This window comes from Butyrivibrio sp. YAB3001 (assembly GCF_900112195.1).
Lineage (GTDB): Bacteria > Bacillota > Clostridia > Lachnospirales > Lachnospiraceae > Butyrivibrio.
On the sequence record NZ_FOKR01000004.1, the window covers coordinates 149,785 to 333,502 of the forward strand.

General features: G+C 39.6%; 220 protein-coding genes, 1 tRNA gene, 2 pseudogenes and 1 riboswitch (1 of these 224 cut by a window edge). Of the genes and pseudogenes, 24 read left to right on the forward strand and 199 right to left on the reverse strand.

The window, feature by feature from the left end:
- Both fabK and BM086_RS05855 read right to left on the reverse strand, forming a co-directional pair.
- Nucleotides 1-716, reverse strand: partial view of an enoyl-[acyl-carrier-protein] reductase FabK gene (gene fabK / locus BM086_RS05850; protein ID WP_092324793.1) — the 5' portion only. Its footprint begins 229 nt before the window's first position; only the first 716 of its 945 coding nucleotides appear in the window; its start codon is at nucleotides 714-716; its stop codon lies beyond the left edge, outside the window.
- 15 nt (nucleotides 717-731) lie between these two features.
- Nucleotides 732-974, reverse strand: coding sequence for an acyl carrier protein (locus BM086_RS05855; RefSeq protein WP_092324795.1), 243 nt, complete (start codon nucleotides 972-974; stop codon nucleotides 732-734).
- Between the two features lie 172 nt (nucleotides 975-1,146).
- On the opposite strand from BM086_RS05855, the gene BM086_RS05860 reads away from it, so the two are divergent.
- On the forward strand, nucleotides 1,147-1,992 hold the full coding sequence (locus tag BM086_RS05860; RefSeq protein WP_092324797.1) for a MerR family transcriptional regulator: 846 nt from the start codon (nucleotides 1,147-1,149) through the stop codon (nucleotides 1,990-1,992).
- Nucleotides 1,993-2,313: 321 nt separating this feature from the next.
- On the opposite strand, the gene BM086_RS05865 is transcribed toward BM086_RS05860, so the two are convergent.
- From BM086_RS05865 to BM086_RS05895, 7 genes are all read right to left on the reverse strand, one after another.
- Entirely contained in the window at nucleotides 2,314-4,140 is a 1,827-nt protein-coding gene (locus tag BM086_RS05865) for a cellulase family glycosylhydrolase (protein WP_092324799.1), read from the reverse strand.
- Nucleotides 4,141-4,167: 27 nt separating this feature from the next.
- Nucleotides 4,168-6,681 (reverse strand): glycoside hydrolase family 9 protein, encoded by a 2,514-nt coding sequence (locus BM086_RS05870; protein WP_092324801.1) that lies wholly within the window; start codon nucleotides 6,679-6,681, stop codon nucleotides 4,168-4,170.
- 417 nt (nucleotides 6,682-7,098) lie between these two features.
- The gene (locus BM086_RS05875) at nucleotides 7,099-7,509 is read right to left on the reverse strand and encodes an ATP-binding protein (RefSeq protein WP_092324803.1); all 411 of its coding nucleotides are present in this window, start codon (nucleotides 7,507-7,509) and stop codon (nucleotides 7,099-7,101) included.
- A 36-nt stretch (nucleotides 7,510-7,545) separates the two neighbouring features.
- Complete coding sequence (locus BM086_RS05880; RefSeq protein ID WP_092324805.1) at nucleotides 7,546-7,842, reverse strand: STAS domain-containing protein; 297 nt, start codon at nucleotides 7,840-7,842, stop codon at nucleotides 7,546-7,548.
- Between the two features lie 46 nt (nucleotides 7,843-7,888).
- On the reverse strand, nucleotides 7,889-9,088 hold the full coding sequence (locus BM086_RS05885; protein ID WP_092324807.1) for a hypothetical protein: 1,200 nt from the start codon (nucleotides 9,086-9,088) through the stop codon (nucleotides 7,889-7,891).
- A gap of 302 nt (nucleotides 9,089-9,390) precedes the next feature.
- Nucleotides 9,391-9,765, reverse strand: coding sequence for a YccF domain-containing protein (locus BM086_RS05890; RefSeq protein ID WP_092324809.1), 375 nt, complete (start codon nucleotides 9,763-9,765; stop codon nucleotides 9,391-9,393).
- Nucleotides 9,766-10,101: 336 nt separating this feature from the next.
- Nucleotides 10,102-11,382 (reverse strand): O-acetylhomoserine aminocarboxypropyltransferase/cysteine synthase family protein, encoded by a 1,281-nt coding sequence (locus BM086_RS05895; protein WP_092324811.1) that lies wholly within the window; start codon nucleotides 11,380-11,382, stop codon nucleotides 10,102-10,104.
- 399 nt (nucleotides 11,383-11,781) lie between these two features.
- On the opposite strand from BM086_RS05895, the gene BM086_RS05900 reads away from it, so the two are divergent.
- A complete protein-coding gene (locus BM086_RS05900) occupies nucleotides 11,782-12,183 on the forward strand; it encodes an RrF2 family transcriptional regulator (protein ID WP_092324813.1) in 402 nt (133 codons plus the stop codon).
- Between the two features lie 166 nt (nucleotides 12,184-12,349).
- On the opposite strand, the gene BM086_RS05905 is transcribed toward BM086_RS05900, so the two are convergent.
- Both BM086_RS05905 and BM086_RS05910 read right to left on the reverse strand, forming a co-directional pair.
- Nucleotides 12,350-13,465, reverse strand: a complete 1,116-nt coding sequence (locus BM086_RS05905; protein ID WP_242952132.1) for an FAD:protein FMN transferase — start codon at nucleotides 13,463-13,465, stop codon at nucleotides 12,350-12,352.
- A gap of 63 nt (nucleotides 13,466-13,528) precedes the next feature.
- Nucleotides 13,529-14,896 carry an MATE family efflux transporter gene (locus BM086_RS05910; RefSeq protein WP_207650973.1) on the reverse strand — a complete coding sequence of 456 codons (1,368 nt, stop codon included), beginning with the start codon at nucleotides 14,894-14,896 and terminating at the stop codon, nucleotides 13,529-13,531.
- Between the two features lie 529 nt (nucleotides 14,897-15,425).
- On the opposite strand from BM086_RS05910, the gene BM086_RS05915 reads away from it, so the two are divergent.
- The 3 genes from BM086_RS05915 (at nucleotide 15,426) to BM086_RS05925 (ending at nucleotide 17,931) form a co-directional block, all read left to right on the forward strand.
- The gene (locus BM086_RS05915) at nucleotides 15,426-15,839 is read left to right on the forward strand and encodes a DUF4430 domain-containing protein (RefSeq protein ID WP_092324815.1); all 414 of its coding nucleotides are present in this window, start codon (nucleotides 15,426-15,428) and stop codon (nucleotides 15,837-15,839) included.
- A 265-nt stretch (nucleotides 15,840-16,104) separates the two neighbouring features.
- Nucleotides 16,105-16,668 (forward strand): hypothetical protein, encoded by a 564-nt coding sequence (locus BM086_RS05920; protein WP_092324817.1) that lies wholly within the window; start codon nucleotides 16,105-16,107, stop codon nucleotides 16,666-16,668.
- A 33-nt stretch (nucleotides 16,669-16,701) separates the two neighbouring features.
- On the forward strand, nucleotides 16,702-17,931 hold the full coding sequence (locus tag BM086_RS05925; RefSeq protein WP_092324819.1) for a serine hydrolase domain-containing protein: 1,230 nt from the start codon (nucleotides 16,702-16,704) through the stop codon (nucleotides 17,929-17,931).
- A 207-nt stretch (nucleotides 17,932-18,138) separates the two neighbouring features.
- On the opposite strand, the gene BM086_RS05930 is transcribed toward BM086_RS05925, so the two are convergent.
- Entirely contained in the window at nucleotides 18,139-19,059 is a 921-nt protein-coding gene (locus BM086_RS05930; RefSeq protein ID WP_092324821.1) for a hypothetical protein, read from the reverse strand.
- Nucleotides 19,060-19,374: 315 nt separating this feature from the next.
- On the opposite strand from BM086_RS05930, the gene BM086_RS05935 reads away from it, so the two are divergent.
- Complete coding sequence (locus BM086_RS05935) at nucleotides 19,375-20,661, forward strand: O-acetylhomoserine aminocarboxypropyltransferase/cysteine synthase family protein (RefSeq protein ID WP_092324823.1); 1,287 nt, start codon at nucleotides 19,375-19,377, stop codon at nucleotides 20,659-20,661.
- A gap of 347 nt (nucleotides 20,662-21,008) precedes the next feature.
- Here the strand turns inward: BM086_RS05935 and BM086_RS05940 are convergent, their stop codons facing one another.
- The 5 genes from BM086_RS05940 to BM086_RS05960 form a co-directional block, all read right to left on the reverse strand.
- Nucleotides 21,009-21,794, reverse strand: a complete 786-nt coding sequence (locus tag BM086_RS05940) for a tRNA threonylcarbamoyladenosine dehydratase (protein ID WP_092324825.1) — start codon at nucleotides 21,792-21,794, stop codon at nucleotides 21,009-21,011.
- Between the two features lie 47 nt (nucleotides 21,795-21,841).
- Entirely contained in the window at nucleotides 21,842-22,627 is a 786-nt protein-coding gene (gene truA / locus BM086_RS05945; protein ID WP_092324827.1) for a tRNA pseudouridine(38-40) synthase TruA, read from the reverse strand.
- A 193-nt stretch (nucleotides 22,628-22,820) separates the two neighbouring features.
- On the reverse strand, nucleotides 22,821-23,624 hold the full coding sequence (locus BM086_RS05950; protein WP_092324829.1) for an energy-coupling factor transporter transmembrane component T family protein: 804 nt from the start codon (nucleotides 23,622-23,624) through the stop codon (nucleotides 22,821-22,823).
- Nucleotides 23,618-24,469: an energy-coupling factor transporter ATPase gene (locus BM086_RS05955; protein WP_092324831.1), complete on the reverse strand. Its 852-nt coding sequence runs from the start codon at nucleotides 24,467-24,469 to the stop codon at nucleotides 23,618-23,620. Before BM086_RS05955 ends, BM086_RS05950 begins: the two co-directional genes overlap by 7 nt.
- A 118-nt stretch (nucleotides 24,470-24,587) precedes the next feature.
- Nucleotides 24,588-25,433 (reverse strand): energy-coupling factor transporter ATPase, encoded by an 846-nt coding sequence (locus BM086_RS05960; protein ID WP_092324833.1) that lies wholly within the window; start codon nucleotides 25,431-25,433, stop codon nucleotides 24,588-24,590.
- Between the two features lie 206 nt (nucleotides 25,434-25,639).
- On the opposite strand from BM086_RS05960, the gene BM086_RS05965 reads away from it, so the two are divergent.
- Complete coding sequence (locus tag BM086_RS05965) at nucleotides 25,640-26,572, forward strand: M15 family metallopeptidase (protein ID WP_092325169.1); 933 nt, start codon at nucleotides 25,640-25,642, stop codon at nucleotides 26,570-26,572.
- Nucleotides 26,573-26,658: 86 nt separating this feature from the next.
- On the opposite strand, the gene BM086_RS05970 is transcribed toward BM086_RS05965, so the two are convergent.
- The 33 genes from BM086_RS05970 to rpsJ all read right to left on the reverse strand — a co-directional run bounded on the left by BM086_RS05970 (nucleotide 26,659) and on the right by rpsJ (nucleotide 46,504).
- The gene (locus BM086_RS05970) at nucleotides 26,659-27,195 is read right to left on the reverse strand and encodes a bL17 family ribosomal protein (protein ID WP_092325171.1); all 537 of its coding nucleotides are present in this window, start codon (nucleotides 27,193-27,195) and stop codon (nucleotides 26,659-26,661) included.
- Nucleotides 27,196-27,384: 189 nt separating this feature from the next.
- Nucleotides 27,385-28,344, reverse strand: a complete 960-nt coding sequence (locus BM086_RS05975; protein WP_092324835.1) for a DNA-directed RNA polymerase subunit alpha — start codon at nucleotides 28,342-28,344, stop codon at nucleotides 27,385-27,387.
- Between the two features lie 105 nt (nucleotides 28,345-28,449).
- Entirely contained in the window at nucleotides 28,450-29,043 is a 594-nt protein-coding gene (gene rpsD, locus BM086_RS05980; RefSeq protein ID WP_092324837.1) for a 30S ribosomal protein S4, read from the reverse strand.
- Between the two features lie 154 nt (nucleotides 29,044-29,197).
- Nucleotides 29,198-29,608, reverse strand: a complete 411-nt coding sequence (gene rpsK, locus BM086_RS05985; RefSeq protein ID WP_022778109.1) for a 30S ribosomal protein S11 — start codon at nucleotides 29,606-29,608, stop codon at nucleotides 29,198-29,200.
- 101 nt (nucleotides 29,609-29,709) lie between these two features.
- Nucleotides 29,710-30,078: a 30S ribosomal protein S13 gene (rpsM, locus tag BM086_RS05990; RefSeq protein ID WP_092324839.1), complete on the reverse strand. Its 369-nt coding sequence runs from the start codon at nucleotides 30,076-30,078 to the stop codon at nucleotides 29,710-29,712.
- 183 nt (nucleotides 30,079-30,261) lie between these two features.
- Nucleotides 30,262-30,375: a 50S ribosomal protein L36 gene (rpmJ, locus tag BM086_RS05995; protein ID WP_013280022.1), complete on the reverse strand. Its 114-nt coding sequence runs from the start codon at nucleotides 30,373-30,375 to the stop codon at nucleotides 30,262-30,264.
- Nucleotides 30,376-30,608: 233 nt separating this feature from the next.
- Nucleotides 30,609-31,907 carry a transglutaminase domain-containing protein gene (locus tag BM086_RS06000; RefSeq protein WP_092324841.1) on the reverse strand — a complete coding sequence of 433 codons (1,299 nt, stop codon included), beginning with the start codon at nucleotides 31,905-31,907 and terminating at the stop codon, nucleotides 30,609-30,611.
- Nucleotides 31,908-32,128: 221 nt separating this feature from the next.
- Nucleotides 32,129-33,508 carry a uracil-xanthine permease family protein gene (locus tag BM086_RS06005; protein WP_092324843.1) on the reverse strand — a complete coding sequence of 460 codons (1,380 nt, stop codon included), beginning with the start codon at nucleotides 33,506-33,508 and terminating at the stop codon, nucleotides 32,129-32,131.
- 92 nt (nucleotides 33,509-33,600) lie between these two features.
- Complete coding sequence (infA, locus tag BM086_RS06010; RefSeq protein WP_013280019.1) at nucleotides 33,601-33,819, reverse strand: translation initiation factor IF-1; 219 nt, start codon at nucleotides 33,817-33,819, stop codon at nucleotides 33,601-33,603.
- 15 nt (nucleotides 33,820-33,834) lie between these two features.
- Complete coding sequence (gene map / locus BM086_RS06015) at nucleotides 33,835-34,593, reverse strand: type I methionyl aminopeptidase (protein WP_092324845.1); 759 nt, start codon at nucleotides 34,591-34,593, stop codon at nucleotides 33,835-33,837.
- A 21-nt stretch (nucleotides 34,594-34,614) separates the two neighbouring features.
- On the reverse strand, nucleotides 34,615-35,256 hold the full coding sequence (locus BM086_RS06020) for an adenylate kinase (protein ID WP_092324847.1): 642 nt from the start codon (nucleotides 35,254-35,256) through the stop codon (nucleotides 34,615-34,617).
- Between the two features lie 118 nt (nucleotides 35,257-35,374).
- Nucleotides 35,375-36,694 (reverse strand): preprotein translocase subunit SecY, encoded by a 1,320-nt coding sequence (secY, locus tag BM086_RS06025; RefSeq protein WP_092324849.1) that lies wholly within the window; start codon nucleotides 36,692-36,694, stop codon nucleotides 35,375-35,377.
- Nucleotides 36,694-37,134 carry a 50S ribosomal protein L15 gene (rplO, locus tag BM086_RS06030; protein ID WP_092324851.1) on the reverse strand — a complete coding sequence of 147 codons (441 nt, stop codon included), beginning with the start codon at nucleotides 37,132-37,134 and terminating at the stop codon, nucleotides 36,694-36,696. Before rplO ends, secY begins: the two co-directional genes overlap by 1 nt.
- Nucleotides 37,135-37,255: 121 nt before the next feature.
- Entirely contained in the window at nucleotides 37,256-37,441 is a 186-nt protein-coding gene (gene rpmD, locus BM086_RS06035; RefSeq protein WP_092324853.1) for a 50S ribosomal protein L30, read from the reverse strand.
- A 15-nt stretch (nucleotides 37,442-37,456) separates the two neighbouring features.
- A complete protein-coding gene (rpsE, locus tag BM086_RS06040) occupies nucleotides 37,457-37,966 on the reverse strand; it encodes a 30S ribosomal protein S5 (protein ID WP_092324855.1) in 510 nt (169 codons plus the stop codon).
- Nucleotides 37,967-37,984: 18 nt separating this feature from the next.
- Nucleotides 37,985-38,353 (reverse strand): 50S ribosomal protein L18, encoded by a 369-nt coding sequence (rplR, locus tag BM086_RS06045; RefSeq protein WP_092324857.1) that lies wholly within the window; start codon nucleotides 38,351-38,353, stop codon nucleotides 37,985-37,987.
- Between the two features lie 19 nt (nucleotides 38,354-38,372).
- Nucleotides 38,373-38,912, reverse strand: coding sequence for a 50S ribosomal protein L6 (gene rplF / locus BM086_RS06050; protein ID WP_092324859.1), 540 nt, complete (start codon nucleotides 38,910-38,912; stop codon nucleotides 38,373-38,375).
- A 15-nt stretch (nucleotides 38,913-38,927) separates the two neighbouring features.
- Complete coding sequence (rpsH, locus tag BM086_RS06055; RefSeq protein WP_092324861.1) at nucleotides 38,928-39,329, reverse strand: 30S ribosomal protein S8; 402 nt, start codon at nucleotides 39,327-39,329, stop codon at nucleotides 38,928-38,930.
- 284 nt (nucleotides 39,330-39,613) lie between these two features.
- Nucleotides 39,614-39,799, reverse strand: a complete 186-nt coding sequence (locus tag BM086_RS06060) for a type Z 30S ribosomal protein S14 (RefSeq protein ID WP_022764364.1) — start codon at nucleotides 39,797-39,799, stop codon at nucleotides 39,614-39,616.
- 21 nt (nucleotides 39,800-39,820) lie between these two features.
- Nucleotides 39,821-40,360, reverse strand: a complete 540-nt coding sequence (gene rplE / locus BM086_RS06065) for a 50S ribosomal protein L5 (protein WP_092324863.1) — start codon at nucleotides 40,358-40,360, stop codon at nucleotides 39,821-39,823.
- A 23-nt stretch (nucleotides 40,361-40,383) separates the two neighbouring features.
- On the reverse strand, nucleotides 40,384-40,713 hold the full coding sequence (rplX, locus tag BM086_RS06070) for a 50S ribosomal protein L24 (protein WP_092324865.1): 330 nt from the start codon (nucleotides 40,711-40,713) through the stop codon (nucleotides 40,384-40,386).
- A gap of 12 nt (nucleotides 40,714-40,725) precedes the next feature.
- On the reverse strand, nucleotides 40,726-41,094 hold the full coding sequence (gene rplN / locus BM086_RS06075; RefSeq protein ID WP_013280006.1) for a 50S ribosomal protein L14: 369 nt from the start codon (nucleotides 41,092-41,094) through the stop codon (nucleotides 40,726-40,728).
- A gap of 22 nt (nucleotides 41,095-41,116) precedes the next feature.
- Nucleotides 41,117-41,371, reverse strand: a complete 255-nt coding sequence (rpsQ, locus tag BM086_RS06080; RefSeq protein WP_013280005.1) for a 30S ribosomal protein S17 — start codon at nucleotides 41,369-41,371, stop codon at nucleotides 41,117-41,119.
- Nucleotides 41,372-41,399: 28 nt separating this feature from the next.
- Complete coding sequence (gene rpmC, locus BM086_RS06085) at nucleotides 41,400-41,609, reverse strand: 50S ribosomal protein L29 (protein WP_092324867.1); 210 nt, start codon at nucleotides 41,607-41,609, stop codon at nucleotides 41,400-41,402.
- On the reverse strand, nucleotides 41,599-42,036 hold the full coding sequence (gene rplP, locus BM086_RS06090; protein WP_029233642.1) for a 50S ribosomal protein L16: 438 nt from the start codon (nucleotides 42,034-42,036) through the stop codon (nucleotides 41,599-41,601). The genes rpmC and rplP overlap by 11 nt, the downstream gene beginning before the upstream one ends.
- Nucleotides 42,036-42,707 (reverse strand): 30S ribosomal protein S3, encoded by a 672-nt coding sequence (rpsC, locus tag BM086_RS06095; RefSeq protein ID WP_026490028.1) that lies wholly within the window; start codon nucleotides 42,705-42,707, stop codon nucleotides 42,036-42,038. Before rpsC ends, rplP begins: the two co-directional genes overlap by 1 nt.
- 19 nt (nucleotides 42,708-42,726) lie before the next feature.
- Complete coding sequence (rplV, locus tag BM086_RS06100) at nucleotides 42,727-43,122, reverse strand: 50S ribosomal protein L22 (RefSeq protein WP_442857330.1); 396 nt, start codon at nucleotides 43,120-43,122, stop codon at nucleotides 42,727-42,729.
- 30 nt (nucleotides 43,123-43,152) lie between these two features.
- Nucleotides 43,153-43,443 (reverse strand): 30S ribosomal protein S19, encoded by a 291-nt coding sequence (gene rpsS, locus BM086_RS06105; RefSeq protein WP_092324869.1) that lies wholly within the window; start codon nucleotides 43,441-43,443, stop codon nucleotides 43,153-43,155.
- 11 nt (nucleotides 43,444-43,454) lie between these two features.
- Entirely contained in the window at nucleotides 43,455-44,297 is an 843-nt protein-coding gene (gene rplB / locus BM086_RS06110) for a 50S ribosomal protein L2 (RefSeq protein ID WP_092324871.1), read from the reverse strand.
- Nucleotides 44,298-44,397: 100 nt separating this feature from the next.
- Complete coding sequence (gene rplW / locus BM086_RS06115; RefSeq protein ID WP_092324873.1) at nucleotides 44,398-44,697, reverse strand: 50S ribosomal protein L23; 300 nt, start codon at nucleotides 44,695-44,697, stop codon at nucleotides 44,398-44,400.
- Nucleotides 44,697-45,320, reverse strand: a complete 624-nt coding sequence (gene rplD / locus BM086_RS06120) for a 50S ribosomal protein L4 (protein ID WP_092324876.1) — start codon at nucleotides 45,318-45,320, stop codon at nucleotides 44,697-44,699. Before rplD ends, rplW begins: the two co-directional genes overlap by 1 nt.
- Before the next feature lie 27 nt (nucleotides 45,321-45,347).
- Nucleotides 45,348-46,031, reverse strand: coding sequence for a 50S ribosomal protein L3 (gene rplC, locus BM086_RS06125; protein ID WP_092324878.1), 684 nt, complete (start codon nucleotides 46,029-46,031; stop codon nucleotides 45,348-45,350).
- A gap of 161 nt (nucleotides 46,032-46,192) precedes the next feature.
- Nucleotides 46,193-46,504, reverse strand: a complete 312-nt coding sequence (rpsJ, locus tag BM086_RS06130) for a 30S ribosomal protein S10 (RefSeq protein ID WP_013279995.1) — start codon at nucleotides 46,502-46,504, stop codon at nucleotides 46,193-46,195.
- A 656-nt stretch (nucleotides 46,505-47,160) separates the two neighbouring features.
- On the opposite strand from rpsJ, the gene BM086_RS06135 reads away from it, so the two are divergent.
- Complete coding sequence (locus tag BM086_RS06135) at nucleotides 47,161-48,027, forward strand: class I SAM-dependent methyltransferase (protein WP_092324880.1); 867 nt, start codon at nucleotides 47,161-47,163, stop codon at nucleotides 48,025-48,027.
- Nucleotides 48,028-48,197: 170 nt separating this feature from the next.
- On the opposite strand, the gene BM086_RS06140 is transcribed toward BM086_RS06135, so the two are convergent.
- The 5 genes from BM086_RS06140 to BM086_RS06160 form a co-directional block, all read right to left on the reverse strand.
- Nucleotides 48,198-48,953: a GTP pyrophosphokinase gene (locus BM086_RS06140; RefSeq protein WP_092324883.1), complete on the reverse strand. Its 756-nt coding sequence runs from the start codon at nucleotides 48,951-48,953 to the stop codon at nucleotides 48,198-48,200.
- 165 nt (nucleotides 48,954-49,118) lie between these two features.
- Nucleotides 49,119-50,354 (reverse strand): BTAD domain-containing putative transcriptional regulator, encoded by a 1,236-nt coding sequence (locus BM086_RS06145; protein ID WP_092324885.1) that lies wholly within the window; start codon nucleotides 50,352-50,354, stop codon nucleotides 49,119-49,121.
- Nucleotides 50,355-50,364: 10 nt separating this feature from the next.
- Nucleotides 50,365-50,580 (reverse strand): hypothetical protein, encoded by a 216-nt coding sequence (locus BM086_RS06150; RefSeq protein ID WP_092324887.1) that lies wholly within the window; start codon nucleotides 50,578-50,580, stop codon nucleotides 50,365-50,367.
- 127 nt (nucleotides 50,581-50,707) lie between these two features.
- Nucleotides 50,708-51,583, reverse strand: coding sequence for a cation diffusion facilitator family transporter (locus tag BM086_RS06155; protein ID WP_092324889.1), 876 nt, complete (start codon nucleotides 51,581-51,583; stop codon nucleotides 50,708-50,710).
- Between the two features lie 147 nt (nucleotides 51,584-51,730).
- Entirely contained in the window at nucleotides 51,731-52,519 is a 789-nt protein-coding gene (locus BM086_RS06160) for a biotin--[acetyl-CoA-carboxylase] ligase (protein ID WP_242952133.1), read from the reverse strand.
- 134 nt (nucleotides 52,520-52,653) lie between these two features.
- On the opposite strand from BM086_RS06160, the gene BM086_RS06165 reads away from it, so the two are divergent.
- Nucleotides 52,654-53,937, forward strand: coding sequence for a Y-family DNA polymerase (locus BM086_RS06165; RefSeq protein ID WP_092324891.1), 1,284 nt, complete (start codon nucleotides 52,654-52,656; stop codon nucleotides 53,935-53,937).
- A gap of 73 nt (nucleotides 53,938-54,010) precedes the next feature.
- Here the strand turns inward: BM086_RS06165 and BM086_RS06170 are convergent, their stop codons facing one another.
- From BM086_RS06170 to BM086_RS06195, 6 genes are all read right to left on the reverse strand, one after another.
- A complete protein-coding gene (locus BM086_RS06170) occupies nucleotides 54,011-55,813 on the reverse strand; it encodes an ABC transporter ATP-binding protein (RefSeq protein WP_092324893.1) in 1,803 nt (600 codons plus the stop codon).
- Nucleotides 55,806-57,680, reverse strand: coding sequence for an ABC transporter ATP-binding protein (locus BM086_RS06175; protein ID WP_092324895.1), 1,875 nt, complete (start codon nucleotides 57,678-57,680; stop codon nucleotides 55,806-55,808). The genes BM086_RS06170 and BM086_RS06175 overlap by 8 nt, the downstream gene beginning before the upstream one ends.
- Before the next feature lie 225 nt (nucleotides 57,681-57,905).
- On the reverse strand, nucleotides 57,906-58,520 hold the full coding sequence (locus BM086_RS06180; protein WP_092324897.1) for a GDSL-type esterase/lipase family protein: 615 nt from the start codon (nucleotides 58,518-58,520) through the stop codon (nucleotides 57,906-57,908).
- 196 nt (nucleotides 58,521-58,716) lie between these two features.
- Nucleotides 58,717-59,418 (reverse strand): Bax inhibitor-1 family protein, encoded by a 702-nt coding sequence (locus BM086_RS06185; protein WP_092324899.1) that lies wholly within the window; start codon nucleotides 59,416-59,418, stop codon nucleotides 58,717-58,719.
- Between the two features lie 237 nt (nucleotides 59,419-59,655).
- Nucleotides 59,656-60,495, reverse strand: coding sequence for a DUF3737 family protein (locus BM086_RS06190; RefSeq protein WP_092324902.1), 840 nt, complete (start codon nucleotides 60,493-60,495; stop codon nucleotides 59,656-59,658).
- A gap of 285 nt (nucleotides 60,496-60,780) precedes the next feature.
- Entirely contained in the window at nucleotides 60,781-62,283 is a 1,503-nt protein-coding gene (locus BM086_RS06195) for a GH39 family glycosyl hydrolase (protein WP_092324904.1), read from the reverse strand.
- Nucleotides 62,284-62,550: 267 nt separating this feature from the next.
- Here BM086_RS06195 and BM086_RS06200 point away from each other — a divergent pair, with 267 nt between their 5' ends.
- The gene (locus tag BM086_RS06200) at nucleotides 62,551-63,084 is read left to right on the forward strand and encodes a DUF456 domain-containing protein (RefSeq protein ID WP_092324906.1); all 534 of its coding nucleotides are present in this window, start codon (nucleotides 62,551-62,553) and stop codon (nucleotides 63,082-63,084) included.
- A gap of 136 nt (nucleotides 63,085-63,220) precedes the next feature.
- Here BM086_RS06200 and BM086_RS06205 read toward each other — a convergent pair whose 3' ends face one another.
- The 4 genes from BM086_RS06205 to BM086_RS06220 form a co-directional block, all read right to left on the reverse strand.
- Nucleotides 63,221-63,832, reverse strand: coding sequence for an LURP-one-related/scramblase family protein (locus tag BM086_RS06205; RefSeq protein WP_092324908.1), 612 nt, complete (start codon nucleotides 63,830-63,832; stop codon nucleotides 63,221-63,223).
- A gap of 68 nt (nucleotides 63,833-63,900) precedes the next feature.
- On the reverse strand, nucleotides 63,901-64,548 hold the full coding sequence (locus tag BM086_RS06210; protein WP_092324910.1) for an MBL fold metallo-hydrolase: 648 nt from the start codon (nucleotides 64,546-64,548) through the stop codon (nucleotides 63,901-63,903).
- A gap of 79 nt (nucleotides 64,549-64,627) precedes the next feature.
- On the reverse strand, nucleotides 64,628-66,445 hold the full coding sequence (locus BM086_RS06215; RefSeq protein WP_092324912.1) for an ABC-F family ATP-binding cassette domain-containing protein: 1,818 nt from the start codon (nucleotides 66,443-66,445) through the stop codon (nucleotides 64,628-64,630).
- An 86-nt stretch (nucleotides 66,446-66,531) separates the two neighbouring features.
- Nucleotides 66,532-67,365: a YitT family protein gene (locus BM086_RS06220; RefSeq protein WP_092324914.1), complete on the reverse strand. Its 834-nt coding sequence runs from the start codon at nucleotides 67,363-67,365 to the stop codon at nucleotides 66,532-66,534.
- 144 nt (nucleotides 67,366-67,509) lie between these two features.
- Here BM086_RS06220 and BM086_RS06225 point away from each other — a divergent pair, with 144 nt between their 5' ends.
- Nucleotides 67,510-68,625, forward strand: a complete 1,116-nt coding sequence (locus tag BM086_RS06225; RefSeq protein ID WP_175560127.1) for an alpha/beta hydrolase — start codon at nucleotides 67,510-67,512, stop codon at nucleotides 68,623-68,625.
- Between the two features lie 24 nt (nucleotides 68,626-68,649).
- Here BM086_RS06225 and BM086_RS06230 read toward each other — a convergent pair whose 3' ends face one another.
- Nucleotides 68,650-68,937 carry a Nif11-like leader peptide family natural product precursor gene (locus BM086_RS06230; RefSeq protein ID WP_092324918.1) on the reverse strand — a complete coding sequence of 96 codons (288 nt, stop codon included), beginning with the start codon at nucleotides 68,935-68,937 and terminating at the stop codon, nucleotides 68,650-68,652.
- A gap of 249 nt (nucleotides 68,938-69,186) precedes the next feature.
- On the opposite strand from BM086_RS06230, the gene BM086_RS06235 reads away from it, so the two are divergent.
- Entirely contained in the window at nucleotides 69,187-69,726 is a 540-nt protein-coding gene (locus BM086_RS06235; RefSeq protein WP_092324920.1) for a SprT-like domain-containing protein, read from the forward strand.
- Nucleotides 69,727-69,728: 2 nt separating this feature from the next.
- On the opposite strand, the gene BM086_RS06240 is transcribed toward BM086_RS06235, so the two are convergent.
- The 11 genes from BM086_RS06240 to BM086_RS06290 all read right to left on the reverse strand — a co-directional run bounded on the left by BM086_RS06240 (nucleotide 69,729) and on the right by BM086_RS06290 (nucleotide 78,461).
- The gene (locus BM086_RS06240) at nucleotides 69,729-70,463 is read right to left on the reverse strand and encodes an ion transporter (RefSeq protein ID WP_092324922.1); all 735 of its coding nucleotides are present in this window, start codon (nucleotides 70,461-70,463) and stop codon (nucleotides 69,729-69,731) included.
- 436 nt (nucleotides 70,464-70,899) lie between these two features.
- A complete protein-coding gene (locus tag BM086_RS06245) occupies nucleotides 70,900-71,400 on the reverse strand; it encodes a CinA family protein (protein WP_092324924.1) in 501 nt (166 codons plus the stop codon).
- 61 nt (nucleotides 71,401-71,461) lie between these two features.
- Nucleotides 71,462-72,295, reverse strand: coding sequence for an AraC family transcriptional regulator (locus BM086_RS06250; RefSeq protein ID WP_092324926.1), 834 nt, complete (start codon nucleotides 72,293-72,295; stop codon nucleotides 71,462-71,464).
- Between the two features lie 331 nt (nucleotides 72,296-72,626).
- Nucleotides 72,627-72,824, reverse strand: coding sequence for a hypothetical protein (locus tag BM086_RS06255; RefSeq protein ID WP_092324928.1), 198 nt, complete (start codon nucleotides 72,822-72,824; stop codon nucleotides 72,627-72,629).
- A gap of 74 nt (nucleotides 72,825-72,898) precedes the next feature.
- Entirely contained in the window at nucleotides 72,899-73,867 is a 969-nt protein-coding gene (locus BM086_RS06260) for a glycoside hydrolase family 113 (protein ID WP_175560128.1), read from the reverse strand.
- Nucleotides 73,858-75,156, reverse strand: coding sequence for an AAA family ATPase (locus BM086_RS06265; RefSeq protein WP_092324930.1), 1,299 nt, complete (start codon nucleotides 75,154-75,156; stop codon nucleotides 73,858-73,860). The genes BM086_RS06260 and BM086_RS06265 overlap by 10 nt, the downstream gene beginning before the upstream one ends.
- 241 nt (nucleotides 75,157-75,397) lie before the next feature.
- Nucleotides 75,398-75,470, reverse strand: a tRNA-Gln gene (locus tag BM086_RS06270).
- A gap of 82 nt (nucleotides 75,471-75,552) precedes the next feature.
- Entirely contained in the window at nucleotides 75,553-76,353 is an 801-nt protein-coding gene (locus BM086_RS06275) for an ABC transporter permease (RefSeq protein WP_092324932.1), read from the reverse strand.
- Nucleotides 76,354-76,362: 9 nt separating this feature from the next.
- A complete protein-coding gene (locus BM086_RS06280; RefSeq protein WP_092324934.1) occupies nucleotides 76,363-77,151 on the reverse strand; it encodes an ABC transporter permease in 789 nt (262 codons plus the stop codon).
- Between the two features lie 24 nt (nucleotides 77,152-77,175).
- The gene (locus BM086_RS06285; protein WP_092324936.1) at nucleotides 77,176-78,141 is read right to left on the reverse strand and encodes an ABC transporter ATP-binding protein; all 966 of its coding nucleotides are present in this window, start codon (nucleotides 78,139-78,141) and stop codon (nucleotides 77,176-77,178) included.
- Between the two features lie 44 nt (nucleotides 78,142-78,185).
- Complete coding sequence (locus BM086_RS06290) at nucleotides 78,186-78,461, reverse strand: acylphosphatase (protein ID WP_092324938.1); 276 nt, start codon at nucleotides 78,459-78,461, stop codon at nucleotides 78,186-78,188.
- 222 nt (nucleotides 78,462-78,683) lie between these two features.
- On the opposite strand from BM086_RS06290, the gene BM086_RS06295 reads away from it, so the two are divergent.
- The 3 genes from BM086_RS06295 to BM086_RS06305 are packed head-to-tail and all read left to right on the forward strand — an operon-like array spanning nucleotide 78,684 to nucleotide 80,010.
- Nucleotides 78,684-78,971, forward strand: a complete 288-nt coding sequence (locus tag BM086_RS06295) for a hypothetical protein (protein ID WP_092324940.1) — start codon at nucleotides 78,684-78,686, stop codon at nucleotides 78,969-78,971.
- Nucleotides 78,972-78,983: 12 nt separating this feature from the next.
- Nucleotides 78,984-79,136: a CD1871A family CXXC motif-containing protein gene (locus BM086_RS21555; RefSeq protein ID WP_092324942.1), complete on the forward strand. Its 153-nt coding sequence runs from the start codon at nucleotides 78,984-78,986 to the stop codon at nucleotides 79,134-79,136.
- Nucleotides 79,129-80,010: a 4Fe-4S binding protein gene (locus BM086_RS06305; RefSeq protein ID WP_242952134.1), complete on the forward strand. Its 882-nt coding sequence runs from the start codon at nucleotides 79,129-79,131 to the stop codon at nucleotides 80,008-80,010. Before BM086_RS21555 ends, BM086_RS06305 begins: the two co-directional genes overlap by 8 nt.
- 12 nt (nucleotides 80,011-80,022) lie before the next feature.
- On the opposite strand, the gene msrA is transcribed toward BM086_RS06305, so the two are convergent.
- The 17 genes from msrA to BM086_RS06385 all read right to left on the reverse strand — a co-directional run bounded on the left by msrA (nucleotide 80,023) and on the right by BM086_RS06385 (nucleotide 93,596).
- Complete coding sequence (gene msrA / locus BM086_RS06310; protein ID WP_242952135.1) at nucleotides 80,023-80,514, reverse strand: peptide-methionine (S)-S-oxide reductase MsrA; 492 nt, start codon at nucleotides 80,512-80,514, stop codon at nucleotides 80,023-80,025.
- A 213-nt stretch (nucleotides 80,515-80,727) separates the two neighbouring features.
- Complete coding sequence (locus BM086_RS06315; RefSeq protein ID WP_092324944.1) at nucleotides 80,728-81,498, reverse strand: inositol monophosphatase family protein; 771 nt, start codon at nucleotides 81,496-81,498, stop codon at nucleotides 80,728-80,730.
- A 1-nt stretch (nucleotide 81,499) separates the two neighbouring features.
- Complete coding sequence (locus tag BM086_RS06320; RefSeq protein ID WP_092324946.1) at nucleotides 81,500-81,841, reverse strand: arsenate reductase family protein; 342 nt, start codon at nucleotides 81,839-81,841, stop codon at nucleotides 81,500-81,502.
- Nucleotides 81,842-81,855: 14 nt separating this feature from the next.
- Nucleotides 81,856-82,335 carry a hypothetical protein gene (locus BM086_RS06325; RefSeq protein ID WP_092324948.1) on the reverse strand — a complete coding sequence of 160 codons (480 nt, stop codon included), beginning with the start codon at nucleotides 82,333-82,335 and terminating at the stop codon, nucleotides 81,856-81,858.
- Nucleotides 82,336-82,430: 95 nt separating this feature from the next.
- Nucleotides 82,431-82,898 carry a methylglyoxal synthase gene (locus BM086_RS06330; protein ID WP_092324950.1) on the reverse strand — a complete coding sequence of 156 codons (468 nt, stop codon included), beginning with the start codon at nucleotides 82,896-82,898 and terminating at the stop codon, nucleotides 82,431-82,433.
- 106 nt (nucleotides 82,899-83,004) lie between these two features.
- On the reverse strand, nucleotides 83,005-84,063 hold the full coding sequence (locus BM086_RS06335) for an HAD-IA family hydrolase (protein ID WP_092324952.1): 1,059 nt from the start codon (nucleotides 84,061-84,063) through the stop codon (nucleotides 83,005-83,007).
- 27 nt (nucleotides 84,064-84,090) lie between these two features.
- The gene (locus BM086_RS06340) at nucleotides 84,091-84,264 is read right to left on the reverse strand and encodes a chorismate--pyruvate lyase (protein ID WP_092324954.1); all 174 of its coding nucleotides are present in this window, start codon (nucleotides 84,262-84,264) and stop codon (nucleotides 84,091-84,093) included.
- 253 nt (nucleotides 84,265-84,517) lie between these two features.
- Nucleotides 84,518-85,006, reverse strand: a complete 489-nt coding sequence (locus tag BM086_RS06345; protein WP_092324956.1) for a hypothetical protein — start codon at nucleotides 85,004-85,006, stop codon at nucleotides 84,518-84,520.
- Nucleotides 85,007-85,037: 31 nt separating this feature from the next.
- Nucleotides 85,038-85,274: a purine biosynthesis protein PurH gene (locus BM086_RS06350; protein WP_092324958.1), complete on the reverse strand. Its 237-nt coding sequence runs from the start codon at nucleotides 85,272-85,274 to the stop codon at nucleotides 85,038-85,040.
- A complete protein-coding gene (locus tag BM086_RS06355) occupies nucleotides 85,271-85,570 on the reverse strand; it encodes a hypothetical protein (protein WP_092324960.1) in 300 nt (99 codons plus the stop codon). The genes BM086_RS06350 and BM086_RS06355 overlap by 4 nt, the downstream gene beginning before the upstream one ends.
- Nucleotides 85,571-85,735 (reverse strand): hypothetical protein, encoded by a 165-nt coding sequence (locus BM086_RS20785; RefSeq protein WP_175560129.1) that lies wholly within the window; start codon nucleotides 85,733-85,735, stop codon nucleotides 85,571-85,573. It abuts the gene before it with no gap.
- 337 nt (nucleotides 85,736-86,072) lie between these two features.
- Nucleotides 86,073-87,041: a carbohydrate kinase family protein gene (locus BM086_RS06360; protein WP_092324962.1), complete on the reverse strand. Its 969-nt coding sequence runs from the start codon at nucleotides 87,039-87,041 to the stop codon at nucleotides 86,073-86,075.
- A gap of 3 nt (nucleotides 87,042-87,044) precedes the next feature.
- Nucleotides 87,045-88,526, reverse strand: coding sequence for a glycoside hydrolase family 32 protein (locus BM086_RS06365; RefSeq protein ID WP_092324964.1), 1,482 nt, complete (start codon nucleotides 88,524-88,526; stop codon nucleotides 87,045-87,047).
- An 8-nt stretch (nucleotides 88,527-88,534) separates the two neighbouring features.
- The gene (locus BM086_RS06370; protein ID WP_092324966.1) at nucleotides 88,535-89,893 is read right to left on the reverse strand and encodes a glycoside hydrolase family 32 protein; all 1,359 of its coding nucleotides are present in this window, start codon (nucleotides 89,891-89,893) and stop codon (nucleotides 88,535-88,537) included.
- A gap of 52 nt (nucleotides 89,894-89,945) precedes the next feature.
- Nucleotides 89,946-91,598: an ABC transporter substrate-binding protein gene (locus BM086_RS06375; protein WP_092324968.1), complete on the reverse strand. Its 1,653-nt coding sequence runs from the start codon at nucleotides 91,596-91,598 to the stop codon at nucleotides 89,946-89,948.
- Nucleotides 91,599-91,749: 151 nt separating this feature from the next.
- Nucleotides 91,750-92,664, reverse strand: a complete 915-nt coding sequence (locus tag BM086_RS06380; RefSeq protein ID WP_092324970.1) for a carbohydrate ABC transporter permease — start codon at nucleotides 92,662-92,664, stop codon at nucleotides 91,750-91,752.
- Nucleotides 92,665-92,675: 11 nt separating this feature from the next.
- Nucleotides 92,676-93,596, reverse strand: coding sequence for an ABC transporter permease (locus BM086_RS06385; RefSeq protein WP_092324972.1), 921 nt, complete (start codon nucleotides 93,594-93,596; stop codon nucleotides 92,676-92,678).
- Nucleotides 93,597-93,835: 239 nt separating this feature from the next.
- Between BM086_RS06385 and BM086_RS06390 the strand changes: the two genes are divergently transcribed.
- On the forward strand, nucleotides 93,836-94,888 hold the full coding sequence (locus BM086_RS06390) for a LacI family DNA-binding transcriptional regulator (RefSeq protein WP_092324974.1): 1,053 nt from the start codon (nucleotides 93,836-93,838) through the stop codon (nucleotides 94,886-94,888).
- A gap of 238 nt (nucleotides 94,889-95,126) precedes the next feature.
- Here the strand turns inward: BM086_RS06390 and BM086_RS06395 are convergent, their stop codons facing one another.
- The 36 genes from BM086_RS06395 to BM086_RS06565 all read right to left on the reverse strand — a co-directional run bounded on the left by BM086_RS06395 (nucleotide 95,127) and on the right by BM086_RS06565 (nucleotide 126,032).
- The gene (locus tag BM086_RS06395; RefSeq protein WP_092324976.1) at nucleotides 95,127-95,345 is read right to left on the reverse strand and encodes a hypothetical protein; all 219 of its coding nucleotides are present in this window, start codon (nucleotides 95,343-95,345) and stop codon (nucleotides 95,127-95,129) included.
- Nucleotides 95,346-95,459: 114 nt separating this feature from the next.
- Nucleotides 95,460-95,912: a PaaI family thioesterase gene (locus BM086_RS06400; RefSeq protein WP_092324978.1), complete on the reverse strand. Its 453-nt coding sequence runs from the start codon at nucleotides 95,910-95,912 to the stop codon at nucleotides 95,460-95,462.
- Complete coding sequence (locus BM086_RS06405) at nucleotides 95,909-96,205, reverse strand: hypothetical protein (RefSeq protein ID WP_092324979.1); 297 nt, start codon at nucleotides 96,203-96,205, stop codon at nucleotides 95,909-95,911. Before BM086_RS06405 ends, BM086_RS06400 begins: the two co-directional genes overlap by 4 nt.
- 196 nt (nucleotides 96,206-96,401) lie before the next feature.
- On the reverse strand, nucleotides 96,402-96,611 hold the full coding sequence (locus BM086_RS06410) for a PspC domain-containing protein (protein ID WP_092324981.1): 210 nt from the start codon (nucleotides 96,609-96,611) through the stop codon (nucleotides 96,402-96,404).
- 13 nt (nucleotides 96,612-96,624) lie between these two features.
- Complete coding sequence (locus BM086_RS06415) at nucleotides 96,625-96,822, reverse strand: hypothetical protein (protein WP_092324985.1); 198 nt, start codon at nucleotides 96,820-96,822, stop codon at nucleotides 96,625-96,627.
- A gap of 142 nt (nucleotides 96,823-96,964) precedes the next feature.
- Complete coding sequence (locus tag BM086_RS06420; protein WP_092324987.1) at nucleotides 96,965-97,219, reverse strand: GNAT family N-acetyltransferase; 255 nt, start codon at nucleotides 97,217-97,219, stop codon at nucleotides 96,965-96,967.
- A 64-nt stretch (nucleotides 97,220-97,283) separates the two neighbouring features.
- Entirely contained in the window at nucleotides 97,284-97,850 is a 567-nt protein-coding gene (locus BM086_RS06425) for a rhomboid family intramembrane serine protease (RefSeq protein ID WP_092324989.1), read from the reverse strand.
- A 67-nt stretch (nucleotides 97,851-97,917) separates the two neighbouring features.
- Nucleotides 97,918-98,478, reverse strand: a complete 561-nt coding sequence (locus BM086_RS06430) for a hypothetical protein (RefSeq protein WP_092324991.1) — start codon at nucleotides 98,476-98,478, stop codon at nucleotides 97,918-97,920.
- A 73-nt stretch (nucleotides 98,479-98,551) separates the two neighbouring features.
- Nucleotides 98,552-99,043, reverse strand: a complete 492-nt coding sequence (locus BM086_RS06435) for an NUDIX hydrolase (RefSeq protein ID WP_092325183.1) — start codon at nucleotides 99,041-99,043, stop codon at nucleotides 98,552-98,554.
- 36 nt (nucleotides 99,044-99,079) lie between these two features.
- Entirely contained in the window at nucleotides 99,080-99,907 is an 828-nt protein-coding gene (locus BM086_RS06440; protein ID WP_092324993.1) for an energy-coupling factor transporter transmembrane component T family protein, read from the reverse strand.
- The gene (locus BM086_RS06445) at nucleotides 99,904-101,616 is read right to left on the reverse strand and encodes an ABC transporter ATP-binding protein (protein ID WP_092324995.1); all 1,713 of its coding nucleotides are present in this window, start codon (nucleotides 101,614-101,616) and stop codon (nucleotides 99,904-99,906) included. The genes BM086_RS06440 and BM086_RS06445 overlap by 4 nt, the downstream gene beginning before the upstream one ends.
- Before the next feature lie 58 nt (nucleotides 101,617-101,674).
- Entirely contained in the window at nucleotides 101,675-102,229 is a 555-nt protein-coding gene (locus BM086_RS06450) for an ECF-type riboflavin transporter substrate-binding protein (RefSeq protein ID WP_092324997.1), read from the reverse strand.
- A gap of 152 nt (nucleotides 102,230-102,381) precedes the next feature.
- Nucleotides 102,382-103,206, reverse strand: a complete 825-nt coding sequence (locus BM086_RS06455; protein ID WP_175560130.1) for a class I SAM-dependent methyltransferase — start codon at nucleotides 103,204-103,206, stop codon at nucleotides 102,382-102,384.
- Nucleotides 103,207-103,287: 81 nt separating this feature from the next.
- A complete protein-coding gene (locus BM086_RS06460; protein ID WP_092325001.1) occupies nucleotides 103,288-103,941 on the reverse strand; it encodes an HAD family hydrolase in 654 nt (217 codons plus the stop codon).
- A 74-nt stretch (nucleotides 103,942-104,015) separates the two neighbouring features.
- Complete coding sequence (locus tag BM086_RS21560; RefSeq protein ID WP_255367769.1) at nucleotides 104,016-104,141, reverse strand: hypothetical protein; 126 nt, start codon at nucleotides 104,139-104,141, stop codon at nucleotides 104,016-104,018.
- Nucleotides 104,142-104,154: 13 nt separating this feature from the next.
- Nucleotides 104,155-104,733: a xanthine phosphoribosyltransferase gene (locus tag BM086_RS06465; protein WP_092325003.1), complete on the reverse strand. Its 579-nt coding sequence runs from the start codon at nucleotides 104,731-104,733 to the stop codon at nucleotides 104,155-104,157.
- 39 nt (nucleotides 104,734-104,772) lie between these two features.
- On the reverse strand, nucleotides 104,773-105,765 hold the full coding sequence (locus BM086_RS06470; protein WP_092325005.1) for an ABC transporter permease: 993 nt from the start codon (nucleotides 105,763-105,765) through the stop codon (nucleotides 104,773-104,775).
- Nucleotides 105,765-106,865: an ABC transporter permease gene (locus tag BM086_RS06475; RefSeq protein WP_092325007.1), complete on the reverse strand. Its 1,101-nt coding sequence runs from the start codon at nucleotides 106,863-106,865 to the stop codon at nucleotides 105,765-105,767. The genes BM086_RS06470 and BM086_RS06475 overlap by 1 nt, the downstream gene beginning before the upstream one ends.
- A complete protein-coding gene (locus tag BM086_RS06480; RefSeq protein ID WP_092325009.1) occupies nucleotides 106,865-108,400 on the reverse strand; it encodes an ABC transporter ATP-binding protein in 1,536 nt (511 codons plus the stop codon). The genes BM086_RS06475 and BM086_RS06480 overlap by 1 nt, the downstream gene beginning before the upstream one ends.
- A 99-nt stretch (nucleotides 108,401-108,499) precedes the next feature.
- The gene (locus tag BM086_RS06485) at nucleotides 108,500-109,744 is read right to left on the reverse strand and encodes a BMP family ABC transporter substrate-binding protein (protein ID WP_092325011.1); all 1,245 of its coding nucleotides are present in this window, start codon (nucleotides 109,742-109,744) and stop codon (nucleotides 108,500-108,502) included.
- 272 nt (nucleotides 109,745-110,016) lie between these two features.
- Nucleotides 110,017-110,118, reverse strand: a riboswitch (purine riboswitch).
- 340 nt (nucleotides 110,119-110,458) lie between these two features.
- Nucleotides 110,459-110,965, reverse strand: coding sequence for a hypothetical protein (locus BM086_RS06490; RefSeq protein ID WP_092325013.1), 507 nt, complete (start codon nucleotides 110,963-110,965; stop codon nucleotides 110,459-110,461).
- 84 nt (nucleotides 110,966-111,049) lie between these two features.
- Nucleotides 111,050-111,784 carry a LytR/AlgR family response regulator transcription factor gene (locus BM086_RS06495; protein ID WP_092325015.1) on the reverse strand — a complete coding sequence of 245 codons (735 nt, stop codon included), beginning with the start codon at nucleotides 111,782-111,784 and terminating at the stop codon, nucleotides 111,050-111,052.
- A gap of 13 nt (nucleotides 111,785-111,797) precedes the next feature.
- A complete protein-coding gene (gene floA, locus BM086_RS06500; protein ID WP_092325017.1) occupies nucleotides 111,798-112,769 on the reverse strand; it encodes a flotillin-like protein FloA in 972 nt (323 codons plus the stop codon).
- Complete coding sequence (locus BM086_RS06505; protein ID WP_092325019.1) at nucleotides 112,770-113,252, reverse strand: NfeD family protein; 483 nt, start codon at nucleotides 113,250-113,252, stop codon at nucleotides 112,770-112,772. It lies immediately after the preceding gene.
- Nucleotide 113,253: 1 nt separating this feature from the next.
- Nucleotides 113,254-113,982 (reverse strand): sensor histidine kinase, encoded by a 729-nt coding sequence (locus tag BM086_RS06510; protein ID WP_092325021.1) that lies wholly within the window; start codon nucleotides 113,980-113,982, stop codon nucleotides 113,254-113,256.
- Nucleotides 113,983-114,338: 356 nt separating this feature from the next.
- Entirely contained in the window at nucleotides 114,339-114,692 is a 354-nt protein-coding gene (locus BM086_RS06515) for a hypothetical protein (RefSeq protein WP_141107702.1), read from the reverse strand.
- A 62-nt stretch (nucleotides 114,693-114,754) separates the two neighbouring features.
- Entirely contained in the window at nucleotides 114,755-115,054 is a 300-nt protein-coding gene (locus BM086_RS06520; protein ID WP_092325025.1) for an HNH endonuclease, read from the reverse strand.
- Complete coding sequence (locus tag BM086_RS06525; RefSeq protein WP_092325027.1) at nucleotides 115,051-116,397, reverse strand: GNAT family N-acetyltransferase; 1,347 nt, start codon at nucleotides 116,395-116,397, stop codon at nucleotides 115,051-115,053. The genes BM086_RS06520 and BM086_RS06525 overlap by 4 nt, the downstream gene beginning before the upstream one ends.
- Before the next feature lie 354 nt (nucleotides 116,398-116,751).
- Nucleotides 116,752-117,480, reverse strand: coding sequence for a MerR family transcriptional regulator (locus BM086_RS06530; protein WP_092325029.1), 729 nt, complete (start codon nucleotides 117,478-117,480; stop codon nucleotides 116,752-116,754).
- Between the two features lie 107 nt (nucleotides 117,481-117,587).
- Nucleotides 117,588-119,153 (reverse strand): hypothetical protein, encoded by a 1,566-nt coding sequence (locus BM086_RS06535; RefSeq protein WP_092325031.1) that lies wholly within the window; start codon nucleotides 119,151-119,153, stop codon nucleotides 117,588-117,590.
- Nucleotides 119,154-119,213: 60 nt separating this feature from the next.
- Nucleotides 119,214-121,067, reverse strand: a complete 1,854-nt coding sequence (locus BM086_RS06540) for a DUF3298 and DUF4163 domain-containing protein (RefSeq protein ID WP_175560131.1) — start codon at nucleotides 121,065-121,067, stop codon at nucleotides 119,214-119,216.
- A 183-nt stretch (nucleotides 121,068-121,250) separates the two neighbouring features.
- Nucleotides 121,251-121,433 carry a hypothetical protein gene (locus BM086_RS20790; protein ID WP_175560132.1) on the reverse strand — a complete coding sequence of 61 codons (183 nt, stop codon included), beginning with the start codon at nucleotides 121,431-121,433 and terminating at the stop codon, nucleotides 121,251-121,253.
- Between the two features lie 87 nt (nucleotides 121,434-121,520).
- Nucleotides 121,521-121,952, reverse strand: a complete 432-nt coding sequence (locus tag BM086_RS06550) for a helix-turn-helix domain-containing protein (RefSeq protein ID WP_092325035.1) — start codon at nucleotides 121,950-121,952, stop codon at nucleotides 121,521-121,523.
- Complete coding sequence (locus tag BM086_RS06555; RefSeq protein WP_092325037.1) at nucleotides 121,949-123,025, reverse strand: acyltransferase family protein; 1,077 nt, start codon at nucleotides 123,023-123,025, stop codon at nucleotides 121,949-121,951. Before BM086_RS06555 ends, BM086_RS06550 begins: the two co-directional genes overlap by 4 nt.
- Before the next feature lie 332 nt (nucleotides 123,026-123,357).
- Nucleotides 123,358-124,365: a hypothetical protein gene (locus BM086_RS06560; RefSeq protein ID WP_141107703.1), complete on the reverse strand. Its 1,008-nt coding sequence runs from the start codon at nucleotides 124,363-124,365 to the stop codon at nucleotides 123,358-123,360.
- A 302-nt stretch (nucleotides 124,366-124,667) separates the two neighbouring features.
- Nucleotides 124,668-126,032: a glycoside hydrolase family 53 protein gene (locus tag BM086_RS06565; protein ID WP_242952136.1), complete on the reverse strand. Its 1,365-nt coding sequence runs from the start codon at nucleotides 126,030-126,032 to the stop codon at nucleotides 124,668-124,670.
- A gap of 117 nt (nucleotides 126,033-126,149) precedes the next feature.
- Here BM086_RS06565 and BM086_RS06570 point away from each other — a divergent pair, with 117 nt between their 5' ends.
- Nucleotides 126,150-127,004: a helix-turn-helix transcriptional regulator gene (locus BM086_RS06570; RefSeq protein WP_092325043.1), complete on the forward strand. Its 855-nt coding sequence runs from the start codon at nucleotides 126,150-126,152 to the stop codon at nucleotides 127,002-127,004.
- Nucleotides 127,005-127,173: 169 nt separating this feature from the next.
- Here the strand turns inward: BM086_RS06570 and BM086_RS06575 are convergent, their stop codons facing one another.
- From BM086_RS06575 to BM086_RS06665, 24 genes are all read right to left on the reverse strand, one after another.
- A complete protein-coding gene (locus BM086_RS06575) occupies nucleotides 127,174-127,389 on the reverse strand; it encodes a hypothetical protein (RefSeq protein ID WP_092325045.1) in 216 nt (71 codons plus the stop codon).
- Nucleotides 127,390-127,475: 86 nt separating this feature from the next.
- Nucleotides 127,476-128,177 (reverse strand): YczE/YyaS/YitT family protein, encoded by a 702-nt coding sequence (locus tag BM086_RS06580; protein ID WP_242952137.1) that lies wholly within the window; start codon nucleotides 128,175-128,177, stop codon nucleotides 127,476-127,478.
- 48 nt (nucleotides 128,178-128,225) lie between these two features.
- Nucleotides 128,226-128,420, reverse strand: coding sequence for a hypothetical protein (locus BM086_RS06585; protein WP_092325047.1), 195 nt, complete (start codon nucleotides 128,418-128,420; stop codon nucleotides 128,226-128,228).
- The gene (locus tag BM086_RS21565) at nucleotides 128,417-128,548 is read right to left on the reverse strand and encodes a hypothetical protein (protein WP_255367770.1); all 132 of its coding nucleotides are present in this window, start codon (nucleotides 128,546-128,548) and stop codon (nucleotides 128,417-128,419) included. The genes BM086_RS06585 and BM086_RS21565 overlap by 4 nt, the downstream gene beginning before the upstream one ends.
- A 557-nt stretch (nucleotides 128,549-129,105) precedes the next feature.
- Nucleotides 129,106-130,425 (reverse strand): sensor histidine kinase, encoded by a 1,320-nt coding sequence (locus BM086_RS06595; RefSeq protein ID WP_092325049.1) that lies wholly within the window; start codon nucleotides 130,423-130,425, stop codon nucleotides 129,106-129,108.
- 3 nt (nucleotides 130,426-130,428) lie between these two features.
- A complete protein-coding gene (locus BM086_RS06600) occupies nucleotides 130,429-131,145 on the reverse strand; it encodes a LytR/AlgR family response regulator transcription factor (RefSeq protein ID WP_175560133.1) in 717 nt (238 codons plus the stop codon).
- Nucleotides 131,146-131,386: 241 nt separating this feature from the next.
- Nucleotides 131,387-131,572, reverse strand: a complete 186-nt coding sequence (locus tag BM086_RS06605) for a DUF6440 family protein (protein ID WP_092325053.1) — start codon at nucleotides 131,570-131,572, stop codon at nucleotides 131,387-131,389.
- Nucleotides 131,573-131,592: 20 nt separating this feature from the next.
- Complete coding sequence (locus BM086_RS06610) at nucleotides 131,593-131,976, reverse strand: DUF5975 family protein (protein WP_092325055.1); 384 nt, start codon at nucleotides 131,974-131,976, stop codon at nucleotides 131,593-131,595.
- 3 nt (nucleotides 131,977-131,979) lie between these two features.
- Entirely contained in the window at nucleotides 131,980-133,185 is a 1,206-nt protein-coding gene (locus BM086_RS06615) for a metalloprotease (RefSeq protein WP_092325057.1), read from the reverse strand.
- 57 nt (nucleotides 133,186-133,242) lie between these two features.
- The gene (locus tag BM086_RS20795) at nucleotides 133,243-133,413 is read right to left on the reverse strand and encodes a hypothetical protein (protein ID WP_175560111.1); all 171 of its coding nucleotides are present in this window, start codon (nucleotides 133,411-133,413) and stop codon (nucleotides 133,243-133,245) included.
- A 51-nt stretch (nucleotides 133,414-133,464) separates the two neighbouring features.
- Nucleotides 133,465-133,632 carry a hypothetical protein gene (locus tag BM086_RS20800; protein WP_175560134.1) on the reverse strand — a complete coding sequence of 56 codons (168 nt, stop codon included), beginning with the start codon at nucleotides 133,630-133,632 and terminating at the stop codon, nucleotides 133,465-133,467.
- An 82-nt stretch (nucleotides 133,633-133,714) separates the two neighbouring features.
- Nucleotides 133,715-133,885: a hypothetical protein gene (locus tag BM086_RS20805; protein WP_175560112.1), complete on the reverse strand. Its 171-nt coding sequence runs from the start codon at nucleotides 133,883-133,885 to the stop codon at nucleotides 133,715-133,717.
- Nucleotides 133,886-133,942: 57 nt separating this feature from the next.
- Complete coding sequence (locus BM086_RS20810) at nucleotides 133,943-134,113, reverse strand: hypothetical protein (protein WP_175560135.1); 171 nt, start codon at nucleotides 134,111-134,113, stop codon at nucleotides 133,943-133,945.
- Nucleotides 134,114-134,170: 57 nt separating this feature from the next.
- On the reverse strand, nucleotides 134,171-134,338 hold the full coding sequence (locus BM086_RS20815) for a hypothetical protein (protein ID WP_175560136.1): 168 nt from the start codon (nucleotides 134,336-134,338) through the stop codon (nucleotides 134,171-134,173).
- A gap of 29 nt (nucleotides 134,339-134,367) precedes the next feature.
- On the reverse strand, nucleotides 134,368-135,660 hold the full coding sequence (locus BM086_RS06620) for an aminotransferase family protein (RefSeq protein ID WP_175560137.1): 1,293 nt from the start codon (nucleotides 135,658-135,660) through the stop codon (nucleotides 134,368-134,370).
- Complete coding sequence (locus tag BM086_RS06625; protein ID WP_092325061.1) at nucleotides 135,647-136,468, reverse strand: class I SAM-dependent methyltransferase; 822 nt, start codon at nucleotides 136,466-136,468, stop codon at nucleotides 135,647-135,649. Before BM086_RS06625 ends, BM086_RS06620 begins: the two co-directional genes overlap by 14 nt.
- Nucleotides 136,468-138,003: a hypothetical protein gene (locus BM086_RS06630; protein ID WP_092325063.1), complete on the reverse strand. Its 1,536-nt coding sequence runs from the start codon at nucleotides 138,001-138,003 to the stop codon at nucleotides 136,468-136,470. Before BM086_RS06630 ends, BM086_RS06625 begins: the two co-directional genes overlap by 1 nt.
- 22 nt (nucleotides 138,004-138,025) lie before the next feature.
- Nucleotides 138,026-138,808, reverse strand: a complete 783-nt coding sequence (locus BM086_RS06635) for an SDR family NAD(P)-dependent oxidoreductase (RefSeq protein WP_092325065.1) — start codon at nucleotides 138,806-138,808, stop codon at nucleotides 138,026-138,028.
- Entirely contained in the window at nucleotides 138,717-139,646 is a 930-nt protein-coding gene (locus BM086_RS06640; RefSeq protein WP_092325067.1) for an ABC transporter permease, read from the reverse strand. The genes BM086_RS06635 and BM086_RS06640 overlap by 92 nt, the downstream gene beginning before the upstream one ends.
- Nucleotides 139,643-140,533 (reverse strand): ABC transporter ATP-binding protein, encoded by an 891-nt coding sequence (locus BM086_RS06645; protein WP_092325069.1) that lies wholly within the window; start codon nucleotides 140,531-140,533, stop codon nucleotides 139,643-139,645. Before BM086_RS06645 ends, BM086_RS06640 begins: the two co-directional genes overlap by 4 nt.
- A gap of 377 nt (nucleotides 140,534-140,910) precedes the next feature.
- Nucleotides 140,911-141,453: a flavodoxin family protein gene (locus tag BM086_RS06650; protein WP_092325071.1), complete on the reverse strand. Its 543-nt coding sequence runs from the start codon at nucleotides 141,451-141,453 to the stop codon at nucleotides 140,911-140,913.
- A gap of 13 nt (nucleotides 141,454-141,466) precedes the next feature.
- A complete protein-coding gene (locus BM086_RS21880) occupies nucleotides 141,467-142,054 on the reverse strand; it encodes a sugar O-acetyltransferase (protein ID WP_442857331.1) in 588 nt (195 codons plus the stop codon).
- 2 nt (nucleotides 142,055-142,056) lie between these two features.
- The gene (locus tag BM086_RS06660; protein WP_092325075.1) at nucleotides 142,057-143,058 is read right to left on the reverse strand and encodes an alpha/beta hydrolase; all 1,002 of its coding nucleotides are present in this window, start codon (nucleotides 143,056-143,058) and stop codon (nucleotides 142,057-142,059) included.
- Nucleotides 143,059-143,075: 17 nt separating this feature from the next.
- Entirely contained in the window at nucleotides 143,076-143,291 is a 216-nt protein-coding gene (locus BM086_RS06665; protein ID WP_092325077.1) for a hypothetical protein, read from the reverse strand.
- 121 nt (nucleotides 143,292-143,412) lie between these two features.
- Here BM086_RS06665 and BM086_RS06670 point away from each other — a divergent pair.
- Nucleotides 143,413-143,532 (forward strand): annotated as a pseudogene (locus BM086_RS06670) (LysR family transcriptional regulator); the annotation flags it as partial.
- A 163-nt stretch (nucleotides 143,533-143,695) separates the two neighbouring features.
- Here the strand turns inward: BM086_RS06670 and BM086_RS21885 are convergent.
- The 8 genes and pseudogenes from BM086_RS21885 to BM086_RS20820 form a co-directional block, all read right to left on the reverse strand.
- Nucleotides 143,696-143,806 (reverse strand): annotated as a pseudogene (locus tag BM086_RS21885) (diguanylate cyclase); the annotation flags it as partial.
- A gap of 139 nt (nucleotides 143,807-143,945) precedes the next feature.
- Nucleotides 143,946-144,143, reverse strand: a complete 198-nt coding sequence (locus tag BM086_RS06680) for a hypothetical protein (RefSeq protein ID WP_026488946.1) — start codon at nucleotides 144,141-144,143, stop codon at nucleotides 143,946-143,948.
- A 12-nt stretch (nucleotides 144,144-144,155) separates the two neighbouring features.
- Nucleotides 144,156-144,377: a hypothetical protein gene (locus tag BM086_RS06685; protein ID WP_092325081.1), complete on the reverse strand. Its 222-nt coding sequence runs from the start codon at nucleotides 144,375-144,377 to the stop codon at nucleotides 144,156-144,158.
- Nucleotides 144,374-144,853: a YbaK/EbsC family protein gene (locus tag BM086_RS06690; protein WP_092325083.1), complete on the reverse strand. Its 480-nt coding sequence runs from the start codon at nucleotides 144,851-144,853 to the stop codon at nucleotides 144,374-144,376. Before BM086_RS06690 ends, BM086_RS06685 begins: the two co-directional genes overlap by 4 nt.
- A gap of 100 nt (nucleotides 144,854-144,953) precedes the next feature.
- Complete coding sequence (locus BM086_RS06695) at nucleotides 144,954-146,291, reverse strand: dicarboxylate/amino acid:cation symporter (protein WP_092325085.1); 1,338 nt, start codon at nucleotides 146,289-146,291, stop codon at nucleotides 144,954-144,956.
- 985 nt (nucleotides 146,292-147,276) lie between these two features.
- Complete coding sequence (locus BM086_RS06700) at nucleotides 147,277-147,873, reverse strand: sce7726 family protein (protein ID WP_092325187.1); 597 nt, start codon at nucleotides 147,871-147,873, stop codon at nucleotides 147,277-147,279.
- Between the two features lie 4 nt (nucleotides 147,874-147,877).
- A complete protein-coding gene (locus tag BM086_RS06705) occupies nucleotides 147,878-148,258 on the reverse strand; it encodes a hypothetical protein (protein WP_092325087.1) in 381 nt (126 codons plus the stop codon).
- A 16-nt stretch (nucleotides 148,259-148,274) separates the two neighbouring features.
- The gene (locus tag BM086_RS20820) at nucleotides 148,275-148,790 is read right to left on the reverse strand and encodes a cyclophilin-like fold protein (RefSeq protein ID WP_175560138.1); all 516 of its coding nucleotides are present in this window, start codon (nucleotides 148,788-148,790) and stop codon (nucleotides 148,275-148,277) included.
- A 116-nt stretch (nucleotides 148,791-148,906) separates the two neighbouring features.
- Between BM086_RS20820 and BM086_RS06715 the strand changes: the two genes are divergently transcribed.
- The gene (locus tag BM086_RS06715; RefSeq protein ID WP_092325089.1) at nucleotides 148,907-149,785 is read left to right on the forward strand and encodes an SPL family radical SAM protein; all 879 of its coding nucleotides are present in this window, start codon (nucleotides 148,907-148,909) and stop codon (nucleotides 149,783-149,785) included.
- Between the two features lie 237 nt (nucleotides 149,786-150,022).
- Here the strand turns inward: BM086_RS06715 and BM086_RS06720 are convergent, their stop codons facing one another.
- From BM086_RS06720 to BM086_RS06760, 10 genes are all read right to left on the reverse strand, one after another.
- Nucleotides 150,023-151,423: an AAA family ATPase gene (locus BM086_RS06720; protein ID WP_092325091.1), complete on the reverse strand. Its 1,401-nt coding sequence runs from the start codon at nucleotides 151,421-151,423 to the stop codon at nucleotides 150,023-150,025.
- Nucleotides 151,424-151,437: 14 nt separating this feature from the next.
- Nucleotides 151,438-152,004: a hypothetical protein gene (locus tag BM086_RS06725; RefSeq protein ID WP_092325093.1), complete on the reverse strand. Its 567-nt coding sequence runs from the start codon at nucleotides 152,002-152,004 to the stop codon at nucleotides 151,438-151,440.
- Between the two features lie 18 nt (nucleotides 152,005-152,022).
- Nucleotides 152,023-153,078 carry a J domain-containing protein gene (locus BM086_RS06730; protein WP_092325094.1) on the reverse strand — a complete coding sequence of 352 codons (1,056 nt, stop codon included), beginning with the start codon at nucleotides 153,076-153,078 and terminating at the stop codon, nucleotides 152,023-152,025.
- A 3-nt stretch (nucleotides 153,079-153,081) separates the two neighbouring features.
- Complete coding sequence (locus BM086_RS06735; protein WP_092325096.1) at nucleotides 153,082-153,948, reverse strand: hypothetical protein; 867 nt, start codon at nucleotides 153,946-153,948, stop codon at nucleotides 153,082-153,084.
- Nucleotides 153,949-154,054: 106 nt separating this feature from the next.
- Entirely contained in the window at nucleotides 154,055-154,228 is a 174-nt protein-coding gene (locus BM086_RS20825) for a hypothetical protein (RefSeq protein ID WP_175560139.1), read from the reverse strand.
- Between the two features lie 160 nt (nucleotides 154,229-154,388).
- Entirely contained in the window at nucleotides 154,389-155,216 is an 828-nt protein-coding gene (locus tag BM086_RS06740) for a hypothetical protein (RefSeq protein WP_092325098.1), read from the reverse strand.
- A gap of 230 nt (nucleotides 155,217-155,446) precedes the next feature.
- The gene (locus BM086_RS06745) at nucleotides 155,447-155,776 is read right to left on the reverse strand and encodes a branched-chain amino acid transporter permease (RefSeq protein WP_330391540.1); all 330 of its coding nucleotides are present in this window, start codon (nucleotides 155,774-155,776) and stop codon (nucleotides 155,447-155,449) included.
- On the reverse strand, nucleotides 155,773-156,069 hold the full coding sequence (locus BM086_RS06750; RefSeq protein ID WP_141107704.1) for a hypothetical protein: 297 nt from the start codon (nucleotides 156,067-156,069) through the stop codon (nucleotides 155,773-155,775). Before BM086_RS06750 ends, BM086_RS06745 begins: the two co-directional genes overlap by 4 nt.
- A 210-nt stretch (nucleotides 156,070-156,279) precedes the next feature.
- A complete protein-coding gene (locus BM086_RS06755; protein WP_022779920.1) occupies nucleotides 156,280-157,548 on the reverse strand; it encodes a GntP family permease in 1,269 nt (422 codons plus the stop codon).
- Nucleotides 157,541-158,698, reverse strand: coding sequence for a glycerate kinase family protein (locus tag BM086_RS06760; RefSeq protein WP_092325102.1), 1,158 nt, complete (start codon nucleotides 158,696-158,698; stop codon nucleotides 157,541-157,543). The genes BM086_RS06755 and BM086_RS06760 overlap by 8 nt, the downstream gene beginning before the upstream one ends.
- Before the next feature lie 180 nt (nucleotides 158,699-158,878).
- On the opposite strand from BM086_RS06760, the gene BM086_RS06765 reads away from it, so the two are divergent.
- Nucleotides 158,879-159,964 carry a CdaR family transcriptional regulator gene (locus BM086_RS06765; RefSeq protein ID WP_092325104.1) on the forward strand — a complete coding sequence of 362 codons (1,086 nt, stop codon included), beginning with the start codon at nucleotides 158,879-158,881 and terminating at the stop codon, nucleotides 159,962-159,964.
- A gap of 48 nt (nucleotides 159,965-160,012) precedes the next feature.
- Nucleotides 160,013-160,222 carry a hypothetical protein gene (locus tag BM086_RS06770; RefSeq protein WP_092325106.1) on the forward strand — a complete coding sequence of 70 codons (210 nt, stop codon included), beginning with the start codon at nucleotides 160,013-160,015 and terminating at the stop codon, nucleotides 160,220-160,222.
- Nucleotides 160,223-160,289: 67 nt separating this feature from the next.
- Here BM086_RS06770 and BM086_RS20475 read toward each other — a convergent pair whose 3' ends face one another.
- Nucleotides 160,290-160,490: a hypothetical protein gene (locus tag BM086_RS20475; RefSeq protein ID WP_141107705.1), complete on the reverse strand. Its 201-nt coding sequence runs from the start codon at nucleotides 160,488-160,490 to the stop codon at nucleotides 160,290-160,292.
- A gap of 509 nt (nucleotides 160,491-160,999) precedes the next feature.
- Here BM086_RS20475 and BM086_RS06780 point away from each other — a divergent pair.
- Nucleotides 161,000-162,799, forward strand: coding sequence for a methyl-accepting chemotaxis protein (locus tag BM086_RS06780; RefSeq protein ID WP_092325108.1), 1,800 nt, complete (start codon nucleotides 161,000-161,002; stop codon nucleotides 162,797-162,799).
- Nucleotides 162,800-162,978: 179 nt separating this feature from the next.
- On the opposite strand, the gene BM086_RS06785 is transcribed toward BM086_RS06780, so the two are convergent.
- The gene (locus BM086_RS06785; protein ID WP_092325110.1) at nucleotides 162,979-163,227 is read right to left on the reverse strand and encodes a hypothetical protein; all 249 of its coding nucleotides are present in this window, start codon (nucleotides 163,225-163,227) and stop codon (nucleotides 162,979-162,981) included.
- The gene (locus tag BM086_RS06790) at nucleotides 163,221-164,099 is read right to left on the reverse strand and encodes a MarR family transcriptional regulator (RefSeq protein WP_141107706.1); all 879 of its coding nucleotides are present in this window, start codon (nucleotides 164,097-164,099) and stop codon (nucleotides 163,221-163,223) included. The genes BM086_RS06785 and BM086_RS06790 overlap by 7 nt, the downstream gene beginning before the upstream one ends.
- A 506-nt stretch (nucleotides 164,100-164,605) precedes the next feature.
- Between BM086_RS06790 and BM086_RS06795 the strand changes: the two genes are divergently transcribed.
- Nucleotides 164,606-166,744, forward strand: a complete 2,139-nt coding sequence (locus BM086_RS06795; protein ID WP_175560141.1) for a glycoside hydrolase family 95 protein — start codon at nucleotides 164,606-164,608, stop codon at nucleotides 166,742-166,744.
- A 264-nt stretch (nucleotides 166,745-167,008) separates the two neighbouring features.
- Here the strand turns inward: BM086_RS06795 and BM086_RS06800 are convergent, their stop codons facing one another.
- Both BM086_RS06800 and BM086_RS20830 read right to left on the reverse strand, forming a co-directional pair.
- Complete coding sequence (locus BM086_RS06800; protein ID WP_092325116.1) at nucleotides 167,009-167,503, reverse strand: GNAT family N-acetyltransferase; 495 nt, start codon at nucleotides 167,501-167,503, stop codon at nucleotides 167,009-167,011.
- A 149-nt stretch (nucleotides 167,504-167,652) separates the two neighbouring features.
- Nucleotides 167,653-167,919 carry a hypothetical protein gene (locus BM086_RS20830; RefSeq protein WP_092325118.1) on the reverse strand — a complete coding sequence of 89 codons (267 nt, stop codon included), beginning with the start codon at nucleotides 167,917-167,919 and terminating at the stop codon, nucleotides 167,653-167,655.
- Nucleotides 167,920-168,053: 134 nt separating this feature from the next.
- On the opposite strand from BM086_RS20830, the gene BM086_RS06810 reads away from it, so the two are divergent.
- The gene (locus tag BM086_RS06810) at nucleotides 168,054-169,268 is read left to right on the forward strand and encodes a hypothetical protein (RefSeq protein WP_092325120.1); all 1,215 of its coding nucleotides are present in this window, start codon (nucleotides 168,054-168,056) and stop codon (nucleotides 169,266-169,268) included.
- A gap of 151 nt (nucleotides 169,269-169,419) precedes the next feature.
- On the opposite strand, the gene BM086_RS06815 is transcribed toward BM086_RS06810, so the two are convergent.
- From BM086_RS06815 to BM086_RS20835, 22 genes are all read right to left on the reverse strand, one after another.
- Complete coding sequence (locus tag BM086_RS06815) at nucleotides 169,420-170,070, reverse strand: hypothetical protein (RefSeq protein ID WP_092325122.1); 651 nt, start codon at nucleotides 170,068-170,070, stop codon at nucleotides 169,420-169,422.
- 2 nt (nucleotides 170,071-170,072) lie between these two features.
- Complete coding sequence (locus tag BM086_RS06820; RefSeq protein WP_013281274.1) at nucleotides 170,073-170,660, reverse strand: HD domain-containing protein; 588 nt, start codon at nucleotides 170,658-170,660, stop codon at nucleotides 170,073-170,075.
- Nucleotides 170,661-170,909: 249 nt separating this feature from the next.
- Complete coding sequence (locus tag BM086_RS06825) at nucleotides 170,910-171,470, reverse strand: flavin reductase family protein (RefSeq protein ID WP_092325124.1); 561 nt, start codon at nucleotides 171,468-171,470, stop codon at nucleotides 170,910-170,912.
- Between the two features lie 113 nt (nucleotides 171,471-171,583).
- Nucleotides 171,584-172,096: a nitroreductase family protein gene (locus tag BM086_RS06830; RefSeq protein WP_029233017.1), complete on the reverse strand. Its 513-nt coding sequence runs from the start codon at nucleotides 172,094-172,096 to the stop codon at nucleotides 171,584-171,586.
- Nucleotides 172,097-172,136: 40 nt separating this feature from the next.
- Nucleotides 172,137-172,883 (reverse strand): MmcQ/YjbR family DNA-binding protein, encoded by a 747-nt coding sequence (locus tag BM086_RS06835; protein ID WP_092325127.1) that lies wholly within the window; start codon nucleotides 172,881-172,883, stop codon nucleotides 172,137-172,139.
- A gap of 26 nt (nucleotides 172,884-172,909) precedes the next feature.
- Entirely contained in the window at nucleotides 172,910-173,323 is a 414-nt protein-coding gene (locus BM086_RS06840) for an EamA family transporter (protein ID WP_092325129.1), read from the reverse strand.
- Nucleotides 173,324-173,356: 33 nt separating this feature from the next.
- Nucleotides 173,357-173,896 (reverse strand): GNAT family N-acetyltransferase, encoded by a 540-nt coding sequence (locus tag BM086_RS06845; protein ID WP_092325131.1) that lies wholly within the window; start codon nucleotides 173,894-173,896, stop codon nucleotides 173,357-173,359.
- On the reverse strand, nucleotides 173,877-174,611 hold the full coding sequence (locus tag BM086_RS06850) for an AAA family ATPase (protein WP_092325191.1): 735 nt from the start codon (nucleotides 174,609-174,611) through the stop codon (nucleotides 173,877-173,879). The genes BM086_RS06845 and BM086_RS06850 overlap by 20 nt, the downstream gene beginning before the upstream one ends.
- 361 nt (nucleotides 174,612-174,972) lie before the next feature.
- Nucleotides 174,973-175,416 carry a flavodoxin domain-containing protein gene (locus BM086_RS06855; RefSeq protein WP_092325133.1) on the reverse strand — a complete coding sequence of 148 codons (444 nt, stop codon included), beginning with the start codon at nucleotides 175,414-175,416 and terminating at the stop codon, nucleotides 174,973-174,975.
- Between the two features lie 133 nt (nucleotides 175,417-175,549).
- Nucleotides 175,550-176,335, reverse strand: a complete 786-nt coding sequence (locus BM086_RS06860) for an ADP-ribosylglycohydrolase family protein (protein ID WP_175560142.1) — start codon at nucleotides 176,333-176,335, stop codon at nucleotides 175,550-175,552.
- A 151-nt stretch (nucleotides 176,336-176,486) separates the two neighbouring features.
- Complete coding sequence (locus BM086_RS06865) at nucleotides 176,487-177,170, reverse strand: vWA domain-containing protein (RefSeq protein WP_092325137.1); 684 nt, start codon at nucleotides 177,168-177,170, stop codon at nucleotides 176,487-176,489.
- A gap of 180 nt (nucleotides 177,171-177,350) precedes the next feature.
- Nucleotides 177,351-178,448, reverse strand: coding sequence for a macro domain-containing protein (locus BM086_RS06870; protein WP_092325139.1), 1,098 nt, complete (start codon nucleotides 178,446-178,448; stop codon nucleotides 177,351-177,353).
- 59 nt (nucleotides 178,449-178,507) lie between these two features.
- Nucleotides 178,508-179,476 carry a DNA/RNA non-specific endonuclease gene (locus tag BM086_RS06875; protein ID WP_175560143.1) on the reverse strand — a complete coding sequence of 323 codons (969 nt, stop codon included), beginning with the start codon at nucleotides 179,474-179,476 and terminating at the stop codon, nucleotides 178,508-178,510.
- An 18-nt stretch (nucleotides 179,477-179,494) separates the two neighbouring features.
- Nucleotides 179,495-179,779 (reverse strand): hypothetical protein, encoded by a 285-nt coding sequence (locus tag BM086_RS06880; RefSeq protein ID WP_242952138.1) that lies wholly within the window; start codon nucleotides 179,777-179,779, stop codon nucleotides 179,495-179,497.
- Nucleotides 179,780-179,806: 27 nt separating this feature from the next.
- Nucleotides 179,807-180,220, reverse strand: a complete 414-nt coding sequence (locus tag BM086_RS06885; RefSeq protein WP_092325141.1) for a hypothetical protein — start codon at nucleotides 180,218-180,220, stop codon at nucleotides 179,807-179,809.
- 195 nt (nucleotides 180,221-180,415) lie between these two features.
- The gene (locus BM086_RS06890; RefSeq protein WP_175560144.1) at nucleotides 180,416-180,793 is read right to left on the reverse strand and encodes a DNA-directed RNA polymerase subunit alpha C-terminal domain-containing protein; all 378 of its coding nucleotides are present in this window, start codon (nucleotides 180,791-180,793) and stop codon (nucleotides 180,416-180,418) included.
- Nucleotides 180,753-181,235, reverse strand: a complete 483-nt coding sequence (locus BM086_RS06895; RefSeq protein WP_092325145.1) for an Lrp/AsnC family transcriptional regulator — start codon at nucleotides 181,233-181,235, stop codon at nucleotides 180,753-180,755. Before BM086_RS06895 ends, BM086_RS06890 begins: the two co-directional genes overlap by 41 nt.
- A gap of 267 nt (nucleotides 181,236-181,502) precedes the next feature.
- On the reverse strand, nucleotides 181,503-181,724 hold the full coding sequence (locus tag BM086_RS06900) for a helix-turn-helix transcriptional regulator (protein WP_092325147.1): 222 nt from the start codon (nucleotides 181,722-181,724) through the stop codon (nucleotides 181,503-181,505).
- Nucleotides 181,725-181,746: 22 nt separating this feature from the next.
- Complete coding sequence (locus BM086_RS06905; RefSeq protein WP_092325149.1) at nucleotides 181,747-182,175, reverse strand: hypothetical protein; 429 nt, start codon at nucleotides 182,173-182,175, stop codon at nucleotides 181,747-181,749.
- A 180-nt stretch (nucleotides 182,176-182,355) separates the two neighbouring features.
- Complete coding sequence (locus BM086_RS06910) at nucleotides 182,356-182,568, reverse strand: hypothetical protein (protein WP_092325151.1); 213 nt, start codon at nucleotides 182,566-182,568, stop codon at nucleotides 182,356-182,358.
- A 314-nt stretch (nucleotides 182,569-182,882) separates the two neighbouring features.
- The gene (locus BM086_RS06915; protein ID WP_026659545.1) at nucleotides 182,883-183,158 is read right to left on the reverse strand and encodes a helix-turn-helix domain-containing protein; all 276 of its coding nucleotides are present in this window, start codon (nucleotides 183,156-183,158) and stop codon (nucleotides 182,883-182,885) included.
- A 113-nt stretch (nucleotides 183,159-183,271) separates the two neighbouring features.
- Nucleotides 183,272-183,421: a hypothetical protein gene (locus BM086_RS20835; protein WP_175560145.1), complete on the reverse strand. Its 150-nt coding sequence runs from the start codon at nucleotides 183,419-183,421 to the stop codon at nucleotides 183,272-183,274.
- Nucleotides 183,422-183,718: the final 297 nt, after the last annotated feature.

The window sequence follows — 183,718 nt, forward strand, 5'->3', positions numbered from 1 at the left end:
CTGGTCATGCGGTTTTTAAGGGCTCTTACCGGGTGACCAAGGGATTTTCCTGTTACGATGGTGTCTCTGTCTTTTGCCTTTAATACTTTTTCTTTATAGTTGGCATGAACATTACATTCTTTTGCTGTAAGGAATCTTGTCCCCATCTGAACTGCCTTAGCACCGAGCATGAAAGCTGCTGCCATTCCTCTTGCATCTGCTATTCCTCCGGCTGCTATTACAGGAATATTAACCGCATCGACAACCTGTGGAACAAGTGCCATAGTTGTGGTATCTCCTACATGTCCGCCAGACTCACAGCCCTCTGCCACAACTGCACACGCGCCCATGCGCTCAACCATTACTGCCAGTGGTACACTTGCAACAACGCAGATAACTTTTACTCCTGCATCAAGAAGTTTTTTCATATATGCAGCAGGATTTCCGGCGCCTGTTGTCACAACTTTTATATGTTCCTGACATACCACATCTACTGTTTCTTCGATAAATGGGCTCATTAGCATGAGATTTACGCCAAATGGTTTGTTGGTGAGCTCTTTAGCTCTTTTTATCTGTTGTCTGAGCTGCTCCCCATTTGAATTCATCGCTGCAATTATTCCAAGTCCCCCTGCATTTGAAACCGCTGCTGCCAGCTCGCCATCAGCAATCCATGCCATGCCGCCCTGAAATACCGGGTATTCGATACCCAGCATTTCACATATCTCATTTTTTCCCATATCATCCTCTATTTTTCAGGCTGTTGCCTGGTCTGCACTCTGATTTTCAATAAGCTCTACAAGGCTGTCAATTGTTGTAATGTTCTGAGAAAGCTGAACTTCGCAATCAAGTTCTTCCTGCATCTGCATAACAAGTTCCATGATATCAAGTGAATCAAGACCGATCTCTTTGAATGTGCTTGCTCCGCTCAACTCGCTTTCGTCCTTATCAAGATACTCTGCTATTATTCTGATAATTGTTCCCTTTACATCCTTCATTTTTCTGCCTCCTTTTGGCTTGCGATTTTACTTTTCTTTGTTACAATAATCTTGGGGGTAGCCCCCAAGTCAATAACTTTTCGTATATTTTTTTATGTTTCATAGGAATGTTCGGAACAGCCCGTGACATTACTTTTGACCTTTACATAATTTCAATCAACGGAGCCTTATTATGAATTTATTCGGAAAAATAAAAGATTCTGCAGATGAGTACACCTTTAGTGTCAGTCAGTTTGCCAAACTTTGCGGTACAACAAGGGATACTCTAAGACATTACTATGAAGAAGGGATAATTGTTCCCAAAGTGGATCCTGAAAACGGCTATCATTACTACTCAGCCTCACAGATTACTTCTTTTTACTTTATAAGCACCATGCGTCAGGCTGGCTGCTCAATCAAAGAGATAAATGAACTTATTCATAACTCAACAAAGGAAGGGATTAAGAAGCTTGGAAATGCAAAGATTTTAGAATTGCAGAATGAGCTTGTTATCATAAATAAAAAGATAAATTCTCTCAAAATGGGAATGTGGATTCTTGAAAACTTTGATAAGCACGCGCCGGGAGTTCCTTTTCTCTTAGACATACCTTCTATAAGCATCATCAGAACTCCTGTCACTGTTAAAGATAATGCCCATCACACAGCCGATATCGCTGCAGACATATCAAGGCACCTTGCTGTTTCAGCTGCTGATGGAAGTCTTTCATCTTTTCCTTCCGGAGTTACTATTGCCTATGAAGATCTTCTAAAAAAGAATTACGTCTACAACAATGTTGTGAGTCTTTCACTTCAGCCATCTGAGCTTCCTAATTCTATAACATACCCGGCGTGCAAAGCTCTTTGCTGTCACCATGAAAGTCGCTCACAGGACATCGACAAGTCGTATAAAAAAATTCTTTCCTACATAAAAAAGAATGATCTAAAGGTCTGCTCTGACCTCTACATCATAAGTCTCATAAATCTCTATCAAAAAAATGAGCACACGTACTACAAGTATCTTTTTATCTGCGTTGAATGATCGTATGAGCATAGAAATACTTGTTTTCGTCTGCGCAGTGATTTACATTATTTCGTAAGCAAATGGATGTCTCCTCTCAGCGCTGTTCGAAACAGTCGCCATCCATTTGCTTTCTCAATCTGTAAATCATCTTGCTCGTCCGAGAACTGCACATTTCTATGCTCATACTCCCTAACTCTACAAAGCTTTACTTAGGTCGATGTTTCTATCGTACATGTGTGCAACCATAGCAGAGTAATTTTATGAAATTTTCTATTCCATAAAAAGAAAGTAATGGAACGTGCGGTCCCATTACTTTCTTTTCTTAGAGGGTAAAATTATTTATTTGTAGTACTCTGTAACTGTCTCGCCGTTATCACCAAGAGGTACTACATGGTCAAGACCTACAAACTTGCCTGTCTTAGAGTCTGACCAGAGGGTTTTCTTCATCATGTTATACTTAGCATCATCCCAGGTTGCCCAGTCATCCTTAAGAAGTCCACCGGTGTCGCCTGAATTAGGATTGATGCACCAGAAGGTATGATTTATATGATTCTTTGCGATGAACTCAGACATAATGTTGAGATATTTCTCGTTGTCTCCGCCGTCCATGAATCCGCCCCATTCGCCGATAAGGAGAGGTGCGATATTCTTATCCTGGAGGTAGAACCAGCTGTCATACCATACATCGTCAAGAAGAGTCTGTTCTGTAAAGTCTTTGTCAAACCAGCTCTGCTTATATACAAGTGGGCCATAGTCATGAGGTGAGTAAACAAGCTGACTCTGATACTGTCCAAGATCAACAGGATATTTGCCAGCATTTCTAAGGTTGCCGCCCCACCATCCGCCATAGTATTTAAGTTCATCTTCTGTAGCGTTAGGATTCTGTGTTCCTGAATTATAGTCATAGCCTGCTCTTGGAGTCTCCTCAATACCTTCAACCATTATCAAAAGATTAGGGTTGACATCAAGGATAGCTTTTCCGCAGCGGCTTGCTGCATACTGCCAGTTGTTCTCATCTGTGGAATCATCCCACTTTGCAGCATTGGAATCTGCCTGAGAATACTTACCATGAGGCTCATTCTTAAGGTCGCATGCAATGATGGTATCATCGTTTTTATACTCGTTAACAAACCATGTCCAGCCTTCAATCCAATCCTCTGTGGTAAATCCCTTAGGGCCATACCATACATTGTAATTGTGTCCTGAATTGTTGGCATCTGCGCTATGAAGGTCCATCATGATCTTTATACCGTTTTCTTTGCAGAGATCAAGGAAAACATCAAAGATTTCTCTTGAATCCATGTCAGAACCATCTGCTCTGACAAGTTCCTTGTTTGCATAAGTATTTACATTGACTTTAACCTTTTTGCCTGCTTTCCATTCAAGTAAGAGCTCTGTTGAAATAGGCACTCTTACAAGGTTTATACCGTGGTCTGCCATTCCTTCAACAACACTCTTCATATTTGCATTCCATAATCCATGGAATACTCTCTCAGAGCAGTTGAAACCAAACCAGTTTGCGCCTGTAAGGTAAACTTCTTTTCCATTCTTATCAAGAATCCTTGAACCATCAGTGTGAAGCCAGTCATCACCTACTACAGCGTCTGTCTGCGGCCCTGGGTCAGGCTGTGGCTGTGGATCCGGCTGTGGCTTTGGATCTGGCTGTGGCTCAGGTTGTGGTTCCGGCTCTGGCTGAGGATCTGGCTCAGGTTGTGGTTCTGGGTCAGGCTGTGGCTCTGGTTCCGGCTGTGGCTCAACAGTAGCTGTTTCGCCTTCTGCCAGGATTTCTACCTTATCGCCCACATGGCTTGAACCCTGAATTCCGAATTCAATCGCATTTCCCGGCTCGATAACTGAATTCCACTGCATAGGAGTGATTATATAATAGTCACCGTCTTCTACTATATTTACATTCCAGCTTGAATCAATTCCAACGTCATTCTTATTTACTTTTAATGACCATGTTTCTGCTTTCTTATCGCCTTTATTCTCTACTTTGATCAGTACCTGATAACCTGAACCCCAGTTATTTATCGTATAACCTGTTTTTAGTTCATCAGCAGCACTGGCTTTAAGTGACTGGAAATTAAATCCACCTGCCACTAACATAGCTGATAAAGAACAAAGCAAAGCCTTTTTACATAATGCTCCCTTAACTTTATGCATTAGACATGCTCCTCCAACAAATCTTTTTTATTTACCTTCTGCAATCATTTCAACAGTATCTCCAAGATGCTTGGATCCCTGGATACCGAATTCTACTGAATTTCCTGGCTCGATTGCTGAATTCCATAACATAGGTGTAATTACATAGTAATTTCCTTCTTCATCAATATTTACATTCCAGCTTGTATCTATGCTTACATCATCCTTATTAACCTTAAGAGTCCAGGATTCTGCCTTCTTATCTGTGTCGTTCTTAATCTTGATAAGTACCTGGTAACCTGAGCCCCAGTTATTGATTGTGTATGCAGCTGTAAGATCAGATGAAACAGGCTGTGGTTCAGGATCATCCGGCTGATCAGGCTGGTCTGGATCGTCAGGATTTACTGGCTGGTCTGGGTCATCTGGATTTACAGGCTGATCTGGATCTTCTGGGTTAACCGGCTGATCTGGGTCATCTGGATTTACAGGCTGATCTGGATCTTCTGGATTTACAGGAGTATCCGGCTGCTCAGGTTCATCCGGCTCATCTGGTACGTCTGGTGATGGAACTACAATTGTTGAATCTCCAAGAACAAGTTCTGAACCTTCAAATAACTGCATTCCACTTGGTGTAGACATCTGTGAATTGCTTGTTCCGCCAAGTCCTACAAGGCAAGGGCTCTTTGAATAATCCCACTTACCGGGAGCAGCTACTCTTACCTGAATCTCGCACTTGCACTCGCTCTGACCGCCAGGATAAATCTCAGCGCCGGCATAGTTAAGGTCGATGTAGTAAATTCCTGCCTGATCTGATTCTTTAAATTCAGAAATCTTAACAGGATGCTGCATATAAGTTGTAGAAACCTTCATTTCTGATGGGTTATGTCCCTGTGCGATAACGTCGCTAAGATCAAAGAACATACGAAGAGTGAGATTATCTGTAACTCTTGCAGGCCATGCAGTGTGGTTTTCAACTACTGCCTTAATCTCTACAAAATTGATCGCATTGTTCTTATCTTCGCAGTTAATTCCTGCACTTAGAACAAATTCTGCACCGTCAGTCTCTTCGATAGCTGTAGGAGTTGTAACTGAGCCATAGCCATTCTTTTCATAGAGATATGCGCAAGCTCCTGTGAAGCCGGCATTGTAATCACAAGCAACTTCGTTTGCCTGATAATCACTGCGAACATCCTTGTAGGCACTGTCGCTTGCTGCTCCAGGGCCACCTACGATAGCACCAACAAGAGTATGTCTTGAATTTTCAGGTGCTGCATTAAGGTTGTTGGACCAACATCCATGTGCTGCTCTGTGGTGAGGATTCTTAGGTGACTGTGCATTGTAGCCAACCATATAGTTCTGACCTGAGCTGCCAAGTGTATAGTTGATTGTTCTCTCGATATAAGCATTAGCATCAGCTATGTGTGTGCTGTCTGCCTTATCAAGTCCAACATAGATAGTATCAATAAATGCCTGGTTACATGCATAACGCATTGAGCCCCACTCACTTAAGAATGAAAGTCCGCCAGGTGTGATTGTTATGGAATTGGAACCTTCTTTCTTTCCATTCCAGCAATCAATACTGTTCTCGATTGGTGTATAGTATTTATCTTTTCCTGTAAGTTCAGCAAGTAACAGGCAAGCGCCAAGATGTGTGTCATCCCATGACATTGTCCATGAGTAAGCAATCTCATCTCCGCCCTGGAACTCAGAACCAAAGTTAGTTGCATACTTCTCAGCCTTTGAAAGATAAGTCTCATCACCTGTTGCCTTATATAACCAGCAGCCTGCGAGTGCCAGTTCATCATAGAATCCGCTGTATGATGTATAGAATCCGCTTGCAGCTGTGTAGCCGGCGTCACTTAGAGCTCTTTCAGCCATTCCGTACAATGTCTTGGCATGCTCTAAATATGTTGCGCTTCTTGATGGATCAGAGTCTTTTAATACAAGTGATGCTACTGCTAAAGAAGCTGCTGCCTCACCTGTTACGCATGAGCCGCCATTTGCAGATGTGTCATCTACCTTAAATGAAGGTCTGTCCATCTTTGTTTCAACAAGTTCCGGTGCGCCCCAGAATCCATGGTCCTTACCGCCATCTCCCACCTGATAGTAGTAAGTGTTTGAATCCGGATTACATTTAACAAAATAGTCGTTTGCCCACTTAATATTGTGGAGCATCCATTTTGCCTGTCCTGACTTCTGGTAAGCCTGAGGATTGTTTAAATATGACCATCCAAGGATCATAGATGAGTATGCCATTGGAAGATTGAACTTAACGTTATCACCAGCGTCATACCATCCACCTGTAAGGTCTAAGTTGTTGTCGGAACCATCCTTGAGCCCTGAATCAGCTCTCCAGTTAGTTCTTGATAATGTCTCTTCAGAAAGCTTTCCTGACTCCTGAAGCTGATAAAACAGTAATGATTTTGCAAGTGCATCACCATAATTGTAGTTGCCAGCAGCATCTACCTTAAGTGATGGAAAACTAAAACCTGTCCCCACTAATAAAGCTGATAGCGAACACACCAATGCCTTTTTGCAAAAAGCTTTTTTAACTTTATGCATTTGACATATTCCTCCTTAAATTTTTTTAATTTTAAATGATATCTGCGCGCGGGATATCATAAATTATTAAATTTAAAGTAACAATTAACCCATCAAGTCAACGTGTTTTAATCGCGTTTCCATAATTTGTTTATATTTTATCTACAATTCGCTATATTTTTTATTTTAGAAGTTTCCAAACACTGTCACATACGATGTTTTCTATATTTATAATAGCTTAAACGTTTTAGAATGTAAATGTTTTTTTATATATTTTTAATCTTTTTTTAATTTGATGTTTACTAATGAAATGATATATTTATATTTTATTTCGAACACTAGATATTGGCATAAAAAAATGTGGCTCAAACTGTTACGTTATTGTTACAATAACGCTCAGTCAGAGTCACATTTTATATTTTGGATTTTTTAAATGTTTTATCCGATATTTTTCACCAATTTAAGGATATTATTCCCGTCCTTGTTTTCGTAGGTTACTTCCCCCATTACTTTCTTGGTCAAAAAAATCCCCAGGCCACCTATTTTTCTTTCTTCAGAAGGTAGTGTCACATCCGGATCCTCTTTTTCCAATGGATTGTATGGTATGCCACTATCAATAAATGTGATAACAACCTTATCCGGATCATGACTGACATCAACATTTAAAGTAACGTTCCCTTTTTCAGGTGCATAAGCGTAGTTTGCAACATTTACAAACACTTCCTCAACAGCAAGGCTTATCTGCATCTGTGTCTTGGGCGGAATATCAAGTTCTTCGGTATTCTGTTCCACAAAAGCTATGACCTTTTCAAGGTTCTGTACTTCTGCCTCAATCGTCATTTCACTCATTTTTTAACCTCATAAAAAGCTAAGTGGTGGATACAATCATTCTATTGTCAGAATATCAATGAATCCTGTAACCTCGAAGATTTCTTTTATCTCTTCGCTGCAGTTTCTAACGAGCATGCTTCCTTTTTTATTCATTTCTTTCTGAGCTGAAAGAAGAACACGCAGGCCTGCTGATGAAATGTACTCAAGATTTGCAAAATCAAATTTAAGGTCTTCAACTTCTTTTAATGATTCCTTAAGTTCTTCATCAAGTTCAGGCGCAGTAGTAGTATCAAGTCTTCCTGCCAATGAAATTATTAATTCTTTTCCATTCACTAATTTGTTGATTGTCATGTTTTTTTCTCCTCTCATGAAAACTAGTAGCAATTTATAAGTATTATCATTCTTTCGTTCTATCTGCAATGAATGTCATTTCAAAGCTATCGCTCTTAACCCCGACCAAAACATCCTTGGCTATGCTTGCGACAATTGATTTTTCAAGTTCATCCCAGGCTTCCTTGTACTGGCCGTCCTTATCATTCTCGATACCAAGTTCATATTCATGAAGCGACCACATAACGCCTGTTTCTGCCAAAGATTCGGTTCCGCCAAACATTCCGATCGTGCCGAACTGAACATTTCCTGTTCCATACTGTTGCTGAAGATGCGAAACCATGTCGTAATGCAAAAGACCGTTTTCAATAACATCTCTGATCTTGCCCATTGTTCCTTTTGCAAGACTGTTCTGACCATCGGTTGATACTGCCAGGAGCTGCTTTTTCTTTTCAGCATCCATAAATGTACTGGCTCTAAGCTTTAAGCAATACTCATCGTTATACTTCTCAAACCATACAGAAGTTTCAAAATCTCCTGCGATTGCTCCCATCATTCCTATCGCTTCCTCGAACAAAAGCCGCAGGTGACGCTGATCCCTGCCTGCAAGTTCCAATTCCTGAATATGCTCATCAGCCCTTTCAAGCGCTCGTTCAAACATTTCTTTATTATTGTTCAGTACGATAGGCCCTGTCGTTTTTAGAGGAACTCTTGAACCTGTATTCTGCGCTGATTCCATGAGTATCTTAGTGATAACCATGGTTATCTTGTCTCTTTTGATGCCGACCTTTATATCATCGGAAAGATTTGCAAGAAGTGATCTTTCAAGATCTTCCCAGGCGCGCTCTGCGTACCTGTCATCTAATCTTCTCTGGATCATTTCTTCTTTGTATTTGCCCAAAGTCCACTCATCTTCCTCTTCCGGCATCATGATGAATGTTTTTGCAAGCATACTAAAAAAGCTTGATTCCTCGCTATTTTCTCCATTAGAAGCCAGCGAGATAAGTTTCTTTTTCTCAAGGTCGTCTAACTTTTTATCAGCTTCGAGGAAAATATTTGTGACTTTATTATCACCGGAAAACCACACTTCCGCCCCTTTTTCCTCTGTAAAAAGCTTGGCAAACCTTATCGCTTCTTCGGTTAATAGTCTTAACCTCATCTTGCTCTTTCCGGCAATCCCGGTATCTGCAATATACTTATCCAGAGCATCATACACTTTTTGTATATCTGTTTCATTATTGCTGATCTTTACATGAGCTGACTGCATACTCCCTCCAATTGCTGTCTGGATTTTGTTGTTTTAACGCTAAAATCTAAACCACTTAATAATAATTATATTATCTTTAATTCCCATGGGCAAGCTATTACTACGCTCAACCAAGCATAAGAAGTTACTGTTCACTCGCATTCAGCTCGCTACAGATTTTTAGAAAGCACTATTATTCCGTGCTTATTTAGAATATCAAAAGAATTATCACACTTATGTCACACTTTTATAATAGCCATTTTCGAGGTTTTATTCACGAAAATGACCACTCATTTTTTATCGATTATCTTTTAAAGCATAATTCATGCAAAATGTACTCTTGCTACTGTTGTTCCAAAAGGACAAAGTGAAAGATGTGCCAGCTTAAAGAACTGTTTTCCAAATGGTATGCCTACAATTGTTATGCACAAGAGGCATCCGAACAAAAAGTTCATAAGAGCCATCTCAATTCCTCCAAACAGGAACCAAATTACGTTGAGCAAGAAAGAAAATGCTCCACCATGATTTTCAATTTCTTTTCCAAAAGGATTCAAGCTAAGACTTGCCATCTTGAAGCACTGAAGCCCTACAGGTATTCCAATTAATGTAACACAGTATATACATCCAAGTATTGCCCATGAAAAAGAACAAATTAATCCACCGCATATTATCCAAATAATGTTTCCTAATATTCTCATGTTATTTTCCTTTCTATGTGGGCTCTTGCCCTTCCATGGTTATATATTACATCACCTTTTATCACAAAACCGTCACACTTTTTTATTAAAGAAAAAACGACCTAATCCTATATGAGAATTATGGCCGTTCTTTAGATCAATATTTAATCAATTTATGTAAAGGACTAAGGTGATGTCACGGATTGTTTCGCGCAATGCGCTCCCACAATCCTACGTAACATTCGGAAATCATGGGGCCCCTACCCCACTTTTTCCTTATGTTCCGGCGGGTCATAAGGTCTTTCACCCACTCTCAAGCAAGCTTGTCGTGGGTTCAGACTTTTGCCCCTGACATCATCAGATCGCTGCAAATCCTTTTTCAAGGTCTGCGATGATATCATCGATATGTTCTGTACCGATTGATAGTCTTATTGTGCTCTGTGTTATTCCCTGATCCTTAAGTTCATCATCGTTAAGCTGAGAATGTGTTGTTGTAGCAGGATGAATAACAAGACTCTTAACATCTGCAACATTTGCAAGAAGTGAAAAGATCTCAAGATTATCAATAAACTTCCATGCTGCCTCTTTTCCCCCCTTAATCTCAAATGTAAAGATTGATGCGCCTCCATTTGGGAAGTATTTCTCATAAAGCGCATGATCAGGGTGATCTGCCAGTGAAGGATGATTAACCTTTTCTACCTTAGGATGGTTCTTAAGGAATTCTACTACCTTCTTGGTATTTTCTGCGTGTCTATCGAGACGGAGAGACAATGTCTCCACTCCCTGCAGTAGGAGGAAAGCATTGAATGGAGAAATTGTGGCTCCTGTGTCTCTTAAAAGAATTGCTCTTATATATGTAACGAAAGCTGCAGGGCCAACTGCGTCTGCAAAAGAAACTCCATGATAGCTTGGGTTAGGATCTGCGATGTTAGGATATTTTCCGCTTTCTTTCCAATTGAACTTGCCGGCTTCTACGATTATTCCACCAAGTGTTGTTCCATGTCCGCCAATGAACTTTGTTGCTGAATGAACCACGATATCTGCTCCATGCTCAATTGGTCTGATAAGGTAAGGAGTTCCGAATGTATTATCAATTACAAGTGGAAGTCCATGCTTATGAGCAATTTCTGCTATTGCATCGATATCAGGAATATCACTGTTAGGATTTCCAAGTGTCTCGAGGTAGATGGCTCTTGTGTTATCTTTAATTGCAGCTTCTACTTCGCTTAAATTATGTGCATCAACAAAAGTAGTTGTTACGCCATACTGTGGAAGTGTATGTGCTAAAAGATTGTAGCTTCCACCGTAGATGGTCTTCTGAGCAACAATATGTCCGCCGTTTGCTGCAAGTGCCTGGATTGTGTAAGTTATTGCTGCTGCACCTGATGCAACTGCCAAAGCTGCGCTGCCCCCTTCAAGCGCTGCTAATCTCTTTTCAAGTACATCCTGAGTTGAATTTGTAAGTCTTCCATATATATTTCCCGCATCAGCAAGTCCAAATCTGTCTGCAGCATGCTGACTGTTTCTAAACACATATGATGTAGTCTGGTAAATCGGTACTGCTCTTGCATCTGTAGCCGGATCCGGCTGTTCCTGTCCTACGTGAAGCTGTAAAGTCTCAAATCTGTAATTGCTCATTATTTTCTCCTCCTACTATATACGATTGTGTATTTTCTTATTAAGATCAAATATTCATTCTTTCAAATGAACCATAACTAAGTGTCTATGTCGTTAAAGCTATTTTCGCTTTTCTTTATGTATAACCCGATGTAAATGTATTTATACATTCACCCGCAAATGCTAATCATTTACAATCACACATGCTACACATCATATATTTTGAAGTATACTTTTTAATGTTATACATTTTTCGTACCCCGTTGTTTGTTGTTAAAATCATGATACTTTCATTTACATAGTATGTCAATAGGTATTATGATAAATACTCTTTATCAATTACGATAAGCTTAAGTTATTGCACTTTAGATGTATTATAATTATAATAAGCGGATAAGATAAGAAAGGTCAGAAAGTAGTATGTTTTCAACAAAAGGACGATACGCATTAAGGATAATGATAGATTTGGCAGAACAGAATAGCGAAGAGTATATGCCGTTAAAAGATATAGCCAAGCGCCAGGGCATTTCCAAGAAATATCTTGAACTAATTGCAAAAGAGCTTGTGAAAGGAAAATTCCTTATAGGAACCAGCGGCAAGCACGGAGGATATAAGCTTAGCAGATCTCCTGAGGAATATACTGTCGGCGAGATCATCGAGCTTATGGAAGGCACGATCACACCTGTTGCCTGCCTTGCGCCTGATGCCGAAAAATGCCCTCGCCAGGATATATGTAAAACTCTTCCGATGTGGCAGGAATTTGGCAAGTTAGAACGTGATTTCTTTTATGGTAAAAGATTAAGCGACTTAGTAAACAATTAAAAAATGTCGCGAGTGCGCATCTATCGCCAAGCGTGTAATTCAGAAGAATGCGTAATAATTACTATAGAATAAGGCTCTGTCATAAATCGTTGACAGAGCCTTTAAATATTATTCGATGTTCATCAAAAAACAGGAGCATCAAATGCATTTTCAGTATTATCCCATATCAGTTGCCATGTTCCACAATGTGAATTTTTGCATCAAAGTATTCTGATGAAAGAGTAAATTTATCAGCAATTCCCTGCGTTACATAAACTTCATCACTATCCGTTATAATAATCGCATCAAAATCATCACTCTTTTTATAAAAATCTATTGCTTCATCAAGTCCCTTTACAAACAGCGCTGTAGAAAGAGCATCACATACCATTCCGTCTTTTCCAACAATCGTAACCGATAAAAGTCCGTTTTTTGCCGGATATCCATTATCCGGATCAATGATATGCCAGTATATTTCTCCGTCTTTTTCAAAATATCTTTCGTAGCCACCGGAAGTTATTATCGCTATATCCTTAGCATCTAAAACTCCGAATATCCCGCTTGCGCTGTCCTTATAAGGACTCTTTATTGCAACCTTCCAAGGATTTCCATTTGGCTTTGTCCCTATGCACTGAACATTACCGCCAAGATTTATAAGACCGCTCTTTACGCCGTTTTCCTCAAAAAAAGCTGCCAGTTCACGACTTGTATATCCCTTTACAACACTACCAAGATCAACCTGCGCCCCCTTGGGAATTTTGCAGTAATAATCCTGTGTTTCGTCAAGATTTACTCCGCGGTAATCCACAAACTTAAGTAGCTCATCAAGTTCATTTTTATCAGGTACAGCGTACTCTCCCGTCGTAAATCCCCAGGTTTTAAGAACCGGATAGATTGTAACATCAAGTGCCCCGTCAGTACGGTCACATAATAAAAGAGCCTCCTTAAGAATCTCACCTGTCTGCGAAGACAATTGCGCCTCCGAATTCTGATTTAACATAGCAATTTCACTGCTATCATCCGTAACTGAAAGCGTTTTTTCAAGGTTTCTTATTTTCTGCTCAGCCTCAGTCAAAAGCTTTTCATCACCATTAATCTGAAGCTCCATTACTGTATCCATGGCGTAGAGAGTAGTGGTATGCATTATGCCATTATTTTTTTCTGATAAAAGAACTTTCGCTCCATCAGAATTTCCGGCACAGCCGGATGAAACCAGGCTAGTTGACAGCACAAGCAGCACTGAGGTCATGTACCTGATCATTGTACTATTTAGTTGTAATAAAGATCTTTTCTTATTGATCAATTCTGATTTTCCTTCTATATATGCCAATACAATATCACCGAAATACTTGGGTTGTATTATTTTTCACTGAATCTTGTCAAACTTCCTTAGTTCAGAAAAAGCAAGCGGAACTGTCACAAACAATGACAGCACATCAGCACATGCCTGAGCCATCTCAACTCCGGTAATCCCAAGAATATTTGGCAGGATAAGAAGCATTGGTATAAAGCATATTCCATTTCTGGCGGAAGCAGTAATTGAAGCCTTCACACCCTTTCCGATTGACTGTAGCATCATATTGCTTATTACGATAACTCCGGATAATGGCAGTGTTACGCACTGGAATCTCAAAGCCTTGATTCCAACTTCCACTGCTGCCTCATTTTTAGAAAACGCTGAAATTATTCCCGGCGCAAAAACAAAGCAGACACATCCTATTCCAATAAGAACTATAGTTGCATATTTTACACAGAACTTAAAGCCTTCTTTTACCCTTGCTGTAAGCCCTGCTCCATAGTTAAAAGAGCATACCGGCTGGTAGCCCTGACCAAAGCCGATAAGAGCTGACGCCATCATTATCATTACTCTTGATGCCACGCTCATTCCCGCGATAGCCGCATCGGAACCGATGCTTCCTGCAGTTGTATTAAGAAGAAATGTGGAGATTGCAGCCAATCCCTGACGGAACAATGAAGGAGCGCCTCCATTTATTATTTCTTTTATGTAATGGGCATTTAAGTGAACATTAGCAGGTGAAAGTTTGATATTCTCGCCTTTCCTTGTTCCAATCAAAAGAACATTAAAACTTGTAAACTGCCCCATTACTGTTGCGATTGCTGCGCCTCTTACTCCCATGTGGAAAACAAAAATCAGAAGCGGATCAAGTATCATGTTCATGACTGCACCGCACATAAGTCCTATCATTGCCACATAAGCGCTTCCCTGGAAACGAAGCTGATTATTTATTACAAACTGAGCCATCATAAACGGCGCGCCAATAAGGATAATTCTCATGTATCTCACTGTAAATTCTTTAGTAAGTTCACTGGCCCCTGCACTTAAGAATCCTGCAATCTGCGTAACAAAAAGATTTCCTATTATAGCAAAACACGCTCCTAATATCAGTGCCAGCGCAAATCCGGTTGATGCCATCTCATTTGCCTCTTTATGCTTACCAGCGCCCAGCATTCTTGAAAGGTAATTTCCGGAACCATGCCCACAGAAAAATCCTGTTGCCTGAATAAGCGCCATTATCGTAAACACCAATCCAACAGCTGCTGTAGCTGATGTATTCACGATAGGATCATCCGATACTCTCGCCACAAAAAAGGTGTCCGCCGTATTATAAATTGCTGTGACCATCATACTTATAATAGTCGGCACAGCCAGAGTTAATATCAGCTTTGGAACCGGTGTTGTTGTCATGTATTCTCTTCTATTATTTGTTGCCATTTTATCTCCTAAATTTTTTATAGATTTAAACAATAACCAAAAATCAGCTGCATATGTAAATAAGACAAATACACTGCAGCAGTTAAGACATTGTCAAGTTTTTCATGTTTGCATATGAATTCATATGCAAACAATATGGTAATTACGAATCTAGTGTGCTGGCTTGTTCATATTTAATCAAATGACGAAGCATATGAAATTGAGATACAAGTTATTTGATTGAATATGAGCTAGACAGTACACTAGTCCCTTATAATGCTTGCCTATCTTGCGCCGTAATGAGAATAATACGTCTCAGCCCTTAATAATAAAACAAAAGTTCCTCTTCGTCTACCATTGCAAATAGGTCCTGCGACGTAGTCGCGCTGGAATGACCTATTTGTCATATATTCCCGAGCTTTATTTGGGAATATATGCTATACTATCTGAGGAATTTATATAATTATGAATAATTGCTTTAAGTTTATCGTATTACTGCCTATTATCATTTTATAAGCCGATAAACATAGCAATATAACAGGAGGAAATTATGAAAAACAACACTAAGAAAATTGTTATCGGAGCAGTTGTACTTGTAGCCCTTATCGCTGTATTTGCTCTTGCCTGGACTAAATTCGGAGCAAAGCCAACAAAAGGAGCAAAGAACATTACTCTCGTAGTTGAAAACAGCAAAGGCGAAATAGCAAACTATGAACTTGACACAGATGCTGAATACCTTCGCCAGGCTATGGACGAACTCGGAGACAAGGGATTTAGCTATGAAGGAACAGATAGCGAATATGGCTTAATGATTGAAAAAATCAACGGCGAACAGGCCATCTATGCTACAGACGGTGCTTACTGGTCACTCTATGTTAATGATGAATACGGTCAGTACGGAGCTGACTCACAGCCTGTAAATGATGGTGATAAATACACTTGGAAATATGAGCTCGCTCAGTAATTAAGATACTTACCAAAAATCTTTTTTGATTCACATATATCAGATTTCTTTTTGAAAAAAACGTATTTAGGTAACAAAATTTAGACACCCAGAACGCATTAGTGTTTTGGGTGTTTTTTTCTCATTCATTTCTGTCTGAACAGCACCATTTGATGTCAAGTCCCATCACTTTTTTCGAATGGTTATTATATCTCTTTTACCAAAAAACCCATAAATGCTACATTTATCGTCCTACTTTTTCAAAAATAATTGATGTATAATTGAAATGTTTTTACATGAACAGCTCAAGGATAATATGAATAATAATAACTACTTTTCAATACAGGATATCGCACAAATAGGACTTATGGTTGCTGTAATAGAAGTTTCGAAGGCAGCCCTTGCTTTTTTACCTAATATAGAACTTACAAGCTTCTGGCTTATCATGTTCACCCTTTATTTCGGATGGAAAATAATCGTTGTGGTGCCGGTTTTCATTCTCTTGGAAGGCAGCATTTACGGAATGAATCTCTGGTGGATAATGTACCTTTACATATGGCCTCTGCTGGTTTTGATCGCATGGCTTTTTAGAAAAAACACTTCCGCGTTTCTCTGGGCTATTATATCAGGGATATTTGGCCTATGTTTCGGCGCTCTGTGTTCAATCCCTTACATCGTCATTGGCTTTAGCACAGGTGGTTTTGTAAGTGGTCTGCGAGCCGGATTTGTCTGGTGGATTGCAGGTATTCCATGGGATTTTATCCACTGCGGTGGAAACTTCATTCTTATGTTAGTGTTATATAAACCTATTTCTCTAGCAATGAGTAAAATGGGTCTTAAACAGCTTTAAATAAATGTTTCATTTTCGGGGAGGATACTTAATATGAGAGACAAATTAAAGCTTATTCAGGAAAGTATGGACAGAGCAGTAAAAAACAAAGAAGTTGCCGGAGTCAATCTTTTAGTCATTCAGGACGGAAAAGAAGTTTATTATGCCCAGAGCGGACATTCCGACATTTCTGCCAACAGACCAATGAACCGAGACACAATAGTTCATCTTTATTCTCAGTCAAAGCCTGTAACAGCCGCAGCTGCAATGCTTCTTATGCAGGACGGAATAATAGATCTGAACGAACCTGTAGGTAATTTCATCGATAGTTTTAAGGACCAGTCTTATGTCACACCAGATGGAAAGATTTCAAAACTTCCATGGGATAAATCCGTCAGAATAGTCGATCTTCTCAACATGACATCAGGTCTTGTTTATCCCGGAATAAATACACCTGCTGAATGTACAACAACTATGCTCTTTGACGATGCTATTCAAAGGCTTAAATATCCATACGATAAGCCAGCATGCGTTGAAGAATCGGAATTAAAAGACAAGCACGGACACAAGAAATATCAGATGTCCACAATGGAATTTGCCGAAGAAATCGGCAAACTCCCACTCCAATTTATACCCGGAAGTTTCTTCCAATATGGAACAAGCGCAGATGTATTAGGTGCTGTTATCGAAAAGGTTTCCGGCATGAAATTCAGCGAATTTTTAAAAGAAAGAATTTTTGATCCGCTTGAGATGAAGGATACGGATTTTTATGTACCCGAGGAAAAGAAATCCCGATTCTCTCAGGTCTATGAAGTAGTTAATGGTGAATTTAAAGAATTTGGAGGAGATCATCTCATCATAAGACATGATGGTAACAAAAATGCCTTTGAATCAGGTGGCGCAGGTCTTTTCTCAACACTTGATGACTACTCACATTTTGGTCAGATGTTATTAAACGGTGGCACTTATAATGGAAAAGAAATCCTGACTCCAGAGACAGTTCGTTTCATGACCTGCAGCGCAGTTATGGAAGGTCCTCAGCATGCATTCGATAACTGGCACGGACTTGAAGGTCATACCTACAGCAATCTCATGAGGATTCTCGTTTCTCCTGAAAAAGCACTCATCATTGGCAACAAAGGCGAATACGGATGGGATGGCTGGCTTGGAGCATATTTCATGAACGACCCCGCTTCCAAGACAACTCTTTTGATGATGACACAGATGCGTGACTATGGAACCGGCTACCTCACAAGAAGATTGAGAAATATTGTAATGTCCTGATTATTATAAATTGTTCAGTCAACTACAAATGACTTGAATGACTTCCTAAACAAGTTCTCATAAACTCCGCATTAAGTGCATGTTTCTGTATAACTTCATTCAATAATAAATTTTTGGAAAAAAAAACAAGAATACCTAGCAAGGTAGTATAAAAGCCCCAATTACCGAGTTTACGGTAATTGGAGCTTTTTAATTCATCATATTATATTAAGATACATATCGCTTTTTAGCTTTTTCTCTTAACTGCGCAATTTCTGTCAGTCTTTTTACAATCTGATTTCTTATAAATTCCTGACTATCCTCTTTTACCAGATAATACATATAAGAATCAAGCACCAGATTCTGAGGCAACCCTCGACCTACAAGTTTAAAGTTCCTAAATCCCAGATTGATATAGTCCTTCATCTGCTCTCTTGAAATAAATGCAGGCTTATTTTTGCAGTCTTCAAAAGTTTTCTTTTCCTGCCTGTTAGGACAAGGAAATGGTCTTGCCACCTCGCATTCAAGCTGTTTCAAAGCCTCATCGCGGTAGTGCTCAAGTCTCTTTGGACAATTAGGAAAGCATATCTCGTCAACAAGAATTTCCACTCTGTCAGCCACTGGCTGTAAACTTTTGAGGACCTCTTCATTGTGGTTCATATCATAATCCAAAACCACCATGAAATAATCTTTTTCAAGTTCTTTGTGAAGCTTTTCAGGATCCGTAATGCGCTTTGTTGTCGAAGAAATATACTTAAAATTCGGATAGTTCTCCCTTAAATATTTCTCCAGAACTTCCGTATTGACCAAAACCTGATTTTCGCCATTATTTGCGATGCGCATGATCATATTGCAAAAAGTATCGTTTAAATGCTTTTCCTCAATAAGCGGATTTGTCCACGTAAACCTCACCGGAACATGCTTAGAATTAAAAAGCTTGATAGTCCTTTCTATTTCATTCTTCGGGCAAAACCCCAGTACAGTTCTTCCTCCATTCCATATTGCACCAGGAAATGTTCCATACACACTTCCAACCCTGTAATTCTCATAAAAGCAGTTCTGATATTCCCTCATAAGATCGATAATAGTGCTATTCAGGTCTCTGAATACACTAAATCCCGGCAAATGCCAATAAATATAATCCCTCATTTTCCCCCCAAATGATTAAAACTTTATTAAAAAACAGTATATAACTAAAGGAGTTCTTTTGTAAATAGTTCATTAAGCATTTCAATATATCACATTACTTTTTGGTAATTTTTACTAAAGCAATCGAAAATATAGAGTTCGCAGGTTCATTACATTTTTGTTGGATAACACAGTAAAGTGTGTTAATCTTATGTAGTATATGTTCTTAAATAAAACTGCAGAAATACGCATTAACCACAGCTTTTGCAGGGATATTCTTCAATAACATATACTAATAAGCTTTAAAAGCGTATTTATTTCTTTTTAGGAGGCACTATGAATAATCAAGGATTAGGTACAAAATGTGTACAGGCAGGCTATACTCCTGGGAATGGCGAACCTCGTCAGATTCCAATCATTCAGTCAACTACTTTTAAATATGATACCAGCGAGGACATGGGAAAGCTCTTTGACCTCGAAGCATCTGGATATTTTTATACAAGACTTCAGAACCCAACAAATGACCATGTAGCTGCAAAAATAGCTGCTTTGGAAGGCGGATGCGCAGCAATGCTCACATCTTCAGGTCAGGCCGCAAACTTTTTTGCGCTTTTCAACATCTGCGAATGTGGCAGCCATATTGTAGCTTCATCTTCAATCTATGGTGGAACATTCAATCTTATCGCTGTAACAATGGCAAAAATGGGCATCGAGGTTACTTTTGTTTCACCTGACAGCACAGATGAAGAACTTGACGCAGCATTTAAAGATAATACAAGAGCTGTATTTGGTGAAACTATCGCAAACCCTGCTCTTACTGTTCTAGATATCGAGAAATTTGCAAACGCAGCTCACAGACACGGTGTTCCACTCATTGTCGACAACACCTTCCCAACTCCTGTAAATTGCAGACCAATCGAATGGGGAGCTGACATTGTAACTCATTCAACTACTAAATACATGGATGGTCATGGTGCTGCTGTTGGCGGAGCTATTGTTGATTCAGGTAATTTTGACTGGATGGCTCACGCTGACAAATTCCCAGGTCTTACACAGCCTGACGATTCTTATCATGGCATTATTTATGCTGAGAAATTTGGAAAAGAAGGCGCATTCATTACAAAATGCACTTCACAGCTTATGCGTGACTTTGGATGCATTCAGTCTCCACAGAATGCCTTCCTTTTAAATCTTGGCTTGGAATCACTTCATGTACGTATGCCAAAGCACGTTGAAAATGGTCTTGCTGTTGCTAAATTCCTTCAGTCTCAGCCTCAGGTTGTTAAGGTAAATTACCCTGGTCTTGAAACTGACCCATATCACGAAATCGCCAAGAAATATATGCCAAACGGCGGCTGCGGCGTTGTTTCTTTTGAACTTAAGGGTGGAAGAAAAGCTGCAGAAAGTTTCATGAAAGAATTAAAGCTTGCAGCTATTGAAACTCATGTTGCTGATGCTCGCACATGCTGTCTGAACCCTGCAACATCAACTCATCGTCAGATGACTGATGAACAGCTTGAAGCTGCCGGAATTCCTGCCGGTCTCATCAGAATTTCCTGCGGTCTTGAAGATAAGGAAGATTTGATTGCAGATCTTGCAAACACACTGGCTACTATTCAATAATTGTGCATAAAATGGATAATTAGCTAGATTTATAATATGAATATTGCTAACATCATTCTCACGTCGAATGCGCTTGAATTTATGCAATATATTTAGATTGTATGATTTGTAAATCACTTAGCAAGGCATTTACAATCTCAATGATCTGTTTATACAGTAGCGTGCATTCATAGCTGAACATTTTTATGCAATAAAATTTGCAAGGCAATTTCCTCTCATTACAGAAAAAGTGCAACTCCACAGGATAAGTATAATCCTGCAGTGTTGCACTTTTTTATTTATATCCACCAAACTTATGCCTCATGTTTCAGTATGCCAAATAATCTGCTCCCCTGTCATCACATATATTAAGAAATAAGGTCTTTTACCACTTCAGAGGCTATGATAAGACCTGCAACAGAGGGAACAAATGAAACGCTTCCCGGAGTGCTTCTCCTTGCATGAAGTTGTGGTTCACTTTGTTCAACTTCTTTGCTCTTATCTATTACATCAAGCTTTTTTTCTTCTGAATCACTGTCTTTTGTCACATTCTTAGGTGAGTTTGGTTTTATCGGTATTTCCTCAGAATAGACCACCTTCAAGTCCTTAATTCCTCGTTTTTTCAGCTCGCGCCTCATTACCTTTGCCAGTGGATCCATGCTTGTCTTATATATATCTGTAATAACAAACTTTGTGGGATCTAATTTATTTCCAGCTCCCATAGCACTTATCACAGGAACGTTTTTTTCTTTTGCACGCATAATAATCTCAAGCTTTGCAGTAACCGTATCAACTGCATCTACAACATAGTCAAATTCCTCAAAAGGGAATTGATCAGCATTTTCCGGCAAAAAAAAGCACTGATAGGTGTTAACTTTAACCTCTGGATTGATATCAAGCATTCTTTCTTTCATAACATCAACCTTATATCTGCCAACAGATTTATGTGTTGCTATAATCTGTCTGTTTAAATTTGAAAGTGCAACTTTATCATCATCGCAGATGTCAAATTCTCCAATTCCAGAGCGCACCAGTGCTTCACAGACATATCCACCAACTCCGCCCACGCCAAAGATAGCAACTCTTTTATTGGCAAGAGTTTCAAGCGCCTCTGCTCCTAATAGTAATTCAGTTCTTGAAAACTGTCCTTCCATGCACATTCCTCATTTTCCTTTGCCAATGCTAGTGAGTCCGTTTAATATTAACTCGCTTTTCCACCACCATCCGGTCCGGGAATCCCATCTACGAATTTGTATTCTTTAAGAAAAAGCCCCATTGCAGGCGCAGTTGGTCCCGCTGCCGCTCTGTCTTTTTTCTCCAGCATTGTCTTAATATCTTCAGGAGCGCCTTTCCCCCTGCCAATCTGTAACAATGTTCCTGCAATAATTCGAACCATATTATACAGGAATCCATTACCTGTAACTGTAATGACAACCTCATCATTTTCACGAGTCACTTTCACATCTTTTATGGTTCTGACATGGCTTAATGCCTGCGATTCAGTATTGCAAAAGCTTGTAAAATCATGTTCTCCTACTAAAAATGCTGCCGCTTCGTTCATAGCATCAATATTAAGAGGCATACTGAAATGATATGAATAGAGCCGCTTAGTAGGTACACTCTGCTTGGTATTCAATACCCTGTATTCATATGTCTTTAAAGTATCACAATGTCTTGGATGAAATTCAGAAGAAACTTCTTTTGACTGAACAATGCAGATATCATCAGGAAGTTCATGATTAAGCGCAAAAGAAAATCTGTCCCCGGGAATTCTTGAACATGTGTCAAATACTGCCACATTACCATACGCATGCACACCGGCATCCGTTCTGCTGGCGCCAATCACATTCACTTCTTCTCCCGTCAGACGCATGATGGCCCGATTAAGCTCACCCTCTATCGTATTGGGGGTACTACTCTGAAGCGCCCAACCGCTATAACCGGTCCCATCATATGAAACTATAAGCATTATTCTTCTACTCTGCATAAAGAATTACCTATTACTATAACAACTCTATGATATCTTGAATGGATCATTAAAGATATCAGCAAACAAGCAACAAGCTAATTAAAGTCGATTTACGTCGACGACTTGCTTGCCTCATGAATCGTGTTCCCACTAAAACCGCATTAACTGCGTATTTCTGTAATATCAAAAATACATATATTGCAATTTGGCTTTAGAATAAAATCCTTCCACAAATAATTACTAAAGCTAAATACACAATGATAACAAGATAAGCTATCCTATCAATATTTGAATAAATAAGCGGCTTCATCTTGGTTCTGCCTTCTCCGCCTCTGTAACATCTTGCTTCCATCGCCATAGCAAGATCATTAGCCCTTCTAAACGCTGATATAAACAACGGTACAAGAAGAGGCACAAGACTCTTTGCCCTTGTAATAAGTGAACCGCTCTCAAAATCAGCTCCTCTTGCCATCTGAGCTTTCATGATCTTATCAGTTTCTTCCATAAGGATTGGTATAAACCTAAGCGCGATAGACATCATCATTGCAATTTCATGAACCGGAACTTTAAATAGTTTAAGTGGTCTGAGCAGCCTTTCCAAACCATCTGTAAGATTGTTTGGCGTAGTTGTCAAAGTCATAAGAGAAGACCCAGTGATCAGGAAAATCAGTCTTATCGCCATCATTGATGCCATTTTTACACCTTCATAGGTTATGGTAAACTTCCAAAAGCTTACAAGTTCTTTTCCCGGAGTCAGGAAAAGATTGAATATCATCGTTATAACAAGCAAGAAGAAGATGGTCTTCATTCCTCTGAAAATAAACTTAGGCGGCACATTAGACAGCGCAATACACATTATCAGAAAAAGAGCCGCAATTATGTATCCTATAATATTATTTGCAACAAATAGCGATATGATGAACATAAATGTAGCAACAAGCTTCACCCTCGGGTCAAGCTTGTGCACTACTGATTCAGTTCTATAATATTGTCCAAGTGTAATATCTCTTAGCATTTTCCAAACGCCTTCAGTATCTCATTTTTTGCATCTTCCAAAGTTGTGACATCGCTGTCTACTGGAAAGCCTGCCTGCTTAAGTTCCTGCATAATATATGTAACCTGCGGTGCAGCAAGTCCAATCTGTTCAAGTTCCTTATAATGTCTGAAAACCTCTTTGGGTTCATCATCAAAAGCAACTCTTCCTTTATTCATAACAATAATTCTCTGAACATAATTAGCAACATCTTCCATGCTATGACTTACAAGAATTATTGTAATTCCCATTTCTTTATGAAGCTTAGAAATAAGGTTTAGTATATCTTCCCTTCCCTTAGGATCAAGTCCTGCTGTAGGCTCATCAAGAATAAGCACTTCTGGTTTCATCGCTAAGACACCGGCAATAGCAACTCTTCTTTTTTGGCCTCCGGAAAGATCAAAGGGAGACTGATAAAAATACTCATCGTCAAAACCAACCTGTTTGAGAGCTTCATATGCTCTAAGTTCAACTTCTTTTTGTGGAAGTCCCAGATTCTTAGGGCCAAAACATACGTCTTTAAAGCAATCCGTTTCAAATAACTGATGCTCCGGATACTGAAAAACAAGACCAACCTTCGCTCTCAAGGCTTTTCTGTCATAATCAGCATCATGAATATCTTTACCATCATAAAAAACGCTTCCGCTTGTAGGCTTCTCAAGACCGTTCATATGCTGAATGAGCGTAGATTTTCCAGAACCTGTATGTCCAATGAGTCCAACAAACTGACCATTTGGAATGTTGAGACACACATCAATAAGCGCAGGATGCGCCATTGCAGTATCTTCATCGTATATGTAGTTAACATGATCTAATATTATGGACATTTAATTATCTCCATATAATGAAAAATCTTTGTTTTCTATATTTTTCAAATATTTTTATATAAAAATGCACCTGGCATGCGAATTTTCCTCAGTTCAGCATCACCAAAATATTTGAACTTTATTTCAGACGTTTCAATTCGTTGATTAGTTCTTCCCTAGATAGTATTCCTTCTGGCAATGGTAACCCTGCATTTCTAAGTTCATGTGCCAAAAGAGTTACCTGTGGAACACCAAGACGCAGTTCTTTTAACTTATCGACCTGTGAAAAGATTTCTCTGGGTGTACCCGACATCTCAACATGCCCTTTATCCATTACAAACACCTTATCTGCATATATAACCTCTTCCATATAATGCGTTATAAGAATAATTGTAATGTTCTCAACTTCATTTAATGCCCTGGCAGCTCTTATAACTTCTTTTCGGCCGTTTGGATCAAGCATGGCAGTAGGTTCATCAAATATGATGCATTTAGGATGCATAGCTATGACACCAGCGATTGAAACTCGCTGTTTTTGTCCACCTGACAGATGGTTAGGAGAAGCTTTTCTAAACTGTAGCATTCCAACTGTTTTAAGACTCTCCTCAACTCTTTCCCATATTTCTTCAGTAGGGATTCCCATATTCTCTGGTCCGAATCCCACATCCTCTTCAACTACCTGACCTATTATCTGGTTATCAGGATTCTGGAATACCATACCAGCCTTCTGACGAATTTCCCAAATATTCTTGTCCTCTTCCGTATTAAGACCGTCAATAAAGACTTCACCCTCAGTTGGGTATAAAAGCGCATTAAAATGCTTAGCAAGGGTTGATTTACCTGAACCATTATGTCCTAAAATTGCGATGAACTGGCCGGGCTCAACAGATAGATTCACCCCATCCACCGCTCTGGTAATACCTTCTACGTTGCCTTCATCATCACGGCGTATATATTCAAATACAAGATTTTTGGTACGAATCATAATTTTCGCTTCTTTTCATTTGCTCGTTTGCGTCTTTATTGTCTAATAACAAATACAATCAGTCAAAGCCGACGCCTATTCATAAAATCAATAAATTACGCAACCATTTTTTCACTGCACCATTTTACTAGAGTTTTTAAGCAAATACAAGTTATTAGTGGTAATATAGATATGTTATAAAAATAATAATGGGACAGAATGATACAATGAATAAATATATTAAGGATATTATTTTATTATTCGGAATAATAATAGTATGTGGATTCGTTGCCAGATTCATGGCAAGAGGTGAAACGTTGGCTGAATACGATGCTAAAAATCATAAAGAAAAAGTAATTTCCGAGGCTGATTCATCAACTACTGCAAACAGTTCATGTGTTGAATCATCTACTGAGACTGGCAGTGATACTGTCGTCTCCAATGATTCCTCTGATACTTTAACAACATCTTCGCAAGCCAGCATTGGTACAAATAACTCAATCACTAATAATGAGAATTCCAACACTAATTTAGCATCAAATAACAGCTCTTCTATTTCATCAGAAGAAAAAACTATTTATTCAGATGGTTTTTACTACTCTCCTCTTACAGAACAGATTATAGCTAGAATAACAGGTGTCTCTTATAAAGAGAATAATAATATCAGTCTTGATGAACTTAGTTACTGCTCACTTCTATATAATGATTTTTATGGAGAGACACAGACCGGCGAACTCATATGTAATTCATCAATCGCACAGGATGTTATAGAAATATTTTATGAACTATATGAGGGCGGATATCAGATAGAGAGCATCAAACTCATAGACGAATTCAATGCTGATGACGAATTATCTATGGAGGCAAATAACACTTCATGCTTTAATTACAGAGAAGTTGCAGGTACAAAAAAGCTTTCAAAACATGCCTACGGACTTGCAATAGACATAAACCCTTTCTACAACCCTTATATCACATATAAAAAAGATGGTACACATAATATTGCTCCTGCAGGAAGTGATGCTTACGCTGACAGAACATCATCTTTTCCTTATAAGATTGACGAAAATGATCTTGCTTACAAACTCTTCAAAGCTCATGGCTTTAAATGGGGTGGTGATTGGAACTCTTCTAAAGATTATCAACACTTTGAACGGTAGAAAAACCATAATAGAGTTTTAATTTTCAACAAAAAAGAGATGGCCCCATAAAAGGACTATCTCTTATTTATTACTCAGCTTACAAATTAAACAAGCTCAAGTACAACCATCATAGCTGCATCGCCTTTTCTCTGACCAATCTTGATCATTCTTGTGTATCCACCCTTGCGATCTGCATACTTAGGGCCATACTCATCGAAAAGCTTAGCTACAAGATCAACATTCTTTGTGTTTTTCTTTCTTCCAGCGTTCTCTGTAGGAACTTCAACTACTGGGTAAAGAGTCTTAAGCAGCTGTCTTCTTGCATGCATACGTGAAGGCATATCCTTCTTGATTTCCTTCTTTACAGTTGTGAACTTTGTAACCTTCTTACCGTCAACAACTTCCTTTACTCTTCTGCCATCTTTATCCTTCTCAGGAACCTTAGCTTCAACAGTAACTGTCTCGAAGTTGTCCTTTTCCTTTGCAGCAAGTGTGATCATAGGCTCTACGATCTTCTTGATTTCCTTTGCTCTTGCTTCTGTTGTAACAATCTTTCCATTGTAAAGAAGTGCTGTTACCTGGTTACGAAGAAGTGCTCTTCTAGGTTTTGTTGCTTTTCCAAGCTTTCTGTACATTGCCATGATTATAATTCCTTTCTCATTTGCAGGATTCCTCCTGCATTGGTACATCACAAAATGCGCTTTGGTCTTATTCTTATGATGCTTGTTATTGTTACCATGGTGCATAATTGCACCATCCATTATGAGAATCCGCTTCAGTACACTTTGGATTTACCTTCAGCGAATATCATTTATAGATAAATCTTTAAATTACTGCTCGCTGTCCTGTCTAAGAGAAAGTCCAAGCTCATCAAGCTTAGCAAGAACTTCTTCTAAAGACTTGCGACCAAGATTACGTACTTTCATCATATCATCAGAAGTTTTATTTGCAAGCTCCTGAACGGTATTGATACCAGCTCTCTTAAGGCAATTGAATGAACGAACTGAAAGTTCAAGTTCATCAATAGACATCTCGAGAACCTTGCCCTTCTCGTCATCTTCCTTCTCTACCATAACCTCAGCGGTCTTAGCATTTTCAGAAAGATCAATGAAAAGGCTCAAATGCTCACTAAGTACCTTTGCTGCAAGGCTTACAGCCTCATCTGGAGCAAGTGTACCATCTGTATGAACATCAAGTGTTAATTTATCAAAATCAGTAACCTGACCTACACGAGTATTCTCTACAGTTATATTTACTCTTTCTACAGGTGTATAAATAGAATCGATTGCGATCACGCCAATTGGAAGATCGCCGCCTTTGTTCTTATCAGAGCTAACATAACCTCTTCCCTTTGTGATAGTAAGCTCCATGTAAAGCTTAGCATCTTTGCCGGAAAGTGTAGCGATAACCTGATCAGGATTCATGATCTCTATATCCTGGTCTACCTGAATATCAGATGCTCTAACAACACCCTCACCATTGAATTCAATATATGCAACCTTTGGCTCGTTTGTGTCAGAAGAATTCTTAATTGAAAGATTCTTGATATTCATGATAATTTCAGTTACATCTTCCTTTACACCAGGAATAGAACTGAATTCATGCAGTACGCCTTCGATTTTGACCTGACTTACTGCTGCACCAGGTAAAGAAGAGAGCATAATCCTACGAAGGGAATTGCCCAGTGTAATACCGTAACCTCTCTCAAGAGGCTCTACTACGAATTTACCATACTTCTTATCATCTGAGATTTCAGCAACTTCAATATTTGGTCTTTCAAAATCAAACACTGATATACCCTCCTTATGTGGTTTGTCAACAAGTTATATATCAAGTTTCCATTGTCATAAATCAACAAAGTTGATTTATGACTTTGAAAACCTATATTAATTATATTACTTTGAATACAACTCGACTATAAGCATTTCGTCAACTGGTACATCAATTGCTTCTCTTGAAGGAAGCTCCTTAACAGTACCCTGAAGATTGTCCTTGTTAACATCAATCCACTCAGGAACAAGTCTGCTAGCAGTGATCTCAGCAATATCCTTAAATCTCTGGATATTCTTAGCTGCTTCTTTAACTTCAATAACATCCCCAGCCTTGATACGGTATGAAGGAACGTTAATCATCTTGCCATTTACAAGAATAAACTTGTGAAGAACTACCTGTCTAGCTTCTCTTCTTGTTCTAGCAAATCCCATTCTGAATACTACATTATCAAGTCTAGACTCAAGAATTGTCATAAGGTTTGTACCTGTCTGACCCTTCATTCTGTCAGCGATATCATAGTAGTTTCTGAAAGGCTTCTCAAGAACGCCATAGATGAACTTTGCCTTCTGTTTCTCACGAAGCTGAAGTCCGTACTCGCTCATCTTCTTACCAGCTCTTGCTGATGTTCTCTTTGACTTCTTGTCATATCCAAGGAAAGTTGGATCTAAATCAAGTGATCTGCATCTCTTTAATACTGGAACTCTGTTTACTGCCATTTTGGCTCCTTTCTTTTACTCAGAATTACTATACGATTCTGATGTTGTTTACAATGTTCTGCTAACTTTATGTTAGCGATTTCACCTTCGTCCAACGAGTTTACATAGAATAAAAAATTTATTAGCACATGTAACTACATTGTTTGAGCAACGATTATACTCTACGACGCTTAGGTGGGCGGCATCCGTTATGTGGTACAGGTGTTACGTCTGTGATAGATGTAACTGTAAGACCGCTTGCAGCAAGAGCTCTGATTGCAGCTTCTCTTCCTGATCCTGGTCCCTTAACGAATACATCAACAGTCTTAAGGCCATGAATAAGAGCAGCCTTAGTTGCTGTCTCTGCAGCTACCTGTGCAGCATAAGGAGTAGATTTCCTTGAACCCTTAAATCCCAGACCGCCAGCACTTGCCCAGCTAAGAGCGTTACCTGCAGCATCAGTCAATGTAACGATTGTGTTGTTGAATGATGACTGGATATGTGCCTGTCCGTGTTCAACGTTTTTCTTGACACGCTTCTTTGCAGCTGCCTTCTTTGCAGCTGAAGATGATTTCTGATTTGCCATTTTAAACTAACCTACTTTCTTCCTATAAAATACTTGTTAAATGTTTCTTCGAACCTGCCATGCACGGGTTCTAAAATATTATACAAAAGCTTTGGAAAGAATTATTTCTTCTTATTAGCGATTGTTCTCTTTGGTCCTTTTCTTGTTCTTGCATTTGTCTTAGTTCTCTGACCACGGCAAGGAAGTCCTCTTCTATGACGCATTCCTCTGAAGCATCCGATCTCAGTGAGTCTCTTGATGTTCATAGCAACTTCTCTTCTGAGGTCACCTTCTACTTCGTAGTCGTTACCGATAATCTCGGCGATTTTCTTTACTTCATCATCTGTAAGATCACGAACACGTGTGTCCGGATTTACTTTTGCTGCTTCGAGAATCTTGTTTGAGCTTGTTCTACCAATTCCGTAGATGTATGTCAAACCAATCTCTACTCGCTTATCTCTAGGTAAATCTACACCTGCAATACGAGCCATTTTAATTCCTCCATAAAATAAAAAAATAAACTATATGAGAAGTTTTACTCCTCTTGCTCTAGAATACTTATGTAGAGCTGTTACTTGTTTGATTGGGGCAACCATTACGCCCAATCGGACAGTATTTAATCCGATCTTTCCAATACACATTGGTATCAAAAAGTAATCCGAAAACGGCTCGAATTAACCCTGTCTCTGTTTGTGTTTAGGGTTGTCACAGATTACTCTGATAACGCCCTTTCTCTTAATAACCTTGCACTTTTCGCACATAGGCTTAACAGAAGACCTAACTTTCATTGTTACTCCTTTCCTGCATGGTAAAAACAGCATAATGCCTAAAGAAGGGCAAACTATCCCCTCTTCTAAAAAGACCATTTATCATATTAGCACTTTGTTTGTTATTAATCAACTACTTTTTAACATTTTTTCACAAAATATTTTTAAATTAGTTTGTATGCTCATTAATTAAAATCAGAAACCCGCAGTAAATGCGGGCTTCTGCATTCTTATTTTAGATATATTTCTTTATATCACTGTTTGGCTGTTTCTGGGGAGGTAGAATATTTTTTCCCCTGGCATGATGGCAGAAACTGAGAACTGAACATTCTCAAATGCTGCGCAAAATCTCTATCCGACTTATTAAAATAGTCATAGTTAACAGGATTGGTATCATCCCAAGTAAGATCAACATTATAATAATCTTTCCCAATTTTAACCATGTTCCAGCCATGCAGACCGCCACCTGAAGCTGATCCGCCCCATCCTGCAACAAAATACGTTGGCACGCCAGCCTTTTGCATTATATATTGGAATGCTTTTGAATAGCCTGCGCAAACCGTATCATTACCAACTATTGCGCTATATGCACTTTGATCCATTGTCCCACTTGAATAGTTCAGCTTATTAGCAAGATAATTGTGTATAAAAACTTCCTTTTCATATTCAGTATTCAGCTCACGCGCCTGCGAAGCAATGCTTTCTGCCACGCTTTCAAAATCCATTTTAGCCGATGTGATATCCTGCAATTCATCTGTATAATAGGAAAGTTCAACCTTTACGACATTTCCATTATAATCATATTCCGTATACATCTTATTATTTAACCAGAATAATTCCGGATGATCGAATGAAACACTTAAAAATGCATTATACCACTCATCTGAATTAACATTTGTATATATTGGAATAAAGGTTGTTTTTAAATCAATCGCACTGGAATAAATCTGTTTATATATGTCTTTCCCCTTATCATCAAGCATGTAATAATATGGATAATACTCCTTGTCAAAAGAAATATCTTTTCCCGGGCTCCCCATGCTTGTATTCTTGATAGCTTCCTGTAATTGTCCTGCATCCTCCAGTTTTATCACATTTCTCTCTGTCAACACATAATCATTATACGCATCTTCCTGATACCCCATTTCATCATTTGGGGTTAATGTGGAAAGAGCTTTCTCAGCAAGATTCTGTGTTAGACCATTTGTATTCCATACTGAAGCATATTCTTGAAATGTTTTCTGTATCTGAACAATATCATCCTGCTCTTCAGAAGAATCTAATTCATTAACTTCCAGCTCATTCTCAGATGAAATCATATCTTCAATTTGTGATGTATCAGAAGTAGAGGATTCATTTACTGAATTGGTATTACTTGTTTCATTTCCCTCTTCATCTTCTTTTTGTGATTCAATATAAACTTGTAATATTTTGGAAGTTTCAGATGCTCCCGCCGCAACATCGGGACTCAGACCACAGAGTACGATAAAACCGCACAAAATAACGACAATTGTAAGAATAAATACCAATAATGTTCCTAATAATTTCTTCATAGCGATTCCTTCCTTGTCCTACGCACATGAATCTTTATCAGTATATCGGCATGTTTTCATTAATAAATAAGGCGACTGAAACAATAAGAAATAGGGCGTATTTCAATGGTGCTCTCCATAAATGGCGCATCCAAGCCGTTTTTCCATTATCATTATTTCAGTCACCAATTTTAAAATTTTAAAGAAATTTGTTTAAAAGATATATAAAGATTTATTGATAATCATGATGCATTTCTATTATTAAAGCTGACACCACGATTGATATCTCCCTGATGATTAACTCCAAAATTATAATCATTTCCAGGAAGTATAGCATTTAATGTCACTCCAAGAAGTGCTGCAATAGCAAGTGAAGTAAGAGTTACAGTTGTACCAAATACTGTAAATGTAATACCATTCGAAAATCCCAATCCTGAAACAAGTATAACCGCTGCAACGATGAGATTTCTTGATTTAGTAAAGTCAACCTTATTTTCTACGACATTTCTTACACCAATGGCTGAAATCATACCATATAATACAAAACTGATACCGCCAATAATAGCTGTTGGCATTGTACCGATTACATCAGCAATCTTAGGAATAAAGCTTACTACAACAGCATAAACCGCCGCAATTCTAACAACCTTTGGATCATATACCTTTGAAAGCTCTAAAACTCCAGTATTTTCACCATATGTTGTATTTGCAGGTCCACCGAACATTCCAGCAAATGCAGTTGCAAGTCCATCTCCAAGCAGAGTCCTGTGTAGTCCGGGCTCTTCAATGAAATTCAATCCTGTTGTCGCTGATATAGCAGAAATATCTCCAATATGTTCCATCATAGTTGCTATAGCAATCGGTGCCATAACAAGAATCGCTGTAATATCAAATTTTGCAATTATAAATGGAGGAAGTCCTACCCAACTAGCTTCACTGATAGGTGCAAAATTTATAATTGCGCTACCATCAGCATTTGTAAATCCCATCGCCTGCATGATCAAAGCAACTACATAAGAAATTACTACTCCCATCAGGATTGGAATAATATTAAACATTCCTTTTCCCCATATGTTAAAAGCAATTACAACTGCAAGAGCAACAATTGCAAGAAACCAGTTGGCAGATGCATTACTTACTGCAGAAGGTGCAAGTGATAAACCTATGCAAATGATAATCGGTCCAGTAACAACCGGAGGAAGGAAATGCATTACTTTCTTTACTCCTACAAGTTTGATGATCAAAGCAAGAACGAGGTAAAGAAGTCCTGCTACAACAATACCACCACAAGCGTATGGCAGCTTTTCGCCAAACGACATATTTGCGTATTTACCTGTATCTAACTGTGCTACAGTAGCAAAGCCTCCCAAAAATGCAAAAGATGAACCTAAAAATGCAGGAACTTTAAACTTTGAGCACAAATGAAATAATAATGTACCTATACCTGCAAAGAATAATGTAACTTGTACAGACAATCCTTCACCATTAAAATAACCATTAACAAGAATCGGAACTAAAATCGTAGCTCCAAACATTGCAAACATGTGCTGCAAGCCTAGTACCATCATTTTAGGCTTCCCCAATGTTGTTGCATCATAAATAGCTTTCCTTTTTTCTCCCATTTCTTACCTCCCTGATAATTATAAAATCTTTTAATATAAAAATAACCCATAAGCACATGATAAACATCATGTACTTATGGGCATATAACTAATTATTTATCTCTCCAGATGATTCTTCCCTTAGTAAGATCATATGGTGACAACTCCAATGTAACTTTATCGCCAGGTAAAATTCTAATAAAGTTCTGACGAAGTTTTCCACTAATATGAGCTAAAACAACATGTCCATTTTCAAGTTCAACCTGGAACATTGTGTTCGGAAGTTTCTCAATTACTTTTCCTTCAATTTCAATTACATCAGCCTTTGACATTCTTATCCTCCTTGTTCAAGACCATTCTAAAGTTAATATCTCTGGTTCGCCATCTGTAATGGCGATAGTATTCTCATAATGTGCAGCAAGTGAACCATCCATAGTAACAACAGTCCAATCATCATCTAACCAACAAATCTTGCGATTCCCCATGGTTATCATAGGTTCTACACATATTGTCATATTTTTTTGAAGCTTGACACCACGTCTTAACTGCCTGTAATTAGGCACCATAGGATCTTCATGCAAATGAGTTCCTATTCCATGACCTGTAAGCTCTCTTACAATACCATATCCATGAGGAGTAATATAATCATCAATTGCTCTGGATATATCATGTAGCCTGTTTCCAACCCTAGCCTTCTTTATACCTTCAAAAAAGCTTTCTCTGGTAACATCTATGAGCTTTTGAGCTTCTTCGCTTATTTTTCCAACACCCCAAGTTCGAGCAGCATCAGAATGATAGCCCTTATATATGAGTCCTGTATCAAAAGTAACAATATCACCTTCCTGCAGGATCCTATCAGCACTTGGTATTCCATGAACAACTTCATCATTCACAGAAATACACACAGAAGCAGGAAACCCTTCGTAATTTTTACAATTGGGAATCCCCCCCAGAGCTCTTATGGTCTTTTCACCAATCTCATCCAACTCAAGGGTAGATACCCCCGGGCAGACAGCTGCTTTTAGTTCTTCATGAACCTTAGCCAAAAGATGTCCAGACTTTCTCATAAGATCTATTTCTTCATCTGTTTTAATAATAATAGCCATATATAACTAAACCAATAAATATCATCCAAGAATGCTAACGATATCGTTAAACACTTCCTGCATGTCCTTTGTACCATCTACTGTTTTCAAAATCTGTTTGTTTGTGTAATAATCGATAAGTGGCTGTGTCTGTTCATGATATACTGACAATCTGTTTTGAACAGTTTCAGGCTTATCATCTTCTCTCTGAACAAGTTCAGATCCACAGTTATCACAAATGCCTTCTTTCTTAGGTGGAATATGCTCAATATGATAAGTTGCGCCACACTTAAGGCAAGCACGTCTTCCTGACATTCTTCTAACGATATTCTCATCCGGAACATCTACATTGATCGCAAAATCAACCTTATCGCCAAGCTTTGTAAGTTCCTTATCCAAAACATCAGCCTGAGGAATAGTTCTTGGAAATCCATCAAGAACATATCCATCTTTGCAATCATCCTGAGCTACTCTGTCCAACAGAATTTCAACTGTTAATTCATCAGGAACAAGTAATCCCTTGTCCATATATTCCTTAGCTTTTAAACCAAGCTCAGTTCCGTTCTTCATGTTAGCTCTAAAAATATCACCGGTAGAAATATGCGGAATCTTATATTTATCCGCGATCATTTTTGCCTGCGTTCCCTTACCTGCGCCAGGCGCACCCAACATAATAATTTTCATAATTAAATTTAGTCCCCTTCAACAAAGTTTTTTAATGCAAATCCCATTATAAAACAAGAAAGAAGAGGCTGCAAGACTCACAAATTGTGAGTCTTGTGACCTCTTTCAATTTTAAATCTTAATCTTCCAAGAAGCCTTTGTAATTTCTTACAAGCATCTGTGATTCAACCTGCTTAATTGTCTCAAGGATAACGCTTACGACAATTATAAGGCTTGTACCACCAAAAGATACGCTAGCTCCGAACATGCCATTGAAAAAAATAGGCAATACACCAATTATTGTAAGACCACATGCTCCAATAAATATAATGTAGTTCAGAATGTTTGTAAGATAATCACTGGTTGGTTTACCTGGTCTGATACCAGGAATAAATCCGCCCTGCTTCTTCATATTATCTGCAATCTCAATTGGATTGAAGGTAATAGAAGTATAGAAATATGCGAAGAAGATAAGTAATAAAATATATACAATCAGACCAATTGAGTAATTCCAATGATTACGGTTAAACCAATTACTCTGATTCAAATATGCAACAAACTTGCCCCAGAAACCTGTACCATTATAACCAACAAGCTGTGTAATAATAAGTGGAAACTGGAACAATGACATTGCAAAAATAATAGGCATAACGCCAGCTGTGTTGACTTTCAAAGGAATTTCAGAACGATTTCCACCGTATGTCTTTCTTCCCTGAATCTTCTTAGCGTACTGAACAGGAATTCTCCTCTCAGCACCGTTAAGAAGTACAACTAATACTACCATTGCAATAATAACTGCAAGTATGATTATAGCTGAAACAACTCCCCTAGCAATAGGCTTACCATTTACGAACTGATCGTAAAGAGCCTTTATATCTGACGGCATTCTTGAAAGAATGTTAATAGTCAGAACAATTGAAATACCGTTTCCAACCCCATTATCTGTGATTCTTTCACCAATCCACATCAGGAATGCACTACCAGCAGTAAGGGCTGCCACAATCTGGATTACAAGGAAAACAGACTGTTCTGTAAGGAAGCCTGTGTTTCTGTAAAAACCAATTGACATTGCAATGGATTCGATAAGCGCCAAAGCAACAGTCACATATCTTGTGAGTGTTGTTAGCTTCTTTCTTCCATCTTCTCCATCTCTCTGCCATTCCTCAAATTTAGGAATTGCTATTGTAAGAAGCTGAATGATAATGGAAGATGTAATGTATGGTGTAATATTGAGTGCCAAGATTGACATATTCTCAAATGACCCACCAGTAAATCGATCCATGAAGCCAAAGGAATCACTATCTGTAAGATTCTTAAACCAATTCTGGAATACTGAAACATTCATTCCAGGTACCGGAATAGCAGAACCAAGTCTGATTACACCAAGCATTGCAATAGTGAAAAGAATCTTATTTCTTAACTCCTTGACTTTTAATGCATTCATTAGGGACTTAAACATTAGATCACCTCTGTAGTTCCACCAAGAGCCTCGATTTTCTCTTTAGCTGATGCACTGAAAGCATTAGCTTTTACTGTAAGCTTCTTAGTAAATTCGCCGTTGCCAAGAATCTTTACGCCATCAAGTTCCTTCTTAATGATTCCCTGATCCTTAAGTGCCTGAATATCAACTACTGCGTCATTATCAAACACTTCAAGTGCGCTAAGATTGATGCCTACGATATTCTTATGGTTAATATTCTTGAAGCCTCTCTTAGGAAGTCTTCTGAACAATGGCATCTGGCCACCTTCGAAACCAAGTCTTGGTGCTCCTGAACGAGCCTTCTGACCCTTATGTCCCTTACCAGCAGTCTTGCCATTTCCTGAACCATGACCACGGCCTCTTCTAAAATTATCACTCTGTCTTGAACCTTCAGCAGGTCTTAAGTTGGATAATTCCATTTTATTCCTCCTTATAAATGCCGGAGCTCGTACCGCTGCCGCAGTGCACTAGATTATTATACACCACTTGCGTATACATGGAACAGCTCCGGTTACTATTTTTTGCTTGTATCGAAAAAAATTAAATCTCTTCTACCTTAACGAGGTGTCTAATCTGCTGAATCTGGCCTCTTGTTGCAGCGTTATCAGGCAATTCAACACTACTGTTAAGCTTCTTGAATCCCATTGATTTAACAGTTGCTACGTGCTTAGGAATAGCACCAATTGTTGACTTAACCAATGTGATCTTAAGTTTCTTATCTGCCATTGATTTTCTCCTTTATTATGCGGTTACTTCAGCTACAGATTTGCCGCGCTTAGCTGCAACTTCTTCAGGTGTCTTAAGCTGAGCAAGTCCATTGATTGTAGCATAAACAACATTCTGCTTATTGTTAGAACCAAGAGACTTTGTTCTGATATTTCTGATACCTGCAAGTTCACAAACAGAACGAGCAGGACCACCAGCGATGATACCAGTACCTTCTGGAGACTTCTTAAGTAAAACTTCAGCAGAACCGAACTTACCAATGAAATCATGTGTAATACTGTTGTTCTCATCAAGAGGAACAGTAATAAGGTTCTTAGTAGCATCTTCCTTACCCTTACGGATAGCATCCGGGATTTCTGTTGATTTTCCCAGACCAACACCAACGTGTCCATTGTTGTCACCAACAACTACAAGGGCTGTGAACTTCATGTTACGTCCACCCTTAACAACCTTTGTAACACGTTTGATGGTTACAACTTTATCTGTCAATTCGAGCTGACTTGCATCTACGATATTACGCTTCATTTTGTGTTTTCTCCCTTCTTAGAATTCAAGGCCAGCTTCTCTGGCAGCGTCAGCCAAAGCTTTAACCTTACCGTGGTAAATATAACCACCTCTGTCAAATACAACGGCTTTGATGCCCTTTTCAAGAGCTCTCTTTGCAACTACATCTCCAATCTTTGTAGCAGCTGCAATGTCGTCTGTATTCTTAAGCTCTGCCTTGATGTCTTTTTCAAGAGTTGAAGCAGATACAAGTGTCTTGCCAGCAACATCATCAATAACCTGTGCATATACGTGATTATTGCTTCTAAAAACAGCAAGTCTTGGTCTCTCAGCTGTACCACTGAAACGATTACGGATCTTCATGTGCTTTTTAACACGAATTTCCTGTCTGGATTCTTTACTAACCATTTTGCACTCTCCTTATCTATTATTTCTTACCGGTCTTACCAACTTTACGTCTGATAACCTCATCAGAATACTTGATACCCTTGCCCTTATATGGCTCTGGAGCTCTCTTCTCTCTGATGATTGCAGCATGCTGGCCAACCGCTTCTTTGTCGATACCCTTAACTGTGATTACCTGACCCTCAACAACTGTCTCAACGCCTTCTGGATCAACAATTTCTACTGGGTGAGAATAACCAAGTGTAAGAGAGAGTGTCTTACCATTCTTAGCAGCTCTATAACCTACACCGTTAACTTCAAGCTTCTTCTCGAATCCTTCTGTTACACCAACAACCATGTTGTTGAGAAGGCTTCTTGAAAGTCCGTGTAAAGCCTTAGTCTTCTTCTGATCGTCAGGTCTCTTAACTTCGATCTGACCGTCTTCCTGTGAGAAAGAAATTTCAGCAGGAAAAACTCTTGTAAGGGTTCCCTTAGGTCCCTTAACAGTCACCTTATTATTTTCTGCAACTTCTACTGTAACTCCAGCAGGAACTGCGATTGGCATTTTTCCAATTCGTGACATGCCCGTACCTCCAATTTACCAAATGAATGCAAGAACTTCGCCACCAACCTGAAGTTCTCTTGCTTTTTTATCAGTTACAACGCCCTGGTTTGTAGAAAGAATAGCTATTCCAAGACCGCCTAATACTCTAGGAAGTTCATCCTTGCCTGCGTATACACGAAGACCAGGCTTAGAAATTCTCTTAAGGCCTGTGATAACCTTATCGTTTCTATCTGCACCATACTTAAGAGTGATGTGAAGAGTCTTGAATGCACCATCTTCAACAACGTCTAACTTCTTAATATATCCCTCATCAAGAAGAATGTTTGCAATTGCAAGTTTCATCTTTGAAGAAGGAACATCAACAGTGTCATGTTTTGCAGTATTTGCGTTACGAATTCTTGTAAGCATATCTGCAATAGGATCGTTCATTGCCATTTTAAAATTGCCTCCTTAAATATTTTTGCTTCGCCTTACTACTCCCCGAATTGAGCAGAGACACGAAGCCGCAATGCGCGCTTTTGTGTTACTCAATACTGTCTATTATATCAGTATATGACTCTTAAACAACGAAGAATAATAATTTATTATTACCTTTTTATATCTATATTTAGTGGTCTCCATCCCAGACCACCGAAGTGGAAGTTCTGTCCGCATGCTGCGCATGCGTCAGAACAAAACGTCATACTAAGTTCAGACAAACCTTACTTAGTATTAACTTATTACCAAGATGCCTTACGTACACCAGGAATTTCGCCCTTGTATGCAAGCTCACGGAAGCAAATTCTGCAGATTCCGTACTTTCTAAGATAAGCATGAGGACGACCGCAGATCTTACAACGGTTATAAGCACGTGTAGAGAACTTTGGTTTCATCTGCTGTTTCAACTTCATGGATAATTTAGCCATGTGTTCTATTCCCTCCTATAATTACTTTGCAAAAGGCATATTGAACAGTGTAAGAAGCTCACGAGCTTCCTCGTCTGTCTTAGCTGTTGTTGTGAAAATGATATCCATACCTCTTGTCTTGTCAATCTTATCATATTCGATTTCAGGGAAGATAAGCTGTTCCTTGATACCAAGTGCATAGTTTCCTCTTCCATCGAATGAGTTAGGGTTGATTCCTCTGAAGTCACGTACACGAGGAAGTGCAAGGTTTACAAGACGATCAAGGAAATCATACATCTTGTCACCACGAAGTGTAACCTTACAACCGATAGGCATACCCTCTCTCAGTTTGAAGTTAGCGATAGACTTTCTAGCCTTTGTAATAACAGGCTTCTGGCCTGAAATGATAGCCATGTCATTTGCAGCGTTCTCAAGAAGCTTAGCATTTTCCTTTGCTTCTCCAACACCCATATTGATAACGATCTTGTCAAGCTTCGGAACTTCCATTACGTTCTTGTAACCGAACTTCTTTGTCATAGCATCAACGATCTCGTTCTTATATAAATCCTTATATCTACTCAACGTTATATACCTCCTTCCTTAAATTAGTCGATAACCTCACCAGTCTTTTTAGCGATGCGGCTCTTCTTTACAACCTTACCATTCTCATCTTTTTCAACTTTGAATCCGATCTTGGTAGGCTGTCCGTTATGAAGATACATAACATTTGATATATCAAGCGCAGCTTCACGCTCAACAATTCCGCCATTAGGATTCTTAGCAGAAGGCTTCTCGTGATGAATAGCCTTATTTACGCCTTCAACGATAACCTTTCCATTCTTTCTATCAACTGAAAGGACTTTACCTTCCTTGTCGATTTCACCACCGGCGATAACCTTAACCATATCACCCTTCTTAATCTTACTTGTTGACATCTGGGCGCCTCCTTATAATACTTCCGGAGCAAGAGAAAGGATCTTCATGAACTTTTTCTCACGAAGCTCTCTAGCTACGGGTCCAAATATACGTGTTCCCTTAGGCGTACCATCTTCATTGATAACAACAGCAGCGTTTTCATCAAATCTGATGTAGGAACCGTCCTTACGACGAGTCTCTTTAACTGTACGAACGACAACAGCCTTAACAACATCACCCTTCTTTACAACTCCACCGGGTGTTGCTTCTTTAACAGAAGCAACTATTGTGTCGCCGATTCTCGCATATCTTCTTGTAGATCCACCCATAACACGGATTGTAAGAAGTTCCTTAGCACCTGTGTTATCAGCGACCTTCAATCTACTTTCCTGCTGAATCATGATAATTCTCCTTTATTTTAGATTACTTTGCACGTTCAATAATGGATACAAGTCTCCATCTCTTATCTTTGGAGATTGGCTTAGTTTCCATAACTTTAACTGTGTCACCGATACGGCACTCATTGTTCTCGTCATGAGCCTTAAGCTTATATGTTCTCTTCACGATCTTCTTGTAAAGAGGATGCTTAACATGGTCCTCAATGGAAACTGTGATGGTCTTATCCATCTTATCGCTTGTTACTTTACCAACACGCGTTTTTCTCAAATTTCTTTCCACGATTATTTCTCCTTATTCAGTGTGAGGCTTAGTTAGCAGCCTTAGCATTCTGTGTGATTACAGTCTGGATTCTTGCAATATTTCTTCTTACTTCTTTAATTCTTGCTGTATTATCCAACTGGTTTGTAGCGTTCTGGAACTTAAGGTTAAAAAGTTCTTTCTTAGCAGAAACAAGCTCTGTCTGGAGCTCTTCAGCAGTCTTAGCCAGAAGCTCTTCTACATACTTATTAGTTTTCATTAGATACACCGCCTTCCAAATCAGCCTTAGAAACGATCTTGCATCTGCAAGGAAGCTTATGTGTCGCAAGACGAAGAGCTTCTCTAGCATCGGCCTCGGCAACTCCACCGATTTCGAACATTACACGACCAGGCTTAACAACAGCTACCCATCTATCAGTTGCACCTTTACCAGAACCCATACGTGTTCCAAGAGGCTTTAATGTGATAGGCTTGTCAGGGAAGATTTTGATCCAAACCTGACCACCACGCTTAATGAAACGTGTCATAGCTACACGGGCTGCCTCAATCTGGTTTGAATTGATCCAGCAAGGCTCAAGCGCAACTATTCCATATTCACCATAACTAATTGTGTTACCACGAGTGATTTTATGAGCCATTGAACCGCGGAACTGCTTGCGGTGCTTAACTCTCTTTGGCATTAACATTATTTATCGCTCCCTTCCTTATCTGAACTCTCACCTGCTTTAGTTGGAAGTACTTCACCCTTATAGATCCATACCTTTACACCAACCTTACCGTAGGTTGTATCTGCTTCAGCAAAACCATAATCGATATCTGCTCTGAGTGTCTGAAGAGGAATAGTTCCCTCGCTATAGAACTCTGAACGAGCGATATCAGCGCCGCCAAGACGACCTGAGCAGCATGCCTTGATACCAAGTGCATCTGTCTTCATTGTTCTGCTCATGCATGACTTCATAGCTCTTCTGAATGATACACGGTTCTCGAGCTGCTGAGCGATGTTCTCTGCAACAAGCTGTGCATCCTTATCAGGCTTCTTGATTTCCTTAATATCTACAAGAACTTTCTTATCTGTAAGCTTTGAAAGTTCCTTCTTAGTTACTTCGATTTCAGCGCCGCCCTTACCGATAACAACACCAGGCTTAGCTGTATAAACGATAACCTTAACTCTGTCTGATGCTCTCTCGATCTCGATCTTAGAAACACCAGCTGCATATAACTTCTTCTTCAGAAATTTTCTGATATTGTAATCTTCTACCAGATTATTAGCGAAATCAGCTGACTCTGCATACCACTTTGAATCCCAGTCAGCAATAACACCAACTCTGAGGCCATGAGGATTAACTTTCTGTCCCATTTCTAGGTTCTCCTTTCAATTATCTCTCGTCCAAAATAACAGTCAGATGGCTCATTCTCTTGTTGATTCTGTATGCTCTGCCCTGTGCCCTTGGCTGAATTCTCTTCATGATAGGACCATTGCTAGCTGTACACTCAGCAATATAGAGATTTGCTCTGTTCATACCTTTGTTGTTCTCAGCGTTAGCTACAGCGCTTGCAAGAAGCTTATAGATTACGCTTGAAGCATATCTAGGATTGTACTCGAGAATTGCAAGTGCAGTCTCAACGTCCTTACCTCTGATAGCATCCATGACGAAGCATGCCTTCTGAACTGGTATTCTTGCATAAGATAACTTTGCAAAAGGTCTTGTTTCTCTATTTTCACGATTTCTTTCTCTTTTAATTTTAGATCTATGCTTGATCTCCATATCCATGGATATTTCCTCCTTTCATCGAACAAATACTTAGTTTACGCTGCTCTTTCTCTCTGCGGGAGCGTTTCCTGCATGTCCTCTGAATGTTCTTGTAGGAACAAACTCACCAAGCTTGTGTCCAACCATATCTTCAGTTACGTATACAGGAATATGCTTTCTTCCGTCATGAACAGCAATTGTGTGTCCAACAAAAGACGGGAAAATTGTAGAACGACGTGACCATGTCTTAACAATCTGCTTCTGGCCCTCTGCGTTCATAGCATCTATCTTCTTAAGCAGGCTTGCGTCTGCGAAAGGTCCCTTTTTAAGTGATCTAGACATTTCATTCCTCCTTATTTGATGGCTTTACCGTTTCTTCTTCTTACGATGAGCTTGTTAGAAGCCTTCTTAGCTTTACGTGTCTTGTAACCAAGAGCTGGCTTACCCCAAGGTGTGCTAGGACCAGAACGTCCGATAGGTGCTCTACCTTCACCACCACCGTGTGGATGGTCATTAGGGTTCATAACAGAACCACGAACTGTAGGGCGGATACCCATGTGACGAACACGACCTGCTTTACCATAGTTAATAAGGTTGTGATCACCATTTCCTACAACACCGATTGTTGCACGGCACTCGATAGGAACCATTCTCATTTCACCTGAAGGAAGACGAAGTGTAGCATACTTGCCCTCTTTAGCCATAAGCTGAGCTGCGTTACCAGCTGAACGAACCATCTGGCCACCCTTTCCAGGATAAAGCTCAACGTTGTGTACGTTTTCACCGACAGGAATCTGTGAAAGTGGGAGGCAGTTACCTACACGAACTTCAGCGTTAGCACCGTTCATAACTGTCATGCCATCTGTTAATCCGTTAGGAGCAAGGATATAAGCCTTTGTGCCATCCTCGTACTGGATAAGAGCAATGTTAGCTGATCTGTTAGGATCATACTCGATACCGATAACCTTTGCAGGCATATCGTCCTTATTTCTCTTGAAGTCGATAATTCTATATTTAACTCTGCCGCCGCATCCACGATGTCTTACTGTGATCTTACCCTGATTGTTACGACCAGCCTTGCTGTTCTTTGAAACAATGAGTGACTTCTCAGGTGTTGCTTTTGTGATCTCTGAGAAATCTGATCCAGTCATGTTTCTTCTGGATGGGGTATATGGGCCGTACTTCTTAATTCCCATGATTTTTTCTCCTTTTTGTTTATCACGTATCTAATGATTACTCATTTGAATCCCGGACTTAATTTGGATTCGTACGTATAGTTATCAGTTAAAATTTATATTAAAGTCCCTGGAAGATTTCGATGTCCTTGCTATCTTCAGTAAGCTGAACAATTGCCTTCTTAGTCTTAGCTGTGAATCCGACTGTCATTCCACGTCTCTTCATCTTGCCTGCAACATTGATTGTGTTGACTTTAGCAACCTTTGTTCCCTCGAACATCTTCTCTACAGCTTCCTTGATCTGTGTCTTGTTAGCTTCAGGATTAACAAGGAAAGTGTACTTCTTCTCGCTCATGCCAGCCATGCTCTTCTCAGTAAGAACTGGCTTAAGGATTACGTCATAATACTGTAATGCTGCCATTAGCAATACACCTCCTCAATCTTTGCAACTGCATCCTTTGTAAGGACGAGTGTTCTAGCGTTTACGATATCATATACATTAAGTGTATTTGTAAGTGTTGTGTTTGCTTCAGCAAGGTTTCTTGCAGAAAGTACTACATTCTGATCATTGTCAGCAAGTACAACAAGTGCCTTACGTGTAGCCTTGAGGTTGTTCATAACCTCTGCGAATCTCTTTGTCTTGATCTCATCAAACTTGAGCTCATCTACAACAACGATATTGTTGTTCTGAACCTTATCTGTAAGAGCAGACTTAAGAGCAGCTCTCTTCTCTTTCTTGTTCATCTTGAAAGAGTAATCTCTTGGAACTGGTGCGAATACAACTCCGCCACCCTTCCACTGAGGTGCTCTGATAGATCCCTGTCTAGCATGACCTGTTCCCTTCTGTCTCCAAGGCTTTCTTCCGCCTCCGGAAACTTCAGAACGTGTCTTTGCTTTCTGTGTACCCTGGCGCTTATCAGCAAGCTGCTGAAGAACAGCCATGTGTACGAGATGTTCATTTACTTCAACTCCGAAGATAGCATCATTAAGTTCGATGTTGCCAACTTCTTTGCCTTCCATATTGTAAACAGATACATTAGCCATCTGTATGGTTCCTCCTTTCGCGTTCTATTAACCTATAACCTTTACGGTTTCCTTGATTGCAACAAGTCCCTTCTTAGGTCCAGGAATAGCACCCTTTACAAGAATAAGATTCTTGTCAGCATCTACTCTTACAACCTCAAGATTCTGAACTGTTACTTTTACGCTGCCCATGTGACCAGGCATTCCCTTGCCCTTGAATACGCGGCTAGGATCTGAACTTGAACCATTAGAACCCTGATGACGGTGGAACTTGGAACCATGTGCCATAGGTCCTCTGTGCTGACCGTTCTTCTTGATTGCACCCTGGAATCCTTTTCCCTTTGAAACAGCTGTTGCATCAATCTTATCGCCTTCTGTAAAGATATCAGCCTTAATTTCAGCGCCAAGTGCATAATCAGCAGCATTCTCAAACTTGAATTCTCTTACATATCTCTTGCAAGAAACTCCAGCCTTCTTGAAATGTCCCTGCTCAGCCTTTGTTGCGCCGTGACGATGGTAGATTGTCTTGCTGCCGTTCTTGTCCTTGCTAACAGTCTTTTCTTTCTTGTCAACAAAACCAACCTGAACAGCGCTGTAACCATCATTCTCAACTGTCTTGATCTGTGTTACTACGCATGGTCCTGCCTGAAGAACAGTTACAGGAACCAGTGAACCATCTTCTTTGAAGATCTGGGTCATTCCGACCTTAGTAGCTAAAATAGCCTTCTTCATGATTTTACCTCCTTGTTACATCTACAGCGGATGCTTACTTCATTCGCAATGTCGCTTCAATTGCCTCTCTATATGACAATTCTCCAGTTATCACGGCATCATGCGTCTCGCATCATACTAGTAGAGGTGTTAATTGATTGTTTCTATATTATAAGGATGAATTATTTCATCTTTATATTGATGTTTACACCTGCAGGCATCTCGAGTCTCTGAAGAGCCTCAACAGTCTTAGATGTAGGTGTGATGATATCGATAAGTCTCTTGTGAGTTCTCTGCTCGAACTGTTCTCTGGAATCCTTATACTTGTGAACAGCTCTCAAGATTGTAACTACTTCTTTCTTAGTTGGAAGCGGAACTGGTCCTGAAACCTGTGATCCGTTCTTCTTGACTGTCTCGATAATCTTCTTGGCAGATGCATCAACAAGCTGATGATCATAAGCCTTAAGTGTAATTCTCATTACCTGATTTGCCATAAAAAAAGTCGCCTCCTTTTCGCACTTTTTAGATTAAGTACGACAAGCGGTGACTGTACACTCTCCCGTGTGTGTCCTAAACTCCATAGCAACACAAAGCTATCCCGAACACTTTGCACGTCGTTTCTGCCGCATTTCAGTTACCTTCATTTGGCAGACCTCAATTATACTGTACAGTGACTTGTCGTCAGTTTGTTTGGCCTATAATGCCGGCCTCTAGACATTCGCTCCACGGAAAACCTGCTCAACTGGATAAGCAGCAACCTCACGCTTCATAGCTATCATGTCACAGCGTTTGTAAGTATAAATCATTTCATTTGATAATGCAACTACTTTTTTAAAATTAATCATTTTTATCAAAAAATCAACCTTTTAAGCAAAAGTGATTGATGTTTTTTAACCTCTTTTTAAATACCCATGACTAATTCTGCTTCTTCATAGTACAATGTCATGCGTTGCTTATTAGAAACTACTATTATAATATAGATGAATAAGCATACCATTAAACATTCATTATCTCGTCATGTACTGAGATATGCTTGCATCTGCACTTCAGTACACTAGGTGAGATAGTATCACATTATTGTCATTTTGACTATTAAACGAATATAAAAAAAGGATTAACAATTTATTATTCAAGAAAGGGTTTGAATTCTATGTGGATTGCAGATGGTTGGAAAGATTACGAAGTAATCGATACTTCTTCAGGTGAGAAGCTTGAGCACTGGGGAGAATACATTCTGGTTCGTCCAGATCCTCAGGTTATATGGAATACTGAAAAGAAGCATTACGGTTGGAAAAAGTTCAACGGACACTATCACCGCAGCAATAAAGGAGGCGGTGAATGGGAATTTAGAGATCTTCCTGAGGAATGGTCTATCAATTATAAAGACCTGACTTTCAACCTTAAGCCTTTCAGCTTCAAACATACAGGTCTTTTCCCGGAACAGGCAACTAACTGGGATTGGTTTTCTTCATTAATAAAAGAAGCTAATAGACCAATAAAAGTTCTTAATCTTTTCGCTTACACCGGAGGCGCCACTATTTCCGCTGCCAAAGCCGGCGCCAGTGTTACACATGTAGACGCAGCAAAGGGTATGGTTGCATGGGCTAAAGAAAATGCTGTTTCTTCCGGTCTTGCAGATGCTCCTATCAGATACCTTGTTGATGACTGCACTAAATTTGTAGAAAGAGAAATAAGACGTGGAAATAAATATGATGGAATAATCATGGATCCTCCTTCATATGGAAGAGGCCCCAAGGGTGAAATCTGGAAGATTGAAGAATCTGTTTTCCCGTTTATCAAGCTCACTTCTCAGTTGCTTTCAGATACACCACTGTTCTTTCTTATTAATTCATACACAACCGGATTACAGCCTGCAGTTTTGTCTTATATGTTGCACACAGTGCTTGATCCTATACATAAAGGGACAGTTGAAGCCTCCGAGATTGGGCTTCCTGTAAAATCAAACGGTCTTGTCCTTCCTTGCGGTGCTAGTGGAAGATGGACCGCCGGTGCTTAAGAAACATGATCACCAAAAAGAGATTACGTTCTGGCTAAGACCAGATTAACGTAATCTCTTTTATGTTTTAACTCAATATATCAACTACATTTCAGCGAAACTTTCTATTTCACAGTAGTTCTAATCCCTCTTTGTTTTTGCTTACTACAGCACACTTTCTTTAATCCAACTTATTGTTCATCTTCACTGGCATCAATCTTTTCACGTATCTGCTGCATGCGAAGATCCAGCTGATTTATCAGGTCTGCGCTAAATTTCAAATCATCGGAAATAACTTCCTGATTCTCAATATTCTTTTTATACTTCATCTTATGTTCAAGGCTCGCCCAGAAATCCATTGCTATCGTTCTAAACTGAACCTCAACCTTCATATATTCTTTATTCTGCGTTAAAAAAATAGGTACCTGCAAAATAAGATGTAAACTTCTATAGCCGCTGTTTTTCGGTGCTGCTATATAATCCTTCTGTTGAAGAACTGTGATGTCATCCTGATTTGCAAGACAATCCGCAAGCATATAAATATCATCAATAAACGAACAGATAACCCTTATTCCTGCTATATCCGAAAGATTCTCATTTATGTTTTCAAGTGTAAAATCAAGGCCCTTGTCATTGAGTTTCTTGTAAATACTCATTGGCGTCTTGATTCTCATCTTAATTGCTTCAAAGGGATTTCTATTATTAATAAGAGAAAGTTCTTTATTTAATACATCCAGTTTGGTTCTGACCTCAGATAAAGCACATTCGTATTTCATCATCAATATCTGAAAATCCTTAACTCTGTCTTTTATATTCGCAAGATTTTCAATGTCGCTTGCAGAAATTGCATTTGAATCCGTTATTCCCTCCAACTCCTTTATATTATCTAAACTTTCTGTTAGCTTAGCAAAATCTATTTTGGAATAGCCAGAGCGCTTCGCTGCCATAGACTTCACTCCCTTCTGCCCATAATTCTATAGATAAGTATATCAAGTTTATTTTAACGTTCTGTGAAATAAATATTAAGTTTTTCTTACAGCCCAAAATCCCGTGTCATGCAAAGCACAACACGGGATCCTCATAATAAAACCACTTAGCCCCCTAAATGATCATTATTTAGCTTCAGCAAGTTTCTCCGGAAGTTCAGCCAAAGATACCACACTGTAATCAATTTCTGCTCTTGGTCCGGCAAGCATCTTGTATTTATTGAGCACTCTTCTATATACTATCTTGCAGCTCTCCTTGCTTGTTCCAACAAGAAGAACAAGAAACTGCGATGCCGAATATCTGCAATAGGTATCTCCCTGCCTAAGTGTGTAGGCTATTGCCTCCTGAAGGAGCTTTCCTTTTGTCTCGAGCTTTGCCTGGTTAGATATTTTTTTACCCTCATAATCAACCAGTGTCAAAAGCATCATATATACCGACTGGCCGGTTCTCTCCATGTTTCGGCTCAAAATATGATAGGCATCTATAAAACTTGGATAAGAACAGTCATACGCTACGCCTGTATTCTTAGAAATACTTTCCCGACGTTCAAGAATGTCATCACGTATCTGCAAAATCTTGCCGGGCATATTTGTGATCTGCCTGCTCATTTTGTCATAACATTCCATGAGATCATTGCCCGGTGTTATCCCAAGTTCATCAGTATAATAGCGGACAGTATCGTTATAAACCTTATAAGCTTCCTTATAATTATCCATTCCGATAAGGGCATTGATCACGCCAATCTGCCACTCATCATCCGGATAAAGTTCAGATGCCTTCTTATATATTCTATGCATTGAATCATAATCTTTTTTACCTGCATAGAAATCTCCTAAAGCAATCACGCACTCCGAATACATCTTCTGAAGCTGAACGCTCTTGATTATCACCCACTCCTGAGTCGATAATTCCGGAAGAAACTCAGACCTGTACAGATCAAACGCTTCTCTGTAAAGCCGTATTGACTCTGCCTGATTCTCTGCATCCCTTGCCTTTAATACGTAATCTGTAAAACTTACAACATCTGATTCAATTTCAACATTATCATCTGTATAAAAAAATCCATCACGATTCACAATGTATTCAAGCTCAGGAAGCCCTGACTTCTTAAGCTGCTTGTGCATCTGATAAATAAGATTATTAAAGCTGTTATTGATGTTGGACTGTTCTTCACGATCATATAGAATGCTTACGAGATTATCTCTGGATACGCCCTTATTTCCACTTGTCCATACAATCTCCAGAAGCTGGATATACTTAGAAGTCTTATTCTTGCCTATAGATATATTCCGCCCCTCATAGCTTATTGCAAGTCCACCTAGCATCTGAATATTAAGTTTTACCACATTCCCCTTGGTCATACCAATACCTCTATCGGCAAACTTCTATATTTTCTCTGTTACCCTCATAAATGCAAATGCCAATACTCTCGCTTATCAGCCTGCTTTCTTCTGCATTGAACTTTGACCATTTGCAACACCAGCACTCTCGCATCGGTACCAGCGCTCCGTCATCCGGTTCCCAATGTTCACAACAATGATTTTCCCTTACGACCAAATAGCCATCTTCGTTATATTTATTTTCCATCTTTTTCCCTCATATATCCGAAGACACAATTTAAATACTTTTTACATTTTTAGTCTAGCATGAAAAATTATTTCAATTTAATACAATGTCGTGAAACTGACCTTTTTTGTCGCAGAATGTAATTAAATCACTTTTCGCCCTCAGGATTCACATGTATCATCACATGTTTCACATTAGGAAACTGCTTTTCAACAGCGCCATGGACATCTTCCGCGATAGCATGAGCATCGATCAGAGAAATATCTCTTTTTACAGCAATTTCAAGATCCACATATATTTTATTTCCAAATTGTCGTGTATGAAGAAGATCTATACCTTCAACGCCCGATTGCTGTTTGATGAAATCCCTGATATTGTTCTCAAAATTTGCATCACAGGAAGTATCAAGCATCTTGTTGAGCGCATCTTTAGATATGTCAAAAGAAACTTTTAAGATAAATAAGCATATGATAAGGCTGGCAATCGGATCCATTATCGGAAATCCAAGCTTTGCCATGCCAATGCCGATAAAAGAACCTATTGATGAAAGAGCATCAGATCTGTGATGCCACGCATCTGCTTTAAAAGCAGCAGAATCCAGTAGTTTAGCGTAGTGCATCGTATACCAGAACATTGCCTCTTTTACCACAATCGATATAATCGCTGCCACAAGGGGAAGCGTTGTAGGAATCGCAATTTCATTTCTTGCAAAAAGAAGTACGTGCAACCCTCGCTGGCCTATTGTAAGACCTGTGATTGCCAAAATCACACCAAGAATCAACGAAGCAACGCATTCAAAGCGCTCATGTCCATAAGGGTGCTCATCATCCTCTCTCTGCTGAGCAAACCTGACTCCTATATATGCAATAAACGTAGCAAATACATCTGATAAAGAATGTACTGCATCAGAAACCATAGCGCCGGAATTTCCAAGTAATCCCGCAACCATTTTAAATGCAGCCAATAGTACGTTTCCTAATATTCCCACATTAGATAGCTTTTTTACAATTAATTTTTCCTCCATTTAAAGCCCCCAAAACGCACTACAATATAAAAAGATAACTCATATCTGATTTAACTTGTACTAAAGATAATTATACTACCAAATACCGCATTTCTCTCATATTAATATCAATTTTTCGCAGATTTTTAGCGGCTTAGCAAAAAAATTCTAAATAATATTCTTGTAAATATCTGCAATAAGCTGATTCTTCGTGATAAGTGCCTTACCCTTAGGAAAAATTGTCCCTACTATCTCCTGAAGTTCATGCGGAAATTCAGCTATATCCGAATCAAAATTGATTCCAATTCCAACAACTATCCATTGAACAAGTCCTGAGTCAAACTCACTTCCAGACTCTGTAAGAATCCCGCAGATTTTTCTTCCATTAACAAAAAGGTCATTGATTGGCTTTATAACAGGCGAAACATGACAAGCTTTTTCTATAGCTCTGCATACAGCAGTGCCTGTGTGAAGTGTTATGGCATCAGGCTCCAGCGAGGATAATCTTTTCGGCGACAAAATAATGCTCATATATATCCCGCCCTCGGGAGAATAAAAACTATGATTCTTCCTGCCACGGCCAATATTCTGCGAGCGTGCAACAACGAGTGTGCCATGCCCGGCTCCTGATATAGCCATTTCTTTTGCAACCTTATTAGTTGAATCTATCACATCAAAAACATGAATTTTCTCGGTAATATCTTCCTCATCGGTATTCAAATAAGAAAGAATTCCCTGCTGGGAAATAATATCATTACTGTTTCCCAACAGATATCCTTTTTTGCTGCTAGCTTCAATAACATAGCCCTGTTTCCTGAGTTCATTTATCGCTTTCCAGATTGCGTTCCGCGATATTCCAAGGCTTGCTGCGATTGCCTCGCCCGATATATACTCTGTCCTATTTTTTTCTAACAAGTCCAAAACCCTGTCTTTTGAAGTCATCTTTTGTTTATCCATTTTTCTTTTCCATGCACTTTTCTATGTATAAAAAAATCATTATCTTTTAAATGTCCGCTTGAAACATTTGTTCGGGTGTAGTATCATATTTTCACAGCAAGAACATATATTCGTTTTACCTTTTAGGAGTTACTATGGATAATACCTTACCCCAGCCCAAGCAGCGCCAATATCTCATAATAGATTTAAAAAGTTTCTTTGCCAGTGTAGAGTGTGCTGACAGAGGGCTTGACCCTATGACCACACTCCTTGTCGTAGCAGACAAGGATCGCAGTAAGAGCACTATATGCCTTGCCATAACCCCTGCCATGAAGGCACTCGGAATAAAGAACCGCTGCAGAATGCACGAAATACCACAGCATCTTAATTACATAGTAGCACCACCCCGGATGAAAAGATATATTGATGTTTCCGCAGATATTTATGGAATTTACCTTAACTATATCTCCAAGGATGATATCCACGTTTATTCCATAGATGAATCCTTTCTTGATGTGACATCCTACCTTGAGCTGTATGGGCTATCAGCCCATGACCTTGCACTGAAGCTAATGAATGACATATTGAAGAAATTAGGGCTAAGGGCTACCTGCGGCATAGGCACTAACATGTACCTTGCCAAGGTAGCCCTTGATCTTCTCGCCAAACACTCGCCTGACTTTATTGCAGAACTAACAGAAGAATCTTTTACCCAGCGCTTATGGTCCCACAGACCACTCACCGACTTTTGGCGGATAGGTCCGGGAACACAAAGAAGACTCAACTCGCTAGGCCTGTATACTCAGGGTGACATCGCAGCTTGTCCGGAAAAGATTCTTTACAAAAATTTCGGAGTACTTGCCGAATATCTCATTGACCATTCCTGGGGACGTGAACCATGCACTATCGCAGACATCAAAAACTATCAGAAACGCTCCCAGTCCTTAACCTGCGGTCAGGTGCTAATGCGTGATTACAATTTCGAGGATGCGCTCATTATCATAAAAGAAATGTCAGATGAACTATCCCTTGATATGGTTGCCGAACATGTGGTAAGCAACAGCATTTCTCTTTATATAGGATATACTGCCAATACCGTCCCATCCACTCGCACAGGCTGTACATTGCAGGTGACCACCAATTCCAGCAGAATTCTGATGGATGCTTTTGTAAAACTGTACTATCAGTGCGCCATACGCACCGTTCCCATAAGGAGAATCATCTTAAGCGCCAATTCCATATTGGATGAATGCTTTGAGCAATACAGCTTCTTTGTTGACCCTACGATAATGGAAAAAGACCGTAAGATTCTGCAATCCGTCAATAAGATAAAGGCCCGCTACGGAAAAAATGCAATCTTTAAAGGGATGGACCTTCTAGAATCCGCGAATGCACTACAACGTAATAACCAAATTGGTGGACACAAGGCTGGATTCTGACCCACCTCATTCCACCAATTCCCTGCATCGGCAACTTATGGCAACATAGCAGATTTATATTTTTGCATCTTCATTATGCAATCTCATCCCTGTAATACTTTGCCTGGGCTTCAAACATACTTGCGTATATTCCCGAAGGAATTCTGATAAGTTCATCATGTGTTCCATACTCCGCAATATGTCCGTCTGAGAAAACAGCTATCTTGTCACATAATTTACAGCTTGATAATCTGTGAGAAATGTAAACAGCAGTTTTCCCTCCTACCAGCGTACTAAACTGCTTGTAAACCTCATATTCAGCCAGTGGGTCAAGCGCTGCAGTGGGTTCATCAAGAATGACAACAGGCGAATCCTTGTACAAAGCTCTGGCTATGGCCATCTTCTGCTGTTCTCCGCCTGATGGCTCAACACCCTTTTCATCGAAATATCTGAATATGTTAGTTTCAGTGCCCTTATCAAGACCATTTACCATATCCTTAAGTCCGACCAGGTTCAGATAGCTATCCACTTTCTTTTTATCAATTTTATCGAAAGCTATGTTTTCACCCAAAGTAAATGCAAAGAGCTTAAAATCCTGGAATACAGGTGCAAATTGCTCCATGTACTGTTTGTAGTCATACTCCTTGATGTTAATACCATCCACAAGGATTTCTCCCTCTGTCGGATCATATAGTCTGCATAGAAGCTTTATGAAAGTAGTTTTTCCTGCGCCATTAAGTCCAACAATTGAAAGATGCTCCCCTGCAGTAATCTTTATACTTATATCATCAAGGATTTTTCGCTCAGTTCCGGGGTAGGAAAAAGAAACGTGTCTGAATTCAATATCATGTTTCTTTTTATCTATACTCTTATCCCCTTTCGCCAACGCAACCGGATACTCCATGAACAAAACAAATTCATATGCGTAATTACAGCGCTTAAACAGTTCAGTAACATTCCACACAAGTCCGCCAAGTGTGGAATCAAGAGCATTCTCAGCCGCGATAAGCTGCGTAAAGATTCCCACACTATAAACTCCTCTTATTGCCAAAAGAGCCACATAGAAATAAGCAAAGATACTTCTTGCCAATGATGTCATATTTACTGCCAGATTATACGGAAATCTTTTATCCCCCTGCCACTTCCAGTGTTTATTACTCTTATCTGTATTATCTTTCCAGGAATCAAGCATGAGTTTTTGTGCGCTATATAGCCTTATATCCTTACCAAACCTGGTATCTACTATTTCCCATCCAAAATATCCAAAAAGCCGGTTCACCTTTGAAAGCTTGGCAAATGCCTCAATCTCTATCTTATTCTGCCTTGTGACAATCATAAAATTGATCATCGAATAGACTGCCATTACCAAAAGAAGAATAGGCGCATGAAGCGCTATAACAGTGATAAAACCTACAACTTTAAAGATATTTCCAGCAAACATAAATACCTGTTCAGCAATTCCATATGCGCCACCTGAATACCAGTTAAGTCCTGTCTTGGCCTTTTCCACCTGATCCAGAGCATCTTTATCCTCCGTCAGCTGAAAATCAAGTTCCATGGAATGTTTGCCAACAAGGATTCCAAAGTAATTCTCCAGGCGATTCTGATATTTACTTAGGACCGTATTGCATCTTTCAGAGATCATAGTCAGTACAAATTCGCCCAGGATAAGGACTGCAGCATAGGTGATTAGTTTTTGCAAATTGCGCTCACCTACAATTTCATCAACAATCAGCGGAGAAATAAAAACTGCTAAAAATGGCTGAAAAATAGATATTACTGTCTTGACTATCTCCCACACAAAAAACATTGGATATTTCTTCGCGGTAGTCCCAAATAAAAGCTTTATTACAGGCACTACTTTATTAAATGAGGTATTCTTATCTGTCTTAGCCAACTTTCTCCACCTCACTTTCACTCATATCATCTTCGCGGTAGTAGTGAGCCTGCACATTGAACATCTCGGCATACTTTCCGCCCTTCTCCATAAGTTCTTCATGACTTCCAAGTTCTACCAATTCACCATTCTCAAACATGGCAACCCTGTCACAAAATCTTGTAGATGCAAGTCTGTGTGAAATATAAACAGCAGATTTCTCTCCTATCATTTCATCAAATTGCTCATAAAGTCTCTGCTCCGCTATCGCATCCAAAGCGGAAGTAGGTTCGTCAAGAACAATAATTCTTGATCCCTTATATAAAGCTCTTGCAAGCGCAAGCTTTTGCTTTTCGCCTCCCGAAAGGTCAACGCCATCCTCTTCCACAATATTAGTAAGTGGAGAATCTATTCCTTTTCCCAAAGAAGTGAGCTTCTCTCCAAGCCCCGCTTCTATCGCACTTTTCAGGACCTTATTTCTGTCCAGATCCTGCTCACTTTTCATAGCAATATTCTCAGACATAAGGAATGCGAAAATCTCAACATTTTGGAACACCGGTGCAAAAAGCTTATAATAATCTGCTCTTTTATATCTCCTTATATCTGTTCCGTTTAAGGTGATAGATCCTTCTGTTGGATCATAAAGCCTTAACAGCAACTTTATCATCGTTGTTTTGCCGGCTCCGTTTAGTCCAACAACTGCCAGCTTCTCACCCACATGAAGCTTAAGATTAAGTCCTTTAAGCGCCTCCTTTTCCGACTTTGGATAAGTATAGCTCACATTCTTAAACTCAATTTCAAAGCTGTCAGCTTCCGGAAGCGGAATACAGTCTTTTTCGTCATCTTCTATTTCAAGTTCGATAAAAGAGCGATAGTCATCAGTTTCCAGAGAAACCTTTTTATAATCACCAAATTTTTGCAAAAGATCTACAAGCGCAGATGAAAAAGCAAGCGAGAACGACAAAAACATTGTAAAATCGCCAACCTGTAATCCCTTGTTCAAAACTGCCATAAACAAAGTAATGTAAATAAGCACTTTAATTACAACATATGTAATCTGCACTATTGTCGAATGTTTAAACCACAGCTCATTATGCAGGTCAAGCTTTTCAAGCCTCTCCCTATATATCTCTTCCTGTTTTTTAGTTAAAAAACCGCTCAGATTAAAGAGCCTGATATCCTTTGCCTGGTCAAAATCCTGCGTAACTCTCTCCATATAAGAAATCTTTCGCCATGAATTTGACAACTTATCCCAGACATTTTCTTTATCAATTGTAATTATCTTTTTGTAATGGATAAATTGAAGAACAGACAGCACAAAAAGTGCAATTATAAGTCTGAAATCAAGAACTGTTACCGCAATGAAAGTAACTACAACCGTAAGCAGGCTGGTCAGAATCTGCTGCATCAGATGCATCATTCCTTCCACTCCATTGTTGTTACCGCCTGTAGCCTGTGAAGCTCTCATTGCCACATCAAGAACATCCGGACGCTCGATCAGTTCATATCTCAAATTGAGAACTTTAGATACTCTCTCTGTGATCATATTCATACGTATGTGAATCAATTTATACCAGAGCATATTGTTAGACACTGCGTTTCCAAGAAGAAGCACAAATGCCACGCTTCCGGCAACAGCAATAAGCCCCACCAGTCTTTTTACTGCTTCGTCCTCACTTAGTCCCATCTGGATAATATCGATAACATACTTACCAAATATTCCCCAAAAGTATGACATAACTGAACTACATACCATACCTATCGCCATAAGCCATAATGCCTCAGGCTTGTACTGCGCCATCTTTTTTAAGATAAAGCGCGTGTTGCTCCATATACCAAACTCTTTGTGTAATGGATTATCCTTACTTTCTTCATACTCACTCCACATTTTTCCACCTTCTTTTCAAGTAAAAAGACATCTCCCAAAGCAAGCTCTTTTCCCCATAATTACGCTTGCAGAGATGTCAACAACGCAAGTCTATATTATTTTATCCCAAAGAAAAATGGTGCACAATCCCAATTTCGACTGTGCACCACATATTAAATCTGTTTAAATCATTTTCTCACGAAATACGGATTTCCATTTGAATATGAAAAACAATATCTCATTAAATTATTTTTCCTCAAGGAAACTAACCAACGCATCCGCAAGCTTCTTATGCCCATCCTCGTCAAGATGTTCATCATCAACTTCGCTTGCCCTTGCAAAATCAGAAGCTGCCAGAAAACGATATCCATTTTCTATAGCCAGTTCTTTATAATAACCTTTCAGCCTTTTGCTCGTATCAACAGAGCTTACGCTAAACTCCGGATCTTTTTCTTCCTTCCATACATCATCACCAAGATGTATAGGCGAAACCACGATTATCTTTTCAGGTGAAACATATTTTTTCACCTCGGAAAGGCATTTCTCAAGCCCCTTGCTGATGGTATATGCATTAGCATGGAAAAGAGTTTTGCAATCATTAGTTCCAAGCATAACTATCGCATAATCTATAGGGCTTACACTTTCAAGCACCATTGGGAGCGCATCAACAGACTTTCTAAGCGGTCTTAGTTCATCTTCAAATACTGTAGTGCGTCCGCAAAGACCTTCCTCTACAATTCTTGCATCCCCAAGTTTTTCCTGCACTAAGCTTGTCCAGCGCACGCCCCAGGGATATCGCTCTTTAGTTCCGGGAATAAGTCCCCATGTATTCGAATCGCCAAAAGCCAAAATATTTTTCATTGCTATACCTCACTGATGCATATCTTGCATTCAACTACTGCTTTTCCCATTTCTTATACAGTGAAGGGCTGCTTCACCTACCCTTCACTATAATTATGCATTCGCCTGGTCAGAACGTAAAATACATGTGCTTTATAGCCTGCTATAAGTTTAGTTATTACTCACTCCAGCAACCAATTCGCTCATTCAGTTCTAATTAAAACTTATTCTTTCTTGAACCCTTGCTGTTACCAAGAATGCTGAGGATTCTCAAAAACAGATTGATGATATCAAGATAAATATCAAGCGCACTGTCAACAGCATTGTCAATAGTCTTAGGATACTGTTGTGCTTTCCAGTAATCATAACCAATATATACTGAGAAGATTGCTGCACCGATCATCGCTGTAATGGACTGCTGTACTCTAAAGATCAATAGAATAAGTTCAATAACAATAAGTCCGCTCAAAGCTGTAAATAATATGGTCCCGAATTTAGAATAAAGTTCAGGTTTCAAAATGCTAAGGCAGATCATGATAACTGTTATTCCAGCCGTATATACAATTGCCTGAAGTACTATTGTTGAGCTAAGCCCTCCATAATAATAAACAGCTGCCGAAACTACAAGGCCGATAGGAACAACCACGAGATTATATCCCAAAAAACTAATCGCCGGATTATCACTCCTTGCAGAAATAAATGTACCTGCTAAAACACATATCACATACCCTATGAGCAACGCCACCGGATTTATGCTAAGTGCAAATCTTGTAAACTTCGCACATATCAAAATGTTGACCAATAATCCATATGCAATTACTCCACCAAGATATAAATTGTAAGTTCTGTCAGAAACGATTTCATTTTCCATGACAGTCTTATACAGTCTTTCTTCTTTTCTTTCACTCAATCCAAACATGAATAAGTTCCTCCTTTGTATCTATATACCCTTATAATAAACTCTATTAAGCCATAAATAAATCTCCATTACAGCAAAAAAGAGCTGCAAGTTTTGCCCTGCAGTTCTTTTCATTCGTTTGCATCTCGCAGCAATAGCCTATTCACGCAATCATCCAATTTGCCTTAGTCGAAGTAATTCAATCACTCTTGAATCATTTTCTCACGTAGTGCGAATTTCTGCCTGAATAGTCAATTATTATTTCACGATTACTTTTCCTTCTGCCTTTGGATCATCCATAATGATCTCAGAAACCTCCGGAACAGTTATCACTCCGGATAATGGATTCTTGATGCTGATAACAGGCGTAAGTATCGATGCCTCAACCTCCGACTTTTCAAAAGCAAGATCTGCCTCCATCATCTTACAGTCGATAAGCTTCAGCCCCTTGCAATAGCAAAGCGGCTGTGTTCCCATTATGGTACAATTCTCAAAGGTGACATTCTCGCAGTACCAAGCCAGATACTCTCCCCTTATAACACTGTTCCTGATAACTACATTTTTGGCATGCCAGAAAGCATCTTTGGTATCGAAATTACAATTCTCGAAGACAGAGTCTGTAATGTATTGGAAAGAATACTTTCCTTTAAGCTTAACATTGTCAAATGTAAGTTTCTCAGACCTCATCATGAAATACTCACTCTCAGCCTTAGAATCCTTCATCTCTATGCCATTGACCGACCACCCAAACTCAGGTGAGATGATATCACTCTCCTCTATCTTTATCTGTGAACATTCACGAAGTGCCTTTATTCCATGGAGCTTTGAATTTCTGATAACTGCATTATTGGTATACCAGAGCGCAGCCCTACAGTTCTCTGTCATTTCGATGTTATCAAGCTCAAGATTGTCATCATGCCAGAATGGATATCGCAGATTAAAAAAACTATCTCTGACAACAATATTCTTTCCTTCCTTAAATGCACTTTCCCCATCAGCCGGGCCATCAAATCGGCAATCTATGACAGTAATATCCCTGCTGCCATATAGAGCTCTTTCTTCATCGAAAGTCTGTCCTGTTATCACTTTATTATCCATAAAAAATACCTCATGTTTTCCTAAGCTGTATCATCGATAATAACTTCAGCTGAGCTTATTAGAACCTCACTAATTATCTGTTCAACTATAGTAAACGTCAACTAAATCTGTCACTTACTACATTATACCAAATGACGTATCGTCTTGCCTAATGTCTTTTCCCGTGCAGAATCATATTTTTCTATCGCAAACGTCAGATAAATATGTCGTTTGCGATAGATTACTCCCGAATCCTTTTTTGCATGAAACATGCATTTTCTGATACAGTTTTTTCGATGAGTCACATCAATGGAAAGCTATCACTTTCTCATAATCATAACCGCGGTCAGGTGTAAAATCTCTTTTTGTGAGAGTAAAATATACAACTCCATTTCTTCTTACCAGTACCGAAACATCTGCTGAGCCATTTTCTGTTGCCACAACACTGCTTCCAGCCAAAGGCCAAGCAGCGCTCCTTATCATTTCTATCTCATCCGCAGACGGATAAGCAGGCTCGCCCATATCATGCCACATCTTAAGCGGATTGCAGCTCACTTCATCCACAGTTTTTGTTATCAGTGTATATTCACCGCCATCCGGGCATGCAATGGAAATCTCCCTGTTCTGATCTTCCTCATCAATGTTCCACAAAATTCCGGCATAGCCCTTATCGCTCTTTACAATCACTGAGTTATCATCTCTGTGAACGCATTCCTGGCCAAACAACTTAAGCTGCTTATAAAAATAGAAAGTCCAGAAGGTAGGCTTTGGAATATTACCTGCAGCAACCATACCAAAACCGCCATGGAACAATGAATCCGGAACTCCCTGCTCCTCGAATACATCTCCAAAGGTCCAATAGGAATATGCCTCGTTCACATCACCAAGCCTTGAAAGCTGTCTTGCCAGATATGCTGCATTTATGTTCGTATCGTGAATTACACCCTTTGGAGTATATGATGTACTAAACTCAGTTAAGTGTATTGGAAGCCCTTTAAACTCATCAAAAGAATCCACAATATCGCGAGTTGACTGTAAATTCGCAAAACGCATTTCAGAATCTTCCAGTTTAGAATAGTCATAATGGCCAATTCTTTCGGGAAACTCTACGGTGTAATGATGTCTTGTAATCCTGTCAGGGCGAATTCCCTCTTTTTTACAAAAAGAAAGAAAGCCTTCAATCCACTCTGCATCCCTTACGCCGCAAATTGCAGGACCGCCAACCATGAATCTCTTATCAAACTCTTTTATCGCCAAAAAAGTCTCTTTAAACAGTTTGAAATACTCTTCCATGTCTGCCTTGTACCAAAATCCCGGAAGATTTGGCTCATTCCAGACTTCAATAGGCCAGCTTACAACCTCTTCGCCATAGCGGTTCTTAAGATGTTTAAGCAGAGCTATCACCATGTCTGTCCACTTTTTATAATCCTTCGGCGGAGTAGTATTTCCCTTCCAGTAAAAGATTGTCTGAGTTCCGCTTGCAAGCTCTGAAGGCATAAAACCAAGCTCCAGATAAGGTCTTATCCCCACCCTTATGAAGCTGTCAAAAATCCTGTCAAGATAAGTATAATTGTATTCAACCTTTTTCTCACCGTTCTCTTCATACTCATGATAAATTGATACATCATCAGAGAAAAGACCATGCCCTCTTATATAAGAAAAGCCGATCATTTTCTGCACAAATTCCAGTTCCCTCAAGTACTCGTCTGTAAGCGCAAGTCCAAGGCGTCCTGTGCCCACACAATAATCCACATTATTGTTAAAAGTTTCCTTTTTGTTTAAATCCACAACAATTTTTCCCGTTACCATACCTCATACTCCCTCATTAAAATCTATTAACAATTTGTTCACATCAACTTTAAGGTTTATTAAAGTTCTCGCGTTATCATTATAACATCAAGCAAAGGAAATGCGCTTGATAACAGAACAAATAACAATTTCTTTTTCATAACATCCCTTCAGTGAAATACCTGAAGGGTTCCTCCCTAAAATTCAGCCGTGACAATTTTGTCGCGGCTTTTTTGTATGCACCGTGCTATACTAATATAGAAAATCTTAAAGGGAGAATTGTAAGGCATGACTAAAAACGCTTTTCCGCTTATTACCCAGAATTTAAATATATTACCCGAAGATGCCCACAACCTGTGGGAAGAAAAATGGAATGTATCTCTGTCAGATGATGCCCACACCAGCATAGGCACCTTGCATTTTGAAGATGGCATTTCACACGGAGAAGTTAAACTTTCTGTAGATCTTGCTCCGGAATATGAAAAGACAGAATATATTGAAGAAATCTTTTACGCCATGGCAAAATTTGTCTTCCGTCTAAAGGAGATAAAAGAAATCAGCACTTCCTGCAGTCATGAAAATGACCACCGCATAAGAGGACTTGAAAATGCCGGCTATGTTTTCCGCAACTTCAAAGATGGACATGATTATTACTCCATGAAAAGACAAAAATCCTCATGGACTGGGCTTTACGTGATAGTCGGACTCATCGCAGGATTCTTTATCGGAATAACAATTTCCAATCTCTGGCTAGGCGCCATCGCAGGCGTTCTTATAGGGACTGCAATGGGCTATCTTATGGATAAAAAAGAGCTGGACTAAGAAAAATTATATAAACTCCATTAAAAACGCCGGAATTTAGAGCAGATACAAGTCTAAATTCCGGCTATTTTATTCCATATAATTCAAAAATACCTATATTCAAAGGATGTCATAAAATCAGCATTCCATTTCATCTTTAGTTTGAAGAAGATGATGTTGACGATGATGAGGAAGAAGCATTTGCAGCCTCCCTATCCTTAATCATATGCTGAAGTGTCACAAGAATAGCAATTACTGTTTTTTCATACTCAGGTTTATAGATGTCTATGCAGTATTTATCATGGATAGAGAGCATCTTCTGAGCGATAACAGCAATAACTTCGCCTCTCTCATCATAAAGTTCAAAATTCAGCCCAAGGATATTTCCTCTAAGCTGCCATCCCAATCCAACAATGTTAGTAATGTCCTTGATGATGTGCATGATCTCATTGGAGATTTCGAATTTAAAGCCATCGGCCATAGTAACGAAATGTCTCTCATGCAGCGTAAAGAACTTTTTCTCTACATGTGCAATCTGGTTCCCCTGCGCATCGGTAATATCCGTTTTATCATGAATAGAAGGAAATTTGGTAGTTGAATGATAAATAACATTTTCATTGTCATCTGTAATATCGATCACTTTGTGAAGCGTAAATATTTTTGAAGTTGTAAACAATGATTTTGCCGGATTGCCAAATTTCTCAACGTTATTAACATTTGTGCTCTCACCTGCTTCTCTGAAACGATGAACTTTCGAAAAAACTCCCATACACTTTCCTCCATTTTCATTAAGTCAACTCTGCCACTATAATATCTTGAATGAAGCATTCAATATTTTTATTTTTCAAAATACTGTATCTTTTCCACTACCTTGACAGGGCTCTTTACAAGATTTGAAAAAGTCTTTCCGTCGCTCTGTCTGCCGACTATGCTACCGTAATGTGTCGGTATAGCGAACTCTGGTCTGATAGTATTGATAAGATCTGCCGCCCTTTTGGCATCCATAGTATATGTTCCGCCAATAGGAACAAGCGCGATGTCACACTTAACCTTCTTAGCTTCTTTGGTAACACCTGTATCTCCGGCGATATAGATTCGCTTACCTTCAAGTCTTAAAATATATCCAACCCATTCAGCTCTTCTTGGATGGAAAGGTTTGACTGTGTTATACGCAGGTATGGTCTCAAGCTCAAGTCCGCTTATCTCACGGTAAACTCCCGGTTTAACCGTATCAATCTCTTTTACCTCGCGCTCCACTTCTCTTGCATCATCTTCCATTCTCTCCGGAACCACAAGAATCGTATCAGGCTTTATTACCTTTCTGATATCATCCACAGAAAAATGATCATAGTGCTGATGCGTTATCAGGCAAAAATCAGCATCATGCGGTTCACCCTTAATCTTAAACGGATCCACATATATTATTCCAGAATCACTATCAATCCTGATACTGCTTTGTGTGAACACCTCAATTTTATCCAGCATAAAAATCTCCCGTAATACTAATCCTCATAGCCAATTAAAGTTCATTGGCAGCATAAAATCATTATAACTCATTTTCAGCTTATTTCGCAAAGCTATCAACTAATTCCTGAAGTTCAACATACCTGTCCATTTTTCTTTCAATTTCAGCATCAACTTCTTCTTTTTCTTTGCTAAGTTTCATAAGTTTAGGAAAATCAGTGGCTGCTGCCGCAATCTCTTCATCAAGTTTGGCGCTTTTCTCTTCAAGCTTTTCTATTTCTGCCTCAATGTTGTCATATTCTCTTTGCTCACTAAATGAAAGCTTTGTCTTTTCCCTTGGCACTCTGTATTTACCCTTTGAAGCTTTGTCAGCACCATCTCCGTAAGAATTAGCTCCCTTATTATCATTTTTCTGACTTTCAACAGTTTCAGATTCCTTCTTATGAAAAACATAATCAGAATATCCGCCTTCACTCTGATGAAGGCACCCATCCGCCTCAAAGGAAAAGATTCTTGTGACAACCCTGTCAAGGAAATACCTGTCATGACTGACTGTAATGATAATCCCCGCAAATCCGTCAAGGTAATCCTCTAAAGTCCTGAGCGTCTGAATATCAAGATCATTAGTAGGCTCATCCAAAATAATGACATTTGGCTGCTCCATAAGAACTTTTAGCAGATAAAGCCTTCTCTTTTCACCGCCTGAGAGCTTTGAAATCGGCGCATACTGCATGTTCGGGTCAAACAAAAACCTGTCGCACATAACAGATGCAGAAACAAGACCGTCCTTGGTCTGTATGAACTCTGCAGTATCTTTTATATAATCGATAACTCTCTTGCCTTCGTCCAGAGCTTCATTTTCCTGGCCAAAATATCCAATCTTGATAGTCTGACCAATCTCTACGGTACCGGTATCAGGCATAATTGCTCCGATAATGCATTTTAAAAGCGTTGATTTGCCGCAGCCATTTGGACCTATGATCCCTATTCTGTCCAGCTTGTTAAATGTATAAGAAAAATCCTTAAAAAGTTTTTTTCCTTCATAGCTCTTGGAAATACCATCAATTATGATAGTCTTGTTTCCCATTCTTGTAGGAAGAGAGCTAAGTTCTACCTGCCTCTCTTCTTCCGGACGCTGCCTGTCACGAAGCGCTTCAAATCTCTGAATATGAGCTTTCTGCTTGGTAGAGCGCGCTCTTGCTCCTCTCAGCATCCATGCAAGGTCCTTCCTATAAAGTGTTGCGGCCTTTCTCTCAGCCGCCTGCTCATAATCAAGACGCTGCTGCTTTAACTCCAAAAATCCGGAATAATTTGACTCGTATTGATAAACCTTTCCCTTATCTATCTCCAATATCTGATTCGTAACTTCATCAAGAAAATATCTGTCGTGGGTTATCATAAGAAGCGCACCCCTGAAATGATTAAGAAAATCCTCAAGATACTCGATCATCTCAGAATCCAGATGGTTAGTTGGCTCATCCAGGATCAAAAGATCTGAAGGAGTCATTATCGCAGCCACAAGCGCAGCTCTTTTCTTCTGTCCGCCGGATAAAACTGAAGGGTTACACTCAGGATCATCAATCCCAAACTTGGCAAGATTTGCCTTTATTTCCCCCATCTTATCCCAGTGGTCATCTCCTGCATATATCTTTTCCGTTATATTCTGCAAAAGAGTCTTTGACATATCGAAAACCGGATTCTGCGGAAGATATGAAATGCGAAGTCCATTACTTATCACAACCTTTCCACTGTCAGGTTCAACAACTCCCGCCACAATAGAAAGAAGCGTCGACTTACCGGTACCGTTAGTGCCTACGATACCTATTTTATCTGTGTCATTCACTCCTACAGAAACGCCCTCCAGAACAGGCTTTGACATGTATGACTTAGACACATTTTCCACATTTAAAATATTCATAAAACCAAAACTCCAATGTAAATATATTAAAGGTCAGATCAAGTATATCCCCAATCTAACCTTTTTTATCTGAGAAAAACAAATTGTCATCTCAGAATTTCATCTATGGTAGATACTGTACTGAAACTTCCTGAATGCGTTGATATGATTTCCTTCATTATAGGAAGCTCGAAATAACTGATGTAGCAGATAAGTGTATTGTTCTCTCCCGCAATAGCACCTCTTGAATCCATTATCGTGCAGGTCTTGTTAAGCAAATTCTTAATATCACTTATGATTCCATCAGGGTCCTGAGTGATAATTGTTACCTGTTTGATGGATTCAAAGTGATCTGTATAATGGTCAATAACTGCCGTTGCAACAACATATACCAAAAGACTAAGCAGCGCCGCTGTCACATCGATCACCACAAAAACTGTAAGATATACTACCGCATTAAACCCCAGAAGTACAGGTGTCATGCTATAATTTCGTCCCGTTTTATCAGATATCTTTTTTACTACTATATTGGCCAGTATCTCCGAACCGTCGATACAGCCACCATTTCTAAGTATCAATGACAATCCCGCTCCCAGAATTGCGCCACCAAATGCAACTGCAAGAAAATGCTCTGTGCTTATCTCAAATGGAATATGTTCAAAAAAATCAAGACCCGCAGTATATACAACAGAACCTACAGCTGCTTTTATGGTGAATTTTTTCCCAAGAAATGCGTATCCGGCAATAATAAACGGCATAAACACCAGTAAAACGCATAGTGACAACTGAATGCCTGTAAGCTTACTTATTATAATCGCAACACCAGCTGTTCCATAATCGATCGCATCATTTGGAAGTAATATCAAGGCAACTGAAGAACTCGCCATAACCGCCCCAAGTATAATAAAAAAGTATGACAATATCCCCTGTTTTTTCTTCATTTTCCAATCCCCCTGTCATCATATAAACATTATATTATATAATCACGTGCTATGGGGCATTTACCTTTGTATCACAATTTTATATAATTGTGCAGTTGGGGAAACTATAATTTTAGCAGCACGATGAACAAAGAGGATTTTAGTATGAAAAAGAAAACTATTATGTTCTTTATAGCATTTATGGTCGCAGCACTTTGTGCATGTGGTACAAATGCTGCACAAGAGCAAACCGTAGAAACAAGTAATTCAGGGGAGGAAACCACTATGACAGCTGAAAATAACAGCGAAGGCAGCACTATAACGACGGAAAACAGCGGTAACGAAACTAACAATGCCGCAGAACAAAGCAGCGAAGATCTAAGTTCTTTTGCCACAGGAATTGCAACTGAAGATAACACAGCAGAATCTGATACCACAGAATTCGTGCTTAGTGATGAGATTGACAAGCGCTGCCCTATAATATTTGAAGCTAACAGAAAAGACGTTTCCTATGGTGAATTTACCCACGACACCTACTATTCAGGCACCTGCGAAATGGAGCGTGGTTACAGCATTCTCCTTCCTGCAGACTATAGCGAAGATAAGAAATATCCTGTTCTTTACCTTTTACATGGAATTTTTGGTGATGAATATTCTTTTTCCGGGGATAAGAATAACAAGATAAAAGAAATTGTTGGAAACATGGCCGCTGATGGATTCATCGAAGAAACTATCGTTGTATGCCCAAATATGTATGCCACATCCAATCCCGAGCAGAAACCTGCATTTGATAATGAAAGCTGTCTGCCCTACGATAACTTCATCAATGACCTGGTAAATGACCTTATGCCACATATCGAAAGCAAATATTCAGTTCTTACCGGAAGAGAAAATACATATCTCGCCGGTTTTTCTATGGGCGGTAGAGAAACCATCTACATAACCCTTCAAAGGCCTGAGCTTTTCGGATATGTATGCGCCATTTCCGCAGCTCCAGGAATTGTTCCGACTCAAGATAAATTTATGACTCACAACGGCCAAATGGCTGAAAGCGAAATGAAGTTTGCAGATGGCGCCACTTTGCCAAATGTTTTCATTATCTGCTGCGGAACCAGAGACTCAGTGGTAGGCACTTATCCCAAGCAGTATCATGAACTTCTCGAAGCTAACGGCTCTGACCACATCTGGTATGAAATAACCGGCGCAGATCATGATAATAATGCGATAAAGAGCGGACTCTTCAATCTGTTTAAGCAGATTGCCTATGATAAGACCAAGTAAAAAAGATTTTTATATATTTTTCTATTAAAGATCCTTAAGCCTCATCATAAAAATTGAATACTCATCATTTTGAAAGTCCAGGTCCGGTGAATTTTCACCACCACCGTTGGTACTTCTTTTTATTTCCGCATAAAACTCTTCACCCTGATTCACAATATCCATAACTGTCATTGGGAAGCCATTTTCTGTGGCTATCTCGCAAAAATCATATACAGGGTTCGAAGAGTTTCTTGTGTCCAGGAGCTTATTTTTCAGACTTTCATCATCCTTGGCTTTGATTATCAGTTTCTCAAGCATTTCAGTAATTTTCATAGCCCACTCCTCCATTTTCCATTGCAGTAATCCAACGCTTTGCTCTTTATCCAATATTTTAAACGAATGGTGAGCGTTTTACAATTCAAATGATAGAGCAAGCGGGCCAAATGCACACTTTGGATAAACAGCTCCGTACTCAACTTGAATGTATTTTCCTAATCATTAATATTTGCAAAATTATTTATTTTTATGGTGTATAATTGTTGTGTTAAAAAATTGATTTATCGTAGGTAATCGGAGTATATTATGAAAGATTTCAAAAGACTTCAGCAGGAATGCATGAAAGAAGTCAAGGATGCCGGCATTGTTCCCGGAACTATAGGCAATTGGATGATAAACACCCGCGCCAAGAAAAGATGGGGCTACTGTCGTAAAGAAATAGATGGAACATACGAGATTCAAATAGCGCAGCAGCTTCTTTTTGATGATAGAATTTCAGATAAAGCGTGCAAAGAAACCATAATACATGAGATTTTGCATACCTGCCCAGGCTGCATGAACCACAAGGAAAAATGGAAGAGTTTCGCTCAACTTATGAATGATAAGTATGGTTATAATATCAAACGCACAACAAGTTGTATTGAAAAGGGCGTAGAAGAAACACCTTCTCAGAAGCATATATCAATTAAGTATGTGTTCACTTGTAGCGGTTGCGGCGCCAAAATATACAGGCGTCGAAAAAGCAAGTTTACGAAATACTACAAAAACTATATCTGCACAAGATGCAGCACTCAAGGATGGAAACGTGAAATAGTAACTACTTCTTCTAAAAAGAAGGCAATTTAATATTATAATTCATATTTAGATTTCTTTCTGCTCACTTCTCCTATATATGCCGCCGTTATCATACCTGAAGGAAGTGCTATGACTGCAACGCCCATAAGCGCTGAAACCATGGTAATAAGGCGTCCCACATTAGTCGTAGGATAAATATCTCCATAGCCGATTGTCGTTATTGAGATAGTCGCCCAGTATATTGCGTCAAAAAAGCTATTGAATAAATCAGGTTCCAACTGAAAAATCAACATAGCGGAAACGAAAATATAGATAACAATAAGTATCAAAACCGCAAGAAGCTGTTTTTTTACCTTCCTAAGAACATTTGCGATGACCACAGCAGTCTTGGAATACCTGATAAGTTTCAGCACTCTGAACACCCTGAACAACCTGAGCAATCCAATGGCTGATTTTACAGGTGAAAAGAGATATATTATAGGCACCAGAGAAAGAAAGTCAAAGATTGCCAATGGAGTAAAAATGTAAGCAATATACGCTTTGAAACTCTTATACCCCATCTTATAATCTGCAGTGCAGATTCTGGATACATAATCTATTGAAAAAATAAACGTCGTAAGAATTTCAATCCATACAGTAAAGCTATTATCTTTTTTTAGAGTCAGTGGGATCAGCCCCACAATTACTGCCGTTGTCATAAGCAAGTCATAGGCTCTGCTGGACTTATCTCCAATGCTTGATACTTCTATTACTTCATATACTCTTTTCTTGAATGTGTTATTTTCCATATGCGCATCCTACTATTTACAAGCCTGCTGAAACCATATCTATAGTTATATGTTTTAAGTCACATCGAACATGCCGTTTGCTATAGGAATAAGCGGCGACTTCAAAAGTTACCGGACACAAAAGCAAGTATCCCAAGTACAACCAGTATCAAACTAAAAATTTGGCAAATGGCAACAAAAATTGCAGAGTATAAACCCTTTCGCGAGGTTTGAACTCCAGAATCAGATATAAGGAGATCTTTTTCTTTATCCTTACCCATATAAAAACCTCATTAACTCAACAAACGGCTGATAGTGTCCTTACCAACATTATATCATTTGTAAGTGCATTAAAATACTAAATTTCGATAAAACAATGTTACCCCTTTTGTATCTCACTTTATGCTACACTCAAAAAAATAGGAAACCTTCAACAGAAGGCTTCCCAACTATGTGTTCATAATAAAAATGTGTTTAATAACGTGTCTGCAATCTTGTCTGCCATATATAGCTTATAATAAAGCCTGGATGGCTGGTCCGGAACCTCGCAGTAATAACTCTGTGTTTTATTTCTGTCAGCAACTGCAAAATACACTTCCCCCGGAACACTGTCATTATTATTGGGATCCGGATTACCGAAACTACCAGTCACCCCAATACCTATATCCGCATTATAAAAAGCTCTGCATACCTGCGCCATTTCTGAAGCAGTTTCTTTTGAATATACACCATATTTTTCAATCGTTTCTGCTGACACACCTTGGCGAATTTTTGCTTCATTACTATATGTAACAAAAGCTCCTTTTATTATGGCAGAAGACCCTTCTGTATCTGTCAGCAGTGAAGACACCTGTCCGGATGTACAACTCTCCATTGTGGTGATTGATATTCCCTTTGCTATAAGCCTCTTTGTAATTTTTTCGTATTTCTCCCTGACTTCCTTCTCAAAATTACTCATCCAGCGCGTCCTTTCTAAGAATTAGTCTATTCTCTTAAGTGAAATATGTTAAGTCTATTTTTTAATCATTCTTTTTTAATGGAACCCAAATATACACTGACATTTCATCTGAGCCTTCTTCTGGTGGAAGATAAACCTCAATGTCATATTCTCCCATCAACGAGTATCCCTTTAGTGCCGGAAGCCACTCTGACCAAATCTTTGTGTTGGTTTCCTGAAGTGTGCTCATCTTACAAGGAAACTGTGCCCAGAAACCACCTGGGATTACTCTTGTTTCACAGTCCTTTGGGATTTCCTCCCAAGGGAAATACAGATCTGCGATCCAGTAATCAAAGTCCTTCCCCTTCATATCAAGGCATATTCCAAATGTACCTTTGATAGGGCGACTCTCTCCCTTTGCCAATAGTTCATCCCAGAACTTTGGAATTTCCTGATAACTAGTATCAGAATTAAATGGTCTCTTTACTCCAACAATAGTAAATGGTGCCTTTTTAACAATTTGATAATCTAACATAGTTCCACCCTCCATAATAATTTTGATATGTAACGGTGCAAAAGAACGAAGCGCAGCTCCAGGTTCTCTAGCCTGTGAAGGAGTAATGCCATGAAACTTCTGAAAAGCCTTCGCAAAGCTATCTGGTGAATCATAGCCATATTTTATGGCAATATCAATTACCTTCATATCCTTCCTACTAAGTTCCTGAGCAGCTAGCGTCATTCTGCGCGCACGAATGTATTCACTAACTGTCACACCACACAGTACCCCAAAGATACGCTGGTAATAGAATGATGATAAAGCTGCCTTTTCAGCTATCTCTTCGATACCAAGTTCATCCATCAAATTCTTCTCAATATAATCGATGGATTCCTGAAATCCCTCTATCCAGCCCTGCATCTTATTTGCTCCTTTTCTCTTGCTATATCATCAGTATATCAGTCTTGAAATTATGTTCCCGATTTTCTGTGCACTCTTAGTCAGGCATTATTTCTCTTTAATTTTTTAATATATCAGCAGTAGCTAATGCATTCAATACCTTATTTCAAGCAGAATAAAAAGCAGTTTTAAGCATTTCTCAGCCTCAAAACTGCCTCTTCCTTAATAAGTCATCATGCCTCTTCACACCTTGTAAAATAGTACGCCCCAATAAGCTCTACTATACACTGCACTCCTATATTATATCGAAAAGCCCGTCCGTTGGGACAGGATCTTGCACTTTTCCTAAAACTTATTTTCCTTTCCAAAACTTTATCGATTGCAGGAACCATAACTTTCTTGACTGAGGCTTTTCATGTATGAAATATTTAGTCCCATCATATCCACCAATGGCCTCTTGAAGAACTTCTACAGCTCCATCACCATAAGCTACGGTATACATTTTTTTCTCAGACTCATAAACAACTAAAATGCGTACACTAGTTACCATTATACCATCTATTCATTGTAATTGTATTAATTTTTCCGACTTTTTGCTGTGTTTTCTGAAAATGCTATGTCAGTCTAGTTTTCTGTATACCATTTTCTAATGACCTGCTCTGCCTTTTTCAAATGAATGTTAAAGCCATTATCCTTAGCTGCCTCTTCCTCAGTATCGTAAATTGTGCTGCTCCAGTCCCACCAGAAGCATCCGGCAAACCATTCCTCATCAAAAAATGTCTTTAAGCATGATTCATAGAAAGCCGCCTGCTCATCTTCATCATGCAAAAGCTCAGTATGTTCAAAATCCCATGGCATAGATGAGCAGCCATGTGCGCTTCTGCAACCTATCTCCATGAAAATAACGGGCTTTCCAAATGTTTCATGTACTTTCTTCATCTCATCCCGGATACTTTTCCATTTCTCAGCCATATCATCAACAGAAGTTTTTCCATCAATTCCAACCGGAAAGTATGCACTGGTTCCTATAAGGTCAACTGCATCAAACCACTTCACTTCATATTCATGGCCGTGATTTGTGTTATAGGATATCTTTCCTTTATAGACCTTTCGCACATCCTCTATAAGTTTACGCCAATGCATCTCCTTGCGTTCTGTCCCCACCATTTCACAGCCTACGCAGAACATCTCACAGCCTGTTTCTTCCGCAAGTTTTGCATAATAACATATAAAACTTTCATATGATGCAAACCAGTCATCCCAGTACTGGTCCTTTCCCCATTGGTCAGAATCCGGAAATGTTATCCTTGCGCGCCATATTCCATCTCCCAAGTTTAGAATTGGCTTCAAACATACCTTAACATTATTCTTATGAGCATTATCAATAACCGCCATAAGGTCACGGTCGTTCACATCCTGCCCGAACCTGAAACGTATATCCCTGCTAAAGACACTGTCCTGCTCAACTGTAAAACTCAGACAAATCCAATTAACCCCATTCTCAAAAAGACGCTTCTGTGAAAGCATACCTTCATCTGAACGATATACTCCGTCTCTTCCATCGTATCCATATGTAAAACCCTTTATTTCCATTTTTTCACAGCCCTCACAAACTCACTTTTTATCTCATCATTAGGTATTGATACAGTTTCTTCACTCTCATCATATGCAAGATACCCAAGGTGTATCAGAAGTGTTAAAACATCATCACAGCTTTCCATAGACGTCAGATCATTCTGAAAAGAATTAGTATCTACTTTGATACTTGCGCCGCCAATCATGTCTATGACAGAATCCTTCAGCCCATCAAAATTCATGTCAATGTAGTCACGCAAAGATTCGTAGGTCTCTGTCTTAACCCAATAATTACTTAGCTTTTGTCTAATGATTGATTCCATTACAGATTTAGGGTTAAAAATATGTTCTTCCCCTACATGATAACCATCGTACCAAGCTTTCAACTCTTCAAAATCAATAGAATGTTTTTTACACAACTCAACAACTTCATTTTCCGTAAAGCCAATGTATTCTTGCAGTGGTCTTGGTTCTACCATACTATATTCATAAAAATCACTCATGGCAGATTCATGGCCATATTTTTTTATTGGAAGAATGCCCGTCATATAGACGCCGTCAAATAGTCTGTCTGTAAAATTGCTCTTAAAAAGCGACCTCAGCAAGTTTATATATTTTTCCAAAACCTGTGAATTTCCTTTAAATTCCCTGAAAGGGGCATCCCATTCATCTATAATAAGGATAATCTTCTGACCAGTAAACGATACATACTTACAAAAAGCGTCAATAAGGCTGTTATCACCTGCAACATCCGGAAAAACATTTGCCAGATCCTCTATCACAGCCATTTCTATTTTATTAATCAGATCCTCGTTTTCTTTTAAAGTAGAAATGAAAAATGTCATATCAAGATATACAACATCATGATTGTTGAGATGTGATTTGAAAGTTTTATCTTTTGCTATTTTGAGATCATCAAAAAGTTCATGGGAATCACAATCCTTGCAATAGTATGCGCATAACATTTTTGCGCCAAAAGACTTCCCAAAACGCCTGGGACGACTGACGCAAATCAGCTTTTGTGGTGTTGAAAGGCATGAATTCATAAAGGAAATCAGTCCTGACTTATCTATATATTCACTATTTCTAATAGTTCTAAAGCCATCATTTCCTATATTCACATATTTCCTAGGATAGTTGATTGCTGCCTCTGTCATCTGTAATACTTCTTTCTTATATACATAATCATCAGGTATTACCCATCTTCTATTAACAATTTTTGCACCGGGTATCTTCCCCTGCGAACATAGAGAATTAACATGTCTTTTTGAAATATTCCACTTTTCAGCTGCTTCCTTTGACGTCATTTTTCCTCACACCTCCATACATATAGTATAACACAAAGTGGGAAGTGGGAAGCTCACTTCCCACTTATACATAAAAAACTTCTCAAAATAAAAAACAATAGTGTGACACTTTTATGATAAAACAACTGATAATATTATCTCAGAACATAAGCCAAGGGATTAATTTACAATAGCCTGTCCACTCGGACAGGCTATTGTAAATTAACAAAAATCCCCCGAAGAAACTCTCCGAGGGAAATAACTGGGCTAGTAGGATTCGAACCTACGTAATGACGGAGTCAGAGTCCGTTGCCTTACCGCTTGGCGATAGCCCAAAACAAATATTGCTTGACTATAGTACTACATGTTTCAATAATAATCAATCATTTTTTGCAAATTCTTCAAAAAAATTTTATATCAGCTTCCTGTTGACCTATAATGCCTCATTGCCAGATGGAAGAAAACAGACATCACAACAAAGACCACTGCTCCTGAAAGTGGCGTAACAAACGCTGTCCATGCCGGCCATCCGTAAAGCGGCTTATCCATTATCCAAGCTGCCGGGACATGCATTGTAAGCGCAAACGGAGCTATCACAGTAAAAAGTGCCCTAAGTGGCAGCGGATAAATATCAATCGGATACTGGCACGCACTTCGTCCGCCGTAAGTAATGGCATTTACAAGCTCAACTGATTTTACACTGAATATGCTAAAGATTGCCTCTATCATAAAAAGTCCCAATATAAGAAGACAACTCATGGATATGGATTCTGCAAGCACCAACACTTTGGCAAAGCTCCAGGAAATCCCTGAAATTCCGCTTCCTATAATAAGAGAGACAATACCCACAGCGATACAGGTGATACGCCTTGGGTCTGTTCCTGCGCAGAGAACCTGCGTCAGCACGCCTCGCGGTCTTACAAGGAATGTATCAAGACGCCCTGTCCTTACCATCATCGGAAAATCTCCCGTTATCCCTCTCCCAAAGAGTTCTGTCAGATAAAAGGAAACTGACATCACCCCGAAAAAGAAATAGAGATTTCCTCCGCTCCAGCCCTTCAACCTCTCAAATCTGTCAACGATAAGGATAACCACCATCATCTCGCTGCCCTCCATCACAAGCTGAGCGAGTGTCTGCATGATGAAGGAACTGGGATATTGCAGATGGCTCTTAAGAAGCATTCCTATAGATTTAAAATAAAGTCGCAGTGTATTCATATATATTCCTCAACCGCCCTGTACTATCATTCGTTTTCTGTTTGCATTCCACATTGAAACACCAAGCCCTATGAGCACCACAACCCAGAATGACTGCAGCACATATACCCTAAAAGCATCTCCCGGTGCATACTCTCCCGTATAAAGCCTTATCGGAGCATCAAGAAGCTGCGCATAAGGGAAAAAAGTAATAATCTTCTGCCAACTCTCAGGGAAAAGAGTAAGGGGTAAAAGATTCCCGGAAAGCGTCAGCATCAAAAGATTGAGCAGTCCCTGCATTCCTCTTGGATCAAGAGTTATCATCGTGAAAGCAACAGTAATGTTTTCAAGAGCGCACACACATAAAAGCCCAAGAAAAAGAGCCGGCACTGCAGCCAGAAGCCCAAGTCCTGATTCAGGAAGACTCACTCCCCATCCCCTTGGAAGGACAAACGCCATAACAAGCATCGGGACAGCACGCATAAGGCTTCCCATCAGCTTCTGAGCCATAATCCTTGCATAGTAAAACCCATACATATTCACCGGACGACAAAGGTCGTAGGAGATATCCCCTGACCTTATCTTGTCCACAAGCTCTGAATCAGAAGCAAGCATCATCCTAAAAAAAGCCTGCTGCAGCCATACATAAATAGCTACATTTTCAATTGGTACGGACTGGGGTTTGCCGGCATAAAGTGCTCTATACAGCGCAACAAGAATAAGTCCGAAAAACATCTGACACAAAATACCGCCGATCATGGCCCCACGATATTGAAGCTCCATACGAAGACGCATTTTAAACACAGTAAAATAAGACATACTCTACCTCGAATGTTAAATTTCTTACAGATCAAGTTCTTTATACATTGCAGCTATCAAGTGATCAGTGTTCTCAGGCTGCAAAGTAAGCTCCCTGATATTCCCCGCTTCCTGCAATATTCCAAGAAGCTGTGACGTTGGCAGCCTTGACGGGTCATAGCTAAGTTCAAGCCCTTCTTCCGTCTGCTTGTATTTCACGCCTTCGGGAAGCCTTAACCCATTTGCGTCTCCGTCATATCTAACGCTTACGTTTCGTACAGTATCATATTTTTCAAGAAGATCTCCAAGCCTTCCGTCAAAGAGCTTCTGACCGTGCCCAAGCACCATTACTCTGGAACAAAGCGCAGCTATATCTTCCATATCGTGGGTAGTCAGCATTATAGTAGTGCCATACTCCCTATTTTCCCATTTCAAAAAATCTCTAAGCGATAGCTTACTTACTGCATCAAGTCCAATCGTCGGCTCATCAAGGAATAAAAGCTCAGGTCTGTGAAGAAGTGACCCGCAAAGCTCTGCTCTCATTCTTTGTCCAAGACTAAGAAGCCTTAAGGGCGTTCTCATAATTGAGTCCAGCTGAAGCGCATTTGTAAGTTCTTTTAACCTTGACTCATAATCACCCTGAGGGATCCGGTAGATATCTTTAAGAAGAGAGTAGCTGTCAATGATCGGAACATCCCACCATAACTGGCTTCGCTGACCAAATACTACTCCAATATTCTTGACATGCTTTTTTCTCTCATTCCAGGGAACAATGCCACCAACATTTACTTCTCCCCCATCCGGCGTAAGAATTCCGGAAAGCACCTTGACCGTGGTTGACTTTCCTGCGCCGTTAGGCCCTATGTATCCTACAAGTTCTCCCTTATCCACAGAAAAAGAAACGCCTTTAAGAGCATGCACTGTTTCTTTTTCTCTCAAAAGCCTTCCTTTTTCACGTTTCTTTTTTACTATAAAATCCTTCTTAAGATTGTTAACTTCAATATAACTCACGCCTGCTCCCCACGTCTTTTTTTCAAATCATTTCACTTTTTTCTCTAATATCTTACTTCAAATCCCCGTTCATCGTCATCCAACGGAAGCAATGTTTTTTCAATATTTGTAATGTCAATGAATCTCCCGCTTCTGACAATCTGAACAAAGCGCTCTATATCCCCTTCAGCGCCCTGCACTTCGCAAAGGACCGAGCCATCATACTCATTTCGCACAAACCCTGTCAGTCTGCACATATTTGCGGCGTGGGATGCAGTATATCTAAATCCCACGCCTTGTACTATTCCGTAAAAATGTAATCTATATCTCTTGTTTTCCATATGTTTTTCTTAAAAATCCAGTTCTTTTTCTAATATCTTAACAGATGGATAAATTTTATCATAGGAAGCTTAGTAAGAAAATCTGTCTTTTTTCCATTTATTACATCATTAAACAACCAGCTATAATCAGTATTTATCAGCAGCTATTCCTTTTTGTATATATGAATTTTGCCCCTTCAATGATAGAATAATGAAAGAAATTTTTAATGAGGAGATTAACAGATGAAAAAATTATTAACAATGACTGTAGCGGCAGTTCTTTTCGTTGGCGCCCTTACAGGATGCGGACAGGAAGCTGCTTCAGAAGAAAACAGTAAAGCAGAAGCTGTAGAGAGCACTTCTGACGCACAGACACAGGAGGAAACTGCTACAACACAGACAGATTCTGCACAGACAAGCGGAGAAGAAAACTTAGGTGAATTCTATGTAAAAGCTGAGAACGGAGTTTTGGACCTTCACAATGCAGGAATAATGATCAACATTCCCGAATCACTTTCAAGCGTTAATTAAGAGGTTTATCAGATGACAAAAGAAAAATCCGTGCCCGTCTGGATAACTTATATTTTGCTTATAGCCGCCATCGTTTCATGCTTGTTTGGCGCTTACAGAGGCGAAATAAAAACTGTATATATAAAAGCAACTAATATATGTATGGAGTGTATTGGAATTGGGTAATAACAGATTAAAAAAACACGGCCTTATAAGAAAAGGTGTTCAGGCCGCGTGGGGAATTATTTCAAATGGATATTTAAAGGGCTTTTTGACAGCATCTATTTATAAAGGCCCTCTCAAAAACTTTTGCGTCCCGGGTATGAATTGTTATTCATGTCCCGGGGCGTTGGGCGCTTGCCCAATAGGAGCAATGCAGTCAATTTTTGACGCAAGAAGACGAAAATTTGCCTTCTATGTGGTCGGATATCTGGCTGCGATCGGTCTTTTAGTTGGAAGGTTTATCTGCGGATGGCTCTGTTTATTTGGTCTTATTGAAGAGCTACTGTACAAAATTCCTGTACCCAAGCTAACCGTTCCCAAAAAGCTCGACAAGATCATGCGCTATTTTAAATATGCCATTCTATTAGTAATGGTCTTTGCCCTTCCATTCTTTTACAGATCAAAGGTAGGTTCAGGTGATCCTTTCTTTTGTAAATACATTTGCCCTGTGGGAACTTTGGAAGGAGGCATTCCACTTGTTCTTCTCAGAAGCAGCATGCGCTCTGCAGTCGGCGCACTTTTCAGATGGAAGTTCGCAATCCTGATACTGTGCGTACTGGCATCCATGTTTATTTACAGACCATTTTGCAAGTACATCTGTCCTTTGGGCGCATTCTACGCATTATTCCAAAAGGTGAGCCTGTTAAAGCTCTCATGTGATAAAGATGCCTGCGTCAACTGCGGTGCCTGCGCAAAGACCTGCAAGATGAATGTTGATCCCGTTCAAAAGCCCAATAGCGCCGAGTGCATAAGATGTGGTGAATGCACTAAAGTCTGCCCTAAAAATGCACTTTCTTTTCAGAGAAAGACTTTAAATCATAATTTAAGCAGTAAGTGATTCTTTTCAAGATCATAGAAGCTTCCTCCCCGATTCAATAAGTTCCTTTTCAAAGGCCTCCGGGTTCTTAAGATAATAATCCTGATGATATTCTTCAGCTTCGTAGAAATTCTTAAATGGTAAAAGAGCTACCTGCGTCTCTTTTCCTGCATTTTTCTCAATTTCTGCCAGCTTTCCTTCAGCGATTTCTTTTTCTTCGACATTGTTATAAAAAATCGCAAGAGTATATGAAAAGCCCTTGTCAATAAACTGTCCTTCTGCGTCAAAAGGATCCACGTTGGCAAAATAAATATCAAGTAGTTTATCATAAGAAACCTTCTCAGGATCATAGACAAGCTTTATAGTCTCCCTATGCCCTGTTTCCTGATGTTTAACCTGCTCATACGTCGGATTTTCTTCATCTCCTCCCGCATAACCACAGATAACCTTATCTACTCCGTACATCTTGTATATCGGCGTCACACACCAAAAACATCCACCTGCAAAATATGCTTCTTTCATCATTATTCTCTCCTGTCTCACCAAAAAACTTATATCTACTATATCAGAAAAAGCCATTTAACAGTTACTTTTGATACTGTTAAATGGCTCCATCTCAATACTTTTTATATGGTATATGTTGCCACATAGTCCATTCCACCTGGAACAGCAATAGCCAGAGACTTGATAATCAAAAGACAATTTTTAACTCTATAACATTTTCACTGATGCTTTTCTTTACAGATTAAAGCAATCCGGTATCTCTTTCACGCCTCGGCTCATACAGAGAGCTGATGAAGCTCCGGTATATGAAAGAGGATTTCCTTCAATGTCAGTTACGCTGCAACCTGCTTCCTTAGCTATAAGAGCTGCTGCCGCATAGTCCCATATCTGGATTTTCAGTTCAAAATACAATCCACACTTTCCAAGGGCAACGCAGCACATATCCCAGGCAGCTGTTCCTGATCTTCGAAGGTCAACACACTTAGGCAAAAGCTTTTTGGCTATGTCAAAAGACCTGTCTCTGTATTCCTCGTAATATGGAGCAGTTCCAAAGCATGCCAGCTGTTCAGAAAGCGGCGCTTCTGATGACATTATCTTTTCACCGTTCATATATGCCCCCTGACCTGCTGCCGCAGAGAACATCATATCATCATAAGGATTATAAACAACTGCCATATACGGCTGTCCGTCCTTAAGAAGACCTACAGATACAACTGAGGGCCTATACTCATATATAAAATTTGATGTCCCATCAATAGGGTCTATTACAAAGCAGTAACCACTGGCCATTTTAGCAGAAAAAACATCCTGCCCATCTTCTTCTCCAAGAAATTCAGCCTCAGGCAAAACAACTTTAAGTTTTTCCACAAGGAATCTCTGAACCTTCTCATCTGTCTCAGTTACAAAATTTGCGTGACCGGATTTCTCCATGATCTTCGGTCTCTTTGCAGTTAAAAGTATATTTCCTGCTTCTTTTACTACTTCTATGATTTCATCTATTTTCATTTTATTCCCACTTCTTCCAAACATCAGGCTGATAGCCCAAAGTTGCCTGTCTGCCGTTTCTGACTACAGGAGTTTTGATTATCTGCTGATTCTCCAAAAGCTTATCAAGCTTATCTTCATCAGCTATATACTGAATCAGTGCCACAGTGTCTTTATCTTTTGCATTCGTATCGACCATGTTCATGACGCCACCAACAGCATTTGCAACAGATGTAAATTCTCCCTTGCTCATGCTCTTCTCTTTCAGATCAATGAACTGAAATTTGATGTTGCGCTCCTTAAAGAAACGTTCCGCTTTCTTAGTATCATTGCACTTCTTTGTTCCAAAAATCTGGATATTCATTCTTTTTCCTCTCGTCAGATATGTTCCATAAAAATCATTGGATGCGCTGTACAAAATGGCGTCTGAGTCATGTACATCCCCAGAGTATCATCATTATCATCCATAAGAACCACTGATTCCGGTGAAATATCCGGAAACATCTCTTTTACCTTCTCCTTGACAATTCCCGGCTTCTCTTTTGCTTCCAGGGTATAAAAACAATGTGACGCAGGAATACCATACAGTCTTTCAATCATCTCAGACTTCCAGGCCTCATGTCCGTGAGGTTCTCTTGAAATACAAAAGAGCCTGCTGACATCGTGACTTACGATATAGTCATATAGAGGCTTTAGTCTCTTGCAGTCCGCATAGATATTCACATTTCTAAACTCCGGTGTTCCGTCAAGCTCATGATGAGCATGATGCTCTCCATAATTGTAACTTGTCAGTGTTCCGTCTATATCAAAAAACACAACAGTATCCGGTTGGTGTAGTATTTCCCATATATTTGCCATTACTTATTTTCCTTATGTTTTTTCAGGTACATTAGCCATTATTTTTTATAATACAAACTTGTCTTCAGTACAGGCTTTTGCACATAACATCATTTTTATAACAATGTCTCAGCGCGATGCTCGATATTCTTCTTGAAGTTTATTACATCATGGTCGTATTCCTCGTCCATGTACGATGAATGGATCAGGAAATCCGCTGTTGCCTTATTATTCGCAAACGGTATGTCGTAAACCTGCGCTATTCTCATAAGTGCCTTTACATCCGGGTCATGGGGCGCAGCTGTGAGTGGATCAGAAAAGAATATAACAAAATCAACCTTACCCTCAACAATCTTTGCCCCTATCTGCTGGTCTCCACCTAAAGGGCCGGAGTTATAGCCTCTTACCTGAAGGCCTGTCGCATCAGTTATCATCCTTGCTGTGGTTCCAGTTCCACATAGATTATGGTTCTTCAGTGTTTCCGAATTATCCTTGCACCATTTGATAAGTTCTGCCTTCTTGCCGTCATGTGCAATAAGGGCTATATTTTTCTGCTTTTTAATTGTTAATGTTATAGTTTCCATGCGTCCTCCATTCTATACAAAAGACGGTGCCGACCTAATATCAGCACCATCCTGAATTATATCAATTATAACCTATAACAAGCTCGGAAAGAACATTTAATATTTCTCACCCCGGAAGTCTGAACATATCTATGGTTCCGTCTGCCAACTGCTTCCCGTCAGCAGTCCTGACAATGGCATGCACTATAGTGATTGTATTGCCGCGCTTTGTCACAGTTCCCTCGGCATAGATTTCATCCCCATCCTTAATATTACTTAGATAATTCACATAAACGCTCTGAGTTACATAATTATGATTATCAGCTCTTGCTGTAATCCCGGCAACACAGTCCATCATGGTATACAGCATTCCACCATGAACCATTCCATATGGATTTCGTGAATTCTCAGTAAGTGTTGCCTTTAGTACACTGTGCTCCGGAGATACCTCGCAAATTTCTATACCATTATACTCCATGAAAGGATTTCTCATCCTGCTCAAAGGATAATCACTCTCTTTATTCTCAGCCATGCTGTCTCCCATTACTAAATCAAATACTTCTTCCGGTCTCTGTACAATAAAAGAGGCTCCTGCTGCCTCAAGTTCAGCCCTGTCGCCATATCCCCAGATAACCCCTATCGAATCCATTTCGATTTCGTTCGCTGCGCCTATATCATAATGCCTGTCACCTACCATTATTGCATTATCTTTAGAGGTATCACATTGACTAAGCGCATATCTGATTACATTTGCCTTTGTCCGCCTGTCTGTATCATTTGAAGTTGCTATCACATCAAAATACTTATCTAATCCAAAATGCTCCAAGACAAGCCTTGTACCACGCTCGTTCTTTGACGTTGCAACCGCAAGCTTTTTTCCAGCCTTCTTAAGAGCAGTTAAAAGCTCCTCGATACCGGGATAAACATCGTTTTCAAACACTCCGCCCTGATCAAAATAGTATTCTCTATAAAACACTATTGCTTTCTTTGTATCCTCAGGTGAATAACCAAGTACCCTTCCAAAAGAATCTTCAAGCGCAGGCCCGATAAATCTGCGAAGCTGTGCCCTGTCAGTTACAACATCGCCCATTTTTTGAATGGCATATTCAAAGCCCTTCATTATTCCCGGCCCGGAATCCGTCAAAGTTCCATCAAGATCAAATAAAATAACACTGTAGTTTTTCATTCTTCCTGTCTTTCAATTTTATCACTATTACTCGATAACCGAATACTGCATCAATTCATACTTAAGCTTTGTTCCTTCCGCTATACCTTCGGGCAAAAGGGCTCTCGCTACAAGTTTCAAGTCAGCTGAATCAATATCCGTTCTTCGTAAGTTTGCGTAGTCGCCGTCGATGCTCTCAACAACATAAAACCAAGTTTCCATATAGGCCTCCTCTAATTATGATTCCAACACTAAATGTTATATCAATGTTTTCTGCAATAAAAATGATACAACCTTATCTATGAATTCAACAATAGGCTCTTTAAAGACATTACTCTGTAAGAGTTACATTCATTGTACTGATAAAAAGAGTTTCTAATTTTTTATTTTTAATAGTCTTTTGAAAAATCATTTCCCCCACTTGTAAATAATCCCCATTTTATCTCGCCGCGCTATATATTGGACCAGCCTTTACTTAATTCTCACCCATATAATCTCTTATGTTAAAAGTCTCATCTGTCTTTTGCTCATCATCGATTATGCCCGGAACAAGCTCTGTAACATATGTTTCACCGGTAGTGGGATTCACATAGTAACGTATCTGTGCTGCCGTATATGAACGATACAGTACAACAATTTCGCCGTTTTCATTAGTCGAAACATCCCAATACTCTGTGTATCCTTCAGAATTCATCTCTCCATCAAAGTCAGGATTATTAGCTTTGCAATAGTTAATTACTGCATTATAAGCCTGCTCTTCTGTGATTACTTCATTTTTTTCTTCCGAAGTCTGATCCTGTTCTCCCGGCTGCTCAGCTTCCTCCTGTTTAATTTCCTCCTGCTGAGTACCATTTTCCATCGACTCAAATAAAGAAGCCGTCTCTTGACTATCCTCTTTCCCACATGCAGCAAAAAGCATAGTCGCGCTTAACATTAGTAGCATAAAAATAGTTTTCTTTTTCATAATCTCCTCTTTTACCCCCATTTAAAATAACTTAAACCATCTTATATCCGCAATCGGCCTTCTGAGGTCCGTCAACACCTGATTCATAATGTGCCCTGAACTCCATATTGATCTCACGAATCTCCTTGATTCCATCAATATACGGTTGATACATCTCAATCAATCCTAAGCTGCATCCATCGCAGCTACCATTGATATTGCCGATTGATTCAGCAACAATTCGTTCTCTTTCTTCCTTTGTTGTGTCCTTTATCAGAATCGAGCTCATTCTTCATCACCCCCAACTCCGTAATATAAAATCTCATTATATCTGGCGTTTGCTTCCTCTGCTGCCTTCTTATCTTTCCACCTGTCTACGTCACTGCAGATTGCCAGCATTTCATCCACAATAAGTTCAGCGCTTCGCGGCTTGACATTGTAAAGATATGCAAGCATCCGTTCCATAGCTTTCGGGCTTCCCAGCTGCCTTGCAATCTGGTCTCCCAATGCACCCGGAAATCCCAGCTCTTCTACTGCACGGACCACCTCGTCATGCTTTCTGGTCCATTCAATACGATTGTCCATTTATCCCTCCGTTTGTGACACTTTTTTATCCTCCGTCTCTTCGACCAGGACAAATCTGTCATCGGGCTGTTTGCATCTCGGACACTGATCAATGTCTCTAATACTTTTGCCCTCTTTCTCTTCATCAAAAATATACCCACAAGCCATACATCTGTAAACTGCCATAAAGCACCTCCTTATCGTAGGTTTTCTTTTTATAAACATTGTTCTTCTTTACAATTTCTTTTATCCACGATAGTACTATTACATTTTACTATATTCATAGGCCTGCTGCCTATGTGACTAAGATAATTGGCTGTTCCCAAGAATGAATACGGAGCTGTTCCAACACTATCTTTCTTAAATTCTCTTTTCCAATGAAGATAACACATCAATATCAATTATATCCAACTTAGGTAAAATTCTCAGCAAAAAAGGATCATCTGCTGCTCCCCTTAAATACAAAAGGGTCTGTCGCACTAATTTAGTGTGACAGACCCTTTTCGCATATTCTTTGTTCTTATCATTTCTTGTTTGTTAGAAAAGCTGTTATTTCTTCTTTGGTTGGCATTACAGAAAGTGCACCTTTTCTGGTGGTTATAATGGATGCCGCAGCGTTTGCAAACGACAGGCATTCAAATAATCCGTCTTTTGTCAGATTATCAATTCCGTTTCTATGAATGTAATCTATGGCACAGGCACAGAAGGTATCGCCTGCTCCTGTAGTCTCTATAGTAGCAGGATTTCTGTACCCGTCTTTTTTGATCACCATATCTTTGTAAAGAGCTATACTTCCTTCAGGTCCTAATGTGGCAAACACGATTGGAATACCAAAGTCTCTCTTTATTTTCCTTGCTCCTGCCTCTATATCCTTAAAGCCTGTAAAAAGCTCAATCTCATTATCTGAAATTTTCAGGATATCACAGTTTTCAAAGCCATATTTCATAGCATCTGTGGCATCGTCTACGTTCTTCCATAAAGGTTCTCTGTAATTTGGATCAAAAGATATGACTGCTCCGCTCTCTTTAGCTATTGTAACAGCTCTGACAGTTGCCTCTTTTGCAGGTTCGTCTGTCATTGACAGTGTTCCAAGATGAAATACATCTGCATTCCTGATAAGATCAGCATTCTTCTCAACATCCTCTGCTGTCAGCATCATGTCTGCTCCGGGCTTTCTGTAAAAAGAAAAATCTCTGTCTCCATTTGGAAGCTTATTTACAAATGCAAGGGTAGTATTTATCTCCTCGTCAAAGACAAGTCCGGTAGAGTCTATACCCTGCTTTTCAATTCTCTCTTTTAACATTCTTCCGAAAAAGTCGTTTCCAACCTTGCCGATAAAAGCTGTGCTGTTGCCTAAATTCTGAAGCATAGACAGCACATTACAGGGTGCTCCGCCTGGATTAGCCTCAAATAAAGGATTTCCCTGGTTGCTGTCTCCGCTTCCTGTAAAATCAATAAGCAACTCCCCCAGCGCAACTACATCTTTTTTCATAAGTTATTTCCTCTCAAGCTCATACATAGTAACATCCATAAGAAGTTCTCCAACTGCCTTAAAACTGATACCTTCAGCTCTGACATCTGTAAGGATTACCATAGACATTACCTGCTGTCCATTATTGATGAAGAGCTCCATGCTGTATCTGTCAAGAACAAGTCTAAGTGAAATCTCACCCTTATTTCCTGCAACCTTACATCTTCTCTGATGAACAATGGCTCTTCTGCTTCCTGAATGCTTTCTGTCTATCTTAACAATATTATCAACAGGGTCATATTCAATCGTTGAATAAGCCTTGCCATTATCAGCAAAACGAATTTCAAATTTTTTATATGAAAGTTCTGCCTGTGTAGATCTGACTCTTACTGTCATATCTACGCATCTGCCCTCAATACTTGAAAGTGAAGCACTATCAGAAATAAGTACATTCTGTCTGCTGATTCTTTTGCCGTAATAATTCTCTATCTCTCTGGCAGGCCACTGAATAAGTCTGTTATCCTTAATAGTTATTTCCCTTGGAATACTCATCTGGCCAAACCATGGGAAGTCATCGCGCCTGATTCCACATGTATCCCAGTTCTGCATCCAGCCGATCATGACTCTTCGTCCATCAGGAGTCTTGATTGTCTGTGGCGCATAAAAATCAATACCATAGTCAACAGCCTGACAGTTTTCTTCGCAGAACTCTCCATTTTCATCGATATTTCCAATCACACACAAGGTGCCGTTTCCGTTGTGGAACTCAAGCTCTTCAGGGAGCATATCCTGAGGGCTTGTGAGAAGGACCTGCTTGCCATCGTGATTAAAGTAATCAGGACACTCCCACATTACACCGAATCTGTGGTTGTTCTTGATAACAGTCTTATCATAGGACCAGTTGATACCGTCATCACTTACAAACTGTAATATCTGTCCATCGATATCCTCAGTTTTATTGCCAACTACTATGTAATATTTGCCATTTTCACGCCATACCTTAGGGTCTCTGAAGTCATATTTGCCAGCGCCCTCAGGAAGCATAGTGCTGTCAATTACAGGATTATTGGCATACTTCTCATAATCCTTGCCGTCACCAAAAGCAACACACTGGGTCTGAACCTCTCTGATGTTGCCATCTTCATCTTCCATTTTCTGAACTCCTGTGTACACCAGAAGTTGTCTGCCATCTTCCATTTCAATGGCACTACCTGAAAAGCAACCGTTCTTGTCATATTCCATATCAGGAGCTATAGCAGCAGGATAATATTCCCATGTGATCAGATCCTTACTAACCGCATGTCCCCAGTGCATAGGTCCCCATACTGTCTCATATGGATAATACTGGTAAAAGAGATGGTATTCACCCTTATAAAGGCTAAAACCGTTAGGATCATTCATCCATCCACATCTTGGTGTCAGATGAAAAAGCGGCCTCATTTCAGGGGCAATCATCTTTTCCTTTTTCTCTTCATATTCACGTGCTCTGTTTAACTTATCACTCATTTCTATCCTCACTTACCGTAAATCATTACATTTTCTGCCAAAGCATCTATAAGCTCAATTTCCCAATCCGCTCCCACAGCTGCATATATTCTGTTTGACAGAGCTTTTATTCCATCTGCATAAATAACTACAATATCTTTTTCAACCACAACATCTATATGATATTTGGTTCCGCTTTCCAGCCTGATCGGCTGATTGTTAGGAAAAGCATTAAAAGATATATTATCATCCTGATTGTCGATGCTAAGCTTGTATTCTTCTCCGCTCTCAGGATTACTAAACACCAGGTCCATTCTGCCGGCTTCTTCCATATCAAGGTCAAAAGAGAGGTGACAAGTTTCCGGCACCTTCCCTAGATCCAGCGCATTATTTACAGAAGTGGCATTTAACAGTTCTTTTTTGAAATATTCATTATATTGATCAGGCATGCATACCCCAAGTCTGCCGTCTGATAATTGTCTAAGTTCATATACCAGGACACTTCCTGCCCATGTATACTTCAGGCTGTCTTTTTCTCTTTTTTTGCGGTCCAGAAAGCCTATAAGATACCTTTTACCCTTGTATTCACAAGTTTTGGCTGCATAGAAGCCATCCCCATCGAAAGTATCAATCTCCTCTTTTTCCCATGGTCCAAAGAAATTATCCGAAACTCTGTAATAGACCACGTTGTTCCAACTAAATACCAGATAATACTTATTTCCCATTTGGAAAACATCCGGGCATTCCATAAAATACAGATCCCGACTGGTATAGAAATCTCCCTTAAAAGTCCAGTTCTCTAAATCCTGTGACTCGTAATATACTATAGCGCTCTCGTTTTCTTTTCTTGCTCCCACAAGCATCAGATAGCCATCATCGGTTCTGTAAACCTGCGGATCACGAAAATCGTTTGTACTATACCCTTTTGGTGCATGAATAATATTGTCATAGTCTTTGGTAAAGCTTTTGTTATCTTTACTTGTAGCATGTAACACACATTCTTTATCTAGTCCATAAGTGTCGTAGTAATCATTATGACCTGTGTAGAAACAGTGATAGTTTCCCTGTTCATCCCTGATAAAAGAACCGGTTCCTACTGCAAGATCCTGTATTTCTGAATCCTCTGCAAAAGGAAGAACTTCTCCTTTATCCTCAAAGCTTAAAAAATCCTTGGTATAAAAACGGTGAATGGGATGATAGCCCACACCGTTATGATCTGTTTCATATAGATAATTCAGATATACTCCATTTTCTTCTGAAAGAGCCATTACATCTCCAACATAGCTGTCCTCAGCCCTTGGAAAAAGAGTATCTGCATTTTGGCTATCAGCACATCCTGTGAGCATACATGCAAGAAGTGCTGCAATTATGGCAACTTTTCTTTTCATTTTTTAAAAAAGGGAGGAGAAAATCTCCTCCCTGCCTTTCCGGTTATATGAATTACTTATAGAACTCATCAAGATATTTCTGGTAGATAGAGAGATACTCATCAAGACCATATGCATTAACCTGCTTGAGGTACTCATCCCACTCAGCATCTGTAAGACCGTTCATAACGAAGTTACTTCTGCTGGAGTTGATATAGCTGATAAGATCTGTCTGGATAGTTGTAAGAGCCTCTGTATCATCAGCTGTCATAAATACGTTAGGATATACATACTTGCAGTTCATATCGTCTGTGTAGTACTCCTTGATCCAGTCAAGACGGTACTGAGCGTCATCAGGGCATGTAACATATACGCCGTAGTACTCATCAAGGATTGCAAGAGGACCACCAACACACTCAGCCTCACGAACTTCTACAGGAGAAGCATCGCCAAGAGGTGCATGCTTGAGCATCTTGTCGCCGTTTGCATTTGTTGAAAGCTCGAAGATATCAAACTCATCATCCTCGCCATATGTTCCCCAGTTGTTCTGTGGTGACTGGAATGGATCATACATCTTATCAAGCCAAGCACATACGAATGCAGGGTTCTCACACTTAGAAGTTACAACGCATCTGCCACGATCAAAACCTGATGTGAAAGAGCTGTTCATAGGAGTTACATTCTTAACATCAGCCTTAAGAGCTGCAAGTGGAACGAAATCTTCAAGGTTATCAATGTTAGCAACGTCCCATGTAAAGCAAACACCATATCTATGTGACTTACCCTTAGCTACATAAGTTGACCAGTCCTGTGTGAAGCACTCAGGATCGATAAGTCCCTCTTCATAGAGCTGATGAAGCCACTGCATACCTGACTTGAAACCTTCCTGTGTTGCTGTGCAGATAACCTTCTTGTCATCTGTAACTGCAATGTGCTGTCCGATATCATTGTCACCGTAACCTTCGCCAAAGCCGTTAATAAGAAGGCTTGGATCCTGATCGTTCATGATGCATGACATAGGAATGATGTCACCCTCAATACCAAACTCAGCCTGAAGCTCTGAAGCATGCTCCTTGAATGCCTTAAGTACTTCTTCGAATTCATCAACTGTTGTAGGTGTCTGAAGTCCGAGGAAATCAAGCCATTTCTTGTTGATGTAAGTGAAGTTATTACCTACTGTCTGGATAGCGGTCTTGTTAGAACCAAGCTGCTCAATCCATGGAAGTGCCCAGATGTGTCCCTCGGAGTCCTCACACATTGTGCGGTACTCAGGATACTTATCAAATACTGCCTTAAGGTTAGGCATGTTGTTGTCAATGTACTCTTCTACAGGAAGGATAACTCCCTGATCAGCATATCTGATGAGGTCTGAGTTACTAAAGCTTGCATTAAATACAAAATCTGTAAGTGTGTTCTTGTTAGCCATGTTGAGCTTGATCTTGTCGCCCCACTGATCATTTGATATAGCTGTCCAGTCAACATGTACGTTTGTCTCTTCCTCAAGTCTCTTGAAGATTGTTCTGTTGTTAGGTTCTGACTCAGTTCCTGACGGATAGCTGATCGTACCTGTGATAGTAACCTTGTTTTCCATCGGAAAGCTGATATCATCCGCTGAAACTGATGCTGCCCCACTGTCTGAAGCACCTTTTCCGCAACCTGTCAGAACACTGGCTGACATTGCAAGAACAAGTGCTGCTGAAAATAACTTTGTTGTCTTCTTTTTCATTTTCCCTCTCCTTATAAAAATTCTTTATTATCTCCTGTTGCCAGGGGAAGTTCTGATTGTTTTAAACTGCTTTAAACAAGGAACCTTCCACTCTCGCTGCGCTCGATGGAAGACGTTCAGAGTAAGCTCGATAATACCTCGCTAACTCTTCTCAGCCCTTAACTGAACCAACCATGATTCCTGAATCAAAATACTTCTGGAAGAATGGATACATTACTATAAGCGGTAAGCTTGAAATAATGATGGTTGCATATTTAAGAAGTTCTGCAAGCTGTGCTCTCTGAGCTGTACTCTGCATATCTGCTATCATTCCCGGATCTGGTTCATTCTGGATAAGGATAGCCCTAAGCACCAGCTGAAGAGGCTGCTTATCTGCTGAATTCAGATAGATCATTGCATCAAAGTAGCTGTTCCACATTCCTACAAACTGCCACAATATCAGCACTGCTATAAGTGGTGTGCAAACAGGAAGAAGTATTCTGAAAAAGAACACCAATTCATTAGCTCCGTCCACATCAGCAGCTTCTCTAAGTTCGCTTGGAATACCTTTGTAGTAAGTTCTTGCGATGATCATGTTCCATACGCTAAATGATCCCGGAAGAATTACAGCCCACATGGTATCAAGAAGTCCAATGTTACTGATAAGAAGGTATGTAGGAATCAGTCCTCCGCCAAAGAACATTGTGATAATAAAGATTGCGTTAAAAAACTTTTTGCCTTTAAAATCATCTCTTGACATTGGATACGCACACAAAAGTGTTATAAATACAGAAATAACCGCAAATAATACGGAATATATAATTGCATTTCTAAATCCAATCCATATCTGAGAATTGGTCATAACTCTCTCATAAGCTGTAAGAGTCCATTTGCTGAAATCAAATACTATTCCCTTGTTCTGAAGTGTTATAGGATCCATGAAGGAAGCTACAATAATATAAACTACAGGGCCTATGATAGCCATTACAAAGGCTGCAAGGAGAATATAACCAACCAAAAGAAATGTTTTATCTCCAATGGAAGCTCTGGCAAATTCGCTTTTTTTAATATTTACTGTCTGTTGCATTTCGCTCCCCCTTATAGTCCCTGACCGTCGTTAAGCTTCTCAACAACCTTATTAACCACTATGAGAAGAATTACATTTACGATCGTATTAAATAATCCAACCGCTGTTGAATAACTGTAATCACCATTTAAAAGACCTTTTTTATAAACATAAGTAGCTATGATCTCAGATGAAGCAAGGTTCATATCTGACTGAAGTGCATAGGCCTTTTCAAAGCCGATACTCATAATGTTTCCTGCCTGAAGAATGAATTGGATAACTACCATATCCTTGATAGCCGGCCACTCTACTGCCTTGATCTGTTGCCAGATATTGGCTCCATCAATCTGTGCTGCCTCTTTGAGTTCCTTGCTGGCATTTGAAAGAGCTGCTGTGTACATGATCGATGCCCAGCCGGCGCCCTGCCAGATACCACTTATGATGTAGATTGGTCTGAATGCTGCAGGGATTGTCAAAAAGTTGATGTTCGTTCCCAAAAGCATATTGAATGGTCCTGTAACCGATAAAAGAATCCTGACCATACCACAGAGGACTATGACAGATATGAAGTTAGGCATATACAGAACAAGCTGTATCTTCTGTTTGATCTTGCTACTAGCAATCCTGTTAAGTAGAAGCGCCAGTATTATCGGCATTGGAAATCCCCATAACAGACCAAAAATACTCAGTTTAAGTGTATTTGCAAGATATTGCATAAAATCGGGGGATGATAAGAACTGTTCGAAATACTTAAGTCCTACCCATTCACTCCCCAATATTCCTTTAAATGGGTTGTATTTCTGAAAAGCAATCAGAATGCCTCCCATCGGAATGTACCTGAACACTATTGTCAGTAACAGTGCCGGTCCCAGGAAGAACACATATAGTTGCCAATGCTGTTTAACATATACCAGAGTGTTATGCATCGAATTATCTTTTACCTTTGTGTTCATGTAACCCCTCCCAAGTTTTACATTTGCATAATTCTCATTTGCATATGTAAAATATAGCACCTATATTTACAGCTGTCAACATAATTATTTTACATTTGCACAATAGATATTTACATTTGACACTTTGATTTTTACATTTTATAATGATATAGGTGTCAAAAAGTCATAAATACCTACTATCTGGGGCACCCCCATCTTTTGACACATTCATCTTTTATTTAGAAAGTGGAGACTACACTATGCCAGCAAAAGTCACCTTACAGGATATAGCAGATGCTCTTGGAGTATCCAGAAATACCGTATCCAAGGCTATAAATAACACCGGAGTTTTAGCTGAAGCTACCAGACAGAAGGTTTTAGAGAAGGCTATCGAAATGGGATACAAGCAATTTTCTTATGCCAATTCCATTTCAGACATTACAAATCCTTTCAGTTCCCAACCCAAGGCTTCAGGAGAGATTGCTCTCTTTTCAGGCAATTTCCTTAATAATTCTCACTTTGCTTCTACCATGCTTGATAAATTTCAATATGAAATTTCTCTGCTTGGCTATAGCCTGACAATGCACCGGGTTGATCATCAGAATATAGAGTCAAGAACTCTTCCTCTCTCATACAGACCGGATAACACCAAGGCTATTGTATGCATCGAAATGTTTGATCACTCATATTGTGAAATGTTGTGCAGCCTGGGATTACCTGTTCTCATGATAGATGCTCCCGTTGCAAGCTACTGGAGACCATTAAACGCAGATGTTCTGCTCATGGATAATTTTTCCAATATATATACAGTCGTTAATGACATGAGCAAAAAGGGAATTACCAAGATAGGATTTGTAGGCCAGGTCACACATTGCCGTTCTTTCTACGAGCGATTCATAGCCTTTAGGGAGGCAATGTATATCAATAATCTGAACTTTGACGAAAAATATTGTCTTACAGAGGTTCATCCTCACGGATTAGAATATAGAGAATACTTATTCGAAGCTCTTACGAAGATTCAAGAAATGCCCGAACTCTTTATTTGTGCCAACGATTTTGTAGCTCTCGATCTGATATACGGCCTCAAGAGAATGGGAATAGAATGTCCACGTGATATCAAGATATTCGGTTTTGATGATTCCCCCGAGTCCAAGATCATGTCTCCTTCTCTCTCAACCAGCCATATACACAGCCAGATAATCGGCTACTCAGCTGCCAACCTTGTAATCTCCAGGATTGAACAACCTGATCTCAATTACAGGATCACCTATACAGAGACTGATCTTATTTACAGAGAATCAACACTGATGTAATAAGCTTATACAAGAAAGAATTTCCTAATATAAAAAGGGGCTGTCGCACTATTTAATCATCTAAAGCGACAGCCCCTTAATTTCTCTGTTTATGAAATAACGACATTGTATGAATGTCTCAATTTGTTCTTTAACCACATATCTGTTTCTGGAACTTGCCTCTTATGAAATAAAAAATGCATGAAAACAAACTGTCCCCATGCATTTTCATTATATCATTATTTCATTGTCCAAATTATTACTTCTTAAATAACCCACCTGCTATGTTCTTGATGTCATTAAGGTCAAGCTTGCCATCTGCCACTGCAGACTGAACTAACTTAATATCATCCTCGCTAACATCAATGTTAGCTTTCTTAAGCAGCTCTTTTGCCTGAGTAGGGTCTGCCTTCGCAATCTGAGCCATGAGTTCTTTGTTACTACTAATCTGTTTGAGTATAGCTGTGATGTCTCCCATTTTATACCTCCTCCAACAACATTAACAATTGTAACAAATCTATTATACTACTTGAGTCTCAATATCTTAAAGAACCTTCCACGAAAATTCGTGAACATCTTGTTTGCGATTTCCTCAGAATTTCAGATTATCTCCAAGAACCGGAACTTTACTGGCAAAGAAAGAGAACTCGCCACTATCTAAAAGATTCCCTGCATCATCAGTTACTCTGATATCGAATACAAGAATGTGTTTTCCGGTCTTAAGTTTCATGCATTCGCAATAAATGTATTCTGTATTTACTGCCGGCAAAAGAAAATTCAAGTTTGCAGAAACTGTAGTAACATAGTATCCGCTCATGCTTCCGGTTGCTCCGGCCATGGCATCAACAAAAGATAAAAGTGCTCCACCATGAATGCTTCCATAGGTATTATGAAGTCTGGTATCACACTTGATTCTGGATTTACTATATGTGGGGCTAAGCTCTAGCACCTCAAATCCAATAAACTTGTTATATTCATTTGCATATAATTCAGAGATTATCTTTTCCCTGATCGCGTTTTCTTTTTCTGTACGTGCTTTTCTCATTTTCTCCCACCATTCATTCCCATTGTTTTAAGCATCTCCATCGCTTTCATATACGATTCTCTCATCGTCCTGGGATTATTTGTTGCAAGTCCGGCATCCTTAGCTTTTAAAAGGATATCCTCCTCATCACTTATAAAAAGAATATCTGATGAACATGTCTTTATATAGTCAGCAGCTTCATCTGCTTCTATTCGCAGAACATTCGCATTATGACGTTCCTTCAGCATATTCACTTGTTTTTCAAATACTTCATCAGCACAATCCTTAAGGCAAATAACTATCTCTGAATACATTTATACAAGCCTCCCAAATGCATCCGCGTTAACTTTTTCACTTTCTCAACATATCCATTATACCCCAACAATCCAATTCACCCAAAAGATTATTAAGACGACAAAAACCCCTATCAGCATTTTTCTTTTTTGCCGATAGGGGTAAAAATTACGTATTCAAGATTTCCCGCAGCTTTGGTCATCTTTTTTCAAGGTATCAAACATTGTCATATCTGCTGACATAATCAGGACGATTATCCATAAGAAGTGCTGCTATCAAATAAAGCACTGCTCCACTGCCACCTGAAAGAAACATCACTGCCCATATAACTCTTATTATGGTTGGATCAATTCCCAGATACTCTCCAAGTCCGCCGCACACACCAAATATCTTTCTTTCGTTACTTCTGTATAATTTTTTCTCCATATCACAAGCCTCCTTAAAGCTCCTTACCATTAACATCAATTACTTCAATCCGCTCATCATCTCTTTTACCTATTGCAAGCTTGCTCTTGTTTGCTGCCAGATAAAGCACAATCGCCAGGATGTCATCAACAGGTCCCGGAACGAAATCCATCGGCGATACCACATAAACTATGAGCAGTGCAAATAAAAAACCTTTCCAAAATCTGTTCATCGACATTCTCCCTTCCTGATGCGTTTTTGCTTTGTTCTGATTCCATTGTATATCCCAAGCTCATTTGAATACATAACAGTTTCTGCACATTTTTACTCTTTATTCTCCTCTTTTAGCAAAAAAGAGGACAGCCATATCTTTCCTACACATTCCCCCTGGCTTTAAGCACAAAGCCCTGTAGTTCCAGCTCTTTTCCTGAATCAGTGGTCATCTTCTCTATGCCCTGATCAATAATCTCGTAATCATTTTCAAATTTGCGAAGAAGCTTCATGCTGCCGATGTTGCGTACATCAGCCTCGTAAAAGAACTCCGTTTTTCCGTAACTGTCACGAGCAAGATCTAATGCAGCCTTTAAAGCCGAAAAAGCATAGCCTTTATTCCATTCTGAAAGGTTCAATCTTTATTTTCCCCACTTATTTTCCTCCGTTACTTAATTCAAATTTTTTCAACAATCCTCAAAATCAGTGTTTCTTATTCAGCTTATATCCAACAATGGCACCGATAACGCCTCCAAGAATATGCGACAGATTCGATATGTCATCCTGCAAAAACAGCCCATCATAAACCTGCTTACCAATGAAAATGATAGCCACAAGAATAAATGTCAGCGGAATCTCGCCATTTTTAAAGCTTGTAAAAGAAGTCAGCAAGATAAACGCGAACACAACACCACTCGCACCGCAAAGTGCCACATTCCAAAACAGCAGGTAGTTCACAAGTCCGGTAACCACCGCTGTGATAAGAATAACCTGCAGTATTCTCTTTGAGCCATATTTTTCTTCAAGCATGGGACCAAGCAAAAGAATGTATGCCGCATTGCCAATGTAGTGCTCCCATCCGCCATGTCCAAGAACATGTGTAAAGAATCTTATATACGTAAACGGATCCATAAGTGAAGAATGATACGTCATAAAGAGAAACTGATTACTGACACCTGCTGTCAAATAGCCAAGCACCAGAACAGCAAAGCTGATAAAAATAAATCCCAAAACCACAGGGGAATTGAAGGTTATCTTTAGTTTTTTCATCTTCTTTTAATCTCCTGAATACCTTCTAAGCAGACTCTGGTCATTCAATATATCTGCTTAGGAGATATCAAAACATTTCATTAACCTTATCAACAATCTCAGGCAGCCTCCTGCAGTCAATAATTGGATCATCAGTCTCTAATGAATGATTTGCATCAGCTACCTTGAACAATTCAAGCTGAAACTCTTTGCATTTACTCTCCACCAGTTCTGTGCCGCACCATGGATCAGCTGTGCCATGGAACACTATTCCACAATTATCCCTTAGATGATTAAAGGTTTCCGGAACAGGTGTAAATACAATATGTCTGGCATTTATCCCATTCTCCTTGTCAAAATATGCAGCCACAGCAGTTCCAATGCTCTTCCCTATAAAAACTACATCATTATAATCTTCATAGTTAACCTTGGAAAGCTGTTTCCTTGTCTCAATGACAGCATGTTGAAATGCCTCCATCTTGGCTTCTTTATCATTCATGATATCTTTAGCCCTGATCTGAAAATCATAGCTTATCTCAATAACTTCATATCCGTGTGCTCTTGCAAGCTTCTTAGCATAATATAAAAGCGGTTTATCACTGTGATAACCCATTCCTGGAAATACCACAGCCAGTTTGTCAGACTTCATCTTAATTATCTATCTCCATTCTCTAAAAATGCCGTCTTCGTTTCCACAGCCCTCACAATTTATAAAAGATTTTTTAATTGTGTTTCCTCTCATCCGTGACGAAATGCTTAACCTCATTTATCGGATGTAATAATTCTGTTCTAAAGAACTCCGGGTAAAACTTAATCGGATCATCCGGTGCAATCCACTTGAGAAACTCTTCATGCTCATCCTCCGTAAAACTGCTGCACTCCGGTTCAAAGTCCTCCGGAACCTTCATATAAAAGAAGAAAGATATCTCATATATAAGCTTTCCGAGATTAGACTCCGCATCGCCATAAAAATAGTTCTCATGAATGAAACCGAGCCTGTCTACTTCCATTTGTATGCCAGTCTCTTCGTATACTTCTCGGATTACTGCTTCCTCGGCAGTTTCCCCAAACTTGACCCTGCCGCCTACAGAATACAGATACTCCGGTCTTATATGATTCCCAACCATAAGAAATTTCCCATTCTTTAGTATAATTGCACCTACTCTGATATTAATAAGGCCGTTGTCACACGGCACAGTCATGTCTTTTTTCATATCCACCTAATCTCCTCCATTTTATTTTGTATAATCCTATTTAAATGGGTTAAAAAACCTGCTGCCGTTTATATGTGTCAAAACAAGTGAAGCAACAAGCAGTAGTGCGCACACTATCATTGAAACATAATCAAGAACCTTAAACTTTTGCGCCATGTACCAGGTTCTCTTTTTATTCTTGCCAAAACATCTTAGCTCCATGGCATTAGAGATAATCTCAATCCTGCTCATGCTGCTAAGGATAAGTGGCACCAGAATCGCTGACGCAGACTTAAGGCGGCTGATAAGTGAAGCCTTCTTGCTAAGTTCAACTCCCCTTGCCTGAGATGCCTGACTGATTTCATGATACTGCTTTTGAATATCAGGAATATAGCGAAGCGCCAGCGCAACAGAATATGAAACTGAATAGCTTACCCCGATTTTGTTGAGGGATGCTGCAAATTCGCTTGGATTGGTGGTGCACACAAATAAAAGTACAAAAGGAATTGTGGCGAAATACTTAAGGATATAATTGAGCTGGAAAAAGAACTGCTCTGCTGTAGGCGCAAAGTGTCCTGACAGTCCGAAAAGATAGGTGCAGGTTCCATAAATCTCTGTCCCATGATGCGGCGAAAACACATAAACCAGCACAGTGTTAAGCACCAGGAAAACCAACGTAAACCACAACATAAAGGACACATCCTTAAGCCTTATCCTGCCTACAGGAAAAAGAGCTATTCCAAGAACCGCAAGAACCACAAGAAGCCTTGTGTCATAGGTTGTCATAGCTGCAAAACTCCACAAAAACAGGCACACCAGCTTAGTTGCCCCTGTAAGTTCATGTATAGGCGATTTTCTTTCTATATAGTTAAAGAGATTATTCATTTTCTGACATTTTCCCTCTCGTAATCAATAAAGCTCTGAACAAAACCTGCTGCATCCTCAATTCCGCATTTTCCGGCAAGATGGTACAGGCTTGTTTCTTTAAGGCTTGCCCTATCGACAATTTCTGTGTCTGTCAGTACCTCCGCACATGTCTTGTCAGCAATTATCCTTCCATCGTTAAAGACAATGCTCCTGTCTGCATACTCCAGCATAAGGTGCATGTCGTGGGTTATCATAACGATAGTAATTCCCCTGTCATTAAGCTCCTTTAAAAACTCCATGATTCTGGTGTAATTGCGGTAGTCCTGGCCGGCTGTAGGCTCATCAAGAATCATCATCTCAGGCTCAAGCACCAATATAGAACAGATTGTCACTCTCTTCTTCTGACCATAGGAAAGAGCAGAAATCGGCCAGTTACGCATCTTGTAAAGGCCACAGATTTCAAGAGCCTTTTCAACACGCTCTTTCACCTCATCCTCAGGAACTCCACGTAGTCTTAGTCCAAAGGCCACTTCATCAAATATCATTACCTTGGATATCATCTGATTAGGGTTCTGCATAACATAGCCCACATGCTCAGCACGCTCTTTTATAGAGTAATCAGAAAAATCTTTTCCGGCAAAAGAAATCTCTCCTGCGCTCTCTTTTTCCATTCCGCAGACAACCTTTGAAAAGGTAGATTTGCCTGCACCATTGGTTCCAACAATAGCTACCATCTCACCCTTACCAATATCCACGGAAATATCTTTAAGAGTCTGTTTTTCAGTCTTTTCATAGGTAAAAGAAAGATTCTTAACCGATAAAAGATTTCCCTCCGGCAAAGCTCTTTTACCCTTTTGATTCTTAATAAAGAAACTGCGAATTTTTTCCTCATCCTGCCTTGAGAGCACAAGGTCGTGAAGTGAAGCCGGATGCATTTCGGGCCTTATCTCAACTCCTGCATACTTAAGAGCCGTCAGATACAAAGGCTCTCTTACACCACACTCAGCAAGTTTCGCAGAAGCAAGAAGTTCATCAGGAGTAGTGTCAGAAACAATCCTTCCCCCATTCATGAGAACAATCCTGTCAACCGGACGGTGCAGAACATCCTCCAAACGATGCTCAATTATGATCACCGCAGCACCGGTCCTTTTCTGAAGCTCGTCAATAAGCTCAATAGCAGATTTTCCTGTCTTGGGATCAAGATTGGCAAGTGGTTCATCAAAAAGAAAAAGAGAGACATCGCTTGCCATTACGCCGCCGACAGAAACTCTCTGTTTCTGACCTCCGGAAAGTTCAGACGGCGCATGCCTAAGCACCTGATCCAGGTTCAGAATCTTCGCTACCTCCTGCACCTTATTCTTCATCTGCCCCTGCTCAACACAGTCGTTTTCCAGGGCAAAAGCAAGATCTTCCGCCACAGTCATCCCGACAAACTGTGCATCACTGTCCTGCAGAACAGTTCCCACAATATGAGATATATCAAACATGGACATATCACGAGACTCTTTGCCCTTTATCAAAAGAGATCCTGTGATTTCTCCTTTATAAGAAAAAGGGATGAGACCATTTATAAGACTCGCCATGGTGGATTTACCACACCCGGAAGGGCCTGCAATTAAAATCTTCTCTCCCTTTTTAACTGTCAGATTATTATTATAGAGCGTAGGTTTTGCCTGCGCTCTATACTGAAATCCTAAATCTTTAAATTCAACAATTACATCATTCATAAAAAATCTTTTCAGATACCCACCTCTTTAGGACATCCATTCTCACTCTCAAATAGAATCAGTTTTCCTCAGAAAGACTTCCCTTTTTAGGAATAGCCTTAGAATATGCAAGGCATACAAGTGTACCAACGATAGCTGTTGTAATGATGTTAATGATTGCTCCTGTAATACCCTGAAGGAATACCTTGTTAGCAGGCTCCTGATACATAAGAATATCAAGAACAGGTGCTACAACTACCCAGGCTAATAAATGAGCAACGATCTGGCCGATGTTAAAAAGGATGATACCCTTTACATCAAACTCACCCTCGTCAATCTTAAGTTTAAGAGTAACAAATCCCATGATGCAGCCAAATACTGCTGATGCAATAACCCAGCTCCACCAGACACCCCAGCCATAACTAAAGTCGATGAAAAAGTGGCCAATAAGACCTGCAAGAGCACCTGCGATTGGTCCAAAAACAGCTGCAATAAATGCAAGAAGTCCATACTGGATGGAAATATTGGTATTAGGTACAGGGCTTGGAATAGCTACAAATCTGCCAAGCACAAAGAACAGTGCCGCACCAATACCGATAGCAACAATAGTTTTTACTGAAAGAATTTTTTTCATACAGCTCCCTCCTAGCTTCACGCACTTTCTTTATACAAATTTTATACACAACTATTATACAGCCAATCTCCCCCACTTGTACAACAAAGAATTCCGTCCAATGGCGTAAATACTTGATTTTTCAGACGTAGCATATGAAATTGAGATACAAGTTATTTGATTGAATATGAGCTAGACAGTACACTAGTCCCTTTTGCGATAAACAATCCATATTCTTTTGGCAGATCAATGGCTCCATCTACTGCATGATCTTTAAGTATATCAGAAAGCTTATGAACCGGAATATCCAATATTGCCTTAAAAGACGCAAGGCTGCACAGATATTCAACAAGATCTTCAATATCCGTCACATGAAGCGCGTCCTCATAGAACCTTGCTTCTACATCTGTAAAAGCAGATTTCAGGATGCCCTCGCCATTTTGCATTGTAAAGTTATGATTTGGATTAAAGCTTTCACCTCCAAGTTTAAACCACTCCGCTAATCTGTCGGTAAAATTATTCTCTCCAAGGGTTGAAGTGTAAAATACTCCATCATCCTTAAGCACTCTGCGCACTTCGCTTATTCCTTTGTGGATATCCGGTACGTGATACAACATGGAATTTGCTATAACCACGTCAAAAGAGTTATCTTCAAATGGCAGGTTCTGTATATCTGCCACCATGTACTCCATATTATCTCTTTCTCCCAGATTACCTTTTGCCGTAGCAAGCATTCCTTCTGATAAATCTGTCAAAACAAACTTACCAAATTTAGAAACCAATTCATCACGCTGCATCCACAAACTGCCAGTACCACACCCAAGCTCTAACACTTTCATACCTTCATGTATTTCATAATTTGATACAATCCAGTTGCCATACCCCAACTTATTTGTAGAATACTTATCATGAAAAGATAATCTTGTATTCAATCCTTTCGATGTAGCATACTGCGCTTTTACTGCTTCTGAATCATTTGAACTTCCGATATTCATCATGTCTTCCTCCATATGTTGTTCTTTTACTCAAATGATAGAGCCTGCCCCAAGGGCAAAGTCAACCGCATTTTCTATACCGTGTCACTCATCGAAATACTTAATTACTTCTTCAAGATTTCCCTTTATAGTCTCTGCAATCTCCTTCATTTCATCGTTCGCAGGTAAAAGATCCGGTACCATTATGGGGCGAAGCCCTCCTGCACCTGCAGAGCGGATTCCGTTGTAGGAGTCCTCGATAGCATAGGCATTTTCAGGATCCACGCCAATCTTTTCGCAAGCAAGAAGAAAGATTTCCGGGTGCGGCTTACTATGGGTGACCATGTCTCCTGTGATGATCTCATCGAAATAATCGATAATCCCTGCATCTCTAAGTTCATTAACCACCGTTTGTTTTCTGGTTGATGAAGCCAAAGCTATCTTTTTACCCTTAGATTTCAAATAGTCCAGCAGCGCACATACTCCACTCTTCATTGGCAGTTTTCCACCGTCATATTTTTCATGAAACATTACGGAAGCTTCCTTAGCAAAAGTATCATAGGGAAAATCCTCGCCATAGGCTTCAAGCACTATTTCCCTGGTTCTCTGATTGTTTGTTCCGGTGCAGGCCAGAAATATTTCTTCAAGATTTTCTATATTATACTTGTCAGCCATCTCCATCCAGCAATCCATGGTTGCTCTCTCAGAATCAAAGATAACTCCGTCCATATCAAAAACCACTGCATCAAATTTTTTCATACACACTCCCTTCATAGCTTAGGCAAACAATTTTACATTATTCCTTCAAAATATGCCAGTTTCAGCGTGCATAATCACTTATATTCGTTGGCAACTTCCTCTATTGCCTTCATTGCCTTAATTATCGGATGACCATCCGGCAAGGAACCTCCATATTTGCTTTCTTCCTTCTCAACAAGTTTTCGTTTTTCGTTTGCCATGTCTTTTTCATGCTCATGATCTGAAGGAAATTTCACCTGTTACATGATTCATTCCATCAACTATTGCAAGAGATTCAAGTCTATAACCTAAGTTTCTGATTATCTGTCCTCCCGGCTGAAAGCCCTTCTCTATAGCTATACCAATGCCTGACACAGTAGCGTTGGCACTATTTATTATAGATATCAGTCCTTGCAATGCACATCCGTTTGCCAGGAAATCATCAATGATAAGAACCTTGTCATTCTCATTTAAGAACTTTTTTGATACTATCACATGGTTCTTATTTTTGTGGGTAAAAGACTCTACTTCTGCAGTATACATTTCACCATCAAGATTGACACTCTGGGATTTTTTGGCAAATACCACAGGAACATTAAAATGTCTTGCTGCCACACAGGCTATGCCTATACCTGATGCTTCAATAGTCAGAATCTTATTTATCTGAACACCTTCAAATCTTTTTGCCCATTCTTCGCCCATCTTATCAAAGAGCTCAACGTCCAATTGATGATTTAAGAAACTGTCCACTTTTAGTATGTTGCCTTCCTTAACAACACCATCTTTTATAATTCTCTCTTCAAGAAAATTCATCTCTCTACCTTCTTTGCTTCTATTCACTGATAAAAAATTTTATCTCTCTTCGCGGAAATAATTGGTTCCAAGGCTCTTTGGCGGCTGATCTTCCTTTTTGTTTCTCATACTGGTAAAAACAAGAACCACAAGAGTTACAATATAAGGAATCATCTTATACAGCTCTTTGTACTCAGTGTGTGTTCCGGAAGGAAGATACAAGTACAAAATGTAGAGTCCTCCAAAAAGTATTGAAGATAAAACACCCACATCAGGCTTCCATATAGTAAAGATAACGAGCGCAATAGCAAGCCATCCTCTATCGCCAAAGGCATCATTTGACCATACACCACATGCATAATCCATTACATAATATAAACCGCCAAGTCCTGCTATCATGCATCCAAGGCATGTTGAAACATACTTGTATTTTTTTACATTTATTCCGGCCGCATCCGCCGCAGCTGGGTCTTCTCCAACAGCACGAAGATGAAGCCCTACTCTTGTCTTTTTAAGCACATATGCGCATATTAAAGCAATGATAATCGCAACATATGCCAGAAATCCGTATGAAAAGAACACTTTGCCAACCCAACCTGTATTCGCTGCAAAAGGCAGGGTCCTGCTAAAATATTGAGAGGTGGCTGACAGCGAAATTGACGGAACATCAGCACCTGCAAGCTTTATCAGAGAGCCTCCGAAGAAATTACCAAAACCGATACCAAACGTAGTCATGGCAAGGCCTGTAACATTCTGATTTGCCCTTAAGCTAACTGTCAAAAAGCAGTATAACAGCCCCATTAAAAGAGACCCTATCAGCGCACAGATAAGAGGTATAAAGATTGCAAGGAAACCATTTAGTTCCCCTGGCGCAGCAGCCTGTTCATAGAAAAATGATCCTATAACACCGCTTATTGCACCCACATACATAACACCGGGGATTCCAAGGTTCAGATTTCCTGATTTTTCTGTGATTGTCTCACCTGTACTTCCAAGCAACAAAGGAACGCCCTGCTGTACAGCTCTTGGTATAAATGCAACCAGACTAAACATTATGCGTTCTCCTTTCCCAAATCTTTACGAACAATGATTTTATATCTGATAAAAAACTCACATCCAATTATAAAGAACAGAATGATTCCGGTCAGAATATCAGCAAAACTCTGATTAAGCTCAAATGCAGTGGATATTTCGCTGGCACCTCTGTCCATAAAGATGATCAGAAGGCTGGTGAAGATCATAGCAACCGGATTAAACTTAGCAAGCCATGAGACCATAACACCTGTAAAGCCCTGACCATCAGAAATAGTTGTAGTTATTGTGTGGTTAATACCTCCCACCAGAAGAAGACCTGCCAAACCGCAAATTGCACCGGACAATAACATAGTTCTGATTATGACCTTCTCAACGCTGATTCCTACATATCTGGCTGTATTCTGACTTTCACCAACTACTTCTATCTCATATCCGTGCTTGGTAAATTTCAGATAAATAAACATTCCAATAGTTACAACGACAGCAGTAATAATACTTAAAAGATATTTATTGCCAATGTTGGGAAGCCAGCCTATGTTTGAATTCTGGTTAATAATACCAATCTTTCCTGATCCCTTAGGAACTTCCCATACTATAGTAAAATACGCCACAAGCTGCGTTGCAATATAGTTCATCATCAGTGTTGAAAGCGTTTCATTAGTATTCCACAAGGCTTTAAAGAGCGCCGGAATTACTCCCCAAACAGCACCTGCCAGTATAGAACTAGCAATCATAAGAATGATTATGACTGCCCCCGGAAGCTTGTCTGCTAGTGTGATCATACATGCTGCCGCTGCAAGTCCGCCCATAAGAACCTGTCCTTCACCACCGACATTCCAAAACTGCATTTTAAATGCAGGTGTAAGCGCCAGGGAAATAATAAGAAGAATGGCAACATACTGCAGTGTTATCCAGGTTTTTCTCTGAGTGCCAAATGCCCCTTTGAAAATTGTTGCAAATATGGATATTGGATTGTCACCTGTGCAGACCATAGTAATCAGTGCGCATAATGCCAACGCAGCCAAAATTGCTATTATTCTTATAGTCCACGCTTCTCTGCTGCAGATATCTGATCTTTTTACAATGTGAAAACGAGGCTCTTTTATTTTCTGTTCCATTACAAAGCCTCTCCTTTCTGTGTCATCATTGACCCTAAAGTATATTTATCGGTATTCCTGCCATCTACAATTCCAGTAACCTTACCACCGCAAAGGACAAGAATCCTGTCGCAAAGCTCAACAAGAACATCCAGATCTTCACCAACAAAGAGCACAGCTGCTCCCCTTTCCTTTTGTTGGTTGATAAGATCGTATATCTGGTAAGAAGAACTAATATCAAGACCTCTTACCGCGTATGCAGTCAGTAAGACCTTAGGTCTTGAGGATATTTCTCTTCCAACAAGAATCTTTTGAACATTTCCACCGGAAAGCAGACGAACAGGCGTGTCGATGCTTGGAGTTACCACCTGCAATTTTGACACAACCTTCTCCGCAAGTTTTCTAGGCTCTTTTTTCTCTGTAAAAAATCTTGATTTGCCACTTCTATAAGACCTGAGCATCATATTATCTGCAAGATTCATATTTCCGACAAGTCCCATTCCAAGCCTGTCTTCAGGAACAAATGACAGTTTTACGCCAAGATCAGAGATTTCCCTTGGAGATTTACCAAGAAGTTCCTCCTCTCTTCCGTCCTGGTGGATATACGTAATCTTTCCATTTTTAATAGTCTCAAGTCCCGCAATCGCCCTGAGCAATTCTTTCTGACCACAGCCGGATATTCCGGCGATACCAAGTATCTCTCCAGTATTGGCAGTAAAAGATACATCATCAAGCTTAACTATTCCCTCATCATCAACAACAGTGAGATTCTCCACTACAATACGAGGCTTGGGATCCACAGGCTCAGGTCTTTCAATATTAAGAGAAACAGGATGTCCCACCATCATATCCGTCATTTCCTGAGCATTGGTCTTGCTTGTCTTCATGTCATTGATAAATTCACCATGGCGCAGAACCGCTACTCTGTCGGATATGCTCTGTACCTCGTTTAGCTTGTGAGTAATAATAACTATGGATTTTCCATCTTTTTTCATATTGCGCATGACATTAAAAAGCTTCTCGGTCTCCTGAGGAGTCAGTACTGCTGTTGGTTCATCCAAAATTAAAATATCAGCTCCCCTGTATAGTACCTTAACAATCTCAACTGTCTGCTTTTCCGAAACGGACATATCATATATTTTCTTGTTTGTGTTGATCTCGAATCCGTATTTGTCGCAGATTTCCCTGATCCTTTTTTCGGCCTCTTTTATATTAAGTTTGCCTTCAAGTCCAAGAATTATATTCTCTGTCGCATTAAACACATCAATGAGCTTAAAATGCTGATGAACCATTCCTATTCCCAGATCAAACGCATCCCTGGGAGAACGGATAACAGCCTCTTTGCCGTTTATGATTATCTGACCGGCATCAGGATAATAGATTCCCGCAAGCATATTCATAAGGGTTGTTTTTCCGCTTCCATTCTCACCAAGAAGAGATAATATCTCGCCCTTATGAACATCGAGATTGACATTGCTATTTGCTGTTACATCACCAAAAGACTTTGTAATGCCACGAAGCGATATGGCTACTTCTTTATTTTCCACAATTATCACCTTTCAAAATTATCAAATAGGATAAAAATGGGAAATCTTTGTTTTAGCATATATATGCCTATGCTCACAAAGATTTCCCAAAAACACATGATGTAATTATCAATATGCTGTATCAAGAAGTGAAATTCCATCAATCTGTAAGTCAAAGTAAGGAGCTGAGCGGAATTCAGAACCGGATTCTGCAAAATAACCATCTGTGATAACTTCTGTGTCAGCAGTATACTCAGGATCTGTATCAACATCTGCCATGTAGGATGTAAGTGTCTCACCGTTCACAGTAAATGTAGTTGTATCAAATACATGAAGTGTTCCTGCATTCATAGCTTTTTCAGCCTCTGCTATTGCCTCAGCTGTACCCTCTGCTGCTGCACCACCAAGATCTGTAAGAACAACAGAACCTGTCTCAAGTGTTCCAACCCAGTCAGTAGATATTTCTGTTCCCTTTGTTACAGCGTCGATGATATATGCAAAATATGGTGCCCAGTCAATTCTTGAAGAAACAATAAATGTGTTAGGGCAAGCAGATGCTGTGCTTCCGTTGTAGGATATATCAGGTACACCGGCCTTCTCACAAGCTGTAGGAGCACCCATTGAATCGGCATGCTGTGAAAGAAGAACGCATCCATCTTCAATAAGCTTGTTAGCACCTTCTTTTTCGGCTGTCTCATCGTACCAGGAACCTGTAAATGTAACTTCCATTGTAGCTGACGGGCATACAGATCGGGCACCAAGGAAGAATGATGTATAACCGGAAATAACTTCTGCATATGTGTAAGCACCAACATAACCAATCTTAGTCTGGTCTTCTGTGATTTCTCCATTTGCGATCATCTCATTGAGCTTCATTCCTGCTGCAATACCTGCAAGGTAACGTCCCTCATAAATTGTAGCAAAAGCATTGTGGTAATTGGCAAGGCCCTCTGTGTGTGCCTTTGTACCTGTTGCATGGCAGAACTGAACTTCAGGATATTCCTTAGCTGCCTCGATCATGTAATCCTCATGACCAAATGAATCAGCAAATACGATATCGCAGCCTGCATCTGCAAGTTCACAGGCAGCCTCATAGCACTCCTGTCCCTCAGGTATATTTGTTTTGAGCATGTATTCAACACCTGCAGCCTCACAAGCCTGTGTAGCACCGTTGATAAAGTTCAGATCGTATGTTGAATTCTCATCGTGTAAAAATATAAAACCAACCTTTACATCTGATGAAGCTGTCTGTGCAGCCTCTGTGCCGGTAGCCTCAGATGCTGTTTCTTTTTCAGTTGTGTTTGAGCAGGCAGCTAGTGCCATTACCATTGTGGCAGCAAGAACTGCTGACAGTACTTTTTTAATTTTAATCATTTCTTCCTCCCTTTTTTAACCAAACACAGGTCATTTGTAATGATGGATTTTCTATGCTTTTTTGAAACATAAGAAAGAATGTCGCTCGCGACATTCTCGCGCCGAGCGCGGTTGCATTCATGCAACATATTCCTATCGTGCGAGTGCGCATCCATAGCGGAGCGTTTTTTATGGAATAGGTATGTCCTATTCCATAAGAAAAAGGCGTAGAACCCAAGTTTCTACGCCTATCTGATTTGATAACTTTAACAATTAGTACAAAAAAACTCTTGTATCTGCATCAAACACTCGATAGTCCGGTAATTTACGGTAACCGGGTAGAAACATCAAATCCATATCATTTGACCTATATCGATAAAATACCCGCTTATATTAGCAAAGAAAAATCAAGATTACAAGCTTTTTTTCATCTTTTCTTTGTTTTTGTCCCCTCATACACGCCCCTGAACGCATTCACATCCTCTTGGGTCACATTTTCTTTATCATCGCCATCTTTGCATAGAAAGCAATTCCATAAACCACCTGTTTCTCATAGCCTTCCGGGATTACCGGTTTGCAATATACCGCATTCATCATACGCATTATAGTCTGCAGGGAATTTTTATTGAATTTCCTCTGTAATAAAAAAGCCCCATCAAACTCTCGCTTGATGAGGCCTTACAGATACCCTTAAAGCCTAGATTTTACCTAATCATTTCATTGTTCTGCCAAGCTTTATCGCTTTGACATAATGCCAATTGAGTGGTCGACCGGAACTCGAATTTCGTCTGTCGCAAGACTTCCATCGGCATAAACACTGTGATCTGACCTATAAATAACTATCAGCCTTATAGATAGAAGTATTAAAGCAATTCCAAATATTGCATAAGTTCTGATCCATGTTGCGACGCCAATGCGTGGCTGCGCAAGATTTATGTCGTCTGTATAATACAGCACTATGGAATCACCATCATGCTCAGCTCCCATTCCTGTTATATTGTAGGAATGATAGTGGTTATTATCATCCATAAAAGTTGCAGTCTCAACGCCTTTTCCAGAAGAGTATTTTGCAACTACAGTATTAGCACCTTTAATACTTTTGTACTCGGAATACTGCATTCTAACAGTATAAGCTAAGATAAGAAAACAAATTACCCACAGCACCCACCAGATTGATGCTGCATATCGCCTTTCAAATCGCTCTGCTTCCTTTCCTGTATGAACCTCCCGATATCTCCCCATTTTGTAATCCTCCTTTCTCTGACTCTGAAAAATAGAATACTTCAAACTTCCTAACATCAACTAACATCCGATTGTTCCAGAGCCTCAAAAGGCAAAATTCTGTTTCATTTCATTATATTTATCAGCTGTCATAAGGGCTGTTTCTTCTGTATCTTTCAGGGTTACAGTATAAGTCCACCTACCATATATTTCAAGCTTCTTAACAGCCTCCGTTTTGATGATATAGGATTTATGACACCTCATGAATCTGGCTGGGTCCAACTTCTCCTGAATGGAGGATAGGGATGCGGTTGTCAGAAAAACCTCGTCTTTTGTTACTATTCTGGTCATCCCGTCTGTTCGCTCAACCATAATTATGTCACCAGTGTCTACAAGATTTATCTCTTCCTTTCCACGAATGACCAGCTTTTCATGGGATGAATCAGGCTTATTGTGAGCTACAGACTCACTCGCCCCAGCGGTCATGTCTTTGATTCGCTGCAACGTTTTTCCTATACGCTCCAGATCAAAAGGCTTTACCAAATAGTCAAAAGCATAGATTTCAAAGGCGTTTGCCATGTACTCACTGTGGGCTGTTGCAAAGACAATTTTCACCTTTGGGTCAACCTCAGTAATGGCCTTGGCGCAGTCAAGGCCGCTCTCGCCGGCCAGATCTATATCCATGAAAACCACATCTGGACGATAGTTTATAAAATCACTGATGGCCGCCGCAAAATTGCCACAGGAGGATACCACCTGACATCCCTCGCTTTTTTCTATCATCTTGCCGAGGATCTTGCGAATCTGCTCTTCATCCTCCACCACCATTACCTTTAGCATAAATGAAACTCCTTTATAACTGTTTGTCTTTCTTATTCTCTACGTACTGCATAACACCGGTTCCGATGTCGTTTTTCATCTTGGTATCAGCCTGAACGTTCTTTAAATTGTAATAGTCAAGTACTCCAAGATTGCCTGATCTGAGGGCTTCTGCCATAGCTCTGGGAATGTCAGCCTCAGCCTTAACTACCTCGGCCTTCATCTCCTGCTCAAGGGCTACCGCCATAGCTCTTCTTTCTTCTGCTTTGGCCTGAGCAATCTTGGTATTGGCTTCCGCCTGAAGGCTCTGAAGATTAGCACCAATGTTTCTTCCAATATCAATGTCAGCTATATCAATTGACATGATGTCATAGGCTGTGCCTGAATCAAGTCCCTTTTCCAAAACAACCTTTGAAATGTCATCCGGATTCTCAAGAACGCTGCTATGAGTTTGGGCAGAGCCTACTGTTGTTACAATGCCTTCACCTACTCTTGCAAGAACTGTGGCTTCACCGGCGCCACCAATGAGATGATCGATGTTGGTCCTTACTGTTACACGAGCCTTTACCAGAAGCTCGATACCATCTTTTGCTACCGCTGCGATTTGAGGAGTTTCAATAACCTTTGGGGTTACACTCATGGTAACAGCTTCAAATACGTCACGGCCCGCAAGATCAATAGCTGAAGCCTGCTCGAAGGAAAGATTCATGCTGGCCCTTTCAGCAGCTATCAAAGCGTTAACTACGCTGTCAACGTTACCACCTGCCAGGTAATGAGCCTCCAGCTGATTGGTCTTAACATCCAGGCCTGCTTTGGTTGCCTTGATCATAGGATCCACAATCTTGGCTGGTTTTACACGACGAAGCTTCATTCCTACCAGTGTAAAGATACTTATCTTAACACCGCTGGCCACTGCTGATATCCACATTCCAACGGGAATTATTGTAAAAAATACCACTAAAAGTAATATTATTAGAGCTGCGGTTATTATAGTTGTTGTTATCATTTATTTCTCCTCCTGAACGAGTATTCTATTATTTTTTACTTCTGTTATCACAAGAGCCGAATCCTTTTTTATATAATAATTCGATGAAAGGATGTCGAGCTTTACTCCGTCAAACTCTCCTTTTCCCGAAGGACGAAGGTCCGTAAGGGCAATGCCTTTTTTTCCAATAAGGTATTCCATATCGGTTTCATCAATGAACAGATTCTTGCCCTGAAGATCCGTATCCAACTTGAGTGGGGATTTGATCTTCTTTGAACTAAATACCACGATACTTATGACCAACATTACCGCGATCACCACAATGGCGATAATGCCTACCAATATCCTCTCCGAAGCATTTCTTCCTGTTAAAAAAATCCCTGCCGAAGTAAATATTATTCCTGATATCCCCGGTAGTCCAAACCCCGGCATGTAGAATTCAACGCCTATAAGTAGGATACCCACAATCAGTACTACAATACCCAATATCTGAACTGCTCCCATTTTACTCTTCCTTTCCAAAGCTGACTGTGAATATTGTTTCTTCTTCGTCAGATTTAAGTACAATTTTTCCTTTTGCTTTACTTACTATCTCAGATACAATTGCAAGTCCCATGCCATGGCCCTCTTCCTTTTTTGTGGTAAAGCCTTTTTTGAAAATGCTTTCTCTGATCTCCAACGGTATTTCCGGTCCGTTGTTCTCAACACTGAAAATGTACTGCTGTGGCGATTCCGTAATGTTTATCCTGATCTTCTTTTCCTGAACATCACTGTCCTCAAGAGCTTTTTCTGCATTATCAATGATGTTTGATAAAACCTTACAAAGTTCCCAGTCCTCAATAATCAGGTTCTTAAGATCTGATTTTACCTCGATCAGAAACTCGATTTTTTTTGCTTCTGCTTCAGCAGACTTGGCAGCAAGGAGTGCATTTATGGCGGGCTTAGACGTCTTTACAGCTTTCCCCGTTTTTAATAGCTCCTTGTACACTTTCCTGAGGTATGAATTCATTTCATCATATTCCTCAAGTTCCATGAGACCATACACGATCTGCAGCTGATTCAGATAATCATGTCTGTCCATCCTGAGTTTGTCATTAAGCCTGGACAGATTGTCTATGGTCTCAATAAGAGCATTGTTCCTGTCTAGCAGCTTCTGATAATTCTTTATTAAAATGATTATGCAGCCGGTTAATATCACCACCAGCGTGGCACAAAAGATAAGATATATTAACATGCTTTTCAAAACCGCCTCTGTATTTATAATCAAATATTACCATTCCCACATATGTAAACAACATATACTCTCTCAATTATACAAAATAGAGGCTGAAATGACAGTATTTGATAATTACTCCTCTAAAAAGTGCATATACAATTTGTTGTCTAAGTAGTTCTGAATATATTCGTCAGATGTCTGTCCAAAATCTTCTTCAAAGGATCCAGCAGATGAGATAATGCTGTCAACAAAGAAAAAACAGACCTTTTTTCGGGTCTGTTTTATCCTTATTTATAAAATCATTTAGAGTATTCCGTAAGCCATATCATACACCCAACCACTTCTATGCCAAACTAAAGCCGTCAGTTAACTGCTTATCCTTCTCTTGTCAGGACTACATGTCCTTTCGCCTTTTTGCCGGTAACGGTAAGCGTATATTTTCCTGCTGATTCAACACCAACTTTGAAGTTTCCGGATTTCATCTTATTGCCGCGATATACTGGTTTTTCGTCCTCTTTTTGAATATTTAAAGAAATATCGCCTGATTCAGCTTCTATCTGCACATCAATGCTCTCGCCTTCATTCATATCAAGTTCGTGAGTATAAGATGTGTTAAGCACATTAAACTCAATATCGAAATGATTTGCATCGCCGGTCTTACTTCCGTCAAAGGTTGCATCGTTTCCGCATGAACACAACAGCACTAAAACCAGCATTCTAACAAGCAAACCAGAAACTCTCCCACATGAATTACTCCCATTTTTCATCACGTTTTTCCTTTTACTTAAACTCAACTGTAAACTTTCTCCCATTCCTTCTTATATTCATTAGCAGTCAGGGTAAATACTCTTTTAAGGTAAGGATAATATTCCTCAACAGCCACTATCCTTGAGCCTTTCTGCTTATTGCAGTTCTTGCAAAGTGGCAGGAGATTTCTTTCGTCATCTGCTCCGCCTCTATACTTAGGGACGAAATGCTCTATAGTAGCCTTCTCAAAAGAAATATGCTTTCCACAACGAGCACACACTCCATCCGTCTTGCCAAGAACAATACGCTTAATATCAGCTTTTCTTTGCTTCTTTCCCCTCATACGCACCCCCTTCGGCTCCACACACCGGAGGGTCCTCCCTTCACTCCTACTTTCAAATCTTTCCTACAAATATAAAGAAGATGGTTCGTACTTCCAAGCAATTCTCTCTTTTCAGAGAAATTCAGATACCATTCGCATAGTTTCTTGAAATCCTCATCGGTAACGGAGAAATCCGCCCTGTGCTCTATAGGTTCCAGAATCCCGTCAACACCGGTTGTTGTTATCCATGATACATTCTTATTTTCAAAGAGCTGTTCAAACTCCGATATATCATAACCGGTAAAGAGTTGCTCTTTAAAGTGTCTGATGCGGAAATCATCAGTAAAATTCTCTTCCTGCCCCACAGCCCAGTTACCATAAAAATAGTTAGAGTACATAATCGCGTAAACCGATATGAAAGCAAACATTATCACTCCACCAGGCTTTGTCACCCTTATAGCTTCATCTATCGCCTTATTCACTTCATCGACTTCATACAAGTGATATAAAGGTCCCAAAACAAGTGTGACATCAAAAGAATTGTCTTCAAGCATCTCCAGTTTTGTTGCGTCTCCTTGAAATGCTCTGATATTTGCCATACCCTTGCTGTAATCTCTCAACACTTCAAGATTTTTCTCAACCAGTTCAACGGCAGTTACATCCATACCTTCTTTGGCGAGAGCGATGGAATATCTTCCTGTACCAGCACCGATCTCAAGTATCTTTGCTTTCTTATCAGCATATCTGTGGATGTAATTCATTGTAGTAGCATATTCAAGTCTGCCATGAACACTTCTTTCCAGACGGTCATCCTCGTCATACTGTGCATAGAACTTGCCCACGATTTCCTCTCTTGAAGCACCATCCACTATCTGATCAATTCTGGTAAAATATTCAGTCTCATTATCATGATGAATATATGCTCCGTTCTTAATCTGAACTCTAAGGCTTGCAGGGTTGTCTTTATTAACAGACATATAGACTTCATGAATGCACATCTGCCTGGCTTTTTCAAGTGTCAGCTCAAGTCCTTTTGTAGCATAGCCCTTTCCTCTGTATTTTTGAGATATGCAGTAACCAATATGCCCTGGTCCTTCCCGAAGGAAATCATTCAGACAGTGACGCAGGTTAAATACACCCACATAAACATCTCCATCTGCAAGTACATAAGTAGTATCAGGAACAAATCCTTCTGGCAGTTCTTTCCCCAAAGACCATTTGCGCTTTTTATCAATCCAATCTAAAAATTGCTCATAATTGTAGCCATACACGTTATTGATATAGCCATTTTCATTTTCTGGAAAAGTCATGTATAGCTCATAAGTTTTCCTGTAATCTGAATCCTGCACCCTGATTAGTTCCATATTCTCCTCCTCCTGTAAAAACAAGCTCCACCAGACTCGACAAAACCTCGCCAAGTGCTTTGCTCAAATAAAAAACCTCATCAAACTCTTTTCTATGTCTGATGAGGCTCAATTCCCTGTGAATTATGCATCTTTAGATTCAAACCATGCATTTACTCTACGCCTCATCATACATAACACCAATAGTCCCCTGATTATTATTCACGGGATTTGTAGCAGATGGTGTATTTGAATTGATGAGTATAACGTCTCTCATAGTGATATATCGCTTTCTGAAAATTATTAGTTGTAAGTATAGTTGACTGATAAATCGCTGTCAATACTATTTTTATCTGATTTTTCTAAACCAATTGTTTACTTGCCACAATAAATCTTTATTGCCTGATATACGAATTCTGCGGTTCCTTTGCCGCCCATCTTGTCGATGTTCTCAGTGAACTCTCCGCCGCCTGCATACATCTTACCAAGGCCGTAAAGAATCTCATCGGTGCATTTATACATGTTCTCGGTAATAAAGTCCTGTATCTTCCTGACCTGAGCCTGAACCTCTGCGGAAGCCGGATCCTTACTGATCATTGGCCCGAATTCTTCGAAAATCCTTGAAAAATCAGCCATCAGGCCGCTCTCGTATTCCTTGGTCCAATTCTTGCTCTTTTCTGAAAACTCTTTATACTCAGGAGTCTGCCCCCACTGCTCTTTGGCTTTCTTTGAATATTCATCAAGCTTACTACTATCAAATGCTGTAAAATCCAATCTTCTCACTCCTCTCGATTTAAGGTATTTGCACAGATTGAGTAAATTCTCAATATGCTCCTTCTTAAGTTCCAGAAGGCCGATCTGCTGCTCTAGTGCCTTCGTTTTGTCAAAATCAGATCTGTTTATTATTTCTTTTATGTCTTTAAGCGGAAACTCCAGCTCCTTGAACAGTAAAATCTGCTGCAATTTCTCCAGTGCTGCATCGTCATACAGCCTGTAGCCTGACTCCGTGTATTCTGCCGGCTTTAAGAGTCCTATCTGGTCGTAATACTGCAAAGTGCGTATACTCACTCCTGTCAGTTTACTTACTTCATTTACTGTCTTCATGGCTTTCATCTCCTTCACGTGTAACTATAGCTTAAACCATGACGTAACGTTAGAGTCAACACTTTTTCAGAAAAACGGTTCTTAGTTCGAGCAATTATTTTCGAATTTTATTCACCTTCATGCTCCGCCTCTTCACGGATAAATTCAAAAGTTTTTCCTTTGTCAGTAGAGGCATAAATGCCAACCGTGCGTGCACCACCAAGTTTTTCACTATGATAATCACCATCCGCTCCCTGACTTATCTTCAAGTATATAGTGTCTGCTTCTTCCCATGCTTCCTCGGGCATGACAAACGGATTGTAGAACTCACCAGTCGGAAGTTCGATTTTGGGAGAAGGAAGGATTATCTCCTGATAGCTTTTGCCGCCATCAACCGTTTCAAACAGGAGCCCTTCGCTTCCTCCGGCATATGATAACGCAGCGAAACCGGTATTTCCGTCATCAAGAAATGTTATAAATCTTGCTTCTCCACCATTCTGATTGAAAGGATCTGAATTCACAAGTTCTGCACTGTCGGGATTTCCCTTTTCATTAAAGACCATCAGGATATAGAAACTGCTTCCTAATGCGCGGTCTATAGGAACAAGCGCATATTCGCGCCCGTCCGGAAAATCATATGCTACTTCATAATCATATGTAGCCCACTGTCTTATTGCGTCATCAGTTATCTTGGCAGATGCATTCAATGTATCGTCAGATTCATCAACTGTATCATGTCCTGACGGGATATTATTAAAAAAATCATATTCGTGATTTAAGTACCGGTCTATGCAAGTATACAGATTATTGTAAAATCCAACTCTGTCAGCACTATAACTGTCCAGTCGTAGCATATTATTAAAACCGAATACCGCTTTCTCATAACCGGGAGCTGTTAGTATAAACCCGGTCGAATCATACATTTTTTTCGCTCTGATATACGGAAGTCGATCAAAACAGCAGTCAAGCCATTCACAAATATCGTCACAATAAGAATTTAGATCCTGACTGCCGGGTCCATTCATAGATATTATTGGAGTATAAACGAGATCTGAGGGTAATTCTCCTTCTTTAACATCCCAATCCAAACTTCTCATAAACCTTTCAGGGAACAGTGCATCAGTCACTGTCTTGAAAACTTCCTCCGGATAACTGTCATGAAAAGCCAAGCTTTCATCCGCGCGAAAAACAATACCATCCCCTCTTATGGCATATCCGTTTGCATCTTTGGTGATTTCCTCAACATTATATATGGAATACCTTTCGCTTAGGATATCCTTTATTTCCTCATCTGAATATCCCACAAAGGAATCCCTTCCATCATAAAAAACTTCGACCTCTCTATCTGATTGTTCAGACCCCATAAAGGTAATGATAACCCCATACTTCATCCATTCTACAGAATAGTTTGCTGGACGAAACTGAACTCCGTCATCAGAGATATCCTGACGAAATGATTCAACAATCCGATTTTCGTCCTTAACAGTCACCTTTGCGTGCGAAGCGCCAAAAGGCCAATCCGCTTCGCCTACCGCCTGAAAAACAACACTGTATCTGCCATCCGGAGATTGTTCCATTCCGACATTTGTTCTCTTCCAGGACATCTGATATTTCAAGCTCAGACACAACACGAGAAGGATCAGCAAAACTGAAGCGGCAATACATGCTATTATCTTAAGTATTTTCTTTACCATCTTTTCTTATCTCAATCATTAATCGTCAATTATGCTGAAATTAGCAGCTCCCTAGATTTATTATCCTCCAAGAGTGCTAACACCAAAAACTTCTTCGTAACTCGCAAATACTTCTATGAATCCAGAGGAATAAGGTCCAAGGTCGTAAGGGAAAAAGTAATAGATTATTCCATCTTCTTCGAAATAAATATTGTAATAATTCACGGATTCATAAGCTACTTCGTAGGCACTATCTGAATCCTGCGCAAAATACGGATTATCATCGCTACTATTTTCACCAGTTTCATCCTCATAGCTTTCGTAATCCTCTTTTACTTTTGTAGCAATAAGTGTCTTGAACTCTTCCTCTGTGCCTTTATAGAAATCTTCAAATGTCAGCTGCTTGCCCGTCTGAAGATCAAAAAGATATTGGTCTCTACTGGGCATTCCATGAGCACCACCACCGTACCAATAGCTATTTTCATATACAGCAAGGTATCTGTCATTTATTATGTTTACTTTAGTGACTTCATATACTTCTTCTGTAACCTGTGACCATTCCTCATGTTCATCGCAGTACTCATCAGAATTGTTCTCATTGGCATTTCTGATTCTCTCTGCTATTTCATTTGTTTTGGCATATAAAGCTTTATTGATCACATCTGAAAACTCTGAGTAATGATAATCCAGCTGAAAAGTCTCGCAGTATAGCTTATCAAGTTCATAGCCGCAATGAGGACAGCATGATGTAACGCTGGTATATTCAACAGTTCCGTAATCAAAAGTATCAACATGTTCAGGTTCTATAGCCAGCTCTACGATAGTATTATCAGCATCTTCTATATCTGACATGTACCAACCAATCTTTTGCCCTTTAAAATCTCTAAAAATCACCTTACCTTTCTTAATGATAGGCGAAGAAAGCGGTGAATAATACAGTGTTCCAGGAACACCTTTTCTTGTGATGATGGTTCTATCCTTACCACTAACAAGATCATAAGAATGAAGACTGGCATCTCTCATACCATATTCCGTGGAATCATTATGAGTATAGTACATCACTCCTTCATCCAAAGCCTCAATACTAGACACTGATGGTTCAATATTTATATCACATATCTTATTCTGATCAAAATCGTAGTAATAGTATCCTATTGCGTTATAGCTACCATCCATTATATAAAACAGCAGGAACTTGTTGTTATATCCAGATGTCGAAAGCCTTTTATCAGAAAGACTGACTATACACTCTGCATTTCCCTGTGCATCAATCTTAAAAATCTCGTCATTCAGTTCCCGCAAAACAAAGCCTTGCTCCCCCAAGATTTTTTCGTAGCACTCTTTGTATTGCCCTTTAACTCTATTCACATCCGCGTTATAGAATAAAATAGTGTCATAAAAAGCCTTAAGTGAATCATCTTCAGAAACAGTATACTTTAATTCATCTTTTTCTTTTGCTATTTTATAAACCTTGTAAGTCTGCTCAGAATCATAACTTCCAGTTTTAACTGCTGAATAAAAGAATCCGTTGTAATAATCAAAGGTATCAACATATTCATCATCTTCTTCCCGGAAAATCTCAGCAATTTCCCGCTTCACAGGATCAACTGCAAAATACGCCTCTATCCTGCTTAAATAGTCCTCTCCTTCATAGCAGTAGTAATAAAGGATTCCGTCATGCTCCAGTTCAAACCCTCTTGGTGTAAAAGAACTACCATTTTCAGCAAAGATCTTTTTTATATCTTCAATATCATATTTCCCGGTTATATTACCCTCTAGATCAGATGCGTAAATCACTGAATAATTATCGTTAATAAGCACGAAATCATCGGTCTCATCTTTATTTACATTTTGACTATTCTGCCCTCCAAGAGTGCATGCTGATAATAACACAGCACAAAGAAAGCAATTTAAAACAATAATTCTTCTTTTCATACCTATCACCATAAACTATAAACTGCCATGAGTACTATTGTTTCCAGCATTACTCCAAGAACCGATAGCTGTCTTTACCATTAACCAAACTCCTCCAATACAGTTATATCCATTATACCCCTAACAACTCTATTTCACCCATAAAAATGGACTGGAAAGACGATCCAGCCCATCTTCGAATCTTTAATGATTATCCAAATATTCTGAGAGTCTAAGCCAATCGATTTTTACTCGCCTTGCATCCCACTCCTTTTCCGGTAAGTGGTACCAGGTACCAGAAAGTTTTATAGTGGTTGGCATTATCCTGATAAAACTCATGGATGCACAACCAATAACTTTATCTCCGTCACTAGCCAGAACAGTCATCTGATCTCCATTTAAAAAGTAATCACGACTTTCATTTATCACTTCATCTGAATGTTCATAATTTTCATCTTCTCCTCTTGTTCATAGTCACTCCATACTTCCTTTTGCACTGTTGATAAGTCCCAGGAGACCTTTTTCTTTTATAAGGGCAATGCCCTGGAATTCATCTCCGAGAACTATCAGATTGTCGCCTGATTTTATATCGAAGATCTTTCTTGCTTTAGCGGGAATGACAATCTGACCCTTATCTCCTACTTTGACCATTCCAAAGATATGTTTTCCTTTTGGTGGTATGTCATATCCTAGGTTGTCCGAATCAGTCTTTTCATACGAGATAAGATCGTCCATGGTTACACCAAAGAGGTCCGCCAGCTGCTTACACCTCTCTATATCCGGAAGTGACTCTCCGGTCTCATATTTTGAAAGCGTCTGCCTGGATACGCCTATTTTCTCGGCGATGTCTTCCTGCGACAGATTGTTAAGCTTTCTTAATTCAATAAGGTTATCAGCAAAACTCATTCTTTCTTCTCCTTTTTAATTCCCAGAACACACCACCTTATGAAAGGTATGCGGCTTACGATCTCATACAGAAGGTAGGAACCTGCAAATGCTGCTATTGCGACCAACAGGTAAACGATGACAGGGGCAAGGGACGGACATAATGTATGCAGATACCATCCGCTGACTGCGATCATCAGATAATGGAACACGTAGAGGCCCCATGATTTTTTGCACATCCACTTTGAGAAAGTATTCTCAAAATTTCCCCATTTTCTCATGAAGGCAAGTACACCGAGCGTTCCAAACCATGCGTATGCATTGCACATGATTGTATCCAGAACCACGTGATCCGGATAAGGCTGACCTATATATAAAATCACGAAGGCTATGCAGGATGCGAGGGCAAGGATGCTTAATAACAGCCAGTTTTCGCCAAGTCGATCCATCACTTCGTCATTGGACAGTACAAAGTAGCCGATTAAAAAGCCCAGTCCGTAAATACCGAATCTGTATACCACTATTATCGGTGTGTTAAGTATCTGCGCCGCTCCGTATACGGGTATGACAAGAAGTATAACTATCAGAAGGTTGGTCTTGTCGCAGATATTATAGAATCTGTCTTTTTCAATCCTTCTGATCAGTACCAGTATCAGGCTGAAGAGCCAAAGCATCTGAACGTACCACAGAGGACCTGAGCCGCTGACTGCCATTATCAGGAAAAGGATTGGCCCTGGTACATTGCCCATGGAATCAAATGCACCGGATATCAGCATATTGTAGTAGCCAAGAACCCAGCCGAAAACCAGAAGTCCGATTGTTGATGGCACAAGATATTTTCTCGTCCTTACTCTGATGAATTCCTTTTCTGTTCGTTTAACCAGTTCATAACGGGCTGACATGCCGGATACCACAAACAGAAGTAACATGAACCAGGGATATACAATGTACTGATATGTGTCCTGGGGCTGATGTTCACTGAAGGGACCGATGATTCCATGCTGTGTAACGCCGTTGAATATGTAAATTACATGATAGATGACAACCAGCACTACTGTTATCCAGCGAATATTATCCAAATATACCTTTCTCATTTTTCTACCACCTTTGCTAAACATTTTAACATTTTTTTAATCATAAAAAAGCAAGCTCCGCCTGTCTACCAAGCGAAGCTTACATGTAGTGCAGTATTTTGTTAAATTTGGTTGCGAACTCACAGTTTTCTCAGGAAATACATTTACATTGAATGTATCGAACAGATCCTCATCTTCTTGTTTATCGTCAGAACACCCCACGCCTTCCGATTTGCAGGAGATGCAGGAGGAATGAATATACTCTTCATAGCTGACCTTATGGGATAGTACCAGATTCTATCCGACAATCTTTTCAGCATCTTCACACCAATTCTCTTTCTTGATTTCGATTTCTATACCTTTACCCATTCTACTCTCTGCGCATCAAGCTCATCCAGCTTAATATCATATCCTTTATCGCTTGCAAAGTTCTCAATCATTTTCATGATTTCTTCCCTGCTCTCAAACACAAATCCCTGTTCTTCACACCCTATGATAAACTGTTTATCTGCATCAGAACGTTCTCCAAACTCATATAAGCAGTAATGAATCTGTCCGTCAAATTCCACTTTCCCAATTGCTAAATTAGGTTCTTTATCCGTATAACACTCATTATATAAAGAACTATACTCATCTGGATACGACAGCTCATTTCCAAACAAGATAAGCTCATCAAAGATAATATCCTCTGTCCCTTTTTGTGTTATCACCTCAGTCTTAGCCACAGTTATCCTACTGTTAGCATATTCTTTAGATGAGTACACACCATTTTTTCCCAGATAATTGTCAGACCGTGCCTGCTCATAAGTGTTAATTACGGATGTTAGATGTAGCTGTCCAGCATTATATATTAGAAAAAACATGACATTATTCTCTATATAATAATTAGGATTATCCGTAACTATAATTGCCATTACAGGTCGTTCGCATTCCTCATACATAAAGGAATAAAAACATTGAATATCCTCACAAATGAACATTTCCTCATAAAGTTCATTAACTTCATTGAATGTGACAACCTCTCCGATTTCAGGAAAGCTTTCGAAATCCTCTGAGCTAAAGTCTATATCATTAATAGCTCCTTTCTCAGTGCAGTTAGTAATGAAATCTATCATCGCACTCTTTATTGATTCAAAATCATCCGAAACCTGTTCAGCTTCAAAGGCTATTTTCTCTTCAGAAGGCTTTTCTTCATGTATCTCGGTAGTGACCATTTCTGGTGCCGTTTCGTTTGTATTATCTGTATCAAAGCCTGAGGATGATCTTTGCAAACTCTGATCTATTTCTTTTGTATCGGAAAAAGTGCATGCAGACAAAATAAACATGCCAGTAAGAAGTGCCCCAACTACTTTCTTTCTCATATCAATCACTGTTAAGATCCCATTTCCCAAAATAGAATCTGTATTCCTCCTTTCAGCGTATACTATCCCTATCTATAGGATACTTCCAAGAACTTTTTTCTTCAATTTCAACAATACACAAGTTTAATGGCCGCTTTTGTCATTTCTTACATAAAGGACTATTTTATCTGTGTAAATAATCAAGAAAAAAATCGACTAAAGGCTCCAAAATTTACAAGCCCTTAGTTCTCCTGGAACATAATCAAAAAGAGTAACAACGCAAATGGCACTTCCAAAAAGCAGAAGTGCCATTCATAACGTGATTATTCAGCTCCATTCCTCATATAGTTAAATACATTTATAGATTCCAAAGGATGCCCCTCAAAATCAAAGAATGCCTGATTATCCCATGAGCATCCACCATAATATACAGCTGCATCCTCAGGATCATAATCAGAAGCATAGCTGCTTGCCCAGCCACTTCCGTACTGTTCCCATATTGCTGAATTGTCAGCACTGGCGGGTCCCACAGGAATCCATGCTCCTTCCCAATAGAACATTCCTATACCACCAACATTATTTACATACTGGCATATATCATGAAGAATGGTTGCCTGTCCTTCAGGTGATGCCGGATATCCATCAACAAGATCTTTTTCTGTGAGACTGTTCCCTGAACCATCACCATCTTCAGTAGTATAGCAATATGAAGTTTCAGCAAGAAAAGCTTTTTTGCCATATCTTTCCTGGATAAGTTCGAGAACACGGCTCATATTATCCATACCACCATCCCAGAAAGGATAATAGCTCATTCCAATCATATCGAAATCAAGCTCCGCATTAACAAGCTTCTCCACAAGGGTAAGAACATCTGCCTTAGCTGTGATTCTTGTGTAATGAACAACGATGTCAATGTCTTTACCATAATCTTCCGAAACCTCGCGGATAGCTTTGCTTCCGGATTTAAGAAGCTCTATTACATTTTCCAGCCTGGTTTCTCCGGACATACCATAGTTGATCTCATTTCCAATCTGAATCATGCCAACATCAACACCTGCGTCAAAGAGCTTTGTTAAGCTATCTTTTGTGAAGTCATAAAGCGCTGATGATTTTTCCTCCACGCTCATTCCCTCCCAGGCCTTTGGCGCATGCTGCCTTTTAGGATCAGCCCAGAAATCAGAATAATGGAAATCAATCATAACTCTCATCCCATATTCAGTAGCTCTTTTACCAAGTTCTATAGCTGTAGGAAGATCATTGTTACCGCCACCATATCCATTGCCGTTTTCATCATACGGATCATTCCATACACGCAGGCGAATATAGTTAATTCCAGAATCAGCAAATGTTTTGAGCGGATCCTGCTCATTACCATCAAAATCATAATATTTAACACCACTCTTTTCTTCTACAAGAAGTGATGAAGCATCCATTCCAAATATAAAATCATCCGGCAGCCCATCAATCGCGGTTTTCCAGGTCTCCACCTCTGGCTCCTTTACTTCATTTTCACTAGCTACCTCGCTAGAATTATCGCCAGCTTCAACACTTTCCATGGCAACAGGTGTTTCCTGAACGCTTGCCTCTGTATCTGCATTAGCGCTCTCCACATTACTATTGCATCCATTTAAAACTCCCAGCATCAAACCTGCAGTCATAATCAACGAGCAAACTCTCTTCCCTTTCATCACTGCCTCCCCCGTTATTAATAAAAATAGCCTAATATGCATTCTATCAACTATCAATGATAAAAAACATGAACAAAGGTGTATAATATATGCACATTCTTACCAATTGGAGCACCTATGTATATAAACTACGGAAACTATCAGGAAGATATTCAGGAAGGCTATATAAACAAAAGCGTACCTTTATGGATCAATAGCTGTGGAACATATAAGCTAATTACCAAAAAAGAGATGCCTACATTCAGGCCAAAGGGGAGGCTGGATTACCAGCTCATATATATACATTCCGGATGCGGTCATTTTATATTTGAAGGCTCCAATAATGTGACTGTCTCTGCAGGAAACATAGTAATATACCGTCCTGCCGAGACACAGAACTATATTTACTACGGAAACGATACGCCAACCGTGTATTGGATTCATTTCTCCGGTGCCGAAATAGATAATCTGCTCAGAAGGCATGGTCTAGAACCAGACGGCAGAGTTCTGTCCGTAGGTGTAAGCGGAGAATACGTCCAACTTTTTAATAAGATCATTCTTGAATTGCAATTAAAAAGGGACTTCTATGCCACACAAACAGCTATCCTTTTCATGCAAATCTTAATCCTTATGGGAAGAATAAATAGAAATGGCGAACACAGTATACTTGCAACAGATCGTCTCGAGATTGAACATGCTACAGATTATTTTCACGAGCATTACCATGATCAGATCTGTATAGAAACATACTTAAAAAAAAATAACATCGGTAAAAATGCCTTTTTCCATAAGTTCAAGGCATTAACCGGTGTTACTCCTCTGCAATACGTTCTAGATATAAGGCTATCCACCGCCAAAAGATTATTGGAAAATACTGACTATTCCATATCAGATATAGCTACAATTGTCGGATATGACAACGCTCTTTATTTTAGCAGACTGTTCCATAAGCACGTCGGAAAATCACCTCGCGAATACAGATCATCACAATAAAGCCGCTAAAAATGGGCATGTCACAAATGCTGTCATGCTTATTTTTCAACAATCGATTGTATTTCTGCACGCAAGCAATTATTCTAGCCCTATGGAGGTGAGAGGTATGAGTATTGGGAGTAAAATAAAACAGCGAAGAACAGAGTTAAATATTACAAAAACTATTTTCTTACGAGCCACTTATCTCACCTGCCTCCCGGAAAGCAAGCGCTATTTCAGCGTTATTCGTATGATCATAAACTTCTTCGTTCTGCTCGCCTGAATCCTCAATACTTTGCTGTATAGATGAATTCTCTACAGCTTCGGATACAGCTACAGACTTTCCACATGCTGTCAGTATCATGCTTCCGCCCATTATAAGTGCAAGTATAGTTTTTTTCTTCATGATAAAAGAGCCTCCTGATTCTCTGTAATGACAATCATAAAGGCTCTTCCTTAAATTCACCTAAATAATCATTATTTCAACTGCCGTCAAGCAGTCTTTCTATCCACAAATATTTTTACTGAATCAGCCAAATGCTGATGATGGACATGCGTCGCATCAAACTTCACAGATGAAAAAGCCATCTGCATTATCGGGCCTGTTGCAAAGGCGCAGATCAGTGTGCCAACACCTACCGGTCCTCCAAGAAGCCAGCCGATAAAGGTTGCAAGACTAAGAAGCGCAATGCTCACTGCACCTATTGGAATCTTATTTGCCCTCTTAGCAAGCGCTACAAGAAGAGTATCTCTGGGGCCACATCCAAGAGAAGCACTCATATACGTATACTGTGTGTATGCCATAATTACCAGCCCTATGAGCATAACTACAATGCCCTTTAACATTGAATCGCATTTTGGAACAACGTTTATCTTGTTAAAAAAGTCCACGGCTTTCCCCACAACAAAGGCATCAATAAACATTGCTATCCCTATGGGCTCTTTTAAAGCAATATCCACGCCCAGGATTGCATATGATATAGCAACCGAAGCTGTACCATAAAGGATCCCAAGCGTTTTTGACAGGCCAAGATTCAATACATCCCATGGTCCTGCTCCAATATTAGCCTGTATTGTCAGATATACTCCAAATCCGTTTACAAATAAGCTGACTGCAGCCAATAACATGTTTGTTATTATCGCCCTGGTTGTGCGGTTTTCCTTTAATCTACTATTGTTCAGCATTTCAATCATTGTTCTATTCCAAATTCCTTCATCAAACTATCAGATTATGCACATTACTTATGGTTCTTCCAGGTATCTGACCTTTTTGCCATGAGCTATCGCATACTCAATCTCACTCTTAGTGCTGGATCCCACATAGCCTCCGACATCATATACATGCACAGTCTGTCCAAACAAGTCTGCTTCTGTAGGAACAATTTCTCCCTTTTCGACTCTCAGCGCACCTGCTCCGATCAGCACACAACCGATCAAAGATCTACTTCATGCCTATCAAGAACATCAATAAGAGTCACATCCTTATCGTATCCTGCTATGGCATCCAGTATCTTCTTAGTATTCCCATGATGCTGGCTATAATAAACAATAGCTGTCTTTCCCATAAACAAAACTCCTCCGAAACAGATACATCCATTATAACCCCAACAGCCCTATTCATCCCACTATAAATGAGCAAACATAAAAGTACCCATCCTGTACTTTTTCTTGTAGAAGTGCCTAACCCCGCTCAAAATGTGGGCTTAGAAAAAGGACCGGATTTTGCTCCGATCCCAGTTTCAGCTCTTATTCAGCTTGCATTATTACCTATCCAAATCTTCGTTATGGCATGCGATTAAGATAAGCAATTATATCTCTTTGGCTTTGAACAAATCATCTAGTGTGACCTGCTTTTGAACAATTCCACTATACTGATTTGATTCCACCCCATAAGTTGTTACAAATACTATCTCTGAATACGTCTCCATACAAATCAAATCTGATTAGCCACGAATAATTCCAACTAAAGCTTCAATCCATCCCAACATTTTTACTACCTCCATTTTTAATACTTTTTTTAAATCAACTGTTTCCGTTTGTTTGTATATACATATTACACAATATTTTTATAAAAATAAAGCATTTAGAACAAACTGTAGAAAAAAAAGAATGAACTGCAAAATTATTTCAAAGAAACTACGGTTGTAGCAATAAACTTATGGTCTTTACATTCAAGCTTCAATGAGCCATCATAGCGTTCTACTACTCTTTCGATATTAGCAAGTCCAAATCCATGTGATTCTTTGTCAGCTTTGGTAGTAGCTATGCGATTATTATGAACAAACACATCTTGAATACATGTATTACTTATTGTAAACACCCATAAATTCTTTTTCAAAATTGACTTGATTTCGATTTTTCTTTCTCCATCAACAATAGATGCTGCTTCTATTGCATTATCAATCAGATTAGATAAAAGAATTACAAGATCCACATCATCTACCTTCTCTGCTGGAATAAATCCTTCAAACGATAACGCAATATGCTTTTCATTTGCAGTTTTATCCTTAAAACTTATAAGAGCATCAGCAATAAAGTTTCCCGTATCAAAGGATTTTTGTGTAGTAGACTGATATGCATCCTTTATTTCTTCAATATATTTAAGTGCCTGCTCATTCTTATTTTCAGAGATCAGTGCACTTAACGCCAAAAGTAAATTCTTGGTATCATGTCTAAAACGACGAAGCTCAGTATTTTTCTCATTCATCTCTCCGTAATACTCTGCCATCTGCTTCATCGGTTCTTCAAGGTTACCTATTATGGTTGTCATGGATACATTCTGCTTTCGAATCAGAATTGTATGAATTATCAGCACCGAAAGAAGTACATGTGCTATAATGCTCAAATTCTTAAGTGATGCAGGATAGTCCGGCGATTTTAAAATCTCATCTTCAACCAATCCATAAACATAATATACTGCGAAAAGAACTACATATTCAAAAGTGGTAAGATTTGTAAAACACGTATTTAATAGCTTTATTTTTCTAAATGCAAGCAATATCATCAAGAATAAAAATATTGCACCTTCGACAAATGTAACGAATACATCAAATTTTAGTAATCGATTTCCACCAAATACATCTCCGAAATCGATAATATGCAAAAGCGGATTTGCAAATATCTCTGTTATACCTTCATAAAACAAAACCATTATGATGAACTTGAACTTAACTCCATACTGAGTCCAAATGAATGGAATTATTCTGACAAAAAACAGTCCATATGCTAAAAACACCACAACTGCGTTAGCATCCTGACCAAGTTCAATCATAAATCTACACCAATATGTAGTAAATACATAAAAGATGATCCATATCAGATCACTATTCTTCCATTTATTTTTTATAAATGCGAAATTATAATCAAATACAATTCCAAAATTCATGAAACAGAATATGGCTCGCAATGTATATAAAAGAAATATAATAGGAAAGCTATCCATTTCTTACCCTCCAATTTTTACAAGGTACTCCGAATAAATAGAATTAAATTCTTTATATTTCATTCTGCTAATCTGCAATTTAGCCCCGGTATCCAAAGTTATTTCATCACGATCATATGAATCGATATGTTTCATATTCACCAGATACGACTTGTAACATCTATAAAAGTACTTTTTAGAAAGCCTTTCTTCTACTGCTCCGAGTGTTTCATGACACTCAACAGGTTCTCTTCCGTCACTAAAATTCAAAACACAATTCTTGCCATAGCCTTCAATATGTGTTATGGTACTTTCCTTAAAAAAGAAATTTGTTCCATCAACACGGATCTTTAGTACTTCATCATTTTCCATCATCTGTATAAATGAATCCAACGCTGTAAAAAACTTGTCTTCTTCTATTGGCTTAACAAGAAATCGAAATGTTCCTACCTCAAAAGATTTAAATACGATACCTGGATAACTCGAAACAAAAATAATAACTACTTCCTTGTCATTTTCTCTGATTTTTTTTGCTATAGACAAACCATCAGAAGTACTATTGTCAAACTGATAATCCATAAATATCAAATTATACTTTTTATCTGCTGCAAGAAGCATTTCACCAGTATTGTACTCATCAACTGTATATTCAAGTTCCTTCTGCATAGAATAATTAAGAAGATTTTTCTTTACCTGTTCTCGCATAACTTTGGAATCATCACAAATAGCAATACTTATCATAAAAAACCACCTCAAAAAAACAAAACAATTACATGTAAAAAACGACATAAAGTCATACCATTGTACTTAATCCAATTATTTATGTCAAACACAATTTAATTATGAAAATTATATTCAAATATATCGATTGTTTATGAAATTTTTTTATAAATCAAGCTCGTATTAAATAAAAAGCCCACATCACTTTTGTTTTAGATCACAAAAGCGACATGAGCTTTTTATTTACTCAAAACTACATTTTTTACTGTAACTCATTTACAGGTGTTACAACTGGCTTTCCATCTTTATCAAGTAATGCTGTAAGTCCGCCTGCATATCCTGACTGACGGAATACATAATTAACTCCTGTCTCAGTATCTACAAGAATTTCTACCACATTAGTATGTCCCTGAGTATATACTTTTACAAATCTTTCGTCTTTTTTCATAATCTTTAATTATCCTTTCATCACATTGTATAGTAAATATCTGTTATTACAAAATCATCTGAAATTTCGCCTTGTTTAATGCTGCAAAAAACCTTACCAGAATCATTTGATATTTTATCTATCACTATATCATTCATCAGTTTTTCTATTTCATATATGCTTCCTTCAAATCTCACTCTTGCTGCAGGTTCAATTTTCAGGTTCCATATAGAATTTTCGTTTAAATCATTATCAGAATAGTATATTTTATATTTTTCTTTTCCGTACTCAACGATTATTCCATCTAATCTCTTTCCATTCAAGGTAGCCACTTTTTGAAGTGCATCGCTAAATTCTTTGACATTACAAACTAATACGCTGGTACGACTTTCATCAAATTCTTCATATAAAAGTGTCCTGAGCATTTATTATACCATCCGCAGTATTCTTCTACGTTCTTCTAAATATATCTTTTGATACCTCTTAAACATATTTAATATATCTTTAGCAATAATAAAAGACATCATAATCGTGATTATATAAAATGGAACGTATAGATTGTTTAAATAAAGGTAATTGTATACCATTTTTACTGTAGCCACCCAGAACATTGGATAAACCATAATTGCCCCAAGTCCATATATGGATAAAACTAATCCTTTTTTAATGCTACAAATTTTTTCTTTTATAATGCCATGATCAAAAATACATGTCAGAAAGAAAATCACACCTTTATCCATCAGGTTATCTATACCTATCATAGCTGCGAGTGCCCAGTAGCCATCAAGTTTTACAAAAGGTATAAGGTTAAAAATGATAAACCCTATATTTGCGAAATAGTAAAATAGTAAGAACATTATATCTATTCCAAATTTATGTAAAACTGAATATAAACCAAGTGCTAAAGTGCCGCATAGATAGTTAACGTGTACTCCACCTAATGCAACTCCCAAGGTGCTTTTTCGTTTATTCATAAGATAAATATCACTTACATCACAGTAAAAACTTGGTATTCCAAAAAATAGCATCATTCCCATTTTAGGAATCTTTCCACCATTTTTCATACAACATATCCCATGACCAAACTCATGCAACATTGTTGTGATTATCATTGCAAGAAAAAGACCTACTATTTCAATCCAGCTCATTCTTACAATTTTATCTGCCGCATCTACAAAAATCTGGGGTTCTTGTAAAACACCTCTCCACGAAATAATCGTGAGCAAAAAGCCTATTAAAAGTCCTTTCCAACCAAATAATTCGCGTATAAGATATGGCGTCTTCTGTACTAGTCTGTCTGGATTAACAGATGCAATCCTTATTTTTGTATAATCAGAGAAACCTTTTTCTTTCCTGATATACCCGTGGTCATCATCTGTTTCTACTACATCATCAGAGAAATATCCCCACTCTTCAAATTTTTGGTCTAAAAGTGTTTTACTATCATCTGAGAGAAGATCAGCATATTGAACATCTATCAGATCATTTTGAAAATCCTCTATTTTATTCAGACAAGTAATTAAGTAGGCTGTTTCGTTTTCTCCAAGCTTAACATATCTATTTGTTCTTTCATTTTTTACCACATACGTATGTGGGCGAGTTCCATTTATAATTTCAAGATATCCAACATGCATATTATTTCCTCTTTCACAGTTCTTTTCTCTCAGTCTCTAATTATTTAGATCACCAAATCAAGTTAAAGCGATTGCTGCACAGATTCCGCCTGCAATTGCAGCTCCTGCTGCCATTCCCTCAACAAAATCTCTTCCGCTTCCAAGTTCCTCTACATTCTCAAGCTCTTCGAAACCTGCTTCGTTTGTTGCATTAATCATATCCTTCTGATCAAAATTTGTGTTCTCCATTACTATTTTCCTCTCTTTTTCTCGTATTTTATTTATTGGTTGATTTTCTCATCAAGTCAAAACGATTGCTGCTGTAATTCCTACTGCTGCTGCTCCTACTGCTGCTCCTGCAAGAAATGCTCCATCTCCAAGCTCTTCTGCTACTTCAAGTTCCTCGCAGTTTACTTCCTCATTCTTGATCTCTTCATTCTTAAGTTCTACATTCTTTAATTCGCTCATTTTTATTTCTCCTTTTTTGTGTGTTTTTAATTTTTTATTTTTATTCTTTTTGGATTATTAAATTACTTATTCTCTAAATACATCAAGTTAAAGCGATTGCTGCGCAAATTCCGCCTGCGATTGTAGCTCCTGCTGCCAATCCCTCAACAAAGTCTCTTCCGCTTCCGAGTTCCTCTGCATTTTCGAGTTCTTCGAAACCTACTTCATTTGTTGAATTGATCATGTCCTTCTCGTTAAAATTTGTGTTCTCCATTACTTTTTCTTCCTTTCTGTTTTATGATTTTTTATATTTTGCATTAGCTTGTCTTAATCAGGTTATTACAACTCCTGCTGCTACTGCTGCAGCAACTCCTGCTGCTACTGACATAGCTATAACAAATTCTTTTTCACTAAGTTCTCCAAGTTCTTCTACAACTTCGAGTTCCTCAAAGGTACTATTATCTTGTGCCTTCATATGCATGCTATCTTTGACCTCTTCCACCAGCACTATACCTCCTTCCTTCAGAATATATTTTTCCTATTAACAACTACCCGAATATCAGGTAAGCGTAATATACATTCCCATAATAGATCCAAGAGTTACGCTGTCCGCAATTACAGATAACACGTTATTTCCTGCCGTTCCCAACTCTTCGGCAATTTCCAGTTCTTCAAATTCAAGAATTGCTTCTTCTGATATCTCTTTATTTTCACTTATTGCTTTCATACTTCCTCTTTTCACTAATAAAATGTTTTTTATTTAAATAGTCGTGCGAAAGTCTTATCAAGACCATCTTTCATCTTGTCTATGTCTTCGTCGCTCATGATATACATAGGCATCATTACTATGCATGATGAAACGTCTTTTAGATAACTCCATTCAACCAAGATGCCATTTCGCTTTAATAACCTAACGACTTTCAATATATCTGTTTCCGACATCTGATTATTTTCCTGATCAAGTAATTCCATCGAAAACATCATTCCACACTGTCTAACACAAAAGACCCTGCTATATTTCTCTAAAACCTCATCCAGTGCAGCTCTTATTTTTTTAGAAATAGCATTTATTTTCATCAAATCAGATTTATCACTGCTAAATCTATTAACAACCTCTAATCCTGCTCTGCATGCTAATGCGTTTGCATTTTGAGTTGATAGATGAAAAATAAGCTCTTCATTTTTTCTAAATCTATCCACAATTCTCTTTGATACTGCTACAGCTCCAAGAGGTAAAATTCCATTGTTCAATGCTTTGGACATTGTTACGATATCTGGCTTTGCATTAAAGTGTTCGTATCTGAATACGTCCCCGGTTCTTCCAAATCCTGTAGCAACCTCATCAAAAGCGACAATCACGCCCTTTTCATTTGCAAACTCCAGCAATCTATTAACAAACCAATCTGGAAGCGGAATCACTCCTGCAGAACCAAGAACAGGTTCTAAAATAATTCCACCAAGCCTTTTTTCGCATGCCTCCAATTCCTTTTCCAAAACATTCTTGGCATCTTCAATATCTATTTTCTCTACCTCTGAAAAAGGAAGTGATAATTCTACAATTTCCGGCAAAAGTGGAGCATAACCATTTCTTGCCTCACTGCAATAATTACTAATGGACATTGATCCATAATAGCTTCCATGGTATGAATTCTTTACTACTGCTATTACATTTCTCTCTGGAGTACCACCTAAGGATGCATATTTGCGGATAAGCTTTACTGTCAGATCTGCACTTTCAGATCCGCTGCATGTGTATAGAATTTTCTCCATATCAGGATGCAATAGCTCTAACAACTTATCTGCAAGTTCTTCGGCTGCCTTAGTTGTAAATTCACAAGGATTAACATAGGCAACGTCATCAAGTTGTTCCTTCAGTGCCTCCTTGATTGCCTCATCCCCATATCCAAATGGTCTGTTCCACAGACCACTGTTCATGTCCAGATACTCCTTGCCTCTTACATCAAACACTCTTGTTCCGGATGCTTTCTGTATTTCAGTCAAAGATGAATCAGGGGTTTCAAGCGGAGCCCATATATTACTTTGTTTCATCGATTTTCTCCTCTTTGCTATATACATTCATTCGTGTTTTGATAACATCCCAATCAAATGTGTACGAATTATGCATTACATATTCAGTCTCAGCCATCATTGCATCAATGAATTCGTCAGTAATAATCTTTTTGTCTGAAGATGCGATATATTTTTGTGTTGATCCATCCTCGACTTTCTCAATGTACATATTTACTACTGTTCTGCCTGGAACAATATTTTCATATTCCTGCATCAGCATCATGTAGTGCTCTTTAACAGAACATTCACCATACATTTCAGACAATGACTCTGGGCCAATTACCTGATCTGTTCTGTAATCAAACATTAGTCTTCCGCCTGGTTTCAACCAGCCATAAGTTCTTTTTAATAACTCTTTTGTCTTCTCTTCATCATCAGCAAGCAAGCATATTGTTGTTGCGGGAATAGTAATAAGATCGTACTTTTTTTCCGGTTCCCATTCAAAAATGTCACCTACCCAAGCATTTAATCTATCTCTTACCTTAGATGGAAGTTTACTTTTTGCCTCATTAAATCTGTCAATCATAGAAACTGAAATATCTACGCCATCACAGCAAAAGCCCTTTCTGGCAAGCGGAATCATGTAGTTTCCACCGTCACCACAAGCAATTTCCAACACATCTTTTCCTACCGCCATAGCGTTTTCAAGATAATAATCCAGAGTATCCTTCGGTATAGTTAACCTTGTATACATATTTGAAAACACACCATCATACATTCCGCACTCTATAATCGTATCTTTGTTAAGTTCCTTAATGTTTTCAAACATTCCAAAATACTTATTCATTAAATCATTCCTCCCTGGCGAAGTTTCGCATAGCCTTCATTTACCATTACTTTTGCCAATTCTTCAGACATTCCGTACTTTAGTGACATTTCAATTTCTGTCGTGCTCATATTTTCCAAGCCACGCTCCCAGGCCTCAATGAGAAATACATACTTAGGATCGAGGTGTACAATATTCCACTGCTTCATCTGAAGGCCATAATATCTTCCATCCTTCTCGAAAATGTAGGAAAATCTGGTAGGTTTACTTTCTGCATTAGTCCCATTAAATTCCAAACCTCTTGTTCTTGAAGAAATATTTATCTCTCTTTCCTGGCCAAATATTGTACTTATTTCTGACAATGCGCTGGTTATTCTAAGCTTAATAAGATAATCTTCCATAATATCTGCATATTTCTTGATAAACTCACAATAATCATCTTCTGTTATTCCCACTGGAATGCAGCTACATTTTGCACATTTTGCTGACATTGGACAGTTAACACATTTTCTCTTCGCTATAGTCTGATCCGCAAGTTTATTTGCTTTAACCAGCATATCGAACTGTGTTTCTCCATTTTCTGCCAGAATCACATCTGATGTAATACAAGGCTTGATGCCATCTCTAGTCATATTGTATCTAAGGAGTCTCTTTAAGCTGCAGGAAGATGTCCATCTGCACTCATCAGCAATAAGAACTTTCGTTACATCTACCTTTCCTTCATTTCTATATCTATCAAGATCTTTGGCAAACGCATTAAGATCGTCATTGTTCAAAATTCTAAGAACATATGTATAATCAGATTCAATTGCATTGTTATCTCTTAAATCCACATATTCTTTATAGCTAACACACTTACGCTTTACTTCATATGAAGAATCATCAAACTTTACGCTATTTTCGCTTATTCTATGAATGTGATTAAAGTTCCTGTTACCGGAAATATCCACATTCTCGCTTTCAACCATAAGTGCACCATTTAGATCAAGTATTGTGGATAAATCTTCTGGTACTACAGATTTTTCTGCATATACATGCTTCGCAAGAGATGTAGAAATTCCCTGAGGATAAACGCCTGTGATATAAGCGTTATATCCATTTTTCATTGCATTGTAATACCCTTCAGATTCTTCTGAAATTTTGATTCCATTTTCTAATTCTTCACTACACTCATAACTGGTAAGTCCATTAAAGAGCCCTTCTAATTCAGAAACATCATGTATTACATGTAAGATTGTTTCCCCAACAATATATGATCCTGTAATCAAAGACTCATCCTCTGTGCAAAGAACATACTTGGCATCCTCTTTATCACCACTCTCAGCAAAATCAATCATTACCTTTGCCACAAGATTTCTTATATCTGCATTACTTCTAAAAAGAATTACTTCTGACTCTTCCTCAAGCAGTGCATCCTCTAATTCTTCTAATGAATTCACATCCTCGATGTAAGGTGTTACAACCTCAAAACTCTGAGGTATTTCATCAACATCGGCCTCCGATACAAATTCATAAAGTCCATTATTTACATTAATATCAACAAGAAGCATATCCATTTTTCATAACCCTTTTTCTAATTTATTTAACTGTTACACCGCCATCCACAATGATGTTTTGGCCTGTAATCATCCCTGCCCTCTCAGAGATAACAAATTTGATAGATTCGCATATATCTTCCGGAGAAGCATATTTTCTTAACGGAACTGAATCCAAATACTTTTTCTTCATTCTTGGCTGTTCAAGAATATGACTGTTTTTTTCTGAAAGAATCATTGTCGGAGAAACTGTATTTACACGAATTCCATATTTTCCCCACTCCAACGCTAATTCCTTTGCCAGGTGGATCATTCCTGCCTTTGATGAGCAATATGCTGCTCTATTATCATTAACAATTACTCCATGTTGTGAAGCAATTCCTACTATAGATCCACCATTTCCCTGTATCATATTCTCTGCTGCTGCCTGTGCCATAAAGAAGAACCCTTTAAGATTTACTGAATGAACTTTATCCCAAACATCTTCTTTAAGCTCAAGAGCTGGTATTAGATAATTGATTCCAGCCAGATATATAAGTGAATCTAGCTTTATTTCTTTTTCAACCAGTAATTCTCTAAATTCGTTAACATTTTCCAGCTTAGTAACATCCATAATCACTGGAATAAACTCATTTTCAGGATAATGTTCTTTGCACCAGGCAACCTGCCTGTCCAATGAATCTTTGCAATTCTCGTTTTCTGTCAAAATTATTCTGTCAAAGCAATCACATAGATCAGGAATTAGCTTCAACCCTATACTGCTTGTAGTTCCTATTACTGCTGCTGTTCTTTTTGTGCATCCATCCAAAAAATGGTTTTTCTCCATAACTTACAATACCTCTTCTGTATAATTTACTTCCTATAGCTACTAAAGCCACCATTTCAACTGCTTCAATGATCAAATCTATTGCAACCATTCCCCATGAAATTGTATCCATCTGTGCTGTCATAGGGAGCAGTATTGATGATAACAATGGAAGATATGGCACATACAGGCTCCAAGCTCCACTTGTTCCTCTCAGTATTACCAGACCTATCAGATACGCAAGCATCATCACCATAGTAAGCGGCAACACTAGCTGAGTTGAATCTTGTGAGTTATCAGCAAAAGATGCAAATGCTGCATAAACTGTTGCATACATCAAGAAGCCTAAAATTAGTGAACCAACAAAAAGGAAATAGTACTTTATATCTACTTGGCTTGCCGCCATAGCAAGTGTGTCACTCTCTGAACCACACATCTTACTCATGAATACCATAAATCCGCCAACCACACCGGCCTGGATAATTACTGAAATCAAGTAACCGGTAACTTTACCAACTAATAACTGCGAAGGCTTTACGTAACATAAAAGTGTTTCAATTATCCTGCCACTCTTTTCTTCTACAACGGAATTAGCAATACTGGTTCCATAAAGAAGAATTACAAAATATAGAACTATCAAAAACAACATCTGTATCACTGATACTGCATCTTTAGCATCTATTGCCATTTCATTGGCCAGAGCCTCTGCTCCAAAAATTGCTCCCATGATTCTGTTATAGTTAAAAATAAATCCTACAATTGAAAAACAGATAATATACAATATGTAATACCATTTAGAACTAAGTATCTGATCTAACGTAAACTTTATAACCTTACTTGTTTTACTATTCTTCATCATGCCATCTTCTCCAAAAAAATCTCCTGCATAGTAACCTTAGGATGAATCACCTCAAGAATACCAATGCCGTTATTTGTAATTTTGCTATACAACTGTTTCAGTTCATTTTCATCCTTATAACGAAGCTTATATTTCCAGCCTTCACTGCTTATTACTGCAAAATTCATAGAATGGATCAGTTCGGAAATATCTCCATCTACTGTAATGATCACCTCGTTAACTTCTGAATTTTTAGCAATCAGATTTTCTACTGTGTCATTTTCAATAATATGTCCCTGCTTCATAAGAACTACTCTGTCGCACATTTCTTCAACATCTTCCATTCGATGTGAACTGAAAATAACTGTTGTTCCTGCTTCTTTTAAATCCTTTATTACTGACTTAAAGAGCTCAGCATTTACTGGATCCAGTCCTGAAAAAGGTTCATCCATAATTACGATCTTAGGTTTATGGAGAATTGCACTTATAAGCTGTACTTTCTGCTTATTTCCTTTTGACAAAGACTTTACTTTACTATTTAACCTGTCAGAAATACCAAATCTCTCAAGAAGCCTTAGTATCTCTTTCATAGCCTCTGCTTTACTCATACCATTCAACATTCCAAAATAAAGTAACTGTTTTTTTACTGTTGTTGATAGATATAAACCTCTTTCCTCTGGAAGATATCCTATTGCAACATCTTCTTTTGAAATACTCTGTCCATCATATGTGATACTTCCACTTGTAGGAGTAAGTATCCCCATAATACATTTTATTGTTGTTGTTTTACCTGCTCCGTTTCTTCCAAGCAGACCAAGAATTTGTCCGTCTTTTGCTTCAAATGTGATATTATCAACCGCTTTGAAATCTCCATACTGCTTACAGAAATCTTTAATAACAAGCCCCATTTAGCAAACCTCCATTCTTATGTTTCCTTGTGTTTCCTGACACGATGAATAATATCAGTTTTGAACACTAAATTACGTTACTTAGAACAAACGATTAAAAAAAAGGAATAAACTGCATATAAAATGCAAATTTATTCCTTTTGTTACATTTATACCATTACAGCACTCGCTATCAATAAGATTCTTTAGGCGTTTGCGAAACGCCAAAAGCCGCATAAGTACGGCATTTTTATTGCTACAAAAATGAATAACTCCTCACCAAGTATGATAAGATTGCCTGAATAAAGTACAATGTCACCTGAACAGGCGCTGACCAAAAGCATCATGAACACGCTAAACGTCGTCAAGATCGATTTCGTTTTCATCGCAAACCCATCCTATTTTAATGCCTTTCCAAACTCATAGGCTTCACTTAATTCCTCGGATTTACTTGAAGCCTCTCCCATATCGCCTATGCCTCCACAGAATAAGGAACCTGAAAATTCTGCCTTTTCAAAACAGTCAACCCATCCCTGAAGTCCGCTTTCAGCCTTTTTAGGCACAAACTCTTCATCCTCAGCCGCAACAGAGAGCATATATACATTCCTGAACTTGTAGTCTGAAGGATACAGTGGATTGAGTCTGTCCAAAAGAGTCTTCATCTGACCGCTCATCTCGTAGTAATAAATTGGAGTTGCAAATACAAGGGTATCTACATTCTTTACTTTTTCTGCAATCGTGGCAGCATCATCCTTAATGACACATTTCTGAGTATTCTGACATGCCAGACATCCTATACAAAAGCCTATGCTCTTCCCTTTAAGACTTATATGCTCCACATCATGTCCTGACGCTTTTGCTCCCTCTATAAGCTTTTCCGTAAGTATGTCGGAATTACTCTTTGCACGAAGGCTTGTAGAAATTACTAACACTTTGCTCATATTTTCCCATCCTTTATTTCTTTTCTATTGGTCTGACATTCTCTATCTTCTTAATAAATTTTGCAGGAACACCTCCTACAATTGTGTTTTCCTCAACATCTTTTGTCACAACAGCTCCGGCTGCAATTACAGCTCCATCACCAATTGTCACACCTCTTGTAATTATCGCTCCTGCTCCAATCCAAACCCTATTTCCAATATGTATAGGCGCACATAGAAGGTGTCTGTCATAAGGGTTCAAATCATGATCCAGAGTAGCAAGGACGACCCTGTGCCCAATCAGGGTATCATCGCCGATGTAAATGCCACCCTGATCCTGAAAGTTGCAACCGGAATTGATGAATACATTTTTCCCGATGTGAATGTTTCTTCCAAAATCCGTATAAAAAGGTGGGAACAATCTGAAGCTTTCATCCACTTCCTCACCTGTCAGTTCAGTCATGATACTGACGATTTCCTCTGGCGTATGGTACTTGGTATTTAATTCCATGGTCTGCTTTATGGCAGCCTGACTCTGCCTCATGGAACATTCATGCATTTCCTCTGTCATATCCTCTATTCTGTCCGAATTAAGATATTCCAGTATTTCTTCAACCGTTATCATTACTTCAGATTCTCCTTAAAGAAGCTCTCCAACTTGTCAAAAGGAATATAATCCTTATCACCGCCATCATATAGATCTGTATGCACCGCATCAGGGATTATCATTAGTTCCTTGTTATCAGTATACTTGCTGTATTTGATCATATCTGCATAAGCATCTTTTGAGAAATAACATGAGTGTGCCTTTTCTCCATGGACAAGTAATACTGCACTTCTGATCTCATTGCTGTACTTAAGGATTGGCTGATTAACGAAGGACTCACAACCGATCACATTCCAGCCTCCGTTGGAATTAAGACTTCTCTTGTGATAACCTCTGTCGGTCTTGTAGTAGTCATAGTAATCTTTTACAAAGAAAGGTGCATCCTCCGGAAGTGGATCTACAACTCCACCGCCAAGCTTATACTCACCTGTCTTAAGGTCTTCAAGTCTCTGAGCGCACATAGCCGCTTTCATCTGATATCTTGCTTCTTCGCTATCCGCTGAATCAAAATATCCTTTTGCATTTACCCTTGTCATATCATACATTGTCATAGCTGCAGTCGCTTTGATTCTTGTATCAAGAGCTGCTGTGTTTACAGCCATTCCTCCCCAACCACAGATACCGATGATTCCAATCCTGTCAGGATCAGCCTTCTCATTCAAGGAAAGAAAATCAACTGCCGCCATGAAATCTTCCGTATTAATGTCAGGCGATGCCATGTATCTTACATTTCCTCCGGACTCTCCTGTAAAAGAAGGATCAAAAGCGATTGTTAAGAATCCTCTTTCCGCCATTCTCTGCGCATAGAGGCCTGAACACTGCTCTTTTACTGCGCCAAAAGGTCCACTTACAGCAATTGCAGGGAGCTTTCCTTCCGCATTCTTTGGAACATACATATCTGCCGCAAGGGTGATTCCATATCTGTTTACAAATGTAACTTTACTATGGTCTACCGTATCACTTTTCTTAAATGTCTTATCCCACTCAGTTACAAGGTTTAATTCTTCTTTTCTGATCATTTTGTCATCCTCCTGAATCATTTTTCTTTCTGTATCTGTCTTATCAAAAAATCCATGTTATCTACTTTTTTCTGGCTGTCATGAAGCTCATCCATCAGATGGCACCGGCATTTTCTAAGATTTCTAAGAAGTGTATCTGTATCTCCTTCTTCATACATCTTTTTCATAAAGCTTATTTCTTTCTCATCACAGCCCATGTCAGTAAGGCTTTCAAGAATCTTTTTGGTATCCATTTTTTTGCTCCTTTTGATTTCATAGTAAATCCTTGACCAGGTTTTCGCTAATGAATAAAATAAATATCATGATATTCGTTTTTGGAATAACAGTTAAATAGTCGGCTTTATGGAGGATTTAATGGAGATAAATAATCTCAGATACTTCTTTGCAGTCGCAAGGGAAGAAAAAATGTCAAAAGCTGCTGAGCAGCTCCACGTTTCCCAGCCCACTCTTTCAAAGATATTAAAAGCATTAGAATGAATAAGCAAGTGTGCCTTCTGCTGATTAGGATAATTCCTCAGTTTTCTTTCCGGAGCATGAAAAAGCTCCTATGATATAAAACAAATCATAAGAGCTCAACCTAAATTCTCACTAAACGCATTATAAATTTTACGATAGTCGTGATTGCTAGCTATCTCTATCAGATGCAGTAAACGTAATTTTCTTTTCTTGGAGCTGCTTCCTTTGCAGGCTCAGCTGCATATCCAAGAGCACAGTGTCCGATACCTTCATAATCACCTTCGATTCCAAGCTTGTATTCCCAAATTTAGTCTTAGAACAGTATCTTACTGCGATATCCATAATAAAAAACCTCTTTGAAATTATATATTTTGTGCAATATGATTGTATCATATGTATCATCAATTTCAAGAGGTCAATTTTATCATTATTTATTTGTAATATGCAGACACTTCAAGAAAGCTCTTGTTGCCATCTATGTAATCTTTATATGCTGTTTCTGCATCTTTTCCGCGAAACACCTTACAAAGTCCGCACATGTCACAGTCAGAAATGCATGGATATCTTTCTTTTATATATGCTCTGCGCTCTTCCAAAGTGGAATTTCCTATCTCAGGTGCACCTGCCATAACACAATCTCCTCAGTGTATCTTCCTGTCCTGGCGATACTTTTCCATGTACTCCATATTTATCTCGCGTATTTCTTTTTTTCCATCAATGTAATCCTGATATATGTCCCAGGGACTTCCGCCTCCAAGCCAGCATGAAGAACAATTTTCACAGCCACCTCCGCAATCGAGAGAATTCTTTATTATCTGTTCACGTTCCTCTTTAGTTGTATCTTTGATAAGAATAGACTTCATGCCTCTTCCTCCCATCCTTTGCATACATCACACCATCCCTGCGTATCAGTGATTTTCTCAAGTTCATCAGGTGTGATCTTTACCGACGTAAACTCATTTCCTCCGGCAGGATGTACATACTCGAATCTTTTCATGGAAACATCAAGCCATATCGGGATATCTTCTGGCACTGCAAAAGGACACACCCCGCCGGGCTGAAAACCGGTTATCTCAACAACCTGTTCTCTGGGTATCATGTGAGGCTTAGTATGGAATACAGACTTAAACTTGGAGCTGTTTACCTTGCCATCGCCTGCCATCACAACTATCACAGGCTTTTCATCCACAATAAAAGACAGTGTCTTTGCAATCTCAGGCTCGGTACATCCTATCTGCTGTGCAGCATGCTCTACAGTATCTATTGTTTCAGAATGTTCTGTAAGTCTGTCGCCCAGACCTTTATTATCTAAGAATTCTTTTACTTTTACATTTATCATTGCCTTTCCTCTTTTTTTATTTTATCAGACAAATACCGGGCTGTCATAATCCTATATGAGAATTATGACTGCCCAGCTTCCCTCATTCATTTATTTCGTTTTAAGCCGCAGATGCTTCTTTAGATTCAGACACTTTTTCTGCAACCTTTCCATTATATACTTCATGATCAAGAAGTCCTTCTGTCTCAGCTGTAAGCACAGTTGCTGTTGCAGCACCAACTACATTTGTTGCAGTTCTTGCCATATCTACGATTGATGAGATAGGTGAGAAAAGAACTATCAGCTCAACCGGAAGTCCTGCTGCTGCGAAAAGAGCTGTTGCTGTGATTGTAGCTGTTCCTGGAACTCCTACGGTTCCGATTGAAACAAGAAGTGTAAGTGCGATAAGAAGCACATACTGCCCTGCAGAGTAGCTGATTCCCTGCTGGTTGATCGTAAATACTGCAAGAAGTACCGGCCAGATTCCTGCGCATCCGGGCATTCCAAGATTTGCTCCAAGCCCAGCTGTGAATGCTGCAACGTCTCCGTCAACTCCAAGGTCCTCTTTTAATTTGCTGACTGTTACCGGAAGTGTTCCAACACTGCTCTGTGAAGTAAACGCTACGATTCCTGCAGGTGCGATCTTCTTAAGGAAAGTGATCGGATTAAGCTTTCCGATAGTTGCGATAAGAAGGCTCTCAACTCCGAAGAGCTGTATTGCTGCAAGTACATATGCAACCACAAGTACGGAAAGAAGTGGTAAAAGATCTTCAAGCTTGCTTCTGCCAACTGCCCTAGCAATAAGCGCTGTGACTGCATAAGGTGTGAAAGATACGATGAAACTTACCGCCCTGCCGAGTACTGTATTTGCTGCATCAACAAACGCTTTAAAAGGCTTTACAGATTCATCTTTTTTCACAACCTTGTTATAAGCAAGTGCCACAACAAGACCAAATATAAGAATAGGTACAACAGTGTTACTTCCCCACTCATTGATGATGTTCTTAGGAAAAAGACCTACAATTGCCTCCACGGCTGTAGGAACTTCTTTTGCCTCTGTAGCTTCAACCGTATACTGGAAGCCTTTTCCAAGCCCCAGCGAAAGGGCCGCTACAAGAGTAATAACTGCTGCAGTAAATGTATTCAGGAGCAAGAAAAGAACAGACTTAAGTCCTACCTTATGAAGCTTAACCTGATCTCCAAGATTTGTGATACTTGATATTACGCTGAACAACAGGAGCGGAACCACAAATGCCTGAAGTGCATTTACATAAACTGTTCCAAAAGCTGCTACATACTTGTAATTCTCTTTGAATATGAGTCCGATGATAACACCAAAGGCAGTCGCAATGAGTGTCCTGATACCAAAATCCACATGTTTTCTTTTTAGGAAGTATAAAACTCCAAAAAACGCCAGTGTTGTTATTAGTGCTCCAATTTCTAATACATTGATCTCCATGATGATCCTCCTCCAATTTGCATGAAACAAAGATAAAAATATGCCCGGTAACAAATGAGTCTCCCGGGCATATGGCATACGTTCTGTTACTCTTATGCTTGATGGCATGAACATCGATTCAACAACATGCCAGCCATATATGATGCCCGGAATTCTGTCATTCGACAACACATGTATTCAGATTTCTGATTTCTGAAGTTAAACATTTTCTCACACCATCCTTTCTTTTTGTTTCCTGTTGTTTCCTGTTGTTTCCTGTTGATATCAATAATAATAGAGCTTGCTCTTTCTGGCTAATACATGATCGTTATTGTTGGCTATAAGCCCAGACTATAACCACCAACTTCGTCCTCTCATAATATTAGCTTCTGCGTTACGTTTAAATATCTTCTTCCGAATATTTTGTTAATACTCTAAGCTGCTCTATGGCAACAGTCCCAATGTCATTTAGATAAGAAAATGCAGTAAATGCGAAATAGGCACGCTACGTTCTTCAGATTATATAGTAGCGTGGACATCTACGTGACACCGTTTTATTTTTAGACTGTTGTCACGTAGTTTCTCAATGATTTTCTGGCATTCTACGTGATATACCTCCGTTAACAAGCCTCTCCTCACGTATTTTTTCCAAATATCTGTTTAGTTTTACGTGTTCTACTACTAATAAAGAGCAGCATCTCACGTAGACGCTATAGATATCATGCTTGTTGCTCTGTCACATCTTTTCTTATCTAAATGACATTGCAACAGTCCTCAGTGCACCTGTACCCATTTTGCAGACTTCACTCACTATAATTTCAAGCTTCTAAGCACTAGGCAAACTCTTGGAGCATGCATGGGCAGGTCAGTCAAATCCTAATCCGGATGCTATTTTGCACTCAAATGCTAAGCTCCTCACAGTATGCAATTTTTACTCCGCAGCTTGGACTTCTTGACTGAAGAATACAAACTTCAGCACCGGCATCCATTACAGTTTTCCATCCTTCTATGCTTTTCTTAGATTCTTTCTATACGTCTCAATTTCTTCCGCTATTGTGTTATAATCTCTCTCAAACAATTCCTCATACGCCTGCTTCCACAGGATTTCACCAGGAACTTTTTCAATGAGCTTTTCCTGAACGAACAGCTTACTCTTTTCTTTATATTTTGGAAGATCATTTCTCTCTAAAAGATGATTTAACTCAGTCCTCCACAGAATGGAGATTTTCCTTTTATCCTTGACTCTGGGATTTACCTCTGCTTGTCTCATCACATAAAAGTCAGGCGCACCGCTCTCGTCAGCTTCAACAGTGATAATTCCCCACCAGTCAGGTACATGCTCCTTTACATGGGCTGCGTGTGATGAACCAACAACAATAATGTTACGATCATAGTACCAGTTGTAGTTCTTAACTTGTTTCTCAAGCCTGGCATATGTATCAGCATCGCTTTTGATCTCTATGCCGTACAGAAAATCCGGTGTAATCATGACGACGTCTGCCCTGGCACTGCCGGTTCTTTTCTCCTCAAGAATCCTCACTTTTCCAAATGAGTCTTCCAGAAAATCAAACAATGGTTCCCGGATATCCTTATCATAAAAAATGTCCTTACTCATCTATAGTCCTTGAAGCCCTTTTCTCAGCCACTCTATCTTTTATCACCACTACAAAAGTTCCAACTGCGGCGACAACCAATGCAATAAATCCATAAACCATCATGATTGCCGCACCAAAAATCGGAGTTTCAGGACCAGCACTGACAAAATAGTAGTAATAATACGTGTAGAGAATCATTCCAGCGGCAGTCGATACTACAAGCATCAGAGATGAAATACAATACTCTTTCATTCCTTTTGCAATAAGCATATTCATAACTCCAAGTACAATAATTATGATCAGTAAATACTTGCTGATCAATGTTCCTCTCAGCTTATCTACTATGAAAAACATAATAAGCGGTATCAGATTCAACCATTTTAGATATTTCATCCCTCTCCAAATCTCCTCAAACCGTAATCTCTATCTGATTTCCTGAATAAAGAACTATATCCCCAAACTCTGTTGTGATCTGCTTATCATCCCGGCTTATGCTCTGACCTATTGACCCAACCTGCTCAAAGCCGCCATACATTGACATGTTTACTTTGAGAGGCAAGATTTCCTTCAGCTCATTTACCGAGGCATTATCTTCCCAAGTAACCGGCATTTCTTTTCCATCAATAGAAAGTGTCAGTTCCAGGTTCTTTCGGGCACATTCGATCATATCTTCGGAAATATCACTTCCATAGATTTTTTCAATACTTCTTCCGTAAAAAAAGCCAATGATTGCCAGGGAATATGCGCCTCCACAGCAGGGATCATAAACCACCAGATGGTCTTTCTTAGGTGAAACCGCCATCGCCCGTCCAAAAATTTCTGCAATTAATCTGACAGGGAAATTCGGGATTCCTTTGGCGCCGTGTATCACTCTTCCACTGGCGAAATCCTCATAGTTCCCTGCAGGACAATATAAATAATTCATGCTCTTTGTTCCAATACCTATGCTAATTTTCCGTTATTTTCCCCGTAATTATAACAGACCATTGGATTTATACATAGTATGGTAAAATTGATTTATCAAGATGGGAAGGTGAAAAGATGCATTTTGTTGACGCAAAAGGAATTCTTACAGGAAAAAACGGCTTCCAGGGAATGAACATATACCGTGGTTGCACCCACGGCTGCATATATTGTGACAGCAGAAGCAAGTGCTATCAGTTCACACATTCCTTTGAAGACATCGAGGTAAAACAGAACGCTCCTAAGCTTCTGGAAAAGGCTCTGAAATCCAAGAGAAAAAAATGCATGATTGGAACCGGGGCAATGTCGGATCCCTACATGCACTGTGAAAAGGATCTGCTGCTGACCAGAAAATGCCTGGAGATTATCTTACAGTACGGCTTTGGTGCAGCGCTTCAGACAAAGTCCGATCTGATTCTTCGTGATATCGATCTTCTCTCAGACATAAACAAAAGCACTAAATGCGTAGTGCAGATCACCCTTACCACCTACGATGACGAACTGTGCAGTATTCTTGAACCTAATGTTTGTAATACAAAACGTAGAATTGAAGTCCTTGAGATAATGCAGGAAAGAGGCATTCCAACAGTGGTCTGGCTGACTCCTATCCTGCCTTTTATCAATGATACAAAAGAAAACATTATCTCTATCTTGAATGAATGTGTAAGAACCGGCGTCAAGGGCATCATAGATTTCGGTATGGGGCTTACCCTTCGTGAAGGCGATCGCGAATACTACTACGATGCACTTGATAAGCATTTTCCCGGTATGAAAGAAAGATACATCAGACAATACGGAAATGCATACGAGCTTCCAAGCCCTAATTCCAGGGAACTTAGGGCACTCTTTCAGGATATCTGTAAGAAAAATGGAATCCTCTCAACCCCTGATGAATGTTTCCAATTTCTGAGCGAGTTTCCGGAAAAGTATACACAGATGAGCCTGTTTGATCTGTAAATACATTCCGATATTCCTCAGAAATCGATACAGCTAAGGATGAATTTAGAAAAATCCGTATTGACAGATTATTTGGCCTACTGTATAGTGACTTCAATACAATTTCAACGAAGTACCGATATGAATCTATTACTGACAAACAGCTTAAGACGCAGAGAAAGAAGACATAAGTTCTTGTAACTATCGCATTTACCCGCATGGTTACAAGGACCTATGCCTATTATGAGTCCTATACACTTACATTATTCCTTCCACATCAGCCAGTTCAAATGTACTCAGTTCCTCATTTGTCACGTCTTCCTTGCCAAAAAGCCTGTCTGCCTGGTTCATCATGGCTGTCTCAAAGAAGTTCCTTATCTCCCTTGCATTAGCAAAGTTCTTACTACGGTTCTGATACTTCTTTTCAAAGACTTCCGCGCAGTGTTTGATTGCACCCTCTGTAGGGATGTAGCCGGCATGCTTGCACATAAGCTTGAAGATCTCAAGAAGCTCTATATCATCATAGTCCTCGAAGTTAATGTACTTGTTAAAACGTGACCTGAGGCCCGGGTTTGAATCAATGAATTCTGCCATCAACTCCGGATATCCGGCAACAATAACGATGAAATCATCTCTGTGATCTTCCATGAATTTCAAAAGAGTATCTACAGCCTCAGCACCGTAGTCATTGCCACTATCGCTCCGAGTCAGAGAATATGCCTCATCAATGAACAACACCCCACCAAGGGCCTTATTAGCTACTTCTTGAACCTTAAGAGCTGTCTGTCCAACATACCCTGCAACAAGCCCAGACCTGTCAGTCTCCACAAACTGTCCCTTGGACAGGATTCCCATCACGTGGTAGATTTGAGCCAGCAGCCTTGCCACAGTGGTCTTGCCCGTACCGGGATTACCGTAAAATACAAGATGGTTAGATACCGGAATTTCCTTAAGTCCACGCTCTTTACGCAGCCTCTTGATCTCCTGCATATGGATCAGAGTGTTAACATCCTTCTTAACGGACTCAAGACCTATCAGCTCATTAAGCTCATCCAGTAGTTCCTCAAGAGTCTTCTCCTTGTTGCCCTCAGCATCAAACTTTGGAATATTCTCCCCGGCATGAACATCGCTAATATCAATAGGCCCCTTCACCTTATCAGAGAAAGAAGAATGTTCTCTCTTATACTTCCTCAGGGTATCCATGTACGTAGAGAAGTCCTCAATTTCCTGCTTGTCAGCATCCCCATCACACACCAGGAATTCTTTTCCCAGACAGTCAAAAACATCGATATAGGATGCGCTTGCAGAAGATGCAAGTTCAAGTCTCTGTTTGAAAAGAGCGTTATCCTGAGCTACAAGTCTCTCCAATGTCGCAGGGGCTTTCTTTTCAAAAGCCGTGGAATAAGTACCATTCTTCTCGATATACTCCTTCAACTCCTCCGGCGTATATCCGAGTCCGAAGTACTCATTCACAAATTCCGCCTCACTCTCAGACACAGTTCCATCTGAAGCAGACAGATAAGACAGGAAGTCAATAAACTCCGTCTTCAGCGAATCTCTTTCTGTGCTGTTGCTGGCCACTGACCCACTTACAGAAGCTCCATTAGGATCTGCCAAAGTATATAATTCATCAATTGCTCTCTTAAGTGCTGTATTCATAACGATTTCCTTTCTCAGCTCTTCTTCGGGGCCTGAACACCCTTTTTCGATGGAATTACTATTTTACCCTCTGCATTGCCATTTTTAATCTCAGGAGCCTTCGAGTTCTCTCTCCTGTAGTCTTCAATCATCTTAATGAACCTATCGAGCTTCGCCTGCCTCTTCTCATCAGTGAAACCTTTTTTGTTTGTAAGAACATCCCCCACAAGCTTATAAACTTCATTTGCAGCATTATAGGCTGACAGCTCTTCCCCAGCCTCATACAGCATATTGTCAACATCCACCATCAGAATAAAGGTATTCGGCGGCTGAGAAAGATATTTCTCCTCAGAGTCCACTCTCCCAAGCTCCATGATTTCATTCCAATGATTCCTGTTAATCTTAAACCCCGTTGCTTCCTCCACAAGGCTAAGCTCTTCTTCGTCAAAAGAGCCTTCGTCAAATATAATGTACATTCCAAAGAATGCAATCTCTGCCCTTGCAGGCTCCACCAGATCGGTTTCCGCATTGGATTTCTCTTCAATTAACTTCATTGCCCGGCAGAAGCCATCAATTGTAGTTTTAAGTTCCTGTATATCCATACCCAATCCTCAAATAATTCAGCCGTCCATCTGTTTCTGCAAAAGAGCTATTCTCTCCTGCAATGCTGCAATAGTATTCTTACAGCTATCTATAACCTTCTTAAGCTCTTCCTGTTTAGCCGCAACATCATCTTCATCGGCAAGGAAGTCTTTCTCACTATACGGGAAGCTGTTTTTAATGCGCGTAACCTCCCTTTGCAAGTACATAAATCTGGTCTTTAGCCTGGTCTTCAAGTTCTTAAGTGCTTCAATGTCTTCCGGAGTATCTTTAAATCTCTTTTCTATATCCTCATCTTCAATCATCTCAGCAATCTGACGGAGCCTTTCCAGGTTGCCCTCCTCAAAGGCCTTCTTAGCTTCCATCAGAAGTTCATCATCCTTTGGCGTCCTGTTCTTCTTGTTGTCCGGATGGAGCGCCTTCACGATCTTTCGGTAGAGGCTCTTTAGCTCTTTTGCCGGATTAACATTCTTTTTGGCTGAGCCACCCTGATCATTAGATTCTGATCTTGAATACTCTTCGCCGCTCCCTTCACTACCACCACCAAAAGCTCCGGCAAAAGCCTTCATAAAATCTTCAAACGCCTTGTTGAAATCATCTATGTTCTTGAAGAATTCATCCCAATCGAACTCTTCACCTTCGGCCTCTGCTTCATCCTCACCCCATCCTGCATTTCTGGCATTCTCTTCATCCTGTTGAGCACGCGTCCTGGCAAACTCTTCGTCTTTCTTGGCCTGTTCAGCTCTTTCTCCAAGATCATCATAGAAACTTTTCAGCTTCTCATCCGCCTCTTTTCCAGCCTCCTCAGGAGTAACCTTCTCATCACGATTTACTGCAGCCTGCATACTCTCAATAATTGACCGCAGTCTTTCAATCTCAAGATTATAGCTTAGGATCTGCATCTCGAGGTGACCTATTTTCTCATCGTACTCAGCCTTAAGCCTCCTGCAAACATTGAGCTCAAGATCATCTTTTTCAGCTTCGAGAGCTGCAACTACCAGCTTAAGCTTCTGGACCTCTTTGATCAGAGCTTCATATTCATTTATGACTTCCGTTAAAACAATCTCACTTCCCATATATCAGTTATCCTCAACATACACATCAAACCGATAGCCCACTTCGAGAGGAGCCAGCCCTTTCTTGACGCTCTCTACCACGCCATAGACCAGCTTACCGGCATCCATCATATTTGCAATCATCTCATCGCCCCAGCATTCCATGTGTCCCAGGAAAATCTCTTTATTCTTAGTCCACACTTCAATACTCCAGGGATCTCCCGAACCTGTTTTCTTTCTGATAAGCTTAAGCCTGTCGCCTACTGTCAGCGTATTTACTACGCTCACAATATCTTTAATAGAATAATAATTATGGTCCGGGCTTGTATTCATCAGCCATATAGCATCACCATTTTGCTCCATAGCTTCATACTTCTTATTAGGCTCTCCAACTGCGTATGTGTTAGCCATTTTCAAAGGAGTAGATTCCTCAACCCAATACACATCCAGACTTACTGCATTTCGCGTATCAAGCTCATCCTTGGTCTCAGGTACATTCAGTTCATGAACCTTGGCATACAGATGTTTACCTGCCTTCATCAGCTCCGCCATTACATATCTCTCCGGAAACTGAATATATCCAAGACACAGCCCCGCCAGTGTATGTACCCTTATTGATGAACCATCATCAGGAAACGCCGATGCCACTGCTGTGCAGTCCGGAGACTCACTATTATATTTGCGGTAGAGAGTCACTCTATCACCAACCTTAAGCCCCTGCAGATTCTCCATCAAATATTCCTTGTTCTTTAACCCAAAGATCTTAGCCACTCCAAGATATGTTTCCCTGGCAAAAGTGGTCTGCTTGATGGCTTCTCCAACTTCTGTGTGATGCAAAAAAGCTGAGATATCATGTGAAGAAAACTCCCTAATTGCGCAATTTTCTGACATAACGATTCCTTTCTCCCCAGATACCCCAACTCCTTATAATTCTATTGTACTCACAAAGTGTCCAATATAAATACCAGTTCGCAAGCCCAGTATTTATGCTGCTTTCCTAAAAATCATCATGATTTTCTCTTCTCAAATATAGGTCGGGAAAGACTATTAACAATTCTCTTTCACTGTCCTTGCCTTTCCAAATAACTATATGGCGTATTACTGCATCGTAAACCTCAAATCCTCTTCCTAACAATTCCTGAAGGTTTCCCTTTGCCTTCTTTGAAAGCATAGCAATTCCAGTGTTTTCATAAAATAAGGTTCCATTATCCTAACGAAGGTGTGTTCCGCTCCTCAGCTTTGTTATCTTTCATTACAGGGCATGTTTTTTTCGCGAATAAAAAAACCGGAGCAGACTAAGCTGCCCCAATTTCTCTAATATCTATCCTTATTCACTTTCTGCTGGATGAATAAGCTGAATTGTTTGGATTACACTGATTACTGTGATTATTCATATTTGCAGTATGTACAGAATTGTTAGGATTGTTTCTATCTTCAAAAAGCTTCCTGATCCGTTCTTCCTGCTCTTTTTCAGACTGCTTTTCTTCTTTCTCAAGAAGTGCTTCGTGAATAGTCTCAAGCTCTTTATCAATGCTGTCCATGAGCTTATCCCACTCTTTTATGCTCATCTCCTGGTTGCCTATCCGGATCTTAATCTCAGTTTCATTATTGATAAGCTTATAGAACAGTTCTGTCCTGAACGCATTTATCTGCTCTGTCAGTTCAGATTTATTTACCTCCGGCTCTTTTTCAGCATCAGGAGTTTCAGACTCCGCAGCTGCTTCCTCTGCGGTCTCGGTTTTCTCTTCTTCTATCTCCATACGCTTCCTTGTGCAATGATTATACTCATGGATAGCACGCATTATGGCGTTAAGATCCTCAGGCGTAAACATACTCGCTGCTTTAGAGAGAGTATCAATGTTGTCCACATTGACAAGAAGGCTTCCGCCACTGGGAAGAGCTATCTTAAGTACCTTATCCTTTTCGTACATGTTTCCCAGCGTTATGGCATTTTGTTTATAGTCGCAGCCAAAAGTAACTCCGTTGTACTGTATGACTCCACCCTTCGCCAGAAAGCTGTATGGACATTTCATTTCAGTTTCAGCCTGAAGCTTCTGCCCAAAACTTTCGGTCTCACTTATAGAGGAAGTTGTCTCTTTGCCAACTGCAGATCCTAATGGCCTTACAAAATAATCATTCGCTATCGCTGCTATACCCATGCTTGCCTCCAGATAACAAAAACGTGCCCTTTCAAGGATGTCATTCCATTGAAAAGACACACATTTCCGTTGCTATCTTTTATATCGGCAATATTCTTTAAATGTTTATGGATGTAGTTAGATTAACTTTCAAATATATCTTTCATTTTCATGTCATGTACTTCGCAATTGGTGCAGGTGCTTATTCCATTATCAAATCAAAACATTTAGAAATATTTAAAAAGCTCACTTTATAACATGCATCTTAACATAATCATATACGCAGCAGTTCCGACTATAATGCTGATAAATGTATTGTGCTTCCTCTTATAACTTGCTACAACAACAGCAACTGCAATAATTCCAGGAATTCCTATTCCGATAGGATTACTCTTCGCCCCTTTCAAGCAGTATACGATAAGCACAGCCATGATTGCTGATGGAAGAATCTGTCCAAGGCGCTGCATCCATTCCGGCATACTGCGTCCGCCTCTGAAAAGAACAAATGGCAGCGCCCTAAGTCCAAAGGTGATTAGCGCTGACATTACTATTGCCAATAAAATATACCATGGTCTCATCATTCTACTGCCACCTGCTTTCTTGAGTTATACCAAACTAGCAGCATTGAAACAATGATAAGAGCCGGAAGCATAAACTGATTCTCTCCAAATATTAAGAGGCTGATAATTCCCACAGCCAATCCAGCCAATGCAGGTTTATGAGTATCTGCCTTTTCCCACTGATCTATAAAAATAATTACAAACAATGCCGTCATAGAGAAATCAATGCCTTCCAATGAAAACGGAATTATCTGCCCCAGGACGCCGCCAATAACAGCTCCTGTCATCCAATAGCAACGTGATAAGAATGCCACCCAGAACATAACCTCCTCTTGTCCAATCATCTTTTTCAGACAACTTATGAATAATCATACCTTGTTTCAGACAAAAATAAAATAGCCCTGGAATTTCCAGAGCTATAGATATTATCCTAAAGTCACGAGAATGCGCCGCCCCTATTTTTCAACAAGCTAAGAAACCTATTTAATGTAAATCTGTAAGTATGAAGGATTATTCATGGCCTGCTAAATTGCGGATGTCACCGCAAATATCAGCACTGCGACCACCGTACTTGTCAATCCTACCAAAGCTTCAAATATTATAAGCTTCATCCGTTCCGAAATGTTCATGTTTACTGCACCGCCTGTAGCATGGAAGAAGGAACCGTGGGGCAGAGAATCTATCACTGTTGCTCCTGCATGAATCATAGCGCCGGCAGACAGAGCATTTACGCCTTCGGCAGTAAGGATCGAAGAGAAGGTCTGGGCTGCAACTGTTGCTCCTGCCGTGGTTGAGGCTGTTGCTCCGGCCATCAGGATACCTGCAATTGGAGCAAGCAGGAAAGCCGGCATATTAAAGATGTTCAGAATATTCACAACATCCTGCTGAAGGGCAGAGGCTTTGATGATTCCTGCAATGGTTCCGGTTCCAAGTAGCAGGATGGAAACACCTGTTACCTTTCCGAGACCGAATTCTGCAAAGGATCCAAACTTTTTGATATTTCCTGTGGCAATGGTGCAGACAAGACCGCCGATTGGTAATGCGATCATAGGATCCACCGTAATATTTGCGATAGGCCTAAGCGCTAAAAGGATGATCACCACCAAAGGTCCCAGAATTGCTGTCAGGAATGAAGGCAGCTCCTTGGTTTCACCTTTTTCAAGATCGGATTCTAGCACCTTAAGCCCTTCTTTTTTTGAAAGAAGATTGGCAAGAATCACGGTTACGATTAGTGCGCAGATTGCCGGAATCGCGTTTTTCATCATAAGAGATGTCAGATCTACACCAAAAGATTCTGAGACTGCGATGGTGTTGGGATTAGGAGAAATAATGTTTCCGGCCTTTCCTCCTCCGATCATGGCAAGAAGAAGGGACTGCTTGTTGTAACCGGCCTCCTTACCTATAGCCAGAGCGATAGGCGCTACTGTAATAACTGAGATATCCACAAACACACCAACAGCGCAGATTACCATTGTTGCAACGGCAACGGCGAGGAGGGCTTTTTTTGCGCCAAGCTTTCCGACGATTCCCTGAGCAATCTTTTCCGCCGCACCGGTTTTTATCAGAGCACCGGCAAGGATTCCGGAAGTCATGATGCGCAGCACCGAAGTGATCATACTGCCGGCACCTGTCATCATCGTGCTTACTGTTAACCCAAGATTTCCCGCAGATCCTACAATACCACCGACAAGGGCGCCGAGGATCAGACTGTAAGCGGGATGGAATTTTTTAATTATAAGTATAATGGCAATTGCCATACCAATGATTGCACCGATGGTTGAAAAATCATACATGACTTGTTCCTCCTATATTTATGAGCATAAGCCGCATTACCTGTTCCGCAGCAGCAGCCAGATTGTTTTTGGCATTTGTATTGTCCATGGCTTCATCGAGTGTGGTTACACCTCTTACAATGGGAAAGAATGCGTCGATACCGTTTCGGTTACACTCCACAGCCTGCTCAGTCACTCCACCTGCAAAGGCGATCACGGGCTTGCCGTATTTTTTTGCCAGCTTTGCCACACCAACAGGTGCCTTACCCATGGCTGTCTGGAAATCCAGCATGCCTTCCCCGGTCACCACAAGATCGGCGTCCTTGATATAATCCTCCAGCCTAGTCTCTTCAAGTACGATATTGATCCCGGACTGTAATTTTGCGTTTGTATAGGTTAAAAAAGCGAATCCAAGACCACCGGCTGCACCGGTGCCGGGATACTTCGGATCTGCCTGGGGATATTTTTCCCTTGAAGCCGCAGCATAATAGCCGAGCCATTTATCCATATCCATGATCATGGAAGGAGTTGCCCCCTTCTGAGGACCATACACCGCACTGCAGCCGTCGGTTCCGCAGAGCGGATTCGTAACATCACAGGCTACCATGAACTCGCAGTCCTTAAGCTCCGGGATTACATAGGTATCGGTGATGGTCTCAAGCTCCTTAAGGCCCTTGGCACCGAAAGGAATCTGCCTTCCGGCCTTATCCAGAAATTCGTACCCCAGTGCCTGCAGCATGCCTACGCCACCGTCATTTGTAGCGCTTCCGCCTATCCCTACGATAAAACGCCTACATCCTTTATTGATCGCATCTTTTATGACTTCCCCGACACCATAGGTTGTCGCATTTAGAGGGTTTAATTCATTTCTTGCCACCAGAGTTATGCCTGCCGCGCCGCTCATTTCCACCACAGCGGTCATGGTATCACGTATAATTCCGTAAGCGCAGCTCACCGGACTTCCCAAAGGACCTGTCACAACAACCTCGTGACGTTCTCCGTTCATTCCCTCGATCAGTGCTTCCACCGTTCCCTCACCTCCGTCGGCCAGCGGGCGGACAGCCACTTCCACAGTGCGGTTTGCTCTTTTAAAGCCCTCGGCTACTGCATAACCGGCTTCGATGGAGGACATGCTTCCTTTAAAAGAATCTATTGCTGTTACAACCTTCATGACGCTTTTCTCCTTTTTTCGATTAACTGTTCCAGTTCTGCTTCGTTATGAATGTATTATAGACAAAAGAATTTCATTATGATATGTTAAACATAATATTAAATATATATTATTTAGCAAATAAAATGTCATCTATGACATTCGATATGATTATAGCATCTGCAATCCGGAGGTTTTACCATGATCACATCAATTTCCAGGAATCTGGCGCAGCAGATTGTCGACAATATCCATGCTGTCTGCGGTTATCATGTCAACTTCATCAATACCAATGGGATGATCTATGCCTCCAGCGACCCGGATCGTCTGAACACATACCATGACATCGGAAGGGAGTCGGCACGAACCGGAGAAACCATTGAAGTGGAATCGGATGAGCAATTCCCGGGAACTCATAAGGGAATCAATATTCCGGTGTTCCACCATATGCGTGTGATCGCAGTGGTCGGTATTTCCGGCGAACCCTCAGAAGTTCGACGTTTTGCCAAGCTGGCTGAACGAATCGCGAGCCTGCTCCTTCATGAACAGGAATTAAATGCTGTCCATCGTACATTAGATGAAAAGAAGCAGTACATGATCCGCTCACTGATCTACAGCGAATTTGAAAACATGGACTATCTGCGGGAATGCTTCAGGGAGTTTAATATTGTTTGGGAACAAACCTACCGAATGGTACAGATCGAAGTAAACAGCCGCTATAATCCCGTGAATATATCCTTACTTGAGCAGCAGGTGGAGGCTCTGTTCAGCTCAATGAGAAATGGTATTTATGTCTATAACTATCCGAAACTATTTATCGGCTTGGTTGAAGCGGAAGAATTTGATAAAAAGGAGTATATGTTTATTCGTTTCGCCGAAGGGCATGGGGAGATTGTGAAGACAGCAATCGGGAAGGCTGTAGAAATTTATAAATGTAATGAATCCTATCAAAGCGCAGAGCATGCACTGAAAACGATCAAAGATAAGGAGCTTTACTATGTCAATTTCGATACACTGACATTGGAAATACTCTTTTCCGGTATTTCAAAGCAGCAATTTAGGGAATTCTCTGACAAAGTGCTTTCCACACTTTCAAGTGAAGACAGGAAATTTCTTGAGATCTATTATGAAAAAGAAATGTCGTTGGCCGCCACCGCAGAGGAACTGTTTTTACATAAAAATACCGTACAGCAGCGACTTAACAGGATTAGCCAGAGTAGCGGGCTAAATCCCAGAAAATTTAGGGAGGCGGTGCTCTTTTACCTGGCGCTTCGTGATCAGGGATAAAAAGTCTTATCTTCTATATTGTTATGACAGAAAAAAGGGAAACGGAATATGAGAACACTATTTATTGGGAACAGCCATACCGTTTACAATGATATGCCAAATATTTTTAAGGAAATATGTAAAGAAAATGGCATAGACATGCAGGTTGCCATGCTAACTAAAGGCGGCATGGGATTTGATTATCACGCGGAGAATGAGCAGACAAGATTCAATATATTGTTTGGAGATAGATATTATCCCTCATCTACTACATTCTGAGAAAAAGGTATTACATTTGATGGTTCGTGTTGCTGTGCAATCCACAATGACAGTTTCTGCTGCATATTCATCCAGCTTTCTGCCAGGTTGCGCATTCATAGCTGTTATGCATAAGTGCCATTATCAGTCCAACAAACATAGCACAGGAGAACTTTACCATGGTATCAACAGCCAGGTTTTGGATCGTCATCCTCTGGCTGTCTGATTTTGGGCAAAAGAAAGCGCCAAACCTGCAACTGCATTTCACAGTCACAAGCTGACGCTTCATTCACCGTTATTCTTTTGCAAAAGAAAATGGACTCAGCGGCTTGGGAAGTGTTTTTGTTTTTCCCTATCGCTTTGTCCATTGTAAATATAACACAGTAATTTTGATAAAAAAAAAACTATAACCTTTCCACTTTTTCCCGATTTCGTACCATTTTTTCCCGAAAATTTCCCGAAAGAGAAAACACAGACCTAAAATATGGGGAATAATGCGAACTTATTCCTTATTTTTTATCTCTACAAATTTTATTATTCATGTCGCAATAAAACAAGTAAGAAATTTATGCAGAATGAGAAAAGAATGTCACTCGCGACATTCTCGCGGAGCCTTTTTTCTTTCATAGGAAAGTGATTTCTTATGAAAGAAATTAATGAAGTTTTTAGAATCATTTAATAGCTGCTGTTGGGCTGATTGATATAATAATTATATAAGGACTTAATATTCATAAAATATGCTTACTATGTCACTTTTAAATAGTAATCTTTGTTATTCAACTTGAGGAGGCAAGAAAAATGGCAAGCGAACAAAACACAAAACAGGAAAATAGCTTAAAAAAAGGAAATATTTTCCAATCAATTGTGTTCCAAAATTTATCTGTAAATCTGGTTATACTCCTGGCATTTGTTATAGTTACAATTGTTCTTATTAACAGCTTAATAGGAATGAAGGAAATTGCTGTCGCTGCCAGCCAGGGTGAAGCAGAAACTCTTATAGCCGAAGCAAAAATAAAACAGGCAACTCTACTTATCGACGGCAGACTCAGCGCTCTTATCGGAGCCTCGACTATCGATAGCGTTGACGAAGCTACAATACAGGGGTATCTAAGTGATATAGACGCTGCCAGGGCACAGATCCCTGATGCGCTAAATTACCTTAGTACCAGCCTTCTTGTAACTCAGGGTCAAAACGGTGATCAGATTTTTAACGAGCTCTCCACTGCACTGGATACATATCTTGCTGATGCCGATAAAATCGCAGCGGGTTGTAAAGCCAAGGATATGAATACTGTATTTGGCATTCTGTCTTCAACTTATTATCCCAACATGAACGCTATGAATGCATCCTTTGATACGGCCGAAGCAACCATCAAAAGCCTCTCTGATGGAATGAATGCTTTTCTTCAATTAAGATTAGACTCAGCAAAAAGAAATGCATATATAGGTATGATCATTATTGTGTTGTGCATTCTCGTAAACCTTGGCCTTGGTATTGTAAGAATCAGCAATAAGATAAGTGCTATTTCTTCTGAAGTAACATCAATCATTGATAATATAAATGCAGGAAAAGGTGATCTTACAGTACGTATCAAAACCGCCTCAAAAACAGAGCTGCAGTCCATTATCATGGGTATCAACCAGTTTATAGAAACCCTTCAGGTGATCATACGTGACGTAAAGGATGTCACCGTTGTACTAAGAACTTCATCTGATGAAATGACAGATAAGATTCAGAGAGCAAGCGACAATATCACAAACACTTCTGCAGCTCTTGAGGAATTATCAGCCAGCATGGATACAGTTGCAACTACAGCAGATCAGATCAACGGCCGACTTGAAGAAGTTAAAGATGCAGCTGATGAGATAAGACACGAAGCCTCAGAAGGTGCACAAACAGCCATTGGTATCAGAAACGAAGCTGATGAGATCAAGGCTACAGCTGCACAGAAGAAGGAAAACACAGGCAGCAAGATCTCTGAACTTGGCAATGTACTACAGGAGTCTGTAAAGAACAGTGAAAAGGTTTCACAGATAAACGAACTTACAAATGTTATTCTGGACATCGCTTCACAGACAAATCTTCTTGCTCTTAATGCTTCCATTGAAGCAGCAAGAGCGGGTGAAGCAGGAAAAGGCTTTGCTGTTGTAGCAAGCGAAATCAGTTCTCTTGCTGAAAACAGCAGACAGACGGCAGGTAACATCCAAGTTATCAGCAATGAAGTAACAAATGCAGTTAAGAGTCTGTCAGACAACGCACTTGAAGTCATTGATTTCATCAACAATACAGTTATTGCAGACTATGACTCTTTCGTAGAAACCGGCGATAAATATGAGCAGGCTGCTATCCTAATGGATGAGATGCTTGAGAAATTCACCAGCAAGGCTGACAACCTGAATATCATCATGGATAAGATGGCTGATTCTGTCGGTTCCATCACAGAATCCGTAAAACAAAGCTCAGAAGCCATCGGCCTCTCTGCTACCAACTCAAGTGAGATTGTAGGTGAGATCCAGGGTATAGACAATGCCATGAGCGAGAATAATAAAGTTACTGAAACACTGAACCAGAGAACAAGTATTTTTGAGAATCTGTGATGGGGATGCATAAGCTTTAATCGTCAAAAAAAGCCAATTTTATTCATCCTAAACGAAGTATTCCCGAAAAAAGGACTAATCAGCCACTCCTAAGCATCCTAAAAGGCGTGGCATGGTTAGTCCTTTTTCAGTACTATCCAATTAATTCTTCAAGGATTTTCAAAACTTTTTCATTTTCCTCAGGTTTTCCTATAGTAACTCTGAGCCATCCCGGTCTTCCAAAGTCCTTCCTTGATATATTCCCAAAAGGTTTTTGCAAACTCTTCCTTTTTATCCTCTAAGATCAGAATCATATCAATATCTTTGGTCAGCCTGAAATCAATATCAGCCTCCGACATAAGAATATCGCAGGCTGCTCCTCCAATGACTGTGTAGCAATCTTCAAATTCTCTGAATTTATCTCTAAAAGAATCAATTCCCGCTACCATTTATACTCCTCCAAAAAGCTTTGTAATTCGCCTTCAACACGTTCATCCGCATTGTCTGACAGGCTCATGGCAAGTGATACCGGATCTACTTCGCCGCTATTTGCAAATAGTCCCGGATCATATTTCCAAAGTTCTACTCTACTCGTCCTAATATCATCCTGCCATCTTGTATCTATCTCTTCAAAGCCGCTCACAATATCGCTGCCTTTAACGACAGCATATACATCCTCGCTTGGTGCAGCAAGCATACTATGTCTGCTTAGCATCGTTTCTCCGGCGATGAACAATCCTTCTTCTTTTGTAATCTTTGTATGGACAATCTTCTGCACAGGGTTGATCAGATAATCCTTTGCTACCTCAAATAGCTCACGCCCTCTATAGTTAGGAACCATCCTTATCTCTTTTCCTACTCGTTCTTCTCTGATAAGTTCCATCTGCTTAAGTTGCTCTGAAGCTCTGGTAATTGACATTTTTGTCAATCCAAGATCATCTGCAGCCTGCTTTTTTATGAAAAAGTCATTTCCACTTTTGTATAACAGATAAAGAAAAAGGCATTGCGTTGCTGGCATCATTTTGTCTGTAGACACAATCATTTTTCTTTTTAAGTTATTACTAAGCATTACCCCAAGGAAAGGCAAAAAAATCTGATCAGGTAATGAAATAAACGGAATCTCTTTTGCTATCAACGCATCTCTTTGTACTCTTGTGATATCATCAAAGCAAAATGCCACATTAAGCCCTGTCTTTTCCATATACTGAGAAAGCTGCTTTTTGAATGCCACAACGCCAAACTTCTCCCGGTCTGACAATTTGGCAATCAAAAATGATGCATCTCCCATTACAGCACTATAGAAGACTCTTCCTGATACCATGTATAAAGGTAACCCTTTTAGTTTAATTTGTTCCAAATGACAGTTTATACCAAAGGCGTTTTTTAGAGCATTTTCTAGCATAATATCACCTCGATAACATTTTTCTTTTATAGTAACATTAAATATGTTATCGTTCAATATTTATGTTACCATCCTGCAAATCTCAGTGATATTAAACCCCAAAACAAAATCTATGCTTTTTTATTTTAATAGGAAAGTTCAGTCCTGTCATTTAACCTGTCCCATAAACTTTTTCACAAGAGCAGGTCACCATATCAAATCTCAATTTGCTCATCAGAGTGCATAAATATTTTTTACACTTCTAATAATCCACAAGTTATACATCCCTGTAGATTTTACATACACCGCACTCATGATAATCATATCCAAGATCATATTCATCATGTCCAGGGCAGAATATTTTTACTCTGTTACAAAAGAACAATTATGAATTATAATTTTTTTGTTGGGGTTGAGATAAAAATACGATACGAGGAGAAATGAATATGAATCCTATGAAAATTGAATTTGATAGTCCTACAACAGACTGGAACTCTGCGTTACCTGTAGGAAACGGAAAAATGGGAGGAATGGTCTATGGACAGCCATATACCGAGAGAATTCAGCTTAACGAAGACAGCGTCTGGTATGGTGGGCCGCAAGATAGAATAAATCCTTCTGCAAAAGAGAACCTTTCTAAAATTCGTGAATTGATTTTTGATGGGAAAATACAAGAAGCTCAGGATCTTTGTGCCTTTGCTCTTTCTGGACTTCCTGAAGAAATGCGCCACTATGAGCCGCTTGGAAATCTTTACATTCATCATAAAGGAAAGACAAGGAACATGTCGAACTACCATCGTGAGCTCAACATGGAGAATGCAGTTGCTACTGTCAGTTTTACCTGGGATGAGGTCAACTATAAAAGAGAAGTAATCGCAAGCTATCCTCAAAATGCAATCATTGTTCACTTGACGGCAGATAAACCTGGAAGTATCAGTTTTCATTCCCTTCTGGCCAAGGGTGGTACACCTTGGGATTACAGCCCTTATGAGCTTCAGGAATGTCGTAGACCTAATTATAATATTTACTCTGACCGTATCGTTGCCTTAGATGGTAACCTTCAGCTCATGGAAGCCCAATGTGGTGGAAAAGGAGCCGTCAACACAGCGACTTCCATGAAGGTTGTTCCTATAGGTGGTACAGTAAAGATAATTGGTAACAGTATCATAGTGGAAAATGCCGATGAAGCTATGATTATTGTTACGGCTGATACAACATTTAGAGAAGCAGATCCTGTAACTAGCGCAATTAACAGAGCAAATAAAATAGCCGAGTTCACTTGGCAACAACTTTTGGAAGAGCACATAAATGACTATAAAGCCCTCTTTGACAGAGTCAAATTGGAAATAGAAGGACAGGATGAAATCGTAAGATTTTTCCAGTTTGGACGCTATCTGACAATTGCTGGTAGCAGACCGGGCTCTCTTCCTTTGAATCTCCAGGGTATCTGGAATCAGGATTACGCTCCAGCCTGGGGAAGCAAATTTACGATAAATATTAACGCTGAGATGAACTACTGGCCTGTTTTTATCTGCAATTTGGCAGAATGTAATGAGCCATTAATTACGTTTATTGAGCGTATGCGTCCAAGCGGACGGGATACCGCACGAAGAATGTATGGATGTAAGGGCTTTGTAGCTCATCACAATACGGATATTTGGTGTGATACAGCCCCTCAGGATGTATGCATATCGTCATCATATTGGGTCATGGGAGCTGCGTGGCTTTGCCTTCATATTTGGGAACAATACCTGTTTACTCAGGATGTGTACTTTTTAAAAGAGCACTATCCTGCTATGGAAGAAGCAGCGGAGTTTCTTGCAGATTTCCTTATCGAAGATAAAGATAGCAATTATCTGGTAATCAGTCCTTCACTTTCGCCTGAAAATACATATATCTTGCCTAACGGAGAAAGGGGAATCATTTGCAAAGGAGCTTCTATGGATAATCAGATTATCCGAGAATTGTTTAATGCATGCATTGAAGCAGAGAAGATTCTTGGTATTTCCGATGGTCAGAGCGATATTTTTGCCAAGATATTAGAGCGGATTGCTCCGATTGAGATTGGTAAGTATGGACAGATAATGGAATGGAATGAAGACTATGAAGAGGCATTCCCCGGCCATCGTCATATATCACAGCTGTTTGCCCTTTATCCGGGAAGCCAGATTACTGGGAAAGACACACCGGAACTTATGGAAGCTGCCAAGAAAACTATTGAGCGACGACTTGCGTCAGGTGGAGGTCATTCAGGCTGGAGTAGAGCATGGATTATAAATATGTACGCAAGACTGGGAGAAGGGGACAAAGCCCACTCTAACATCATGGAGCTTATAAACAAACAGACCCTTCCTAATCTTTTTGATAACCATCCACCCTTCCAGATTGATGGAAACTTTGGATGCTGTGCTGCTATTGCAGAAATGCTGGTTCAAAGTCATGAGGATGAAGTGAAACTGCTTCCTGCCCTCCCTTCTGCTTGGCAAAACGGTCGAGTTGAAGGTCTGAAGCTTAGAGGAGGAAAGACATTAAAACTTCTCGAATGGAAAGATGGACAGATTACTAGCGTCGAAATAGAACAATAAAAGCTTCATTCTCTACAAACTGCTCCTAATGATAGAATTTTCCTACTTCATATGTCACATAAAAAGCCTACCTCGCAAAGTCAGTATTACTAAAAAAGTCACTAAAAAAGACCCTTTCAGCGCTGGTGAAGCAAAAGCCACCTTAACTGAAAAGGTCTTTTCTTTTTATGATTTCGTTTTATCGTACGTGAAGCATAAGCCACTCAGACTACTTAACCACATCCCTCATAAGAAAACATTTCCGATAGCCCCTGGCTTGCACATTCACAACATGTTTGCTGTAGATATCTTTCTCTGTCGTCTTATCTTGAATTTATGCCTTGCCCTGTCATTGTCGCTGTATACCCCAAGCTCTACCTGCTCAAAGCCATTTGCTCTTGCCTGCTTAAGAGCTATCTGCATCATAAAGCTTCCAAGCCCCATTCTTGTATACATCTGCCTGATAGACATTCCGAGATAGGCGCGATGAAGATATTTAATATGTGGCCTTATGAGTGTTACACCAAGATCTCCGATCAACTTATCTTCAATATAAGCACTTACCATGAAGTCTCTGTCGCTTTCAGCAACGCTTCCAAGAATCTCTGTAATCTTCTCTAGATTGAACTGACCGTCTTCAGGCTCTCTTGCCATAAAGTGCGTCTCAGCAGAAGTTGCTTCCCTATGAAGCTTTACCTTCAATGCATCCTCTGGCCCTGCGCTCTTAATCACGATTTCTCGCCCATCAGGTAAAATGTATTTCTGTTCATTTATTCTCATAGCCACCTCCGAAAAAAAAGACCTCTTCAAACTCTCGCTTGATGAGGCCTTGTAAACTATATCAGTTATAAAACACTAACTATGCCCTACACTTAATCTTATCCTCATCATACATATCAAAATCAAACCCCTGATTATCATTCACGGGCTTATTGGTGACCATGTATGTTGTAACGAGAATAAGTCTTTCCATAGCATCTACCTTTCTGAAAATTATTAGTTGTAAGTATAGTTGACTGACAAATCGCTGTCAATACTATTTTTCTCTGATTTTTTAAACCGATGGGTTCAAACGTCAACAGCCTGTTGACGTTTTTATATTCATCAGTATTCTCAACGCACTCTCTTATCACACGTGCTACTTCCAAAGGAATCTCTACAATCTCATCATCAACATTTTCATTTTCCGGAAGCATAGTTTATTCCTCAATAATTCCCCTTAGTTTTCTGATTGCAGCATTAATTGAATCTTGAATTACTTTGCTTGCAGGATTACTATTATCCAATAAGCGCAAGAAATGACATCTTATATCCAAAATGGAGTTTTATTATGAGAAAAAAGACACTGTTACTAGCATTTAGTGCAGCTTTTATATTAAGTGCCTGCGGAAGCAATAGCACCACCAATACTCAAGAAGATTCTGCTGATGAAGCTTCATCAGCTATCAGCATAGAAGCAGCTGAAGAGTCAGCTTCAATAGCCGAGACGCTTGAAGACAATTCTAATACCGAAAACTCTTCAGAAATAAATGGCTATTTACCATCTTCTGCAACTGATTATAAGCAGGCTTATAAAGAAATTATCAAATATGAACAGGAAAGATTAGCTTCTGTTTCGCCAGATGATTATGACGAATATGAGGATACCATTGACTGTTATTGGCTATATGACATTGACAAGGACAATACTCCTGAACTCTTGATAAGATATGGTCATTGTGAGGCTACCTTCCACGGAAAGCTTTATACATTTATTGAAGGGAAACTCCAACTCATAGATGGTATTGGCATGGGCCATACTTCATTCTATGCAGTTCCTGATGAAAATGGAATACTTAGCTATTGGGGGCATATGGGATACGGAAGTGCCTCCAAGCTGACACTTCAAAATGGACTTCTTGAATCCGAAGAATTGTACTCTGAAGATATTAATGAGAAATTACAGAATGGCGACGATGCTTGGTATAAAGCTGCAAATGAAATAATTGAAGGCGCATATTATCTTGAGGCTTTCAATTATTACAGCACCTATCCAATCGAAATGTATGATGTTGTCGCAGATTATTCCTCTGGTAACATCCAATCTGTACCAACAAGCTATAGCTTCCCTGATAATAACCCGGACTTCTATACTGACATAATGCAAAATGATGTGATCGTAAGCGCTGTAGCACTTGATCAGTTCATGAATACTCCAGGAGAAGTGCCTTTCAGTATGTTACTTGAACCGGGTCAGATATATGAATACACTCATAGCTATCTTAACGTACATGGACTAACATATGCTGATTTAAACTCAGACGGCATATATGAATGCATTTTCTACTTATCTGAAAATGAACAAAACAAAGACTACCGAGCTATATTGAGCCTTCAAGATAGGACTGTATATGCATATCTGACGTTTTATCCTGGAGAAACCACGATTACCGAAGATGGTTACTTTGTATCCGAACCAGGTGAGTACACTCATGAACGCTATGTAAAAAGAGTTCTCTATGACAAGGAAAACGGCTTTACATACGCCGTACCATCAGAACAATAAACAAGATCTTTGACGGTATTTCACATAATCCAACATATATAGCGAAAACCAGGCTTTCTAGCCTGGTTTCGTCTTGTCTTTGTAAATAATGTTCTCTCACTGCTCTCGCGCTAAGTATTTATCTCGCTTCAGTAAACATGAATCTATATCACTATTTTAAATGCCATATCTCTCCGTTGGGCATCTGCATTACATCACCAGGAAGAGTCTCTATAACGTCTCCAGCAAGATTCCTGACAATAGTCTCCTCCCAGTACTTATAATTCACTCCTTCTCCCTCTTCATGCCACCTTGAAAAGAACAGTTTTTCTCCATCTCTCATGAAAAAAGAATCGTGATCGCCCATTGATAGGCTTAGCTTTTCTGGCCATACGATTTCTACTTCATTGCCGCACTGCCTTGAAAGCGTAAGTGGTGCAATACGTAGCTGCAGGTTATAACAATCTTTCACGGAAGAGAGTGGAAGCTCAGCATGCGTACTCACCTGATAATCATTGCAATCAAACCTTATTATCCTGATCAATCCATTCGGAAAGTCCACGTCTATAATAAAGATTCCACCCTCAAAGAATACGGGTGTTTCACTGTAATGCCCTTCCATCTTCGGTACAGGAAAGAAGATTTGACCGTCCGGATAGTGAACCAGGCAAAGCTTTCTTCCTTTTACCACATGGCCTTCTCGAAATATTTCTTCTGCCTCATAAAGATCTCCATGTTCATAATCCAGTCCAAAATACCATTCATTGGTGGCTCCATGAACAGGCTCAATATATGTAATTCCATCAGTCTCTATAGTCTTCATTGTCACTTGATGTTGCCCTTTCTGATATGCTCCTGGATCAGCTTATCAGTAACTTCCTGGTACAGCTTCTCAGAACCAAGTCTTGTCTTGCTCTGCCTACCATAGACCTGATCAATAGTAACGCCATGCTCCTTCCAATCCGAGCCTCCATTGCTGTTGTTGAGAAGCAGTGGCTGAAGATTATCCATGGCATGAGCATACTTTGACTCAGGTGTTTCATAGGTTTCAAACTCATCAAAAAGAGCTATCAGCTCCGCCTTTTGGTCATCAGGTAAAAGAGAAAAGATTCTTTCTTTTGCCTTATCTTCACGCTCTTTCTGAGTCTTGAGACCTTCCGCATCATAGGCATAAGTATCTCCGGCATCGATTTCCACCACATCATGGATCATACACATAAGCATGACTTTTGCAATGTCCACGGGTTCATTAGAATACTCTTTTAAAAGATAAGCCATAAGAGCCATGTGCCAGGCATGCTCTGCGTCATTCTCATTTCTGCCATGACCGGAAAGATGTGTCTGTCTGAAAATATTCTTTTCCTTATCGACTTCTAATGCAAAATCAAGCTGTTTCTTTAGTCTCTCGTCCATTTCCGTGCCTCCATGAACTGGTCTTTAAATCTGGTGCTCCCGCACAAGGTAATTACCGGATATTTCCCCTGCATATGTTCTCCCCGCTCAATTTTAATCGGTATTTAATATAAATTTCAATGTAATTATAGTATGATAGAAACACCTCTTGTAAGGATTTTGGGATGTCCTTACATATCATAAGACAAGCCGATGCAAGCCGATTTCCGGTTCCCTCGCATCGGCTTGAACTCGTTTCCGCGAAACTCTTTACAATAAAGCTTTTCCACTCCCCCAGGCATCGCCAACTTTCTCGCCAACAACATGATAAGCATTGTTAAAAGGATCAAAGGTAATTGGCTTAACCTTGCTTACATCAACCTTGCCATCTGTAAGAGCTGCCTCATCTACGCTGACATTAACGATCTCGCCCTTAAGAATGCAGGAATCATGGTCAAAGCTCTTTACCTTGCATTCCATACACACAGCAAGTTCATTGATGATAGGTGCGTTTACATTAGGGCTCTTTGTTGCAGTGAATCCGGCCTTTGCAAACTTATCCTCATCTTTATTGCCTGAAGCCATGCCAACAAAGTCGCACGCTGCAACATGGTCCGCATCAGCCATGCTGATTGTAAAGGCTCTGGTCTTCTCGAAGTTCTTGCAAGTCTTGTGATCAACAGAAAGACAAACCGAGATCTCATTCATCTCGCTGATTCCGCCCCATGCTGCATTCATGGCATTAGGCTTTCCATTCTCATCATATGTGCCAATAATCCACACTGGCTGTGGGTAACTAAACGGCTTTGCTCCAAAATCTTTTCTGCTCATATTCATGTCCTCCAAGCTATTATCATCAACGCATCCATTAACATTTTACTATATTCCCGGGCATTAAAAAATGCCATGTGACGGCATTTATACCGAAACATGGCACTTATGGTTTAAATATAACTTACTGTCTCTGACTGTTCTTTTCTGCTGTTGTGATTATCAAGTGGCCCCGCTCCTTCTGCAGCATAACCAAGATCAAGAAGCATCAGGATTTCCTCGTTCTCTGGAAGTCCGAGGTCCCTTGCAAGTACGTCCGGGTCAAAGAAATTGAGCCAGCAGCTGTCCACTCCTTCGTTTGCTGCAGCAAGCATCAGATGTGTTGCTACAATAGAAGCATCTTCAATACCAGAATCTCTTTTGCCACCTGGGTATGTGAATACATTATTCTTATCAAAAGCTACAACGAGTACTGTTGGAGCGCCATAGCGACAAGGAGTTGCCTTATCAATCTTGGCCAAGTTCTCTTCTGACTCAACGACATAGATGCGCTGCTCCTGAAGATTCTTGGCTGTAGGTGAAAGACGACCTGCTTCAAGGATCTCATTAAGTCTTGCTCTGTCCACCTTTCTCTCACTGTACTTCTTACATGAATAGCGGTTCTTTACTACGTCTTTAAATTCCATCTTTTTATCCCTCCTCTTAAGACATATCTTAATCTCCATCTTATTTCAAAGCAGCGCTGAGACTGTTAGGAATACCTCTCGGCCCTCTCACTGCATAGATTCCATACTCTGATTTAAGCCTTTCAAACGTGAATGCATCACGCTTATAGCGCTTCAAAAGCTTGATCTTCATAAGCGCGTTGATCTTAAGATTCTTATCCTCGTAGTAATACGGAATATCAACCTCTCTAACTTTGCACTTGTAAAGGATTGCAGATACCGGAGCTCCCACATACATAAATACCGTATCGCCTTTGATGATTCCTGCTCCCTGCTTCCAATCAATCTCATCAGCTGCATCAAATGCTGCTTCAATGTCGTAATACTTGGGATTCGCAGGGACTATCCATTCTTTTGGCTGTCTGAACTTGTCCTTTTTCTTCTTTGAAGCCGTATCCAGGAAGCTGGCATCAATCATTCTGCAAACCTGCTGCAGGTCCACACTTCCATCAAGCATTATGGTTATCCATTTTTGCTTATTCATGTGATAGCCAGAAAGATATCCCTCCTGCTGCAAAAGAATATCTCTGAGCATCAGATCATCAATCTTCACATCAATGATGTCAATTCGCTCATTTCCCGGAAGCCCAAGTTTATCTGCGTCAACATCCATGATGATTGCAAACCATTTCCGATTATCATCATGCCTGAAAACAGCATAGTCCGGATAACTCCTCCAAAGATTCTCAGGTGAGGCCTTATACTTTTTCTTTATATACTTAACTACTTCTTCACGAATTGAAGTCATCACCAAACCTCATTTACCATCCACCATTAAATTACCATAATCAGCGTCCCTGCTCCGATCAGCACACAACCGATCAAAGACTTTGCTGTGAACTCCTCATGTAAAAAGACAAATGCCAGCACCAGCGTAATAACAACACTCAGCTTATCGATAGGCACAACTTTCGAAGCTTCACCCATCTGCAGAGCTTTGTAGTAGCATAGCCAGGATGCACCAGTAGCAAGTCCTGACAGAATCAAAAAGATCCAGCTCTTTCTGCCGATTGAACTTAAACCGCCCTGAGCACTAGTAATGAACACCATAACCCAGGCCATCACCATAACAACGCAGGTTCTTATCGCTGTAGCCAGATTAGAATCAACTCCCTCAATGCCGACCTTGGCAAGTATTGATGTCAGTGCTGCAAACACCGCTGATAGAATTGCAAATAAAAACCACATATCTTCTACGCCCCAATAAGATCTTTCTCTATGTTATTCATTCATAAAATCAAGTTTTGGAGCCTCGCCTTCACGCTCAGGCTGCTCATCAAACCTATGATTCTCAAAATAATACTCATCACCTTTTTCGTTTCGCTCCATCTTCACATGAGGAATTCCGTCCTCCATAAACACATCAGATACTACCTCAAAGCCTTCTTTGGCATAATAACCTATGGCATATTCCTGAGCTTCAAGATAGATCTTCTTAGCCTTAAGTTGCTCCCTTGCAACTTCTACACCCTTATGAAGGAGCTGACCACCAATTCCTTTACCATGCTCAAGTGTAACCACCCTACCAATCTGTGCAATACCGGCGCTTACATCATGGTCCTTCCAAAACACTCGAAGGCATCCTGCAACTCTGCCTGCTTCATTCCAACAAAAGACATGTATCGCATCCTGATCCTTATCATCCAGATCCTGATAAAGGCACTCCTGTTCTGTAACAAAAATCTCAAATCTCGTTTTTAATATCTCATAAAGCTCACTGGTGCTGAGCTCGCTAAAATGCTTAACTATCAACTCCGTCATCACTTAATAACCTCTTTAAAAGCTGCTCCTTATTCTCTATGAACATCTTCGTAATCTGGTAACTATCCGTGTCCTCATAATCAATCGGATGAATCTGCCCATCATCAAAGCTTAGTATCTCCGCCCCAGGAATTCCTAACAGTATAGGAGAGTGAGTTACCATAATGAACTGAGAATCCTCTTTTGCACAGTTTACAATCTCAAGTAAAAGAGTCAGCTGTCTCTGCGGCGACAATGCTGCCTCCGGCTCGTCCAAAAGATATAATCCATTACCTTGAAAATTGGACTGTACAAGTTGCAAGAAGCTTTCCCCATGTGATCTTTCATGAAAATGTTCATGCCTGCCTCTCGGATCCTCTTTTGCGTACATTTCCTCAGCTGTAGCCACATTATAAAAGCTCTCTGCTCTAAGGAAATATCCCCATTTTGGCTTTCTGATTCCTCTGGAAAGCTTTATGGCATCGCACAATTCAGAGTGTGAATCATACGTTGAAAAGCTGTAATTCTTGGTTCCACCTTCTGGATTAAAACCATAGTTCACAGCTATTGCTTCCAACATAGTAGACTTTCCACTACCATTTTCTCCAACAAATATCGTGATCTTCTTGTTAAAAGAAAGATAGTCAAGCCCATTAAGTGCCTCAATCTCGCGAAGGTAACTGCCTCCATCTACCTTGTTCCAATCAATGCTTACACCATGAATCGGTAAGCTCATTTTCTCGTCTAAAAAATCCACGTGCACCTCAAAAAAATTTTCACAATTTCATCACAACACTTTAAGCTTCGTTTAAAGTTCGTGTCTTAATATAAAACCATCAAGAAGAACAAAGCTTCTTGATCCCCACACACAACACTTTTTCATTCATAACACACATCCCTTCGGTCCCCACACACCGAAGGGTCCTCCCTACAATAGCGCCGCTGGTCTTTTCTCATCTAAAAAAGGTCAGCGGCTTCATATATTCGCTGACGCAAATATATGAATTCGGGGCGATAATTAAATTTGCTGCGCAAATGATCGCCCCTCACCCTTGAATCATATTCTCACGAACTGTGCAGCAAGTGCACAGTTCTGATTACAAATTCTTGTAAAACTCAATTGCCCCCTGAAGCTCCTCCTCTGTAGGATGTCCCTTTTGAAGTCCTCCTACAAGCTTAAATGGGCCAAAGGTGTCGAATCCGCCACACTGAAATCTTCCAATCTCATTACAGTGCTTATCTTTAGTTGCTGCCACGATAGAATTAAAGTTGTGGTTTATCGGATTCCCTGCAGTTGCGATAAAAAATACATCCTTACCGGTAGGCAGATTAACCTTGGCAAAGTTATGAAGCTGCTCTGCGAACTTGCCAAAATAAATACCACTGGCGAATCCTATCCTGTCATATCCCGTAAGATCTACTTCATGCCTATCAAGAACATCAATAAGAGTCACATCCTTATCGTATCCTGCTATGGCATCCAGTATCTTCTTAGTATTCCCATGATGCTGGCTATAATAAACAATAGCTGTCTTTCCCATAAACAAAACTCCTCCGAAACAGATACATCCATTATAACCCCAACGGCCCTATTCATCCCACTATAAATGAGCAAACATAAAAGTACCCATATCGGCAATTTTTTCATTTTTTGCCAATATGGGTAAACACCAATTACATATTCAAAATTTCCCAAAGCTCCGGAGTCAGATATTTCTTCAGAAGTCCCTCCGCATCCACGCCTCCGAATCCGCCGTAGAACTCTTCCGCCACTCCACCGGCAATTGCTCCAAAGGTATCAGAATCACATTCCAGGGAAAAAACATTTCGGATGAAGCTCTCGTAATCAATGCTCTCGTAGAAACATCTCATGGCTGCAGGTACAGATCCCTGACAACTCTCGTTCCACTTATAGCGAGGTCTAATCTCATCAAGGCTGTAAGCAATACTGTATTCATAGTCAGCCTTTGGATACTGCTCAAGAACGTAGTCATAGATTTCCTGCTTGCTCTTTCCATGCTTTGCCATCCAGATACATGTTGCTGTCACAACTGCTCCCTTGATTCCCTCAGGATGGTTGTGCGACACCACAGCTGTAGCTTCAGCCATCTTCTGCATCTCGTCGTAATCTTCATAGAACTCTCCAACAAAAGATGATCTCATTGCACTTCCATTGCCCCAGCTATTGTAAGGCTCATGGTTATTTCCATTTATCCAGTTAAAGAATCTTCCGCCATATCCTGCAAATGGATATTCACGGCCAACTTCTACCATTGTCTCAACAAGATCTGCTCCAGTCTTAAATGCCTTCTTTATAGCCAGTGTCATTACTGTATCATCTGTAAAACCGATTGCATCTCCCTCAGCCAAAGGTACATTCTTCCAATCAAGATTCTTTGGTCTGTCAAACTCAAACTGAGCTCCTAATATATCTCCTAAAACTGCTCCCTTTACTGCCATAAACATCACTCCTATATATCCCTGATCAGCGCTATCGAAAAAGTTTACCACTTCCGCTACTGAATTTGTTTACCACCAGCGCTGACGAATTTCTTTACCACTAATTATTCTTGTAACATCCGGACAACAATCCCGAATTATCCGGACAAAATTATCTCCTGGCTCTTCTGCCTCTATTTTGGAAATCAGCATTGATCTCATCGTCCCATCCACTTCCTGTGAGACACTTATCCACCTCAGCTGAGCAATCTGCCATCATTACTGAACATACTGCCTTGCTAACTCCTGCGTATACATTAGCCGTACCAATCGTATCACTCACATAGTTAACAGCCCTGTCCTTGCGGATTCCGTACTTCTGAGCCTCAGCATAAGCATCAATATTTGCTCCAATAAAAATAAACTCCCAGCCATATTTCTTTTGCTGCTTCTTGACCATCTTTTCGATCTTCTCACGAGAATATCTGCTGCTGGCATTCTCCATCCCGTCGGTAGTGATTACAAAGATAGTCTTCTCAGGCCTGTCTTCTTCCCTTGCATATTTGTGAACGTTGCCGATGTGATGAATTGCTCCGCCAACCGCATCCAGAAGAGCTGTGCATCCTCTGACGTAATACTGCTTATCATTCATCTTCTCAATCTTTTCAATGGGCACTCTGTCATGGATGACCTCGCACTCATCATCGAAAAGAACTGTAGAAACCACCGCCTTCTCGCCTGTCTTTTTCTGCTTTTCCATCATGGCGTTGAAACCTCCGATGGTGTCCGCCTCAAGACCTCCCATTGAACCTGAACTATCTAAAATATAAACAATCTCTGTATATCCTTTACTCATCTCTTTTGCCTCCGTCATTACATACGTAGCTCACCTACACTTCGTTTCGGATACAGTCTCACTAAGCTTGCATGCAAAGCTAAGTTCGACTAGTACCTGCAGTGAGCTGTTTCCTTTGTTCTGATGTAATAATACCTTTTGGGCAAAAGAAATAGGTCAACCCGAAGGCGACCTATCCAATCAGCCATTTGACAGCGGATCCAATCCGTAATCAAACAGCACTATATCTATCTTCATAACGTTATAGTCTTCATGCCTGATGAAATACTCAACTATCACATCCGTCTGCGATACCGGAGACAGCGCATATCCAGCAAGTCTAAGGAAATCCACTGCCTCATCCATGTTCAGCTTAAGCCCCACTGCAAGCGCTAAGACCTTTTCTTTTGATGGCTTAACCCGGCCCTTGATCAGCTTGGAAAAATACTGCTTGGAAATATTCGCTGCAGCATAAACCTCTGAATTCTTGAGGCCTTTCTTGTTGATAAGCTGCTGAAGGTGCTTTTCAAAAGAATCCGTGTATATGCTCTTTAAGGCATCGTCAAGAGAATCTGCTTTCTTGGAAGCAAAAAGTCCCCGCTTCTTAGATGGTGCCGCTCCGGCAGCACTAAGAGAAGACATCATTGGAGCACCATAAATCTCATTCTCCTTAGGTGCGCTTCCAATATCTTCTGATTCGAATTCTTTGTAGTTTTCACGTCTTCTATCACGAGGGCGCTCTAATATGTATTCTTCATCAAGAGTCTCAGTAACATAATCATCATCAATGTAGCTGCGTACTTCCTCGCCCAGCTCGCCTGAAATCTTAACAGACTTCTGTCCGAAAACTACCAGGAAGATTTCCATCTCATGGTCAGTGAGGAACCTGGTAAAAGAATCTACGGCAATTTCAATTCCAAGCTTCTGAGGAAACCCATAGGTCCCAGTTGCAAGCAGCGGAAAAGCAATAGACTTACACTTATGCTCATAAGCCAGCTCCAGAGATTTGTCATAGCAAGCTCTCAAAAGATCTGCTTCACCATGATCTCCACCATCCCACCAAGGACCGCTGGCATGAATTATATATTTTGCAGCAAGGTTAAAAGCAGGCGTAATACCTACTTCTCCTGGCTCCAGGCGTCCAATCTTCTCACGAGCAGCAAGGAGTTTCTCTCCTCCTGCAGCTTTGTATATGGCAGAATCAACGCCAGCTCCGATCGCAACCTCAGGGTTCGCTGTGTTAACTATGGCATCTGCTTTTACTTTTGTAATATCATTTCTGATAATTTGAAATGGCATGATCGTTCAACCTCAGTATTTATCACAAATTTCCTGGCATCAGGAAAATCGTGCTATCATCAAGGATTACATCTTTTGCAAGGATCATACCCCTGCTGAATCAGCTCATCCCTTGTGCCTTCATAATACATTTTATTCTTTTCTTTCATATCTTTCACGCTATCGCAGGTCGGATTATGAAACTTCTTGGAATTCTTATTAACAACGTAGGTTGTTCCTGAAGAAGCAGCATCATTACTCTTCGCAGGAGCAGATCTGTCTACAGTTGTTCCGCCAGTGCCACCTGTAACTACAAATTCATCTGCACTTACACTCTTCTTATAGTTCGGATCTGCCTTGTTGCTGCCATTGGTATAATTGATGATTACTCCCGGCTGTACGTTGTAGCAGTATACGTTAAAAGAAATCCCTTTCCCCTTATCCTCTACGGAATATGCTTCAATCTGAACTCCGCTGCAGAGAAGGTTTTTGCCTTCGAACACAGGAGTAACTCTATACATTACATGGTTTCCAGTGCTTCGAACATAGTCAGCAACCCCATTCTCATAAGGCAGCATACCTTCAACATTCATGTAACGAGTGCCGGTAATAAGATTCTGCTCATTTGCATTCTCACCGGTCAGCTGGAATCCGATCATGTGGCATCTGTTATACAGATACGGAGGATCTGAATCTACCAGGCCAGGGTACTTGTTCTGTTTCCATCCGGTAGGTTTTACCATGCTGATTGACTGACGTTCTTCTGTAGGCATCAAGTCTTTTCCAAGACATGCCATAGCAGGAGTGCAACGTCCCTGTTTATCCAGCTCGCCATAATATTCATAAGACTTCGTTGTAATCTCTTCAGTCGTAAAGCCAGGCACATTCTCGTTCAGCTCAACCGAAGCGCTTCCGCTATATGCCGGGATCTCCTCCTCTGCATGTGTCTTAACGCTCCAGAACAAAAAAGAAGACATACCCAAAGAAAGTGCCAGCAGCAGAGCAAATATTCTATTTGCAAAACCAACCTTTCCTAAGTATGTCCTCATATTTGTTTCCTCTTTCACTTAAAACTCATCGTCAAAATCATCAGGATCCAAGCCTGCGTCTTCAAGGGCTGATCTACGTTCGTCCTCATCCATAAATTCCAGTTCGTCACGATCAAGGCCAGCCAATTCTATCTCATCTAACTCATCTTCTTCATCTGCAAAGCTGCTGCCCTGAGAAGATATTCCATTGTTATCTTCAAAAAATGTATCGTTTATGAATGCCCACTCAGCTCCACTGATCTTGCCATCTCTATTAAGATCAAATGCTGAATGTCCAAATAATCTATCCATAGGTCCTTCCATAGTTCAGATCCTCCTTCCATGAAGCCATCAATAGTTATCATTCCAGTAATCTTCAGCTGCATCATAAGCTTCGTCTTCATCATCATAGTCATCTTCGTAATCATAGAACTCTTCGTACTTATCATCTGCAAAGTCCTGTGCTGACTTGTAATTATGTACATCATATGAATCATAAGACTTCTTGGATGACTTAGAACTGCTCTTCTTGGATGAGCTCTTGCTGCTTGATGATTTTATCTTTGAAGAGCTCTTACTGCTTGAACTCTTGCTCTTTGATTTTGAGCTTGTAGTTTTCTTCTTTGAGCTACTCTTGCTCTTACTTGATGAATAACTGCTAGTCGTTCTATTCTTGCCAGCTGCCTCTACAGATACTGATGTCATACCAACAGCTGTTACCATCATCATTACTGCTACTAAAACACTTAATAATGTTCTCTTCATAATCCACAACCTCCATTTCGTATGAAAAGAGTTTTATCCTGTTATAAGCTTACCTCCAAGCCATTTCGTAATACATATTCGCTTTGGTAAAAAAGCTATTGGTATTTTGCTAAAACAGTGATAAACGATTTTGTTCTTTCCCTATTCTGCCAGATTTGGAGTCCAATAATCCTCCCCGATTAAACCCGCATGTTTTCAGGTGTTCTTGCTGGCATTCAATAGAATTACCTCTTTTACATATCCCTCTCTCTTCTCCTGTGGAAGTGCATTGTACTGATATAAAAAGAGCTTTTCCATTATTTCTCTGCAGCTCTTGGCACCGCAGTTCCTGATCTTTGCAATCTCTGTACCTTCTGCTATTGCCTCTGCCAGCTCTCCAATAGTGGAATATCCTGCTCTTTTAAGTGAGTTATAAGCTCTGACTCCAAGGTCCAGTGCTTCTATAGGTGTATCACCAGCCTTGTTATTCAGATAAAAATTGAAATAAAACTTACCGCCTTTTTTCTCATAAAGCCTTGTTCCAGCAAGCGCCTCAACTATCTGTGTTAGTGTTCGACTCTGATTTTGGTCCATATTCATTGATTCCTCCATAAACGTCCTTGATGACCTCCTGGACCTGGCGGACATGCATTTCTGTTATGTCATCTCCGCCTTCCTTATTGATCATCTTGACCAAATACTTGAGATTCTGGGGAGAATCAGATACAGCAACCATATGAATATGATTTTCCTTATGAGTAGTGAAAATCTGACGCACATATGCTGTTCTTGTAGCGATATACCTAAGCACTCTCTCGAATCCTTCAGGCGTTGTCATAATATCAATCAGCATTGTAATCTCGTCATCTCTTTTTATGTAGGTGTTATAGCCTCGGATGATTCCTGCCTTCTCGAGTTTATCAACCCTTTTCTTGGCTGCAACTCTGGACATTTCCAGCGCATCGCCAATTTCCTGATAGCTCATCCTTGCATTTCCCTTGATCAAATCCAATAGCTTCTTATCTGTTCCATCCATAATCTCTGCTCCTAAAAAATCAGTGTCGACTCTGATTAAGGTGATTATATTCAGACGGTAATCCGAATGCAATAGAAAAGGTTACGAATCGAAACTTTGCAGTTTCGTTCCGTAACCTCAACAATTCTAAAACTCGCATCTGACGCGTATTTCTTCTGCTTTTTCAATTCTGTATTACCATTTTTTGCGTCTTTGCGCATTTTCTGGTAATAGAATTTCTTATAATGAATACTTGTAAAACACAATAATTGTTACTTGATCGTTTTTTCATTCTTCGTCTACGGCTTCCTCTTCATCGATAAATGTAAAAATGTCTTCTATCGTTTTTCCAAAATACTTTGCAATATCCATTGCCAGTTTTAAAGATGGATTATACTTGCCGTTTTCCAGGTTAACGATAGTTTCCCTTCTTACACCAACTATTTCAGCTAGTTCCGCCTGATTAATCTTTTTTTCTTTTCTCAGCTCATGAATCCTTGTTTTTAACATTTTTCTTATAACTCCAGTAAGATTATCCTTCGCATTTTTCAAAATGATTAAACAGTATTCCTTGTAGCCAAAACAATATCCCTACGAAAAATTGAATCGCTGTCACCATTGAAATATTCATAGAATTAAACTGTATTCCTAATAGCGCCAAAAAAGCTCCTATAAATCCCCCAAATATTGTAACCATAGATATTGTTACTTCACTTGATTTAGCTATATGCATTTGAAACATTTCATCTAATGCATCCTTCTTTTGAAACTTTATGTACACACTAATTGCCAATATTAACACGCTCATTAACAAAAAAGAGATTCTTAGAACCAAATTATCCATTTCATATGCTACAGATGAACAGATAAATCCAGCTCCCATTATAATATTTCCATAGCCATATGCCATTTTTAAAGATATTGATTTCTTTTTTGATACCAATTGCATATTATCGTCCATAAATACCTCCTCGTTGCAAAATGTGATATATTTATAACTTATGTTTTAAATATATCACAGCGGAGTGAATTGCGCAATATTAAAAGTGATATATTTCACACTTAAATTAGAAATACATCACTTTTTCACATGAGTTATATTTTAAAACAATAAGTCTCAATCCTTCATATAAGCTAGCAATTATTTAGTATCCTTGATGCCAAGACTCTCTTCTAAAAACTCAGCATAGTCATCCCAATAATGCGGATCTTCATAACGTGCAGTATATGGAACTCCTACTCTTTCACGGATCAGTTTGGCTAGACCATTATCCTCCCACCTTTTAGGGAAAGAATAATAATAGTCTCTGGTATGCTCATCTGTCTCCCACATATCTTTAATGGCAGAATCCATTATTTTCTTGACAATCAACAACTCTAAACCAATCGAGGCCGTAAACATCGTGACTCAGCCGCTTTTTGCGCGCAATAGCTCTGTTTCTCATATCTCTTCTGTACGCTCTGCTACTAGACATATTCAATTTCACCACCTTTGATAAGTATTTACCTCCCCTGCAAGGAGTATCAAAGGCAAGTAACCCCCTCACAGGTTAGGCATGTGGTGAAATACCAATAATTCTCTCATATGTTCCCTCTCTGATCATTTTTATATTTCAAGATCACAATCTATATATCGAATAATATGCTTCAATAACTATGCAATGAAAATCATGCACATAAAGGAAGAAGAGGACTTTCGTCCTCTCCAGCTGTCATGTTATGAACAAGAATGTCATCGATGTGACATCCAAACAATATACTAAGTCTTACAAGATTATCTGCATTAGGTAAACACTGTCCGCGCTGCCATTTATAAATTGCCTGCTCCGATTCAAGCCCCAGCGCATTTGCCAAATCAAATACCTTGTAGTGGTTCTGTTTACGAAGCTGCTTGATCTTATCACCAGTAGCCTGCATATCCACAAATACTTCAAAAATGTCCATGGTTGCCTCCTCTATTATCAAAAAGAATCTACGACACCATCCCGTTCCAATATAATACCATAAACATTTCCAATAAAAAATATACCTGCGGTTTAGTTTTAGGCTAAACCTCCCTAATCCCACAAATCCCAAAACCACTTTGAAAACAGTTCAAGTGCCTTGCTCTTGCACTCATCTCTATAATCACTTAGAGCCCTTAATTCATTAAAGTAGCATTCTGATATTTCTTTGTATTCCGGAACTGTAGTCCCGCATTTTAGCATTCTATCCGACCGCAAATAAGCGGTGAATTAATTTCTGAATATCTGTTTTTTATCTATATCAAAGTGCTGTGTATTACAGCACTCTTTTTTCGTATACTTAAGATAGTAGTTTCCTATAAAACAAAGAGGAAGAGCCACATCCTGCAAGACACGCTCTTCCTCCTATGCATGTAATCAATACTGATATACATCACACAATGCTATGATACGGAAGAACCTGATAAATAGCAACCTCATTGTAATAAAAAAATCCGGAGAGGTACTCTTTCAGGAGTACATGTCTTCTTTTTGTCCTGA

Bases quoted from the DNA above. Each gene is read 5' to 3' on its own strand.
- secY (WP_092324849.1), bottom strand. From the start codon at position 36,694: ATGTTTAAGTCCCTAATGAATGCATTAAAAGTCAAGGAGTTAAGAAAT.
- BM086_RS05895 (WP_092324811.1), bottom strand. From the start codon at position 11,382: ATGAGCAATTACAGATTTGAGACTTTACAGCTTCACGTAGGACAGGAA.
- BM086_RS06720 (WP_092325091.1), bottom strand. From the start codon at position 151,423: ATGAATACAGCACTTAAGAGAGCAATTGATGAATTATATACTTTGGCA.
- BM086_RS06910 (WP_092325151.1), bottom strand. From the start codon at position 182,568: ATGGATTCTGCCATTAAAGATATGTGGGAGACAGATGAGCATACCAGA.
- BM086_RS06740 (WP_092325098.1), bottom strand. From the start codon at position 155,216: ATGGGTATAGCAGCGATAGCGAATGATTATTTTGTAAGGCCATTAGGA.
- BM086_RS06150 (WP_092324887.1), bottom strand. From the start codon at position 50,580: ATGGAAAATAAATATAACGAAGATGGCTATTTGGTCGTAAGGGAAAAT.
- BM086_RS06810 (WP_092325120.1), top strand. From the start codon at position 168,054: ATGAGAAAAAAGACACTGTTACTAGCATTTAGTGCAGCTTTTATATTA.
- BM086_RS06290 (WP_092324938.1), bottom strand. From the start codon at position 78,461: ATGGAAAACAAGAGATATAGATTACATTTTTACGGAATAGTACAAGGC.
- BM086_RS06470 (WP_092325005.1), bottom strand. From the start codon at position 105,765: ATGTTTAGTCTGGTTGCATTTATACCAAGAGCTGTACAGCAGGGCGTT.
- BM086_RS06315 (WP_092324944.1), bottom strand. From the start codon at position 81,498: ATGAAAATAGATGAAATCATAGAAGTAGTAAAAGAAGCAGGAAATATA.
- BM086_RS05935 (WP_092324823.1), top strand. From the start codon at position 19,375: ATGAATAATCAAGGATTAGGTACAAAATGTGTACAGGCAGGCTATACT.
- BM086_RS05965 (WP_092325169.1), top strand. From the start codon at position 25,640: ATGAATAAATATATTAAGGATATTATTTTATTATTCGGAATAATAATA.
- BM086_RS06735 (WP_092325096.1), bottom strand. From the start codon at position 153,948: ATGTCAGAAAATTGCGCAATTAGGGAGTTTTCTTCACATGATATCTCA.
- BM086_RS06705 (WP_092325087.1), bottom strand. From the start codon at position 148,258: ATGAAATATCTAAAATGGTTGAATCTGATACCGCTTATTATGTTTTTC.
- BM086_RS20825 (WP_175560139.1), bottom strand. From the start codon at position 154,228: ATGCTTTCAAAGAAGGCAAAGGGAAACCTTCAGGAATTGTTAGGAAGA.
- BM086_RS06595 (WP_092325049.1), bottom strand. From the start codon at position 130,425: ATGGATAGCTTTCCTATTATATTTCTTTTATATACATTGCGAGCCATA.
- BM086_RS06855 (WP_092325133.1), bottom strand. From the start codon at position 175,416: ATGGGAAAGACAGCTATTGTTTATTATAGCCAGCATCATGGGAATACT.
- BM086_RS06380 (WP_092324970.1), bottom strand. From the start codon at position 92,664: ATGCAACAGACAGTAAATATTAAAAAAAGCGAATTTGCCAGAGCTTCC.
- BM086_RS06630 (WP_092325063.1), bottom strand. From the start codon at position 138,003: ATGGATATGCTTCTTGTTGATATTAATGTAAATAATGGACTTTATGAA.
- rplF (WP_092324859.1), bottom strand. From the start codon at position 38,912: ATGTCACGAATTGGAAAAATGCCAATCGCAGTTCCTGCTGGAGTTACA.
- BM086_RS06215 (WP_092324912.1), bottom strand. From the start codon at position 66,445: ATGAATATTTTAAATGTGGAAAATGTGTCTAAGTCATACATGTCAAAG.
- BM086_RS06430 (WP_092324991.1), bottom strand. From the start codon at position 98,478: ATGAAGTCTGACAAACTGGCTGTGGTATTTCCAGGAATGGGTTATCAC.
- BM086_RS06755 (WP_022779920.1), bottom strand. From the start codon at position 157,548: ATGTATGATTTTTCAACCATCGGTGCAATCATTGGTATGGCAATTGCC.
- BM086_RS06155 (WP_092324889.1), bottom strand. From the start codon at position 51,583: ATGGAGGAAAAATTAATTGTAAAAAAGCTATCTAATGTGGGAATATTA.
- BM086_RS06385 (WP_092324972.1), bottom strand. From the start codon at position 93,596: ATGAACACAAAGGTAAAAGATAATTCGATGCATAACACTCTGGTATAT.
- BM086_RS21555 (WP_092324942.1), top strand. From the start codon at position 78,984: ATGACAAAAGAAAAATCCGTGCCCGTCTGGATAACTTATATTTTGCTT.
- BM086_RS06160 (WP_242952133.1), bottom strand. From the start codon at position 52,519: ATGGATAAACAAAAGATGACTTCAAAAGACAGGGTTTTGGACTTGTTA.
- BM086_RS06255 (WP_092324928.1), bottom strand. From the start codon at position 72,824: ATGGTAACTAGTGTACGCATTTTAGTTGTTTATGAGTCTGAGAAAAAA.
- BM086_RS06875 (WP_175560143.1), bottom strand. From the start codon at position 179,476: ATGAGGACATACTTAGGAAAGGTTGGTTTTGCAAATAGAATATTTGCT.
- BM086_RS05890 (WP_092324809.1), bottom strand. From the start codon at position 9,765: ATGAGAATATTAGGAAACATTATTTGGATAATATGCGGTGGATTAATT.
- rpsC (WP_026490028.1), bottom strand. From the start codon at position 42,707: ATGGGACAGAAAGTTAATCCTCATGGCCTCAGAGTTGGTGTTATTGCT.
- BM086_RS06460 (WP_092325001.1), bottom strand. From the start codon at position 103,941: ATGAAAAAATTTGATGCAGTGGTTTTTGATATGGACGGAGTTATCTTT.
- BM086_RS06425 (WP_092324989.1), bottom strand. From the start codon at position 97,850: ATGAAAAAACTAAAGATAACCTTCAATTCCCCTGTGGTTTTGGGATTT.
- BM086_RS05870 (WP_092324801.1), bottom strand. From the start codon at position 6,681: ATGCATAAAGTTAAAAAAGCTTTTTGCAAAAAGGCATTGGTGTGTTCG.
- rplB (WP_092324871.1), bottom strand. From the start codon at position 44,297: ATGGGAATTAAGAAGTACGGCCCATATACCCCATCCAGAAGAAACATG.
- BM086_RS06440 (WP_092324993.1), bottom strand. From the start codon at position 99,907: ATGAATAATCTCTTTAACTATATAGAAAGAAAATCGCCTATACATGAA.
- BM086_RS06455 (WP_175560130.1), bottom strand. From the start codon at position 103,206: ATGATGAATATCGGAAGTTCAAATGATTCAGAAGCAGTAAAAGCGCAG.
- BM086_RS06570 (WP_092325043.1), top strand. From the start codon at position 126,150: ATGTATATAAACTACGGAAACTATCAGGAAGATATTCAGGAAGGCTAT.
- BM086_RS06525 (WP_092325027.1), bottom strand. From the start codon at position 116,397: ATGGAACTAATCAGGGTGCAGGATTCAGATTACAGGAAAACTTATGAG.
- BM086_RS06770 (WP_092325106.1), top strand. From the start codon at position 160,013: ATGAGAACACTATTTATTGGGAACAGCCATACCGTTTACAATGATATG.
- rpsS (WP_092324869.1), bottom strand. From the start codon at position 43,443: ATGTCTAGATCACTTAAAAAGGGACCTTTCGCAGACGCAAGCCTGCTT.
- BM086_RS05970 (WP_092325171.1), bottom strand. From the start codon at position 27,195: ATGGCAATGTACAGAAAGCTTGGAAAAGCAACAAAACCTAGAAGAGCA.
- BM086_RS05855 (WP_092324795.1), bottom strand. From the start codon at position 974: ATGAAGGATGTAAAGGGAACAATTATCAGAATAATAGCAGAGTATCTT.
- BM086_RS06765 (WP_092325104.1), top strand. From the start codon at position 158,879: ATGATCACATCAATTTCCAGGAATCTGGCGCAGCAGATTGTCGACAAT.
- BM086_RS06565 (WP_242952136.1), bottom strand. From the start codon at position 126,032: ATGAAAGGGAAGAGAGTTTGCTCGTTGATTATGACTGCAGGTTTGATG.
- floA (WP_092325017.1), bottom strand. From the start codon at position 112,769: ATGATAACAACAACTATAATAACCGCAGCTCTAATAATATTACTTTTA.
- rpmC (WP_092324867.1), bottom strand. From the start codon at position 41,609: ATGAAAACTAATAAGTATGTAGAAGAGCTTCTGGCTAAGACTGCTGAA.
- BM086_RS06260 (WP_175560128.1), bottom strand. From the start codon at position 73,867: ATGGAAATAAAGGGTTTTACATATGGATACGATGGAAGAGACGGAGTA.
- rplX (WP_092324865.1), bottom strand. From the start codon at position 40,713: ATGTCAACAAGTAAGATTAAGAAGGGTGATATGGTTAAGGTTATCGCC.
- BM086_RS06635 (WP_092325065.1), bottom strand. From the start codon at position 138,808: ATGGAGAAAAACCATTTTTTGGATGGATGCACAAAAAGAACAGCAGCA.
- BM086_RS06275 (WP_092324932.1), bottom strand. From the start codon at position 76,353: ATGAATACACTGCGACTTTATTTTAAATCTATAGGAATGCTTCTTAAG.
- BM086_RS06405 (WP_092324979.1), bottom strand. From the start codon at position 96,205: ATGTATTCAGAGATAGTTATTTGCCTTAAGGATTGTGCTGATGAAGTA.
- BM086_RS06375 (WP_092324968.1), bottom strand. From the start codon at position 91,598: ATGAAAAAGAAGACAACAAAGTTATTTTCAGCAGCACTTGTTCTTGCA.
- msrA (WP_242952135.1), bottom strand. From the start codon at position 80,514: ATGATGAAAGAAGCATATTTTGCAGGTGGATGTTTTTGGTGTGTGACG.
- BM086_RS05910 (WP_207650973.1), bottom strand. From the start codon at position 14,896: ATGGCAACAAATAATAGAAGAGAATACATGACAACAACACCGGTTCCA.
- BM086_RS06815 (WP_092325122.1), bottom strand. From the start codon at position 170,070: ATGAAGACTATAGAGACTGATGGAATTACATATATTGAGCCTGTTCAT.
- BM086_RS06235 (WP_092324920.1), top strand. From the start codon at position 69,187: ATGAAAGATTTCAAAAGACTTCAGCAGGAATGCATGAAAGAAGTCAAG.
- infA (WP_013280019.1), bottom strand. From the start codon at position 33,819: ATGTCAAAGGCTGATGTAATTGAAATTGAAGGAAAAGTAATTGAGAAA.
- BM086_RS06225 (WP_175560127.1), top strand. From the start codon at position 67,510: ATGAAAAAGAAAACTATTATGTTCTTTATAGCATTTATGGTCGCAGCA.
- BM086_RS06615 (WP_092325057.1), bottom strand. From the start codon at position 133,185: ATGCATGTTGGATATCTTGAAATTATAAATGGAACTCGCCCACATACG.
- rpmJ (WP_013280022.1), bottom strand. From the start codon at position 30,375: ATGAAAGTTAGGTCTTCTGTTAAGCCTATGTGCGAAAAGTGCAAGGTT.
- rpmD (WP_092324853.1), bottom strand. From the start codon at position 37,441: ATGGCAGATAAGAAACTTAAGATCACATTGGTTAAGTCAACAATTGGT.
- BM086_RS06575 (WP_092325045.1), bottom strand. From the start codon at position 127,389: ATGAAGAAAAAAACTATACTTGCACTTATAATGGGCGGAAGCATGATA.
- BM086_RS06660 (WP_092325075.1), bottom strand. From the start codon at position 143,058: ATGATCAGAAAAGAAGAATTAAACCTTGTAACTGAGTGGGATAAGACA.
- BM086_RS06250 (WP_092324926.1), bottom strand. From the start codon at position 72,295: ATGCAGGGCTGGATAGAGGGATTTCAGGAATCCATCGATTATATTGAG.
- BM086_RS06180 (WP_092324897.1), bottom strand. From the start codon at position 58,520: ATGAAAAATATTTTGGCTTTTGGCGATTCGAATACATGGGGACTTATT.
- BM086_RS06840 (WP_092325129.1), bottom strand. From the start codon at position 173,323: ATGTGGTTTTTATTTGCAATTCTATCAGCGGTGTTTGCAGCACTGACA.
- BM086_RS06495 (WP_092325015.1), bottom strand. From the start codon at position 111,784: ATGCTAAAGGTAATGGTGGTGGAGGATGAAGAGCAGATTCGCAAGATC.
- BM086_RS06350 (WP_092324958.1), bottom strand. From the start codon at position 85,274: ATGAGCTCGATTCTGATAAAGGACACAACAAAGGAAGAAAGAGAACGA.
- BM086_RS06345 (WP_092324956.1), bottom strand. From the start codon at position 85,006: ATGAAAAAGAAAACTATTTTTATGCTACTAATGTTAAGCGCGACTATG.
- BM086_RS20835 (WP_175560145.1), bottom strand. From the start codon at position 183,421: ATGCTAAAATGCGGGACTACAGTTCCGGAATACAAAGAAATATCAGAA.
- BM086_RS06620 (WP_175560137.1), bottom strand. From the start codon at position 135,660: ATGAAACAAAGTAATATATGGGCTCCGCTTGAAACCCCTGATTCATCT.
- BM086_RS06510 (WP_092325021.1), bottom strand. From the start codon at position 113,982: ATGTTAATATATCTTATCTTTTGTGCCACGCTGGTGGTGATATTAACC.
- rplW (WP_092324873.1), bottom strand. From the start codon at position 44,697: ATGGCAGCATTACAGTATTATGACGTAATCCTTAAGCCAGTTCTTACT.
- BM086_RS21560 (WP_255367769.1), bottom strand. From the start codon at position 104,141: ATGGCAAACGAAAAACGAAAACTTGTTGAGAAGGAAGAAAGCAAATAT.
- BM086_RS06625 (WP_092325061.1), bottom strand. From the start codon at position 136,468: ATGAATAAGTATTTTGGAATGTTTGAAAACATTAAGGAACTTAACAAA.
- BM086_RS06550 (WP_092325035.1), bottom strand. From the start codon at position 121,952: ATGAGTTTTGCTGATAACCTTATTGAATTAAGAAAGCTTAACAATCTG.
- BM086_RS20790 (WP_175560132.1), bottom strand. From the start codon at position 121,433: ATGACTGTTCTGGCTAGTGACGGAGATAAAGTTATTGGTTGTGCATCC.
- BM086_RS06325 (WP_092324948.1), bottom strand. From the start codon at position 82,335: ATGGCAAATATATGGGAAATACTACACCAACCGGATACTGTTGTGTTT.
- BM086_RS05920 (WP_092324817.1), top strand. From the start codon at position 16,105: ATGTTTTTACATGAACAGCTCAAGGATAATATGAATAATAATAACTAC.
- BM086_RS06725 (WP_092325093.1), bottom strand. From the start codon at position 152,004: ATGGATATACAGGAACTTAAAACTACAATTGATGGCTTCTGCCGGGCA.
- BM086_RS06650 (WP_092325071.1), bottom strand. From the start codon at position 141,453: ATGAGCAAAGTGTTAGTAATTTCTACAAGCCTTCGTGCAAAGAGTAAT.
- rplC (WP_092324878.1), bottom strand. From the start codon at position 46,031: ATGAAGAAGGCTATTTTAGCTACTAAGGTCGGAATGACCCAGATCTTC.
- rplD (WP_092324876.1), bottom strand. From the start codon at position 45,320: ATGGCTAATGTATCTGTTTACAATATGGAAGGCAAAGAAGTTGGCAAC.
- BM086_RS06800 (WP_092325116.1), bottom strand. From the start codon at position 167,503: ATGAGAATAAATGAACAGAAATACATTTTACCTGATGGGCGAGAAATC.
- truA (WP_092324827.1), bottom strand. From the start codon at position 22,627: ATGCAGAGTAGAAGAATAATGCTTATAGTTTCATATGATGGGACCGGT.
- BM086_RS06240 (WP_092324922.1), bottom strand. From the start codon at position 70,463: ATGGAAAATAACACATTCAAGAAAAGAGTATATGAAGTAATAGAAGTA.
- BM086_RS06685 (WP_092325081.1), bottom strand. From the start codon at position 144,377: ATGAAGTCTATTCTTATCAAAGATACAACTAAAGAGGAACGTGAACAG.
- BM086_RS05940 (WP_092324825.1), bottom strand. From the start codon at position 21,794: ATGGAAGGACAGTTTTCAAGAACTGAATTACTATTAGGAGCAGAGGCG.
- BM086_RS06780 (WP_092325108.1), top strand. From the start codon at position 161,000: ATGGCAAGCGAACAAAACACAAAACAGGAAAATAGCTTAAAAAAAGGA.
- BM086_RS06860 (WP_175560142.1), bottom strand. From the start codon at position 176,335: ATGGCAGTAAAGGGAGCAGTTTTAGGAGATATATTAGGAGCTCAGTTT.
- BM086_RS06145 (WP_092324885.1), bottom strand. From the start codon at position 50,354: ATGACCAAGGGGAATGTGGTAAAACTTAATATTCAGATGCTAGGTGGA.
- BM086_RS05865 (WP_092324799.1), bottom strand. From the start codon at position 4,140: ATGCATAAAGTTAAGGGAGCATTATGTAAAAAGGCTTTGCTTTGTTCT.
- BM086_RS06435 (WP_092325183.1), bottom strand. From the start codon at position 99,043: ATGAAAAAAGACATGACTGTGCCGTGTGACAACGGCCTTATTAATATC.
- BM086_RS06220 (WP_092324914.1), bottom strand. From the start codon at position 67,365: ATGAAGAAAAAACAGGGGATATTGTCATACTTTTTTATTATACTTGGG.
- rplP (WP_029233642.1), bottom strand. From the start codon at position 42,036: ATGTTAATGCCAAAGAGAGTTAAGCACCGCAAGCAGTTCCGCGGTTCA.
- BM086_RS06605 (WP_092325053.1), bottom strand. From the start codon at position 131,572: ATGAAAAAAGACGAAAGATTTGTAAAAGTATATACTCAGGGACATACT.
- BM086_RS06870 (WP_092325139.1), bottom strand. From the start codon at position 178,448: ATGCCATTTCAAATTATCAGAAATGATATTACAAAAGTAAAAGCAGAT.
- BM086_RS06020 (WP_092324847.1), bottom strand. From the start codon at position 35,256: ATGAAAATTATTATGTTGGGTGCGCCTGGCGCAGGTAAGGGAACGCAG.
- BM086_RS06175 (WP_092324895.1), bottom strand. From the start codon at position 57,680: ATGTGGAGTGAGTATGAAGAAAGTAAGGATAATCCATTACACAAAGAG.
- BM086_RS06295 (WP_092324940.1), top strand. From the start codon at position 78,684: ATGAAAAAATTATTAACAATGACTGTAGCGGCAGTTCTTTTCGTTGGC.
- BM086_RS06395 (WP_092324976.1), bottom strand. From the start codon at position 95,345: ATGGGAGACATCACAGCTATACTCAAACAGATTAGTAGTAACAAAGAA.
- BM086_RS06190 (WP_092324902.1), bottom strand. From the start codon at position 60,495: ATGGATAATAAAGTGATAACAGGACAGACTTTCGATGAAGAAAGAGCT.
- BM086_RS06915 (WP_026659545.1), bottom strand. From the start codon at position 183,158: ATGGACATTTTTGAAGTATTTGTGGATATGCAGGCTACTGGTGATAAG.
- BM086_RS06185 (WP_092324899.1), bottom strand. From the start codon at position 59,418: ATGTTTGGATTGAGTGAAAGAAAAGAAGAAAGACTGTATAAGACTGTC.
- BM086_RS06850 (WP_092325191.1), bottom strand. From the start codon at position 174,611: ATGAGCTTACCGATTCATGGTGTAAGCATTGATTGGAACAAGGTAGAT.
- BM086_RS06540 (WP_175560131.1), bottom strand. From the start codon at position 121,067: ATGAAAAGAAGAATTATTGTTTTAAATTGCTTTCTTTGTGCTGTGTTA.
- BM086_RS06450 (WP_092324997.1), bottom strand. From the start codon at position 102,229: ATGAAAAAAATTCTTTCAGTAAAAACTATTGTTGCTATCGGTATTGGT.
- rplO (WP_092324851.1), bottom strand. From the start codon at position 37,134: ATGGAATTATCCAACTTAAGACCTGCTGAAGGTTCAAGACAGAGTGAT.
- BM086_RS06820 (WP_013281274.1), bottom strand. From the start codon at position 170,660: ATGGACGAGAGACTAAAGAAACAGCTTGATTTTGCATTAGAAGTCGAT.
- BM086_RS06845 (WP_092325131.1), bottom strand. From the start codon at position 173,896: ATGACGGAGTTGATAGTTAAGCATTTTAGCGAGCTCAGCACCAGTGAG.
- BM086_RS06785 (WP_092325110.1), bottom strand. From the start codon at position 163,227: ATGGTAGCGGGAATTGATTCTTTTAGAGATAAATTCAGAGAATTTGAA.
- BM086_RS06415 (WP_092324985.1), bottom strand. From the start codon at position 96,822: ATGAACAGATTTTGGAAAGGTTTTTTATTTGCACTGCTCATAGTTTAT.
- BM086_RS06280 (WP_092324934.1), bottom strand. From the start codon at position 77,151: ATGTCTTATTTTACTGTGTTTAAAATGCGTCTTCGTATGGAGCTTCAA.
- BM086_RS06825 (WP_092325124.1), bottom strand. From the start codon at position 171,470: ATGAGCAGAAAAGATTTTGGAGCAAAGCCGTTTAGTTACCCACAGCCA.
- BM086_RS05875 (WP_092324803.1), bottom strand. From the start codon at position 7,509: ATGAGTGAAATGACGATTGAGGCAGAAGTACAGAACCTTGAAAAGGTC.
- BM086_RS05930 (WP_092324821.1), bottom strand. From the start codon at position 19,059: ATGAGGGATTATATTTATTGGCATTTGCCGGGATTTAGTGTATTCAGA.
- BM086_RS06905 (WP_092325149.1), bottom strand. From the start codon at position 182,175: ATGGACGATAATATGCAATTGGTATCAAAAAAGAAATCAATATCTTTA.
- BM086_RS20475 (WP_141107705.1), bottom strand. From the start codon at position 160,490: ATGAAGCGTCAGCTTGTGACTGTGAAATGCAGTTGCAGGTTTGGCGCT.
- rpsD (WP_092324837.1), bottom strand. From the start codon at position 29,043: ATGGCAGTAAACAGAGTTCCAGTATTAAAGAGATGCAGATCACTTGAT.
- BM086_RS06665 (WP_092325077.1), bottom strand. From the start codon at position 143,291: ATGGATACCAAAAAGATTCTTGAAAGCCTTACTGACATGGGCTGTGAT.
- BM086_RS06370 (WP_092324966.1), bottom strand. From the start codon at position 89,893: ATGAAAAGAAAAGTTGCCATAATTGCAGCACTTCTTGCATGTATGCTC.
- BM086_RS06530 (WP_092325029.1), bottom strand. From the start codon at position 117,480: ATGAAGACAGTAAATGAAGTAAGTAAACTGACAGGAGTGAGTATACGC.
- BM086_RS05860 (WP_092324797.1), top strand. From the start codon at position 1,147: ATGAATTTATTCGGAAAAATAAAAGATTCTGCAGATGAGTACACCTTT.
- BM086_RS06005 (WP_092324843.1), bottom strand. From the start codon at position 33,508: ATGGGAGAAAAAAGGAAAGCTATTTATGATGCAACAACATTGGGGAAG.
- BM086_RS06390 (WP_092324974.1), top strand. From the start codon at position 93,836: ATGCCAGCAAAAGTCACCTTACAGGATATAGCAGATGCTCTTGGAGTA.
- BM086_RS06885 (WP_092325141.1), bottom strand. From the start codon at position 180,220: ATGAAGAGAACATTATTAAGTGTTTTAGTAGCAGTAATGATGATGGTA.
- BM086_RS06135 (WP_092324880.1), top strand. From the start codon at position 47,161: ATGTGGATTGCAGATGGTTGGAAAGATTACGAAGTAATCGATACTTCT.
- BM086_RS20785 (WP_175560129.1), bottom strand. From the start codon at position 85,735: ATGGCAGTTTACAGATGTATGGCTTGTGGGTATATTTTTGATGAAGAG.
- BM086_RS06205 (WP_092324908.1), bottom strand. From the start codon at position 63,832: ATGGGAGTTTTTTCGAAAGTTCATCGTTTCAGAGAAGCAGGTGAGAGC.
- BM086_RS06485 (WP_092325011.1), bottom strand. From the start codon at position 109,744: ATGATTAAAATTAAAAAAGTACTGTCAGCAGTTCTTGCTGCCACAATG.
- BM086_RS06505 (WP_092325019.1), bottom strand. From the start codon at position 113,252: ATGGGAGCAGTTCAGATATTGGGTATTGTAGTACTGATTGTGGGTATC.
- BM086_RS06610 (WP_092325055.1), bottom strand. From the start codon at position 131,976: ATGCTCAGGACACTTTTATATGAAGAATTTGATGAAAGTCGTACCAGC.
- BM086_RS06830 (WP_029233017.1), bottom strand. From the start codon at position 172,096: ATGGAATTTAAAGACGTAGTAAAGAACCGCTATTCATGTAAGAAGTAC.
- BM086_RS06335 (WP_092324952.1), bottom strand. From the start codon at position 84,063: ATGAAAAACTACAGTGTTATTTTATTTGATCTTGATGGAACTTTGACG.
- rplV (WP_442857330.1), bottom strand. From the start codon at position 43,122: ATGGATATGGAGATCAAGCATAGATCTAAAATTAAAAGAGAAAGAAAT.
- rpsE (WP_092324855.1), bottom strand. From the start codon at position 37,966: ATGAAGCGTAATATCGTAGATGCAAGTCAGCTCGAATTGACAGATAAA.
- BM086_RS06140 (WP_092324883.1), bottom strand. From the start codon at position 48,953: ATGGCAGCGAAGCGCTCTGGCTATTCCAAAATAGATTTTGCTAAGCTA.
- BM086_RS06210 (WP_092324910.1), bottom strand. From the start codon at position 64,548: ATGCTGGATAAAATTGAGGTGTTCACACAAAGCAGTATCAGGATTGAT.
- BM086_RS06475 (WP_092325007.1), bottom strand. From the start codon at position 106,865: ATGGAACAGAAAATAAAAGAGCCTCGTTTTCACATTGTAAAAAGATCA.
- BM086_RS06400 (WP_092324978.1), bottom strand. From the start codon at position 95,912: ATGAGAAAAGCACGTACAGAAAAAGAAAACGCGATCAGGGAAAAGATA.
- BM086_RS06795 (WP_175560141.1), top strand. From the start codon at position 164,606: ATGAATCCTATGAAAATTGAATTTGATAGTCCTACAACAGACTGGAAC.
- BM086_RS06835 (WP_092325127.1), bottom strand. From the start codon at position 172,883: ATGACTTCAATTCGTGAAGAAGTAGTTAAGTATATAAAGAAAAAGTAT.
- BM086_RS06555 (WP_092325037.1), bottom strand. From the start codon at position 123,025: ATGAGAAAGGTATATTTGGATAATATTCGCTGGATAACAGTAGTGCTG.
- rpsH (WP_092324861.1), bottom strand. From the start codon at position 39,329: ATGGCAATGAACGATCCTATTGCAGATATGCTTACAAGAATTCGTAAC.
- rpsK (WP_022778109.1), bottom strand. From the start codon at position 29,608: ATGGCAAATCAGAAATCATCTTCAGCTGCAAAGAAGGCAGCTGCAAAG.
- BM086_RS06365 (WP_092324964.1), bottom strand. From the start codon at position 88,526: ATGAGTGATAAGTTAAACAGAGCACGTGAATATGAAGAGAAAAAGGAA.
- map (WP_092324845.1), bottom strand. From the start codon at position 34,593: ATGGCTATTATTATTAAAACAGATGAAGAAATAGATCTTATGAGAAAG.
- BM086_RS06490 (WP_092325013.1), bottom strand. From the start codon at position 110,965: ATGGGGAGATATCGGGAGGTTCATACAGGAAAGGAAGCAGAGCGATTT.
- BM086_RS06165 (WP_092324891.1), top strand. From the start codon at position 52,654: ATGGATAATACCTTACCCCAGCCCAAGCAGCGCCAATATCTCATAATA.
- BM086_RS21565 (WP_255367770.1), bottom strand. From the start codon at position 128,548: ATGGGAAAGACAGCTATTGTTTATTATAGCCAGCATCATGGGAATACT.
- BM086_RS06340 (WP_092324954.1), bottom strand. From the start codon at position 84,264: ATGGAAACTTGGTTTTATGTTGTTGAGAGCATCGACGGCGACTACGCA.
- BM086_RS06895 (WP_092325145.1), bottom strand. From the start codon at position 181,235: ATGGATGGAACAGATAAGAAGCTATTGGATTTGATCAAGGGAAATGCA.
- rplR (WP_092324857.1), bottom strand. From the start codon at position 38,353: ATGGTTAGTAAAGAATCCAGACAGGAAATTCGTGTTAAAAAGCACATG.
- BM086_RS06265 (WP_092324930.1), bottom strand. From the start codon at position 75,156: ATGACGTCAAAGGAAGCAGCTGAAAAGTGGAATATTTCAAAAAGACAT.
- BM086_RS05925 (WP_092324819.1), top strand. From the start codon at position 16,702: ATGAGAGACAAATTAAAGCTTATTCAGGAAAGTATGGACAGAGCAGTA.
- BM086_RS06355 (WP_092324960.1), bottom strand. From the start codon at position 85,570: ATGGACAATCGTATTGAATGGACCAGAAAGCATGACGAGGTGGTCCGT.
- BM086_RS06330 (WP_092324950.1), bottom strand. From the start codon at position 82,898: ATGGAAACTATAACATTAACAATTAAAAAGCAGAAAAATATAGCCCTT.
- rpsJ (WP_013279995.1), bottom strand. From the start codon at position 46,504: ATGGCAAATCAGGTAATGAGAATTACACTTAAGGCTTATGATCATCAG.
- BM086_RS06730 (WP_092325094.1), bottom strand. From the start codon at position 153,078: ATGGGAAGTGAGATTGTTTTAACGGAAGTCATAAATGAATATGAAGCT.
- BM086_RS05885 (WP_092324807.1), bottom strand. From the start codon at position 9,088: ATGCAGTCAGCTCATGTAAAGATCAGCAATAATGAAACAGATATACAA.
- BM086_RS06600 (WP_175560133.1), bottom strand. From the start codon at position 131,145: ATGATAAGTATTGCTATTTGTGATGATTCCAAAGTTATGCGAGAACAG.
- BM086_RS05880 (WP_092324805.1), bottom strand. From the start codon at position 7,842: ATGACAATCAACAAATTAGTGAATGGAAAAGAATTAATAATTTCATTG.
- BM086_RS06900 (WP_092325147.1), bottom strand. From the start codon at position 181,724: ATGTTAAAAACAAGGATTCATGAGCTGAGAAAAGAAAAAAAGATTAAT.
- BM086_RS06640 (WP_092325067.1), bottom strand. From the start codon at position 139,646: ATGATGAAGAATAGTAAAACAAGTAAGGTTATAAAGTTTACGTTAGAT.
- BM086_RS06230 (WP_092324918.1), bottom strand. From the start codon at position 68,937: ATGAAAATTACTGAAATGCTTGAGAAACTGATAATCAAAGCCAAGGAT.
- BM086_RS06060 (WP_022764364.1), bottom strand. From the start codon at position 39,799: ATGGCTAAATTATCCATGAAGTTGAAACAGCAGATGAAACCAAAGTTC.
- BM086_RS06645 (WP_092325069.1), bottom strand. From the start codon at position 140,533: ATGGGGCTTGTTATTAAAGATTTCTGTAAGCAGTATGGAGATTTCAAA.
- BM086_RS06745 (WP_330391540.1), bottom strand. From the start codon at position 155,776: ATGATGAGACCATGGTATATTTTATTGGCAATAGTAATGTCAGCGCTA.
- BM086_RS06580 (WP_242952137.1), bottom strand. From the start codon at position 128,177: ATGATTGAAATGCTGAACAATAGTAGATTAAAGGAAAACCGCACAACC.
- BM086_RS06410 (WP_092324981.1), bottom strand. From the start codon at position 96,611: ATGGAGAAAAAATTATACAGAAGTAACGAAAGAAAGATATTTGGTGTG.
- BM086_RS06245 (WP_092324924.1), bottom strand. From the start codon at position 71,400: ATGAGTAATTTTGAGAAGGAAGTCAGGGAGAAATACGAAAAAATTACA.
- BM086_RS06195 (WP_092324904.1), bottom strand. From the start codon at position 62,283: ATGGTAACGGGAAAAATTGTTGTGGATTTAAACAAAAAGGAAACTTTT.
- BM086_RS06465 (WP_092325003.1), bottom strand. From the start codon at position 104,733: ATGAATTTTCTTGAAGAGAGAATTATAAAAGATGGTGTTGTTAAGGAA.
- BM086_RS06890 (WP_175560144.1), bottom strand. From the start codon at position 180,793: ATGGACCAAAATCAGAGTCGAACACTAACACAGATAGTTGAGGCGCTT.
- BM086_RS06760 (WP_092325102.1), bottom strand. From the start codon at position 158,698: ATGAAGGTTGTAACAGCAATAGATTCTTTTAAAGGAAGCATGTCCTCC.
- BM086_RS06535 (WP_092325031.1), bottom strand. From the start codon at position 119,153: ATGGTAAAGAAAATACTTAAGATAATAGCATGTATTGCCGCTTCAGTT.
- BM086_RS06320 (WP_092324946.1), bottom strand. From the start codon at position 81,841: ATGAATATCCAGATTTTTGGAACAAAGAAGTGCAATGATACTAAGAAA.
- BM086_RS06690 (WP_092325083.1), bottom strand. From the start codon at position 144,853: ATGATAAATGTAAAAGTAAAAGAATTCTTAGATAATAAAGGTCTGGGC.
- BM086_RS06865 (WP_092325137.1), bottom strand. From the start codon at position 177,170: ATGAGTAAAGGATATACAGAGATTGTTTATATTTTAGATAGTTCAGGT.
- BM086_RS05915 (WP_092324815.1), top strand. From the start codon at position 15,426: ATGAAAAACAACACTAAGAAAATTGTTATCGGAGCAGTTGTACTTGTA.
- rplN (WP_013280006.1), bottom strand. From the start codon at position 41,094: ATGATTCAGCAGGAAAGTAGATTGAAGGTCGCTGATAACACAGGTGCT.
- BM086_RS20800 (WP_175560134.1), bottom strand. From the start codon at position 133,632: ATGAGCGAATTAAAGAATGTAGAACTTAAGAATGAAGAGATCAAGAAT.
- BM086_RS05900 (WP_092324813.1), top strand. From the start codon at position 11,782: ATGTTTTCAACAAAAGGACGATACGCATTAAGGATAATGATAGATTTG.
- BM086_RS06445 (WP_092324995.1), bottom strand. From the start codon at position 101,616: ATGAATGATGTAATTGTTGAATTTAAAGATTTAGGATTTCAGTATAGA.
- rpsM (WP_092324839.1), bottom strand. From the start codon at position 30,078: ATGGCTCGTATTGCAGGTGTAGATTTACCTAGAGATAAGCGAGTAGAG.
- BM086_RS20795 (WP_175560111.1), bottom strand. From the start codon at position 133,413: ATGGAGAACACAAATTTTGATCAGAAGGATATGATTAATGCAACAAAC.
- BM086_RS05955 (WP_092324831.1), bottom strand. From the start codon at position 24,469: ATGTCCATAATATTAGATCATGTTAACTACATATACGATGAAGATACT.
- BM086_RS06200 (WP_092324906.1), top strand. From the start codon at position 62,551: ATGACTAAAAACGCTTTTCCGCTTATTACCCAGAATTTAAATATATTA.
- BM086_RS06790 (WP_141107706.1), bottom strand. From the start codon at position 164,099: ATGGTATCAGGAAGAGTCTTCTATAGTGCTGTAATGGGAGATGCATCA.
- BM086_RS05960 (WP_092324833.1), bottom strand. From the start codon at position 25,433: ATGATTCGTACCAAAAATCTTGTATTTGAATATATACGCCGTGATGAT.
- BM086_RS06360 (WP_092324962.1), bottom strand. From the start codon at position 87,041: ATGAAAAAAGATGTAGTTGCGCTGGGGGAGTTGCTTATTGATTTTACA.
- BM086_RS20820 (WP_175560138.1), bottom strand. From the start codon at position 148,790: ATGAATTATTTATATTGTCCTGCAGGGAACTATGAGGATTTCGCCAGT.
- BM086_RS20805 (WP_175560112.1), bottom strand. From the start codon at position 133,885: ATGGAGAACACAAATTTTAACGAGAAGGACATGATCAATTCAACAAAT.
- BM086_RS06695 (WP_092325085.1), bottom strand. From the start codon at position 146,291: ATGGAGATCAATGTATTAGAAATTGGAGCACTAATAACAACACTGGCG.
- BM086_RS20830 (WP_092325118.1), bottom strand. From the start codon at position 167,919: ATGCTTCCGGAAAATGAAAATGTTGATGATGAGATTGTAGAGATTCCT.
- BM086_RS06880 (WP_242952138.1), bottom strand. From the start codon at position 179,779: ATGGAAGGACCTATGGATAGATTATTTGGACATTCAGCATTTGATCTT.
- BM086_RS06520 (WP_092325025.1), bottom strand. From the start codon at position 115,054: ATGAGGGGAAAGAAGCAAAGAAAAGCTGATATTAAGCGTATTGTTCTT.
- BM086_RS06715 (WP_092325089.1), top strand. From the start codon at position 148,907: ATGCATTTTGTTGACGCAAAAGGAATTCTTACAGGAAAAAACGGCTTC.
- BM086_RS20815 (WP_175560136.1), bottom strand. From the start codon at position 134,338: ATGAAAGCAATAAGTGAAAATAAAGAGATATCAGAAGAAGCAATTCTT.
- BM086_RS06560 (WP_141107703.1), bottom strand. From the start codon at position 124,365: ATGAGAAAGAAAGTAGTTGGGGCACTTCTTACTGGCATGTTTATTTTG.
- BM086_RS05950 (WP_092324829.1), bottom strand. From the start codon at position 23,624: ATGCTAAGAGATATTACACTTGGACAATATTATAGAACTGAATCAGTA.
- BM086_RS06000 (WP_092324841.1), bottom strand. From the start codon at position 31,907: ATGAAGAAATTATTAGGAACATTATTGGTATTTATTCTTACAATTGTC.
- BM086_RS06680 (WP_026488946.1), bottom strand. From the start codon at position 144,143: ATGGCAGGTGCACCTGAGATAGGAAATTCCACTTTGGAAGAGCGCAGA.